Here is a 230,686-nt window from a genome sequence, read left to right as displayed (position 1 = left end):
CTCGCGCTCAAGGGTGAACACGATCATCACTTGGAGCGCTTGCTGCTTGAGGGCCATGGCGACGGCCCGCAAGGCTATCGGCATTATCTGAGCGTGCTGCGCGATCAGCGTCCGCCGCTGGGCAGACCGCTGGAACACCCGGACTGGATCAACTGGGCGCGTGAGGTCTTGCAGGCATTCGATACCTTCCAGTTGCTGTGTGCCGTGCGCAAAGGGCCGTGGGGCGTTGAAGGTTTGAATCAGCGCGTTACCGCCGCATTGCTCAAAGCGCGACTGATCGAAAACGACCAGCAATGGTACGAGGGCCGCCCGGTGCTGATGACCCGCAACGACTACGGCCTGGGCTTGATGAACGGCGATATCGGCATCGCCCTCAAGTTGCCTGAGCGTGAAGGACCTGACGCTGGCAAAGCGGTGTTGCGTGTGGCTTTTCCGCGTAACGACGGGCAGGGCGGGGTGCGCTTCGTATTGCCGAGCCGGCTCAACGATGTCGAAACCGTCTACGCCATGACCGTGCACAAATCCCAGGGCTCCGAGTTCGCCCACACCGCGCTGATCTTGCCGGACGCCTTGAATCCGGTGCTGACCAAAGAGCTGATCTACACCGGCATCACGCGTGCCAAGCATTGGTTCACCTTGATCGAGCCCCGCGCCGGGGTGTTTGAGGAAGCGGTGTTACGCAAGGTCAAACGCCTGAGCGGCCTGATGCTGGAACTGGAGGAAGGCGTCGAGCCTCAGCAGTGAAAACGCGCGGGGCCGGCGACGATTATTGACCAACCGGTCAGTGGTCGGCGCCTCGCTGGCGTTTAGCCGCTGTGCTATCGTTGCGGCATCATTTCGATAGATCCAAGAGAATCCCTGCATGAAGGTGTCTGTCTGGGCGACAGGGCGCGTAGTTGGCTGCCAACACGCGTTGCTTGGCGCTCTGCTCTGGTTGTTGACGGGCTTAGCCGTCGCGCAATCACAAGCGCCGACAGGCATGGCCGAACAACGGGCCAAATCTGTCACGCAGGTGGTTCTTGGCATCCTCAGCTATGCGCGCTGGCCGGTCGAACCTGCGCAGTTGCGTCTGTGCATCGTCGGCCCCACCGAATACACCGATGACCTGGTCAAAGGCACCACGCAGGCGACCGGTCGCCCGGTCATCGTGCGTCGGCTGTTGGCCGATAACCCGGCCATCGTCAGTGAATGCGATGCGGTGTACATCGGCAAACTCACCTCGGATGAACGCAGTCGCCTGTTCGCCTCGCTGATCGGCCACCCGGTGCTGAGCATCAGCGAAGGCGACGATCAGTGCACGGTCGGCAGTCTGTTCTGCTTGCGCGTGGGCGACGATCAAGTGTCCTTCGAGGTCAATCTCGACTCCGTTGCCCGCAGCGGCGTACGCATTCATCCAAGCGTGCTGCAGTTGTCGCGTCGCAAACCGGCGGCACCATGAGACTCTTTCGATCGAATACCCGCCCAACCCTGGGCTCGGTGCTAGGCCGTGGACATTTGACCGTCGCGCTGATGGCGGTGGCGATGGCCAGTGTCTCGCTGACGCTGCTAGGCGTTCTGGCGTTGCGCGTCTATGCCGATCACAACCTGCACCTGATTGCTCGCTCGATCAGCTACACCGTTGAAGCTGCAGTGGTGTTCAACGACAAGACGGCTGCCACGGAAGCGCTGGAGTTGATCGCGTCCACTGAAGAAGTGGCCGATGCGCAGGTGCTCGATGCACAGGGGCGGTTGCTGGCACGTTGGCAGCGACCAGAGAACGGCCTGTTCTCCGAGCTGGAAATGCTCATCACCCGCGCTTTGCTGGAGCGACCGATCAGCCTGCCGATTGTCCATCAGGATCGGGAAATCGGTCGCGTGCTGCTCATCGGACACGGCGGCAGCCTGATGCGCTTTCTGTTGAGCGGTCTGGCCGGGATTCTGCTCTGCACCGCCATCAGCGCGTGCGTGGCGATTTATCTGGCGCGGCGGCAACTGCGCGAAATCATCGGCCCGCTGCGCAGCCTCGCCACCGTGGCCCACGCTGCTCGCAGCGAACGGGCGCTGGACCGGCGCGTGCCGCCGGCGCAAATCGCTGAGCTGGACAACCTCGGCAACGACTTCAATGCCTTGCTCGACGAACTCGAGTCCTGGCAGAGCCACCTGCAGAGCGAAAACGAAACCCTCGCCCACCAGGCCAGTCACGACAGCCTCACCGGTCTGCCGAACCGCGCTTTTTTTGAGGGGCGACTGATCCGCGCTTTGCGCAGTGGCGGCAAACTCAACGAGCGAGTGGCCGTGCTGTTTCTCGACAGTGACCGTTTCAAAGGCATCAACGATAATTTCGGCCACGCCGCCGGCGATGCCGTGTTGGTGGCCATCGCCAATCGCATTCGCGCGCAATTGCGTGAGGAAGATCTGGTGGCGCGCCTGGGCGGTGACGAGTTTGCCGTGCTGCTGACGCCTTTGCACAGGATCGAAGATGCCGAGCGCATTGCCGACAAGATCCTCGCCAGCATGGACATGCCCATCGCGCTGCCGGGCGATACCAGTGTCGTGACGTCGCTCAGTATCGGCATCGCGGTTTTCCCCGATCATGGCGCCACCCCCGGTGCCCTGCTCAATGCCGCCGATGCGGCGATGTATCAGGCCAAGCGCCTGTCGCGCGGCGCCCAATTCACGGCTGGGTCGGAGCACTCGGTCGATCCCGTTCAAACCAGGAGCTGATGCCCGTGTTCACACTTGCAATCCGATTGTTTTCCGCGCTGTTGTTGATGGCCGCACTGGCCCTGACCGGTTGCCAGACTGCCCCACAAAAAGGCCTGACCCCAGCGCAAGTCGCCGTGCTCCAACAACAGGGCTTCGAGCTGACCGACGAGGGCTGGGAGTTTGGCCTGTCCGGCAAAGTGCTGTTTGGCAGCGACGTTGAAAGCCTGAATGCGCAAAGCACCGAAATCGTCGAACGCATTGGCAAGGCCCTGCTGGGTGTCGGCATCGAGCGCGTGCGGGTCGATGGCCACACCGACGCGTCGGGCAAGGAAACGTACAACCAGCAGTTGTCACTGCGCCGCGCCAAAAGTGTCGCCAACGTACTCGGCACCGTCGGCATGAAGCAGGAAAACATTCAGTTGCAAGGCTTGGGCAGCAGCGAGCCAGTGGCCTCCAACGCCACGGCGGCGGGCCGCACGGAAAACCGTCGGGTGGCGATTGTGGTCAGCGCCGATTAATCGGCGAACTGCATCTCACGGCTTTCGCCCATCAACAGCGCCTGATTGCGCTCCGTCACCTCACGGATGTAATCCCACAACAGGGTGATCCGCTTCAACTTCCTCAGATCCTCCCGGCAGTACATCCAGAACTGCCGGGTGATGTTGATTTCCTCCGGCAACACGGGCAGCAAACGCGGATCCTGCGCGGCGAGGAAGCACGGCAGAATCGCCAGTGAACGCCCCTGCTGTGCAGCAACGAATTGCGCGATCACGCTGGTGCTGCGCAAATTTGCGTGGGCACCGGGCAGCACGTTGGCCAGGTAGAGCAGCTCCGAGCTGAACGCCAGATCGTCCACATAACTGATGAATTGATGCTTGCCCAAATCTGCCGGGCGGCGGATCGGTGGGTGTTTGTCCAGATAGTCCTGGGTTGCGTAGAGCTGCAAACGGTAGTCGCAGAGTTTGCAGCAGACGTACGGCCCGTGCTCCGGGCGTTCGAGGGCGATGACGATGTCGGCCTCGCGTTTGGACAGGCTGATGAAGTGCGGCAGCGGCAGGATGTCCACCGAGATCGCCGGGTAGGCGTCGACGAAATGGCTCAGTTGCGGGGTGATGAAAAAACTGCCGAAGCCTTCGGTGCAGCCCATGCGCACGTGGCCGGACAAGGCGACGCCGGAGCCGGAGACCTGCTCGCAAGCCATGTGCAACGTGCTTTCAATCGACTCGGCATAACCGAGCAAACGCTGGCCTTCAGCGGTCAGGACGAAACCGCTGGTGCGCGACTTTTCAAACAACAACGTGCCGAGCGCCGCTTCCAGCGAACTGATCCGTCGCGACACCGTGGTGTAGTCGACAGCCAGCCGTTTGGCCGCCGTGCTGGCCTTGCGGGTGCGGGCGACTTCAAGAAAAAACTTGAGGTCGTCCCAGTTCAGCGAACCTAGAGAGGTGATGTTTTTTTGCATGATGGACGGGCTTATATGTGCGTTCTTATTAGAAGTTTGCACATCTATACTCCAAAAACAGTCCGACAACCAATTCGTGACACACGCCTCATCTCAAGGCGAACCCTTCGCCTTGGCTCCTACGATAAAAACAAGTTTCGGAGACCAGCATGAACGCATCGCTTACGCCCAACGACACCACGCTGCAAAAGGTCAAACTGCTGATCAATGGTGAGTGGGTCGAATCGCAGACCACCGAGTGGCACGACATCGTCAACCCGGCGACCCAGCAAGTGCTGGCCAAAGTCCCGTTCGCCACTGCCGCTGAAGTCGATGCCGCCGTCAGCGCCGCACAGCGTGCCTTCCAGACCTGGAAACTGACCCCGATCGGCGCGCGCATGCGCATCATGCTCAAGCTGCAAGCGCTGATCCGCGAACACTCCAAACGCATCGCCGTCGTCCTGAGCGCCGAGCAGGGTAAAACCATTGCCGACGCCGAGGGCGATATTTTCCGTGGCCTTGAAGTGGTTGAGCACGCCTGCTCGATCGGCACTCTGCAAATGGGCGAGTTCGCCGAGAACGTCGCCGGCGGCGTTGACACTTACACCCTGCGCCAGCCAATCGGTGTGTGCGCCGGCATCACCCCGTTCAACTTCCCGGCGATGATTCCGCTGTGGATGTTCCCGATGGCCATCGCCTGCGGCAACACCTTCGTCTTGAAACCTTCGGAACAGGATCCGCTGTCGACCATGCTGCTGGTGGAACTGGCGGTCGAGGCTGGCGTTCCGGCGGGCGTGTTGAACGTGGTGCATGGCGGTAAAGACGTGGTCGATGGCTTGTGCACGCACAAGGACATCAAAGCGGTGTCGTTCGTCGGCTCCACCGCTGTCGGCACTCACGTTTATGACTTGGCCGGTAAACACGGCAAACGCGTGCAATCGATGATGGGCGCTAAGAACCACGCCGTGGTGCTGGCCGATGCCAATCGCGAACAAGCACTGAATGCCTTGGTCGGCGCCGGTTTCGGTGCGGCCGGACAACGTTGCATGGCCACTTCGGTGGTGGTGCTGGTTGGTGCGGCGAAACAATGGTTGCCGGATCTGAAAGCGCTGGCGCAGAAACTTACCGTCAACGCTGGCAGCGAGCCGGGCACCGACGTTGGCCCGGTCATCTCGAAGAAAGCCAAGGCGCGAATTCTCGAGCTGATCGAAAGCGGCATCAAGGAAGGCGCCAAGCTGGAACTGGACGGTCGTGACATCAAGGTGCCGGGTTACGAGCAAGGTAACTTTGTCGGCCCGACCCTGTTCTCGGGCGTGACCACCGACATGCAGATTTACACCCAGGAAATCTTCGGCCCGGTGCTGGTGGTGCTGGAAGTCGACACCCTCGATCAGGCCATCGCGCTGGTCAACGCCAACCCGTTCGGCAACGGCACCGGCCTGTTCACCCAGAGCGGTGCGGCGGCGCGCAAATTCCAGACGGAAATCGACGTCGGTCAGGTCGGCATCAACATCCCGATTCCGGTGCCAGTGCCGTTTTTCAGCTTCACCGGTTCGCGCGGTTCGAAACTTGGCGACCTCGGCCCGTACGGCAAGCAAGTGGTGCAGTTCTACACGCAGACCAAAACGGTCACGGCGCGCTGGTTCGATGACGACAGCGTCAACGACGGCGTGAACACCACCATCAACCTGCGCTGAGGAATGGCCATGAAAATCGCATTTATCGGGCTGGGCAACATGGGCGCGCCGATGGCGCGCAACCTGATCAAGGCTGGCCATTCGCTGAACCTGGTCGACCTGAACAAAACCGTGCTGGCGGAACTGCAGCAACTGGGTGGCACCATTCGCGCTTCGGCGCGTGAGGCGGCCGAGGATGCCGAGCTGGTGATCACCATGCTGCCGGCGGCCGTGCATGTGCGCAGTGTCTGGCTCGGTGAAGATGGCGTGCTGGCCGGCATCGGCCAAGGCGTGCCGGCGGTGGATTGCAGCACGATTGATCCGCAGACGGCGCGCGATGTCGCCGCCGCTGCCGCCAAGCATGGCGTGACCGTGGCCGATGCGCCGGTGTCCGGTGGCACCGGTGGCGCGACCGCCGGGACGTTGACCTTCATGGTCGGCGCCACCCCGGAACTGTTTGCCACCCTGCAACCGGTGTTGGCGCAGATGGGCCGCAACATCGTGCATTGCGGTGACGTCGGCACCGGGCAGATCGCCAAGATCTGCAACAACCTGCTGCTGGGGATTTCGATGGTCGGTGTCAGTGAAGCGATGGCGCTGGGCGATGCGCTGGGGATTGATACCTCGGTGCTGGCCGGGATCATCAACAGTTCGACCGGGCGTTGCTGGAGTTCGGAAATGTACAACCCGTGGCCCGGCATCGTCGAAACGGCGCCGGCCTCGCGTGGCTATACCGGTGGCTTTGGTGCGGAGCTGATGCTCAAGGATCTGGGCCTGGCGACGGAAGCGGCGCGTCAGGCGCACCAGCCAGTGGTGCTCGGCGCGGTGGCGCAGCAGTTGTATCAGGCGATGAGTCAGCGAGGGGAAGGCGGGAAAGACTTCTCGGCGATTATCAACAGCTACCGGAAACCGCAGTAACTCTTCAAAAACCTGAGGTGAAAGGGCTTTTTGTGGCGAGGGGATTTATCCCCGTTGGGGTGCGTAGCAGCCCCCTACAGTGTGTCAGGTAAACCGAGTGCTCAGGTTTTGCGACTGCTGCGCAGCCGAGCGGGGCGGTGCGACGTTTCGCTGAATCCCCTCGCCACAGGGTTCCTGTTTCCACAGGGATCATTGGGGTGTGGTTAAGAAATTTGCAGTAGGTGTTGCCGGGACATCACGTCGGGTGATCTCCCGGCTTTTTTGTGCCAAAAAAGATCGCAGCCTGCGGCAGCTCCTACAGAAACACATTCCCATGTAGGCGCTGCCGAAGGCTGCGATCTTTTGCTTTATCAGGCAAACACGAAATACTTGCGAACGGTCTCGACCACTTCCCACGTCCCTGTCATCCCCGGCTCAATCACAAAGATGTCGCCAGCGCGCAGGTGGATCGGCGCCATGCCGTCCGGAGTGATCACGCAGTAGCCTTCCTGGAAATGGCAGTACTCCCACTTCACGTATTCGACGCGCCACTTGCCCGGTGTGCAGATCCAGGTGCCCATGATCTTGCTGCCGTCTTCGCTGGTGTAGGCGTTGAGGTTGACGGTGTGCGGGTCGCCTTCGAGTTTTTCCCATTTGCAGGCGTCGAGTACCGGCAGCGGGTGGGTGTCGCGCAGAACGGTGATAGGGGCGGACATGGTGGCTCCAGACAAATGACGAGTTGAATCATCACCCTAACGTCTGGTGAAGCAGCCCAGATGTCTGGGGTCGACCTCGGGATGCTTAGGAGCGCTGAGCGGAAATTTCTCGTAACGCCGGGGATTTGCACCAATGCTGTGCATATATGACGAATTTAATACAGTCTTGCCCCATAAAAGTTCAATAAATTTTTAGACTAAAACGAGATAACCATTCGGACACCTATTGCAAAAGAAAATCGTCTGTACTATAACATTCGTACTAAAGGACATTCCCACCCTGATGGAGTTACACCTGAGTCACGGACAGACTTGAACTCGCTTTTTCTCGGACCGACAACAGACTTGGCCATTGGCCCAAGTGTGAACTTTCACCTGTCGTTAATGAATAACGATAATTGAATGGAACAGTCAGTTAATAAGTGGCGCAGGCGCAATGTCATGCGTGCTTTGAGATAAGCATTTAAATAAATCGTTAATGATTGATCTGCATTGATTGACGGCGTGCGCGGTATTACTGCGCCGAAAAAATCACTTGTGCTCGGCATCATGGAATGAGGCTAGATTGTGGACGACGTAAATGTAATTGAAGTTTCAACCTCCGTTGACAGTTGCAGTGTGCTCGGCCGGCATGTGTGGGTGCGAGCAGGCACTCGTCTGCAAAATGTTCAGGTGGCGGATGACTGTTTTATCGGTTTCCGCTGCGATGTGCAGTTTGCCGCGATCGGTCAATCCAGCATGTTAGCCACGGGTGTGCAATGCAGCGGCACCGCGCAGGCACCGATCCGCATCGCCGAAAATGTCTGGCTCGGCGCCAAGGTCGCCGTCAACGCAGGTGTCAGTATTGGTGCTGGCGCAGTGATCGCCGCCGGTGCTCTGGTGACGGCAGATGTACCGGCCGACGCCATCATGGTTGGGCGCCCGGCGCGCTTTATCGGCTTCCGTTCGGTGGTCGAGGACGGTCGCCCGAGCCCCCGGCAGGTGTTGGCGAAAGTGCGGGAAAGGGCCCGTTCCGGCTTGCCTTCGATGCTTGATCGCTCAACGCAGTCGGTCTCCCGGCTCAAATCGCTGAACCCCGACACCGCGACCTGGGAAATCAGCGACGAGGCTTTGATCGACGCGGAATTACGCGGTGGTGCGTCGGTGGAAATCGCCCGCGATTGCATTCTGATCGGGCGCAGCAGCCGTCAGGGCGGGATGTCGCAACTGGGCGGCATCGAACTCGGCACGGGTGTCCGGCTCGGCGAAGGTGTGGTCATCGAAGCCGCTGGCGGCGTGTCGATTGGCGTGTTCAGCGAAGTGGCGGACAACGTCACGATTGTGGCTTCAACTCACGACCATTCATTCCGCTCGCTGCCTTGGGAAGAAGCCCCGGTGCGGATTGGAAGTCGTTGCGTGATTGGTGAAGGCGCGCTCTTGGTAGGTCCACTGAATGTCGGTGATGGTGCAGTTATAAAGCCCCACTCAGTGGTTATAAGGGATGTATTGGAAAACACTGTGGTTCATGGCGTTGTTCAACTAATGGAGATTCAAGAATGATTTTATTTGCCCCCAATCCAACCGGTTCCGGTCATAACATGCGTGCGCTGTCGATCGCTCAGGCGATTAAAAAGCAGTGTCCGGCCATGCCCCTGACCGTGGCGCTGGCTTCGTTGCAGCCGACGTTTACACCGTTGTTTGAAAAGTCCGGTGTCGAGGTGGTGGATATTGCCGGTCGTTTGGTCGACTACTCGAAAAAGAGCAACTTGTCGAAAGAACTCGACTGGGCCAATTACATTGGCGGTTATATCGCCAATACCTTCTTGTCGGGTGAGCGAATTCTCTCTTATCTGGCGCTGATCGCCGAATACAAACCGACCGTACTGGTCTCGGACTACAACATGGCAGCCTGTTTGGCGGCGATTTTCAGCGGTACGCCGCTGGTGTTCGTCACCGAGCGATATGACTTCACCCTCTGCCAGCTGGAAGACCATGACCTGGCCGACGGCGGCTTCGAGGTCAATGCGCTGGAAATGGCCCGGGCCCGCACCGCACTGCACAGCCAGTTCAACTGGATGATCAACCAGAGCCAATTGGTGCTGACCGACAAGCCGTACGTGGCTTCTCTGGATCAGGGCACGCCGGTCGCCGAAGCGCTGCTCAGCGGCAAGGCGCACTTTGTCGGGCCGATGATTCGCGACATCAATGTGCAGAGCGGCCTGAACGTGCGCGAGCAACTGAACCTTGGCGATTCGCCGTTCATTGTCGCGTCGATCAGCGGCACCACCATGTTTGCGCAAAACAAGGATGCGTTGCTCGCCGCGTATCTGGACAGCTTCAAGGTCCTGCGCGAACGCAATCCGGATCTGAAACTGGTGTTGCTCGGCCGTCAGGATATCGCCGCCCAGGACGGTGTGGTGTGCGTGCCTTACTACCCCGACTGGATGGGCCTGTTGCGCGAAGCCAGCCTGCTGATTTCGGCGCCGGGCTGGATCACCGTCACCGAAATTGCCGCCCTGCACATTCCGACCTTGTTCGTGCTGCCGTCCAAGTCCGAGTACCACGAGCTTGAAGCCCTGCGTCGTCTGGAGCTGCTCGGTTTTCCGACACACCTGGGACACGATCGCGACCGCCTCGTCGAACTGGTGCAAAGCGAGCTGGAGAAAGACACCCAGTCGGCGGCGTACTACGCGCCCCATCAACAGGTCGCTGCACCGGACGGCGAAGGCGCGGCCCGTGCTGCAACGCGCATCATCGAATTGTGCAACGGCGCTGTTGTGCCATTGACCGAAAGCAAAGCGGCTTAACCTCAAGGAAGAGGGATTCACCATGGCGCTGCATCCGCAGTTTCTATTTGATCAAGGTCTCAAGGACATCGAGTTCGGTGGTTTTTTTGCCGTCACCGATGCCAGTGGGCAGGTCGCGATTTCCAGCGACAAGCAGTTGCAGGATCAGATCGACGCAACGCTGTATCAGGCCGAACACGGCGATGACGCACAACTGCGTTTTGCCCATGCCGGGCTGATGCGTCTGCACGATGCTCTGAATGCAGGTTTTCACGAACTTGCCGATCGCTACTGGACGCCGCACGGCTCCGGTCGCTGCAGAACCCTGGCGCTGCAACTGGATGCGCTGGCGGCATTGATCGCCTACCAACGGCGGGTGCCGGAAGACGTCACCAACCGCGCGGCGATTGCCGGTCTGCTGGAGCAGGTCGAAGCGCTTTATGCCCGGTCTACCGTCGCTGGCGTGTACAGCAGCGACTGGTCGACGCCGCTGGAACTGGCGACCTCGATCGACCTCGACATCAGCGCCACGGCACTGCTGGCGCACATCGGTAACGAGCCTTTGGGCCTCGGTTTGCTCGGGCATTTGCAGGTGCACGCCGAAAACCTGATAGCCCGGGTAGCCGGCAGCGACAGCGAGTCGTGCGTTGATATTGCGTTGAGCCGTTGCGCGGTGCGAGCACACGTCAGCCTGGTGCTGGCGCGTCTGGCCAACGTGCGTGACGACAACGCGTTGTCGAACCTGGCGCGCTCGTTTGTACTGCAAACGTTGGCACTGTTCCGCGATCCGGCTTACGGCGGCTACTGGGACCGGGTCGGCATCAACGGCAAGGTCCGCTGCGATTGGCACACGTCGTACAAACGTCATGAGTCGCCATTTCCGATCAAGACAGCGTACGACGTGGCGTTGCTGATGCAGGCGATCCAGGCGTTGCCGGGCGGTGCGAGCGAGAGTGACCGAGCCTCGGTGACGGCTGCGTTGCTGGAGTTTCACGACACCCGCAACGGTGGGCTGTTCATGGGCAAAGGCTATTTCTGGTCGACGCCCGATGACCCGACTGTGCCGTTCATTCGTCAGTTCTGGGCGCCGCCGCGTCAGCCAGGGATTTTCAGCATCGGCAACCTGACGTACTTGCCGTTGCATTTGAAGAGTCTGAAAACCCAACTGGCCGCGGCGCATGCCTTGCAGTCCATCGCGCCGGTAACGATTACGCCGGCACACGACGACGCCGAGCGGGTGAACCGCGAGCTGGAGGTCATCGATGGGCAGGGCGACGTGCAGGACATTCATCCACGCGGCGTACCGTCGATCAATGTTGATCTGCAGCGTTATCTCGCGTGGCTGGCCAAGGCCCGGGCGTCGACTCAGACCCCTTACGGCCTGACTGCCGAAACCACGCCGCTGGGCTTTCGCGCCGACAAGACCTGGCAGGTGTTTTCCGGCCTGCATGTGATTTGCGACCTGCACGCACTGGGCCTGCCAATCGAAAACAAGGCGAGCCTGATCGATTGCATCCAGGCCTCGCAAAATATCGACGGCGGTTTTGCCGAACAGCCGGGGCACTTGAGTGATGTCTTTGCCACGTACTGCGCGGTGTTGTCGTTGCGTGTGCTGGGTGCCTTGCCGGGCGATATCGAGGGTTGTGTGCGCTACCTGCAAGCGTGTCAGAACAGCGATGGCGGGTTCGGCGACGTGGCGGGTTTCGGCTCCGATATCTGGCACACCAACCTTGCGGTGCTGTCGCTGCACGCGCTGGGCGCCAAGGCCGTGGATGAGCAAGCGGTGATGGCGTTCGCCTTGCGTTGCCGTTCGGCCGACGGCGGATTCGGCAACAAGCCGGGTTATCCACCGGATGCGTTTTCGGTGTACCGCGTGGTGTCCACGCTGTTCATTCTCGACCGCCGCCTCGTCGATGTACGGCAGACCGTGGAGTGGCTGCAGAGCCTGCAATTGGCCAATGGCTCGTTCCACTATCGGCCGGGCAAAGCGGTCAGTCTGGTCGGCACGTATATGGCAATTGCGGCGATGTACCTGCTCGATGCGCAGCCGACACATTTACAGGCGTCGAAAGACTGGATCGCCTCTCACCAGAAACAGGACGGTGGTTTCGGCCCGCTCAACTCGACCTCGGCGACCACCGACGAAAGCTTCGTCTGCATCCAGACGCTGCTGATTCTTGAGCAAGGCCTGTCGCAATACTGGGTGGCATTGCTGAACTGACCCGCCCCTGAAGGCGGGCAGCATCGAAGGACTGTGAATCATCATTTTGCCAGGGGAGGCGCTGATGAAAATTTTAGTGACAGGGGGCGCGGGCTTTATCGGCTCGGCAGTGGTGCGGTTTCTGCTCAATGAAACCGAGTGCGAAGTGATCAATGTCGACAAACTGACCTACGCCGGCAATCTGGAGTCGCTGGCTGAAATCGCGGACTCGCCGCGTTACCGTTTCTGCCAGGTGGACATCTGCGACAAGCCGGCGCTGGACGAACTCTTCGCGCGTCTGCAACCGGACGCGGTGATGCATCTGGCGGCCGAATCCCATGTGGATCGTTCGATCGATGGCCCTCAAGCCTTCATCGAAACCAACATCGTCGGCACTTACACCCTGCTCGAAGCCGCGCGCGGCTATTGGAACCGTCTGGACGCTGCGCGTCAGCAGGCGTTCCGTTTCCACCATATTTCCACCGACGAGGTGTACGGCGATCTGGAGCCTGAAGATCCGGCGTTTACCGAAACCACCGCCTATGCGCCCAGCTCACCTTACTCGGCGACCAAGGCCGGTTCGGATCATCTGGTGCGCGCCTGGCATCGCACGTTCGGGCTGCCGGTGGTGATGAGCAATTGCTCGAACAATTACGGGCCGTACCACTTCCCGGAAAAACTCATTCCGCACGTCATTCTCAATGCACTGCAAGGCAAGCCGCTGCCGGTGTACGGCGACGGTGCGCAGATCCGCGACTGGCTGTTTGTCGAAGATCACGCCCGGGCGCTTTACGCGGTGGTCAGCAACGGTGAAGTGGGGCAGACCTACAACATCGGTGGTCACAACGAAAAAACCAACCTTGAAGTGGTGCACACCGTGTGCGATCTGCTTGAGGCGCGGGGTGCGCAGAAACCGGCCGGGGTCGCGCATTTCCGCGACCTGATCACCTTCGTCAAGGATCGCCCGGGCCACGACAAACGGTATGCCGTCGATGCCGGCAAGATCCACGCGCAGTTGGGGTGGACGCCGCAGGAAACCTTCGACAGCGGCATGAAAAAAACCGTTGATTGGTACCTCGATAATCGCGCCTGGTGGATTCGTGTGATCTCCGGCGCCTACGCCCTCGAACGTCTCGGCGACCAGTTGCAAGAAGCCCACGTGGCTTGACATCACCCCCCGTCAATGACGCCGGTTGGCGTCAGTCATCTATTGCTGAAAAGGAAACAGGCATGGCCAAGTACAAGGGAATTCTGTTGGCGGGCGGCGCTGGCTCGCGGTTGCATCCAATCACTTTGGGCGTCTCCAAGCAGTCGCTGCCGGTGTATGACAAACCGATGATCTACTACCCGCTGTCGGTGCTGATGCTGGCGGAAATTCGCGAGATCCTGATCATCTCCACTCCCGAAGATCTGCCGGGCTTTCAGCGCATGCTCGGCGACGGCAGCCAATTGGGCCTGAGCCTGAGTTACGCCGTGCAACCGAGCCCGGACGGCCTCGCCCAGGCGTTCATCATCGGTCGCGAATTTGTCGGCGATGACAACGTCTGCCTGGTGCTCGGCGACAACATTTTCTACGGCGCCGGCTTCGGTGAAACGCTGTTGCAGGCTGCGACCCGCGAAGAGGGCGCGACCGTGTTCGGCTACTACGTGGCGGACCCGGAACGCTTCGGCGTGGTGGAGTTCGACGCCAGCGGCAAGGCCCTGAGCATCTGTGAAAAACCGAGTGAGCCGAAGTCCAACTTCGCCGTTACCGGCCTGTATTTCTACGACAACGAAGTGCTGCGCATTGCCGCCGAGATCCAGCCGTCGCCGCGCGGCGAACTGGAAATTACCGACGTCAACAATGTCTATCTGCAACGTGGGCAATTGAACGTGTCGGTGATGGGCCGCGGCATGGCCTGGCTGGACACGGGGACTCACGACGCGTTGATGGAAGCGGGCAATTTTGTCCAGGCCATCGAGAAACGTCAGGGCCTGAAAATCGCCTGCCTCGAAGAGATTGCCTACAACAAGGGCTGGATCGATGACGCGCAGTTGCTGGTGCTGGCGGGGAGCATGAGCAAGACCGGTTACGGTCAGTATCTGGCACGACTGATCAACGATGACGTGCTGACGGTGCTGGATGCCCAGCGTTCGCTGAAGGGCGCGGCCTGATTGTCCGGGCATTTCAGTGCGCGCGCCAAGCGCTCGGCAGGGTCAACACCCCGCACGAGCGCACTGGCGAGCAAGCTCGCTCTCTGCGGTTTTAGTGGCCGGTTACGCTGTCCGCTTGTGGCGTTTTAGCGTTCGGGTGTGAGTCGGCTGGCGGCATCTGCAGCGATTGCAGATGTGCCAGGCGATTGGCGTGGGTCGGTGCTTCGGCGGCCAGCGGCGAGCGGCGTTTGCGGGTTTCTTCACGCAGCACCGGCAGCACTTCCTTGCCGAACATGTCGAGCTGTTCCAGCACGGTTTTCAACGGAATGCCGCCATGGTCGAACAGGAAAAGTTGGCGCTGATAGTCGCCGAAGTACTCGCGGAAGGTCAGCGTCTTGTCGATGATTTCCTGCGGGCTGCCAACGGCCAGCGGGGTCATCTCCATGAACTCTTCCAGGGATGGACCGTGGCCATACACCGGCGCGTTGTCGAAGTAGGGGCGGAACTCGCGGCGGGCATCCTGGGAATTGCGGCGCATGAAAATATGCCCGCCAAGGCCGACGATGGCTTGCTCCGGCGTGCCATGGCCGTAATGGGCAAAACGCGCCCGATAGAACTCGACCAGGGCCATGAAATGCTCGCGCGGCCAGAGGATGTGGCTGGCGAAAAAGCCGTCACCGTAATACGCCGCTTGTTCAGCGATTTCCGGGGTGCGGATCGAGCCATGCCAGACGAAGGGCGGCAGGTCATCCAACGGACGCGGAATGGAGGTGAAGTTGTTCAACGGGGTACGAAAACGACCGCTCCAGTTGATGTCTTCTTCGCGCCAGAGCCGATGCAGCAGGCGATAGTTTTCCATCGCCAGCGGCAGCCCGTCGGTGATGTTTTTGCCGAACCACGGATAGACCGGTGCGGTGTTGCCGCGCCCGAGCATCAAGTCCATGCGCCCGCCGCAGAGGTTTTGCAGCAGCGAATATTCTTCAGCCAGGCGCACCGGGTCGTTGGTGCTGATGAGGGTAGTGGACGTCGACAGAATGATGCGTCGGGTTTTCGCGGCAATGTAGGCCAGCAGCGTGGTGGGAGAGGAGGTGATGAACGGTGGATTGTGATGCTCGCCGGTAGCGAACACATCCAGCCCGATGTCTTCGGCTTTCTGCGCAATTTGCAGGGTGGCCTGGATGCGTTCCGATTCGCTGGGGGTACGGGCGTTGGTAGGGTCTTGTGTGACGTCGCCAACGGTGTAGATCCCGAATTGCATAAAGCCTCCTTGCCTTGGGTAAAGGGTATGTTTGAAACCCTGCCGCGAAGGTTAAATCGTCGCGGTACTTGAAATGTACGCCTGTACACGTACAATCGCAATTGTGCATCATCGTTCGAACGGATTTCGACCACCTCATCTAGACGGGAGCGCGACATGGAACTGGGATTTATCGGTTTGGGCACGATGGGCGCACCGATGGTGCTGAACCTGCTGAAGGCTGGGCATCAGGTGCGTGTGTGGAACCGCTCGGCGGCGCCGTTGCAGGCGCTGGTCAATGCCGGTGCCGAAGCCGTCGACAGCCCGGCGCTCGCGGCTCGCGCCGAGGTGCTGATTTCGATGCTGGGCGACGATGCGGCGATTCGTGCGGTGTTTCTGGATGCCCACGCCATCGACGGTCTGGCGCCCGGCAGCGTTCACGTCAACATGTCCACGGTGTCTGTCGCCCTCGCCCGGGAAATGGCGGCCCTGCACAAGGTGCGCGGTGTGGCTTATGTGTCGGCGCCGGTGCTGGGGCGTGTGGATGTCGCGGCCGCCGGCAATCTGAATATCCTCGCCTCAGGCGATGCCGAGGCGCTGGCGCGGGTGCAGCCACTGTTCGATGTGCTGGGGCGCAAGACCTGGCCGTTCGGCGAAGACGCAGAACGCGCCTGCGTCGCCAAACTCTCGGCCAATCTGATGATTGCCGCAGCCATTGAATCAACCGCCGAGGCGTCGACCCTGGCCAACGGCTACGGCATCAGTCGCGCGGATTTCATCGAGATGATCACCTCGACCCTGTTCGCCGTGCCGGTGTATCAGGGCTACGGAAAACTGATGGTCGACAAACAATTCGAGCCCGCCGGGTTCAAGCTGTCGCTGGGGCTCAAGGATGTCCGCCTGGCGCTGGAGGCCGGCGAAGCTGCGCACGTGCCGCTGCCGTTTGCCAGTGTGTTGAAGGACAACTTGCTCGATGGCATGGCCCACGGTCAGGCCGACCAGGACTGGGCGTCACTTTCGCAGGTCAGTGACCGACGCGCTGGCTCAAAGTAATCATGCGGTAGGGCAAGCCGTAACTTCAGTGCAAGTTCGGTGGGCACTTTGCGCCTTGAGTATTAGTTTGAGTGTTAGTTGTCTTTTTCTGAAATATGCAAGAAGTCTGATAATAACGCTTGTCAATGTACGACTGTAGACGTACATTTTTGCCGGGGTTTAACAACAATAAAAGTTCTGTCTGTTTTTTCATCTGCTGACCCTCAATAAATAATAGCTAGGAGCCGTTATGAAGAATCTAATGCAATGGAACAGCCTTCCCTCCGAATCCAATGAATGGCTCGAGAAGGTGCGTGCACTGAACCCGCTGATCGTTCAGCACCGAGATTACAGCGAGCAGACGAACGCGACGCACAAGGACGTGATGTCTCAATTTTTCAAGGATGGTTTTGGCCGCACTTCAGTGTCCAGGGCATTCGGCGGATCCCAGGTCGACATTCAGACCACCTCGGCACTGTTGCTGGAATTTGCCCGGCATGACGCTTCGCTGTCCTGGCAGTTGGCCGTGCAGGTGGCCATGGGCCGACTCTCCGATTACTTGCCGGAAAGCACCTCCGAAGCGATCTACAACCACTGCGATGGTTTTGTGATCGGCGCCATTCACTCCGGTGGCGAAGCGCTGCCGATGGGCGACGATTACCTGCTCAGCGGCCGCTGGGCGTTCGCCAGCGGTTCGGCGCATGCCGACTGGCTGGTCTGCACCGCAACCGTCAAAGGCACGGAAAACAACACCACACCCGAAGTGCGGATGTTCTTTGTGCCGGCCAGCCAGTGCCAGATCCTGCCGACCTGGGACACCCTTGGCATGCGCGGCACCGGCAGCCATCACTTCGAATGTTCGCAGGTGCTGGTCAACAAGGCCTTCTCCCTGAACACCGAAAGCCTCAAGCAATCGCCCGAAGCGCGCAGCTCGCGTGCCTACGCTACCGGTTACTACGAGTTCGGTACGCTGGCAGCGATGTCCACCGTGCTGGGCGTTGCCCGCGCGGCGGTCGACCACTTCCGCAACGACCGCGCCGTCAACGCCGATCCAGGCCTTGAAGGGGTGATTTTCGAAAAAACCGGTCGGGCGATCTCTTCGGTGCACACCGCCCAGTTGCTGCTCGAAGACGCGATTCACCAAGTGATCAATCGCGGTGAAACCTTCGGTGAACCGGTCAGTGCGCGCGTCGGCCTGGCGGCGTCAGTGCTCACCGAAAACTCGGTGAACGCAGTCAATCAGATCTTTTCGATGGCCGGTTCGAAGGCGGTTTACAAGTCGCACTTTCTGGAACGTTGCTTCCGCGATATTCATACCGGTTCGAAGCACTTCACGTTGTCGCCTTTGAACTTGCACGGTATCGGTAAATATTATCTGGATAAAACCAATGCGCTGGCAGCGGCTTGACAGATAACTAACAAAACAGGCGCGTTACACGTGAATTGCCACAGGGATATATAGCGCGCCTGTTTTGTGCAACAACCTTTATTTTCTTAATAACTGAACTTTTGTGCTCGCAATAAAGAGTCAAGGGAGTGCCATATGCTTGCCCGAAATATCATTAAATCGCTGGTTTTTCTTCTCCTCGTACTGATCTTTTCCGCTGTGCTCGGCTGGCGCTTCTGGGCGCCACCGCAAGCCGCTGCCGACCAGCGCATCCCGAGTACGCGGGTTGGTCTGGCCGTGGCCAAAAAACAACCGTACACCTACTACCTTGAAGCGATCGGCAAACTGGAAGCGCAGCGTCAGGTGCTGGTCTCGGCCGAAGTCAGCGGCAAAGTGGTCGACATCGATTTCGAGTCCGGCGATCAAGTGGCGGCGGGGCAGGTGTTGCTCAAGCTCAACGACGCGCCGGAGCAGGGTGAACTGGTGCGCCTCAAAGGCGAGTTCGAATCGGCCAAGGCGCAATTTGCCCGGGTTCAGGAACTGGCCAAAAGCGGTGCAGAAAGCCGCCGCGCCTTCGACAGCGCCCGAGCGCAATACGACGCAGCCAAAGGTGACATGGAGCGCATGCAGGCGCAGATCGCCCAGCGTCATATTCGTGCGCCATTTGCTGGCACCCTCGGTATTCGCCAGGCGCACCTCGGCCAATATCTGCAGGCCGGTAGCGCGGTGGCAACGCTGACGGATCCCGGTGTGCTGCGGGTCAATTTCACCCTCGCCGAGCGCGATGGCTCGCGGGTGCAACTGGGCCAGACCGTGCAGGCCAAGGTCGATGCCTGGGTGGATCAGACGTTTGCCGGGAAGATCGTTGCGGTCGACCCACAGATCAACCAATCCCACACCATCAATGTGCAAGCGGTCATCACCGATACCAAAAAACTCCTGCGCCCAGGCATGTATGCGCGGGTCTCGGTGACGTTGCCGCAGACCGCCGAATTGCTCATCCCGGAAACCGCCATCACCTACAACGCCTACGGCGAGAGTGTGTTCTCGGTCTACACCGACGAAGCCGGTGTGCAGAAGGTCAAGCGTGAAAGCATCAAGGTCGGCGAGCGCCGCGACGGTTGGGCCGTGGTCGACAAGGGCCTGGACGACGGTGCGCAGGTGGTGACTTCGGGTCAATTGAAACTGCATGACGGCGTGGCCGTGGAAGGTATCCCGGACACCATTGCTCTCAAACTCAGCGGGCTGGAAAAATGAATTTCACCGACCTCTTTCTTCGCCGGCCGGTGCTGGCCGTGGTGGTCAGCACGTTGATTCTGTTGTTCGGTGTCCGGGCGCTGATGAACCTGCCGATTCGCCAGTATCCGATGCTGGAAACGTCGACCATCACGGTCACCACCCAGTACCCGGGCGCCTCGTCCGAACTGATGCAAGGCTTCGTCACTCAGCCGATCAGTCAGGCGGTGGCCTCGGTCGAAGGGATCGATTATCTGTCGTCGGCTTCGACTCAGGGGCGCAGCCAGGTAACGATCCGCATGGCGCTCAACAGTGACTCCATCGCGGCGCTGACCGAGGTCATGGCCAAGGTCAACCAGATCAAATATCGCTTGCCCAAGGATGCCTACGACCCGGTGGTGGAACGCACCTCGGGCGGTTTCACCAGCGTGGCTTACGTGGCGTTTGCCAGTTCCAACCTGACCATTCCGGAAATGTCGGACTACATTTCCCGCGTCGTCGAACCGATGTTCGCCGGCATCGAAGGGGTGGCGAAGATCAACATCATGGGCGAGCAGAAACTCTCCATGCGCCTGTGGCTCGACCCGCAACGCCTGGCTGGCTACGGCATGACCGGCCAGGACGTTTCGACCGCCATCGAGGGCAACAACTTCCAGGCCGCACCCGGTCAGGTCAAAGGTTTGTATGTGGTCAGTAACCTGCGGGTCAACACGGACCTGAACAGCGTGGAAGACTTCCGCGACATGGTGCTGCGCAACGATAACGGCCACATCATTCGTGTGCGCGATGTCGGCACGGTCGAGCTGAATGCGGCATCCACCGATACCAGCGGCGCGATGAGCGATGTGCCGGCGCTGTTCCTCGGCCTCGACGCGGCGCCGACCGGCAACCCGCTGGTGATCGTCAAGCGTGTGCGCGAATTGCTGCCACAAATCCAGGAAACCCTGCCACCGGGCGTGACCGTACAGATTCCTTTCGAAGTGGCGCACTTCATTCAGTCGTCGATCGATGAGGTGTCTTACACCCTGCTCGAAGCGCTGGTGATCGTGGTGCTGGTGATCTACCTCTGCCTGGGCACGTTCCGCACGGTATTGATTCCGCTGGTGACGATTCCGCTGTCGATGCTCGGCGCGGCGATGCTCATGCAGATGTTCGGTTTCAGTCTCAATTTGCTGACCCTGCTCGCCATGGTCCTGGCCATCGGGCTGGTGGTGGACGACGCCATCGTCGTGGTGGAGAACGTCCACCGGCATATCGAGGAGGGCAAGACACCGTTTGATGCGGCGTTGATCGGTGCGCGGGAAGTGGCCGGGCCGGTGGTGGCGATGACCTTCACGCTGGCGGCGGTGTATGCCCCGATCGGCTTGATGGGCGGCCTGACCGGCACGCTGTTCAAAGAGTTCGCGTTGACCCTGGCCGGCGCCGTGGTGATTTCCGGCATCGTCGCGCTGACCTTGTCGCCGATCATGAGTACGCGTTTGCTGGATGCGAAAACCAGTGAAGGGTTCATGGCGGTCAAGGCCGATCGCTTCTTCCAGAATCTGGCTCGCCGTTACGGCGCGTTGCTCGGCGGTTCGCTGGCGAAGCGCTGGATCAGTCTGACCGTGGCGCTGGTGATCTTCTTCAGCCTGCCGTTCCTCTATCGCTCGGCGCAGACCGAACTGGCACCGCTGGAAGACCAGAACATTCTGCTGACCGCGATCAAGGCGCCGCAGCACGCCAACCTCAATTACCTCGAAGCGTACGCGCACAAACTCTACGAGACCTTCAACGAAATTCCCGAGGGTTACAGTAACTGGGTGGCCAACGGCACTGACGGCCTGTCCAACAGCGTCGGCGGGATCAACCTGGTCGATTGGGAAAAACGTGGCCGCGATGCCAATACCATTCAGCCGGACTTGCAGGCCCGGGTGAACCAGATCGAAGGCACGAGCATTTTCGTCTTCCAGATGCCGCCTCTGCCGGGCTCCACCGGTGGCTTGCCGGTGCAGATGGTGATTCGCAGCGATCAGGAATACCTGGCGCTGTTCAACGTGATGGATCAGCTCAAGCAAGCGGCGCAGGCCAGCGGTCTGTTCGCGGTGGTCGACAGTGATCTGGACTTCAACAATCCCGTGGTGGAGATTCAGGTCGATCGCGCCAAGGCGAACGCCTTGGGCATTCGCATGCAGGACATTGGCGAGACGCTGAACAGTCTGATCGGCGAAAAGTACGTCAACCGGTTCTCCTTCCACGGGCGTTCGTATGACGTGATTCCACAGTCGATCTCTTCGGACCGCCTGACCCCGGAAACCCTCAAGCTCTACTACGTCAAGGATCAGAAGGGCAATCCGGTGCCGTTGTCGACGCTGGCCACCCTCAGCGTCAAGGTCGAACCGAACCGCCTGACCCAGTTCAACCAACAGAACTCTGCGACGTTCCAGGCCATTCCGGCACCGGGCGTGACGTTGGGTGCTGCGGTGGAGTTCCTGCAAAAACAATCGGAAAGTTTCCCCGCCGGTTTCAGTTTCGACTGGCAGTCCGACGCGCGCCAATACGTGCAGGAAGGCAACAGCCTGGCGTTCACCTTCGGTCTGGCCCTGGTGATCATCTACCTGGTGCTGAGCGTGCAATACGAGAGCTTCCGCGATCCGTTCATCATCCTGATCAGCGTGCCGCTGTCGATCTGTGGCGCATTGGTGCCGCTGGCGCTGGGCATGACTTCGATGAACATCTACACGCAGATCGGTTTGATCACGCTGATCGGCTTGATCAGCAAGCACGGGATTCTGATGGTCGCGTTTGCCAACGAACTGCAACGCAAGCAGGGCATGGACCGCGTGCAAGCCATTCAGCACGCCGCGCAAGTACGCCTGCGGCCAATCCTGATGACCACCGCGGCGATGGTGGTCGGTCTGGCGCCGTTGTTGTTCGCCAGTGGTGCCGGCGCCAACAGCCGTTTCGGCCTGGGCCTGGTGATTGTGGTGGGGATGCTCATCGGTACGTTGTTCACCCTGTTCATTCTGCCGTCGGTCTACACCCTGCTGAGTTCGATCAAGCAGCCGGCCCGCGTCACTGAAGCCGCCATGGCCGGTGCGCCGCAACCCACCTTGTGAGGACGTTTTCATGTATCGGATTACACGCTTCATGCTGGCGCCCCTAGCCGTTTCCATCCTGTTGTCGGCAGGCTGTGTGAACTACGCCGGGATCAATCACCAGGGCAAATTGTTGTCGCTTGGCGAGGCGTCTTCCGACAGTCTCAAGGACACCCTGCCGCCGGCCGCATGGCCGCGCAGCGATTGGTGGGCGACGTTGGGCGATCCACGCCTCGGCGCGCTGATCGAGGAGGCCTATGCCAGCAACCCGGACCTGCAGGAAGTCACGGCGCGGGTGGCCAAGGCCAATGCGTTTCTCGACTTGCGCGACGCCGAGCGCTACCCGCAAATGGACGCGGCGGCCGGTGTCACCCGTGGTCGTCTGTCGAAGTTCGAGGACTACAGCGGCGAGGGGCACCAGTACTTCACCGCACGCAATCTGGCGGTCAATTTCAACTACACCTTCGACCTCTGGGGCGGCCAGCGTGCCGCCTGGGAGTCGGCGCTGAACGGCGCGATGGCGGCCGAAGTCGATCTGCAATCGTCGCGCCTGATTCTGACGGTCAACGTGGTCAAGGCCTACAACCAGTTGGCTTACGCCTGGCAGGTTTCGGAGCTCAATCGCCGCGATCTGGAGCGCCTGAGCAAACTGGTCGAGCTGACCGATTCACGCTACGGCTCGGGGCTGGATAACCTGTCGCAACTCAAGCAGGTACAAAGCCTCAAGGCGCGTTCGGAGTCGACGCTGATCGGCGCCAACGAGGACATCGAAATCGCTCGCTTGCAGTTGTCGGCGCTGATCGGCAAAGGCGTTGATCGTGCGCACACCATCGAGCGTCCGGCGAGTCTGCAAGCCAGCGTCGTGGCGTTGCCGGCGCAATTGCCGGCGCAACTGCTCGGGCGTCGCCCGGACATCGTCGCGGCGCGCTGGCGCGTCGAAGCCGAGAACAAAAACATCGAAGCGGTGAAGACCACGTTCTATCCCAACATCAATCTGGTCGCCGCCGCAGGCTCGCACGCGCTGACCGGGGATGCGCTGTTCGCCGGCGTCAGCAAGTTCTGGAACGTTGCGCCGACCGTGACGCTGCCGATCTTCGATGCCGGGCGCCTGCGCTCCGACCTCAAGGCCGGCAATGCGCAACTGGACAGCTCGATCGCGCAGTACAACCGCGTGCTCAGTTCGGCCCTGCACGAAGTGGCGATTTCGGTGACGCAACTGCGCTCTTTCGAGCAGCAGATTGTCGTGCAGCGTGACGCCTGCACGATTGCCCAGTCGTCTTACGATCTGTCGCAGTCGCGCTACAAGGCCGGGGAGGACACGTTCCTCGATGCGCTAAACATCGAGCAACAATTGATTCAGGACGAAATGCGTCTGGCGTTCCTCAACAGCAAGCACATCGACAGCTCGATTTCGTTGATGGCAGCGCTGGGCGGCGGGTTCCAGGAGCAACCGTTGCAGGCGGCGCAGAGCGCCGGGCTGTAGTGACAGACGTGGCGTAGCCAGCGGGACGGCTGTCGCCGGGAGGGGCTTGTTGTGTATAGTCTTACTGTTCTCGTATAGACGAATTCAAGCAAGTTTTCTCCCGCCTATATCATCAAAGGTACCTACCTATGAACGTCCCGAATCACCCCAATCAGGACCAGATCCTTTTAGAGAATGTTCTGTCCGCATTGGGCAGTCCGTTGCGTCTGACTGTCTTGAAAGTCTTGGCCGATGGCCAGGAACATCCTTGCGGCCGGATCCTCAAGGGCGCCTCGAAGTCGACCATGACTCACCACTGGCGGGTCCTGCGTGACAGCGGTCTGATTTGGCAACGGCCGTACGGTCGGGAAAACCTGCTGTCGCTGCGTCGCGAAGACATGGACCTGCGGTTTCCCGGCTTGCTTGATTCGCTGCTCACGGCGGTCAAGTTCGACGAGCAGACCGTCGATGTCATCAGCAAGCACGAAGTGACCGAAGACAGCAGTACGCAATGACCACGACGTTGCGCTGAAGGCCTTGTTCTTCAGCGCCAGCAATACAATGACGATCAACAGGGAGGTTGAGTGCGGTTATGGATACGAGTCATTACTGGTCGTCACGACCACTGGCGCAACTGAGCGGCGCGGAACAGCACTGGCTGTTTCTGCCGGGAGCGCTGACGCCGCGTCTGAAAGCCATGGGCGCCTATTCGATCGAAGTGGTCGAGCAGTTCCACGGCGCGCTCAATCCGGATGAGGCGCAAGCCTTGAACGTCCCCGCGGCCAGCACTGGCTGGGTGCGTGAAGTGGTGATGAAACTCGATGGCGAGGCGTGCGTGACCGCGCGCAGCCTGACCAGCATGCCGGCGTTGCACAGCGACTGGTCGGAGTTGAACAACTACGGCGGACGACCATTGGCGGAGATTCTCTACACGTCAGAGCAGACCCTGCGCGAGCCGTTTCAGTGCGCCGTGTTAGCCCCCGGCGCGCCGCTGACGGCACTCTCCCATCGCTTCGCGCCGCAGGCCAAACGCCTGCTGGCGCGGCGCTCGCGTTTCACCCGCAATGGCTCGCCGCTGTTGGTCAGTGAATGTTTTTTGCCCGCGTTCTGGGTGCGGGTCGAGTACGCCTCGGGCCTGAAATCCGCCTCGTGAATTAAAGCCTTGCGGGAGCCAGCTCCCGCAAGTTCAGAGCCGAATCACCGCTTCGATCTGGCTGATCGCCGGCGTCAATGCCTGCGCCAGTTGCTGGGCTTTGCAGGTGGGGTGCATGGTTCTCGACGAGCGCAGAAACAGTGGGTCATCAAAGCGCTTGCGCAACCGCGCGAGCGACCCGCTGATGGCCGGTTGTTTGACGTTCAGCCGCTCGGCCGTGCGCGATACGCTGCGTTCGCGAAACAACACCAGAAAGATGATGATCAGGTTCAGGTCGATATCCGCGAAGTTGTCTTCATTGAATAGCATGGTCACTTCCCTGTTTAGACCTGGAGGCCGGCGTGCAGACTGCCGCACGCCGGCCTTCAGGGATAATCACTGATCCGGGGCCAGGCGCAACTCGTCGTTCAGACGGTAGTAATTGCGATTGAAATAGACGAGGCCTTCCGTGGCTTCGCTGTGCTGCAGTTCGAGGATTTCACAGTAAAAGATGCTGTGAGTGCCGACCTCGTCGATCTTCGCGACACGGCAGTCAAGGCTGACCAACGCCTCGGCGATAACCGGCGAACCGGTCACCAGGGTCTGGCAGTTGACGCTGGAAAAGCGCTCCTGCATGGTCAACTGTCGGTTGGCGAACGCCCCGGACGTCGACTGATGCCCACCGGTCAAGACGTTCACACACAGCACACCGTTGGTTTTGAAATGCTCGTGATTGGACGACGAGCGATTGACACACACCAGCAGCGTTGGCGGCGAATCCGTCACGCTGCACACCGCCGAAGCGGTAAACCCGAAACGCCCGGCAGGGCCATCGGTTGTGACGATGGTGACGGCACTCCCCAGCATCGCCATTGCATTACGAAACTCCGTTGAATCAACCACAGCGTCACCTCATTCCATGTAGGTCATTGGGAGCCGATCCGTTCTTCCTTGTCCGTTGTCGTTGTGCGAAAACGGTATCGGGCAACACGTTCGCTCTGGCGATATAGTACGTATGTATACGTACCTTGCAAGCTATTCCTTGTGCTTATTTTGCAGAAAAATATGCCAGCCTGATCGGTCGCCAGTGCTCTGTTCTCAAGTGTCAGACAAGGTCTGCAGCAGGGACTTGGCATACGCCGGCAACGTGTCGAATTCGCGGGCGCACAGCAGCAGTTTGCGTCGCGCCCACGGCTCGTTCAGCGCCAGGCTTTTCAACGATTGCGAGGGCGCGCGCTCGATGGCTGCCAGGGGCACGATGGCAATGCCTGCGCCCATCGCAACCATGCGCAGCACGCCATCAAAACCGTCGGCGCGGATGCGAATCTGCATCCGTGCGCCGGCGTGCAGCGCTTGCTCTTCCAGGTACACCGCCAGTGCGCTGTCGGCGCGCAGCCCGACGAAGTCGTGGCGCAAGGTGTCGCTGAAACTGACTTCGCTTGGTCCGGACAAAGGATGATCGCAGGGCAGGATCAGCACCAGTGGATCGTCGCGAAATGCTCGGGTCTGCAAATCGGTGGTGTCAACCGCGTCGGAAACGATGCCGATGTCCGCCGCGCCCTGGCGCAATGCGTGGGTAATGCGCGCGCTGGGCAGCTCCTGCAGATCGATGTCGAGATTGCGATGGTGTTGCAGGAATTCGGCGAGCACTTCCGGCAAGTATTCAGTGATCGCTGTGGTGTTGCACAGCAGGCGCACCTGGCCTTTGACACCTTGCGCGTAATCCGCCAGATCCTGCTGCATGCGTTCGGCCTGTTGCAGGAGCACGCGAGCATGTTGCGCCAGCGCGGTGCCGGCGGGTGTGGGGGTGACACCGCGACGGCCACGCTGGAGAAAATCAACGCCCAGCGAGGCTTCCATCCCACGGATTCTGGCGCTGGCGGCGGCGAGGGAAAGATGGCTGCGAGCGGCGCCGGCGGTGATGTTGCCGGTGTCGAGGATGTGCAGGTAGAGGCGCAGGTCGGTGAGGTCGAAGTGCATGTCGGCAGCCGGTTTTGTGGTGATTATGCCGGCCTCATCGCGAGCAGGCTCACTCCTACAGGTTTTGTGTTGGCCACAGATCTAATGTAGGAGTGAGCCTGCTCGCGATGAGGCCAGAAGCCGCAATAAAAATTACAGCCTCTTGCAAATAGAGAGGCAGCCTCAGTATATGGCAGATTTTCACCCCGTCCCGACTGGCGCACAGTAACGCCATGAACACACTCGCAGACTTCTACCAGAATCTCGGCCTGACCCTGTCCTGGCTGGTCATCGCCACCTTCATTCTCGCCGGCCTGATCAAAGGCATCATCGGCCTCGGCCTGCCCACCGTCGCCATGGGTCTGCTCGGTCTGGCTATGGCACCCTCGCAGGCAGCCGCGCTGTTGATCATCCCGGCGACCCTGACCAACCTCTGGCAACTGGCATTCGGCGGGCATCTGCAAGGCCTGATCAAACGCCTTTGGCCGATGTTGCTGATGATCATCCTCGGCACCGGCATCGGCACCTTATGGATCGGCATGGCCGGCGGACATTGGGTGGTGCGCGGACTCGGTGCGGCGTTGTTGCTGTATGCGCTGAGCGGCTTGTTGCTGCCGACGCTCAGTGTAAAACCCCGCCATGAAGGCTGGCTTGGCCCGGTCTGTGGTTTGATCACTGGCATCATCACCTCCGCCACCGGCGTGTTCGTGATTCCGGCGGTGCCCTATCTGCAGGCGCTGGGTTTGAGCCGTGACGAACTGGTGCAGGCGCTTGGCCTGTCGTTCACTGTCTCGACCCTGGCGCTGGCCGGCGGCTTGCTCTGGCGTGGCGCACTCGGCGGCGGTGAATTGAGCGCTTCGTTGCTGGCGCTGATTCCGGCGGTGCTGGGCATGTTGCTCGGCCAATGGCTGCGGCAACGCATCAGCGCGGTGCTGTTCAAGCGAGTGTTCTTCATCGGTCTGGGCGCGCTCGGCGCCCATTTGTTGATCAGCGGTTAGCCGAGGCTGCGCTGAGCATGTCGATCGGGCGGATATCGAAATCGCGCTCCAGATAGTCCATGCGCTCGGCGAAAAATGCCTTCATGTGCGGCAGGTTCGAGTGCACATCCAGGTGCGCCTGGCTCTCCCAGATCTCGTAAAAGATAAACAGCGACGGATCTTCCTTGTCGCGCAGCATGTGGTATTCGATGCAACCAGGCTCGGCGCGGCTCGGTTCAACATAGGCGCGAAACAGCGCCTCGAAGGCCGCGGATTTTTCCGGGCGGGTCTTGGCGTGCAGGATGAAACCCTGGCGTTCACTCATCTCAAATACCTCCTCAAATGCAGATGGCCGCGCATGCTATGGCAATAATCGGCATTCGATTCGTGCTTTTCAGTCAAATGTATTTTGCGTAATCACGGCTTATTCCGCGCGAGGCGGACGGTTAATCTGCCGCCATTCCAGTTTCTCTTCTCACCCCAGCCCAGTGGCTGCGCCGAGGTTTTGTCATGAAAAAAGTGCTGTTGCTCAATGGCGGTAAAAAATTCGCCCACTCCGACGGTCGCTACAACGCCACCCTGCACGAAGCTGCGCTGAGCGTGCTTGATCGTGGCGGGCTCGACGTCAAAACCACTTTCATCGACGAGGGTTACGACGTCGCGGAAGAAGTGGCCAAATTTCTCTGGGCCGACGTGATCATTTATCAGATGCCGGGCTGGTGGATGGGCGCACCGTGGACGGTGAAAAAGTACCTCGACGAAGTCTTCACCGAAGGCCACGGCAGCCTCTACGCCAGCGATGGCCGCACCCGCTCCGACGCCTCGCAGAAGTACGGCAGCGGCGGTCTGATTCAGGGCAAGCAATACATGCTGTCGCTGACCTGGAACGCACCGCAGCAAGCGTTCGATGACCCGACGGATTTCTTCGAGGCCAAAGGTGTTGATGCGGTGTACTTCCCGTTCCACAAGGCCAACGAATTTTTGGGCATGACCGCATTGCCGACGTTCTTGTGCGTGGACGTGATGAAACGCCCGAACATCGAGGGTGATGTGGCGCGTTACGAGCAGCATCTGACCGAGGTGTTTGGCCTTAAGGCTTGAGGCTACCACCTGTGCCCAGGGGATTAATCTGGGGTTATGGGTTTTATTGTGGTGAAGAGATTTATTGTTGAGGGGATTTATCTGTGTTGATGGGATTCATTGTTGAGGGGATGTACCTGTGTTGATGGGATTTATTGTGGCGAGGGGATTTATCCCCGATGGGTCGCGCAGCGGCCCCGCGCTTGATCCTGAAACAGAGCGGGCCTGCTGCGCAGTCCATCGGGGATAAATCCCCTCGCCACAAGTGGATCTCTGTGAACAGAAAATTCCCCACCCGCTCAAGCCATTCCTTCACCACAATACAGGGGTGATGACCATCCTAAGGGACACCCGTGAAAGCCAGATCCGATGAGTTGCAGATTTTCGTCTGTGTGATCGAGTGCGGTTCCATCTCCGCCGCCGCCGAGCAAGTCGGCCAGACGCCGTCGGCCGTCAGCCGCACGCTGTCGAAGCTGGAAGCCAAACTCGACACCACGCTGATCAACCGCACCACGCGGCGCATGGATCTGACCGAGGAGGGCAAGTACTTCTTCGAGCACGCCAAGCTGATTCTTGATCAGATGGATCAACTCGAAGAACGCCTGTCCTCGCGCCAGCAGACCCCGTCCGGGCGTCTGCGTATCAACGCCGCGTCGCCGTTCATGCTCCACGCGGTGGTCCCCTACATCGACGAATTTCGCCGGCTCTACCCGGACATCCAGCTCGAACTCAACAGCAATGACCTGATCATTGACCTGCTGGAACAAAGCACCGACATCGCCATCCGCATCGGCACCCTCGCCGATTCGACGCTGCACGCGCGTTCGCTCGGTTGCAGTCCGCTGCTGATCGTCGCCAGCCCTGCGTATCTGGAAAAACACGGCGCGCCACAGCAAGTCGCCGATCTGAGCGAGCACACCTTGCTCGGCTTCACTCAGAACGAAGGCCTCAACCAATGGCCGCTGCGTTACGTGCACGGTGACCGCTGGCCGATCACCCCGGCGATCAGCGCCTCCAGCGGCGAGACCGTGCGGCATCTGGCGCTGGAAGGGCAGGGCATCGCTTGCCTGTCGCACTTCATGACCATCGACGACATCCGTGCCGGCCGTTTGAAAGTCCTGCTCGGCGAATTCAACAGCGGTTATCGCCAGCCGATCAACGCGGTGTACTACCGTAACTCGCAATTGGCGTTGCGCATTCAGTGCTTCCTCGACTTTATCCAGAGCAAACTCGCCGCCTACGCCAGCGCCGATTTCAAGGGCTGATTCGTGACCTCTGCGCAAGAGTGAATTGGGCGGGAGCGGGTTTTTCCCCCGGTCTCACGGGCCGATACTCGTCCCATCACTTACTCACGCAGGGAGTTACTCCATGAACGTATTCGTCACCGGCGCTGCCGGTTTTATCGGCGGCTCGATCGCTACCGGTCTGGTTCAGGCCGGGCATAACGTCACCGGGCTGGTGCGCAGCGCCGAACAGGCTGCTGAGCTGAAAGCACTCGGCATTTCCCCGGTCATCGGTACCCTCGATGACAAAGCACTGCTCGCCGAACAGGCCAGCGCCGCTGATGCCGTCATCAACGCCGCCAGCAGCGACCATCGCGGCGCCGTCGAAGCCTTGCTCGATGCTTTGCGCGGTACCAACAAAGTCTTTCTGCACACCAGCGGTTCGAGCATCGTTGGCGATGCGTCGGGCGGCAAGTCCAGTGACGTCATCTACTTTGAAGACAACCTGCCGGAGCCGACCGTCGACAAGGCCGCACGCGTGGCCATCGACAACCTGATCCTCGCCGCGGCAAAGGATGGCGTGAATTCCGCCGTCATCTGCAACACGCTGATCTACGGCCACAGCCTGGGCGTCAAACGTGACAGCGTGCAACTGCCGCGATTGCTCAAGCAGGCGCGCAAAAGCGGCGTGGTACGCCACGTCGGCAGCGGCCAGAACATCTGGTCCAACGTGCACATCGAAGACGTCGTCGCCCTCTACCTGCTGGCACTGACCAAAAACGTTCCGGGTACTTTCTACTTCGTTGAAAGCGGCGAAGCGTCGTTCATCGACATGACCACCGCCATGGCCCAAGCGCTGAACCTGGGCCAACCGCAAGACTGGCCATTGAAAGACGCCGAAGCCGAATGGGGCTACGAAATGGCCAACTACGGCCTCGGCTCCAACAGCCGAGTGCGCGGCAAACAGGCGCGTGAACTGCTGGGCTGGGCGCCGAAACGCACGTCAGTGGTTGAATGGATTCGTAACGAAATGGTGTGATGGGTGTTTGAGCCCCGCCAGGCTTTGCTATCACCCTTCAAAATCTTCAAAACGGCTGCCATCGGGCAGCCGTTTTCGTTTAAGGCTTTGCGCTTGTATTGCGTCAGACCTATGGTGCTCTGAACGTCGCCAGTTCAGCAGGTACAGGTAATGGACGCTTGTCGCGATTATTGGCGGACGTCATGGCCGTGCAGGCGGGCTACGTGCCGCTGGATTACAGCAGTTGGGAACGAAACAAAGAGGCTTATTTTGCAGCGATCAGTCAGGGGCTGAACTGCAACTACGAACCCATGGAGTATTGGGTTCGGCAGGCATTGTGGACTTGAAGTCGACGCTACTTGGCCAGGGACAAATTTAGAAACTTACTGGATCTGACTTTGAGTTTGCGCTCAATTGCCTCGACACTTTGGCCCGTCTCTATGGCTGTCGAGCTGGCGATTGCGCGGATCAGAGTATCGGCTGTCAGTTTTTTTCTGGTGCGACGCGCGGAGGTCATGGCGGGGACTCTACGGAATTTGTAAGGCGAGTATAGCGCTTGGCTGGCTTAGAGAAACACAACGTAAGGCTGGACGCGAACCTGTGGGAGCTGGCTTGCCAGCGATAGCGGTTCACCATTCAGCATCTAAGTTGAATGTGCAGCCGTCATCGCTGGCAGGCCAGCTCCCACAGGTTATCCGCGTTCTATCTGACGCAATGCAATCAAACTGTAGGAGTGAGCCTGCTCGCGATAGCGGTCATTCGGCCAATGATGATATTGACTGTTACGACGCAATCGCGAGCAGGCTCACTCCTACAGGGGGGCTTTGTGGCTGCACAAGTATGTAAATCGCGCCCCGCGATTTTCATTAATCACGACAAGACATATCCATTTACGACACACCTTACCTCTCCACGAAAATTACTTTCATGCGGTTTGAAATCTCGATCTCGAAATGATTTATGAGTTTCACAACCCATTCGAACGTGACCCTTTCGAGGAGTACCGCATGACGCCTTCCTTCGGCTATTGGCTGCTGGTGTATGCCGCCGTTGCCATCATCGCGCTGATCGTGTTGATCGCCCGTTACCGGCTCAATCCGTTCATCGTCATTACCCTGATCTCCATCGGCCTGGCGCTGGTCGCGGGGATGCCGCCGTCGGGTGTGGTAGGGGCGTATGAGGCCGGGGTGGGCAAGACGCTGGGGCATATTGCGCTGGTGGTTGCGCTGGGGACGATGCTTGGCAAGATGATGGCCGAGTCCGGCGGTGCCGAGCAGTTGGCGCGCACGTTGATCGACAAGTTTGGTGAAAAGAATGCGCACTGGGCGATGGTCTGCATCGCGTTTCTGGTCGGGCTGCCGCTGTTCTTCGAGGTCGGTTTTGTCTTGCTGGTGCCGATTGCGTTCACCGTGGCGCGCCGCGTGGGTGTGTCGATTCTGATGGTCGGTTTGCCGATGGTCGCCGGCCTGTCGGTGGTACATGCGCTGGTGCCGCCGCACCCGGCGGCGATGCTGGCGGTGCAGGCTTATCAGGCGTCGGTCGGGCAGACCTTGCTGTACGCGATTGCCATCGGCATTCCAACGGCAATCATTGCTGGCCCGCTGTACGCCAAATTCATCGTGCCGCGCATTCACTTGCCGGCGGATAACCCGCTGGAAAAACAATTCCTCGACCGCGAACCGCGCGACAAGCTGCCGGGGTTCGGCATCACCATGGCGACCATTTTATTGCCGGTGGTGTTGATGCTGATCGGCGGTTGGGCCAACCTGATTTCCACGCCGGGCAGCGGTTTCAACCAGTTCCTACTGTTCATCGGCAACTCGGTGATCGCGCTGTTGCTGGCGACGTTGCTGAGTTTCTGGACGCTGGGTATCGCCCAGGGTTTCAGCCGTGAATCGATTCTCAAATTCACCAACGAATGCCTGGCGCCAACGGCCAGTATCACTCTGTTGGTCGGCGCTGGCGGCGGTTTGAACCGCATTCTGGTCGACGCTGGTGTGACCGATCAGATCGTCGGCCTCGCTCACGAATTCCACCTGTCGCCGCTGATCATGGGCTGGCTGTTCGCAGCGCTGATGCGCATCGCTACAGGCTCGGCGACCGTGGCCATGACCACCGCGTCCGGCGTGGTCGCGCCGGTGGCCATTGGTCTGGGATATCCACACCCTGAGCTGTTGGTGCTGGCGACCGGCGCCGGCTCGGTTATCTTTTCCCACGTCAACGACGGCGGCTTCTGGTTGATCAAGGAATACTTCAACATGACGGTCGCGCAGACGTTCAAGACCTGGACCGTGCTTGAGACGTTGATCTCGGTAGTCGCGTTCGGCCTGACCGTCGGCCTTTCTTACTTGCTGTAACCGGAGCCCGCCGCCCATGGACATCCTCTACCAGATCCGCGCCCGTCAGGATTCCTTCAGCGCCGGCGAAGGCCGTATCGCCCGGCTGATGCTCGACGACGTCGGTTTCGCCGCCAGCGCCAGCCTCGAAGACCTCGCGCAACGCGCCGAAGTCAGCACCGCCACGCTGTCGCGGTTTGCGCGCACCGTCGGCTGTCGTGACCTGCGTGATCTGCGCCTGCAACTGGCTCAGGCCAGCGGTGTTGGCAGCCGTTTTCTCGACCCGGCGGGCACGCCTGAACAGTCAGCGTTCTACGGGCAAATCGTTGGCGACATCGAAACCACCTTGCGTCAGCATCTGGCCGGTTTCGATGAATCACGCTTCGCCGATGCAGTGAGATTGCTCGGCCAGGCGCGGATGATTCACGCCTTCGGCATGGGCGGTTGCTCGACGCTGTGCAGCGATGAATTGCAGGTGCGGCTGGTGCGCCTCGGCTATCCGATTGCGGTGTGTCATGACGCGGTGATGATGCGCGTCACCGCCGCCAGCCTCAACGCCGAGCAAGTGGTCATCGTCTGCTCGCTGACCGGCATCACCCCGGAGCTTTTGGAAACGGTGGAACTGGCGCGCAACTACGGCGCGCGCATTCTCGCCATCACCCGCGCTGACTCGCCGCTGGCCGAACTGGCCGACGTCGTGCTGCCGCTGCAGAGTGCGGAAACCTCGTTCATCTACAAACCGACGGCGGCGCGCTACGGCATGCTGCTCGCCATCGACGTGCTCGCGACCGAGCTGGCGCTGGCCAATCCTGAAGACAATCAAGAACGTCTGCGGCGGATCAAACTCGCCCTCGACGAATACCGTGGCGGCGACGATCACCTGCCGCTGGGAGACTGACATGCTGTACGACACCCTGATTCGCAACGCCTTGATCATCGACGGCAGCAACACGCCCGGCTACCAGGCCGACGTGGCAATCCGCGATGGCCGTATCGAGCGCATCGGCGATTTGTCCGAGGCCACGGCGACCGAAGAAATCGACGCCGCCGGCCGCGTGCTGGCGCCGGGTTTTATCGACGTGCACACCCATGACGACACGGTAGTGATTCGTCAGCCAGAGATGCTGCCAAAACTCAGCCAGGGCGTGACCACAGTGATTGTCGGCAACTGCGGGATCAGCGCTTCGCCGGTGACGCTGCAGGGCAATCCGCCGGACCCGATGAACCTGCTCGGCACCGCGGCGGCGTTTGTTTATCCACGTTTTAGCGATTACCGCGCGGCGGTTGAAGCGGCGAATACCACGCTGAACGTCGCCGCACTGATCGGCCACACGGCGCTGCGCAGCAATCATCTGGATGACCTGTTGCGCACCGCGACCCCGGATGAAATCGCCGCGATGCGCGAGCAATTGCGTGAAAGCCTTGAGGACGGTGCGTTAGGTTTATCCACAGGTCTGGCCTACGCCAGCGCTTACAACGCCTCCACCGATGAAGTCATGCAATTGACTGAAGAACTCACGGCATTCGGCGCGGTGTACACCACGCATTTGCGTAGCGAGTTCGCCCCGGTTCTGGAGGCGATGGACGAGGCGTTTCAGATCGGTCGTCACGCCAAATCGCCGGTGATCATTTCCCACCTCAAATGCGCCGGCGTGGGTAACTGGGGGCGCAGTCCCGAGCTGCTCGCATCATTGGAAGAAGCCGCGAAAACCCATCCGGTCGGCTGCGATTGCTATCCGTATGCGGCGAGTTCTTCGACGCTGGATTTGAAGCAAGTTACCGATGCGCATCGCATCACCATCACCTGGTCGACGCCGCATCCGGAAGTCAGCGGTCGCGACTTGATCGACATCGCCGCCGAATGGAACGTGCCGTTGCTCGACGCCGCGAAACGCCTGCAACCGGCGGGCGCGGTGTACTACGGCATGGACGAGGCGGATGTACGAAGAATCCTCGCGCATCCGTTGTCGATGGTCGGTTCTGACGGACTGCCGGAAGATCCGTTCCCGCATCCACGCCTGTGGGGCGCTTTCCCACGGGTGTTGGGCCATTTCAGTCGCGATGTCGGCCTGTTTCCGCTGCACACCGCCGTACACAAGATGACCGGGTTGTCGGCGGCACGGTTTGGTTTGAAGGAGCGCGGCGAGATTCGTGAAGGGTATTGGGCGGATCTGGTGTTGTTCGACCCCGCGACCGTGCGTGATGTCGCGGATTTCAATGATCCGCAACGGGCGGCGCAGGGGATTGACGGGGTGTGGATCAATGGCGTGTTGAGTTATCGCGACGGGCAGGCGAACGGGCGCAGGGAAGGGCGGTTTCTGGCGCGCGAAGGTGATTTACGCAAAGGATTTCATCAGGCGAAATCCCCCCTGTAGGAGCTGCCGAAGGCTGCGATATTTTGATCCACATCTCATAGTGGCACTGTGCAATTAAAGATTGTCGACACCAAGCCGAAGTGCTGACATCCAGCCCAACTACACTGTCGGGCCAACCAGTCAGGGAGCACCCCATGAGCTTCGGCAAAACCACCCCGATCCTGCGGATCTTCGATGAAGCCAAAGCCGTTGAATTCTACGTCGACTTCCTCGGCTTCAAGATCGACTGGCAGCACCGTTTCGAAGCGAATTTCCCGTTGTATCTGCAGGTGTCTCGCGGTGAGTGCGTGTTGCATTTGTCCGAACATCACGGCGATGCGAGCCCGGGTTCGGCGCTGCGTATTGAGACGGATGAGCTGGAGGTGTTTCAGCAGCAATTGATCGCCAAGGACTACAAGTTCTCGCATCCGCAGATTCAGGCGATGCCGTGGGGGAGTCAGGACATGACCATTGCGGATCCGTTTGGTAATCGGTTGGTGTTTACCAACGCGATTTGTCTCTGAGCTGAAAAGCCCCTCACCCTAGCCCTCTCCCAGAGGGAGAGGGGACAGATCCGGGGATGCTTGAGAGATACACCAACCTGAACCAGCTCGGTCGAATTCATAATCGACTCGGTCATTCAGGTCAATGTATAGCGCCAGACACCTCGGTCGGCCCCCTCTCCCTCGGGAGAGGGCTGGGGTGAGGGTGAAATGGCACACCGCAAAAAGAAGCCCGCCATCCAACCCTTCCTGTTGGGCCGCGGGCTTTTGCGTTACTCGGTCGGCACTAACTGGTCCAGCACGCGATTAACAGCCATTTCCGCCACCATCACCACTTGCGCAATGCCCTGCAAAGTCTTGCGATGGGTGCCTTCAACCTGCGCGGCATGGTTGTTGAGCATGACGGTGGCCGAGCCAAGGGTTTCACTGGCGTCGGTCAGCAGGGATTCGGTGTTCGCCGCGGGGTTGGCCATGTACAGCGTGTTGGGCGAGTAGGGCGTGGCCATGAGGTCGGCGTTCGTCGGACCGAGGTAGTGGTCGAGCGCGCGCTCGGCGGCTTCGTGGAATTTCTTCGAATCGGGGGATTCGTAGGGGGATGCCGGGTCGGTGGCCGGCGGGTTTGGCGTAACTTTGAACATTAACCAGATCCTCAAATTAAGCTGGCCACCGCTTCTCTACTAAAAGAAGTGGAGGCAGCTATGCGCAGGTTAGTAGACCGGGGATCTGGGAAACCGGCGCGCCCGAGGGCGCCCTACGCACAGCCACCATAACGTTCAGGCAAGACCCGATTGCTTGATGAGCTATACGCCCCAAATATTCCGGGCTACTAAACCCGATCACTGGAAATCAGTGACGCAATCAAGTTACGCAGCATGCTCAGGGCGCACAAGCCGGCGGATTCTGGCGTAGGCGTAGGTTATGGCGCAAGGATTTGTGGGCTGTTTCGCGTAACGCCGGGTGTCCTTAAACAGCATTATCGAAAGTGTTTATTGCGTTGTGGTGAGAGGCCTCATCGCGAGCAGGCTCACTCCTACAATTGATCTTCAGTGAACGCAAATTCTGTGTCCGACACAAACCTCTGTAGGAGTGAGCCTGCTCGCGATGAGGCCAGAACATTCACCCCCGATGCATCTGCCGAAACTCCCCCGGCGGCATCCCGCGTCGGCTCTTGAATGTGCGGTGAAACGACCTCGGTTCGGTAAACCCCAGATACTGCGCAATGTCCTGAATCGGCAACGTACTGTTGAGCAAATAATGCTCCGCCAGCTCCTGACGCAAATCATCGAGAATCTGCTGATACGACGTCCCCGCCTGATGCAACTGGCGCTGCAACGTACGCACCGACACCGCCAGATGCTCGGCCACCTGTTCCTTGCGCGGCAAGCCTTCCTTAAGCAACTGCCGCAGAATGTTCTTCACCTGCTGCTCCAGCGACGCATCCTCCAGCGTTGCCATCAACCCCAGCGCATGTTCCTCCAGGGTGCGCAGTAACTGCGCATCGGCCTGACGTAGCGGCAACTGCAAATACGCCAGCGGCACGATCAGCGCCGAATACGCCTGATCAAACACCACCGGGCAATCGAAAAACGCCTCGTACTGCGCAGGCGTCGCCTCGGCCGGGCACGCATGTTCAAGCCAGACAGCGGCCGGCGACATCTGCGTGTCGGCGATCCAGCGTGCATATTGCAGCCATGAGCCGAGCACGTTCTCCACCAGATGCCGGCGAATCCGTGGGCGCTGATAACGGCACGTCCAGATCAGATGCACGTGGCCATCCAGCACTTCGGCACGACTCACGCCCATGTCGCCGACCAGTTTTTCGAACGGCATGATCCGGCTCATCGCATCGCCCAACGTCGCGCAGTTCATGGTGATGTAACCGAGCACGCTCCACGAATTGGGCAGGACGAAATTCGCCGCGTTGAGCCCGAACAACGGATCCCCCGAGTGCTCGCAGAAATAATCCAGCAGCCGCTCATGCGCCTCACCGGGCAAGCGCAGGGTGTTGTCGCTCAACTGCTGCGCCTGCAAACCCGCCGCCGCCAACGCCGGTTCGACGGCCATGCCCAGTTGCTCGGCATGGCGCAGGTATTTGAGCAGCGGCGGAACCGAGGTGAAGCCAAGCGATTGCATGATCCCATTCCTTTGATCAACGGCGGCGAGGGCGGACGAATAGCCTGAAAGGTAATTTGAAACCCCGACTAAAGTAAATGGCTGACGCTTGCGCGACGTTTGACTCAATTGGCTACACGAACTGGCCGGATGCGACCGTGACACTTTACGGCCGCTGGCTAGTATGGGGGCCTGAAATATCACTGATCTGACGGCAAAAAAAGGACACACGCATGCGACGCTGGAACGGCTGGGGAGATGCAACCACGGTGGTCGAACTGCCGGCCCAGGGCGCGGAGTTTCTTCATGAACGACTGGGCGAGGGGCGCGCGCTGCCCGATGCGACCCTTGAAGCTGCATTGGCGCGTGTGCCGGCCTCGCGGTTGTCGGCGCACACGTTGTACAGCGTTGATGCTCATGATCGTTTGTTGCATGCGCGGGGCCAGAGCCTGCCGGACTGGCTGGCGTTGCGCGAAGGTGCGCTGGGCAATTATCCCGATGCGGTGGCGTTTCCCGAGACCGCTGAACATATTCGCCAATTGCTGGCGCTCGCCCACGAACAGGACTTGTGCCTGATCCCGTATGGCGGCGGCACCTCGGTGGCCGGGCACATCAATCCGCCGGATTCAGCGCGGCCAGTGGTGACGGTGTCGCTGGCGCGGATGAATCGCCTGATCGATCTCGACGAACAAAGCCTGCTGGCAACGTTCGGCCCCGGTGCGAGTGGGCCGCAGGTGGAAAGTCAGTTGCGTGCGCGGGGCTACACGTTGGGGCATTTTCCGCAGTCGTGGGAGTTGTCGACATTGGGTGGTTGGGTTGCCAGTCGTTCCAGCGGTCAGCAGTCGTTGCGCTATGGCCGGATCGAGCAACTATTTGCGGGCGGAACGCTGGAAACCTTTGCCGGGCCGATGCACATTCCAACCTTTCCGGCTTCGGCTGCCGGGCCAGATTTGCGCGAAGTGGTGCTGGGTTGCGAGGGCCGTTTCGGGATCATTTCCGAGGTCAAAGTGCGGGTCAGCGCGCTGCCCGCCGATGAACGTTTCTACGGCGTGTTTCTGCCCTCTTGGACCAAGGCCCTGCAAGCCATCCGCCAATTGGCCCAGGCACGCGTACCGCTGTCGATGTTGCGCCTGTCCAACGCCGTGGAAACCGAAACGCAACTGGCGCTGGCCGGTCATCCGCAACAAATCGCCTGGCTGGAAAAGTATCTGAAGCTAAGGGGGGCAGCAGAGGGCAAATGCCTGCTGACCTTCGGCGTCACCGGCAATCGTCGGCAAAACGCGCTGTCGCTGACCCAGGCGCGGCAGCATCTGAAGGCGTTCGGTGGCGTGTTCACCGGCACTTTGCTCGGCAAGAAATGGGCGCAGAACCGCTTCCGTTTCCCTTACCTGCGCGAGAACCTGTGGAACGCCGGTTACGTGGTCGACACCCTGGAAACCGCCACCGACTGGAGCAACGTCGACAACCTGCTCAACCTCATCGAAAACAGCCTGCGCGAGGCCTTGGCCGCCGAAGGCGAACGCGTGCATGTCTTCACCCACTTGTCCCACGTCTACGGTGAAGGTTCGAGCATCTACACCACTTACGTGTTTCGCCCGGCGGCTGACTATCCGGCAACGCTGGCACGCTGGAAAGCGCTCAAACACGCGGCCAGCCAGACCATCGTCGACAACCACGGCACCATCAGCCACCAACACGGTGTCGGCAAGGATCACGCGCCGTATCTGCTGCGCGAGAAGGGCGCACTGGCGATGGATACCTTGCAGGCGCTGAGCAAACACTTCGATCCGGCCGGGCGCCTCAACCCCGGCACGCTGTTGCCGGAGTGACGGCCATGAGTCAGGACTGGAACGCCGCATGGCGCCAGCAGACTCTGCCAACACTGGCGGATGAAACCTGGGATCTGATCGTCATCGGCGGCGGTATCAGCGGCGCCGGCATCCTGCGTGAAGCGGCACGCCGAGGCTGGCGCTGCCTGTTGCTGGAGCAACGTGATTTTGCCTGGGGCACGTCCAGTCGATCGTCGAAAATGGTCCATGGCGGTTTGCGTTACATCGCCAAGGGCCAGTGGCGTCTGACCCGCGATTCGGTGCGCGAGCGTCAGCGCTTGCTCGACGAAGCGCCGGGGCTGGTCGAGCCGATGAGTTTCATGATGCCGCACTATCGCGGCGGCTTTCCCGGGCCTCGGGTGTTGGGTGGCTTGCTGAGCGTTTACGACGCCTTGGCGGGGCGGCGCAGCCATCGTTTTCATGATGCGCAGCAGCTGCGTTATCTGGCGCCGGGCGTGAAGGAAAGTGACTTGCTCGGCGGCACCAGTTTTGTCGATGCGCTGACGGATGACGCGCGACTGGTGATGCGCGTGTTGAGCGAGGCGCGGGCGGATGGCGCTGTCGTGGTCAATGGCGTTCGCGTCGAGCATTTGCTGCGAGAAAACGGGCGAGTGTGCGGCGTTCAGATCGAAGACTGCGAGGCCGGGGCGACCCTGCAATTGCGTTGTGGCGTGCTTGCTGTGGCCACCGGTGCATGGGCTGAGCGCTTGCGGCCGACTGAGGCACCACGGCAATTGCGGCCGTTGCGCGGCAGTCATTTATTGCTGCCGAACTGGCGTTTGCCAGTGGCGCAGGCGTTCACGTTTCTGCATGAACGCGACCGGCGTCCGGTGTTCGTTTTTCCTTGGGAAGGCGCGACGGTGGTCGGCACCACGGATCTCGATCATCGCGGAGATCTCGATCAGAGCGCGAGCATCTCTAACGAAGAACTCGACTATCTGCTGGCGGCCTGCACACAACAATTTCCCGGTGCCGAAGTGACGGCGAATGACGTGCTGTCGACATGGTCGGGCGTACGTCCGGTGGTCGGCAGCGCAGGTGCGCATCAGGACAAACCGTCGAACGAAACCCGCGAACATGTGCTGTGGCAGGAGCCCGGTTGCGTGACCCTGGCCGGCGGCAAACTGACCACGTTCCGCCCGCAAGCCATCGAAGTGCTCAAGGCCTGCGCGGCGATGATCGAACGTGCCTTCGTCGATGATGCCGCGCCGGTGTTTGCCGCCGTTCCTGCGCTGCCGATTCCAGAGTTGAGCAACCATCAATGGCGACGCTTGGCCGGACGGCATGGCCGCAACCTGCCGAAGCTGGCGCAGATGATCAAAGACATCGGCCACGAAACGGTCGGCGCCACGGACACCTTGTGGGCGGAACTGGCCTTCGCCTGCGAAGCGGAAATGGTTCTGCACCTCGACGATCTGCTGTTGCGCCGCACGCGTCTCGGCCTTTTGCTGCCTCACGGTGGCGAAGACTATTTCACCGCCATCCGCCAAATCTGCCAGCCACGACTCGGCTGGAGCGACGCATACTGGCAGCAGGAAATTCAGCGTTATCGGGCGTTGTGGCAACGCCATCACGGTCTGCCGGATGCCACGCCTTGATGCCCCTTGAAGAGAGCTCCATGGATAACCACCCGAACAAGCGTTACCTGCTGGCGATCGACAACGGAACCCAGAGCGTGCGTGCGCTGCTCTTCGATCTGCAAGGCAATTTGCTCGGTAAAGGCAAGGTTGAATTGCAGGCGTATTACTCGACGAAACCGGGTTGGGCCGAGCAGGATCCGGAGTATTACTGGGCGAAACTCGGCGAGGCGTGTCAGCAGGTCTGGGCGCAAACCGGCATTGATCGTTCGCAGATTGCTGGCGTTTCCCTGACCACTCAGCGCGGCACAGTGATCAATGTTGATGCCGAGGGCAAACCGCTGCGCCCGGCGATTTTGTGGCTTGATCAGCGGCAGAGTGAAGTCGAGGGCGGGATCAAAGGGCCGTGGGGCTGGCTGTTCAAACTGGTCGGCGCGCAGGGTACGGTGGATTATTTTCGTGCCCAGGCTGAGGCGAACTGGATTGCGCAGCATCAGCCAGAGGTGTGGGCGGCGACCGACAAGTTTTTGCTGCTGTCGGGGTTTCTCACGCATCGACTGTGCGGGCGTTTTGTCGACTCGGTGGGTTGCTGCGTTGGCTATCTGCCGTTCGATTTCAAACGGCTGAAATGGGCCGCGCCGAGTGACTGGAAATGGCAGGCGCTGGCGGTACGTCCGGAGCAATTGCCGACCCTGCACAAACCCGGTGAAACCCTCGGCTACATCACCGCTGAAGCCGCTCGCCACACTGGTATTCCCGAGGGCTTGCCGCTGATTGCGGCGGGTGCCGACAAGGCGTGTGAAGTGGTCGGTGCCGGTGTGGTCGATGCGGGCACGGTGTGCCTGTCTTACGGCACCACGGCGACCATTACCAGTACCCGTTCGCGCTATCTGGAAATCGTCCCGTTGATTCCGCCGTACCCCTCGGCGGTGCCGGATCAGTTCAACTGCGAGGTGATGATTTATCGCGGTTACTGGATGGTCAGTTGGTTCAAGAACGAGTTCGGCTTGCGCGAGATGCAGCAGGCGCAAGAGCAAGGTATCGAGCCGGAGCAGTTGTTCGATGCGCTGGTCGATGCGGTGCCGCCGGGGTCGATGGGCCTGATGCTGCAACCGTACTGGTCGCCGGGGATTCGTGAGCCGGGCGTGGAGGCGAAGGGCGCGATGATCGGCTTCGGCGATGTGCACACCCGCGCGCATATTTACCGGGCGATTCTCGAAGGGCTGGCGTATGCGTTGCGTCAGGGCATGGAGAACATCGAGCGGCGTTCGAAGGTGTCGATCAAGCGCCTGCGCGTAGCCGGTGGCGGTTCGCAGAGTGATGCGGCGATGCAGCTCACGGCAAATATTTTCGGCCTGCCGGCGGAGCGTCCGCATGTCTACGAAGCGTCTGGCCTGGGCGCGGCGATCTGCTGTGCGGTGGGGTTGGGATTGCACACAGATTTCCCCACGGCCATCGCGGCAATGACCCGTGTAGGCGCGGTCTTCCACCCCCAACCCGAGGCACAAAAAATCTACGAGCAATTGTACAAAGACGTCTACCTACGCATGTACCGCCAACTCAAACCGCTGTACCAAAGCATCCGCAAAATCACCGGCTACCCCGCCTGAAAAACACACCACAAATCCCCCTGTAGGAGCTGCCGAAGGCTGCGATCTTTTGATCTTGTTTTTCAAGATCAACGTCAAAAGATCGCAGCCTTCGGCAGCTCCTACATAAATCGTATCGAGATCTGAAATGGCGTACCGCCAGCTCAAACCGCTGTACCAGAGCATCCGCAAAATCACCGGCTACCCCGCCTGAAAAGCACACCACAAATCCCCCTGTAGGAGCTGCCGAAGGCTGCGATCTGTTGATCTTGTTTTTCAAGATCAACATCAAAAGATCGCAGCCTTCGGCAGCTCCTACAAGAATCGTATCGTCACCTGAAATGGCGTACCGCCAGCTCAAACCGCACTACCAAAGCATCCGCAAAATCACCGGCTACCCCGCCTGAAAAGCACACCACAAATCCCCCTGTAGGAGCTGCCGAAGGCTGCGATCTGTTGATCTTGTTTTTCAAGATCAACGTCAAAAGATCGCAGCCTTCGGCAGCTCCTACATAAATCGTATCGTGATCTGAAATGGCGTACCGCCAGCTCAAACCGCACTACCAGAGCATCCGCAAAATCACCGGCTACCCCGCCTGAAAAACACACCACAATTCCCCCTGTAGGAGCTGCCGAAGGCTGCGATCTTTTGATCTTGTTTTTCAAGATCAACGTCAAAAGATCGCAGCCTTCGGCAGCTCCTACAGGAATCGTATCGTGATCTGAAATGGCGTACCGCCAGCTCAAAACGCTGTACCAGAGCATCCGCAAAATCACCGGCTACCCCGCCTGAAAAACACACCACAATTCCCCCTGTAGGAGCTGCCGAAGGCTGCGATCTGTTGATCTTGTTTTTCAAGATCAACGTCAAAAGATCGCAGCCTTCGGCAGCTCCTACATAAATCGTATCGTGATCTGAAATGGCGTACCGCCAGCTCAAACCGCACTACCAGAGCATCCGCAAAATCACCGGCTATCCCGCCTGAAAGAACGCCACAAATCCCCCTGTAGGAGCTGCCGAAGGCTGCGATCTTTTGATCTTGTTTTTCAAGATCAACGTCAAAAGATCGCAGCCTGCGGCAGCTCCTACAGGGATCGTGTTGAGATTTGAATTGGCGCCATCGGAGAGTTTTTCTGGTGAGATCGGACAGTGTCAGCGGCGAGGTCGGTTGTTAGGCTCATCCCCCACAGCCTCTCCAATAAGAACCACAAGCCATGAAGCTGACCTTCCTCCTGTTGCTGCTTTGTGCAACGGCCCCAAGTGCTTGGGGCTGGTCGAACCATACGGTGGGCAGCTATCTGGCGTTGCAGGATCTGCCGGCCTTGCGCGACGCGCCGCTGGTCGAAGCCGAGCCGCTGGAAGCCTTTCTTGTGCAGCAATACGAGGCCGTGAGTGCGCTGCTGGATGAACAGGAAACCTTCGCCCGCGAACACTTCGTCCAATATCCACCACGCCCCGACGCGCTGAAATTACCCGCCACGCCGAGTGACAATCTGCGCCACGACTTCCTCACGGCATTGCGCATCAATCCCGAGATTTACCTGGCGATGGTCATCCAGCCATTGCCCGGCAAGGACCTGGCCGAGCGCGAGCATTTGCAGGCCAATCAAGTCATGGTCGAGCAAACCCTCTCACCGTGGAATCGCGAGCGCTTCATCGTTGTCGCCGACCGCGAAAAAGTCGCGCCGCTTGCGGTGCTGGCCAGCGCCGCTGATGAGCCGGATTACGGCCACGACATCAACCTGTTCAGCGACAACCCCGGTGCAGTCGGCGCGGTCTATGGCTTCGGCCCGCAGCCGTTCGGCGATGCGCGTTTCCAGTACAGCTCGCAGGCGCCGTTTCACATGGGCTTCTTCCATGAAAGCGCGGTGGTCTATGCCGCTGCCGGTTTCCTTGAACGGAGTTGGCCGGACTGGCGCGCGTATCAATACATGGGCCTGGCGCGACTGGCGTTTGCCAGCGGTCATCCGTACTGGGGCTATCGCTTTCTTGGCTGGGGCCTGCACCACATTCAGGACCTGACCCAGCCCTATCACGCCAAGCCATTGCCGGGCGTCGACCTCGCCAGTCTGCTGCTGCTGGAAGGCAAGGCGCTGGCCGGTTTCGCCGCCGACAAACAGGCCTCCATCGAGCGGGTTGCGACCCGGCATATGGAAGTCGAAAAGTACCAATCGACGTGGCTGCGCCGTTTGCTGCGCGCCGGCCAGCCGCATCCGATGCTCGACGCTTACACCGATGTCGCGCAAGACAAAAGCTATCCGCCGTACTCGGTCGACTACCTGCGCGAAGTGGTCAGCGCTGAGTCGGTCGATGACTCCGCCGCCTTCGACGAAGCGATCGGCCAGTGGCTGGAAACGGCGCCAGCGACCAGCGATTTCAGCGGTGGCAATCAACTGAAAAGTGAAGATTTCGACCATCCGGCACTCAATCAACAGCTGTTCAAACTGCTCGGCCATTTCGGCGCGCACAGCCGGATCTACGTCAGCGCGGGATTGGCGCCCTAGCCCTCGCGGCAGGACAAAAAAAAATAAAAAAACAGGGAAGGAGGAACACATGATCAACACTCGATTGCGCCTGACGGGCGCCGCGCTCCCCGGTGTCGGCCTGGCCGGGCTGCTGCAACTGTGCGCAGTCGATGGCGCACACGCGGTGGAATTCAGCGTGCTCGACAAACAGGTCACCGGCTCGTTCGACACGACTTTGTCCTATGGCCGTTTGTGGCGGGTGCAGGGCCGCGATAAAACCAACGACGACGTCAACACCAACGACGGCAATCGCAACTTCGACACCGGGCTGGTTTCCGAGGTGTACAAGATCACCTCCGAGCTTGAGGCCAACTACCAGAACTACGGCGTGTTCATGCGCGGCACCGCGTTCTACGACACGCAACTGATGGACAAACGCAACAATTACTACGACAACAATAGCCCCTCGCAACCGAGCCAAAGCTACCCGCAGGACGACCACTTCACCGGCCAGACCCGTGACATCGCCGGCAGCCGCATCGAGATGCTCGACGCCTACGTGCATGGCAGTTGGGACGTTGCGCAGATGCCGGTGACCGCGCGTGTCGGCCGGCAGGTGTTCAATTGGGGCGAGGGGATTTTCTATCGCGGCGGGATCAACACCACCAACCCGGTGGACGCGGCCAAGTACCGACTGCCCGGCGCGGAAGTGAAGGAAGTGTTGGTGCCGGTGGAGGCGCTGAGCTTCAACGTCGGCCTCACCGATTCGCTGACGATGGAGAGTTTCTACCAGACCAACTGGAAGGAAACCCGCATCGATCCGGTCGGCACCTTCTACTCGCAAACCGACCTGTTCGCTGACGGCGGCAACACCGGTTACAACAACTTCAGCGGCACGGCGCTCGACACGCCGGTGCCGGGGTTTGGCAATGTCATCGGTCTGTACAGCGCGTTGGGCAACAACCCGTTGCTCAGTCCGGTTTTGCAGACCACTGGCCTGTACGCCAACGGCGTGACGCCGGCTTACGGCAATACGCTGAAGGTGGCGTCGGTCGGCAAGGACTACAACGCGCGCAACGATGGCCAGTTCGGCTTCGCCTTTCGTTACATCGCCGAGCAGCTCAACAGCACCGAGTTCGGTTTGTACATGGTCAATTACCACGCCAAGGAACCGACCATTGCGGCAGATCTGGGCGGCTACAAAGGCATCGACATGAACGCCCTGACCAACCTGTTGGCCGGTGTTGCGGGCGATCAGGCGGGAGCGCTCGCCAACGGTCTGGCCACCGCCGATGTGATGGGCAACATTCAGGCGCATCGTCGCTATGCCGAAGACATTCGCATGTACGGTTTCAGCTTCAACACCACGCTGGGCGAGGCCTCGGTGTTCGGTGAAATCGCTTATCGGCCGAACCTGCCGATCGGCGTCGCGGCGACCAACGATTTGATCGGCGACCTGGCCAACGGTGCGGCTGTGGCGGTGACGGGCCGGTCAATCAACGTCGGCGGGCAGATGGTCAATCTCAACAGCGAGATCAACAACGCCGAGCGCGTCGAAGCGTTCAACACCTCGCTGGGCACCATTTACAACTTCGGCCCGACGGCTTCGTTCGACTCGCTGTTCGGTATCTTCGAACTGGCCTCCGAACACCTGCGCGGCAGCAGCCTGCAATACACCGCTTATGACGGCAGCACGCGTTATTACGCGGGTACCGGTAACTATTCCTATGTGTCGGGCGGTGATCGCGACGATCAGGTCAACCGTGATTCCTACAGCTACACGGCGATGCTCAACGGCACGTGGAACGACGTGTACGCCGGGGTCAACGTCTCGCCTTACATCGTTTACAAGGACGACTTCCAAGGCAACAGCTACCAGGCCGGCAACACCATCGAAGGTCGCAAGGCCTACACGCTGGGGATCAAGGCCAACTACCAGAACAAGCTCGAAGCCGAACTGCAATACACCGAGTTCTACGGTGGCGGGCAAAACAACGGCATCCGCGACCGCGACAACGTCGGGTTCAACCTCAAGTATTTCCTTTGATTGCCCAGAACAAAACTTGCGGCACCCCGTCCCCCTGTGGGAGCGGGCTTGCCCGCGATGACGGCAGCACATTCGACATCAATGGTGGCTGACCCACCGCAATCGCTGGCAAGCCAGCTCCCACAGGTTTTTGTACTTTGGAGAAGATCATGGTTCGCACTTCAAGATTGACCAAGGCTTCGCTAGGGCTTGTTTTAGGTCTGGCCGCTGGCAGCGTTCTCGCCGCCATCACCCCACAACAAGCCGAACAACTGAAAACCACCCTGACCCCCATGGGCGCCGAGCGGGCCGGCAACGCCGCCGGCACCATCCCGGCCTGGACTGGCGGCATCACTCAGGCGCCCGCCGGCTACAAACCCGGCCAGCACCACCCCGATCCATACGCGGCCGACAAACCGCTGTTCACCATCACCAAAGCCAATCTCGACCAGTACAAAGCGCACCTCAGCCCCGGCCAGATCGCCCTGTTCAACAGCTACCCCGACACCTTCCAGATGCCGATCTATCCGTCCCGTCGCTCCGGTTCGGCACCGCAATGGCTGTACGACAACACCCTGAAAAACGCCACCTCGGCCAAGCTGCTCGAAGGCGGCAGCGGCTTCTCCGATGCCTACGGTGGCGTGCCATTCCCGGTGCCAAAGGACGGCGTTGAAGTGCTGTGGAACCACATCACCCGCTATCGCGGCATCTACGTCGTGCGCCGCGCTTCCGAAGCGCCAGTGCAACGTAACGGCAGCTTCGCGCTGGTGACGTCACAGCAGGAAGCGCTGTTCAACTACTACCGCCCGAACGGCCAGTTCGCCGATCTGAAAAACATCCTGTTCTACTACCTCGCCTTCGTGAAAAGCCCGGCGCGACTGGCCGGTAGCGCTGCCCTCGTGCACGAAACCCTCGACCAGCTCAAAGACGCACGCCAGGCCTGGATCTACGACGCCGGCCAACGCCGCGTGCGCCGTGCACCGAACCTTGCGTACGACACGCCGATCGCTTCCTCCGATGGCCTGCGCACTGCCGACGACACCGACCTGTTCAACGGCTCGCCGGATCGCTACGAGTGGAAGCTCAAGGGCAAACAGGAAATCTACATTCCCTACAATAATTACAAAGTCGGCAGCCCCGATGTGAAATACGCGCAACTGCTCACCCCGGGCCACCTAAACCCGCAATACACCCGCTACGAACTGCACCGGGTCTGGGTGGTGGAAGGCAACCTGAAACCGGGCTCGCGGCATATCTACTCGAAACGCGTGCTGTTCCTCGATGAAGACAGCTGGGGCGCGGCACTGGTCGATCAATACGATGGGCGAGGGGAGTTGTGGCGCGTGTCGATGGCCTACCTGAAAAACTTCTACGACCTGCCGACCACGTGGAGTGCGCTGGACGTGTTCCATGATCTGCAGGCGCGTCGTTACTATGTGCAGAACCTTGATAACGAGGAAGCGGAGACTGTCGATTTTGCACAACCGGTGCCGGAGGATGCGTACTTCATGCCGTCGGCATTGCGGCAGCGTGGGACGCGTTAAGCGGGATACCGCTCGGGAAGTCGCCGGGTTTTGATAGTTGAAGATGTGCTAGCCTGCAATCAATGATTTCATTGATTGCAGGAGGCATCATGGCCAGCATTACAATTCGAAACCTCGATGAAAAGCTCAAGGAACAGCTGCGCATCACCGCGGCTCACAATGGGCATTCCATGGAGGAAGAAGCTCGACTCATTTTAGGCAGGGCTCTGACGACGGTTGACCGTGCCGGTGGTCTCGGCAGCCGAATCCGCAACAGATTCAGTGCTGTCGGCGGAATAGACCTCGATTTGCCGGAGCGTTCAGAAAAAGCTACTACGGTGGATTTCTCTGAATGATAGTGCTTGATACCAACGTTCTTTCGGAGTTTATGCGAGTCGAGCCAGAGTCCCGTGTGCTTGCCTGGGTTGATGCGCAACCTGCGATGGAGCTGGCAGTGAGTGCCGTGACGGTGGCAGAAATACTTCACGGTATTGCTCGGCTGCCTTCCGGAAAGCGCAAACAAAAACTTGAGGCCCATGCGATGGCGATGTTCGAAGAAGACTTTGCCGGACGTATTTTGTCTTTCGACGCTCATGCCGCTGTCGAGTACGCAACGCTTGTTGCGGATTGCGAATCAAAAGGCCGCGCGGTTTCGATGGCCGATGCGCAAATTGCTGCGATCTGCCGAACCCATGGCCTCCCCATAGCTACCCGTAACGTGAAGGATTTCGAGTTTAGCGGTGTAGAGATGATTAACCCGTGGGCAGCTTGAGGATCACAATAGCGAAGTAGATGGCCCCTGAAAAAGTTCGCTACCCACATGGCACTGTAGGAGCTGCCGAAGGCTGCGATCTTTTGATCTTTTTTATGATTGCTCCGAATCGAAGATCAAAAGATCGCAGCCTGCGGCAGCTCCTACATGATGCGGAGTTTTTTCCGGGGCATCGGGGTGACAGGCCTGACGCAATCGCGGGCAAGCCCGCTCCCACAGTTCATGATTCGAACACAACATCTGTGAACGACTCCAACCCTGTGGGAGCGGGCTTGCCCGCGATTGGTTTTTTGCTTCAGCGCTGTACGAGGATCAAACGCGGAAGTGGCTGACCATCTGCTGCAACTGACCACCCAAACGTGCCAGTTCAACACTCGACGCCGCCGTCTCATCACTCGCCGCTGCGGTCTGTTCCGACACGTCGCGTACGTTGATGATGCTGCGGCTGATCTCTTCAGCCACTGCACTTTGCTGTTCAGCCGCCGCAGCGATCTGCTGGTTCATCGACTGAATATTCGACACCGTGCGGGTGATGTTTTCCAGCGATGCACCGGCCTTGCGGGTCAGGGCGACGCTGCTGTCGGTCAGTGCGCGGCTGTTGCTCATCACCGCCGAAACCTGCTGGGTGCCGTTCTGCAGACCGGCGACCAGGCCTTCGATTTCTTCGGTGGATTTCTGCGTACGCTGGGCCAGGCCACGCACTTCGTCGGCAACCACGGCAAAACCGCGACCGGCTTCACCGGCACGTGCCGCTTCGATCGCAGCGTTAAGGGCGAGCAGGTTGGTCTGTTCGGCAACAGCCTTGATCACGTCCATGACGCTGCCGATCTTGTCGCTTTCCTGTTGCAGTACGCTCATGGCTTCGGTCGAACGCACCACTTCGCTGGCCAGACGTTCGATCTGCGCGATGGCTTCGTTGACCACTTTGTCGCCTTCACGGGCTTCGCCGTCAGCGGCGGCAGCGGCTTGCGAGGCTTCTTCAGCGTTGCGCGCGACTTCCTGCACGGTGGCAGTCATTTCGTGCATCGCGGTGGCGACCTGATCGGTCTCGATTTTCTGGCTGTTCACCCCGGCGCTGGTTTGCTCGGTGACGGCGGACAACTCTTCGGCGGCGCTGGCGATCTGGGTGACGCCGTCGCGGATGCCGCTGATCAAGTCGCGCAAAGTCACGCCCATGCGCGCGATGCCTTGTTGCAGCACACCGAGTTCGTCGCGGCGGGTGACGGTGACGTTCTGGGTCAGGTCGCCGCTGGCGATGCGCTCGACCACGGCCAGGGTTTCTTGCAGCGGACGGGTGATCTGACGGGTGATGATCACCGCAGCAATCACGCCAACCAACAGCGCCAGCAAGGTGCTGATCAGCTGGAAGGTGCGCGCCTGGGCGCTCTCGATGTCACGACGGTCGAGCTGGATCTGGTACAGCTGCTCGCTCAGGGTCACGATGGTGGCGCCCTGATCAGTCATTTCCTTGCGGGCCTGCACGGCTTCGGAGTTGGCGTTTTTATACGCCATCAACGCGCTGCGGTAGTTGCCCAGCGCTGTCTCTAACTGGCGCAGAGCGTCCTGCTGAGAGTCAGCGAAATGCACATTCAGTTGCTTGAGGCTGGCGATTGCCACGTCGACTTGGCCGACTGCTTTCTGCTCGGTTTCGGCATTGGTGGTCGCGGTGTAGCCGCGTACTTCATAGCGCGCGAGGATGAACGCTTCCTTGGCGGTGGTGATCGCCTGGAACTGGGCGAAACGCTGTTCGCTCATGTCCATTTGCTGCACGCTTTTGCTGATCGATTCGATCAGGTTGTAGGCGGTCTGAGCATTGGTATTCATGGTGTCGCGCGCGCTGTTGCCGGTGCGATACGAATTGCGCATTTTGTTCAGCGAGGTCTGGTATTCAGCGATGGTCGCTGCCTGCTCTTTGAGCAGTTTGACGTTTTCCGGGCTCTTGAAACTGTTGATCAGCTTCTGCTGTTGCGCAGCGAAGCCTTCAAGGGTGGTCTGCACGTTCTGCGCGGCGGTTTCATCGCCATTGGTCAGCATGTATTGCAGGCGCACCACGCGCAGTTTGGTCAGACCGGCGTTGAGCTGGGTGATGTCGCTCATCCAGTTGCTACGGTCGATCAGGCCACCGAGGCTGGTCCAGCCTGTCAGGGCCAGCACGCAGGTCAGGGCCAGCACAAGGCCGAAGCCCAGGCCCAGTTTCATGTTCACGCTGATGTTGCCGAACCAGCTATTCATCAAAAATCCTCCAGAAACGTAAGGTTTCTTAGTCGTCAGTTAGGCTGGAAGATTGTTGTTTTTTTGAGCCAGCAAGGGTGTTAGCAGGTCTTTATCGGCCGCAAATGCGAGAGCTGAAAGGTTTTTGTCGGACAGAATTTGTAACAGACCGGCCCAAGACTTTTTTCACATGGGTTTCACTGGCTGCCGACGCCCGCCTCTGTACCTTCGCCGCATCGAATGACAAGTGATGCAGGCTGGCGAGGCGGCTTTTTGTGGAATTGAGACTGAGTCTGTTCGGCGTCAAACGCTCGGTCGATCTGAGCGCTCTGGCGCGTTTTCGCAACACCTGGGTGGTGTTGGCGGCATCGGCACTGGTGATACCGCTGACGTTGTGGCTGCTCGCCCCGGCGGCGATCCCTGATCTGGCGCATGGCAATGTGGCCGGGGCCCAGGCGTTGGCGACTGGCTGGGAAAAGGGCGAGATGATCGTGCTGGTGCGCCACGTCGAGCGCTGCGATCACTCCAAAGCGGTGTGCCTGAGCGGTAATGACGGCATCACCGATCGCTCGCGCAGTGTCGCGGTCGCGGTCGGTGCGCGGTACGAGCAACTGGGGCTGAACAATGCCGACATCTATAACAGCCCGATGGTGCGCACCGTGCAGACCGCCGGGTACATGTTCAACCGCGCCGCAGTGGGCGAAGACTGGTTGATCAGTTGCAAGGGCCGCATGTTGCAGGAGGCGCTCGCGCACAAAGTACCGGGTCGTAATCTGATTCTGGTGACCCACAGCGAATGCATGGCGCAAATCGAAAAAGACCTGAAAGTGCCGGCGTCCGATCCCGGCTATGGCTCGTCACTGTTTGTTTCTGCTGCCAGCCCGGCGGCTCCGAAAATGCTCGGCTTCATTGAGGCCTCTGACTGGCACACGGTGACTACCGAATGAATACTCGTTTTTACGCTTACAACTTCGGCATCCCGCTGGCCTGCGCGACGTTGGTGTTCCTGACGTTCGACATGACCAACATCGACATCGCTTTCAGCAACCTGCTGTTCGATCCGCTGACCCAAACCTTCCCGCTCGACAAGATTCATTTCTTTGAAAAACTGACTCACAAGTGGGCGCGGATCATTCCGAACTGGACGGCGGAAATCGCCCTGATCGGCGCGATGTTGTCGGTGGTCTGGCCGTTGGTCACTCCGCAAAAGCGCCCGCGACTCGGGGCCTTTCTTGAGCGAAGTAAGGTCGCTCCGCTGCTGCGATTTGCCGCCGATCACCGTAGGGATTTTTTCTTCGTCGTTGTTGCGTTTGCTGTTTGCACCGGCGTGATTCATTTCCTCAAGGCGCACACCAGCGTTTACTGCCCGATCGAAACCACGCTGTACGGTGGGAAAATGGCTCACGTTGAGTGGTACAACAATTTTCAGCTGTTCCATGAAGCAGGCGAGGGGCGCTGCTGGCCGGGCGGACATGCGTCGGGCGGTTTCACCATGCTGGCGTTGTACTTCGTCGCACGGCGCTATCAGTGGCGGTTTTCCAGCGCGATTCTGTGGGGTTCGTTGTTGCTTGGTTTTGTGTATGGCACGACGCGGGTTCTGCAAGGCTGGCACTACATGTCCCACACGTTCTGGGCGGGAATCTTCGTTTGGTTGGCGTGTTTGCTGACGGCGTTGGCGTTTTATGGGCGGGCGCGGCTGGAGCGGCCGGTGTTGGAAAAGCATCAACAGCGAGTGCCCGCCAGCAACTTGGCAACTCCCTTGAGCAACGAATAACCCTGTGGCGAGGGGATTTATCCCCGTTGGACTGCGCAGCAGTCCCCTTCTTTCTTGAATAAAAAGAGGGGGCGCTGCGCACCCCAACGGGGATAAATCCCCTCGCCACAAAGGTTGTATTCAGTCTGCTTCAGTCGCTTACAAAGTAGTAAGCCTGGCGCCCCACCATCATGGTCTTCAACACTTTCAGCGGTGCGGCAGGTTCGGTGTCCGCCGAGATCACCGCCACATTGGTGGCTGCCGCAGCGAGAAAGTCCCGCAACTGCGCCTCTGTATCCAGACCTTTAAGCACGCTCTGCGTATAGAACACACTCGCACCGCCCACTCGTTCATTGGCTTGAAACAATGCAACCTGATGACCGTCCGCTTGCAACGCTTGAATGTGTTCGGTCAGCGGCAGGAACGACAGGTGTTTATCGGCGTTCGGCAACGTCCACTGTGCGGCAGCGAGATAGCTGCCGATCACTACGGTAAGGACAGCAGCGGCCAGTGCCTGGCGATGCCTCGCGATTCGGCTGACAAAACCCTGGGCGGATTCGTACGCTTTCAGCTTGTCGAACAACACCCCCGCAAACTCGGCCGCAATCACCGCTGCCGCCGGGGTCATCGACATCAGGTACACCGTGCGTTTACTCGACGCCAACGTCAGCATCACGAATTGCGCGACGATCCACAGGCTGAAAAACAGCAGATACCGGTTGGCCGTCAACTCTTTGCGGAAATGCCACAGCCCCAGATACACCAGAATATTCCACGGTAAAAACGCTTCCGGCAGTTTCGCCAAGTAGTAGTAGAACGGCTCGTAATGCCCGGCCTCGACGAACGATCCGCTGAACCGTCCGACGCTGTTGGTCAGCAGCACTTCCTTCACCGCTTGCGCGCCGCCATGTTGATAGAGCACTGCGAGCCAGATCATCAGCGGAATCAGCCCGACCAGAGTCAGTAATCCTGGCCACAGCCAGTCAGCGACTTTCAGACGCTTGTCGAGCAGATTGTCGGCCAGCAGATAAGCAAAAATCACCACCCCCGGCATCGCCAGCCCCAGCACTCCTTTACTCAACGTGGCGATGGCAATCCCGCCGACAAACAGCAACGAGTTACCCACGTTCGATGCGCGTTGTGCCTTAAAAAATGCCAGCAACGCCGCTGTTACACCGAGCGCCAGCAGCGCATCCTCGCCAACCCCACGCACGTTGCTCCAATAACTGGCCATGGTCGCCAACAGCATCCCTGCTGTCCACGCAACGATGTTTGGCCGCCCGAAACGCCGCAACATGCCGTACAACAGCATCACGCTGAGCAGTCCGGCCACCGCCGACGCCAGTCGTACCGCCCAGGGTGAAATGCCAAACACGCGCATGGCGCCGGCGTCGAGCCACAGACTCAACGGGGGTTTTTCCAGAAAAGGCTCGCCGAACAGACGCGGCGTTACCCAGTCGTTGTCCAGGTGCATCTCCATCGCGATCCCGGCGACGCGGGCCTCGGTAGAGCCTTGCAACTGGTGATTGCCCAAGGCGAAAAAGAACAGCAGGGCGGCAAGCAGAAACAGCGAAGTGGCGGCACGCGACATGGCTTTCAGGCTACCGGAAGGGGCGAGAACCTTGAGCATACGTCGCCATTGCTGAACAAATCGTGAAGCTCAACCCAGTTGTCGCGACCAGCGCTTTTCCGGCGTTTCGAACAGCGGATTGACCAACGCCGTCAGCACGTGATCCTGCCAGCGTCCGGCAATGTTCAGATACGCCTTGGCGTAGCCCTCACGCTCGAAACCCAGGCGCTCAAGCAAGCGCGCACTGCGGTCGTTGCCGGGAATGTAGTTGGCCATGATCCGGTGCAGATTCTGGTTTTCGAACATGTAGCCGATGCCGGCCTCCAGCGCTTCCTGCATCAAGCCTTGGCCCTGATGGGCTTCGTTGATGTGATAACCCAGATAACACGCCTGAAACGCGCCGCGAATAATCCCGCTGAAATTGCACGCGCCGATCATTTGCTCACCGTCCGGCGTCAGCAGGGCGAAGTGCATGGCCAGTCCGGCCTCGAAAGCACTGGCCTGGATGTCGAGGCGTCGACGAATCTGTTCGGTGGAGAAATATTCCGTGGTGCGGATCGGCGACCAGGGCGCGAGGTGGCGCAGGTTGCGCTTATAGAAATCACTTTCCAGCGCGGCCTGATCCGGGGCAAGAATCGCCAGCGTCAGGCGTTGGCAGGGCAGGGTCAGCAGCGGCATCGGGCGCTCCGGTCAGGGATATCAAAGGACAGAATTGACCGACGCGGCGGAAAATACAAACCGCTCTATAAATTCTGGCCACCCGCTGCACATCCAGATAACGATGATGCCCTGTAGGAGCTGCCGAAGGCTGCGATCTGTTGATCTTGTTTTTACAATCAAAAGATCGCAGCCTTCGGCAGCTCCTACATGAGAGGTTTGGTCGATGTTCAGGGAGTGGGGCATGGAGTTTGCGTTTACTGTCGGTACCGAGTCGCTGACATTGCGATCGCCTGATCCGGCGATGACCAAGGCGTTCCAGCAGGCGCTGAACGTCAGTTATCCACAGCACGCGGAATTCCTCACCTGGGCCCGGCCGCACACCACTGAGGCGCAGGCGCTGGAATCGTTATCGCGTGCCCGTGATGACTTCAGCAGTGAAACCGGTGAGCGCCGGTTGTTCATCATCAGCGCGGACGGGCAATCGATCCTCGGCTGCATCGGCTTGAAACCGCGTCCGCGCCAGCGCTTTGTTGTCGGTTACTGGGCCAACACCGAGTATTCGGGCAAGGGTTACCTGCGCGCCGCCCTCACTCAATTGGTGAAGCGCTTGCCTGATTCAACGTTTTACCTGACCACCTCGTCGGCAAACACGCGTAGCCAGCGACTGGCCCAAGCGGCGGGTTTTGTGCGGGTCAGAGTTCATCCGCAAGCCCGCCACTCACCCCGCCATGGCGTGCAGGACACCTACGTGTATCGCCTCGACGCCAAACGCCAGGCAAAAAAAAGCCCGCAGGAGCGCGGGCGAACCGTAGTTTCTTGAATGAGCGAGTGGACTGTACAGGGTTGGTTGTGAAGGGGCTGTGAAGAAAAATTCATCTGCTCTGCCGCCGCAACTGCCCGGCGACGCGGCCTCGGGAATGAATTCAGCGCTTGGTTTTTGCGTCTGCCGCATCACCTTTGGCAAGGCTTACCGACAGCGCGTAATTGGCCACTTCAGCACGCCGCGCCGCATTGCGCATCAGATAGACCTGCACCGTGTATTCGCCGTCGGCGGGCAATGGGCCGAGGAAGTGATTCCCCATGATCGAACCGTTGAACAACGCCGAATCTGCGCCTTTGGCATTGATGTTGAAGTAGGCGGAGGTTTTCGACGGTTTGAAATCGACCGTCAGAACCTGCCCGGCCCTGGCGTTGAACGTGTACTCCGCCGTTTGATTGCCCTTGATCGACTGTTTAATCACAACACTGCCGACACCAGCCTTGAAAGCGATGGGTTCTACCCGTGGAGCGGGAGTGTCCGCCGCGTGGGCGCACAGCGAAATCATTGCCACCATGACGGCGGCGATCCAGGTTTTCATGTTCAGCCTCATTGCTCTTCGATGTTTGCAGCATAGAGCCGGTAACGAGCGCTCGCCGGGCTGCGATGCGGATTAAATGTTGCTGGATTTGAGCGTGTACTTGAAGGGGTGTTCCCGCAGGCGGATGCTCAAGCCTTTCCAGCGATCCGATGAAGAAGCGGTCTTCACATAATTCCTACGCCAGCAAAGCTACCATCCGACGCATGCACCTCGGGTCTGACAGGGCGATTTCATCATGAACATGAATGTGCTCTACGCATTGGCCGCCGCGGCGTTGTTTGGCGCGAGCACGCCATTGGCCAAGCTCTTGGGCGTGAATGCTCCGCCCATTCTGTTAGCCGGCCTGCTCTATCTCGGCAGCGGTGTGGGCCTGGCGATTGTGCGGTTTGTTCGCGATAAAGGCTGGCGCGCGCCAGCACTCGCCGCTGGCGAATGGCCTTGGTTGATCGGCGCGATCGCCTTTGGCGGTGTGCTGGCGCCCGTGGCGCTGATGTTCGGTCTGACTCGAACGGCGGGGGCGACCGCCTCGCTGATGCTCAATCTTGAGTCAGTGCTGACGGCGTTGCTGGCGTGGATCGTCTTCAAAGAGAATGCAGACCGACGCATTGTGATCGGCATGATCGCCATTGTTTTGGGCGGCGTTGTTCTGTCCTGGCCGCAAGAAGCGGTCACGACTCAGGACTGGATCGGCCCTCTGGCCGTGGCTTTCGCCTGCCTGTGTTGGGCAATCGATAACAACCTGACGCGCAAAGTCTCGGCCTCGAACGCGCTGTTTATCGCCGGCAGCAAAGGCTTGGCGGCCGGCATGGTTAATTGTTCACTAGCCTTGGCCATCGGTTCGCAACTACCCAGCACCGGTCCACTGATCTCAATCCTGCTGGTGGGTTTTCTCGGCTACGGCGTCAGCCTGGTACTGTTCGTACTCGCGCTTCGCGGACTCGGCAGCGCGCGTACTGGCGCGTATTTTTCAACGGCGCCATTTCTGGGGGCAGTCATCTCGATTGTGATACTGGGTGAGTCGGTCTCGGTGATGTTTTCGATCGCTGCGGCGTTGATGGCCCTTGGTGTGTGGATTCACCTGAGGGAGCACCATGCCCACGAACACCAGCATGAACCGCTCGAGCACCAACATCGCCATGTGCATGATGAACATCATCAGCATGACCATGAGTTTGAGTGGGACGGTTTGGAGCCGCATAGCCACGCGCATTCGCACGCGCCGATCCGTCATAGCCATGCGCATTTTCCGGATGTGCATCATCGGCATCGGCATTGATTGATGGGCCTGAAGGGGCGCTGAGGAGAATTTTTCGGTAGCAGGTCGGTGCAGGATGGATGCGGTCGGTGGCTTTTGAGGCGCGTTATCCAAATCCCAGATACGAAAAAGCCCGCACTGGGCGGGCTTTTTCGTTGGGTTGGTGGAGCCGGGGGGATTTGAACCCCCGTCCGCCAGTACTCCGCTGTCGGTACTACATGCGTAGCCGTTTCTATTAAGTTAACCCTCAGCGACCCGAAGGGCAGGGTGCTTTGGGCGAGTTGTGTAAGTTTTAGCCGCTTCGTCCACAACGTACTGCACGGCGATTCTGTTCTATATGACAATCACTTTGGGTTTACAGACATCCCCTCGTGATTGCTGGACCCGAAGGTACCAGAAGCTCAGGGCTAAGGCTGCTTACGCAGCGAGAGCGAATTCCTGGCCGTAGTTTTCGTCATTGGCAACTATAAGTAGTTGCAACAGTGGATTTACGACTTCTGTTACCAAGTCGGCATGCACCTAAAGTTTCGCAACCGGCGTCGAATCCTAAACGGCCCCGAACTCATTGCTCAGTACATCTGTTTGAGCAACAAGCCTGTGCAGTGTACGTCAAACGGCCGGGAAGGCCAACCCGAAGGTTGGCTTCCGGGCGTGTCAGTTACGCGTTGGATTGCGGATCTGCATTTTCGTGATCATGCCGCTGGTGATTTCGACGCATTCCTTGTCATTCCCGGCAGCCTGCGCCTTGGTGGCGTCTTCGTGCGCGGTCTTGACGTTCTCCAGCGAGGTCTCCGGAATCGAAGGCGAGCTGGTGATAAAGTCTTTGATAACTTGAAGATTCCCGGCACACAGGTCTTTATCCGCCGCAAACACCGGCGACGCCAGAAGTGCACCAGCGATGAACAATCCAGCAATTGCAGAATGCTTCATGGGTATCTCCTTGAACGATGGGGGCTCGGTGCTGCCGGACGGTCTGGCGGCGATGCCGAGGTCATGACAGGCCACGTTAGTGTAGTGCCTGTTCAATCGACCGCCACGCTACGCAGGAATTCGGTTTTTTTTACATTTAGTATGAAAACGCCATCTCGCCGAGATCACTTCTTGGTGTCGCCCGAGGCGTTCTGGATTTCCAGAATGGTGCGCTGGGTTTCCGCCAGGCAGTCGTCGATCTTGCCTTGGGACTTGAGATCCTGGGCCTTTTGCACACTGGCCGAGACGCGCGCGTTCAGATCGGGCGAGGTCTGATATTGCGATTTAGCGTTGTTTATCGTCTGCAGATTGGCTTCGCAGAGGCTGGTGGGCTTGTCGGCGGCAAACGAAGTGGAGGCCATCATCGAGGCAGTCACGAACAGACCAAGCAATACAGAACGTTTCATGGGTATCTCCTTACGCTGAGGGATCCAGACTTCGCTGACCCTGAGCGCCGGTCACCGAAAGAAGGAACGGCCCCGAGTGTTCGGGGCCTGTTCTGTGGACTGCGGTCTTGCGCAAGGGTTCTGATTTTCTTCAGTTGGCCTTCGCCTGAGTGACTCGATCAACCAGATAAACCAGGCCGTGATAGTCGATGCCGCCGTGTTGCGTCAGGCCGATTTCGCACGTGCGGCTGGTGGAAATACCTTCGCTGCAATGCTGCACCGCGTCCTTCAAGGTGCGCAGCGAATGGCTGTTCAGCTCCGGCGTGGTGAAGCCCTTGTCGCCGGCAAATCCGCAGCAATGAATACCTTCCGGGATCACCACGGTTTTGCTGCATTTGCGCGCCAGATCGATCAGCGCCTGGCTTTCGCCCAAGTGCTGAGTGCTACAGGTCACGTGCACGGCAATCGGTGCGTCTTGCTGGGTGAAGTCCAGTCGATCGAGAAGGTGCGTACGGATGAAACGCACCGGGTCGTACAGATCCAGACGGGTTTCTCCTACGTCCTGCACCAGCCGCAAGGTGCACGGACTGGTGTCGCAGTAGATCGGATCGAGGCCGCCGCGACTGGCGTGGAGCAACGCGCTGATCAACTCCTGACGCTTGTGTTCGGCTTGCTCGGCGTAGCCTTTTGAGGCGAACGGCTGACCGCAGCAGAGGTTGTCTTGATTGTCCGGGAAGACCACTTGGTAACCGGCCTTTTCCAGCAGACCACGGGTTTTGTCGTAGAGCGACATCTGCTCTTTATCGCCCGCCGCCGGCCCCATGACACGCGAAACACACGCGGCCAGATACACCACGCGCGGGCGTTCGTCCGACACGCTCGGGCTGAAGCGAATGGCTTTCTCCGGCTGAGGCATCGCATTTGTCCACAGCGGCACCTGGCCTTTGGACAAGCGTGTCAGTGTTGCCGAAAGTTTCGCCAGACGCGGCGCGCCGAGCATCATCCGCGCTCCGTTGGCCACGTGCAGGGTGAAGCGTGCACCTTGCAGAGTCTTGGCGAAATTTCCTTCAATCCAGTTAGCAGTTTTCTGATGCGTCGCGTGTCGGCCACGCAGTTTTTTCACCAGCTCACCGGTGTTGATGCCTACAGGGCAACGTTGCGCGCACAGCCCTGTGGCGGCGCAGGTTTCGATGCCTTGGTATTCGTAGGCTTTTTCCAGTTCGGTGGTGTCGACACCGGCACGTTTTTTCGCCTGAATATCGCGCCAGATCACGATGCGCTGGCGCGGGCTCAGGGTCAGGCCTTTCGAGGGGCAGACCGGTTCGCAGAAGCCGCACTCGATGCACTTATCGACAATCTCGTCGGCCGCGGGCAGTGGCTTCAGGTGCTTGAGATGGATCTGTGGATCTTCGCTGAGCACCACGTCCGGGTTGAGAATGCCATTCGGGTCGAGCAGACGCTTGAGCTGCCACATCAGTTGATAGGCGTCGCTGCCCCATTCCAGTTCCACGAACGGCGCCATGTTGCGCCCGGTGCCGTGTTCAGCTTTCAGCGAGCCGCCGAATTCCACCGCCACCAGTTGCGCGACGTCGTCCATGAACGCTTGATAGCGTGCGACTTCTTCCGGGTTGTTGAAGCCTTGGGTGAAGACAAAATGCAGATTGCCTTCCAGTGCATGTCCGAAAAGGATCGCTTCGTCGTAGGAATGTTTTTCGAACAGTTCGATCAAGCGATTTACGCCAATCGCCAATTGCTCGACCGGGAAGGTCACGTCTTCGATTATCACCGTGGTGCCGGTTTTGCGCACGGCGCCAACGGCGGGGAAGGTGTCCTTGCGGATCGCCCATAGCTTGGCGTTCTCGGCAGGGTCTTCGGTGAAGTCGACCTGCTTCTCCACCGGGAAATCACTGAGCGAGGCCATGATCTGTGCCAGTTGTTCCTGCAACAAAGTGGAAGACGCGGCGCGGGATTCGATGAGCAATGCGCAGGCATTGTTCGACAGCTGTTGTACGAAAGCGGGCATTCCCGGTTTGTCCTGCACCGAGCGCAGGCTGCGCCGATCCAGCAGTTCCACAGCGGATACCGGTTGGCTTTTCAGCACGGTGACCGCGTTGCAACAAGTTTCCACATCGGGGAAGACGATCAGCGCCGAGGCTTTGTTCGGGTGATCAATCACCGTGTCGTAAGTTACCGCGCTGATGAAGCCGAGCGTGCCTTCGGAGCCGACCAGCAGGTGGCTCAAGATATCCACAGGCTCATCGAAATCCACCAAGGCGTTGAGTGACAGGCCGGTGGTATTTTTCAGACGGTATTTGTGGCGGATTCGTGCAGCCAGTTCGGCGTTGGCGCGGGTCTCTCGGCCTAAAGTCGCCAAGCGTTCGAGCAGTTCGCCGTGGCTGGCGTGAAATGCCGCAACACTCGTCGCGTCTTCAGTATCCAGCCGCGTGCCATCGGCCAGCACCAGACGAATCCCGGCCAGCGTGTGATAAGTGTTTTGCGCAGTGCCGCAACACATGCCGCTGGCGTTGTTGGCAACGATGCCGCCGATTTTGCAGGCGTTGATCGACGCCGGATCCGGGCCGATCTTGCGCCCGAACGGCGCCAGCCACGCGTTGGCTTGCGCACCGATCACGCCCGGTTGCAGGCGGATTTGCGTACCTTGGCCACGAATCTCGCGAGCGTTCCAGTTATCCCCAAGCACAATCAAAACCGAGTCGCTGATTGCCTGACCTGACAGGCTGGTGCCCGCCGCACGGAACGTAACCGGGACGTGGTCACGTTGAGCCAGTTTTAGCAGTGCGACCACTTCGTCTTCAGATTCAACGCGAATCACCAACTGCGGAATCAGCCGATAAAAACTTGCATCAGTGCCGAAGGCTAGCGTCGATAACGGATCATCAAAACGGCGCTCGGCCGGAATCAGTTGCTGCGCATCACGCAGGAAATTCACTGGCAGCGTCATTGGTCCTCCAGGATCAGCACCACGAGGTCTTTCGGGCCGTGAGCGCCGTAGGCCAGGACTTGTTCAATGTCGGCGGTTTTCGACGGGCCGGACACCAGCAATGCGTTGGTCGGCATGCCTTGGGCCCATTCGAATTCCTGTTGCACCTGATAAAAGTTGTCGCGGATTTCGCTGGCCTTGAGCAGGGCGAAATGCACCGGCGGCACCAGACTCATCAGCCGTGGCTCTTCGCGGGTTGGCCACATGATCAGGCTGCCGGTGGCGGCGATGGCGCCGAGGGTGCCGGTGAGGCTGGCCGGGGTGTCGTTGAACAGCTCGGCTTTCCACTCTTCCATCGGCCGGTCGTAGGATTTCAGCGTCGGCAGATCAGGATTGTTCGCCCAGTGCTGTGCGATTTTCTGCCCGTGGCCAGTAGTCGGCGCGATCAACAGGCTCGGCAACTGACGATCGCGCAGCAATTGCGCGAGAAGCGCCGGCCATTCTTCGCCGGAGGTCAGGTGGATTTCGGTGTGTACCGCTTCCATCAATTTGCGCAGTTGCGGGATGCGTTGTTCGGCGCTGTAGGTGTAGGGCTGCGTCACCAGATCGACATCGAAGTCGTCGGCAATCGGCGTGGCGCCCGTCAGACTTTTGCGCAGTTTGCCGAGGATATTTTCTTTGGCGCTCATCAGCGGTCTCCCTGTTTGGCCAGATGCTCGCGGGCCATGTCGTGCAGTGAGCGTGCGGCGGGTTTCGGCGCGCTGTGGTTTTGCGTCCACGGGCCGACGTTGCTTGGGGTCAGTGCGCGCAGGCGCGTGGCGAAGAAACCGAACAATCGATACAAGGTCGGCGAGCTGTTGAGCCTGGCCCATGCGTTCCAGATAAAGCGTTCCTTGCGCGAATACTTGCTGCCCTGACCGCGCATCACTTGGTGCGGGCTGCCGGGGGCTTTGACGTTTTCTTCGCGCAGGCGCCGCAGGATCGCCGGGATGGGAATTTTTACCGGGCAGACTTCGCCGCAGGCACCGCATAGAGAAGATGCACTCGGGTGATCCGGAACCTTGGCCAGACCAACCATGTGCGGCGTGATGATTTTGCCAATCGGTCCCGGATACACCTCGCCATAAGTGTGACCACCGACGCGGGTGTATACCGGGCAATGGTTCATGCAGGCGCCGCAGCGGATGCAGTTCAAGGTCTGGCGCAATTCACTGTCGGCAAAGGCCTGGCTGCGACCGTTGTCGAGCAGTACCAGGTGCACTTCCTGCGGTCCGTCGAGTTCGTGTTCCTTGCGCGGGCCGGAGATCATGTTGACGTAGGTCGTGATTGGTTGGCCGAGCGCCGAGCGGGTCAGCAGGGACAATAACGGCACCACGTCGCGCAGGTTTTCCACGACTTTTTCGATGCCGGTGACGGCGATGTGCACCGGCGGCACGGTGGTGGTCATGCGGCCGTTACCTTCGTTTTCCACCAGCAGCAGGGTGCCGGTTTCGGCCACGGCGAAGTTGACACCGGAGACGCCGATGTCCGCTTCGAAGAATTTCTGCCGCAAGACTTTGCGACCGATTTGAATGAGTTGGTCAACGTCCTTGGTGTATTCCACGCCAAGTTTGTCGTGGAACAAGGACGCGACCTGACCGGCATTCTTGTGGATCGCCGGCATAATGATGTGTGAAGGCTTCTCGTGGTCGAGCTGGACGATGTATTCCCCCATGTCGGACTCCAGGCATTCAATGCCTTGAGCCTCAAGGAAATGGTTCATCTCCATCTCTTCGCTGACCATCGATTTGCCCTTGATCACTTGCCGCGCCTCGTGAGCGCGGATGATCGATAAGACGATGCCATTGGCCTCGTCCACCGTTTCCGCCCAGTGCACTGTCACACCGTTGCGGGTCAGGTTTGTTTCCAGTTGCTCGAGCAGGTCGGGCAACTTGGAGAGCGCGCGGGCTCTGATCGAGTTGCCCAGAGCACGCAAGTGTTCTCTTTCGTGGGCATCGCCGAAAGCCGCTGCCCGTTTGGTCATCAATGAATCCATCGCAGTACGGAAGTTGTTCCGCAACTGCTGATCACCCAAGGCGTTGTGCGCCCGGGTGCGGAAATCTTCTTCTACGGCGACCGTAGGAATAATCGCGGAAGTGCTCATTGCGCACCTCCGGTTCGTTGCCACAGAAAGCTGGCGAGATGTTGCCCGCGTAGCGTTTCTTTTTGTTTCTCCAATGCGCCGTTGATGTTCATCAAACAGCCACAATCGGCGCTCAACACCTTATGTGCGCCGGAATCCTTCAGCGAACGGGTCTTGTCAGCCACCATCGCGCCGGAAATGTCTGGCATACGGACGCTGAATGTTCCGCCGAAGCCACAGCATTCGCTTTCGTGGTCGTGGTTGACCCGTTCCACGTTGCTCAACTGCGCCAACAACTCGCGGCCGTGCAGGTGGGTGTTCATTTCGCGGCGTGCCGAACACGAAGTGTGCAGGGCGACTTTGACCGGTTCGCCGCTGTCCTTGAGCTGCACCTTGCAGACAAACAACAGGAACTCGGCCAGTTCGTAGGTGCGGGCCGCGAGGGCCTGAACCTGTTTCAACGTGTCCGGCTCGTCCTTGAACAAGTCGGCGTAATGTTCGCGCAGCATGCCGGCGCAGGAACCTGACGGCACCACCACCGGATAATCGCCGGCAAACAGCGCCAGTTGCGAGCGCGCTACCGTCCGTGCCTGCTCGGTGTAACCCGAGGTGTAGGCCGGTTGGCCGCAGCAGCTCTGCCCTTGCGGGTACTCGACCCGGATCCCTTCGCGCTCCAGCAAGTGGATCGCGTCCATCCCGGCTTCGGGATAGAACAGGTCGACCACACAAGTGCCGAACAGGTACACCCGCGACGGTTTTTCGCTGGGGTATTGCCGAGGTTCGGGCAGTGGCGGTGCCACGCGGGTCGCGTTCGGCACAGCGTTGTAAAAAAGCTCGCTCATCAGGCGTGTCTCCGGGTGGGCCCGGTTATCCGTCTGTTGCGGCTGCTGAATATAGAGAACGTTGCTTTCAGCAGCCTTACAGACCGGGTTGTGAATTGCTGACGCCGGCATCACCAACCGGCGTCGGTTTTTTCTCTATTTCTTATCGGTTTAATGCACCAGCATGCCGGTGAACCAGTAGGCCTGAGCCAGAGTGATCAGACCGACAATCGTTGCAAAGAATAGGCTGTGCTTGAGGGTGAAGCGGAACAGATCCGACTCTTTGCCGACCAGGCCGGTCGCGGCGCAGGCCACGGCGATCGATTGTGGCGAGATCATCTTGCCGGTCACGCCGCCGCTGGTATTCGCTGCGACCAGCAGGGTGTCGTTGACGCCGATCTGGTGTGCCGTGGTCGCTTGCAGCGAACTGAACAGCGCGTTGGACGAAGTATCCGAGCCGGTGAGGAACACGCCCAGCCAGCCGAGAAACGGCGAGAAGAACGGAAACGCCGCGCCCGTACCGGCCAGCACCAGTGCCAAGGTCGACGACATGCCGGAATAGTTGGTGACGAAGGCAAATGCCAACACCATGCCGATCGACAGAATTGGCCAGCGCAGTTCGTAGAAGGTTTCTTTCAAAGTGGTAAGACCAATTTTGAAATTGATCCTCAGCACCAGCATCGAGATCAGTGCGGAGAAGAAAATCGCCGTGCCGGTCGCGGAAATCGGATCGAGTTTGAACACCGCCGGGATGGCGGTCGGAGCAGCAACGATCGGTGCAGTTTTAATCACCAGTTGATCAAGGTGTGGAATCGCGAAGTTGAACACCCAGCTGTACATCGAGCCGCCGGCGGCGAACATCGCTTTGAAAGGTTTCAGCGTCCAGATGGTTACCAGCACGGTGAGGATCAGGAACGGCGACCAGGCCTTGAAAATTTCCCCGAGGCTGTAAGGCGAAGCCACGGTGGTGCGTTTCTGGCCGAAACCGCCGACGCTGGCGGTAATCGCAGCGCTCGACGTGGCACCGGCGATTTGCGCGCCGGCGGTGCGTTTTGGCTGCCAGATTTTCAGGAACAGTGTCAGCGAGACCAGGCTGGCCAGCGCCGAGGTGATGTCCGGCAATTCCGGGCCGATGAAGTTGGACGTGAAGTACTGAGTGACGGCGAAACTCAAGCCGGCAACCAGTGCGGCCGGCCAGGTTTCACGCACGCCGCGCAGACCATCCATCATGAAAATCAACCAGAACGGCACGAACAACGACAGCAGCGGTAGTTGGCGGCCGGTCATGGCGCCGATCTTGAAGGCGTCGATGCCGGTGACTTGGCCTGCGACGATGATCGGAATCCCCAGTGCGCCGAACGCCACCGGTGCGGTGTTGGCGATCAGGCACAGGCCGGCGGCATACAGCGGGTTGAAGCCCAGGCCGACAAGAAGTGCGGCGGTAATTGCCACTGGCGCGCCGAAACCGGCAGCACCTTCCAGGAACGCGCCGAAGCAAAAACCGATCAGCAGCACTTGCAGGCGCTGGTCGTCAGTAATCGATAACACCGAACTGCGAATGACCTCGAACTGACCACTTTTGACCGTCAGTTTGTAGAGGAATACGGCGGCGACAATGATCCAGGCAATCGGCCACAGACCGTAGGCGAACCCATAACCGGCGGCGGCGAAGGCCATGTCGACCGGCATCTGGAACGCGAAGATCGCCACGGCAATCGACAGAGCGAGGGTGATGCTGCCGGCCACATGGCCTTTGAGGCGGAACACCGCCAGGGCGAGAAAAAAGAACACGATGGGAATGACGGCCGCGAGTGCGGACACGCCGAGACTGCCGAGCGGGCTATAGAGCTGTTGCCAGGTTTGCATATGGGGTGGCCCCTAATTGTTGTTGGTCAGGCACTGTCAGCGTTCTTGGATAATTGGTAATACCAATTTACAATCGCTGTTGGCTAGGGTAAAAGCCTTGATGTCGGTGTGTCAATTTGTCGCCCTAAAACTTTTGTCGAATCAGCGGTGCAGATCGCATCTGATCCGGTTTCGGCAAATGGCGTCCGGTAGGTGTCGGCGAGGCGCCAATAGGCCAGAATAGAGAGCCCGGCGAGCGGTCGGGATCGTGGAGAAATGAGTTATGGGGTTTGATCAGATACGTCAGCGCCGTTTGTCTGACGATATTGTCGAGCGACTCGAGGGGATGATCCTTGAGGGCACGCTGAAGTCCGGTGAGCGGCTTCCGGCGGAGCGCACGCTGGCTGAACAATTCGGCGTATCACGGCCGTCGTTGCGTGAGGCGATTCAGAAGCTGGCAGCGAAAGGTCTGCTGGTCAGCCGTCAGGGCGGTGGCAACTATGTTGTCGAAAGCCTGGGCTCGACGTTCAGTGATCCGCTGCTGCAGCTGCTCGAAAGCAACCCCGAGGCGCAGCGCGATCTACTGGAGTTTCGGCATACTCTGGAGGCATCGTGCGCCTATTACGCCGCATTGCGCGCGACGGATGTCGATCGTGAGCGGTTGACCGCAGCCTTTGAAGAACTGCAGGACTGCTATTCGCGTCACGACGAGGTCGGTCGGGCGGAGGAGGGCGCGGCGGATGCGAAATTCCACCTGGCAATTGCCGAAGCGAGTCATAACGCGGTGTTGCTGCACACCATTCGTGGACTGTTTGATCTGCTCAAGCGCAACGTGGTGACCAACATTGGCGGCATGTACAAGCAGCGCGCGGAAACCCGCGACATGCTGATCACCCAGCACCGGGAATTGTATCTGGCGATTATTGAAGGACGTGCGGAGCAGGCGCGCGAAGTCTCCAGCCGACACATTTTGTATGTGCAGGAAGTGCTGGAAGAGGTGCGGCAGGAGGTTCAGCGCATGGCTCGGGCGGAGCGGCGCAAGGGGATGTGATTTTTTCAAAGCAAAAGATCGCAGCCTGCGGCAGCTCCCACACAGGAATTTGCGTTTTCCTGTAGGAGCTGCCGCAGGCTGCGATCTTTGCTTTCAGGGGGGAGGACTAGTCTTCCTTACCCTTGTTGCGCACAGCGCGCTGCAGTTCACGACCGGCGTCGCGCTCGCGCTCGGTGTCACGCTTGTCGTATTCCTTCTTGCCCTTGCCCAGAGCGATCTCGCACTTGACCATGTGCTTGCTCCAGTACCAGGACAGGCAGACGCAGGCGTAACCCTTTTGCTGCACCATCGCAGCAAGCTTTTCCAGCTCGCGGCGGTTGAGCAGCAATTTGCGCGTGCGCACCGGGTCGGCGATGACGTGGGTGCTTGCGGTCATCAGAGGCGTGATGTGGCTGCCGAGCAGCCACGCTTCGCCATCCTTGAGCAGGACATAGCTGTCGACCAGCTGTAGCTTGCTTGCCCGCAGACTTTTTACTTCCCAGCCGGCCAGGACCAGACCAGCCTCGAACTTATGTTCGATGAAGTAATCGTGTCGCGCCTTTTTATTCTGCGCGATGGTCCCTGTTGGGTGTTTCTTCTGTTTAGCCATAGGGGCGGCATTATATGGAGATAAACGGCTGTCGGCTACGGTGATGCTGCGTGCTTGAGCAGGTTGAGTGAATCCCGGACAATGCGGCCTCTTTTTCTAACGCTTGGGCGTGATAAACGATGTCGACAGACAAGGTTTCTGTCCACGGCAGTTGGGCTAGCCGCTGGGTATTCATACTCGCCGCGACCGGTTCGGCCGTGGGACTGGGTAGTATCTGGAAGTTCCCGTACATGGTCGGGGTCTACGGCGGCGGTGCATTTGTACTGATGTTTCTGGCGTGCATCGCGCTGATCGGCATCCCCGTCATGCTCGCTGAAACCCTGATCGGCCGGCGCGCCCGGCAAAGTCCGGCGAACGCCTTGAAGGTGCTGGCGCTGGAAGCCGGGCACTCGGGCAAGTGGTCGTGGGGCGCATTTGCCGGGATGATCACGGCATTGTTGATTCTGTCTTTCTATAGTGTGGTCGGTGGCTGGTCGCTGGACTACATCGTCGATATGGGGCGAGGCGACTTCCAGGGCGCGACGGCCGAGCAGGTCGGCGCTTATTTCGGCAATGTCATCTCCAATCCATGGCGCCTGACACTTTGGCACACGATTTTTATGCTGCTGTCAGCGTATGTGATCGCCAAAGGCGTGGTTGCCGGGCTTGAGCGCAGCTTGCGCATCATGATGCCGCTGTTGTTCGTGATGGTGCTGGTACTGCTGGGCTACAGCATGACCACCGGGCATTTCATGGAAGGCGTGCATTTCATGTTCGACTTCCACCCGGAAAAAGTCCTCGACGGCTTGCTGCCGGCGATGGGGCACGCGTTCTTTTCGCTGAGCGTCGGCGTCGGCTCGATCATGATCTATGGCGCTTACATGCCGAAAAACGCTTCGCTGTCCGGCACGGTGGTCGGCGTGGCGCTGCTCGATACCTTTGTTTCGCTGGTCGCCGGTCTGGCGTTGTTCCCGATCGTGTTTGCCGGAGGCCTGAATCCTAGCGAAGGACCTGGCCTGATGTTCGTCAGCCTGCCATTTGCGTTTGGTAATGTGGCATTCGGTCAGTTGATGGGCGTGGTGTTCTTTGTGCTGGTGGCGATTGCTGCCTGGAGTTCGGCGATTTCCCTGCTGGAGCCGATGGTTGCCTATCTGGTTGAGCGCACGAAAGTCAGTCGCGCCTGGGTGACGTTCTGGTTGGCGTTCATCTGCTGGTTCGTCGGTCTGGGTACAGTTTTCTCCTTCAATATCTGGAAGGAAGCCAAATTTTTCGTGAACGAAGGCGGAGCGTTCCACCTCTACCAATGGGGTGCGCAGAGCGGCCTGGACTTCTTCGGCGTGATCGATTTCTTCACCTCGCGGATCATGTTGCCGCTCGGTGGCCTGTGTTTTGTATTGTTCGCCGGATGGGTGATGGGGCGTGAGGCGGTGCGTGACGAATTGTCGATCCGCAACCCGGCACTGTTTGCCCTGTCTTTGTTCTTGATGCGCTACGTGGCGCCTATCGGCATTGTTGTAGTGTTTGCCGCTCAGCTCTGGAAGTAACGCTTACATGACGACACATATTCAACGATCAGCACTGCTGCCGTACCCGGCGCAATTCCTCTATGACCTGGTCAACGACGTGGCGCGTTACCCGGAGTTTCTGCCGTGGTGCTCGGCCGCCGAGGTGCTGGAAAGCTCGCCCGAGCACATGCGCGCCAGCGTGGGGGTGGCGAAGGGCGGGCTCAGCCAGCATTTCGTCACGCGCAATACGTTGGTGCCAGGGCAGTCGATCGAGATGAACCTTGAAGAGGGGCCTTTCAATCAACTGCACGGCGTCTGGGTGTTCAAGGCGTTGAACGAAAAAGCCTGCAAGATCAGTCTGGACTTGTCGTTCGATTACGCCGGGCCGCTGGTGCGTGCCACATTGGGGCCGCTGTTCAATCAGGCCGCCAATACGCTGGTGGATGCGTTCTGCCAGCGTGCCAAGCAGATGCATGGTTAAGCCGGTGATCGAGATAGAAGTGGTGTATGCCGCGGTTGATCGTCAGGTTTTGCGCTCGGTCAGCGTGGCAGAGGGCGCGACAGTTCGGGCGGCAGTCGTTGCATCGGGGATTGGCGTAGAGTTTCCCGAGCTGGATCTGGCGCAATGCCCGTTGGGTATTTTCGGCAAAGTGGTTGCCGATGCTGATTCGCGGCTGGTTCAAGCAGGGGATCGCATCGAGATTTACCGCCCGTTACTCGCCGATCCGAAAGAGGTTCGGCGCCTGCGCGCGGCCAAAGCGGCCGAGGCTAAAGCCCGGAATCTTTAGGAGCGCCAAACGCCAGACAATAAAAAACCCGGAATTTCCGGGTTTTTTATTGCCTCGCCAATTACTGCGGCGAGGTGTCCAGCGGCTCTGGTGTTGGAACCGGAACGGTTTCCACACCATCGACATCCTTCTGGATCTGATCCAGCAAGGAACCTGGCTTGACCGGTTTTTCCGGTGCTGGCTTCTCGGCGTTTTCAGCAGGAGCGGTCACAGAAGTGCCACTGTCCTTGCCGAGAATGGCTTCGTCACGGCTGACGCCCGGCATAAAGTCACCGGACAGGCTGACAAGCTGGTCGTTTGAGTTGAAAATAACGCTGACGCGTTCCTGTTGGCGTTCACCGCCACCCGGTTGCAGGCTGTACAGATAATCCCAGCGATCGGCATGGAACGTGTCGGCAAGCAGAGGGTTACCCATGATAAACCGTACTTGCGGCCGGGTCATTCCCGGGCGTAACTGGTCTATCATGTCCTGCGTGACGACATTGCCCTGCTGGATGTCGATTTTGTAAACCCCGGGGAATGAACAACCGGCGAGTGCGAGCAGTCCCACAAAGGTGAAACTGGTTAGCAAGAGCTTGGTGTTTTGCATCGGTGGGCGACTTCCACTATCTTGGCTGGGACAACGTAAACGCCGATCATACCCGCATTAAGAGAAGCTGCGAAGCAGCATCGCGAGAAAGCTGACCATGGTTGAAAATAGCGAACTACGCAAAGCCGGCCTCAAAGTGACCCTGCCACGGGTCAAGATCCTGCAAATGCTCGACTCTACCGAGCAGCGTCACATGAGTGCCGAAGACGTCTACAAGGCGTTGATGGAAGCTGGCGAGGACGTCGGTCTGGCCACGGTTTACCGTGTTCTGACCCAGTTCGAAGCAGCTGGCCTCGTGGTCCGTCACAACTTCGACGGCGGCCACGCGGTATTCGAACTGGCTGACGGTGGCCACCACGACCATATGGTCAACGTGGAAACCGGTGAAGTGATCGAGTTCTTCGACGAAGAAATCGAAAAACTTCAGAAGTCGATCGTCGAGAAGCATGGCTTTGAGATGGTTGATCACAACCTGGTGCTGTACGTGCGCAAGAAAAAGTAAGCATGTCGCGCGAATTTCAGGTTCGCGAAACGAGCGAAGGCGACCCAAGGGTCGCCTTCGTGCTTTCTATTGTTTCAAAATCTTAAACTTTCGCGGTGACAACCATCTTTTTCGCGTGAGCCAGGGATTCCTTGGTCAGATCGATGCCGCCGAGCATGCGCGCCACTTCTTCTATACGGTCGTTCTTGCTGAGCTTGGATACGGCCGTGTGGGTTGCCTGTTCGCCGCGGACTTTGTGCACGAACAGATGCTGATGCCCCTGCGCCGCCACTTGCGGCAAGTGCGTCACCGTCAGAACCTGGCCGCGATCACCCAGGCGACGTAGCAGTTGACCGACAATTTCAGCGGTCGGGCCACCAATCCCCACGTCCACTTCGTCGAAGACCAGTGTAGGCACGCGCGATGTCTGCGCCGTTATCACCTGAATCGCCAGACTGATCCGTGACAGCTCGCCTCCCGATGCCACTTTCGCCAGTGCTTTAAGCGGTTGACCTGGGTTGGCGCTGACCAGCAATTCAACCTGTTCCAGTCCATTCGGCAGCAGTTCGTCACTGCTGTTGGCGCGCAGTTCAATGGTAAATCGCCCGCCGGGCATGCCCAGGCGCTGAATCTCCTGCTCTACTGCACTGGCAAGACTGCCCGCCGCCTGATGGCGCAAATCGCTCAGCTCGCGGGCCTTCTCCTGATAATGACGAGCGTAGGACGCCAGTTCCTCACCCAAGCGCTCGATGGATTCATCGTTGGCGTTAAGGGTTTCGATTTCATCCAGCAGCTTCTGCTGCATTTCCGCGACTTCGGTTGGCTGGATTCGGTGTTTTCGCGCCAGGGTATAAATAGCGTCGAGACGTTCTTCGAGATATTGCAGGCGTGCCGGATCAGCGTCGAAGTTGTCGAGGAAGCGGTTGAGTTCGCCGACCGCTTCTTCGACCTGGATTTGTGCGCTGGTCAGCAGGCTGCTGGCCTCACCCAGCGCGCCGACCGAATTATTCACGCTCGACAGGCGATTGAGGCTGGCGGTCAGTGCGTTCAGCACATTGCCGGAGTCACTTTCACTGCACTGCTCGACCACTTGCCGGCAAATGCCCAGCAAGGTCTCAGCGTTGGTCAGATTCTTGTGTTCCTGCTCCAGTTGCTCAAGCTCGTTATCGCCGAGGCCGAGGTTTTCCAGTTCTTCGAGCTGATAGCTGAGCAATTGATGGCGGGCGCGCTGTTCGTCGCCGGAATTGGAGAGTCGCTCCAGCTCCTGACGGGTCTGGCGCCAGCGTTGGGCTGCAAGCTGCACTTGCCGGGCCAGATCGGTCGCGCCAGCGTATTCGTCGAGCAGGCGGCGATGGGTATCGGTTTTCAACAGCGACTGGTGTTCGTGTTGGCTGTGGATATCGATCAGCAACTCGCCCAACGCTTTGAGATCGCCAAGCGGGCAGGGCGTGCCGTTGATGTAGCCGCGCGAACGGCCTTCGCTGGTGATGACCCGGCGCAGGATGCATGGGCCTTCGATGTCCAGATCGCGCTCGGCCAGCCAGGCGCTGGCTTCAGGGATGTCGACCAGATCGAAAGTTGCAAGGATGTCGGCCTTGTCGGCGCCCGGGCGAACCACGCCGCTGTCGGCGCGATCGCCCAGGGTCAGGCCGAGGGCGTCGAGCATGATCGACTTGCCGGCACCGGTTTCCCCTGTGATCACGCTCATCCCGCGATCAAGTTCGAGATCGAGATGTTCGACGATGGCGTAGTTATGTACGGACAGGTGCACCAGCATAAAGGCCGCTCCCAGGCTTTAGGTCTGGTTATTTATACAGTGTTTTGTTTCGGCCTGACAATGCCCTCGCTTAGCTCGATTTGCTTGAACCGCAAAACTTCTTAGTGCATCAGGGAATGAAAATGCGGCACTTTTTTGTAGGGTTAATGCTTGAAGGCCCTTGAAGCCTGATTTTGCGGCCCCATATATCGGGACAGAAGCGCGAGTCAGGCTCGCGGACGAAATTGAAAGGAGAATTCTATGGCTGACGAACAGACAGTAGATACGCAAAACCCAGATGCCCCTCAGGCGCCGGAAGGTTCGAGTGATGACCTGGCGACCCGTGTGCAAGTGCTCGAAGAGCAGTTGGCCGCAGCGCAAGATCAATCTCTGCGCGTAGCTGCCGATCTGCAGAACGTCCGCCGCCGTGCCGAACTGGACGTCGAGAAGGCGCACAAATTCGCCCTGGAGAAATTCGCCACCGACCTGCTGCCGATCTGCGACAGCCTGGAGCGTGGTCTCGAGCTGTCGAACCCGGACGACGAAAATATTCGTCCGATGCGCGAAGGCATCGAGCTGACGCTGAAAATGTTCCACGACACCCTCAAGCGTTATCAGCTTGAAGCGATCGATCCGCATGGCGAACCGTTCAACGCTGTTTACCATCAGGCGATGGCTGCACAAGAAAGCGCCGACGTAGAACCGAACAGCGTTCTGAAGGTGTTTCAGAAAGGCTACCAGCTCAACGGTCGCCTGTTGCGCCCGGCCATGGTTGTGGTCAGCAAGGCGCCTGCGCCAATTTCGCCTTCGATTGACGAGAAGGCTTGAAATTAGCCGCAAGGCCCCCATTTAGAAGTCAAGCGTTTAAGTGCTACCGCAGTCAGCCACCACTGCTGCGGCATCCAAATCCAAAGTTTCGGGAGAGTTAACATGGGCAAAATTATCGGTATCGACCTGGGGACCACCAACTCCTGCGTCTCCGTGCTGGAAAACGGCAAAGCAAAAGTTATTGAAAACGCTGAAGGCGCGCGTACCACGCCGTCGATCATCGCTTACGCCAACGATGGCGAAATTCTGGTAGGTCAGTCGGCCAAGCGTCAGGCTGTGACCAACCCGCACAACACTCTGTACGCAGTAAAGCGTCTGATCGGTCGTCGTTTCGACGAAGAAGTTGTGCAGAAAGACATCCAGATGGTCCCTTACAAGATCGTCAAGGCTGACAACAACGACGCTTGGGTTGAAGTGAACGGCCAGAAAATGGCGCCGCCACAAATCTCGGCTGAAATTCTGAAGAAAATGAAGAAGACCGCCGAAGACTACCTCGGCGAGCCAGTGACCGAAGCGGTGATCACCGTTCCGGCCTACTTCAACGACAGCCAGCGTCAGGCGACCAAAGACGCCGGCCGCATCGCCGGTCTGGACGTAAAACGTATCATCAACGAACCAACCGCAGCCGCTCTGGCTTACGGAATGGACAAGGCCAAGGGCGATCACACCGTGATCGTTTATGATCTGGGTGGCGGTACGTTCGACGTTTCCGTGATCGAGATCGCTGAAGTTGATGGCGAGCACCAGTTCGAAGTGTTGGCCACCAACGGTGACACGTTCCTCGGCGGTGAAGACTTTGACATTCGTCTGATCGACTACCTCGTTGACGAATTCAAGAAAGAAAGCGGCATGAACCTCAAAGGTGACCCGCTGGCCATGCAGCGCCTGAAAGAAGCCGCTGAGAAAGCCAAGATCGAGCTGTCTTCCGCTCAGTCGACCGACGTCAACCTGCCGTACATCACTGCAGACGCGACCGGTCCTAAGCACTTGAACGTGAAGATCTCGCGCGCCAAGCTCGAAGCGCTGGTTGAAGACCTGGTTCAACGCACCATCGAACCTTGCCGCATCGCCATGAAAGACGCCGGTCTGGACGTTGGCGCGATCAACGACGTGATTCTGGTCGGTGGTCAGACCCGTATGCCGCTGGTACAGAAGCTGGTTACTGATTTCTTCGGTAAAGAAGCTCGTAAAGACGTTAACCCGGACGAAGCGGTTGCCATGGGTGCCGCGATTCAGGGTGCTGTTCTGGCCGGTGACGTGAAAGACGTTCTGCTGCTCGACGTCAGCCCGCTGACCCTGGGTATCGAAACCATGGGTGGCGTGATGACCGCGCTGATCGAGAAAAACACCACGATTCCTACCAAGAAATCGCAAGTGTTCTCGACTGCCGACGACAACCAGGGCGCTGTGACCATTCACGTGCTGCAGGGCGAGCGTAAGCAAGCCACTCAGAACAAGTCCCTGGGCAAGTTCGACCTGGCCGACATTCCACCAGCTCCACGTGGCGTGCCGCAGATCGAAGTGACCTTCGACATCGACGCTAACGGCATCCTGCACGTTGGCGCGAAAGACAAGGCTACCGGCAAGACTCAGTCGATCGTGATCAAGGCCAACTCCGGTCTGTCCGACGAAGAAATCGAGCGCATGGTGCGTGACGCCGAAGCCAACGCTGAGGAAGACCGCAAGTTCGAAGAGCTGGCCGCTGCCCGTAACCAGGGCGACGCACTGGTTCACTCGACTCGCAAAATGATCTCCGACGCGGGCGACAAGGTCACCGCTGAAGAGAAGACTGCGATCGAAGCTGCTGTGGTTGCACTGGAAGCCGCTGTCAAAGGCGACGACAAGGCTGCTATCGAAGCGAAGGTTGAAGAGCTGTCGAAAGTCTCCGCTCCGGTTGCTCAGAAGATGTATGCCGAACAGGCGCAGCCAGCTGATGGCGCAGCCCCGCAAGGCGAATCGGCTGAGAAGGCTGACGACGTTGTCGATGCAGAGTTCGAAGAAGTCAAAGACCACAAGTAAGTTGTTGGTCGGCCGGTTGACTGCCTTCAGGCAGTGACTGGTAGGATGTCGCCGCGCGGGAGCTAGCTCCCGCGTTGGCGTATCTGGAATACGCGAATTTTTACAGCATGCGACAACGTTCGGATGCTGGCGGTATAGCTGAAGATGCTCCTGCTTTTCACGCCGAAAGTACCGCAAGAAACAAAGACCAGGATCGTTGAATTGACGTGAGTTGGGTCCGGGCCTGTATTGGGGCTCAACGAGTTTGGCGATCCTCAGGAGGGGTTTGCCGGACGTCCTCAAGAGTGCAGAAGACTTATGGCAAAGCGTGACTATTACGAAGTGTTGGGTGTTGAGCGTGGCTCAAGCGATGCAGACCTGAAGAAGGCCTACCGCCGTCTCGCGATGAAGCACCACCCGGACCGTAATCCCGATGACAAAGCGTCGGAAGAACTGTTCAAAGAGGCCAACGAGGCCTATGAAGTGCTGTCCGATTCCAGCAAGCGTGCGGCTTACGACCAGTACGGTCATGCCGGCGTTGACCCAAGTATGGGTGGCGGCGGTGCCGGTTTCGGCGGTCAGAACTTCTCTGACATCTTTGGCGATGTCTTCAGTGATTTCTTCGGTGGCGGTCGCGGCGGTGGCCGTGGCGGCGCTCAGCGTGGCAGCGATCTGCGCTACACCCTGGAGCTGAATCTGGAAGAAGCGGTGCGCGGCACGTCGGTGAATATCCGCGTTCCGACACTGGTCAATTGCCAGCCGTGCGACGGCTCGGGTGCCAAGAAAGGCTCCTCGCCATCGACGTGCCCGACCTGTGGCGGCATCGGTCAGGTGCGCATGCAGCAAGGCTTCTTCTCGGTGCAGCAGACCTGCCCGCGCTGCCATGGCCAGGGCAAGATCATTTCCGATCCGTGTGATTCCTGCCACGGTGACGGTCGCGTTGAAGAGTACAAAACCCTGTCGGTCAAAGTGCCGGCCGGCGTCGACACCGGCGACCGCATTCGTCTGTCCGGCGAAGGCGAAGCGGGTACGCAGGGCGGCCCGACGGGCGACCTGTACGTGGTCATCAACGTGCGCGAGCACGACATCTTCCAGCGTGACGGCAAGCATCTGTTCTGCGAAGTGCCGATCAGCTTCGTCGACGCAGCGCTGGGTGGCGAGCTGGAAATCCCGACCCTTGACGGTCGCGTCAAACTGAAAATCCCTGAAGGCACTCAGACCGGCAAGCAATTCCGTGTCCGTGGCAAAGGCGTTGCGCCAGTGCGTGGCGGCGGTGCGGGCGACTTGATGTGCCGCGTCGCGGTGGAAACACCGGTCAATCTGAACCGTCGCCAGCGCGAACTGCTGGAAGAGTTCCGCGGCTCGCTGGCGGACGACAACAGCCATTCGCCGAAAACCACCGGTTGGTTTGACGGTGTGAAGCGCTTCTTCGGCGATCTGTAAGGAGTCTGCATGCGACGTATAGCTGTGATGGGCGCCGCCGGGCGCATGGGCAAGATTCTGGTCGAGGCCGTGCAGCAGCGCGCACCGCTGACCGGGTTGACCGCTGCGGTGGTTCGTCCCGGCAGCACGCTGATCGGCGTCGATGCCGGTGAGTTGGCGTCGCTGGGTCGTATCGGCGTGCCGCTGTCCGGTCATATCGAGGCTGTGGCTGAAGAGTTCGACGTATTGATCGACTTCACGCTGCCGGAGGTGATGCTGAAAAATCTGGCGTTCTGCCGCAAGGCAGGCAAGGCCATGGTCATCGGCACCACTGGGCTGGATGCGGCGCAAAAGCAGTTGCTGGTCGAGGCGGGCAAGGATATTCCGATCGTCTTCGCGGCCAACTTCAGCGTCGGTGTCAATCTGTCGCTGAAGCTGCTCGACATGGCGGCGCGCGTGTTGGGTGATGATGCCGACATCGAAATCATCGAGGCTCATCACCGTCACAAGATCGATGCGCCGTCGGGTACGGCGTTGCGTATGGGTGAAGTGATTGCCAGTGCGCTGGATCGTGATCTGCAGAACGTTGCGGTTTACGGTCGCGAGGGTCATACCGGCGCTCGTGAGCGCGAAACCATCGGTTTTGCCACCGTGCGCGGCGGTGATGTGGTGGGTGATCACACCGTGCTGTTCGCCTGCGAAGGTGAGCGTCTGGAGATCACACACAAGGCGTCGAGCCGCATGACGTTCGCCAAGGGGGCGGTGCGTGCTGCGCTGTGGCTGGATGGTCGCGAGCCGGGTCTGTACGACATGCAAGACGTACTCGACCTGCGTTGATTGATCGTTTGAATCCGGCGCAAACGCCCTGTTTGCGCTGGTTTTTCTCCGCCTGGCGACGTCCTGTCGCATTCTCCGGCCTTTTAGGCTCTTTAGCGGTGGACCAAAAAAGCCTTTTTCTGTAAGCTACAGCTTTAGTGTGTCCACTAAAAGCGCGCAGAATAATTCAGTGAAGAAGCGGGGTGACGTGTCCATACGTCACTCCGCTTTTTTACAACCTGCGATCGCCCTTTCATGCGTTATTTACGGGAGGTCTTCTTGACTAAGCCAGCCATACTTGCCCTTGCTGATGGCAGCATTTTTCGCGGCGAAGCCATTGGTGCCGACGGTCAAACCGTTGGTGAGGTGGTGTTCAACACCGCAATGACCGGCTATCAGGAAATCCTTACCGATCCTTCCTACGCCCAACAGATCGTTACCCTGACTTACCCGCACATCGGCAACACCGGCACCACGCCGGAAGATGCCGAGTCCGACCGCGTATGGTCCGCTGGCCTGGTCATCCGTGACCTGCCGCTGGTAGCGAGCAACTGGCGTAACACGATGTCCCTGTCCGACTACCTGAAAGCCAACAACGTTGTGGCCATCGCCGGTATCGACACCCGTCGCCTGACCCGCATCCTGCGTGAAAAAGGCGCTCAGAACGGCTGCATCATGGCCGGCGACAACATCTCCGAAGAGGCTGCAATCGCTGCTGCGCAAGGCTTCCCGGGCCTGAAGGGCATGGATCTGGCGAAAGTCGTCAGCACCAAGAAGCAATACGAATGGCGCTCGACTGTCTGGGATCTGAAGACCGACAGCCACGCGACCATCGACGCTTCCGAGCTGCCTTACCACGTGGTTGCCTACGACTACGGCGTCAAGGTCAACATCCTGCGCATGCTGGTCGAGCGCGGCTGCCGTGTCACCGTGGTGCCGGCTCAGACGCCAGCCGCCGACGTACTGGCACTGAAGCCGGGCGGCGTGTTCCTGTCCAACGGCCCTGGTGATCCGGAGCCATGCGACTACGCGATCAAGGCGATCAAGGAAGTCCTGGAAACCGAGATTCCGGTGTTCGGCATCTGCCTCGGTCATCAACTGCTGGCTCTGGCCTCAGGCGCCAAGACCCTGAAAATGGGCCATGGCCACCACGGTGCCAACCACCCGGTGCAGGATCTGGACACTGGCGTTGTGATGATCACCAGCCAGAACCACGGTTTCGCGGTGGACGAAGAAACCCTGCCAGCCAACGTTCGTGCGATTCACAAATCGCTGTTCGACGGCACCCTGCAAGGCATCGAGCGCACCGACAAGAGTGCGTTCAGCTTCCAGGGTCACCCTGAAGCGAGCCCGGGCCCGAACGATGTCGCGCCACTGTTCGACCGCTTCATCAACGAGATGGCCAAGCGACGCTAAGCGTTCGCCTTGAGACTGTAGAGAGAAGCCCCTCGAGGGCGGCCCCGACAGCGGTGGCCCCCTCGGGACTTCAGAAATCGATCAAGACGGCTTGCCGACTGACCTGCGGATTTGAGTGACAAACCCATGCCAAAACGTACAGACATTAAAAGCATCCTGATTCTCGGCGCTGGCCCGATCGTTATCGGCCAGGCCTGCGAATTCGACTACTCCGGCGCCCAGGCCTGTAAAGCCCTGCGCGAAGAGGGCTACCGCGTCATCCTGGTGAACTCCAACCCGGCCACCATCATGACCGACCCGGACATGGCTGACGCCACGTACATCGAGCCGATCAAGTGGCAGACCGTTGCCAAGATCATCGAAAAAGAGCGTCCGGATGCGGTGCTGCCAACCATGGGCGGCCAGACCGCTCTGAACTGCGCCCTGGACCTGGAGCGCGAAGGCATTCTGGAGAAGTTCGGCGTAGAAATGATCGGCGCCAACGCCGACACCATCGACAAGGCTGAAGACCGTTCGCGTTTCGACAAGGCGATGAAATCCATCGGCCTGGCGTGCCCGCGTTCCGGTATCGCCCACAGCATGGAAGAAGCCAACGCGGTTCTCGAAACCCTCGGCTTCCCGTGCATCATCCGTCCGTCCTTCACCATGGGCGGCACCGGTGGTGGTATTGCGTACAACCGTGAAGAGTTCGAAGAAATCTGCGCTCGCGGTCTCGACCTGTCGCCGACCAAAGAACTGCTGATCGACGAATCGCTGATCGGCTGGAAAGAATATGAAATGGAAGTTGTCCGCGACAAAAAGGACAACTGCATCATCGTCTGCTCGATCGAAAACTTCGACCCGATGGGCGTGCACACCGGTGACTCGATCACCGTGGCTCCAGCACAAACCCTGACCGACAAGGAATACCAGATCCTGCGTAACGCCTCCCTGGCGGTACTGCGCGAGATCGGCGTCGAGACCGGCGGTTCCAACGTGCAATTCGGTATCTGCCCGGACACTGGCCGTATGGTCGTGATCGAAATGAACCCGCGCGTATCGCGTTCCTCGGCGTTGGCTTCGAAAGCTACCGGTTTCCCGATCGCCAAAGTCGCGGCCAAACTGGCTGTGGGCTACACCCTCGACGAACTGTCGAACGACATCACCGGCGGCAAAACCCCGGCGTCCTTCGAGCCGTCGATCGACTACGTCGTCACCAAGCTGCCACGCTTCGCCTTCGAGAAATTCGCCAAGGCTGACGCACGTCTGACCACTCAGATGAAGTCGGTCGGTGAAGTCATGGCCATCGGCCGTACTTTCCAGGAATCCCTGCAGAAAGCCCTGCGCGGTCTGGAAGTCGGTGTTTGCGGTCTGGACGAGAAGCTCGACCTGAGCAACCCGGAAAGCATGAGCGTGCTCAAGCGTGAACTGACCGTGCCGGGCGCCGAGCGCATCTGGTACGTGGCAGACGCTTTCCGCGCTGGCATGACCGTCGAAGAAATCTTCGCGATGAACATGATCGACCCTTGGTTCCTGGTACAGATCGAAGATCTGATCAAGGACGAAGAGAAGGTCAAGACCCTTGGTCTGTCCGCGATCGACCGTGACGTGATGTACAAGCTCAAGCGCAAAGGCTTCTCCGATCAGCGTCTGGCCAAGCTGCTGGGTGTGACCGAGAAGAACCTGCGGACTCACCGTCACAAGCTGGAAGTGTTCCCGGTCTACAAGCGCGTTGACACCTGCGCCGCCGAGTTCGCCACCGACACCGCTTACCTCTATTCGACTTACGAAGAAGAGTGCGAAGCCGCGCCCTCGGGTCGCGACAAGATCATGATTCTGGGCGGTGGCCCGAACCGTATCGGCCAAGGTATCGAGTTCGACTACTGCTGCGTTCACGCTGCCCTCGCACTGCGCGAAGACGGCTACGAAACCATCATGGTCAACTGCAACCCGGAAACTGTTTCCACTGACTACGACACCTCCGATCGTCTGTACTTCGAATCGGTAACCCTCGAAGACGTGCTGGAAATCTGCCGCGTCGAGAAGCCAAAAGGCGTGATCGTCCAGTACGGCGGCCAGACGCCGCTGAAACTGGCGCGCGCTCTTGAAGCCGCTGGCGTGCCGATCATCGGTACCAGCCCTGACGCTATCGACCGCGCTGAAGACCGCGAGCGCTTCCAGCAAATGGTTGAGCGTCTGAATCTGCGTCAGCCGCCTAACGCCACCGTGCGCAGCGAAGACGAAGCAATTCGTGCCGCCAGCAAGATCGGTTACCCGCTGGTCGTACGCCCATCCTATGTACTGGGTGGTCGCGCGATGGAAATCGTTTACGAAGAAGAAGAGCTCAAGCGCTACCTGCGTGATGCGGTGAAAGTGTCCAACGACAGCCCGGTGCTGCTCGATCACTTCCTCAACTGCGCCATCGAGATGGACGTGGATGCAGTCTGCGACGGCAAAGATGTAGTGATCGGCGCGATCATGCAGCATATCGAACAGGCTGGCGTTCACTCCGGTGACTCCGCGTGCTCGCTGCCGCCTTACTCGCTGCCTGTGCATATCCAGGACGAGATGCGCGAACAGGTCAAGAAAATGGCATTGGAGCTGGGTGTTGTCGGTCTGATGAACGTACAGTTGGCGCTGCAAGGCGAAGACATCTACGTCATTGAAGTCAACCCGCGCGCTTCGCGTACCGTACCGTTCGTATCGAAGTGCATCGGTGTTTCCCTGGCCATGATCGCTGCCCGCGTGATGGCTGGTAAAACCCTGAAAGAAATCGGCTTCACCAAAGAAATCATCCCGAACTTCTACAGCGTGAAAGAGGCGGTCTTCCCGTTCGCCAAATTCCCTGGCGTTGACCCGATCCTCGGCCCAGAGATGAAGTCGACCGGTGAAGTGATGGGTGTGGGTGACACCTTCGGTGAAGCATTCGCCAAAGCCCAGATGGGCGCCAGCGAAGTGCTGCCGACCGGCGGTACTGCGTTCATCAGCGTACGTGACGACGACAAGCCACTGGTTGCAGGCGTGGCCCGTGATCTGATCAACTTGGGTTTCGAAGTGGTTGCCACTGCCGGGACTGCCAAGCTGATCGAAGCCGCAGGCCTGAAAGTGCGCCGTGTGAACAAGGTGACCGAGGGTCGTCCGCACGTGGTCGACATGATCAAGAATGACGAAGTCACCCTGATCATCAACACCACCGAAGGTCGTCAGTCGATCGCTGATTCGTACTCCATTCGTCGTAATGCCTTGCAGCACAAGATTTACTGCACTACCACCATTGCTGCTGGCGAAGCTATCTGCGAAGCGCTGAAGTTCGGTCCGGAAAAGACCGTGCGCCGCTTGCAGGATCTACACGCAGGATTGAAGGCATGATCAAATACCCAATGACCGTCCAGGGCGCTAAAGCCCTGGAAGAAGAACACACTCACCTGACCAAGGTCGTTCGTCCGAAGCTCAGCCAGGACATCGGTACGGCCCGCGAGTTGGGTGACTTGAAAGAAAACGCCGAATACCATGCCGCGCGCGAACAGCAGGGCATGGTCGAGGCGCGGATTCGTGACATCGAAGGCCGGATTCAGAATCAGGTCATCATTGACGTCACGACCATTCCTCATACTGGCAAGGTGATTTTCGGCACTACCGTCGAAATCGCCAATGTCGAGACTGATGAAAGCGTCACTTACCACATCGTGGGTGAGGATGAGGCTGACTTCAAACTCGGCAAGATTTCCGTCGGCTCGCCTTTGGCCCGTGCCTTGATCGGCAAGGAAGAGGGCGATGTAGTCGCCGTGAAAACGCCAAGTGGCGTGATCGAGTACGAGATTGTCGAAGTCCGTCACATCTGAAAGAAGGCGCCCGCTGCATGCGGGCGCCATGCTTTGGCAGCTGACCCAGATGTTGTGGGTCGGCGGTCTATGGTTGGTTCATCTCGGTTTGCAGCCGGTGCTGGTTCAGATTGAACTGGCGCCGCTGTTGATCGATGAAATCTCAAGCATGTTTGAAGTGCTGGTGGTGGGATTCGCTGCCGCTTGTGTGGTTTTTCAGGCTTTGGTGCTGATACAGGCCGAGGGCCTTGCCAGTCTATGGCGAGATTTTCGCGGGCAGGTGCTGCTGATGGCGTTGTATGCGTGTGCGATGTTTGTCGCAGTGCGTGTCGGCTGGCCGGATGCGCAGCGCTGGCAGGTGTTCAGTTATCTGGTGCTGGGCTTTTCCGGGCTGGTGCTGGTGATGCAGCCGGTGCCGGGATGGAGTGGCAGGGTGCGCGAAGCACACCCTTGACCCTTTTCATCACTTGAAGCGATGAACGTTCGACAGCTGCTTGTTGACGCTGAAGTTCTTGCGGTAAACCAGTGCCATCTTACCGATGACCTGTACCAGATCCGCTTTGCCAACCTTGCACAGTTCTGCAATGTGCGCCAGGCGCGATTCGCGATCGAGGATGTTGAGCTTGATTTTGATCAGCTCGTGATCCGCCAAAGCGCGTTCAAGTTCGGCTAGCACACCTTCAGTCAAACCGTTGTCAGCCACCGTCAAAACCGGTTTCAGGTGGTGACCAATGGATTTGTACTGTTTCTTCTGCTCTGGAGTGAGCGGCATAATCTGACCCTTTCGTCTGGATTCTGTAAAATGGCGGCCATTTTACCCGAGGGTTCGTGGATCCGCCCAATTAATCACGACCCTAATCACTGAGGTGCCCAATGGCGCGTTCCAAGACAAGCCTTGGTTGGCTGAAAAGACATGTCAACGATCCCTATGTGAAGCAAGCGCAGAAGGATGGCTACCGCTCGCGTGCGAGTTACAAGCTTCTGGAAGTCCAGGAGAAATACAAGCTGATCCGTCCGGGCATGAGCGTTGTCGACCTAGGCGCGGCGCCCGGCGGCTGGTCGCAGGTCACCAGTCGTCTGATCGGCGGTCAGGGGCGCTTGATCGCTTCGGATATTCTGGAGATGGACAGCATCCCTGACGTGACCTTCATCCAGGGCGACTTCACTGAAGACGCGGTGCTCGCTCAGATCCTGGAGGCTGTGGGTAATTCGCAGGTGGACCTTGTGATTTCCGATATGGCCCCCAATATGAGTGGTACGCCTGAAGTGGATATGCCGAAAGCCATGTTCCTTTGCGAGCTGGCACTTGATTTGGCGGAGCGTATCCTCAAGCCGGGTGGTAATTTTGTGATCAAGATTTTTCAGGGTGAAGGGTTTGATGTTTACCTGAAGGACGCTCGCAAGAAGTTCGACAAGATCCAGATGATCAAGCCGGACTCCTCTCGTGGCTCCTCCCGCGAGCAATACATGCTGGCTTGGGGCTACCGCGGTCGTAGTGAATAAAACGAGTTTTTTTGGCAGGGTGATAGGTTTTTAGTATTTCGCCCGGCCAGCATTAACGAATATTGTGTAGAAAGTGTTTCACAAAGGGTTACAGACGGCGCCTGCCAGAGCTGTAGGTAATGTAGTAAGTTAGGCCGGTGAATATCATGCGAAGCGCGCGCCAGTAGCGGAGCTTGCTTCAGAGGGTAGTTAATTGAACGATATGGCAAAGAATCTGATCCTGTGGTTGATCATCGCGGCTGTCCTGGTGACGGTGATGAACAACTTCTCCAGCCCTAACGAGCCGCAGACCCTCAACTATTCCGACTTCATCCAGCAGGTCAAGGATGGCAAGGTCGAGCGCGTAGCCGTTGATGGCTATGTGATTACCGGTAAGCGTAACGACGGCGACAGCTTCAAGACCATTCGTCCGGCAATCCAGGACAATGGCCTGATCGGCGATCTGGTCGACAACCACGTTGTGGTCGAAGGCAAGCAGCCTGAGCAGCAAAGCATCTGGACCCAGCTTCTGGTGGCCAGCTTCCCGATCCTGGTGATCATCGCAGTGTTCATGTTCTTCATGCGCCAGATGCAGGGTGGAGCCGGCGGCAAGGGCGGGCCGATGAGCTTTGGCAAGAGCAAGGCGCGCCTGCTCTCCGAAGATCAGGTAAAAACCACATTGGCTGACGTTGCCGGTTGTGACGAAGCCAAGGAAGAGGTTGGCGAGCTGGTTGAATTCCTCCGTGATCCGGGCAAGTTCCAGCGTCTGGGTGGTCGTATTCCACGCGGCGTACTGATGGTCGGTCCTCCGGGTACCGGTAAAACCTTGCTCGCCAAGGCAATTGCCGGCGAAGCAAAAGTGCCGTTCTTCACCATTTCCGGTTCTGACTTCGTCGAGATGTTCGTCGGTGTCGGTGCCAGCCGTGTACGTGACATGTTCGAGCAGGCGAAGAAGCACGCGCCATGCATCATCTTCATCGACGAAATCGACGCCGTCGGTCGCCACCGTGGTGCCGGCATGGGTGGCGGTCACGACGAGCGTGAGCAGACCCTCAACCAGTTGCTGGTTGAGATGGACGGCTTCGAGATGAATGACGGCATCATTGTTATCGCTGCAACCAACCGTCCTGACGTGCTCGACCCTGCGCTGTTGCGTCCGGGCCGTTTTGACCGTCAGGTTGTGGTGGGGCTGCCGGATATCCGTGGTCGCGAGCAGATTCTCAAGGTTCACATGCGCAAAGTGCCAATGGGTGACGACGTTGCTCCGGCCGTGATCGCGCGTGGTACTCCGGGTTTCTCCGGTGCTGACCTGGCTAACCTGGTCAACGAAGCGTCGCTGTTCGCTGCACGCAGCGGCAAGCGCATCGTTGAGATGAAAGAATTCGAACTGGCGAAAGACAAGATCATGATGGGCGCCGAGCGCAAATCGATGGTCATGTCCGAGAAGGAAAAGCAGAACACTGCTTATCACGAAGCTGGCCACGCCATCGTGGGTCGCGTCGTGCCTGAGCATGATCCGGTTTACAAAGTGTCGATCATCCCGCGCGGTCGTGCTTTGGGTGTGACCATGTTCCTGCCGGAAGAGGATCGCTACAGCCTTTCCAAGCGCGCACTGATCAGTCAGATCTGCTCGTTGTACGGCGGTCGTATCGCTGAAGAAATGACCCTGGGTTTCGACGGTGTGACCACCGGTGCTTCCAACGACATCATGCGTGCCAGTCAGATTGCACGGAACATGGTGACCAAGTGGGGCCTGTCGGAAAAACTCGGTCCATTGATGTACGCCGAAGAAGAGGGTGAAGTATTCCTCGGTCGTGGCGGTGGTGGTCAGGCTGCCAGCTTCTCGGGTGAGACAGCCAAGCTGATCGACTCCGAAGTACGCAGCATCATTGACCAGTGCTATGGCACCGCCAAGCAGATCCTTACGGATAACCGCGACAAGCTCGATGCAATGGCTGACGCCCTGATGAAGTACGAGACGATCGATGCCGAGCAGATCGACGACATCATGGCCGGTCGTACGCCTCGCGAACCGCGCGATTGGTCGGGTGGCACCGGTACGCCACCGCCACCAGTGGTTCAGGGCGAGCGTCCGCAAACACCGATTGGCGGTCCGGCTGCTGACGTTTAAGGTTTGAAATGACTTCTGTTCAGTCCCTGACCCGGTTGCCTTGTGGCAACCGGGTTCTTGATTTGGCCCAGACGCATGTCATGGGCATTCTCAATGTCACTCCCGATTCCTTCTCTGATGGCGGCAAATACAGCCAGCTCGATGCGGCGTTGCACCACGCCGAAGCCATGGTTGTTGCGGGTGCCACGCTGATTGATGTGGGTGGCGAGTCGACCCGGCCTGGCGCGCGGGCGGTATCGCCGCTCGAAGAGCTGGAGCGCGTTGCGCCCATCGTCGAGCTGATCAATCGCGAGCTCGACGTCATTATCTCGGTTGATACTTCGACGCCTGCCGTGATGCGCGAAACCGCGCGGCTGGGCGCTGGTTTGATCAATGATGTGCGGTCGTTGCAGCGTGATGGTGCGCTGGATGCGGCGGCGGCTACAGGTTTGCCGGTTTGCCTGATGCATATGCTGGGTGAGCCCGGCGACATGCAGGACAACCCGCAGTATGAGGATGTCACCCGGGAAGTGGGCGAGTTTCTCGTTGAACGTATGTCGGCGTGTGCGCTGGCGGGCATTCCTGCTGAGCGCATCATTCTCGACCCCGGTTTCGGCTTCGCCAAAACCCTGCAGCACAATCTAAGCTTGTTCAAGCATATGGAAGCCCTGCATGCGTTCGGTCGACCTTTGCTGGTCGGCGTTTCGCGAAAAAGTATGATCGGCCATGCCCTAAATCGCCCGGTAGGCGAGCGCCTTTTCGGTGGCCTGGCCCTGGCAGCGCTGGCATCTGTCAAAGGCGCGCGTATATTGCGCGTCCATGATGTTGCGGAGACGGTAGACGTGGTGCGAATGATCGCGGCCGTGGAATCAGCCGAATAAGAATGATGGAGCACTTATGAGCAAAAAATACTTTGGTACCGACGGCATTCGTGGTCGCGTCGGTGTATACCCGATTACTCCTGACTTCATGCTCAAGCTCGGTTGGGCCGCAGGCATGGCGTTTCGCAAGATGGGCGCCTGCAAGGTGCTTGTCGGCAAGGACACGCGAATTTCCGGCTACATGTTCGAGTCTGCACTTGAGGCGGGGCTGACCTCGGCGGGTGCCGATGTGATGTTGCTGGGGCCGATGCCGACGCCGGCCATTGCCTATCTGTCGCGAACTTTCCAGGCGGAAGCAGGGATCGTTATCAGTGCTTCACACAATCCGCACGACGATAACGGCATCAAATTCTTCTCCGGCAAAGGTACCAAGTTGCCGGATGAGCTGGAACTGATGATCGAAGAGTTGCTGGATGCGCCGATGACGGTGGTTGAGTCGAGCAAAATCGGCAAAGTGTCGCGCATCAACGATGCCTCGGGTCGCTACATCGAGTTCTGCAAGAGCAGCGTGCCAACCGGCACCAGCTTTTCCGGGCTCAAGATCGTTATCGATTGCGCGCATGGTGCAACCTACAAGGTGGCGCCAAGCGTCTTCCGGGAGTTGGGCGCAGAAGTTGTCGTCTTGTCTGCCCAGCCCAATGGGCTGAACATCAACGATAACTGCGGCTCGACCCACATGGGCCAGTTGCAGGCGGCTGTACTCGCAGAGCACGCTGATCTGGGGATCGCCTTTGACGGCGATGGCGATCGGGTTCTCATGGTCGATCACACTGGCGCCATTGTTGATGGAGACGAGTTGTTGTTCATCATCGCTCGCGATCTGCATGAGCGCGGTAAGCTGCAGGGCGGCGTGGTTGGCACCCTGATGAGTAACCTCGGCCTGGAGTTGGCGCTGGCGGATCTTTCGATTCCGTTCATTCGTGCCAACGTCGGCGACCGTTATGTGATCGCGGAGTTGCTTGAGCGTAATTGGCTGGTCGGCGGTGAGAATTCGGGGCATATCGTTTGCTTCAACCACACCACGACCGGTGATGCGATCATCGCCGCGTTGCAGGTGTTGATGGCGCTGAAGACTCGCAATGAAGGCTTGGCGCAATCGCGTCAGGCGCTGCGCAAGTGCCCTCAGGTGCTGATCAACGTACGTTTTGCTGGTGGCAATAGCCCGCTGGAGCATCCGGCTGTCAAGGAAGCCAGTGCGCGAGTCACTCAGGCAATGGCGGGTCGCGGTCGTGTTCTTTTGCGCAAGTCCGGCACAGAGCCTCTGGTGCGTGTAATGGTCGAGGGCGAGGACGAAGCACAGGTTCGCGGCTATGCCGAAGAACTGGCAAAACTGGTAACTGAAGTTTCTGCCTGATACGGCTTGCAAGGCATGATTGTGTTGGGTAACATCTGCGCCCACTTTGACCGACGAGGTACAGCATGCGTCGCCCTATGGTAGCTGGTAACTGGAAGATGCACGGTACCCGCGCCAGCGTCGCTGAGCTGATCAACGGCCTTCGTCATCTGGCCTTGCCAAGCGGTGTTGATGTCGCGGTATTCCCGCCTTGCTTGTATATCAACCAAGTGGTTGATGGCTTGAAAGGTAAATCGATTTCGGTCGGTGCGCAGAATTCTGCGGTGGAATCCATGCAAGGTGCATTGACCGGTGAGATTGCACCGAGTCAGTTGGTGGATGCAGGTTGTTCCCTTGTGCTTGTCGGGCACTCCGAACGCCGCCAGATCATGGGTGAGCGAGACGGGATGCTGAATCGCAAGTTCGCAGCTGCACAGGCATGTGGCTTGATTCCGGTGTTGTGTGTAGGGGAAACCCTTGAACAGCGCGAAGCTGGAAAAACTCTTGAGGTTGTCGGGCGTCAGCTGGGCAGCATCATCGAGGAGCTGGGTGTAGGTGCTTTTGCCAAGGCAGTCATCGCTTACGAGCCGGTCTGGGCTATTGGTACCGGACTGACTGCAACGCCGCAGCAAGCTCAGGATGTGCATAAAGCCATTCGCGAGCAGCTGGCGGCAGAGAATTCTGAAGTCGCACGAGGTGTGCGGCTTCTATACGGCGGCAGCGTGAAGGCGGCCAATGCGGTCGAACTGTTCGGCATGCCGGATATCGATGGGGGGCTCATTGGTGGAGCTTCCCTGAATGCAGATGAGTTCGGTGCGATCTGTCGCGCCGCGGGAAACTGAAAAAATGCTGGAAACAGTCGTAGTCGTTTTTCATCTGCTGGGTGCATTGGGCGTAGTTGCTCTGGTTTTGCTGCAGCAGGGTAAGGGTGCGGACGCTGGCGCGTCTTTCGGAGCAGGTGCTTCAAATACTGTGTTCGGAAGCCAAGGTTCCTCTACCTTTCTTAGTAAGTTTACTGCTATACTTGCCGCCGGTTTCTTCATAACCAGCTTGGGGTTAGGTTACTTTGCTAAAGAGAAGGCTCACCAGCTAACTCAGGCAGGTCTCCCAAACCCAGCAGTGTTGGAAGTACCTAAGCAACAACAGCCGGCTTCTGATGATGTCCCGGTGCTTCAAGAGCAAAAGTCGGCTACTCCAGCGACTGACGTACCTCCAGCTCAAGAGCAGAAGTAAGAAGGGTTTCAAACGTAGTTTTGCCGAGGTGGTGGAATTGGTAGACACGCAACCTTGAGGTGGTTGTGCCCATAGGGTGTAGGGGTTCGAGTCCCCTTCTCGGTACCAATTAGTCAGGAGAGCCCGCTGTTGCGGGCTTTCTTGCAGGTGGAAGGTTACATTGACCCTATAAGGGATCGGTCGTATACTTCCGCCCCAGCTTTGTCGCGGGGTGGAGCAGTCTGGTAGCTCGTCGGGCTCATAACCCGAAGGTCGTCGGTTCAAATCCGGCCCCCGCAACCAGTTTAAGGAGCCCCTTTTAAGGGGCTTTTTGTTAGCTGGACACTTTCAACGCCGCTGTTCGACGGCGTTTCAAGGATGGGCGTTTCGCCCATTTTTTTATTTTGCAAAGCATGCACATATCATGCACTAGGGGGTTCAGGTGTCGAGCAAGCTAGAAGAGTTGCAGGCCTTGCTGGCCCCGGTGGTCGTGGCCCTGGGCTATGAATGCTGGGGTATCGAGTTTTCGGCTCAGGGTCGTCACTCGATGTTGCGCGTTTATATCGATAAAGAGGGTGGCGTGCTGGTGGACGATTGCGCCATTGTCAGCCGTCAGATCAGTGGTGTCCTGGATGTTGAAGATCCAATCACCGTTGAATACACCCTTGAAGTTTCCTCGCCTGGCATGGAGCGCCCACTGTTCACTATTGAGCAGTTCGCCCAGTTTGTCGGTGAACAAGTGAAGATCAAGCTGCGCTCGCCTTTCGAAGGTCGACGCAACTTTCAGGGCCTTCTGCGCGGTGTAGAAGAACAGGATGTCGTGGTGCAGGTAGACGACCATGAGTTCCTGTTGCCGATCGATATGATCGACAAGGCCAACATTATTCCCAGTTTTGACTGAGACGCGGATCCCGCGGATCCAATGGCTTGCGAAAGGCGAGGCGTACGATGAGCAAAGAAGTACTGCTGGTTGTTGAGTCGGTATCCAATGAAAAGGGCGTACCGGCAAGCGTAATTTTTGAAGCGCTGGAGCTGGCTTTGGCCACTGCTACCAAAAAGCGTTTTGAAGACGAAGTTGACCTGCGTGTGGAAATTAACCGCCACACCGGGGCATACGAAACTTTCCGTCGCTGGACGGTCGTTGAAGAGAATGATCTCGACGATCCGGCCATCGAAACCTGGCCGAGCAAGGTTGCCGAAACGCATCCGGGTGCCAACGTTGGCGACGTCGTTGAAGAAAAGATCGAATCCATCGAGTTCGGCCGCATTGCTGCACAGACTGCGAAGCAAGTCATTGTGCAAAAAGTACGTGAAGCCGAGCGCGCACAAGTGGTCGACGCTTATCGCGAGCGCCTTGGAGAAATCATCTCCGGCACCGTGAAAAAGGTCACCCGCGACAACGTGATTGTCGATCTGGGTAACAACGCTGAAGCGTTGCTGGCCCGTGAAGACATCATTTCTCGCGAAACTTTCCGTGTTGGCGTGCGTTTGCGTGCGCTGCTCAAGGAAATCCGCACCGAGAACCGCGGCCCGCAGCTGATCCTGTCGCGTACCGCGCCGGAAATGCTGATCGAGCTGTTCCGCATCGAAGTGCCGGAAATTGCTGAAGGCCTGATCGAAGTCATGGCTGCGTCCCGCGATCCGGGTTCGCGTGCCAAGATCGCCGTCCGCTCCAAGGACAAACGCATTGACCCACAAGGTGCTTGCATCGGTATGCGCGGTTCGCGCGTCCAGGCAGTGTCGGGTGAGTTGGGCGGTGAGCGTGTTGATATCGTTCTTTGGGACGACAACCCGGCTCAGTTCGTAATCAACGCCATGTCCCCGGCCGAGGTTGCGGCAATTATCGTTGACGAAGATGCCCATGCAATGGACATCGCCGTTGGCGCAGACAATCTGGCTCAGGCCATCGGTCGCGGTGGTCAGAACGTGCGTCTGGCTAGCCAGTTGACTGGCTGGACCCTGAACGTGATGACCGAATCGGACATCCAGGCTAAGCAGCAAGCAGAAACCGGCGACATCCTGCGCAACTTCATCGACGAGCTGGAAGTCGACGAAGACCTGGCACAGGTGCTGGTAGATGAAGGCTTCACCAGCCTGGAAGAGATTGCCTACGTACCGTTGGAAGAAATGCTCAACATCGACGGCTTTGACGAAGATACCGTCAACGAGCTTCGCGCTCGTGCCAAGGATCGTTTGTTGACCAAAGCCATCGCTACTGAGGAAAAGCTGGCAGACGCCCATCCGGCCGAAGACCTGCTCTCGCTTGAGGGTATGGACAAGGATTTGGCGATGGAACTGGCGGTGCGCGGCGTAATTACCCGCGAAGACCTGGCCGAGCAGTCTATTGACGACCTGCTCGACATCGACGGCATTGACGATGATCGTGCCGGCAAGTTGATCATGGCCGCCCGAGCCCACTGGTTCGAGTAATTAGGCGCGGCCTGAGGAGAGAAGTGCATGACGCAAGTCACGGTGAAACAACTGGCCGATGAGGTCAAAACACCGGTAGAGCGCCTGTTGCAGCAGATGCGTGAGGCAGGTCTGCCGCACACCGCCGCCGAAGAAAATGTGACTGACAGTGAGAAGCAGTCCCTGCTGACTCACTTGAAAAGCAGCCACAAGGCGAAAGTGGAAGAACCACGCAAGATCACGCTGCAGCGTAAAACCACCAGCACCCTGCGTGTTGCTGGCAGCAAGAGCATCAGCGTTGAAGTCCGCAAAAAGAAAGTTTTCGTACAGCGCAGCCCGGAAGAAATCGAAGCCGAGCGCAAGCGTGAACTGGATGAGCGTCGCGCAGTAGAAAATGCTGCCCGTCAGAAGGCTGAAGAAGAAGCCAAGCAACGCGCCGAAGTAGAAGCGCGTAACCAGCCTGCTGCTGCGCAGAACGCTAACAGCGCTGCCGTTGCGGCGCCGGTTGCCGCTGCCGAACCTGTACGCGAAAGCGCACCGGTCGCTGCCGCTGCTCCAGCGCCGTCTGCCGAAGTTCGCAACAAGCAGAACGAACAGCGCCGTCCGGACAAGCCACGTGCCGACGATAACAATCGTCGCAGCGGCGGTGGTGATGGCGAGCGCAAAAACGCTCCGCATCGCGCCTCGGTCAAAGAAAAAGCGCCGGCGCCACGTGTGGCACCACGCACTACCGACGAAGAAAGTGATGGCTTCCGTCGTGGTGGTCGCGGCAAGGCCAAGCTGAAGAAGCGCAACGCCCACGGTTTCCAGAGCCCAACCGGCCCTGTCGTGCGTGATGTGCAGATCGGCGAGACCATCACTGTTGGCGATCTCGCCAATCAGATGTCGGTCAAGGCTGCTGAAATCATCAAGTTCATGTTCAAACTGGGTACCCCAGCGACCATCAACCAGGTGCTTGATCAGGAAACTGCTCAACTGGTAGCCGAAGAACTGGGCCACAAAGTGACCCTGGTCAGCGACACCGCCCTGGAAGATTCCCTGGCCGAGTCCCTGAAGTTTGAAGGTGAGTCGTTCTCCCGTGCACCGGTCGTGACCGTAATGGGCCACGTTGACCACGGTAAAACTTCCCTGCTCGACTACATCCGTCGTGCCAAGGTAGCTGCTGGCGAAGCCGGTGGTATCACCCAGCACATCGGTGCGTACCACGTTGAAACCGAACGCGGCATGGTCACCTTCCTCGACACCCCGGGTCACGCCGCGTTTACCGCAATGCGTGCTCGTGGTGCCAAGGCGACTGACATCGTGATTCTGGTAGTTGCAGCGGACGACGGCGTGATGCCGCAGACCATTGAAGCTGTTCAGCATGCGGTAGCGGCTGGCGTGCCATTGGTTGTTGCAGTGAACAAAATCGACAAGCCGGGCGCCGATCTCGATCGCATCCGTAGCGAACTGTCGGTTCACGGCGTGACGTCTGAAGAGTGGGGCGGTGATACGCCGTTCGTACCGGTTTCGGCGAAAGTCGGTACTGGCGTCGACGAGCTGCTCGAAGCCGTTCTGCTGCAAGCTGAAGTTCTCGAACTGAAGGCAACTCCATCGGCTCCTGGTCGTGGTGTTGTGGTTGAATCGCGTCTCGACAAAGGTCGTGGCCCGGTTGCAACCGTTCTGGTTCAAGACGGTACCCTGCGCCAAGGCGACATGGTCCTGGTCGGTTCGAACTATGGTCGTGTTCGCGCCATGCTCGACGAGAACGGCAAGCCAATCAAAGAAGCCGGTCCATCCATCCCTGTCGAGATCCTCGGCCTGGACGGTACCCCGGACGCTGGCGACGAGATGAGCGTAGTTGCTGACGAGAAGAAAGCCCGTGAAGTGGCTCTGTTCCGTCAAGGCAAGTTCCGCGAAGTCAAACTGGCTCGCGCTCACGCCGGCAAGCTGGAAAATATCTTCGAAAACATGGGTCAGGCCGAGAAGAAGACGCTCAACATCGTCCTCAAATCCGACGTCCGTGGTTCGCTGGAAGCGTTGAACGGTGCCTTGAATGGCCTGGGCAACGACGAAGTACAAGTGCGCGTAGTCGGCGGCGGTGTCGGTGGTATCACCGAGTCCGACGCTAACCTGGCACTGGCTTCCAACGCTGTACTGTTCGGCTTCAACGTGCGTGCCGATGCTGGCGCACGCAAGATCGTCGAGCAGGAAGGTCTGGATATGCGTTACTACAACGTGATCTACGACATCATCGAAGACGTCAAGAAAGCCCTGACCGGCATGCTCGGCAGCGATGTTCGCGAGAACATCCTGGGTGTGGCCGAAGTGCGTGACGTGTTCCGTTCGCCGAAGTTTGGCGCGATCGCAGGTTGCATGGTGATCGAAGGTGTTGTGCACCGTAACCGTCCAATCCGTGTACTGCGTGAAGACATCGTTATCTTCGAAGGCGAGCTGGAATCCCTGCGCCGCTTCAAGGATGACGCTTCCGAAGTACGTGCCGGCATGGAATGCGGTATCGGCGTTAAGAGCTACAACGACGTCAAAGTCGGCGACAAGATCGAAGTCTTCGAGAAGGTTCAGGTTGCTCGCAGCCTCTAACTCGCGCACTTCAGGAGCCGTGATGGTCGGCCGCACTCAAGGGTGTGGCGCATCACCCGGACTCTAAACGCAACGCCCGGTCTGGCTTTTGTCAGGCCGGGCGTTTGCCGCTTTCAGACCTGGCGGGTTTCACCGCCTGGCAGTAACAGGTAACAAAATCATGGCAAAAGAATACAGCCGTACCCAACGTATCGGCGATCAGATGCAGCGCGAGCTGGCCCAACTGATCCGTCGTGAAGTCAAAGATCCACGTGTGGGTCTGGTCACCATTACCGCTGTGGAAGTCAGCCGTGACGTCGGTCACGCAAAGATTTTCATCACCGTGATGGGGCAGGACAACGCTGAAGACATCGCGCAAAGCATCAAGGTGCTCAATTCCGCCGCAGGTTTCCTGCGTATGCAACTGGCCCGCGAAATGAAGCTGCGCAGCGTGCCGCAACTGCACTTCCACTACGACGAATCCGTCGTTCGTGGTGCGCATTTGTCGGCGCTGATCGAGCGTGCGGTGGCTGAAGACAATCAGCATCCGGTCGCTGCTGAACCTGAAGACACCAAGGAGTAATTCGGTGGCTCAGGTCAAACGTATCCGTCGTAACGTCAGCGGCATCATCCTGCTCGACAAGCCGCTGGGGTTCACCTCCAACGCCGCGTTGCAGAAGGTTCGCTGGTTGCTCAACGCCGAGAAGGCCGGTCACACCGGCAGCCTCGATCCGCTGGCCACTGGCGTCTTGCCGCTGTGCTTTGGCGAGGCGACCAAGTTCTCGCAATACCTGCTCGATTCCGACAAGGCTTATGAAACCCTCGCGCAACTGGGCAAGACCACCACCACGGCGGATGCCGAAGGTGAGGTTTTGCAGGAGCGCCCGGTGACCGTTGGTCGCGCCGATGTCGAAGCGGCATTGCCGAAATTTCGTGGGCAAATCAGTCAGATACCGCCGATGTACTCGGCACTCAAGCGTGATGGCCAGCCGCTGTACAAGTTGGCTCGTGCAGGCGAAGTAGTGGAGCGTGAACCGCGTTCTGTTACTATTGCGCGCTTGGAATTACTGGCCTTCGAAGGTGATACTGCGCGCCTTGCGGTGGATTGCAGCAAAGGCACCTATATTCGCACCCTGGTGGAGGATATCGGTGAGCAACTCGGTTGTGGTGCGTACGTCGCTGAATTGCGCCGTACCCAGGCCGGGCCTTTCACCCTGGCGCAGACCGTGACCCTCGAAGAGCTTGAAGCGGTACATGCCGAAGGCGGCAACGAAGCGGTGGATCGCTTCCTGATGCCATCGGACAGCGGCCTGCAGGATTGGCCGTTGCTGCACTTCTCCGAAGCGAGCGCGTTCTACTGGCTCAACGGCCAGCCGGTACGTGCCCCGGATGCTCCGAAGTTCGGCATGGTGCGGGTACAGGATCACAATGGTCGCTTCATCGGTATCGGTGAAGTGAGCGAAGACGGGCGCATCGCGCCACGTCGTTTGATTCGGTCAGAATGACCGGAACCGGCCTGTGTCACAGCAGGTCGGCGAGTGTGGCTGTTAACAGGCACGGTCACGACTCATTTATAGATACAGGGATTTGTCCCTGGCCTGTTGAAGCTGTTTCCCTGAAACAGTTTCCTGATAAAAGGATTGCCTCATGGCTCTCGACGTTCAAGAAAAAGCTCAAATCGTTGCTGACTACCAGCAAGCTGTTGGTGACACTGGTTCGCCAGAGGTGCAAGTTGCACTGCTGACCCACAACATCAACAAGCTGCAAGGTCACTTCAAGGCCAACGGTAAAGATCACCACTCCCGTCGTGGTCTGATCCGCATGGTAAACCAGCGTCGCAAGCTGCTGGACTACCTGAAAGGCAAGGATCTGGGTCGTTATCAGACTCTGATCGGTCGCCTGGGTCTGCGTCGCTAATCAGCGATTGCGCTATGAGGTTGGTTGTCTGTCGGACGTCTGCGGTTTACCGCCGGCGGCTTGCAGGCTCCCAGCCTCAAGTTTTATCTGGATACTCGTTTTACCCTGGACAGGCGTTGGGCCGATTCCCGACATTGCCCAAGAATTCGCAAGAAACCAGTTCCCCCAAGAGCCACAAAGAAGGTAGGACACCGTGAACCCGGTAATCAAAAAATTCCAGTTCGGTCAATCGACCGTTACCCTCGAGACTGGCCGTATCGCCCGTCAGGCCTCCGGCGCAGTATTGGTCACCGTTGACGACGACGTCAGCGTATTGGTGACTGTAGTCGGTGCAAAACAAGCTGATCCAGGCAAGGGCTTTTTCCCTCTGTCGGTTCACTACCAGGAAAAGACTTACGCTGCCGGTAAGATCCCTGGCGGTTTCTTCAAGCGTGAAGGCCGTCCTTCCGAGAAAGAAACCCTGACTTCCCGACTGATCGACCGTCCGATCCGTCCGCTGTTCCCAGAAGGCTTCATGAACGAAGTGCAGGTTGTCTGCACCGTCGTTTCCACCAGCAAGAAGACCGATCCGGACATCGCTGCGATGATCGGTACCTCGGCTGCCCTGGCGATCTCGGGCATCCCGTTTGACGGCCCGATCGGCGCTGCTCGCGTTGCTTTCCACGAAAGCACCGGCTACCTGCTGAACCCGACTTACGAGCAACAAGCTGCTTCGAGCCTGGACATGGTCGTTGCCGGTACTTCCGACGCCGTCCTGATGGTTGAATCGGAAGCCAAAGAGCTGACCGAAGACCAGATGCTGGGCGCGGTACTGTTTGCTCACGACGAGTTCCAGGTGGTGATCAACGCCGTCAAAGAACTGGCCGCTGAAGCTGCCAAGCCAACCTGGAACTGGGCTCCTGCTCCAGAAGCCACCGAACTGCTGGGCGCTATCCGTGCCGAGTTCGGCGACGCTATCTCCCAGGCTTACACCATCACCATCAAGGCCGACCGTTACGCTCGCCTGGGTGAGCTGAAGGATCAGGTGGTTGCCAAGCTGTCCGGTGAAGAAGGCCAGCCTTCGTCCAGCGAAGTCAAAGCTGCTTTCGGCGAAATCGAATACCGCACCGTTCGCGAAAACATCGTAAACGGCAAGCCACGTATCGACGGTCGCGACACCAAAACCGTACGTCCGCTGAACATCGAAGTCGGCGTTCTGCCGAAGACTCACGGTTCGGCGCTGTTCACCCGTGGTGAAACCCAGGCTCTGGTAGTCGCGACTCTGGGCACTGCCCGTGACGCACAGCTGCTGGACACCCTGGAAGGCGAGAAAAAAGACCCGTTCATGCTGCACTACAACTTCCCTCCGTTCTCGGTGGGCGAGTGTGGTCGCATGGGTGGCGCTGGTCGTCGTGAAATCGGTCACGGCCGTCTGGCCCGTCGTTCGGTTTCGGCCATGCTGCCAGCCGCTGACGTGTTCCCGTACACCATCCGTGTGGTTTCGGAAATCACCGAATCCAACGGTTCGAGCTCGATGGCTTCCGTTTGCGGCGCTTCCCTGGCCCTGATGGACGCTGGCGTGCCGATGAAGGCGCCGGTTGCCGGTATCGCCATGGGTCTGGTTAAAGAAGGCGAGAAATTCGCCGTCCTGACCGACATCCTCGGTGACGAAGACCACCTGGGCGACATGGACTTCAAAGTAGCCGGTACCGCCAAAGGTGTTACCGCGCTGCAGATGGACATCAAGATCAAAGGCATCACCGAAGAAATCATGGAGATCGCTCTGGGCCAAGCCCTGGAAGCGCGCCTGAACATCCTCGGTCAGATGAACCAGATCATCGGCCAGTCGCGTACCGAACTGTCGGCCAACGCTCCGACCATGATCGCGATGAAAATCGACACCGACAAAATCCGTGACGTTATCGGTAAAGGTGGCGCGACCATCCGTGCGATCTGCGAAGAAACCAAGGCTTCGATCGACATCGAAGACGACGGTTCGATCAAGATCTTCGGCGAAACCAAGGAAGCTGCTGAAGCTGCACGTCAGCGCGTTCTGGGTATCACCGCTGAAGCCGAGATCGGCAAGATCTACGTGGGCAAGGTTGAGCGCATCGTCGACTTCGGCGCATTCGTCAACATCCTGCCGGGCAAGGACGGTCTGGTGCACATCTCGATGCTGAGCGACGCTCGCGTAGAGAAAGTGACCGACATCCTGAAAGAAGGCCAGGAAGTGGAAGTGCTGGTACTGGACGTGGACAACCGCGGCCGTATCAAGCTGTCCATCAAAGACGTGGCAGCTGCAAAGGCTTCGGGCGTTTAATTACCCCCAGGCGTTAGCGCAATGAAAATGCCCCGCCGTGAAAACGGCGGGGCATTTTTTTGTCTGGCATAAAGCAATTGTGGCGAGGGGATTTATCCCCGTTCGGCTGCGCAGCAGTCGTAAAACCAGACACTGCGGACTGCCTGAAACACCGAGGTGTTGGATTCACGGCCGCTGCGCTGCCGAACGGGGATAAATCCCCTCGCCACAAATGGGAGTTTCAAGAGATAACCATCAGGCAACCCACAAATTTGCCGCAGCACACGACCGGTGCTAGGTTTAGCCCACCGCCCGTGTAGCTCAGCCGGTAGAGCAGCGCACTCGTAACGCGAAGGTCGCAGGTTCGATTCCTGTCTCGGGCACCAACCTCTTTATTTCACCTTGCGGCTCAGGTCCTCGACGGTACGTTTGAGCTGATCCATGGCCCGATCCTGATCATTGATCTTCTGTTTCAGATTGGAAATCTCGCTGCTGCTCGAGCTTGAGCTCGAACCGCTGTTGCGCTTGAGGTCTTCGACCTGACGACCGAGCGTGTCCAGCTCACGATCCTGTTCCTTGATCTTGTTCTTCAGGTCATCGATGTCCCTGCTGCTGGAGTTTGAGCTCGAACCGCCGCTGCGCTTGAGGTCTTCGATCTGGCGCGATTGCTCGCTGATCGTGTCACGCATTTTTTTCAGTTCATCGATGCTGATATCGCTTCTGATCACCACGTCTTTGCCGTAATCGTTGTGAATCAGCGAAACCTTGTCGCCGTAGGACGGGCTACTGGAGCTCAGCTCAACCGCCATCGCGCTGGCGGGAAGCGCCAGAACGGCAAGCAGCGTGGTAGCGGACACAACAGAAGAGATTTTTGAAAAGCTGCGCATCACTGGTTTTCCTTGTGAACAGCGAAGATGAGTGCCGAACTGGCACATCGCTATGACTGGAAAAGTGCATTTATGTTCCGCAGGTCAACTTTTTGTGCGAGAGATGTAAAGAGCCGTGTAATTCGTCATGCAAACGTCCTATATTCGGTGCCTGCATGAGCATCGCTTAGCAGTTTTCAGATGATCCCGAATGGTTCCGAAGGCCGGACAAATCCGCGTCAGAGAGATCCTTGATGATCCAGATCCATCCTCCATTCTTACGATCAACGAGAACGCCATGACCGAACTAACTCAAGAGCAACGTCACGAACAAGCGCTGGAAAAGTACATTCTGGACGTACCGGACCTGAAGGACGAGATCAAGGACCTGAGTCCTGATGATCAAAAAGATCAGATCCAGTGGGCCTTCGAAGACGAAGCCGAAGCTCAGGGCCTGCAGCCGTGGGAGCTGACGCTCAAGTACACGAGCACGCCGGAGGAGTTCGAGGCGCAGCGCCTCGTGCTGCACAAAGAGGCGGCCGAAGTACTGGGTGTCGAGTGGGATGAGTACTGCGAGATGAACAATCTTGTCGTCTAAGAGCAGCCAGGAGCTACAAGTTTCAAGCTACAAGTCAAAGCAAAAGCGCTTTGGCTTGTAGCTTGTAGCTCGCATCTTGTCGCTGCTGTTTAAAGGCTGAGACGCATCGACAGGTCGACCGCTTTGACATCCTTGGTCATTGCGCCGATCGAGATGTAGTCCACCCCGGTTTCGGCGATCGGCAGCAGCGTGCTTTCGTTGATGCCACCGCTCGCTTCCAGTTTCGCCTTGCCGCCGTTCAGGCGCACGGCTTCGCGCATGTCATCCAGGCTCAGTTCGTCGAGCATGATGATGTCGGCGCCGGCCGCCAGCGCTTCCTTCAGTTCTTCCAGGCTTTCCACTTCGATTTCCACCGGTTTGCCCGGCGCGATCTTGTGCGCGGCGGCAATGGCTTGCGGGATGCCGCCGCTGGCTGCGATGTGGTTTTCCTTGATCAGGAAGGCGTCGTACAGACCGATGCGGTGGTTGTGGCAGCCGCCGCAGGTTACTGCGTATTTCTGCGCCAGGCGCAGGCCCGGCAGGGTTTTACGGGTATCGAGCAGCTTGACGTCAGTAGCGCCGACGAAGTCTGCGAGGTACTGCGCGCGCGTGGCCACACCTGATAGCAGTTGCAGGAAGTTCAGCGCACTGCGCTCACCGGTCAGCAGCGAGCGCGCCGGGCCTTCCAGATGAAACAGCGGCTGATTGGGTTTGACCCGCTCGCCATCGACCACTTGCCAATGCACCGCGACGCGCGGATCGAGCTGACGGAACACCGCATCGACCCATGCAGTGCCGCAGATGACGGCTTCGTCACGAGTGATGATGGTGGCTTTGGCCAGGCGTTCGGCCGGGATCAGTTGCGCGGTGATGTCGCCGCTGCCGACGTCTTCGAGTAACGCACGGCGCACGTTGGCTTCGATTTCGGCGGTCAAATCGGCGAGACGTAGATTCGGCATAACGGGCTCCACAAACAAAGTGGTTCGATTATAGGGGCATGGCATCGGCCAACCCAAGGCGAGAACTCGCGTGCTTGACTGCATCCGGTCGAATTTCTTTGAGCAAACACCCGGCGAGCGTGGTCTGTGCAAGGTACCGGTACCTAGGGGAAACCCTGACGGCTATAGATTCGGGGACATCTTTTGCAAGATAATCCGCCTTGCATTTGACGTCATAGCTTTGACGTAAAGGCTGCATCTGCCGAATGACGCCGAGAGGCGCGAGGCTGATTGCAATCAGGCTCGTTCCACCGTTACTGCGCTGACAGACAGGACGCGAGCGCGAGCAGGCTCACTCCTACACAGGGAATCGTGTTGCCGCAGCGCACTCGATGTTTCTGCCAAGAAGAATCACCGTTTCAGGAGGCTTGGATGCACAACGACGGGAAAGTAGTGCCTTTGCACAAGGCCGCTACCGATCAGGCGAATCACTCGCCGCTCGCCCGCCTGCCTGTGATTCTGCTTCAGGTTCGCGACAAGGCCGCGCAGCAGCTGCGCCATGGATTGCAGGAGCTGTTTGATAACGCCGATGACACGCTGTTTGAAATGGCTGATCGGGCGCGGAATGATGTCGAGCAGAACATCTTTTTCGAGGCCATGCGCGACCTGCGCCTCAAGCGCAAAAATATCGAGCGGGGCTTTCTCGAGCTGTTTTTCGAGGCCTTCGTCAGCCTCACCCAATACGCCCCCACGCACAACGCGCTGCCGCGCACGCTGATGTTCGAAGAGTCGGCGCCGCGCACCGATGACATGGAGCGCAGCGTGGCGGTCGAGACCATGGTCGGTCGTGTGCTCAAGCGGGACGGCTTCGCGCTCGATCAATTGACCACGCGGCTCAACGCCTTGCTCGGCAATACCCTCGACGATCAGCACAACCCGCTCGGCCCGGCGATGCTCTGCGAGTACTTCTTGCAGGCCGGGCGCAATCTGGGCGTGGAGATCAAGGTCAAGCTGATCCTGCTCAAGTTGTTCGAGCGCTATGTGCTCGCCGACACCGAACAGCTTTACGCGCAGGCCAACCAGCTCCTGCTTGCCACCGGTGTGCTTCCGGCGTTGAAGCCAGCACCGACGCGGCGCGCCATTGATCGCGCGGCTGCCAGCGTCTACAGCGAAGAAAGTCACGAGCCGACGCCCGCTGACGAAAGCGTGCAGGAGGTCTTCGCCGCACTGCAGGAGTTGCTGTTGCATGTGCGCGGCAGCGTTGCTCCGACGCTGGAGCCAAGTGGCGCCACCCAACCGATCACCACGCGCGATTTGCTGCGTCTGCTTTCGCATTTGCAGCAATACGTGCCCGCACTCGCCGCGCAGGACGACTTCGATCTGCGCAATCAGCTGGAACAACTGCTGACGCGGGTCAGCGTCAGAAGCGGCAAGTCGCGGATTGTCGGCGGGGCAGATGAAGATGTGATCAACCTGATCGCCATGGTCTTCGATTGCATTCTCGACGATCGCAACGTGCCGGATTCGCTGAAGGCGCTGATCGCCCGTTTGCAGATTCCGATGCTCAAGGTCGCGGTGCTCGACAAAAGCTTTTTCAGCCGCGGTAGTCATCCGGCGCGGCGCCTGCTCAACGAAATTGCCGACGCGGCCATGGGCTGGAGCGATTGCGACAGTGAGGCGCGCGACAGTTTGTACGTGCGCATCGAACAAGTGGTGCAACGCCTGCTGACCGATTTTGTCGATGACCCGGCGATTTTTTCCGAGTTGCTCGCCGACTTCCTCGCATTCACCAGCGATGAACGCCGCCGCAGTGAATTGCTTGAGCAGCGTTTGCGCGATGCCGAAGAGGGACGCGCGAAAACCGAGTTGGCCCGGCGCCGGGTCGAGCAGGCGTTGAATCAGGCCTTGCTGGGTAAAGTCCTGCCGCCAGCGGTGGTGACCTTCGTCCAGAATGCCTGGAGCAAAGTGCTGCTGCTGACCTGCCTCAAACATGGCGATCAGTCCGCCGAGTGGCAGGCCGATGTGCAGACCATGGAACAACTGATCTGGAGTGTGCAGCGCCATGACCACGCCGAGTCGAGCCTGCGCCTGCTGGCGTTGGTGCCGGGGTTGCTCAAGTCACTGCGCGATGGCCTGAGCAGTTCGGCGTTCGATCCGTTCGCAACCAGCGAATTTTTCAGCGAACTCGAAGCCCTGCATGTGCGGGTGCTGGAGCGTTCTGCCGAGACGGATCAGGCCGCGATGATGGTCGAGGTGTCGCAGCAGATCGTTTTGCAGGCCGCCGACGAGGGCTCGCTGGAGCTGACCTCGGTCCGTTTGCCCCATGACGACGCGGGTCTGCGCCAGGTCGATCAGTTGCGCCTTGGCAGTTGGGTGGCGTTTCAGGAAGACGATGAACACAGCTTGCGCTGCAAACTGGCTGCCATCATCGAGGCCACGGGCAAATACGTCTTTGTCGATCGCACCGGGATGAAAGTGCGCGAGCGCAGTCGCACCGGGCTCGCCCTGGAATTTCGTCGCGGCGCAGTGCGCGCGCTGGACGATACCTTGCTGTTCGACCGGGCGCTGGAGTCAGTGCTGGGCAATCTGCGGCGACTCAATCGCGCCAAGTGATCGCGCGCCGGGGGCCGATCACGGCATACTGGGCGCCAACACAGTCGGCGTTGAAGGAATCGGTATGCAGTTGGATCCCGCTAGCGGGTGGTGTCACGGGGTGCAGGTCTGCCCATCGCCCAACTTCAATGAGCGCCCTGCGGGCGAAGTCTCCCTGTTGGTCATCCACAACATCAGCCTGCCACCGGCGCAGTTCGCCACCGGCAAGGTGCAGGAATTTTTCCAGAATCGTCTGGATGTCACTGAACATCCGTACTTTGCCGGGATCGCCGACTTGCGCGTCTCCGCGCACTTTCTGATCGAACGTGACGGCAAGGTCACCCAGTTTGTCTCCTGTCTTGAGCGGGCGTGGCATGCGGGCGTGTCGATTTTCGACGGCCGCGAAACCTGTAACGATTTTTCCGTGGGCATCGAGCTCGAAGGTACCGATGATCTACCGTTCACCGACGCGCAGTATCAGGCGTTGACGACGCTGACCCAGCAGTTGCAAGCAGCATTTCCGGCCATCACCGGCGCCCGCATTTGTGGGCACAGCGACATAGCACCCGGGCGTAAGACCGATCCTGGCCCGGCATTCGACTGGGCGCGTTACCGCGCAGCCCTGGCACAAGAGGAAGGACAATGAGTTTTCTGGTGTTACTGCTGGCGGTCTGGATCGAGAAGTTTTCGGCCCTGCGCCATCGGCTTCAACGCGATGGCGGATGGATCCGCGAACTGAACAAACTCGAAAGCAGTCAGCGGTTGGCGAAACAACCCTGGCTGGTGCTGACGATTCTGGTGCTGTTGCCGGTGGCATTGTTGGCGCTGTTGCTGGTGGTGCTGGAGCCGGTGGCTTATGGCCTGTTGGCGTTGCCGGTGCATTTGCTGGTGGTGATTTACAGTCTGGGGCGCGGCGATCTGCTCGGCGGCCTCGGCCCGTTTCGTGATGCCTGGCGCCGTGAGGATCTGCAGGCAGCGGCCCACGTGGCCAAGCGCGATCTGAATATTTGCGCCGACAGCGGCGAGCAATTGCTTGATCGGGTGCAGGGGCATTTGTTGTGGGAGGCCTATCAAAGCTTCTTCGCAGTGATTTTCTGGTATTTCCTGCTCGGTCCGGTGGCCGCATTGGCCTATCGCTTGCTGGCGCTGGCCGAGGAGCACGGCAAGAACCCGGCGCTGGTTGAACGTGCCGCGCAACTGCGCCACGCCTTCGACTGGGTGCCGGTACGTCTGCTGGCGGCGAGTTTTGCCTTGGTCGGCAACTTCGTCGCGGTTGGCCGGGTCATGCTGCATGAGCTGCTGAACTGGCACATCAGCGCCGCACAACTGATCAACAAGGTCGGTTTGGTCGCGGGCGAGATCCCGCCGCCGGTGGTTGGGCCGGAAGGCATCACCACCCTCGACAGCCTGTGGGAACTGCTGCTGCGTGCGGCGGTGCTGTGGTATGCCGGGTTTGCCCTGTGGACTGTTCTGATCCACTAGCCAGTTGGGGCGAACTCCTATGTGGACAGTCCTGATTCACTAACCAACTAAAGCGAACTCCTTTGTGGCGAGGGGATTTATCCCCGATGGGCTGCGCAGCAGCCCCAAAACCATCCTCCACGATTTATCAGATACAACGCCTGTTCAGCTATTGGGGCCGCTTCGCGCCCCATCGGGGATAAATCCCCTCGCCACAATGGTTTTGTATTGTCCTCGCACCGTTAACCTTAAGTTACAAAACCTCCCGCCGATTTGCGCTATACAGTGATGGCGCCCGATAGTGGCTATCTGCCGTCGCCCCGCGCCTGCCAATAAAAACAAGAAAAACCAAGGGAGACTTCCAGTGAAGAGCTTGCTCTATCCCGCCGTCTCGCTGATGAACCGTCTGAGCTTCGGCATGAAGTTCAGCTTGATCAGCGTGCTGTTCCTGGTGCCGATGCTGGTGACCAATTTCTATCTGGTGCGCGATTCCTACCGTGAATTCCAGGGCACTCGGGTCGAGTTGCAAAGTCTCGATCTGCTCGGCAGCAGCCTGACCCTGCGCCGGGATCTGGAGACCCTGAACAATCTGGTGCAGATCAACGTCACCCTCGGCCAATCCGGCAAGGCCGGCACTGTCGAAGCCAAGATCAGTACCCTTGAGCAAACCGTGCTGGCGCGTCTGCAAGGGCTGACGGCGATGACCGACGATCCCGAGCAGATCAAGGTGTTCGACGGCAAGCGCGATGAAATGATCGCCGCGTTCAAGGCCCAGCAAGCGGAAAACTCGCTACAAAGCAAAAGTGCGTTGATTGGCAAGCTGCTCAGCAGTGCGCAGATCTTCAGCCAGATCATCACCAGCCAGGCCGGCCTGAGCCGTGACAATCAGGGTGACATCCGCCAGCTCAGCGAGCTGGTGACCCTGATCACGCCAGGCATTACCCAAGCCCTCGGCGAAGGTCGGGCGATAGGCTCGTATTCGCTGGCACAGGGTTTTCTCAACAGTGCCTCCAGCACGCGTTTCGATGAGTTGCTGGGGAAGATTGAAAAACTCCAGGCCGAGTACGGCTTGAAGCTGCAGGATGCCCTCGGCTCCAGCAAAGCTGCGCGTGACACCCTCAGCGCTCAGGCCGACGACAGCGGGGCCTCGCTGAAGCAGGCCAGCGAACTGTTCGAAGAACAGGTGGTGATGGCTGACACCCTCGATGCGCCGTGGCAGGGGTTTTACGATCAGGTCACCGCGCTGATGGACAAGACCTATGCGCTTAACGAAGCCTCGCTGAAATTTCTCGACACTCAACTGCAACAACGTCTGGCGCATAACCGCACGCACATGGTCTTGCAGGCCGTGGCGTTGTCGGTGGTGTTTGTGCTGATTTTCTATCTCTATGGCGGTTTCTACGCCTCGACCCGCACCACGCTCAAGCGCCTCGGCGCGATGATGGACAAGGTCGCGGCGGGGGACATGACGGTCAACTTTGTTGCTCACAGCCGCGATGAACTTGGCGAGTTGGGCGAAGTGTTCAATGGCACCGTGAAGAAGATTCACGACTTGATCGAACGTGTCGGCCACACCGTCGGTGAAGTCGAGCGGCAAGCCGGACAGGTCGAAAACGTCTCGGCGCAGAGCAATCAGGCGGTCGCCGGGCAACGCACGCAGATTGAACAAGTGGCGACGGCGATGAACCAGATGTCGGCGACCTCACTGGAAGTCGCGCGCAGTGCCGCCGCAGCCGTGAGCAGCGCCCACAGCGTCAATGATGAAACCATCAGTGGCCGTGGTCTGGTCGAGTCTCAGCAGGGCAGCATTGCCGCGCTGGCCAGCGAAATTGACCAGTCGGTGCGGGTGATCAACCAATTGGCCAGTGACAGCCAGTCGATCAGCCGGGTACTTGAAGTGATCAAAAGCATCGCCGAACAGACCAATCTGCTGGCGCTCAACGCTGCGATCGAAGCGGCTCGCGCCGGGGAGCAGGGCCGTGGTTTTGCCGTGGTCGCGGACGAAGTGCGCACGCTGGCCAAACGCACCCAGCAGTCCACCGAAGAGATTGAGCAGATGATTGCCAAACTGCATGGTGGGGTCGGCGCGGCGGTGAAGGCCATGGGGGTCAGCCATCAAATGGCTAGCGGCACGGTCGGGCAGTCGGAAAAAGTCCAGCAGGCGCTGGAAAACATCCTTGGCGCTGTGGGCATGATCGTCGATCAGAACCAGCAGATTGCGGCAGCAGTGGAACAGCAAACGGCTGTGGCCCATGACATCGACCAGAACATCGTCGAGATCAACCGCGCCGGCGAGCGCACCGCCCACGGCGCGCACCAGACCGAAGATGCCAGCCGCGCGCTCTCTGCCCAGGTCGTCGAGCTAAAACAACTGATCAGCGCCTTCCGCGTCTGAGTCGTATCTTAAAACCCTGTGCGAACCTTTGTGGCGAGGGGATTTATCCCCGATGGGGCGCGAAGCGCCCCCAAAACCTGAAACAGAGTTTTATCTGATAAAACGTGAACTATGGTTTTGGGGCCGCTTCGCAGCCCATCGGGGATAAATCCCCTCACCACAAAAGCCCGATTCCACAGGGAGAAGTGTTACCAGCCAAACACTTCGCAGCTGTTGGCGGTGCTGGCGGCGGCGAGTTGTTGCGGGGTGATTTTCATCAATTCAGCCAACGCTGTGCAAATCGCCGGCAAGTGCGCCGGTGTATTGCGGACACCTGGGAACATCGCCGGCGCCATGTCCGGTGAATCGGTTTCCAGCACGATCGATTCCAGCGGCAAGTCCGCCAATACCCGATGCATACGCAACGCCTGCGGCCAGGTCGGTGCGCCGCCCAGACCCAGTTTGAAACCCAGTTTGATGTATTCCCGCGCCTCTTCACGGCTGCCGGCAAAGGCGTGGATGATCCCCGCGCGTTCAAGCTTGAAGCGCTTGAGCGTGGCGATCACCGCGGCGTGGCTGCGGCGCACATGGATCAGCGCCGGCAATGCAAAGTCCGCTGCCAGTTGCAGCTGTGCTTCGAACAGCGACTGTTGGCGCTCGCGATCCAGCGTTTCGATGAAGTAATCCAGACCGATTTCGCCCACCGCGCACAGCTGTCGATGACCGCGCAGCCGGGTCAGCCAATCACCCAGTGCCGTCAAATCTTCCGGACGATGCTGATCGAGATACACCGGGTGCAAGCCGAACGCCGCGTGCAAATCGACATCGCTGCGCACCAGATCCCACACCCGTTGCCAATTACCCTCGTATACACCCAATACCACGATCCGCCGCACCCCGAGGGCGCGGCTTTCGGCCAGCAATGCCGGGCGATCGGCGTCGAAGTCGGGGAAGTCGAGGTGGGTGTGGCTGTCGATCAGCTCCACGGTTCAGTCTCGGTGAATACGCTGCTTGAAGGTCCGCGCAATGGCCTGCACGCCGGGCTTGTATTGCGACTGCTCGACGGCCGCCAGCGCAAGTTCCAGCGCCTTGTCGGCAATCAACTGGTGCTGCTGGGCCATGGCGTTGACCGGCAGCGGCAGGAAATCGAGCAACTGCGTATCACCGAATGTGCCGAGGCGCAGCGGCCGCGATTTCAGCGGGAAGTCATGCAGCGCATCGAACACGCCCTGCAACAGCACGTAGGAAGTTGTCACCAGCGCGTCGGGCAAATGCCCCAGACGTTGCAGGAGTTCTTCCATCAACTGCTTGCCACATTCGCGGCTGAAGGCTTCGGCGTGCTCCACGAGCACTTCGCCTTTGAAATCGGCCAAGGCTTGTTTGAAACCGGCGGCACGTTCCTGGCTGATGCTCAGTTCCGGACGCGCGCCGAGCAGCACGATTTGCTTGAGCTGCGGTTCGAGCAGGCTTTGCGTCAGGTGCTGACTCGCCTCGCGGTCGTCACTGATCACCGAGCAGAAATGCTCGGGCTCCATGACCCGGTCGATGGCAATGATCGGCGTGCCCTTGGCCTGCAACTGGCGGTAACTGTCATCGCCGGCGGGCAGGCAACTGGCGACGATCAGCGCATCGCAACGGCGCGCGCGGAACAGTTGCAGCAGTTGCCGCTCGCTGTCCGGCGCATCGTCGGAACTGGCGATCAACAACTGATAGCCGCGTGCCCGCGCACCTTGCTCCAGCAGCTTGGCGATCCGCGCGTAACTGGGGTTTTCCAGATCCGGCAGGATAAAACCCAGCGTGCGCGTATGCCGACTGCGCAGCCCGGCCGCTTGAGGATTGGGCGTAAAGCCATGCAGATCGACCACCGCGCGCACACGTTCGACGGTGGCGGTACTGATGCGCTGCTGTTCGGCCTTGCCGTTGATGACGTAGCTGGCGGTGGTCACGGACACTCCGGCCAACCGCGCGATATCACTGAGTTTCAACCCGGGATTTCCTTGTTTTTTCGAGCTTGCCGCAACATTTTCGCCAATCCTACCCGATTAGGGCAGACGACTATTGTCGCAACGCATCCGACAAGTTGGACTTCAAGGATGGGACATTATCGAGTAACGTGCCGATCAATCTAGATTAAACGTTTCAGCAAGCGTATTTTCTACGTTTTAGACGCCTTTGGCCGGTTCTGCCGTGAAACCGCCAAAACTGCCGCTGAAAAGCGAAGCAATCCAGCGCCTAAGCTGCAACCATTCAAAACAATACCTGGCGTCATCCGATGCCAAAAAGGAGATCGCATGCTCGAGCTCACTATAGAGCAGATATCCATGGGCCAATCGGCCGTGGATAAACCCGCCGCCCTGCAATTGCTGGCCAATCACCTGGTGGCCGATGGTCTGGTCGCTGACGGCTACCTCGCCGGCTTGCAGGCCCGGGAAGCCCAGGGCTCGACCTTTCTCGGTCAAGGTATTGCCATCCCTCACGGCACCCCGGAAACCCGCGATCAGGTGTTCGCCACCGGCGTGCGCCTGATGCAGTTCCCCGAGGGCGTGGACTGGGGCGATGGCCAGATCGTCTATCTGGCGATCGGCATCGCCGCCAAATCCGACGAGCACCTGCGCCTGCTGCAACTGCTGACCCGCGCCCTCGGCGAGACCGATCTGGGCCAGGCCCTGCGTCGCGCCAGTTCTCCGGAAGCGCTGCTGAAACTGCTGCAAGGCGCGCCGCAGGAACTGGCGCTGGATGCACAGATGATCGGCCTCGGCGTGTCGGCTGACGATTTCGAAGAACTGGTCTGGCGTGGTGCGCGTCTGCTGCGTCAGGCTGATTGTGTGAGCAACGGTTTCTCGGCGGTGCTGCAACAAGTTGAAGCGCTGCCGCTGGGCGACGGCTTGTGGTGGCTGCACAGCGAACAAACCGTGAAACGTCCGGGCTTGGCGTTTGTCACGCCGGACAAACCGATGCGCTACCTCGGCCAGCCGCTCAGTGGTCTGTTCTGCCTGGCCAGCCTCGGCGAAGCGCACCAAGCGCTGCTCGAACGTCTGTGTGCGTTGCTGATTGAAGGTCGCGGTCATGAATTGGGCCGCGCCACCAGCAGCCGCAAAGTCCTTGAAGTGCTCGGCGGTGAACTGCCTGCCGACTGGCCGAGCGCACGCATTGCGCTGGCCAACGCCCACGGTTTGCATGCGCGCCCGGCGAAAATCCTCGCGCAGCTGGCGAAGAGTTTTGATGGTGAGATTCGCGTGCGCATCGTCGACGGTCAGGACAGTGCTGTGTCGGTGAAGAGTTTGAGCAAACTGCTCAGCCTCGGCGCCCGTCGCGGTCAGGTGCTGGAGCTGATCGCCGAGCCGAGCATCGCTGCCGACGCCTTGCCGGCGTTGCTCGCTGCTATCGAAGAAGGCCTTGGCGAAGAAGTCGAGCCGCTGCCCGCCATCAGCGAGCAGCGCGAAGTCTTTGCCGACATCGCCGAAGTGCTGGTCGCCCCGGCCTCTGGCACTCAGTTGCAAGCCATCCCCGCCGCGCCCGGAATCGCCATCGGCCCGGCGCATATTCAAGTACAACAAACCATCGATTACCCAATGCGGGGCGAGTCCGCCGCCATCGAACGCGAGCGCCTCAAGCAAGCGCTCAGCGACGTGCGCAGCGACATTCAGGGCCTGATCGAGCGCAGCAAAGCCAAAGCCATCCGCGAGATCTTCATCACCCATCAGGAGATGCTCGACGACCCGGAACTCACCGACGAAGTCGACACCCGCCTCAAGCAAGGCGAGAGCGCCGAAGCGGCGTGGATGGCAGTGATCGAAGCGGCGGCGAAACAACAGGAATCGCTGCAGGACGCGTTGCTCGCCGAGCGTGCGGCGGACTTGCGTGACATTGGTCGCCGCGTGCTGGCGCAACTGTGTGGCGTGCAGACCGCGAGCGAACCCGAGCAACCGTACATTCTGGTGATGGATGAGGTCGGTCCGTCCGACGTCGCGCGGCTGGACCCGGCGCGCGTGGCGGGGATTCTCACCGCACGCGGCGGCGCCACCGCGCACAGTGCCATCGTCGCGCGAGCCCTCGGGATTCCGGCGCTGGTCGGCGCTGGCGTAGCGGTGTTGTTGCTGGCGCCGGGCACGCCGTTGCTGCTCGACGGCCAGCGCGGTCGCCTGCACGTTGATGCGGATGCCGCGACGTTGCAACGCGCCACCGAAGAACGCGACACCCGCGAGCAACGCTTGAAGATTGCTGCCGAACAACGCCATCAACCGGCGCACACCACTGACGGCCACGCCGTCGAAGTGTTCGCCAACATCGGCGAAAGCGCCGGTGTGATCAGCGCGGTGGAGCAGGGCGCCGAAGGCATTGGTCTGCTGCGCACCGAACTGATTTTCATGGCCCATCCGCAAGCGCCGGACGAGGCCACGCAAGAAGCCGAATATCGTCGTGTGCTCGATGGTCTCGCCGGGCGGCCGTTGGTGGTGCGTACGCTGGACGTCGGCGGCGACAAACCGCTGCCGTATTGGCCGATCGCCAAAGAAGAAAATCCGTTCCTCGGCGTGCGCGGCATTCGCCTGACCTTGCAGCGTCCGCAGATCATGGAAGCGCAACTGCGCGCCCTGCTGCGGTCGGCGGATAACCGTCCGTTGCGGATCATGTTCCCGATGGTCGGCAGCGTTGAAGAATGGCGTCAGGCCCGCGACATGACCGAACGTCTGCGCCTGGAAATCCCGGTCGCCGATCTGCAACTGGGGATCATGATCGAAGTGCCGTCCGCCGCATTGCTGGCGCCGGTGCTGGCCAAGGAAGTCGACTTCTTCAGCGTCGGCACCAACGATCTCACGCAATACACCCTGGCCATCGACCGTGGTCACCCGACGCTGTCGGCGCAGGCGGACGGCTTGCACCCGGCGGTACTGCAACTGATCGACATCACCGTGCGTGCGGCCCATGCCCATGGCAAATGGGTCGGCGTCTGCGGTGAGCTGGCGGCAGATCCGCTGGCGGTGCCGGTGCTGGTTGGCCTTGGTGTCGATGAGCTCAGCGTGTCCGGGCGCAGCATTGCTGAAGTGAAGGCGCGCATCCGTGAACTCAGCCTGACGCAGGCGCAAACCCTTGCTCAACACGCCCTGGCCGTGGGCAGCGCCAACGAAGTGCGCGCATTAGTGGAGGCCCTGTAATGGCCAAGATTCTTACCCTGACCCTCAACCCGGCGCTCGACCTTACCGTCGAACTGCCACGGCTGGACGCCGGTCAGGTCAACCGCAGCGACGAGATGCACACCCACGCTGCGGGCAAAGGCGTGAACGTCGCGCAGGTGCTCGCCGACCTCGGTCATCAACTGACGGTCAGTGGCTTTCTCGGCGAAGACAATCTGCAAGCGTTCGAAACCCTGTTCGCCAAGCGCGGTTTTGTCGACGCATTTATCCGCGTGCCGGGCGAGACGCGCAGCAACATCAAAGTGGCTGAACAGGATGGACGGATCACCGACATCAACGGCCCGGGGCCGGTGGTTGATGCCGCCGCGCAGCAGGCGTTGCTCGATCGACTGGTGCAGATCGCACCAGGTCATGACGCGGTGGTGGTCGCCGGCAGTTTGCCGCGTGGCGTGACCGCGCAGTGGTTGCGTGAGTTGATCGAGCATCTCAATCAGCTCGGCTTGAAAGTCGCCCTCGACTCCAGCGGCGAAGCGTTGCGCGAAGCGTTGAAAGCCAGTCCATGGCTGATCAAACCCAATACCGAAGAACTCGCCGATGCGCTCGGTTGCGAGGTGGTTTCTCACGCCGCCGAAGCGCAAGCAGCGGCGCAATTGCATGCGCAAGGCATCGAGCACGTGGTGATCTCCCACGGTGCTGACGGCGTGAACTGGTTCAGCGTCGGTTCGGCACTGCACGCCACGCCGCCGAAAGTCAGCGTCGCCAGCACGGTCGGTGCCGGTGATTCATTGCTGGCCGGCATGCTCCACGGTTTGCTCAGCGCCGATACGCCTGAACAAACCCTGCGCACAGCCACTGCGATTGCGGCGATGGCGGTGACGCAGATCGGTTTCGGCATCCACGACCGTGCGCAACTGGCGCAGCTCGAACAGGGCGTGCGCGTGCGCCCCCTGACAGAACAATAAGAGGGTTTGTCATGAAATTAGCCATTGTTACGGCTTGCCCGAACGGCATGGTCACCAGTGTGCTGTGCGCGCGATTGCTCGATGCGGCGGCGCAGCGTCAGGGCTGGAGCACCAGCGTGGAAGTGGTCGATGCGGCGCACCCGGAACGCGAATTGTCGGCAGCGACCATTGCAGCGGCTGAGTGGGTTTTGCTGGTCGCCACAGGCGCGATCGACATGACGCGTTTTGTCGGCAAACGGGTCTTCCAGATTGCCCCGGCGCAGGCATTGCAGGACGTCGAAGCGGTGCTGCGTCGTGGTGCAGAAGAGGCTGAGGTCTACGTCGCCAGCTCGGCTGAGCCGGTTGCGGATGCGCCACGTGCACCGCGCATCGTCGCCATCACCGCGTGCCCGACTGGTGTTGCTCACACCTTCATGGCCGCCGAAGCCTTGCAGCAAACTGCCAAGCGTCTGGGCTATGACTTGCAAGTCGAAACCCAAGGCTCGGTGGGCGCGAAAACCCCGTTGAGCGCAGCGGCGATTGCTGAAGCTGAAGTGGTGTTGCTGGCGGCTGATATTGAAGTCGCCACCGAGCGTTTCGCCGGCAAGAAAATCTATCGTTGCGGCACTGGCATCGCGTTGAAGCAGTCCGAAGCCACGCTGAAAAAAGCCTTGGCCGAAGCTGTTGTGGAAAGCGCGGCGGCTGACGGCAAAGCACCGGCCAGGCAGGAGAAAACCGGCGTCTACAAACACCTGCTGACTGGCGTTTCGTTCATGCTGCCGATGGTGGTGGCCGGCGGTTTGATGATCGCGCTGTCGTTCGTCTTCGGCATCACCGCGTTCAAGGAAGAAGGCACGCTGGCGGCGGCGCTGATGCAGATCGGTGGCGAGACCGCGTTCAAACTGATGGTGCCGTTACTGGCGGGTTACATCGCTTATTCGATTGCCGACCGTCCGGGCCTGGCGCCGGGGATGATTGGTGGCTTGCTGGCAAGCACCTTGGGCGCTGGTTTTATCGGTGGCATCGTCGCCGGTTTTATTGCCGGTTATGCGGCCAAGGCGATTAGCCGTTATGTCGCTCTGCCGCAAAGTCTTGAGGCGCTGAAACCGATTCTGATCATCCCGCTGTTTGCCAGTCTGTTCACCGGTCTGGTGATGATTTACGTGGTTGGCAAACCCGTCGCCGGGATGCTGTTGGCGCTGACCAGTTTTCTCGACAGCATGGGCACCACCAACGCGATCCTGCTCGGTGTGGTACTCGGCGGCATGATGTGCGTCGACCTCGGCGGGCCGATCAACAAAGCCGCGTATGCGTTCTCGGTGGGGCTATTGGCGTCGCAGAGTTATGCACCTATGGCGGCGACGATGGCGGCCGGCATGGTGCCGCCGATTGGTCTGGGTATCGCCACGTTTATTGCGCGGCGCAAGTTTGCCCAGACTGAACGCGAGGCGGGTAAAGCAGCGCTGGTGCTGGGGTTGTGCTTTATCTCCGAAGGGGCGATTCCGTTTGCCGCGAAAGACCCGTTGCGGGTGATCCCGGCGAGCATTGCCGGCGGTGCGCTGACCGGCGCGTTGTCGATGTATTTCGGCTGCAAACTGATGGCGCCGCACGGTGGCTTGTTTGTGTTGGCGATTCCGAATGCGATCAATCATGCGCTGTTGTATCTGCTGGCGATTGTCGCGGGGAGCCTGTTGACCGCGGTGGTCTATGCCACAGTCAAACGCCCCGAAGCCGTCGAGCTGGCCCTGGAACCCGCCAAGGCTTAACCGACACCACAAAACCTTTGTAGGAGTGAGCCTGCTCGCGATAGCGGTCTGTCAGTGACATGAATGTTGGCAGATATACCGATATCGCGAGCAGGCTCACTCCTACAATGGGTTCTGCGGTGTGTCTGGTGTCATGTGTGTTTCATGATGTCGTGCTTAAGTTTTCCTTTTCTCAGGGAGAACAGCATGAGCGATTTCAATCCTGGTCGTCGGCGTGTCGTGCAAGGGATTGGCGCCGGGCTGCTGCTGCCGGGGCTGGCGCCGGCGGTGATTGCTTCGGTCAAGGATCGGCCGCAACTGACCGATGGCGTGCAGTCCGGCGACCTGCAAGGCGATCGCGCGATGATCTGGAGTCGCAGCGATCGCCCGGCGAGGATGGTGGTCGAGTGGGACACCCGCAGCCAGTTTCGCAACCCGCGTCGGTTGGTCTCGGCGCTTGCCGATGCCCGCAGCGACTTTACCGCCCGCGTTGAGCTCACCGGACTGCCCGCCGATCAGGCGATTTTCTATCGCGTGTATTTCAAGGACGCCCGCACCGGCGTCGCCAGCGAACCGTGGCTGGGCCACCTGCGCAGCGCACCGACGGCGCGGCGCAATATTCGTTTCGTCTGGAGCGGCGACACCGTCGGCCAAGGCTTTGGGATCAACCCGGACATCGGCGGCATGCGCATCTACGAAGCCATGCGTCTGCGCCTGCCGGACTTCTTTATCCACAGCGGCGACACCATCTACGCCGACGGCCCGGTGCCCGCGCAGCTAACCACCGAAGGCGGGCGCATCTGGCGCAATCTCACCACCGAAGCCAAGAGCAAAGTCGCGCAAACCCTCGACGATTATCGCGGCAACTATCGCTACAACCTGATGGACGAAAACATCCGCCGCTTCAACGCCGAAGTGCCGCAGATCTGGCAGTGGGACGACCATGAAGTGGTCAACAACTGGTCGCCGGGCAAGCAGCTCGACGAGCGTTATCAGGAGAAAGATATCCACACCCTGGTCGGTCGCGCGCGAAAAGCCTGGCTGGAATATTCACCGATGCGCCTGCAGGCCGCCGACGGTGGCGGACGGATTTATCGCAAGCTCAGTTACGGGCCGATGCTCGATGTGTTCGTGCTCGACATGCGCAGTTATCGCGGCGCCAATGACGACAACCTTGGCGCCGCTAAACCGTTCCTTGGGCGTGAGCAACTGGACTGGCTCAAGCGCGGCTTGAAGAAATCCAAAGCCCAGTGGAAGGTGATTGCCGCCGACATGCCGATCGGTTTGGGTGTGCCGGATGGCGAGGTCAGCCCGGGTGTGGCGCGCTGGGAAGCGGTAGCTAACGGTGACCCGGGACCGGCGCAGGGGCGCGAGGTGGAAATCGCCGAATTGCTCGGCTACCTGCGTGCGCAGCAGGTACGCAATTTCGTCTTCCTCACCGCCGACGTGCATTACTGCGCGGCGCATCACTATCACCCGGATCGTGCGGCGTTTCAGGATTTCGAGCCGTTCTGGGAGTTTGTTGCGGGGCCGTTGAATGCCGGGAGCTTTGGGCCTAATCCGCTGGATAAAACCTTTGGCCCTGAGGTGGTATTCGAGAAAGCGCCACCGGTGCAGAACGCATCACCGTTTGCCGGGTTTCAGTTTTTTGGCGAGGTGAATATCGAAGGGCAGAGCGGGGAGATGAGCGTGGTGTTGCGGGATTTGAATGGCGTAGCCGTTTTCGAACAGAAGTTGCAACCAATCTGACCGTAGGAGCTGCCGCAGGCTGCGATCTTTTGATTTTGCTTTGTGAAGATCAAGATCAAAAGATCGCAGCCTGCGGCAGCTCCTACAGGGGGGGATCAATAGACGTCGCGGCGGTAGCGGCCCTGTTCGATCAGGCGTTCGACTTCGGCGCTGCCGAGAACGTCGTTGAGTACCTGGTCCACGCCCGAGGCCATGCCTTGCAGGCTGCCGCAGATGTAGATCACGGCGCCGTCAGCCAACCATTCCTTCAATTCGTCAGCCGACTCACGCAAGCGATCCTGCACATAAACCTTCTCGACCTGATCGCGCGAAAACGCCAGATCCAGACGTTGCAGATCACCATTGATCAACCACTCTTCCAGCTCCGCGCGGCAGAGGAAATCGTGCTCACGATTGCGCTCACCAAACAGCAACCACTGGCGCTGCTGGCCGTCGGCAATCCGTGCCTTGAGCAAACTGCGCAGCCCGGCCAGACCTGTGCCGTTGCCCAAAAGAATCATCGGCACTGGCTCGTTCGGCAGGTGGAAACCACTGTTGCGGCGCACGCGCAGGCTGATGGCGCCACCGACCGGCGCATGCTCGGTCAACCAGCCGGAACCGATGCCGAGGCTGCCATCGGCATGCTGTTCCTGACGTACGATCAGCTCCAGCACACCGTCGGCGGCAATCGAGGCAATCGAGTATTCACGCATGGCCAGCGGCACCATCGCGTCGACCAGCGACTGTGCGTGTAGGCCGACCAGATGCGCGCGGTGCTCAGGCAATTGACGCGAAGCCAGTGCGACTTCCAGCGGCTCGTCGAGGCCGTTGATTTTCACCGTGGTCTCGCCACGAATACCCAGGCCGTCGAGGAAATGTTCGATGGCCCACGGGCAGTTGCGGGGCAGCACTTCCACCAGGTCACCGGCCATCCAGCTGCTGGTGTTCGGGGCGCTCAGGCCCAACAGATAAACCGGCGAACCGCTGCTGTCCGGGTTCATCAGTTCGCGGCGTGTCAGCGTCCAGTTGTCGTAGCTCGGCGCCTGCCAGGTATCGACCGGCGCTTGTCCGGTGAGCAGACCAAGTTGTGTCTGCCAGTGACGCAGCGCGTAGGGATCGCCACTGTCGACTTCCACCGGCGCAAACAATGTCTTGCCGCCGTGTTCACTCAGCCATTGATGCAGGCGTTTGGCGAAGCCGCAGAAGTGCTGATACTGACGATCGCCAAGCCCGAGCACGGCGTAGTTCAGGCTGTCGAGTGTCGAGGCCTTGCCCAGCACTTTGCGCTCGAAGCCACGGGCGCTATCTGGCGCTTCGCCGTCGCCGAAGGTGCTGACGACGAACAGCGCATTGTTCGACTCACGCAGATCCTGCTCGCTGACATTCGCCAGCGGCTGCACCTTCACCGGCAAACCGGCGGCCTGCAATTGCCCGGCGGTTTGCCAGGCCAATTGCTCGGCAAAACCGCTTTGACTGGCAAAACCGATCAGCCACGCCGACGCATCGCCGGCCGGTTGCTCGAGACCTTTGCGCGCGTCCTTGATCTGCTTTTTCTTGCGCCGACGATCGAGGTACAGCAGCCAGCCGGTGATGAAAAACAGCGGCATGCACACCGCCGCGAGGGTGACGATGATCCGCCCGATCAGGCCGAAATAGCTGCCGACGTGCAGCGCATAAATGCTGGTCAGCAGTTGCGCCTTGAAGCTCTTGTCGGCGTAACGGTCGACACGTTTGACGATGCCGGTGGCGGGGTCGAGAGTGATCTGGTTCAGCGCGCGTTCATGCGGCGAGCTTTCCAGCAGATAGAACACGGTCGCCGGTTGGCCAGCCACGGCCGGCATGCGGATGTTGTACGCCGACAGGCCTGGGCCGGCGGCGCTGTAGATGCTGCTCCACATCGCCGCGTAATCGGCAATTGGCGCCGGGCCTTGCGGTGCCGGGCCACGACCACCGCGCACGCGCTCGTTTTGCGGCGCGTCGGAAAGCAGTTTGGTCAGGCCCTTGTTGTACCACTCGTAAGACCAGGACAGCCCGGTCAACGCCAGCAGCAGATAGACCAACAGGCACCAGGTGCCGGCCACCGAGTGCAAATCCCAGTTGAAGGCGCGGCCGTTTTTCTTCCAGTCGAGGGTCAGCCACACGCGCCAGCTGTTCCACTGGCGCGGCCAGCGCAGGTACAGACCGGAGAGGCAGAAAAACAGCAGGATCAGCGTGCAGGCGCCGGTGATGTTGCGCCCGGTATCGCCCATCGCGAGGAAGCGGTGCAGTTGCAGCATCAGGCCAAAGAAGTCCTGGCCGACGGCTTCGCCCATGAACTCGCCGGTGTAGGGATCGAAGTAGCGCATCTCGCCGCGACGCTCACCCTTGGGCGGGGTGAAGAACACTTTCGCTGCGCTGCCGCTGTCGGTTTCGACCCAGAGCATCGATACGGTCTTGCCGGAGGTGGCTTCGATGCGCTCGACCAGTTCGACCGGCGGGAGGACGCCGGCGACTTGTTTTTCCACCTGCAGGACGGAGGGATTGATCGCCCGCAGGATTTCATCCTGAAACGAATAGGCCGCGCCGGTGATGCCCATCAGGGCCAGCACCAGGCCTGCGGTGATGCCAAAAAACCAGTGCAACTGGAACAGGGTTTTCTTCAACACGTCACTCGCCGTCCATTCGGAAATTGTCTTCACGGCGCGCATTATGCCGTGGGTTATCGAGAAGCGTTCTTTATTACGCAGAAAAGCCCCGTTCAACTGAATGAACGGGGCCGACTGTTTTTGCAGGAGCTGCCGAAGGCTGCGATCTTTTGATTTTGCTTTTAAAGATCAGGATCAACAGATCGCAGCGTGCCGCAGCTCCTACAGGGTCAGAAGTGGAAGTTGGTGCTCAACAGTGCCGTACGGCCCGCCGCCTGGTTGGCGAAGTGGGTCGAGAAGGCTTTGTCGTAGTAGTTTTCGTTGGTCAGGTTCTGCACGTTGAGTTGCAGGTCGACGTTCTTGGTCAGCTTGTACGCGGCCATCGCGTCATAACGCACATACGAATCGACCATGGTGGTGTTGGCCACGCTGCCGAACACGTCATCCACGTAGAACGCACCACCACCGATGGTCAGCTTCGGCGTGACTTGGTAAGTGGTCCACAGGCTGGCGCTGTTCTTCGGTGTGTTAGGCAGTTCGTTGCCGTCGTTGGCGCGGCCCAGTGGACCACCGTCGACTTGCTCGCTGTCCATGTAGGCGTAGCCGGCGAACACTTGCCATTTGTCAGTGATCTTGCCGCTGGCCGACAGTTCGACACCTTGCACACGGGTCTTGCCGGCGTTTTCGTACGACGAGGTGTCGACTTGCACGCGAGCGTTTTCTTTCTCGGTGCGGAAGATGTCAGCGGTCAGCGACAGGCGATCATTGAGCAGGTCCCACTTGGTGCCGATTTCGTAGTTCTTGGTGGTTTCCGGCTCCATGTCACTGCTCAGCAGGTTGCCGGCACGATCAGTGCTGCCGCCCAACGGGTTGCCTTCCTGACCTTCGCCCAGGGTGTTGCCCGGTGGCGTGGCGGAGGTGGCGTAAGACGCATAAATGCTGCCGTTTTCCGCTGGCTTATAAACCACGCCGAACTGACCGGTGACGAACTCGCTGGTGTCAGCACCCTTCGAAGTGGTGGTGCCGGCGTTGGTGTAAGTCTTGTAGCCGGTTTCGAAATGGTCGTAACGCAGGCCCATGTTCACCAGCCATTGCTCGGACAGCTCCAGGGTGTCGAACGCATACAGTGCGTAAGTATCGGACTGGGTGTCGGTGCCGGCGTAGTTGCGCGAGATCGCACCGTTCCACGGATCGTTCGGGTTCGGATTCGACAGCGACGTGCAGTTGTAGTTACTCGACGCGCCGATCATCGACGGCGTGCAGTTGCTGCTCGATGGCACGTTGGTGGTGCGCGGCGTGGTGTCGACGTTGACGTTGTACGAGGACTTCTGGCTTTCCTCACGGGTGTATTCAACACCGGTGGAGAAGCTGTTCTTGAAGCCGGCGACGTAGAAGTTGCCGAACAGGTCAGTCTGGTTGGTGGTGGTCTCGGTGTTGCTCACGCGCGTATTCGCACGGCGCCAGACCGTGCCGTTGTTGACGTTGCCCTTGCTGTCGTCCGGCTGGGTGAGGATGTAATCCTGCATGCTGGTGCCGTGACGCAGGGTGTTCTTGATCGTCAGCGAGTCGCTCAGGTCGTGCTCGATGGCGAAGGTCGCGGTGTCGGTGCGGCCCTTGCGGAAGTCGCGATCCAGACCGTAGAAGTTGCTGTGATCACCGCCAGCGTAAGGTTTGTCCGGGTTGGACTTGGTGCGTGCCGCGGAGCCGCCGGTTGGAATGGTGTAAGGGATGCCCGAATCCGGGGTGTCGTTGCTTTCCAGGTGGTAGTAATCGAGGTTGACGCGGGTGTCGGTGCCCAGGCCAAAGGCCAAGGACGGGGCGATACCCCAACGGTCGTAATCGACCTTGTCGCGACCGGCGACATTGCTCTCGTGGCTCATCAGGTTCAGACGGCCAGCCGCGGTGTCGCTGAACTGGTAGTTGCCGTCGAGGGTGTAACGCTGGGTCTGGTCGGAGCCCCAGGTGAAACCACCGTCGAACGAGTTGCCCAGGTGGGCTTTCTTGCTCACCAGGTTGATGCTGCCGCCCGCTGCGCCACGACCACCGATAGCGGAGTTCGGGCCCTTGCTGACTTCAATGTTTTCCACGGCGAAGATTTCGCGGCTCTGCGATCCGGTGTCGCGCACGCCGTCGAGGTAGGTGTCGCCCTGCGCGTCGAAACCACGAATGAACGGACGGTCGCCCTGTGGGTTGCCGCCTTCACCGGCGCCGAAAGTGATGCCCGGCACGGTGCGCAGCGCGTCCTGCATGTTCAGGGCGCCGGTGTCTTTGAGCACTTGTTGCGGAATTACGGTAACCGAACGCGGCGTGTCGACCAGCGGCGCGGTGTACTTGGGCGAGGAGGCTTTTTCGACCTGGTAGGACGTCGCGTCCTGCGCTTCGCCGGTGATGGCGGTGGCGTCCAGGGCGATGGCATTGCCGGAGGCTTTGCTGTCGGTCTTTTCGGCAGCGATCACCATGTGGCCAGCGGAGCCGGCGGTAATCGCTACACCGATTGCAGAGGCGAGCAGACGTGGTGAACTGACCGGTAATTGTGCGTGTTGACGTGCCATTTTTATTCCCCTCCCCAAGGATTTGAGGCGGCGGAATATAGGGTAAACACGTATTCGTATCAATTGCGAAACATTGTTATTCGCACTGAATTTACATTCTTTACAATTTAACCTTACGGTTTCTGCCAGTTCATTCGTCTCCCGGGTTTTACACGGCCAATAAGAATCAATACCATTGCCGCCTCTTTGCCATCAGGTGACATCGCCATGCTGCTGCACATCCCCGCACTGTTCGCGAAAGAAGAAGTGCAGCGCATTCGCGAAGCTCTGGAGCAGGCCGATTGGGCCGATGGCAAGATCACCGCGGGCTTTCAGTCGGCCAAAGCCAAGCACAATCTTCAGTTGCCTGAAGGTCATCCGCTGGCCAAGGAAATCGGCGCGGCGATGCTTGAACGGCTGTGGAAAAATCCGCTGTTCATGTCTGCCGCACTGCCGCACAAAGTCTTCCCGCCGTTGGTCAACTGCTACACGGCCGGCGGCAGTTTCGACTTCCATATCGACAACGCTGTGCGCCAGCCCAAGGGCAGCATCGAGCGGGTGCGTACCGATCTGTCGGCGACGCTGTTCTTCAGCGAACCTGAGGATTACGACGGCGGCGAACTTGAAATCCAGGACACCTACGGCACCCAACAAGTGAAATTGCCCGCCGGCGACATGGTCTTGTACCCCGGCACCAGCCTGCACAAAGTCAATGCGGTCACTCGCGGCGCGCGTTATGCGTCGTTCTTCTGGACGCAAAGCCTGGTGCGCGAAGACAGCCAGCGCGCTTTGCTGTTCGAGATGGACGGAGCAATCCAGCAACTCACCCAGGACATGCCCGATCACCCTTCGCTGATTCGCTTAACCGGTACTTATCACAACCTGCTGCGTCGCTGGGTTGAGGTATGAGTTTTCTATTGCGTCGCGAGGAAGTCCTCGACGGCGAGCAACTCAGCGCCATGCTCACTGAAAGTCCGGCCCGTGCGGCCCAAGCCATTTTGCTGGCAGCGGGCGAGGGCGAGGTTGAAGCGCAGGCATTGCTCGGGCAAATCCTGCTGGACGGCCAGGGTATCGCGCAGGACCCGCCGCTGGCGCTGCGCTGGTTCGGCATCGCCGCCGGACGCGGGCACCTGATGGCGCGCAACATGCTCGGTCGTTGTCATGAGCATGGCTGGGGGTGTGTCGCCGATGCCGGGGTTGCCGCGCAGCATTATCGAGTCGCGGCGCAGGCAGGGCTGGATTGGGCGATGTACAACCTGGCCAATCTCTTGGCGACCGGGCGCGGCGTGGCGGTCGATCAGCCGCAAGCATTGGCGCTTTATCGCCAGGCCGCCGAGTCCGGACACGCCAAGTCGATGAACCTGCTCGGGCGTTATCTTGAAGAGGGACGCCATTGTCGCGCGGACCCTGCCGCAGCCTTCGACTGGTATCGCCGCTCGGCGCAGGCCGGCGACTTCCGTGGCCAGTTCAGTTATGCCAGCGTGCTGGCCGAGCGCTCACAGATTGAAGAGGCGTCAGGCTGGTACCGCAAGGCGATGTTCGGGGGGCATGCTGCGTTTCTCGGCGTGGCTGCCCAGACTTTGGAGAGCGCAGCACACCCGGCCATTCAGGCATTGGCTCAAGAGTATAAAGAGCGCGCAGGGCACATCAGCGTCTAGTTGAATTCAAGGCGCTGTTCGCAAGTATCGAGTCGTATGTCCAGTTGTTAGTATTCTTTATAAATATATTGAAGGCATGAAACGCTTTTTTTAAGTGCGGCTTTTATGTTTAAGTCTGTCTGGCAAGTTTAAGTTCTTACGGGTTCTGACTTGTTTTTGATTTACTTAACTTAAAACTGATTAAAGGAATGATCATGTCTTCTTCCAGCTTATGGGGCGATGCCCTGAATAATGCCTCGCCTGAACAAGTTATGCAGATGGCGGCAGCGGCGCCAAAGTTACTAAGTGACGCATCGACGTCGGATGGCGATGATGTAGTACGCGACAGAGGGTTGCTCCTCACTAAAAAGCAGATCATTGATTTGCGTAAATATGAAGCAGCCGGCCTGGCGCTGCCGCATACCCTGAAGGATGTCGAAGATTATCTGCGCTATGGCGCGGGGCAGAACGGCGGCCCAGGGTTGAATCCGACAGATTTCCTCTCGACCTTTGTAAACACCCGCAACCACGCAAGACGCTGGTCGCCGCTGCGTGAACGCATCATGATGACCGGGCAGGGGCTGAAGAGCTTTGCCAGCAGCATGCTCAATTATGGCAAGGCGATTCAGGAAGTCTTGAGCGACGATGATTCGGTCGCGTTCCTCAAGAAAAACAAGATTAAAACACTTGCCCAGCTTAAAGCACTCGAAATTGAATTGGGTGACAAGTTTCCAGATATTGAAATTGATCCGGATACCGTCGCGACGTTGGGCTATTACCTGCAGCGAATATTCGAGCGGATCAATAAAAACCTCAGCGATGTGCAAGGCATCAAGAATGACCTGGACCTATTTGGTTATGATCTGCGCGAGCATGTCCTGCCCAGTATAAAACTCAGGGTCGGTTTGATCGACAGCAGTTCGTTGGCAGCAGATATCAAGGTATTGAAGAACGACATCGATAATCGTGCCAAAGAAATCGATATTAAAAACACTGAATACAAGGCCGCTGTTCAGGAGGCATTGAAATCTGCCGCCGGGATGAACATCGTGGGCCTGGCCATGGCTATCTACATGGGGGTGGAGGCGGAAAATATTCGTGCTGCACGCAAAGCGTTGTATGCCGAACAGGAACGGGATATCCAGGTGTTGGCGAGCAAGAACCAGACACTCGGTTCTCTTGCCCGCGTCAAACATGACCTGCAAAGTCTGATGATCGTGGCCATCGATGCCGACATCGCCACGCAGAACCTGATGCATGTCTGGAAAAGCCTCTACCTGCACATTTCCAACTCGGTCGCTGCGATGGGCCGTGTCAACGATGCCTTGAGCCTGCGGGTCTTCGGTACCGAGTTCGAAGAAGTCGTGCTGCCATGGAAAGCCATCGAGACCGACTCGGACAAGCTTATTCAGGTCTTCAAAGAGGCTGATGAAGAATACGAGCGCAACTATTCGTTCAGCACGCGAACCTCGCGTGTGATCAGTCTCAGCGCGACAGTGAGCTATCAGCCTGTGGACATGGCCACCCTGGCCGCCACTGTCGAACAGATGCGTGAAGCTCGCACTCAGGCAGAAGTCTTGAAGACTAAACTGGGTTACCTGCCCGATCTGTTCGACCGCTTCAAGCGCACTGTGAGTGGCATGGGGCAATGCCAAAACCAATTGCAGGATTCGGCCCAGACCGGAGTGAATGATCTGCAAAACAGCCTGCGACGTCTCGCCCGCAACGAGAAGGATCGGTTGAAAGAAACCGATCCTGAGGTCATTGAAGAAATCGACGATGAGCGCAAGGATATTTTGCGTTCGATTTCCTCTGCCATGACCAGGCAGGCAACTCTGGTGCGTAACGCCTTGCGCAATATTGATGCACGGTTTGATATGCGCCTGACGCAGGCTTACATCGCCGATTTCCAGCGCGACGCGCTCGTGGCCGATGCAGAAATTGCGCAGCTGGACAGCAAACTTGCAGAGCTTGCGGCTGATCGAAAGGTCATCATTGACGGGGTCAATCTGCTGGAAAAAAGCGGTATCGAGAATCTGGGCAAGGACGTTGAGCTGACCATCGCCAAGATCACCGAACTGGGCCTCGCTCCGCCGGAAATCAAACTGGTGATGGCGGCCATCGACCAACTGAAGCGAACACTTATTGGCATTAGTGAGTCTGTGCGCTTCCTGGACATGGTGCGTGAGAGCGACAAGCTGAAGCTGAAAATCGATGGCGTGCAGGCCGAGATTGAACGCGAGCGCGCGGGTATCCGTGATTCGCAAGGCAAGGTCACTTACCTGAAGGCCATTCACGCCATGGAAGACTGTCGCGCCGAATATGCCGCCACCTACCGTCCTGCCGTGAATGCTTTTGAGCAGTTGCGCGATGCAATCGATGCCGACGTGTCGGACGACTGTGATGCACTCAGTGCCGCGTTGAAACAGCATGCGCCACTGTTTATCGCTTTCCTTAATCCGCTGTCCGTTCCGCAGCGCTGAGTCTGCCGGTAGGCGTGCTCTGCATTTGTATGTGATATCAGAGTCCGGCGCAGGATTGCCGATGGGCACGGTTCCATCGGCAATGAAAGTACGATCAGACTAAGGAGAGGCTGATGCTTGAATATTTACTGGCAGAAAAAAACTTCGCTGCATTGAAGCAGTACGTGAAGTTTCTGCAGGATCTACCCCCTGCCTTGCAGGAAATGACGGAGTTTACTGAAATCTTCGAACGGCAAAAGCACATCATGGTGCCGCCGCCGAATGTTCAAAGCCTGAGGCAGGCTGCACAAACCAGTGAAATGTGTTGGCGGGCGATACAGGTGGCCACACCGGCGCTCGGCAGCCATTCTGCGCAGGTGTTGCGTGAGATTTTTGCCTTCATCGAAGAGTTTCAGGTCGTCGTTTCAAAGGCCGACAATCGCCGAAAGACGATCGTCACGATCGATCCGCGGCAATTTTCACTGGTGAGGTCGCCTGCCTGGGGCAATGCACCTGCCGAAAGCATCATCGATGTGCTGCGCGAAATGGATCGCCGGCTTGAGCAATATCGGGGCATGGTGCTCAATTTCAAAACCCGGGTGATCGGACTGGCCGAGTCGATCCACGGCATCTTCGTGCGTTTCATCGAGTGCCTGACGATGCCGATATGCACGTGCGATAAACCGATCCCCAAGATCGAGGCCTATTACAGTCTGGGTAAAATCGGTCTGCCCGGCACGACTTATGAGCCAGGCCGGTTGTATTCGCAGGAGGAGCGAATCGCGCAGTCCAAAGAACATGTCGAGTTTCTGTTCAACCTGCGCCGGCGCGCTGCCAGTGCGGCGAACAACCTCAGCGATTTCTGCTATCGGATGTCGTGCATGCTGGATGAAGCGCAACAGATGCTTCGAAACCATTATCCGGCGATGACGATGGCGCGGGCGAAATCTGCGCTGCCGATGCTCAAGGGGCCGTTGAACGATGTGCAAAGCATGTCGGACCAACTGGGCAAATTGCCCCGGCTGTAACGCATAAAAAAGCCCATGACAGGTCATGGGCTTTTTGCGTTACGGGTAAGACGCTTACACGTAATACGACTTCAGCGGCGGAAAGCCGTTGAACTCGACCGCGCTGTAACTGGTGGTGTACGCACCGGTCGACAGCCAGTACAGACGATCACCGATCGCCAGGTTCAGCGGCAAACCGTACTTGTAGTTTTCGTACATGATGTCGGCGCTGTCGCAAGTCGGGCCGGCGATGACCACTTCTTCCATCTCGCCTTTCTTCTCGGTCCAGATCGGGAACTTGATCGCTTCGTCCATGGTTTCGATCAGGCCGGAGAACTTGCCCACATCGGTGTACACCCAGCGCTCGACGGCAGTACGCGATTTGCGCGCAACCAACACCACTTCGCTGACCAGAATACCGGCGTTGGCGATCAACGAACGGCCTGGCTCGAGAATGATTTCCGGCAGATCATCACCGAAGTCTTCCTTGAGGAAGCGGATGATTTCTTCGGCGTAGGTTTCCAGGCTGTTGGTGCGGGTGATGTAGTTGGCCGGGAAGCCACCGCCCATGTTGATCAGCTTGAGATGGATGCCGTCTTCTTCTTTCAGACGCTCGAAGATCACTTTGACCTTGGCGATCGCCGCGTCCCAGACGCTGATGTCGCGCTGCTGCGAACCGACGTGGAAGGAGATGCCGTAAGGCACCAGGCCGAGATCGCGGGCGAGGATCAGCAGGTCCATGGCCATGTCGGTCTGGCAGCCGAATTTGCGCGACAGCGGCCAGTCTGCCGTGGTCGAGCCTTCGGTGAGGATGCGCACATAAACTTTCGAACCCGGCGCAGCCTTGGCGATGTTGCGCAGGTCGGCTTCGGAGTCGGTGGAGAACAGACGTACGCCCTTCTCGTAGAAGTAGCGGATGTCCTTGGATTTCTTGATGGTGTTGCCGTAGCTGATACGGTCGGCGCTGACGCCGCGATCCATCACTTTGTCCAGCTCATAGATCGAGGCGATGTCGAAGCTCGAGCCTTTCTCTTTGAGCAGGTCGATGATCTCGACGGCCGGGTTGGCCTTGACCGCGTAGTAGACCTTGGCGAATTCGAAACCGGCGCGCAGGTCATCGTAGGCCTGGCTGATCATCGCGGTGTCGATCACCACGAACGGGGTTTCCTGTTTGTCGGCGAACGCCTTCATTTTGTCAAAAGTGGCGCGCGCGAAATAATCTTCGACCTGGATCGACATGCTAGGGAGCTCCTATGGCAAACGTGTAAAAACAATGGGTGCAAATGAACGTCCTCCGTATCCCCACTTTGGTTCGCCTACTTCCCAAGGCATGTCGCCGAAAGCAAAAAGGCCATGGGTGCGTTGCTGCCCTTGGCCTTGCTGTCTCGTCGTCAGTACTTGAGCCGGATGGATCGTTTCCAGCATGGACGTTCGGCGCGAACTTTAGGGCGTGAGGGGCCTGAGATCAACAAAAAATGTCGCATTTCTGCACGCTTCCGTCGTGCGGTCTTCCCTGACTCCTGATGTAACCGACCGAGATGACAGAAGGATGTTCCCCTCGCAGAATTCTTTCCTTCCGCCAGCATCCTCAAGCTCGCGTAATAACGGCCCTTGAAGTTTATTTCGAAAAAGTATCAATGACGCTGTTAAGACTGTCATTTCTGACAGGTGTTTATTGTTCTTTATATCCCTAAGGTAGGCACCGGTAACTCTCTTTTAACCAAGTGCAAGCAAGCGTGCCGGAACTTTAAAGTTATCCGCACCCACGTGCCCGTGCGCTGCTGATTTATCGAACTATCACGTCGGGGATCAAAGGATGAAAAGAATAAGTGCGTTATTGATTGCGCTGACCCTGTCCGGTTGCGCAACACATGAAGTACCGCAGGAACAGCCGACACTCGTCACTGCTTCAGCGCCGATCAACGTGAGAGCCAATGGCACCGGCCCGGAGATCGCGGCTTACTTGACCAAGGCCTACAACGACACGGCGACCCTGTGTAAAAATCGTCCGTCAGCCCCAGCGTTTCTGTGCTCTGGCGTACTCTTGCGTGCTACGAACCATTCTGCCAGTTACCGATTCTGGGATCCGAACCCCCAGTCGACCGGCGTTTCGTTTTCCTTCCTCCGTACCGATGCAAATTTCAACAAGTTGGTGTTTGGTTATAAAAACGGCTTTATTTTCTATCCATTGTTTTTCTCTCCGGTGGGTAAGGTCTACCCAACGGTCTTATGTTTCTTTCCGGTCGATGCGGGTGCCGACTTGCGCGATGATCAAGGCTGTGGAGTACAAGTGGCTTATCCTGTCGTTGGCAAACCATGCCAGTCCCAAGGTATTAACACCGCTGCCCAATATATTGATCACTACAACAAGTCGACGGTGAAGTATGGAAGCCTGTGCGGATTTAATGTGCGCGATAGCTTAAATGAAGGGGCAACCACTGCATTTAACGAGGCGCTCAAGGCGCAGGGCATGGGCGGCACCTTTGCTTTCAATACGCAAAACGAATTCCGCATGGGTAAATGGGCTCAGGGCCTGGGTAAAACCTTGCCGATCGAAGCGGTTTTTTACATCAGTGATTCTGGCAAGGCCTCGGCCCAGGCCGATCAGAAGGATTTCAAGACCCACACCGATATCTGGATTCCGGTGATCAAAATCACCCTGCCCCAAACGCCCACCGAAAAAGCCAAGTTCGAGTTTTTCGCGGCCGACCAGGCCATTACCTCCTGAACGAACAACCGGGCCATTCTCCGTGGAGACTGGCCCGGTTCGCCGTATCAGGCCAGCGCCGTCTCTGCTGGCGAGACAATGCTGGTTTTACCCCCTCGGGATTTACCCGAGCTCAGATACTCGGCAATCGACTCCTGCGTCACCTCACCGAGGAACACGCGCTCGGCGTCCATCACTGGCAACCACGAACGATTGAACTCGTACATGCGTGACAACAGAATGCGCAAATGCTCGTCGTAGGCGGCCGTGGCGTTGAACTCGCGCAAGTACTGCGCGCACGTGCCGGTCTGACGGTGCAGGTCGCGACGGCGCACATAACCCAGCGCCTTGTTCTCGGCACAGGTGATCACCACATAGCGACGGTCATGCTCGTCCATCAATTCCAGCGCATCGGCCACCGGGGTTTCCGGGCTCACCGACGGCGCGTTGTCCGCCGCATCTTCCGCTTTCACCAACAGCAGACGCTTGAGCGTGCTGTCCTGACCCACAAAGTTGCTGACAAAATCGTCCGCCGGATGCGCCAATAGCGTGTCCGGATGATCGATCTGCAGCAGTTTACCGGCGCGGAAAATCGCGATCTTGTCGCCGAGCTTGATGGCTTCGTCGATGTCATGGCTGACCATGATCACGGTCTTGTTCAGCGCGCGCTGCATCTCGAAGAATTCGTTCTGGATCATCTCGCGGTTGATCGGGTCGACCGCACCGAACGGTTCGTCCATCAACAGCAGCGGCGCGTCAGCGGCCAGTGCACGGATTACGCCGATGCGCTGTTGCTGACCACCGGACAATTCGCGCGGGTAGCGATGCAGATACTGCTTGGGCTCCAGCTTGATCATGCTCATCAATTCGCGGGCGCGGTCGTGGCATTTCTGTTTGTCCCAGCCGAGCAGTTTCGGCACGACGACGATGTTCTCTTCGATGGTCATGTTCGGGAACAGACCGATCTGCTGGATCACGTAACCGATGTTGCGACGCAGAGTCACTTCGTCGAGATCAGTGGTGTCCTCACCGTTGATGAGGATCTTGCCCGAGGTCGGTTTGATCAGGCGGTTGATCATCTTCAGCGTGGTGCTTTTGCCGCAACCCGATGGCCCGAGGAACACACAGATTTCGCCTTCATTGACGGTCAGGCTTACCGAGTCCACGGCTTTGACATCTTTGCCGTTGCTTTGGAAAGTTTTGCTGAGGTTTTGAAGTTCGATCATTTGAGCAGTCCTTTTGGAGTCAACGAGCGTTGCAGCCATTGGAGAAACAGGTCAGCGAAAATGGCCAGAAGACTGACCAGCAGCGCGCCGACGATCAGCATCGACATGTCACTGCGGCTGATGGAAGCAAGGATCAACACACCGAGGCCACCGGCGCCGATGGTCGCGGCGATGGTCATCACGCCGATGTTCATCACCACGGCGGTGCGCACGCCAGCGAGGATCACCGGCACGGCGATCGGCAATTCAACCATGCGCAGGCGCTGGCCGAAGGTCATGCCGATGCCGCGTGCGGCTTCACGAATACCGGGTTCTACGCCGGTGAGGGCGAGGTAGGTGTTGCGCATGATCGGCAGCAATGAATAGAGAAACACGGCGGTGATCGCCGGCATCGGGCCGAGGCCCTGGCCAAATTTGGAGTAGAACGGCAGCAGCAGACCGAAGAGGGCAATCGACGGCACGGTCAACAGCACCGTGGCGCTGGCCTGCAAGGGGCCGGCGAGGGTCGGAAACCGCGTCATCAGAATGCCCAGCGGCACGCCAACGACAATTGCCAGGGTCACGGCGATGCCGACGAGGGTGATGTGCTGCCAGGTCAGGTGCATCACCTGCTGCCAGTCGAGGTGGGAAAAGGCGTTCAAAAATTCCATGACTTTTCCTCCTTAGTTAAGTGGATGCTGGCGCAGGAAATCGGCGGCCACTTTCGATGGGCTTTCGTGATCGACGTCGACCCGCGCGTTGAGCTGGCGCATGGTTTCGTCATCGAACAGTTCGGCCAGCGGCTTGAGTTGCTCGGCCAGTTGCGGGTGCGCGTCGAGGTAGGCCTGACGCACCACCGGCGCCGCGGTGTAGTCGGGGAAGTAATGCTTGTCGTCTTCCAGCAGCTTGAGGCCGAAGGCGTTGAGGCGACCGTCGGTGGTGTAAACCAGGCCGGCGAACACCTGACCGTTGCGCAGCGCGGTGTAGACCAGACCCGCATCCATCTGGCGGATGTTCTTGCGGCTCAGGTTCATGCCGTAAAGGTCGACCATGCCGATCAGGCCGTCGGAGCGGTTGGCAAACTCGGTATCCAGCGCTACCAAGTGATTAGTCTTGGCCTCGGCGCGCAGCACTTCGTTCAACTGGCTGATGTTGTTGATCTGCGGATATTCTTCAGCGACCTTTTTCGGCAGCGCGAGGGCGTAGGTGTTACTGAATTTCGACGGCGTCAGCCAGATCAGGCCTTTTTTTGCGTCGAGTTCTTTCACCCGGGCGTAGGACTGGGCGCTGTCGAGTTTTTCGGTGACATGGTTGTAGGCCACCAGCGACACGCCGGTGTATTCCCAGAGCATGTCCAGTTGTCCGCTTTCGTGGGCGCTGCGGGCGAGGTTGCTGCCCAGACCACCGGTGATCTGCGCGTCATAACCTTTACTGCGCAGGTATTGCGCGGTGATTTCGGCGAGCAGGGTCTGCTCGGTGAAGACCCGGGCGCCGAGGCGGATCACCGGTTTTTCAGCGGCTTGCGCGATGCCCGCGAACAGCAGGACGCAACCTAAGATCAAACAAAGTCGTTTCATATTCATTCCTTCGCAAAAGCCTTAAGACGGGCGCAAACCGCGTTCCAGCCAGAGGCGGCTGGCGAGGGTGACGACGCCATCGAGCAGCAAGGCCAGCAGCGCGGTGCACGCGGCGCCGAGCAGCAGTTGCGGCTGATTGTTCAGGGCGATGCCGGGGAAGATCAGGCTGCCGAGGCTGTTTGCGCCGATCAGGAACGCCAGTGGCGCGGTGCCGACGTTGATTGCCAACGCCACGCGCACACCACCGACAATGATCGGCACCGCGTTGGGCAATTCGACTTTCCACAGCACTTGGCGCGGCGTCATGCCGATGCCGACGGCCGCTTCTTTGAGCGAGCCCTGGACGTTTTTCAGGCCTTCGTAGGTGTTGCGCACAATCGGCAACAAGGAAGCGAGGAATAAAGCGAAGATCGCCGGGCCACTGCCGATGCCGAGGACGCCCAGGGCAATCGCGAGCACGGCCAACGGAGGCACGGTGTTACCGATATTGAAGATCTGCATGAAGCGTTCAGCACGGCCGACCATGGTCGGGCGACTGAGGAAGATGCCGGCAGGGATGCCCACGACAAGGGCAGCCAGCATTGAAGCGAGGACGAGAATCAGATGAGCTTGCAGGTAAAACAACAAATCGTCGCGGTAGTGTTCGATCGTGTTGATGCCGATCCAGTGGACCAGCAGGGCCAGGAGCGCGATCACCACCGCACCTCCCATCAGCCCTTTGCCATAGCGGATAGCCACAGGCGGACTCCTTTTTTTGTAGTCGGCGAACGCTCTCCCGTGTGGCATGCCAAGCCTTGGCTGCCGGGAGTGAACGTTCGCGAGAAGCAGCTCCCTCAGCACCGGCAAAAAGCGGTCTGAAAGCGAGCCATGAGCGCAGCCTCGTCAGGCTAACTTGCTGATTTTTCAGCCCCTGACGAAAATTCGTAACAGGGGATGGACGTCTCCGTGCTTTAAAAGGTTCCCACATAAGATGCCATCTGGCCACCGGTAGGAGCTGCCGAAGGCTGCGATCTTTTGACTTTGTTCTAGAGCAACAGATCAAAAGATCACAGCCTGCGGCAGCTCCTGCGGGGTTTTGCGGGTCCGAGGGACGGTGGTTCGGCGGTTACTTTTTAAGCTATACTCGCCGCCCTTTTTTGAATCACCGCCAGGCGATTTCCCATGACCAACCAGGCCGCCGAAGTCGCGAAACGCCGCACTTTCGCCATTATTTCCCACCCCGATGCCGGTAAAACCACGATCACCGAAAAGCTCCTGTTGATGGGCAAGGCGATTGCAGTGGCCGGTACGGTGAAATCCCGTAAATCCGATCGCCATGCGACATCCGACTGGATGGAGATGGAGAAGCAGCGGGGTATTTCCATTACCACGTCGGTCATGCAGTTCCCGTATCGCGAACACATGATCAACCTGCTCGACACCCCGGGCCACGAAGACTTCTCCGAAGATACCTACCGCACCCTGACCGCGGTGGACTCGGCATTGATGGTCCTCGACGGCGGTAAAGGTGTCGAGCCACGGACCATCGCGCTGATGGATGTCTGCCGTCTGCGTGACACGCCGATCGTCAGCTTCATCAACAAACTCGACCGTGACATCCGCGACCCGATCGAACTGCTCGACGAAATCGAAGCCGTTCTGAAGATCAAGGCGGCGCCGATCACCTGGCCGATCGGTTGCTACCGCGACTTCAAAGGCGTGTACCACCTGGCCGACGACTACATCATTGTTTACACCGCCGGTCATGGTCACGAGCGCACCGAAACCAAGATCATCGAAAAGCTCGATTCGGACGAGGCGCGCGCGCACCTGGGCGACGAGTACGAGCGTTTCATCGAGCAGTTGGAACTGGTTCAAGGCGCCTGCCACGAATTCAACCAGCAGGAATTCCTCGACGGTCAGCTGACCCCGGTGTTCTTCGGTACGGCTTTGGGCAACTTCGGTGTTGATCACGTACTCGACGCCGTTGTCGATTGGGCGCCGCGCCCGCTGGCCCGTGTGGCCAACGAGCGTACCGTCGAGCCGGTCGAAGAGAAGTTCTCGGGCTTCATCTTCAAGATCCAGGCGAACATGGACCCGAAACACCGTGACCGCATCGCCTTCATGCGTATCTGCTCCGGCAAGTACGAAAAAGGCATGAAGATGCGCCACGTGCGCACCGGCAAGGACGTGCGCATCGGCGACGCCCTGACGTTCTTCTCCTCCGAGCGTGAGCAGCTGGAAGAAGCGTTCGCCGGCGACATCATCGGTCTGCACAACCACGGCACCATCCAGATCGGCGACACCTTCAGCGAAGGCGAAACCCTTGGTTTCACCGGCATTCCGCACTTCGCCCCGGAACTGTTCCGTCGCGTACGCCTGCGTGATCCGCTGAAATCCAAGCAACTGCGTCAGGGCCTGCAACAACTGGCCGAAGAAGGCGCAACGCAAGTGTTCTTCCCGGAGCGCAGCAACGACATCATTCTGGGCGCCGTCGGTGTGCTGCAGTTCGACGTGGTCGCCAGCCGTTTGAAGGAGGAATACAAGGTTGAGTGCTCGTATGAGCCGATCACTGTGTACTCCGCTCGTTGGATTGAGTGCAGCGACAAGAAGAAGCTTGAGGAATTCTCCAACAAGGCGGTGGAAAACCTTGCAGTCGACGGCGGTGGTCACCTGACCTACCTCGCCCCGACGCGGGTTAACCTGGCGTTGATGGAAGAGCGCTGGCCGGATGTGAAATTCCGTGCGACGCGTGAGCATCACTAAGTAGAAGTCACTGCATTTCGCGACGTTGAACGTTGAGTAGTGCTGGTGCGAAAGAAGCCCCACAGGCATTTGCCTGTGGGGCTTTTTTGCTTTCTGGCTTAGTTGTCCACTGTCAGGTCTGACAGTAGACGCTGGTTTTGCGAGGACGTTAGATGAGTGAACGGCGCCGTCGCCGATCATGCAGAAGGGATTGCTGATGACCCGTCAAACCGCATCGAATACGCAGGGGGAGCTTTGGGCAAAAAATGAGCAAGGCAGTCAAATATTCGAAGCCCAGGACCTACAGTTTTTGCAACCGGACTCTACCGCGATTTGGGTGGGGGGCGAGGTCAATGGAAGCTTTGACCAGCGCCTGCACTTTTACATTCCCAAGAAGTATTGGTTGGCAGGGGTTCACCCAATCAATCTCGATAAAGACACCGAAGCTTATTACAACGATCAGTTCGGCAAGACCTGGACGACGCAGCCTGGCGGCGAGCTCACGATCCTGCAGATTGATCTGGCCATGGAAACAGTGATCATTAAATTTGAGTTCGTCACAAAAAAAACGTCGATGATGGGGATTGCCTAACGTTAGCCGGTTCAGGCTGGCTTAAAGGCTTCACGACCGACCCCTCACCTGCCAGCGCTACTTATCTTCAAACATTAAGAAACGCGAAAAATCCGGCTTAGTTGTCATCGCTATTAACGCTATTCAAAACCGGTCTTTCATCGCCCGGCATTTTCTCCATTCCCTTAGCGTCCTATCTGGTGAACCCGGCTGATCGGAACTAGATTTCACACAGCACCAGTCAGGCACGTATGTCTCACCTGCAAAAGGATGGAGTCGGTTATGAAGAGCAGATTGCTACGCGTTTTATTGCTGTTGAAAGTGATGGTGATGCTGTCCCTCGGCACCGCGACGGCCTGGGCCGAGTGCGAGGATCACGATTCTCAGGCGTTCAACGGGCAGGTCGGGCACAGCTCGATGATGCTCGCCAAGTCGGAGTCCGAACCGGGTGACCAGGATCAGGGCGGCAGCGCCGATGATGACGACTCGACCACCGACGAGCCGGACACTGATGATCCGGACGAAGGCGACAGCCAGACGTAGATCAAAGATCAAATAAACCCCTGGTTGCGATATCCCTGTAGGAGCTGCGGCACGCTGCGATCTTTTGATCTGGATTTTATCAATAAGAATCTAAAGATCGCAGCGTGCCGCAGCTCCTACAGTTTTAACAACGACTGCCGCGAGCGAGAGCCCGCAAAGTCTGAGCCGACAGCCAAAAGAAAACCCCTTGCGCCTCGACTGATGCGCAGTCGATGCAGAAGGGGTTTGCTCACACTTCAACCCTGGATAAACACGACCCCTGTAGGAGCTGCGGCACGCTGCGATCTTTTGATCTTGAATCTGAAAATCAAAAGATCGCAGCCTCGTTTCACTCGACAGCTCCTACAGGTTTTGTGTCGGTCTCCAGTTTTGCTTACGCCGCGCCGTCGAGGAATTGCTCGGCGTAGTGGCAAGCCACCTGCCGGCTGTCGAGCTGGCGCAACAACGGCTCTTCAGTGCTGCAACGCTCGGTCGCGTACGGGCAGCGCTTGTGGAAAGCACAGCCGGGCGGCGGATTGAGCGGGTTGGGGAGTTCGCCGACAATCTTGATTTTCGGCTTGTTCGGGTCCGGGTGAATGGTCGGGGTCGCCGACAACAGCGCCTGGGTGTACGGGTGCAGCGGACGCTCGTAGATGTCGTTTTTCGGACCCAGTTCCACCGGGCGACCGAGGTACATCACCATCACGTCATCGGCCACGTGCTGCACCACCGCGAGGTTGTGCGAAATGAACACGTAAGCGGTGTTGAACTCCTGCTGCAGATCCATGAACAGGTTGAGCACCTGCGCCTGAATCGACACGTCCAGTGCCGAGGTCGGTTCATCTGCCACCAGCACTTTCGGTTGCAGCATCATTGCGCGCGCCAGGGCGATACGCTGGCGCTGACCGCCGGAGAACATGTGCGGATAACGCTGATAGTGCTCAGGACGTAAGCCAACCTGCTTCATCATCGCCTGGACTTTCTCGCGACGTTCGGCAGCGCTCAGGTTGGTGTTGATCAGCAGCGGCTCGCCGAGCTGGTCACCGACTTTCTGCCGTGGGTTCAACGACGCGTACGGGCTTTGAAAGACCATTTGCACGTCTTTGCGCAGTTGCTTGCGCTGGGCCTTGTCGGCGCCGGCGACTTCCTGGCCGGCGATTTTCAACGAGCCGGACGACGGGTCTTCGATCAGCGTCAACGCGCGGGCGAGGGTGGATTTACCGCAGCCCGATTCACCAACAACGGCGAGGGTCTTGCCGGCTTCCAGTTCGAACGACACGCCGTTCAGTGCGCGCACGGTCGCGTGGCCCTTGAACAGGCCACGGGAGACTTCATAGTGACGGGTCAGGTCGCGGGCGGTAAGTACGACGGCCATTACGCCACCTCCTGGTTCAGCGGGAAGAAGCAGCGGGCGAGGCTGTGGGCTTTCGGATCAAGGCCTGGACGCTGCGCACGGCAGCTGTCCTGCACGTACGGGCAGCGCGGCGACAGCAGGCAACCCTGCGGACGGTCGTAACGGCCCGGAACGATGCCCGGCAGGGTCGACAGACGTGCGGCGCCGAGGCTGTGCTCGGGAATCGCCTTGAGCAGCGCTTCGCTGTACGGGTGCGCCGGGATGTCGAACAGTTGCGGTACCTGACCGACTTCAACGGCTTGCCCTGCGTACATCACGCAGACGCGCTGGGCGGTTTCAGCCACGACCGCGAGGTCGTGCGTGATCAGCACCAGGCCCATGTTCTGTTCTTTCTGCAACGCCAGCAGCAGATCCATGATCTGCGCCTGAATCGTTACGTCCAGAGCAGTGGTCGGTTCGTCGGCGATCAGCAGTTTCGGTTCGCCGGCAATCGCCATGGCGATCGCAACGCGCTGGCTCATACCGCCGGACAGTTGATGCGGGTAGGCGTCCATACGGCTGGCAGCGCCCGGGATTTCGACTTTTTCCAGCAGTTCGATCGCACGTTTACGCGCCTGCTTGCCGGACATTTTCAGGTGCAGGCGCAGCACTTCTTCGATCTGGAAACCGACGGTGTAGCTCGGGTTCAGCGCGGTCATCGGGTCCTGAAAAACCATCGACAGGTCTTTGCCGACGATCTGCCGACGCTGACGATTGCTCAGCTTGAGCATGTCTTTGCCGTCAAAGCTGAGCGAGTCGGCGGTGACGATGCCGGGATGCTCGATCAGGCCCATCAGCGCCATCATGGTCACGGATTTACCCGAACCCGACTCGCCGACGATGGCCAGTACTTCGCCTTTGTCGACTTTCAGGTCGAGGCCGTCGACCACCGGGGTCGCGGTCTTGTCGCCGAAGCGAACGTTGAGATTCTTGATTTCTAGCAGTGACATGGGAATCTCCTCAGGCGGCGTTCTTGAGTTTCGGGTCCAGCGCATCGCGCAGACCGTCGCCCATCAAGTTGATTGCCAGCACGCTGAGCAAAATGGTCAAACCAGGCAGGCTCACCACCCACCAGGCGCGTTCGATGTAGTCGCGGGCCGAAGCGAGCATGGTGCCCCACTCAGGGGTTGGCGGTTGTACGCCAAGGCCGAGGAAGCCCAGTGCGGCGGCATCGAGAATCGCCGAGGAGAAACTCAAGGTCGCTTGAACGATCAGCGGCGCCATGCAGTTCGGCAGCACGGTGATGAACATCAGGCGTGGCAGACCGGCACCGGCCAGGCGCGCGGCGGTCACGTAGTCGCGGTTCAGTTCGCCCATCACCGCGGCACGGGTCAGACGCACGTAGGACGGCAGCGAAACCACAGCAATGGCGATCACGGTGTTGATCAGGCCAGGGCCGAGGATGGCGACAATCGCCACAGCCAGCAGCAGCGATGGCAGGGCCAGCATGATGTCCATCAGACGCATGATGGTCGGGCCGATCATCTTCGGAAAGAAACCGGCGAACAGACCCAGCAGAATCCCCGGAATCAGCGACATCACCACCGAAGACAAGCCGATCAGCAGCGACAGGCGCGAGCCCTGGATCAGACGCGACAGCAGGTCGCGACCGAGTTCATCGGTACCGAGCAGGAACTGCATCTGCCCGCCTTCGAGCCACGCCGGTGGCGTCAGCAGGAAGTCGCGGTATTGCTCGCTCGGGTTATGCGGTGCCACCCAAGGGGCGAACAGCGCGCAGAAAATCACCAGCAACATGAACAGCAGGCCGGCAACCGCGCCTTTGTTCTTCGAGAAGGCTTGCCAGAATTCTTTGTACGGCGACGGGTACAGCAGGCTTTGATCCGCGTTGGTGGCGGAAGTCGCTACTGAGGAAGTTGGAGTGCTCATTGGATTGGACCTCAGCGCTGATGACGGATGCGTGGGTTGGCAAAGCCGTAGAGGATGTCCACTACGAAGTTGACCAGAATCACCAGGCAGGCGATTAACAGGATGCCGTTTTGCACAACCGGATAGTCCCGGGCGCCGATGGCTTCGATCAGCCATTTACCGATGCCGGGCCAGGAGAAAATGGTTTCGGTCAGGACGGCACCCGCCAGCAGGGTGCCGACTTGCAGGCCGACCACGGTGAGTACCGGAATCAGCGCGTTACGCAGACCGTGGACGAACACCACGCGCGACGGCGACAGGCCTTTGGCCTTGGCAGTGCGGATGTAGTCTTCGCGCAGCACTTCGAGCATCGACGAACGGGTCATCCGCGCGATCACTGCCAGCGGGATGGTGCCGAGCACGATGGCTGGCAGGATCAGGTGATGCAGCGCATCGAAGAACGCACCGACGTCATCGGCCAGCAGCGTGTCGATCAGCATGAAACCGGTGCGCGGCTCGATGTCGTAGAGCAGGTCGATGCGCCCGGAGACCGGCGTCCAGCCCAGGCTCACCGAGAAGAACATGATGAGGATCAGGCCCCACCAGAAGATCGGCATCGAATACCCCGCCAGGGAGATGCCCATCACCCCGTGGTCGAACAGGGATCCTCGCTTGAGTGCCGCAATCACCCCGGCCAGAAGCCCGAGAATGCCGGCAAACAGCAGGGCGGCCATGGACAGTTCCAGGGTCGCCGGGAAAAGGGAGGTGAACTCGGTCCATACGCTCTCACGCGTACGCAGGGATTCGCCGAGATCGCCGTGGGCCAGTTTGCCGATGTAGTCCAGATACTGGGCATACAGCGGCTTGTTCAGACCTAGGCGTTCCATTGCCTGAGCGTGCATTTCGGGGTCGACCCGACGTTCGCCCATCATCACTTCCACGGGGTCGCCAGGGATCATGCGAATCAACGCGAAGGTCAGCAAGGTGATGCCGAAAAACGTGGGGATCAACAACCCCAGTCGGCGGGCAATAAAACTAAACATCTTGTGTGGTACCTCATCAGCCGGTTAGGCGTGCCCGGCTTCCCTGGGGTCAGGGAGGCCGGGAGTTTCTTATCTACTTCACCTGGGTGGTGGCGAAGTTATTAGTGGTGAGAGGGCTGATGTGATAGCCCTCTACATTCTTGCGCATTGCGGTAAACATCCTGGTGTGGGCCATGCTGATCCATGGCTGGTCCTGATTAAACAGCACTTGTGCCTGTTCGTAGAGCGCGGCGCGTTCGGCCGGATCTACTTTAGCCCGTGCTTCATCCAGCAGTGTCTGGAATTTCTCGTTGCACCAGCGTGCATAGTTCTCGCCGTTCTTGGCCGCTTCACAACTGAGCATAGGCGTCAGGAAGTTATCCGGGTCACCGTTGTCGCCCGCCCATCCGGCCGACACCATGTCGTGTTCGCCGGCCTTGGCGCGTTTAAGCATCTCGCCCCATTCCATCACGCGGATGTCGACCTTGATCCCGACTTTCGCCAGGTCAGCCTGCATCATCTGCGCGCCGAGCATCGGATTCGGGTTGGTCGGGCCGCCGCCGTTGCGGGTAAACAGGGTAAACACGGTGCCGTCAGGAACCCCGGCTTCCTTGAGCAGGGCACGGGCCTTGTCGAGGTCGCGTGGCGGGTTTTTCAGGTCGTGGTTGTAACCCAGCAGCGTGTCCGGGTACGGGTTGACCGCAACGGTTGCATTGCCCGGGCCAAACAGAGCGTTGACGTAAGCCGCTTTGTCGAAAGCGATATCGATCGCCTTACGCACGCGCACGTCGCTCATGTATTTGTGCTGAGTGTTCATGGCGATGTACGAAACGGTCATGGCGTTCAGTTCATCGACCTTGAGCTTGTCGTCTTTCTTGATGCTCGGGATGTCATCCGGTTTCGGGTACAGCGCGATCTGGCACTCGTTGGCCTTGAGCTTCTGCAGGCGCACGTTGTTGTCGGTGGCGATCGCCAGGATCAGCGCATCGGCCGGTGGCTTGCCACGGAAGTACTCAGGGTTGGCCTTGAAGCGCACCTGTGCATCCTTGGCGTAACGCTGGAAGATGAACGGGCCGGTGCCGATCGGCTTGTTATTCAGGTCGCCAGCCTTGTTGGCCTTGAGCAACTGGTCGGCGTATTCAGCGGAATAGATGGCCGTGAACGGCATGGCGACGTCGGCGAGGAACGGTGCTTCGCGACGCGTCAGGGTGAACTTGACGGTGCTGTCGTCGACTTTCTCGACGCTTTTGAGCAGTTCCTTGAAGCCCATGCTTTCAAAGTATGGGAAGCCCACGCTCGACAGTTTGTGCCACGGGTGATTCGGGTCCAGCTGACGCTGGAAGCTCCAGACCACGTCGTCGGCGTTCATGTCGCGCGTCGGCTTGAAGTATTCGGTGGTGTGAAACTTGACGCCTTGGCGCAGGTGGAACGTGTAGGTCAGGCCGTCTTCACTGATGTCCCAGGTGTCTGCCAGCGCCGGTACGATCTCCGTGGTGCCGGGCTTGAAGTCGACCAGACGATTGAAGATGGTTTCGGCCACCGCATCGGCAGTGACTGCAGTTGTGTACTGGACCATATCGAAGCCTTCCGGGCTGGCTTCGGTGCAGACCACCAAGGGTTTGGCCGAGACGCCCAGGGCGGCACTCAGCAAGGCGGCAGCGATGGCCGCACGTAGGGGAAGCATTTTCATCGATAACCCTCTGCAATCGGTTGAAGACAAAAAACCGCACGGCCGACTCTTCATGAGTCAGCCGACGGTTGGCGTTTTTACAGGATGTTGAACGGGATAGTGGTCACGAGACGGAACTCGTTGATGCTGCCGTCAGCCTGGTTTTCGCTGGCGCGGTGGGTGGTGTAGGTCGCGCGGATAGTGGTGGCCTTGAGCGGGCCGCTCTGCACGGCGTACGAAGAGCCGATGCCGTATTCGTAATGGTGTTCGCCGTCCATGCTGCGCACGTCATAAGCGGTACCGACGTAGTGAGTACCGTCGATGCCCCAGCCGCGAGCGCTGTAGGCGTTGAACTTCAGGCCCGGAATGCCGTACTCGGCCATGTTGATGCCGTAGGCGATCTGGAAGGATTTCTCGTTCGGTCCGTTGAAGTCCGACAGCAGGGAGTTGGCCAGGTAGATGCCGTTGGTTTCGTGCAGGTAGTCGAAGTACTCGTTACCGTTCACTTCCTGGTACGAGAAGGTCAGGGTGTGTGCCTGGTGAGTCAGACCGAACGACAGCGAGTAGGTGTCGTTGTCGATCTCACCCATCAACTTTTTGCCTTCGTCGACGGTCTTGTAGTAGTTCAGGCCGGTGGTCAGGCTCAGTACCGAGCTGTCACCCAGTTCGTGGGTGGCGCCGAAGTAGTACTGGTTCCAGAAATCTTCAGCCTGGGTCGCGTAGAGGCTGGTTTTCAGGCTCTTGAGCGGCTGATAGTTCACGCCTGCAGTGTTGACGTGGTCGGTTTCGACACCGGTGTTGCTGTATTCGGTGCGGAATTTCGACAGGCTCTGTTCGGTACGTGGCGACACGCGGTCGAAGGTTGCGAGGTCGAACGACAGGTTGTCGAATTCTTCACTGTGGATCGCCACACCCTCGAAGCTCGAAGGCAGCGGACGGTTGCCGATAACGTCGACGATCGGGCTGCTGAAGTTCATGCGGCCGGCGGTCAGGGTGGTGTTGGAGATACGCGCCTTGACGTTGGCCAGACCCAGTTTGCTCCATTGATCGACGGCGTCGCCGTTGGAGTGGGCGAGGGTGCGGTTGGAGCCGCCCTTGATGTCTTCGCGGCTGCGATCCAGTGCGATGGCGTTGTAAGCCGCGACTTCGGTGCTGATCCCCACGGTGCCTTGGGTGAAGCCCGAGGTGTAGTTGAGGATGGTGCCCTGAACCCAGTTGATCCGGCGCGAGCCGGTCAGGGTTTCGCCGTGGCGTTCATAGCTGAAAGTGCCGCCGCGCTGTTTGTCTTCGTTGGCGTACCAGTTACGGGTCGAACCCGACAGGCTCTGGCCATCGATGAAACCCTTGGCTTCGGATTGGGCGCTGGTGCTGGCCAGTTGCGTCGGAATGAAGTCCTGGCTGACGCTTTCAGCATGGGCCCCGGCGGTGATGCTGCTGATGGCCAGGGCCAGTATCGCGGTGCTGCTCAGTTTCATGGGTGAAGCTCCTTTACTTTCTTTTTATGCCGGCTTTTTTGGGTTGGCCGGTTATTGGTTTAGAACTCATTCACACATCGCAAACGTTTGCAGAAGGCCGGATGGGCGAATTTCGGCAAAGCGCTTGCGTGAGGGGGTAGACAGCCCCCTCAGCGTTGCGGCTAATCGGTTGGTTTAATCGATACTGACACCCGAGAAAACGTTGCGACCGAACGGGCTGACTTTGAACCCTTCGATTTTCGTGCTCAGCGGCTGGTTGACCGTCGAGTGGGCGACAGGCGTGATCGGCACTTGCTGTTTAAGCAATTGCTGGGCCTGTTTATAGAGCACGGTGCGCTGGTCACGGTCGGTAACGACCTTGGCCTCTTTGATCAGCTTGTCGTAAGCCGGATCGCACCACATGGAATAGTTGTTGCCGCCAATGGCATCGCAGCTGTACAGCGTGCCCAGCCAGTTGTCCGGATCACCATTGTCACCGGTCCAGCCGATCAGGCTGATGTCGTGCTCGCCATTCTTGGTGCGCTTGATGTACTCGCCCCATTCATAGCTGACGATCTTCACTTTCAGACCGATCTTGGCCCAGTCCGCCTGAAGCATTTCGGCCATCAACTTGGCGTTCGGGTTGTACGGGCGCTGCACCGGCATCGCCCACAGGGTGATTTCCGTGCCTTCCTTGACGCCGGCAGCCTTGAGCAGCTCTTTGGCCTTTTCCGGGTTGTAGGCGGCGTCTTTGATGGTGTCGTCGTAGGACCACTGAGTCGGTGGCATGGCGTTGACGGCCAACTGACCGGCGCCTTGATAAACCGCGTTGAGAATCCCCTGTTTATTCACCGCCATGTCCAGCGCCTGGCGCACTTCGAGTTGGTCGAAAGGTTTGTGCCGGACGTTGTAGGCGATGTAGCCGAGGTTGAAACCCGGCTTGGAGATCAGTTGCAGTTTTGGATCGTTCTTCAACGCTTCTACATCGGCCGGGCGCGGATGCAGAGTGATCTGGCACTCGCCGGCCTTGAGCTTCTGCACGCGCACCGAAGCGTCGGTGTTGATGGCGAAGATCAGGTTGTCGAGTTTGACCCGGCTCGGGTCCCAGTACTGCTTGTTGCCGGTGAAGCGGATGTTCGAGTCTTTCTGATAACTCTTGAACACGAACGGCCCGGTGCCGATCGGCTTCTGGTTGATGTCGCTCGGTTTGCCATCGGCCAGCAGTTTGTCGGCGTATTCGGCGGACAGAACGGCGGCGAAGCTCATGGCGAGGTTCTGGATGAACGCGGCGTCGACGCTGTTGAGCGTGAACTCCACGGTCAGCGGCCCGGTCTTCTCGACCTTGGCGATGTTCTTGTTCAGGCTCATCCCGTTGAAATACGGGAACTCGGTGGGATAGGCCTTACGGAATGGCTGCTGTGGATCAAGCATGCGATTAAACGTGAACAACACGTCGTCCGCGTTGAAGTCGCGGGTCGGCTTGAAGTACGGCGTTGTATGAAATTTCACACCTTCACGCAGGTGAAAGGTGTACTTGAGACCGTCCTCGGAAATGTCCCACTTGGTTGCCAGACCCGGGACGACATTGGTCGCGCCTTTTTCGAACTCGACCAGACGGTTGTAGATCGGTTCGGCGGCGTCGTTGTCGGTCGCGGTGGTGTATTGCGCGGTATCAAAACCCGCCGGGCTGCCTTCGGAACAGAACACCAGGCTTTTGCTGGCGGCGAAACTGGCGGACGAGACGGCCAACAGACCGGCGCCCAGCAATGCGGAAAAAACCAAGGTATGGCGCATGACGCTCCCTCTTTTTTTAGTGTTGTGCAATGCGCCGCGTCTCGTCCTGAAACGTTGTGGTCGCATTGAGCTCAATCCAATACGTACAGCAAACCGTTGGCCCACGCAGGCACTGGTCAGAACCCGACGGTAGGGGCCGCGGGACTGGCAGTAAATGCGTAAAAGCCTGAAAACCTCGTAGGAAAAGTCGACGCGCCTAGACCGTTGCAGTCACCCGCAGTGGAATTGGCTGTAAGAAAATTCCTAACTTCCCGGCAGGTAAAACAGCGGCGACGTCATGAACGTCGCCGCTGTGATGCCTTATTTGCTGACGCTGACGCCGTAGAAGGAGTTCAAGCCGAATGGGCTGATCTTGAAATCCTGCACGTTGGCGCGCATGGGTTGGTACACCGTCGAGTGAGCGATAGGTGTCATCGGGACTGCATCTTTGAGGACGTGTTGCGCCTCTTTGTACAGTTCGGTGCGCTTGCCTTGGTCGGTTGTGCGCTTGGCTTCTTTGACGAGGCCGTCGAACTTCTTGTCGCACCACTTGGAGAAGTTGTTGCCGCTGAGCGAGTCGCAGCCGAACAGCACGTTCAGCCAGTTGTCCGGATCACCATTGTCACCGCTCCAGCCAATGAGCATGGCCTGGTTCTCGCCACCTTTGGAGCGCTTGATGTACTCGCCCCACTCATAGCTGGTGATCTTCACTTTCAAGCCGATCTTGGCCCAGTCGGACTGGAGCATTTCGGCCATCAGTTTGGCGTTCGGGTTGTATGGACGCTGAACCGGCATCGCCCACAGAACGATTTCGGTACCTTCCTTGACGCCGGCTTCCTTGAGCAGCTGCTTGGCTTTCTCAGGGTCGTACTTGGCATCTTTGATGGTGGTGTCGTAAGACCACTGGGTTGGCGGCATGGCGTTGACCGCCAGTTGGCCCGCGCCCTGGTAAACCGAATCGATGATCTGTGGCTTGTTCACGGCCATGTCCAGCGCCTGACGTACACGCAGGTCAGCCAGCGGGTTTGGCTCGTTGCTGTCCTTGACCTTGTCCATCACGTTATAGGCGATGTAGCCGAGGTTGAAGCCCGCCTGATCAGGCATCTTCAGGGACTTGTCTTCTTTCAGCGCTTTCAGGTCGGCCGGACGCGGGAACAGGGTGACCTGGCACTCGTTCTTTTTCAGCTTCTGGATACGTACCGACGGGTCGGTGGTGATAGCGAAGATCAGGTTGTCGATCTTCACGTCATCCGGCTTCCAGTAATCCTTGTTGCCGGTGTAACGGATGTTGGAGTCTTTCTGGTAGCTCTTGAACACGAACGGACCAGTGCCGATCGGCTTCTGGTTGATGTCGGCGGCTTTGCCTTCCTTGAGCAACTGAGCCGCGTACTCGGCGGACTGCACGGAAGCGAAGCTCATGGCCATGTTCTGGATGAACGCCGCGTCGACTTCTTTCAGGGTGAACTTGACGGTGTGGTCGTCGACTTTATCGATCTTGGTGATGTTGGTGTCCATCCCCATGTCGGTGAAGTACGGGAATTCGGTCGGGTACGCCTTACGGAACGGGTCATCCTTGTTAATCATGCGATTGAAGGTGAACAGCACGTCGTCGGCGTTGAACTCACGAGTCGGCTTGAAATACGGGGTGGTGTGAAACTTGACGCCTTCGCGCAGGTGGAAGGTGTACGTCAGCCCATCATCGGAAATGTCCCACTTGGTCGCCAGACCAGGAATCACGGCGGTGCCGCCGCGCTCAAACTGGGTCAGACGGTTGAACATGGTTTCAGCTGAGGCGTCGAAGTCGGTTCCGGTGGTGTACTGGCCCGGGTCGAAACCGGCCGGGCTGCCTTCGGAGCAGAACACCAGGTTAGTCGCAGCGGATGCGAAAGGTGCGGAGGCTAACAAGCCTGCGCCGACTAGAAACGGAATGACCGCGTGTTTAAGCATGTTGGCCTCATGATTTGTTGTCATTTTTTAGTTGTGAGGTACGACCTCGTGAGTCGTGCCTGCGGATACTTATGCAGGGGCCATACCCATTGCAAGATCCAGAGTGTGAGCGAGCGTTAAACGGTGGCACGTACGTACCTTAATGTCGCATCTGTATAACTTTTGACGCATTTGACCGTTTGCGCGTGGTTTTTACGGTGCAAACGAAGCCCCAAAACGGTGCGCCGGTCACGTTGTGCGCGCCGCGTTGGGGCTTGGTGTTACTTATTTATACCCACACCGTAGAAGGGGGTTAGACCGAACGGGCTGATCCGGAAGTCAGTAACTTCCTTGCGCAGTGGCTGGAACACCGTGGAGTTGGCGATCGGGGTGATCGGCACCTGCTGTTTAAGAATCAACTGGGCCTGTTGATACAGTTTTACCCGCTGCGTCTTGTCGGTGGAGACTTTGGCCTGCTGCACCAGCTTGTCGTAGGCCGGGTCGCACCATTTGGCGTAGTTGCTGCCTTTCACCGCCGCGCAGCTGTAGAGCACGCCGAGCCAGTTGTCCGGGTCACCGTTGTCACCGGTCCAACCATAGATCATCGCGTCGTGTTCGCCATTTTTTGCACGCTTGATGTACTCGCCCCATTCATAGCTGACGATGTTGGCCTTGATGCCGATTTTCTCCCAGTCCTGCTGGATCATCTGCGCTGACATCCGCGCATTCGGGTTCGAGGCGCGCTGCACCGTCATTGCCCAGAGGTTGATGGTTGTACCCGGTGCAACCCCTGCTTCTTTAAGTAGCACCCGCGCTTTGACCGGATCGTAAGGGGCGTCCTTGATATTCGGGTCATACGACCATTGCGCCGGCGGCAAGGCGTTTTGCGCCAGCTGGCCGGCACTCTGGTAGACGGCTTTGATGATCGCCGGTTTGTCGATGGCCATGTCCAGCGCCTGCCGCACTTTAAGCTGGTCGAGGGGTGCGTGGGTGGTGTTGTAGGCGAGGAAGCCGAGGTTGAATCCGGCCTGTTTGAGCACGCGCAGGTTCGGGTCTTTTTCCATCACTTCGATGTCGGCCGGGCGTGGGTAGCCGCTGACCTGGCATTCGCCGGCCTTGAGCTTTTGAAGGCGCACGGCGGCGTCCGGGGTGATCGAGAAGATCAGGTTATCGATTTTGACGTCTTCGGGTTTCCAGTAGGCCTTGTTGGCGGTGTAGCGGATTTGTGAATCCTTCTGGTAGCGCTTGAACACGAACGGGCCGGTGCCGACCGGTTTCTGGTTGAGGTCGGCGGCTTTGCCTTCCTTCAGCAGTTGGGCGGCGTATTCGGCCGATTGCACCGAGGCGAAGCTCATGGCGAGGTTTTGCACGAACGCGGCGTCGACGTTGTTGAGGTTGAAGCGCACGGTCTGGTCATCGAGTTTTTCGACCGATTTGATTGTGGTGTTCAGGCCCATGTCGGTGAAGTACGGGGATTCGGCCGGGTAGGCCTTGCGGAAGGCGTTGTCCGGGTCGAGCAGGCGCTGGAAGGTGAAGAGGACGTCGTCGGCGTTGAAGTCGCGGGTGGGTTTGAAGTAGTCGGTGGTGTGGAATTTTACGTTTTGGCGCAGGTGGAAGGTGTATTGCAGGCCGTCCGGGGAGACGTCCCATTTTGTTGCCAGGCCGGGTTCGATGTCGGTGCCGCCGCGCTGGAATTGGGTGAGGCGGTTGAAGACGGTTTCGGCGGAGGCGTCGAAGTCGGTGCCGCTGGTGTATTGGCTGGGGTCGAAGCCGGCCGGGCTGGCTTCGGAGCAGTAGACCAGGGTGGTGGCGGCGTTTGCCAGTGGGGCGGTTGTGGCCAGGGCCAGGGAGATCAGGAGCGGTTTTAGGGTGGATCTTGGCATGGAATCCCCGGGGAAATTGGAGGTGGTGGTTTTTTTAGGGTAGCGGGGATTTGGGGGGCTTCGGAAATATCGTTTTTCCTGTTGGAGTGTCTATCTCGGTATATGTGGCTGGTTTTGTTGGGGTATATCCGTTGCTGCGGTAACGGCCGCTTAGGGTTCCGCCCTTACGGCGGGTCACTTTTTCCAGACGCCGAAAAAGTAACCAAAAAGGCTTGCTCCTACGTGCGGCCCGCTCGCTAAAGCTCGGGGTTCCTTCGCTCCGGGATCGATCCGGGGGGCAGCGCCTACGGTTTGCTTCGCTGCACCTCCTCTCGCTGTGTTTGGCTTCGCCAAACGGTCGCTGCGCTCCCACCCCCGGATCAATCCCTCCGCTCAGCCTTCCGACGTCGCCCGTGGATCAAGAGCTGCAGCCGAGCTAACGCTCATCCTGCGAGTGGTGCGGCTGCGCCGCGAGTTTCATGTAGGAGCTGCCGCAGGCTGCGATCTTTTGATCTTGCTTCTGGTGTTGAATGATCAACGTCAAAAGATCGCAGCCTTCGGCAGCTCCTACAGGGGTGGGGTGTTTAAAAGTGTTGTGAAATTGGGGAACCTTCCCACAAGGTTTTCAGGTTGTCCGTCGGACGTGGGCTCTCTAGGCTCTGGGTGTCGCTGAATGTTCAGTGATCGGGTGTGAGAACCCGCCGAGCTTGAAACTAGCACCAGTAAGACCATAATTGCGGCCGGCTTATTAGCTGTCGCAATGCCTTATGGCGGCTGTGTGCGGGCAGACTTCGGTCTGGCCGGTTTTCTGCTCACCGGTTTCTCACTCCGCACATAGCTGCCACCCTTTGCCACGTGAGAAATGGCTGAGGGCGGCTCGAATGACGAGCAGATTTTTATGAAAGATCAAATTGTCCCCGATCCACCCCTCGAATCCACAACCCCGCTCGAAGACGCCATCCGCGCCGACGATCAGATCAAAAACCGCGAAGCGATAAAACGCGCCCTCGACTTCTACCTCAGCCCCGAACCCAGTAAACCGCGTCTACCCAGCACGATGTTCCTCGTCCATCCGAACATCGACACGGAAAGTCTGCTCGCGCATGCCTGCGAGTCACTCGCTTAGGCGAATGTCATGGCAGGCGATTTCGCTGATCAGCTCAGCCGTCCGCAACGCAGCACGGCGCTGGCGATTCAGCAGATTGTGATGCTGGCGGAGCTTGCCGTGAACCGGGCGCTGGATCGGGTTGATCCGCAGGCTTGATACCGCGTTATCGTTCATCGCGAGCAGGCTCACTCCTACAATTGGAATGCATTCCTCTGTAGGAGTGAGCCTGCTCGCGATGAGGGCAAATCATTCCCCCCAAAATTCGGACACAAAAAAACCGGCGACCCTTCACGGATCGCCCGTCTTTCATTCAGCCCACGTCAAATCACTGCATCAACACTTCAATCGAACCATCAGCCGTCATGCTCACCTGGCTGGTGCCTGCTTCAACTTCCGGCGTCACTGGCGCCGAATCCATCGCCGCCGCTTTCATCATCATCGGTGCGCGCAGGTACGGTTGTGGGTAACCGTTGCTGTTGAGGTTCAGGTTGACGATTTTGTAGCCCTTGCCGCCCAGGGCGTCGGTGGCCAATTGGGCGCGGGCCTTGAAGGCGCTGACGGCTTCTTTCAGCAGTTGGTCTTCACTGGTTTTGCGGGTCGCGTCGGCGATGGCGAAGTCCATGCCACCCATTTTCAGGTCACCCAACAGTTCGCCGGTGAGTTTGGACAGGGCGGCGAAGTCGGAGCTTTCCAGGCGCAATTCGGCGCGCTCGCGCCAGCCGGTGATCTTCTGGCCTTTGGTGTCGTAGATCGGATAGCTGTTGCGGCTGCCCTGGCGCAGGGTGATGTCTTTGACTTGCTTGGCCTGGGCCAGGGCCTTGTTCATGGTGGTGCTGACGTCGGCGGCGAGTTTGGCCGGGTCGGTGTTTTGCTCTTCGGTGTAGAGCGTGACGATCATCTGGTCGCGGGCGACTTCCGTGCTGACTTCGGCGCGCAGGGAGATCTGGTTGTAGTGCAGCTCATCGGCGGCCAGGGCCGGGAGGCTGGCGACGCTGCCGACGGTCAGGGCGAGAAGGGCGGCGCTGCGGCGAAATGTGTGCATGAAAGCTCCTTGATGAGGGCGCAGGTGATGGTTCGGGGGCCTGCGTGAAACCATCAGACTCTAGCTTTTATGCTCCGGTTCGCCCAGTTACAACTTCTATACAGATACCGCGGACCCCAAGTTCAGAGAGCTTTTGTGGCGAGGGGATTTATCCCCGTTCGGCTGCGCAGCAGTCGCAAATCCGGCTGACGCGGTATGTCTGGTTAAATGAGGTCGCATGATTTGGGGCGGCTCCGCCACCCAGCGGGGATAAATCCCCTCGCCACAATTGATCTCCGGTAGCCCCGGAATTTTTTTCAACTCAGATGAAATCTCCATCGTCGCCATGTGGTCGTTTGCCGCACTTTCGCCTCTGAAGGGCGCGGCTTGGTTATACTCCGTGCGATCCGCCTGGAGCGCTCATCAGGAGAGCTCATGCTCGCCCCCGTACAACTGACTTCCGCCACTCGCCAGAACCTCTGGCGGCTGACTTTCATCCGCACGCTGGTGCTCGCCGCGCAGGCAGGTTCCGTAGGCCTGGCCTACTGGCTGCAGCTGTTGCCGTTGCCGTGGGTGCAACTGGCGATGACCCTCGGCTGTTCGATTCTGCTCTGCGTGTTCACCGCCGTGCGCTTGCGCACCTCGTGGCCGGTGACCGAGCTTGAATATGCGCTGCAACTGGCCTGCGACCTGGTGATCCACAGTGCGCTGCTGTATTTCTCCGGCGGCTCGACCAACCCGTTCGTTTCCTATTATCTGGTGCCGCTGACCATCGCCGCCGTGACGCTGCCGTGGCGTTATTCGGTGATCCTGTCGGGCATCGCGCTGGCGCTGTACACGGTGATGCTGACGCGTTTCTATCCGTTGGAAACCTTGCCGGTGGCCCGCGAGAACCTGCAGATCTACGGCATGTGGCTGAGCTTTGCACTGGCCGCTGCGGTGATCACGTTCTTCGCCGCGCGCATGGCCGAAGAGCTGCGCCGTCAGGAAGAACTGCGCGCGATCCGTCGTGAAGAAGGTCTGCGCGATCAGCAATTGCTGGCCGTCGCCACCCAGGCTGCTGGCGCTGCGCATGAACTCGGTACACCGCTGGCGACCATGAGCGTGTTGCTCAAGGAGATGCAGCAGGATCATCCCGACCCGCTGTTGCAGGACGATCTGAAGGTGCTGCAGGACCAGGTCAAACTGTGCAAGGAAACCTTGCAGCAATTGGTCCGCGCCGCCGAAGCCAATCGACGTCTGGCCGTCGAGATGCAGGACGTCACCGACTGGCTCGATGAAGCACTCAACCGCTGGCACCTGATGCGCCCGGAAGCCAGTTATCGCTTCCATCGCCTCGGCCAAGGCACTGTGCCGCGCATGGCGCCGCCGCCGGATCTGACTCAGGCGCTGTTGAATCTGCTCAACAACGCCGCCGATGCCTGCCCGGAAAATCTCAAAGTGACCCTGGACTGGGACGCGGAAACCGTGACCATCAGTATTCGTGACCACGGTGCCGGTGTGCCGCTGGCCATCGCCGAGCAGATCGGCAAACCATTTTTTACCACCAAGGGCAAAGGTTTCGGCCTGGGCCTGTTTTTGAGCAAGGCCAGCGTGACACGCGCCGGCGGCTCAGTGAAACTCTATAGTCATGAGGAAGGCGGCACGCTCACCGAGCTGCGCCTGCCCCACGGCGCCCGAGGAGACCAACATGAGTGACGAAATCCAAGTCGAAGGCGAAGAACTGCCGCATTTGCTGCTGGTCGACGACGACGCAACGTTCACCCGAGTGATGGCGCGCGCCATGGCTCGTCGTGGCTTTCGCGTCAGCACCGCAGGTTCGGCCGAAGAAGGCCTGACCATCGCCCAGGCCGATCTGCCTGATTACGCTGCGCTCGACCTGAAAATGGACGGCGACTCCGGTCTGGTGCTGCTGCCCAAGCTGCTGGAGCTGGACCCGGAAATGCGCGTGGTGATCCTCACCGGTTATTCGAGCATTGCCACCGCCGTCGAGGCGATCAAGCGCGGTGCCTGCAACTACCTGTGCAAACCGGCCGACGCCGACGACGTACTGGCCGCGCTGCTCTCCGAGCACGCTGACCTGGACAGTCTGGTGCCGGAAAACCCGATGTCGGTCGATCGCCTGCAGTGGGAACACATCCAGCGCGTGCTCACCGAACACGAAGGCAACATCTCCGCCACTGCCCGCGCCCTGGGCATGCACCGCCGTACCCTGCAGCGCAAACTGCAGAAGCGCCCGGTTCGTCGCTGAACCTGCGCTGAACGACTATCGCCAGCCCTCGCGATAAAACGCACCGATCTACTATGATCGGTGCGTGTCTGTTCTTTTCTATATCGAGCCTTATCCATGAATCAGAACGCTGAATATTCCGCGGTCAACGATGCTGTGCGCGGGCAGTTTTTTCGTAAGGTGTGGGCGATCATCACGCCGTACTGGCGCAGTGAAGAGAAGGGCAAGGCCTGGACGCTGCTGATTGCGGTGATCGCACTCTCGCTGCTGAGCGTGGGCATCTCGGTGTGGTTCAACACCTGGTACAAGGATTTCTACAACGCGCTGCAGAAGAAGGATGAAGCGGCGTTCTGGCGCTTGATTCTGTATTTTTGCGGCATTGCGGCCGTGGCGATTGTTGGTGCCGTGTACAGGCTGTATCTGACCCAGATGCTGACGATTCGCTGGCGGGCGTGGCTCACTGAAAAGCATTTTTCCCGTTGGCTTGCCGACAAGAATTACTACCAGCTGGAGCAGGGCGGTTACACCGATAACCCGGACCAGCGGATTTCCGAAGACCTCAACAAATTCACCGCCACCACCTTGAGCCTGGGTATTGGCTTGCTGAGCAATGTCGTCAGCCTGGTGTCTTTTTCGATCATCCTCTGGGGCGTATCGGGCAGCATCGAAGTGTTCGGGGTCACGATTCCCGGCTACATGTTCTGGTGTGTGCTGATTTATGCAGGGGTGGGTAGTTGGCTGACGCATTTGATCGGTCGGCGCCTGATCGGTCTGAACAACAGACAACAACGTTTCGAAGCTGACCTGCGTTTCTCCATGGTGCGAATTCGTGAGAATGCCGAGAGCATCGCGTTGTACAACGGCGAGCCGAACGAGAACCGCCGCCTGAGCAACCGTTTCGGTCTGGTTTGGCACAACTTCTGGGACATTATGAAAGTGTCCAAGCGACTGACCTTTTTTACCGCCGGCTACAGCCAGGCAGCCGTGATCTTCCCGTTTATCGTTGCGGCACCACGTTACTTCACCGGCAAGATCGAACTCGGTGAACTGATGCAGATCAGCTCCGCATTCGGCAACGTTCAGGAGAGTTTCAGCTGGTTCATCAGCGCCTATCAAGAGCTGGCCTCGTGGCGCGCCACCTGTGATCGTCTGCTGAGTTTTCGTCAGGCGATGACCGACAACGAGCAGCGGGTGCCGGCCATCGATGTGCAGAATCAGGGCAGTGAATTGAAGGTGCACAACCTTGGCCTCGACCTGGCCGACGGCCGTCATCTGTTGACCAGCGCCGACATGACCGTCGAGCCGGGTGAGCGTGTAATGCTCAGTGGCCGTTCCGGCAGCGGCAAGTCGACCCTGCTGCGGGCGATGGGACATCTATGGCCCGCGGGGCACGGCAATATTCGTTTGCCGGCGGCGCGTTATCTGTTTCTGCCGCAAAAACCGTATCTGCCGATCGGCACGTTGCGCGAGGCGTTGAGTTATCCACAACCCGGCGACACCTATTCACCGGAGCGTTATGCCCAGGTGCTGGAAACCTGCCGTCTGCCGCATCTGGTCAAGCGTCTGGATGAAGCCAATCACTGGCAGCGCATGCTCTCGCCGGGTGAGCAACAGCGCTTGGCTTTCGCCCGCGCCATGCTTTATGCGCCGCAATGGCTGTACATGGACGAAGCCACGTCGGCGATGGATGAGGAAGACGAGGCGACGCTGTATCAGGCGCTGATCGATCAGTTGCCGGGCCTGAGCATTGTCAGCGTCGGTCATCGCAGCAGTTTGAAACGATTTCATCCAAGGCATGTGCGCATCGACAGCGGGCACTTGGTAGAGCAAACCGTGACCGCCTGACGCCATGGATCCCTTGTAGGAGCTGCCGAAGGCTGCGATCTTTTGATTCTAAAAGGTCAAGATCAAAAGATCGCAGCCTTCGGCAGCACCTACAGGAACGTCGTGTTGAAAGTGATCGTACAACTTGCTTGAGCTATGATGCACCCCAAGCCGAATTTTCGAGACAAGATGCAGACCATGGAAAACCTGATCGACACCCCGCGCCTCCCACGCAAGCGCCGCAGCCTGGCCCAGGAACTGGTGACGGTGCTGAGCGAGCAGATCCGCGATGGTCTGCTCAAGCGTGGCGACAAGCTGCCGACCGAGTCGGCAATCATGGAAGCCCATGGCGTCAGCCGCACCGTGGTGCGCGAGGCGATTTCCCGTTTGCAGGCTGCAGGCCAAGTGGAAACCCGCCATGGCATCGGCACGTTTGTGCTCGACACGCCGAGCCCGAGCGGCTTTCGCATCGACCCGGCCACGGTTGTTACGTTGCGGGATGTGTTGGCGATTCTCGAACTGCGCATCAGCCTCGAAGTGGAGTCCGCCGGCCTCGCCGCGCAACGCCGCAGCCCTGAGCAACTGGCAACCATGCGCGCCGCGCTTGATGCATTGAACGACAGCGTCGCCCACGCCAGTGATGCCGTCGCGTCCGACTTCGCCTTCCACCTGGAAATCGCGCTGTCGACCGGCAATCGCTATTTCACCGACATCATGACCCACCTGGGCACCAGCATCATTCCGCGCACGCGGCTGAATTCCGCACGACTGGCGCATGACGACCAGCAGCACTACATGAATCGCCTGAGCCGTGAGCACGAAGAAATCTACGAAGCGATTGCCCGTCAGGACAGCGATGCCGCCCGCGCGGCCATGCGACTGCACCTGACCAACAGCCGCGAGCGGTTGCGCCAGGCCCATGAAGAAGCGCAGGCGCAGGGGTGAAGAGCGTGGCCGCATTTAATGGCCACTTTTTTCATCATTTACTTCTCAAGGTGCAATTTAAGGACGAGCGAAGCTCGGTCTGGGGTGCCGGATTGGCTAACGGTATAGCTCACGTCTGCGGTGGCGCCTTGTACCAGACCTTTGGAAAAAATACCTTCCGGGATCAGGAATGAAATTGGTAACCCGACCTCTGGGCCGGTAAGTACGTGCTGAGCGTGAAAGTTGTTGCCAGTGCTCGTATTCACACGGAGCGTGATCACATCACCGGTTGTCGCCCCACTGTAAACAGGCACTACCCCAGTGGCGTCGTTTACTAGCTTGCCTACGCTGAGCTTGTCTCCGACAGCCTCTTCGATTTTAGGTGCAATCAGTACGTTTACTTTTGTATTCATCATGAAAATCCTTTTAGCCTTCTGTTCAACCCATTGAATAGCGCATTTTGGCGATGCGCTGTCGGAGCCGGTTTGTTCTCTCCTGGCGCCATTAAGTCAGGAGGATCTGGGGGCAGGCACCTGTAAGAAATACCAGACTCGACGAACGGCGGCTTAAGGCAGTTGCTCCCACATTTGGAATGCATTTCAGGTGTGGGAGCGGGTTTGTTCGCGAAGGGGCCAGTCGGCCCAACGATGAATTTTATCTTTAGACAACGTACCTCTCGGGTTTCGATCAACCTCCTGGTAAGCCCGTCCCTTCCCGTAAGCCACCCCGAAAACACAATCCTGTCCGACAAAAAATCGCCCTCAACGATGAAATGCAGTTGACGGTTATTTTTTAAGTTGTACGATGACCTACAACTTCGGCGAAGGCTGAACGGTTCAATCACAATAAAACGTCGCTACCAGGGTGTTCGAATAATGAATCCACAAGAACTGAAGTCCATCCTCTCTACCGGTCTGTTGTCTTTCCCGGTGACCGATTTCAACGCGCAGGGTGATTTCAACCGCGCGGGCTACATCAAGCGTCTGGAATGGCTGGCCCCATACGGCGCCTCGGCGCTGTTCGCCGCAGGCGGCACCGGTGAGTTTTTCTCCCTGGCGGCCAGCGAATATTCGGAAATCATCAAGACTGCCGTCGACACCTGCGCCACCAGCGTGCCGATCCTCGCCGGTGTTGGCGGTTCGACCCGTCAGGCCATCGAGTACGCTCAGGAAGCCGAGCGTCTGGGCGCCAAAGGTCTGTTGCTGCTGCCGCACTACCTGACCGAAGCCAGCCAGGACGGTGTTGCCGACCACGTTGAAGCCGTGTGCAAATCGGTCAACATCGGCGTGGTTGTCTACAACCGCAACGTCTGCCGCCTGACCGCGCCGCTGCTGGAACGTCTGGCCGAGCGCTGCCCGAACCTGATCGGCTACAAGGACGGTCTCGGCGATATCGAGTTGATGGTGTCGATCCGTCGCCGCCTCGGTGATCGCTTCACCTACCTGGGTGGCCTGCCGACCGCCGAAGTCTACGCCGCGGCCTACAAGGCGCTGGGCGTTCCGGTCTACTCCTCGGCGGTGTTCAACTTCATCCCGAAAACCGCGATGGACTTCTACCACGCGATCGCCCGTGAAGATCACGCCACCGTCGGCAAGATCATCGACGACTTCTTCCTGCCGTACCTCGACATCCGCAACCGCAAGGCCGGTTATGCCGTGAGCATCGTCAAGGCAGGTGCAAAAATCGCCGGTTATGACGCAGGCCCGGTGCGGGCGCCGCTGACCGATCTGACGCGCGAAGAGTACGAAATGCTCGCCGCCCTGATCGACAAGCAGGGTGCGCAGTAACACCCGATGAAACCGAGGCCGCTGAGCAATCAGCGGCTTTTTGCGTGAAGGCTTTGAGATGTGAGGGCTGCTCCTGTGACAACTGCAAAACGCTATGACAACTACATCAACGGTGAATGGGTTGCCGGTGCCGACTACTCGGCCAACATCAACCCGTCCGAACTCAGCGACACCATCGGTGACTACGCCAAGGCCGACCTGACGCAGGTACACGCCGCCATCGACGCCGCCCGCGCTGCATTCCCGGCGTACTCGACTTCGGGCATTCAGGCTCGCCACGATTCGCTGGATAAAGTCGGCACGGAAATCCTCGCCCGTCGTGAAGAACTCGGCACCTTGCTGGCGCGCGAAGAGGGCAAGACCCTGCCCGAAGCCATCGGCGAAGTGACCCGCGCCGGTAACATCTTCAAGTTCTTCGCTGGTGAATGCCTGCGCCTGTCCGGCGACTACGTGCCGTCGGTGCGTCCGGGCGTCAACGTTGAAGTGACCCGCGAAGCGCTGGGCGTGGTCGGTCTGATCACTCCGTGGAACTTCCCGATCGCCATCCCGGCGTGGAAAATCGCCCCGGCGCTGGCCTACGGCAACTGCGTGGTGTTGAAACCGGCCGATCTGGTACCGGGTTGCGCTTGGGCACTGGCGGAAATCATCTCCCGCGCAGGCTTCCCGGCTGGCGTGTTCAACCTGGTGATGGGCAGCGGCCGCGTGGTTGGCGATGCGTTGGTGCAGAGCCCGAAAGTCGATGGCATCAGCTTCACCGGTTCGGTGGGCGTGGGTCGTCAGATCGCCGTTAACTGCGTGTCTCGCCAAGCCAAAGTCCAGCTGGAAATGGGTGGCAAGAACCCGCAAATCATTCTCGACGACGCCGACCTCAAACAAGCGGTCGAGCTGTCGGTGCAGAGCGCGTTCTACTCCACAGGCCAGCGTTGCACCGCTTCCAGCCGCTTGATCGTCACTGCCGGGATTCACGACAAGTTCGTCGAGGCGATGGCCGAGCGCATGAAGTCGATCAAGGTCGGCCACGCGCTGAAATCCGGTACCGACATCGGTCCAGTGGTTTCGCAAGCGCAGCTCGAACAGGACATGAAGTACATCGACATTGGCCAGTCCGAAGGTGCGCGTCTGGTCAGCGGTGGCGGTCTGGTGACCTGTGACACCGAAGGCTACTTCCTCGCGCCAACGCTGTTTGCCGACAGCGAAGCGTCGATGCGCATCAGCCGTGAAGAGATTTTCGGGCCGGTGGCCAACATTGTTCGCGTGGCCGATTACGACGCGGCGCTGGCGATGGCCAACGACACCGAGTTCGGTTTGTCGGCGGGTATCGCGACGACTTCGCTGAAGTACGCCAACCACTTCAAGCGTCACTCCCAGGCCGGGATGGTCATGGTCAACCTGCCGACGGCCGGCGTCGATTATCACGTTCCGTTCGGTGGCCGTAAGGGTTCATCCTATGGCTCACGTGAGCAAGGCCGCTATGCGCAAGAGTTCTACACGGTCGTGAAGACCAGCTACATCGGCTCCTGAATGCAGCACGCGGTGTCGACCCTGACACCGCGATCCCTGTAGGAGCTGCCGCAGGCTGCGATCTTTTGATCCTGTTTTCAAGGTCAAGATCAAAAGATCGCAGCCTTCGGCAACTCCTGCAGGGAACCTGAAATACGAATATCCCGTGATTCAGGAACACCCGGAAAACCGGGGACCAAAGAAGATTCACCCGCGCATAAAAATAATCAGTGGGAGTACCTCTACATGCAATCGTCCAAGCCGACTCACGTCCGCTATTTGATCTTGCTCATGCTGTTTCTGGTGACCACGATCAACTACGCCGACCGCGCCACGATCGCCATTGCCGGCTCCAGCCTGCAAAAAGATCTGGGCATCGACGCCGTTACCCTCGGCTATATCTTCTCTGCATTCGGTTGGGCCTACGTGGCCGGGCAAATTCCCGGTGGCTGGCTGCTCGATCGCTTCGGCTCGAAAAAAGTCTATGCCCTGAGCATTTTCACCTGGTCGCTGTTCACCGTGCTGCAAGGCTTTGTCGGTGAATTCGGCATGTCCACCGCCATCGTTGCGTTGTTCATGCTGCGCTTTTTGGTCGGCCTGGCTGAAGCGCCGTCGTTCCCTGGCAACGCGCGCATCGTTGCTGCATGGTTCCCGACCGCTGAACGCGGCACCGCTTCGGCGATCTTCAACTCGGCGCAATACTTTGCCACAGTGCTGTTCGCACCGCTGATGGGCTGGATCGTTTACTCCTTCGGCTGGGAACATGTGTTCATTGTCATGGGCGTGTTCGGTATCGTCTTCTCGGGCATCTGGCTTAAGGTTATCCACAGCCCGCGTCAACACCCGCTGGCCAACGAAGCCGAAGTGCAGTTCATCGCCGACAACGGCGGCATGGTCGACATGGACGTCAAGCAAGGCAAAAAAGCCGACGGCCCGAAATGGGACTACATCCGTCAGTTGCTGACCAACCGCATGATGCTCGGCGTGTATCTGGGCCAGTACTGCATCAACGGCATCACTTATTTCTTCCTGACCTGGTTCCCGGTCTACCTGGTGCAAGAGCGTGGCATGACCATTCTCAAGGCCGGTTTCATCGCTTCGTTGCCGGCGATCTGCGGGTTTATCGGTGGTGTGCTTGGCGGGGTGATTTCCGATTACCTGCTGCGCAAGGGCCACTCGCTGACCTTCGCCCGCAAAGCGCCGATCATCGCCGGCCTGCTGGTTTCCAGCAGCATCGTGGCCTGCAACTATGTTGATGTGGAATGGATGGTCGTCGGCTTCATGGCCCTGGCCTTCTTCGGCAAAGGCGTTGGCGCACTCGGTTGGGCGGTGGTCTCCGACACCTCGCCAAAACAGATCGCCGGTCTGAGCGGTGGCCTGTTCAACACCTTCGGCAACATCGCTTCGATCACCACGCCGATCGTGATTGGCTACATCATCAGTTCCACCGGTTCGTTCAAATGGGCGCTGGTATTCGTCGGTGCCAACGCACTGGTGGCGGTGTTCAGCTACTTGGTCATCGTTGGCCCGATCAAGCGTGTGGTACTCAAAGAGCCGCCAACCAACGGCGGTATTGAAGCCACCGGCAAATTGTCTCAAGCGCATTCCTGAGGAGCGGCGTCATGCAGTTGATTGAACATTCCGACTCGCCACGCCACATCCGCCTGCACGAGCGGGACAACGTAGTGGTAGTGGTCAACGATCAGGGCGCACCGGCCGGCACTGAATTTGCCGATGGTCTGGTGACCGTGGAATTCGTGCCGCAGAGCCACAAGGTTACGCTCGAAGATATTCCTGAGGGCGGCCAGGTGATTCGCTACGGTCAGGTGATCGGCTACGCGTTGCAGCCGATCCGCCGGGGCAGTTGGGTCAAGGAAGATCAACTGCGCATGCCGACCGCGCCGCCGCTGGACAGCTTGCCGCTGTCTACCGACGTGCCGGCGGCGCAGGCACCGCTGGAAGGTTTTACCTTCGAGGGTTATCGCAACGCTGACGGTACCGTCGGCACGCGCAATATTCTCGGCATCACCACCACGGTGCAGTGCGTCACCGGCGTGCTCGATCACGCGGTAAAACGCATCAAGGAAGAGTTGCTGCCGAAGTACCCGCACGTCGATGACGTGGTGGCGCTGACTCACAGTTACGGTTGCGGCGTGGCGATCACCGCCACCGACGCTTACATCCCGATTCGCACCGTGCGCAATCTGGCGCGCAACCCGAACCTCGGCGGCGAAGCGTTGGTGATCAGCCTGGGCTGCGAGAAATTGCAGGCCGGGCAGGTGATGCACGAGGACGATGCCTCGGTCGATCTCAGCGATCCGTGGCTGTATCGCTTGCAGGATTCCAGTCACGGTTTCACCGAGATGATCGAGCAGATCATGGAACTGGCTGAAGTGCGCCTGAAGAAACTCGACCAGCGCCGCCGCGAAACCGTGCCGGCCTCCGAGTTGATCCTCGGCATGCAGTGCGGCGGCAGCGACGCGTTTTCCGGGATCACCGCCAACCCGGCGTTGGGTTATGCCTCGGACTTGTTGTTGCGCGCGGGGGCGACGGTGATGTTTTCCGAAGTCACTGAAGTGCGCGATGCGATTTATCTGCTCACTTCTCGTGCTGAAACCAAGACTGTGGCCGAGGAACTGGTGCGCGAGATGGACTGGTACGACCGTTACCTGGCCAAGGGTGAAGCGGATCGCAGTGCGAATACCACGCCGGGGAACAAGAAGGGCGGGCTGTCGAACATTGTCGAAAAGTCGTTGGGGTCGATCGTCAAATCCGGCAGCAGCGCGATCAACGGCGTGCTCGGTCCGGGCGAGCGGTTCAAGCAGAAGGGTTTGATTTTCTGTGCGACGCCGGCGAGTGATTTTGTCTGTGGCACGTTGCAGTTGGCGGCGGGAATGAACCTGCATGTGTTCACCACCGGGCGTGGCACGCCGTATGGGTTGGCGATGGCGCCAGTGGTGAAGGTCTCGACGCGTACGGAATTGGCGCAGCGCTGGCCGGACCTGATCGATATCGACGCCGGGCGGATTGCTACCGGGCGTGCGACCATCGAGGAATTGGGCTGGGAGTTGTTTCACTACTATCTGGATGTGGCGAGCGGCAAGCAGCAGACGTGGGCGGAGAAGCACAAGCTGCATAACGACATTACGTTGTTCAACCCGGCGCCGATTACCTGAGACCGCGTCGCCTTGGAAAGATCGCAGCCTGCGGCAGCTCCTACAGGGAAACGCATTCCGATGTAGGAGCTGCCGCAGGCTGCGATCTTTTGATCTTCAGAAGGCGTCAGTGGCTTATCATTAGCCCCCTAACGACGCTCACCCAAGGCTCCCCGGCATGCTGGCAATTTTCCTCGAAACCCTGAACATCACCGCGCCGGTGTTTGCCATGCTGTTTCTCGGTGTGCTGCTCAAGCGCATCAACTGGATCAACGACAACTTCATCCACACCGCCTCCTCGCTGGTGTTCAACGTGACCATGCCGGCGCTGCTGTTCCTCGGCATTCTGCACGCTGATCTGCACGCCGCGTTGCAGCCGTCCCTGCTGATCTACTTTTCCCTGGCCACGCTGGTGAGCTTTGCTCTGGCCTGGGGCTGGGCGATCTTCAAATGCCCGCGTGAAGATCGCGGTATCTACACCCAGGGTGCGTTTCGCGGTAACAACGGCGTGATCGGTCTGGCACTGGCGGCGAGCATGTACGGCGATTACGGGATTTCCCTCGGGGCGATTCTCGCGGCGCTGGTGATCCTGTTCTACAACACGCTGTCGACGATTGTGCTGGCGGTGTACAGCCCGGTGATCAAGTCCGATCCGTGGAGCATCTGCAAAAGTGTGTTCAGCAATCCGCTGATCATCAGCGTGATTGCGGCGGCGCCGTTTGCCTATTTCAAAATCAGTTTGCCGGGGTGGCTGGAGACCTCAGGGCAGTATCTGGCGCAAACCACCTTGCCGCTGGCGCTGATTTGCATCGGCGGCACGCTATCGCTGGCGGCGCTGCGCAAGAGCGGCAACATGGCGCTGAGTTCGAGCCTGGTGAAGATGGTTGGTTTGCCAGTGCTGGCGACGCTGGGGGCGTGGTTGTGGGGCTTTCGTGGGGCGGAGTTGGGGATTCTGTTTCTGTATTTCGGTAGCCCGACGGCGGCGGCAAGTTTTGTCATGGCCCGGGCGGCGCAGGGCAATCATGAGCTGGCGGCGGCGATTATCGTGATGACCACGTTGATGGCGGCGATTACCACCAATGTCGGGATCTTTGTTTTGCAGTGGGGTGGGTGGATCTAAAGGGCAAGGTCAAAAGATCGCAGCCTGCGGCAGCTCCTGCATGGCATACGTCCCCTGTAGGAGCTGCCGAAGGCTGCGACCTTTCAGCTCTTCTCGTAGCTGTCGATCACTTCCTGCGCCGCGCGAAACGCATCAATCGCCGCCGGCACGCCGGCATACACTGCGCAATGCAGCAGCGCCTCGCGAATCTCGTCCACCGTGCAGCCGTTGTTCAGCGCGCCACGCACATGGCCCTTCAGCTCTTGCGGGCATTTCAACGCCGTCAGCGCGGCGAGGGTGATCAGGCTGCGCGTCTTCAGTGGCAAACCTTCACGGTTCCACACACCGCCCCACGCGTGTTCATTGACGAAATCCTGCAACGGCTGGGTGAACTCAGTGGCGTTGCCCAGCGCGCGATCAACAAACGCATCGCCCATTACCTGGCGGCGCACATCTACCCCGGACTTCTTCGATTCGGTCATGGCTTATCACTCTTGTGGTGTTGGCGGCGCCAGGCGCGGATGGACGTGAACAACAGATACGCCAACAGCGGCGGCAGAACATAAAACAGCATCAAGCGCTCCAGCTTGCCGGCCAGTGGCATGCCGGTGGTGAATGACACCACGTGCAGCCCGTAAACCAGATACAAACCGAGCAGCAACAAGCCTTCGGCACGGGTCACGCGGTAGCCCGAATAGAACACCGGCAGGCACAGTGCGGCGACACCGAGCATTACCGGCAGGTCGAAATCCAATGCGTTGGGCGACACTGACAAGGGCAGTGGCGCGATCAAAGCCGTGAGGCCGAGTACGCCGAGCAGGTTGAACAGGTTGGCGCCGATCACATTGCCCACGGCGATGTCGCGTTGCCCGCGCAATGCCGCGATCAGCGAGGTCGCCAGTTCCGGCAGCGACGTGCCGACGGCGACCACGGTCAGGCCGATTACCCGTTCGGAGAAGCCCAGGTCCGTCGCCACGACAACCGCAGCGCCGAGCAGCAAATGCCCGGCGAAAACCAGCATGGCGAGGCCGACGATGATCATGAAAACGCTGGCAAGCCATGAGGTTTGTGCCGCGTCGGGTTGCGCGGAATGCGGTCGCGTCGAGTGGCGTGACTGACGCAACAGCAAGCCCAGATACAGCGCCAGAGCGGCCAGCAGCAGAATGCCGTCGAAGCGGCCGATCTCTTCGTTCCACGCCAATACAAACACCAGCAGACTGGCGCCGATCATCAGCGGAATGTCGAGGCGCACCAATTGCCGCGAGACACGCAACGGAATGATCAGGGCCGACAGGCCAAGGGTCACAAGGATGTTGAAGATGCTGCTGCCGACCACACTGCCGACGGCGATGTCGGGGTTATGCGCCAGCGCCGCTTGCACGCTGACCGCCATCTGCGGCGCGCTGCTGCCGAGGGCAACAATTGTCAGACCGATGATCAGTGGTCGCACATGCAGACGTTCGGCCAGACGCACCGCTGCGCGCACCATCAATTCGGCACCGAAGATCAGCAGGCACAACCCGGCGAGCAGTTCGATCACGCTGATCAGCGGCAAATCGGTCAGTCCGAAAATGGTCAGTGCTCCATCAGTCGTCGAGGGCCTGCACGCGAACCCGCGCGGTACCGCTGCTGAGCATACCGAGTTGTTTGGCGGCTTCGCGTGAAACATCAATCAAGCGTCCGCGCGTATGCGGGCCGCGGTCGTTGATGCGTACCACAACGGATTCATCGTTTTTCAGGTTGGTGATCTTTACCCGCGAACCGAAGGGTAGCTGGCGGTGGGCGGCGGTCAGGGAATTCTGGTTGAACGCCTCGCCACTGGCGGTGCGTTTACCGTGGTGCTTGGCACCGTAATAGGAGGCGACGCCGGTCTGGTCGTAACCGTGCGGGTCGATGATGTCGCTGCTGGCGCAACCGGCCAGCAAAGAGAGCAGGGCGCAGGCGCCGAGCAGACGTTTCATTCAAAGGCTCCACAAAACAAATGTGGAAACAACCCTGTATGGAGATGAGCTCTTGTGGCGAGGGGATTTATCCCCGATGGGGCGCGCAGCGCCCCCAGATTCCGAATACACAAGAATTGGGACTGCTGCGCAGCCCATCGGGGATAAATCCCCTCACCACAAAACCCCTCCAGCCAAAGAGGATTATTCCCACAGGGGGTGGAGCCAGGCTTAAGATCTGGCTCCATTTGCATCAGCCTTCGAGCTTGCTTTTCAGCAGTTCGTTCACTTGCTGCGGGTTGGCTTTGCCTTTCGACGCTTTCATCGCCTGACCCACGAAGAAGCCGAACATCTTGCCGCGTTTGGCTTCATCCGCCGCACGGTACTGTTCAACTTGCTCGGCGTTGGCCGCGAGCATTTCGTCGAGCACGGCCGAGATTGCGCCGCTGTCGGTCACCTGCTTCAGGCCACGTTTTTCGATGATCTCGTCCGCACTGCCTTCACCGTTGGCCATCGCTTCAAACACAACCTTGGCGATTTTGCCGGAGATGGTGTTGTCCTTGATGCGCAGCAGCATGCCGCCCAACAGTTCCGCCGACACCGGCGACTCGTCGATGTCCAGGCCTTGCTTGTTGAGCAGGCTGCCCAACTCGACCATCACCCAGTTCGCCGCCAGTTTGGCGTCGCCGCCGATGCTCGCGACTTTCTCGAAGTAATCGGCTTGTTCGCGGCTGGTGGCCAGCACGCTGGCGTCGTAGACCGACAGACCGAATTGCTCCTGGAAGCGCTCGCGTTTCTGCGGAGGCAGTTCCGGCAGGGTGGCGCGCACCTCGCCGAGGAACGACTCTTCGATGACCACCGGCAACAGGTCCGGATCGGGGAAGTAACGGTAGTCGTTGGCTTCCTCTTTCGAACGCATCGGACGGGTCTCGTCCTTGTTCGGATCGTACAGACGGGTCTGCTGGATCACTTTGCCGCCGTCTTCGATCAGCTCGATCTGACGCTGGATCTCGGAGTTGATCGCCTTCTCGATGAAGCGGAACGAGTTGACGTTCTTGATCTCGCAGCGCGTGCCGAATTCAACCTGGCCTTTCGGACGGATCGACACGTTGCAGTCGCAACGCAGCGAGCCTTCGGCCATGTTGCCGTCGCAGATGCCCAGATAACGTACCAGCGCGTGGATCGCCTTGACGTAAGCCACGGCTTCCTTGGCGCTGCGCATGTCCGGCTCGGAAACGATTTCCAGCAGCGGCGTGCCGGCACGGTTCAGGTCGATGCCGGTCGCACCGTTGAATTCTTCGTGCAGGCTCTTGCCGGCGTCTTCTTCCAGGTGCGCGCGGGTGATGCCGACACGTTTGACGGTGCCGTCTTCCAGCGCGATGTCCAGGTGGCCCTTGCCAACGATCGGCAATTCCATCTGGCTGATCTGGTAGCCCTTCGGCAAGTCCGGATAGAAGTAGTTTTTACGGGCGAACACGTTGTGCTGACCGATCTCGGCGTCAATCGCCAGACCGAACATCACTGCCATGCGCACCGCTTCCTGGTTCAGCACCGGAAGAACGCCGGGCATGCCCAGATCGATCAGGCTGGCCTGGGTGTTCGGCTCGGAACCGAATGTGGTGGAACTACCGGAAAAGATTTTCGACCGGGTGGTGAGCTGAGTGTGAATCTCCAGCCCGATCACGACTTCCCATTGCATGTGTGTCTCCTCAGAAGCCGGTTGGGGTGCGGGTGTGCCAGTCAGTGTTGAGCTGATACTGGTGGGCAACGTTCAACAGGCGACCTTCCTGGAAATACGGCGCGAGCAGCTGCACGCCAACCGGCAGACCGTCGACAAAACCGGCCGGCATCGACAGGCCCGGCAGGCCCGCGAGGTTGGCGGTGATGGTGTAGACGTCTTCCAGATAAGCAGCGACCGGGTCGCTGTTCTTGGCGCCGAGTTTCCAGGCCGGGTTCGGCGTAGTTGGGCCGAGGATGACGTCGACTTCATTAAAGGCCGCCATGAAATCGTTCTTCACCAGACGACGGATCTTCTGCGCTTTCAGGTAGTAGGCGTCGTAGTAACCGGCGGACAGCGCGTACGCGCCGACCATGATCCGGCGCTGCACTTCCGGGCCGAAACCTTCGCCGCGGGAGCGCTTGTACAGGTCGATCAGGTCTTTCGGTTGCTCGCAGCGATGGCCGAAACGCACGCCGTCGAAACGCGACAGGTTGGAAGAGGCTTCTGCCGGGGCGATCACGTAGTACGCCGGAATCGCGTGCTGCATGTTCGGCAGGCTGATTTCCTTGATCACGGCACCGAGCTTCTGCAGCTCTTTAATGCTGTTCTGGATCAGCTCGGCGATGCGCGGGTCGAGACCGGCGCTGAAGTATTCCTTCGGCACGCCGATGCGCAGGCCTTGCAGCGAATCGCCCAGGCTTGCGGAGTAATCCGGCACTGGCTCGTCGATGCTGGTCGAGTCGTTCTGATCGAAGCCAGCCATACCTTGCAACAAAATTGCGCAGTCTTCGGCCGTGCGCGCCAACGGGCCGCCCTGATCGAGGCTGGAGGCGTAAGCGATCATGCCCCAGCGCGAAACACGACCGTAGGTCGGTTTCAGACCGGTGAGGTTGGTGAAGGCCGCCGGCTGACGAATCGAGCCGCCAGTGTCGGTGGCCGTCGCCGCAGGCAACAGACGCGCGGCAACTGCCGCCGCCGAACCACCGGACGAACCGCCCGGTACGTGTTCCAGGTTCCACGGGTTTTTCACCGCGCCGTACCAGCTCGACTCGTTGGCCGAACCCATGGCGAATTCGTCCATGTTGGTCTTGCCCAGGGTCACGGCGCCGGCAGCGGCCAGTTTCGCGACCACGGTGGCATCGTACGGGGCTTTGAAGTTGTCGAGCATCTTCGAGCCGCAGCTGGTGCGAATGCCTTGGGTGCAGAACAGGTCTTTGTGAGCGATCGGCGCGCCGAGCAGGGCGCCGCTCTCACCGTTGGCGCGGCGTGCATCGGCGGCTTTCGCCTGCTCGAGGGCCAGCTCTTCGGTGAGGCTGATGAAACTGTTGAGCTGCGGATCGAGCTGGGTGATACGCGCCAGCAGGACTTTGGTCAGCTCTTCGGAGGAAAACTTTTTATCGGCGAGACCGCGGGCGATCTCGGCCAGAGTCATTTGATGCATTGCAGGCTCTTTCCCTTTAGTCGATGACTTTCGGAACCAGATACAGGCCGTTTTCGACCGCTGGTGCGATGGACTGGTAGGCCTCGCGGTGATTGCTCTCGGTCACGATGTCGGCGCGCAGGCGCTGACTGGCTTCCAGCGGGTGGGCCAGAGGCTCGATTCCGTCGGTATTAACAGCCTGCATTTCGTCGACCAGACCGAGAATGCTGTTGAGAGCGGAAGTAATGTGTGGAAGATCGGCATCATTGAGGCCAAGGCAGGCCAGATGAGCGATTTTTTCCACGTCGGAGCGTTCTAGCGCCATCGGGATTCTCCTGTGGAAAACAGAACGGACGGCGTCCGTGTGTTAGATTGTCGGAACACTACCGCACTTCTACGGTCATAAGGCCGCGATTGTGGGGCTTGGTGCACAGAAAAGCGGCCAATTTAACATATTGGCGCCTTGCCCAAAATCCCTGTCGTTGTTAGAGTTTGCCGCACTTTTTTACCCACGCGTTGCCTAGGGTCCCTTTCCCATGTTCAAGAAACTGCGTGGCATGTTTTCCAGCGATCTTTCCATTGACCTGGGCACTGCCAACACCCTTATTTACGTGCGCGAGCGCGGTATCGTCCTGAATGAGCCATCGGTTGTGGCCATTCGGACACACGGTAATCAGAAAAGTGTCGTTGCTGTCGGCACCGAGGCCAAGCGCATGCTCGGCCGTACGCCGGGCAACATTGCTGCCATTCGTCCGATGAAGGACGGCGTGATCGCCGACTTCAGCGTCTGCGAAAAGATGCTGCAATACTTTATTAACAAGGTTCACGAAAACAGCTTTCTGCAGCCTAGCCCTCGTGTGCTGATCTGCGTTCCATGCAAATCCACTCAGGTTGAGCGTCGAGCCATCCGTGAATCGGCCCTCGGTGCCGGTGCGCGTGAAGTCTTCCTGATCGAAGAGCCAATGGCGGCTGCGATCGGTGCCGGCCTGCCGGTAGAAGAAGCACGCGGCTCGATGGTCGTGGATATCGGTGGTGGTACCACTGAAATCGCGCTGATCTCGCTGAACGGTGTGGTTTACGCCGAATCCGTGCGTGTTGGCGGCGACCGCTTCGACGAAGCGATCATCACCTACGTGCGTCGTAACTACGGCAGCCTGATCGGTGAATCCACCGCCGAGCGCATCAAGCAGGAAATCGGCACGGCCTACCCGGGCGGCGAAGTTCGCGAAGTCGACGTTCGCGGTCGCAACCTGGCCGAAGGCGTTCCACGCGCATTCACCCTGAACTCCAACGAAGTGCTGGAAGCTCTGCAAGAGTCCCTGGCAACCATCGTTCAGGCTGTGAAAAGCGCCTTGGAGCAATCGCCGCCGGAGCTGGCTTCCGACATCGCCGAGCGTGGCCTGGTGCTGACCGGTGGTGGCGCGCTGCTGCGTGACCTCGACAAGTTGCTGGCCCAGGAAACCGGTCTGCCGGTGATCGTTGCCGAAGATCCGCTGACCTGTGTGGCTCGCGGCGGTGGCCGTGCATTGGAAATGATGGATAAACACACCATGGACCTGCTCTCGAGCGAATAAGTCGCCGATTGCAATACGTGGGTGAGCGCGCGGGCAGCACTTTGCAGTGCTGCCTGTTGGCGTTTATCTTCTGTCAGTCTTCATCCAGGCCGGTTTGATGCCGTATGAATAAACAGAACATTTGCCTGGGAGGAGCGGCTTATTAAACCGCTTTTCGCCAAAGGCCCTTCGTTGGGCGTGCGCCTGTTGGTGCTGGCCGTGCTGTCGGTCGCGCTGATGGTGGTCGATGCCCGCTTTGATCTGCTCAAGCCTGCGCGCAAACAAGCGTCGCTGGTGCTGATGGATGCCTACTGGATCACTGACCTGCCCGGACGTTTGTGGGAAGGGATTGCCAGCCAGTTCGGCAGCCGCACCGAGCTTGTCGCCGAAAACGAAAAACTCAAGACCGAAAACCTGCTGCTGCAGGGTCGCATGCAAAAGCTTGCCGCCCTCACCGAGCAGAACGTTCGGCTGCGCGAGTTGCTCAATTCTTCCGCACTGGTCAACGAAAAGGTCGAAGTGGCCGAGTTGATCGGCATGGACCCCAACCCCTTCACCCATCGCATCATCATCAATAAAGGTGAGCGTGATGGCGTGGTGCTCGGTCAACCGGTGCTCGATGCACGCGGTCTGATGGGCCAGGTGGTCGAGTTGATGCCTTACACCTCGCGTGTATTGCTGTTGACCGACACCACTCACAGCATTCCTGTGCAGGTGAACCGTAACGGTCTGCGCGCGATTGCCAGCGGCACCGGTAACCCGGAACGCCTGGAACTGCGTCACGTCGCCGACACGGCGGATATCAAGGAAGGCGATCTGTTGGTCAGTTCCGGTCTCGGCCAGCGCTTCCCGGCCGGTTACCCGGTGGCGACCGTGAAGGAAGTGATCCACGATTCCGGTCAGCCTTTCGCCATCGTTCGCGCCGTGCCAACTGCCGCACTCAACCGCAGCCGCTACCTGCTGCTGGTGTTCAGCGACACCCGCACCGCCGAAGAGCGCGCCAACGATGCCGCGCAGGCGCAGGAAAATCTCGATGCCTTCGGCGGCGGCCCGATCATTCCGGCCACCGTGCCGAAAACCGTGAGCCCGCCTGCGGCTGCAACGCCTGCTGCAACGCCAGCCGCAGCTGCCCCGGCCACGGCCGCAAGCACGGCGCCTGCCAAACCGGCAAGCAAACCGCCCGCCGCAGCAAAACCTCCGGCAACGACCCCGGCGGCCAGTAAACCACCGGCGTCGCAGCCCGCTGCACGGCCGGCGGCGAAACCTCCGGTCACTGCGCCTGCCACTACCGGGAGACAAGAATAATGGTCGGAGCGACTGCCTCGCGTAACGGCTGGATGGTCTGGCTGACATTCGCCATTGGCCTGCTGCTCAGCGTTTCGCCGTTACCGCAGTTCATGGAAATCCTGCGCCCGCTGTGGCTGGCCTTGCTTCTGACGTTCTGGGCGCTGTACATGCCGCACACAGTCGGCATGGTTACGGCATTTTGTCTGGGCCTGGCCGAAGACGTGCTGTACGGCACACTGCTCGGCCAGAACGCTTTGATCCTGACGCTGATCACCTTCCTTGTGCTGTCGTTGCAGCAACGTCTGCGGATGTTCCCGATGTGGCAACAGTGCCTGGTGATCCTGGTGATCTTCGGCCTCGCGCAACTGGTGCAATTGTGGCTCAGCGCCCTGACCGGCAACCGCCAGCCGACCCTGGCGCTGGTGCTTCCGGCACTGGTCAGTGCCTTGCTCTGGCCGTGGGTCAGCTTCGCTTTGCGTGGATTGCGCCGCCGCTACAAAATCAATTGAGCCGGTGAAGCAGGGCACTGAACAGGGAGATGTTTTGATGAAGCCGCTTTACCTCGCCTCCGGATCACCGCGACGCCGTGAATTGCTCACGCAGATCGGCGTCGCGTTCTCCGCCATCAGTGCGGACATCGACGAAACCCCCCTTCCCGAAGAATCGCCGTCGGCCTATGTCGAACGCCTCGCGCGTGGCAAGGCCTGCGCCGGCCACGGCACGCTCGTGTCCGCTCAACCGTACTGCGTGCTGGGTGCCGACACGGCAGTGGTGCTCGACGGCAAAATACTTGGCAAACCGGTGGACGAAGCCGACGCATGCGCCATGCTGATGATGTTGTCCGGCAAGGAGCACGAAGTGCTGACCGCCATCGCCGTGCTCGAAGGTGAGCGCTGCGAGTCGCGTGTGGTGGTCAGTCGCGTGCGATTTCGACCGATCAGCCGTGAAGAAGCGGCGGCCTACTGGGCCAGCGGCGAACCCCGGGACAAGGCCGGCGGTTATGGCATTCAAGGCCTCGGTGGCGTGTTTGTCGCGGGGCTCAACGGCAGCTATTCGGCAGTGGTCGGGCTACCTGTTTGCGAAACCGCAGAACTGTTGGGCCATTTCGGCATACCCTGTTGGCAAAACCTGAACGCGCAATGAGCGTCGTACGAAACCAGATGCGGCCATTATCGTGAACATGCCTGAACGAGATCCTGCCATGAGTGAAGAGATTCTGATCAACATCACGCCGATGGAGTCGCGCGTGGCGGTGGTCGAAAACGGTGTGCTGCAAGAAGTGCACGTCGAGCGCACACAAAAACGCGGGATCGTCGGCAACATCTATAAAGGCAAGATCGTCCGGGTTCTGCCGGGGATGCAGGCAGCGTTCGTTGATATCGGCCTGGATCGGGCGGCGTTCATTCATGCCTCGGAAATCTCCCTGCGTGAAGGCCCCGCGGTCGAAAGCATCAGTGCGCTGGTACACGAAGGCCAGAGTCTGGTGGTGCAAGTCACCAAAGACCCGATCGGTTCCAAAGGCGCGCGGTTGACCACACAGTTGTCGATTCCGTCGCGCTATCTGGTGTACATGCCGCGCACCGCCCACGTCGGCATTTCCCTGAAGATCGAAGACGAAGCCGAGCGCGAACGCCTCAAGCAGGTGGTCAGCGATTGCGTGGCCAAAGAAGGCATCAAGGAAGCCGGTGGTTTCATTCTGCGCACCGCTGCCGAAGGTGCAGGCGCTGATGAAATCCTCATGGACATCCGCTACCTGCGGCGCCTGTGGGATCAGATCAACGAACAGATCAAAACCATCGGTGCGCCGAGCGTGATCTACGAAGACCTCGGCCTGGCACTGCGCACGCTGCGCGACCTGGTCAGCCCGAAGATCGAGAAAATCCGTATCGACTCGCGGGAAACCTTCCAGAAAACCACGCAGTTCGTCGCCGAACTGATGCCGGAAATCGCCGATCGTCTGGAACATTACCCGGGCGAGCGACCGATCTTCGATCTTTACGGTGTCGAAGACGAAATTCAGAAAGCCCTCGAACGCAAGGTCCCGCTTAAATCCGGCGGCTACCTGGTGATCGATCCGGCCGAAGCGATGACCACCATCGACGTCAACACCGGGGCGTTCGTCGGTCATCGCAATCTTGAAGAAACCATCTTCAAGACCAATCTCGAAGCAGCCACGGCGATTGCCCGCCAGATGCGTCTGCGCAATCTCGGCGGCATCATCATCATCGACTTCATCGACATGGAAGACGAAGAGCACCAGCGCCAGGTGCTGCGCACTCTGGAAAAACAGCTGGAGCGCGACCACGCCAAGACCAACATCATCGGCATTACCGAGTTGGGCCTGGTGCAGATGACCCGCAAGCGCACCCGCGAAAGTCTTGAACAAGTGCTGTGCGAACCGTGCAGCAGTTGTCAGGGCCGCGGCAAACTGAAAACCCCGGAAACCATCTGTTACGAGATTTTCCGCGAGATCCTTCGCGAAGCCCGCGCCTATCAGGCCGAGGGTTATCGCGTGCTGGCGAACCAGAAAGTGGTGGATCGTCTGCTCGATGAAGAATCCGGTAACGTGGCCGAGCTTGAAGGGTTTATCGGCCGCACCATACGCTTCCAGGTGGAAACCATGTATTCCCAGGAACAATATGACGTGGTGTTGCTCTGAACCCCTGCATCACCATTTTTTCACCGCGGCTGGCCTCAGCTTTTCGCAGTTTTTTTGCCATGGGAGCCAACTGACATGGAACGTCTGACACGCATTTTGGCCGCACTCACCCGTTGGGGGCTGGGCCTGTGCGCGTTGGTTCTGGTGTTGATGGCGCTTTACGTCAGTCTCGGCCGCGAACTGACCCCGCTGGTCGCCGAATACCGCACCGATATCGAAGACAAGGCCAGTGCCGCCCTCGGCATGCCCTTGCAGATTGGCGAACTGGAAGGTAGCTGGAGCGGTTTCGCGCCGATCCTGCTGGCGCATGACGTAATGGTCGGCAGCGGCGCCAATGCCTTGCGTCTGGATCAGGTGCGCGCCGTGCCGGATCTTTGGGCCAGCCTGTTGGCGCGCGAGGTGCGCATTGCCCATCTGGAACTCAATGGCCTGAAAATCAGCCTCAAGGAAGCCGAGGACGGCAGTTGGGCGCTGGAAGGTCTGCCGGTGCAGAACGATCAGCCGCTGGATGCGCAGCAGTTGTTCAACCGTTCGCAAATGATTCAGCAGCTCTCGGTGCTCGACAGTCAGGTGACCTTGCAGCCGCTGGATCACGCGCCGATGACCCTCACTTATGTCGGCCTCAATCTGAAAACCGGTGCCAGTCGCCAGCGCCTCGATGCCCGTTTGACCTTGCCGGACGGTCAACCTGTCGCGATCAACCTGCGCACGCGCCTTCGTCCGGAGCAGTGGCAGGACAGCACGGTTGAGGGCTATGCCAGCCTGCCGCAAAGCGATTGGGCGAAATGGTTGCCCGAGCGCCTGACCCAGCAATGGAATTTTTCCGAGATCAAGGCCGGTGGTGAAGTCTGGGTCGATTGGGCCAAGGGCACCCTGCAAAGTGCCGTGGTGCGCCTGAACGCGCCACAACTGAGCGGTGCGTATGGCGAGCGCAAGCCGATCCAGATCAATAATCTGGCGCTCAATGCGTATTACCAGAACAGTGACGATGGCGCGAAGATCACGCTCGATTCGCTGGCGATGAATTTTGGCGAAACCCGTTGGGAGTCGCGTGTACAGCTACAACAGACCCGCGCCACCGATAAGGTTGAAGAGCTCTGGCACCTGCAGGCGGACCGCCTCGACCTGACGCCCATCACGCCGCTGCTCAATGCATTGGGGCCGTTGCCGCAAGGCTTCGCCACGGCGGTCGACCATTTGAATGTCACCGGTGGGCTGCGCAATGTGCTGCTGGATTTCCGTCCCGCTGCCACTGACGGCAACAAGTTCGGCTTTGCCGCCAATCTTGACCAGATCGGTTTCGACGCTTATCACGGCGCTCCGGCGGCGCGAAATGTCAGCGGTAGCCTGAGTGGCAACCTCGACGGCGGCGAGTTGCGCATGGACAGCAAGGATTTCGTCCTGCACCTCGATCCGATTTTCGCCAAGCCATGGCAATACCTGCAAGCCAATGCACGCTTGACCTGGAAGCTCGATAAAGACGGTTTCACCCTGATTGCGCCGTACCTGAAGGTGCTGGGCGAAGAGGGCAAGATCGCTGGCGACTTCCTGATTCGCCTGCATTTCGATCACAGCCAGGAAGACTACATGGACCTGCGGGTCGGGCTGGTCGATGGCGACGGTCGCTACACCGCCAAGTACCTGCCTGAGGTCCTGAGCCCGGCGCTCGATGAGTGGCTGCGTACCGCGATTCTCAAAGGCGCAGTCGATCAGGGCTTCTTCCAGTATCAAGGTTCGTTGAGCAAAAACGCCGGCGAGGCCGACCGCAGCATCAGCCTGTTCTTTAAGGTGCATGACGCCGAACTGGCGTTCCAGCCGGGCTGGCCGCACGTGAGCAAGGTCAGCGGCGATGTCTTCATCGAGGACAGCGGAGTGCGCATCTGGGCCAGCAAGGGCCAGTTGCTCGACACTCAGGTCAGCGATGTCTTCGTCAATATTCCCCATGTGCCGTCCGGGCAGAACACGCATTTGCTCCTCGATGGCGCGTTTGCCGGAGGTTTGGGCGATGGTTTGAAGATCTTGCAGGACGCGCCAATCGGTACGGGTGAAACGTTTGCTGGCTGGGAGGGCTCAGGTGATCTGCAAGGCAAACTGAAGCTCGATGTTCCCCTGGCCAAAGGCGATCAGCCGAAAATTCTCGTCGACTTCAAAACCGCCAATGCCCGCCTGAAACTGGCCGAGCCGAAGCTGGAACTGACTCAGCTCAAGGGGGATTTCCGCTTTGACAGCGCCAAAGGCCTCAGCGGTCAGAACATCGCCGCGCGGGCGTTCGACAAACCGGTGACGGCGCAGATTTTTGCCGACGGCAGCCCCGGCAAGCTGAAAACCCGGGTCGCCGCGTCGGGGCAAGTCGAGGTGAAGAAACTCACCGACTGGCTGGGCGTGACGCAACCGTTGCCGGTGACCGGGACGATTCCTTATCAGTTGCAACTGAACCTTGACGGTGCGGACAGCCAATTGTTGGTCAGCTCCAGCATGAAAGGCGTGGCGGTGGATCTGCCTGCACCGTTTGGCATGGCCGCCGATGTCGGCCGCGACACTGTGTTCCGCATGACCCTGCAGGGGCAGGAACGTCGATATTGGGTCAATTACGATCAACTGGCCAATTTCACCTTCGCCGCGCCGCCCACCAGTTTTGCCGACGGTCGCGGTGAGTTGTTCCTCGGTTCCGGTGAGGCCGTACTTCCGGGAGCCAAGGGGCTGCGTATTCGTGGCGTGCTCTCGGAACTGGACGTCGCGCCGTGGCAGGATCTGGTCAGCAAGTACGCCGGACAGGATCCCGGCGGCAGTGCCAAACAGTTGCTCAGCAGCGCCGATTTCAAGGTTGGCAAGTTGACGGCGTTCGGCACTACGCTGGATCAGGCTTCCGTGCAATTGAACCGCAAGCCCGGCACCTGGGCGCTGGCCCTCGACAGCCAGCAGGCCAAAGGCGCGGCCAGTGTGCCGGATGCCAAAGGTGTGCCGATTGTGGTGAGCCTGCAGTACGTGAAATTGCCGGCGCCGGACCCGACGGTGCAGGCCGATGAAAACGCACCTGATCCATTGGTGTCGGTTGATCCGACGAAAATCCCGGCGCTGGATCTCACCATCAATCAACTGTTCCAGGGCCAGGATCTGGTCGGTGGCTGGTCGCTCAAGGTGCGACCGACGCCTAAAGGCATCGCCTTGAACAGCCTCGACATGGGCCTCAAAGGCATCCTCTTGCAAGGCAACGGCGGCTGGGAAGGCGCGCCGGGTTCGACCAACAGCTGGTTCAAGGGCCGGATCGGCGGCAAGAACCTCGCCGATGTGCTCAAGGGCTGGGGCTTCGCGCCGAGCGTGACCAGCGAAGAATTCCACATGGACGTCGATGGCCGCTGGCCAGGCTCGCCGGCCTGGCTGGCGACAAAGCGCTTCTCCGGCACGCTGGATGCCTCGTTGAACAAGGGCCAGTTTGTTGAAGTGGAGGGCGGAGCCCAGGCGCTGCGGGTGTTCGGTTTGCTCAACTTCAACTCAATTGGCCGCCGCCTGCGCCTGGACTTCTCCGATTTGTTTGGCAAAGGCCTGAGCTATGACCGGGTCAAAGGGCTGCTGGTGGCAACCAACGGTGTTTACGATACGAAAGAACCGATTCGCCTGACCGGGCCGTCGAGCAATCTGGAGCTTAACGGCAAGCTGGATCTGGTGGCCGAGCAAGTCGACGCCAAGTTGTTGGTGACGCTGCCGGTGACCAATAATCTGCCGATCGCTGCGCTGCTCGTGGGCGCGCCGGCGGTCGGCGGTGCGCTGTTCCTGATCGACAAGCTGATCGGTGACCGCGTGGCTCGTTTCGCCAGTGTCAAATACACCGTCAAAGGCCCGTGGAAAGAGCCGAAAATCACCTTCGACAAGCCTTTTTAACTAGCAGACACTACCCCCCTGTAGGAGCTGCCGCAGGCTGCGATCTTTTGATTTTTTTAAAAACCAGATCAAAAGATCGCAGCCTGCGGCAGCTCCTACAGGGTTGTGTGTAGATTCCGAGGAGTGGCCATGTCTTTAGCGGTGATTCAAATGGTCAGCCAGAGCGACGTACTGGCCAATCTGGTTCAGGCCCGGCGCCTGCTCGAACAGGCTGCGGCCGGCGGTGCGAAGCTGGCAGTGCTGCCGGAAAACTTCGCTGCCATGGGCCGTCGCGACGTTGCCGACATCGGCCGTGCCGAAGCATTGGGCGAAGGACCGATCCTGCCATGGTTGAAACAGACCGCCCGCGACCTCAAGTTATGGATAGTGGCTGGCACGTTGCCGTTGCCGCCGGTAGGTCAGCCTAGGGGCAAGGCCAATGCCTGTTCGTTGCTGGTCGATGAACACGGCGAGTTTGTTGCGCGCTACGACAAGTTGCATCTGTTTGATGTCGATGTAGCGGACAATCGTGGCCGTTACCGCGAATCCGATGACTATGCTTATGGCAGTGGTGTGGTGGTGGCGGACACGCCGGTGGGTAAATTGGGCCTGACCGTTTGTTACGACTTGCGCTTCCCGGAGCTTTACAGCGAATTGCGCGCCGCCGGTGCTGAATTGATTACCGCACCGTCGGCGTTTACTGCGGTGACCGGGGCGGCGCATTGGGACGTGCTGATTCGCGCACGGGCCATCGAAACCCAGTGTTATGTGTTGGCGGCAGCGCAGGGCGGTACCCATCCGGGGCCGCGCGAAACCTTCGGCCATGCGGCGATTGTCGACCCGTGGGGCCGCGTGCTGACGCAGCAGGATCAAGGCGAAGCGGTGTTGTTGGCCGAGCGCGATAGCAGTGAACAAGCGTCCATCAGGGCGCGAATGCCGGTGACGCGTCATCGGCGGTTTTTCTCGCAGGGCGCACAGCGGCCTGCTTCAGAACATGAATTTAAGGCGTAAACCTATGAGCGAGTTGTTGTCCTCAGTCAGTGATCACCTGTTGGCACCGGGCGGCGTGACCATCGAGAGTCTGCAAGGCGTACTCGGCGATCTGGCCGGTCCGGGCATCGATGCCGCCGACCTGTATTTCCAGGGACAGATCTCCGAGTCCTGGGCACTGGAAGACGGCATCGTCAAGGAAGGCAGCTTCAACCTCGACCAGGGCGTTGGCGTGCGCGCGCAATCCGGTGAGAAAACCGGTTTCGCCTACAGCAACGCGATCACCCTCGAAGCCCTCGGCGCGGCGGCCCGTGCTGCACGTTCGATCTCCCGTGCCGGGCAGAACGGCACGGTGCAGGCGTTCACCAGCCAAGACGTCGCCCAGTTGTACGCGCCGGATAACCCGCTGGAAGTGCTGAGCCGGGCCGAGAAAGTCGAATTGCTCAAGAGCATCGACGTCGCGACCCGCGCGCTCGATCCGCGTATCCAGCAGGTCAGTGTAAGCATGGCCGGGGTCTGGGAGCGGATTCTGGTGGCGTCTACCGATGGCGGTCTGGCTGCCGATGTGCGGCCGCTGGTGCGCTTCAACGTCAGCGTCATCGTTGAGCAGAATGGTCGTCGCGAGCGCGGCGGGCATGGCGGCGGCGGGCGTACCGATTACCGTTATTTCCTCGCCGAAGACCGCGCCATGGGCTATGCCCGTGAAGCGTTGCGTCAGGCGCTGGTGAACCTCGAAGCGATCCCGGCACCGGCCGGTACTTTTCCGGTGGTGCTGGGTTCGGGCTGGTCTGGCGTGCTGTTGCACGAAGCGGTCGGCCACGGTCTGGAAGGCGATTTCAACCGCAAGGGCAGTTCCGCCTACAGCGGGCGCATGGGCGAAATGGTTGCATCGAAACTTTGCACCATCGTCGATGACGGCACCTTGAGCGGTCGTCGCGGTTCGCTGAGTGTCGACGACGAAGGCACGCCGACCGAGTGCACCACGCTGATCGAAAATGGCGTACTCAAGGGCTACATGCAGGACAAGCTCAACGCGCGCCTGATGGGCGTGGCCCGTACCGGTAACGGTCGTCGTGAATCCTACGCGCATCTGCCGATGCCACGCATGACCAACACCTACATGCTCGGTGGCGAGAGCGATCCGGCGGAAATCATCGCGTCGGTGAAGAAGGGCATCTACTGCGCCAACCTCGGCGGCGGTCAGGTCGACATCACCAGCGGCAAGTTTGTGTTCTCCACCAGCGAGGCGTATCTGATCGAAGACGGCAAGATCACCGCGCCGGTCAAAGGCGCAACGTTGATCGGCAACGGCCCTGAGGCGATGAGCCGGGTGTCGATGGTCGGTAACGATCTGGCGCTGGACAGCGGCGTGGGTACGTGCGGCAAGGATGGGCAGTCGGTGCCGGTAGGCGTGGGTCAGCCGACGCTGAAAATCGATGCGATCACCGTGGGTGGCACGGGCGCATAAAGAAACGTGTGTAGGAGCTGCCGCAGGCTCGGGCCGCGATCGGACGATCTTTTGATCTTTAAAAAGCAAAGATCGCAGCCTGCGGCAGCTCCTACAAGGGATGAGATTAACGCAGGCCGCGTTGAGTCTCGTCCAGTTCACGGATGTACTTGAAGATCTTGCGGCTGGAAGCAGGAGGTTTGTTTTGCGCAACCTCGTGCTGAGCCTGACGGATCAAGGAACGCAATTGCTGGCGATCGGCGTCCGGGTACTCGACGACGAATTTTTCCAGCACGGCGTCGTCGCCCGCGATCAGGCGATCGCGCCAGCGTTCCAGGTTATGGAAACGCTCGTTGTATTGGCGAGTGGAGGCATCGAGTTGATCGAGCAAGGTCAGAATCGCGTCAGTGTCCTGATCGCGCATCAGTTTGCCGATGAACTGCAAATGCCGTTTACGCGCGATATTCGCGGTGTGCTTGGGCGCATCGGCCAAGGCACGGCGCATCGCGTCGGTCAGTGGCAGTTTTGCCACCAAGTCAGGCTTGAGTGTTGTAAGGCGCTCGCCAAGGTCAACCAGAGCATGCAGCTCGCGTTTGACCTGAGATTTGCTTTTTTCTCCCGTATCGAGGGAGTCGTCGTAAGAATCAACCATGGTGGCAGTCCGCAAAGAAACGCCGCCATGATAACCAGTCGGGGGCCGCTTGTCCGGCCCGGTCGCTCGATGGCCCCAGCCGAAAGCAGAATTTGAGTGGAGATGAGCATGAGTGCAGTTGAAAGCGTCGGCCCGCAGGCTTTGCCGGCACTGCAGGAACAGGTCGAGCAGATCATTGCCGAAGCCAAGCGTCAGGGCGCCAGTGCCTGCGAAGTGGCGGTGTCGCTGGAACAGGGCTTGTCCACTTCGGTGCGTCAGCGCGAGGTCGAAACAGTCGAGTTCAACCGCGATCAGGGGTTTGGCATCACGCTGTACGTCGGCCAGCGCAAAGGCTCGGCCAGCACGTCCGCCACCGGGCCGGAGGCGATTCGCGAAACCGTCGCGGCCGCATTGGCGATTGCCAAGCACACCTCTGAAGACGAAGCCTCGGGCCTGGCAGATGCCGCGCTGATGGCTCGCGAGCAGCAGGATTTCGACCTGTTCCACGAATGGGACATCACCCCGGAACAAGCCATCGAGAAGGCGCTGATCTGCGAAGCGGCGGCGTTCGATGCCGATGCGCGGATCAAGAACGCCGATGGCACCACGCTGAGCACGCATCAAGGCTGCCGCGTTTACGGCAACAGCCACGGTTTTATCGGTGGCTACGCCTCGACCCGGCACAGCCTCAGCTGCGTGATGATTGCCGAAGCCGATGGCCAGATGCAGCGCGATTATTGGTATGACGTCAGCCGTCAGGGCACCTTGCTGGCCGACCCGGTGAGCATCGGTCAGCGTGCGGCGCAGCGGGCGGCGAGCCGTCTGGGCGCGCGTCCGGTACCGACCTGTGAAGTGCCGGTGCTGTTTTCAGCGGAACTGGCCGGTGGCTTGTTCGGCAGTTTCCTCTCGGCGGTGTCTGGCGGCAGCTTGTATCGCAAATCGTCGTTCCTCGAAGGCACGCTGGGGCAGAAGCTGTTCCCGGAATGGTTGACCATCGATGAGCGTCCGCACCTGATGCGCGCGATGGGCAGCGCTTCGTACGACGGTGATGGTCTGGCGACGTACGCCAAACCGTTCGTCGAAAAGGGCGAGTTGGTCTCGTACATCCTCGGCACGTATTCCGGGCGCAAACTCGGCATGTCGAGCACCGCCAACGCCGGCGGCGTGCATAACCTGTTCGTCACCCATGGCGACGAAGACCAGGCGGCGCTGTTGAAGCGCATGGGCCGTGGCTTGTTGGTCACCGAATTGATGGGCCATGGCCTGAACATGGTCACCGGCGACTATTCGCGCGGTGCGGCAGGTTTCTGGGTCGAGAATGGTGAAATCCAGTTCGCGGTGCAGGAAGTCACCATCGCCGGCAACATGCGCGACATGTTCAAGCAGATCGTCGCGGTGGGTAATGACCTGGAGCTGCGCAGCAATATTCGCACGGGTTCGGTGTTGATCGAACGGATGACGGTAGCCGGCAGCTAAGCCCCAACCGTCACAAAAAAGGCGCGCCATCCACCCGGATGGCGCGCCTTTTTCATACCTGCCCTGTAGGAGTTGCCGAAGGCTGCGATCTTTTGATTTTGCTTTGAAAGACAAGATCAAAAGATCGCAGCCTGCGGCAGCTCCTACACAAGCACTCTTGTTTTGGTTCTCATTATCATCTAATAATAAATCTCATTATCGGATGAGCCCCGGATCATGAGTTCTGCCTTGCACGAGCAGCCGTACCTCGAAAGCTGGCGCTGGATGAGTCGCCAGATCCGTTGCGCGATGGATCCAGATGAACCGCGCCTGATCGAACATTACCTGGCCGAAGGCCGGTACCTGTCTTGTTGCACTGCGACCTCACCGTGGACGGTCGCCGAAACCTCCTTCCGTTTGCTGCTCGACACCGCCACCGACATCGCCTTGCCGTGGCACTGGCGCAGCCTCTGTCTCGATCAAGCCTGGCGCCCATTGCGTGAAATGGAGCGCCTGTCCCTGTGCAAATGCCGGCTCAAACGCTGGCAGCGCTACACCTGGCAGCTCGCCACTTGCGAATTGCTTCCCTCGATTCCTCTTATTGAACTGGTGCAAGGATTTTCAGATGACCAAGACACGTATTGAGCGCGACAGCATGGGCGAACTGCAGGTGCCGGTGGACGCTCTCTACGGCGCGCAGACCCAGCGCGCAGTGGATAACTTCCCGATCAGCGGCAAGCCGATGCCCAAACAATTCATCCGCGCGTTGATCCTCGCCAAAGCCGCCGCGGCTCGCGCCAATGTTGAACTCAACCAGATCAGCGCCGCGCAAGGCAAAGCCATCAGCGACGCCGCCCAAGGTTTGCTTGAAGGCGATTTCATGCAGCATTTTCCGGTGGATATTTTCCAGACCGGCTCCGGCACCAGCTCGAACATGAACGCCAATGAAGTGATTGCCACCCTGGCCAGCCGCCTGCTCGACGAGCCGGTGAACGCCAATGATCACGTCAACTGCGGCCAGAGCAGCAACGACATCATCCCGACCACCATCCACGTCAGCGCCGCGTTGGCCCTGCACGAACAACTGCTGCCAGCGCTGCTGCACCTGGTGCAGGTGATCGAGCGCAAAGCCGAGCAAGTGCATCACCACGTCAAAACCGGCCGTACGCATTTGATGGACGCGATGCCGGTGCGCATGAGCCAGGTACTCAACGGCTGGGCGCAGCAGCTCAAGGCCAATATCGCTCATCTGCAGGATCTGCTGCCAAGCCTGCAATCGCTGGCGCAGGGCGGTACGGCGGTCGGCACCGGGATCAACGCGCACCCTGAGTTCGCCGCGCGTTTCAGCCGTCAGCTCAGCCAATTGACCGACGTGCAATTCACGCCGGGCAAGGATCTGTTCGCGCTGATCGGCTCGCAGGACACCGCCGTCGCCGTCTCCGGCCAACTCAAAGCCATCGCTGTGTCGCTGATGAAAATCGCCAACGACCTGCGCTGGATGAACTCCGGCCCGCTCGCCGGTCTCGGTGAAATCGAACTGGAGGCGCTGCAACCAGGCTCGTCGATCATGCCGGGCAAGGTCAATCCGGTGATTCCGGAAGCCACCGCGATGGTCGCCGCGCAAGTGATCGGCAACGATTCGGTGATCACCATTGCCGGCCAGTCGGGCAACTTTGAGCTGAACGTGATGCTGCCGATCATCGCGCAGAACCTGTTGAGCAGCATCGAACTGCTGGCCAATTCCAGCCGCCTGCTGGGTGGCAAAGCCATCGCCAGCTTCAAGGTCAACGAATCGCGCTTGAAAGAGGCGTTGTCGCGCAACCCGATTCTGGTCACCGCACTCAACCCGATCATCGGTTACCAGAAGGCTGCCGAAATCGCCAAGCAGGCCTACAAGGAAGGTCGCGCGGTGATCGATGTCGCTCTGGAACACACCGACCTGTCGCGCAGCCAACTGGAAGAGTTGCTCAATCCCGAGAAACTCACCGCCGGCGGCGTGTAAGCACCGCAACCGCTTTGGAGGCTCACCATGGAGCACTGGAAACGCACGATCGAACGGGCCAATCGCTGCTTCATGCTGGGCGAACTGATCGATGCCCGTGAGGCTTACCTGCAAGCCCTGGCCTTGGCGCAAGTGTTGTACGAGCGCTGGGCAGATGCCGACGAAGCGGTGGCGGCCTGCGTCATCTCCCACCACAACCTCGCGGATTTGCACCTGCGCCTGAATCAGCCGGAGGAGAGCGCCGAATACCTCTGCGCCATCCACCAACGGCTGTTGCAGACCATGCAGGACGAGCGCCTGCGCCCGGCGCTGCGTGAAGCGGCGCTGCGCCAGAGCAGCAAGACTTACGTCGAGCTGCTGAATTTCATCAGCGAGCACGGCGAATACCCGCGCACTCAGCGCCTGCTGCACCCGGATACCGGCAATGCGCGCCGCGCGCCTGCCCCACATCACCATGGAGTCCATTGAAATGGCTTTTACCTTGCCTGCCTTGCCTTACGCCTACGACGCATTGGAACCGCACATCGATGCGCAGACCATGGAGATTCACTACACCAAGCATCACCAGACCTACATCAACAACCTCAACGCTGCGGTAGAAGGCACTGAGTACGCTGAATGGCCGGTGGAAAAACTGGTCGCCAGCGTCAAGGAGTTGCCGGAGAAACTCCGTGCCGCGGTGATCAATCAGGGCGGCGGTCACGCCAACCACTCGCTGTTCTGGGAAGTAATGGTGCCAAGCGGCGGCGGCAAACCGGATGGCGCGCTGGCCAAGGCAATCGATGAGCAGTTGGGCGGCCTCGACAGCTTCAAGGAAGCCTTCACCAAAGCCGCGCTGACCCGTTTCGGCAGCGGCTGGGCCTGGCTCAGCGTGACCCCGGAGAAGAAATTGATCGTGGAAAGCAGCGGCAACCAGGACAGCCCGCTGATGAACGGCAACACGCCGATTCTCGGTCTCGACGTCTGGGAGCATGCCTACTACCTGCGTTACCAGAACCGTCGCCCGGAATACATCAACGCGTTCTACAACGTGATCAATTGGCCTGAAGTTGCTGCGCGCTATCAGGCCGCACTGGTTTAAGTCTTCTATAAAAACAATCCAAGGCTGACTATGGGCACTGAAACACTGGCGATCGGAAGTGGGCGTATGTTTCGTTACGCAGTGGGATCGCTATTGCTGTTGGCGGGCATGACCTTGCTGGTTGCCCACGGACTGGCATGGCTGAATCTCGAACCGCGGCTGTTGCGGGCGTTGCAGGGTGGCGCGATCTGCGCGCTCGGCACGGCGCTTGGTGCGGTGCCGGTGCTGGTGATTCGGCGCATGCCGCAGGCACTCAGCGATACGTTGCTGGGGTTTGGTGCCGGGGTGATGCTGGCGGCGACGGCGTTTTCGCTGATCGTGCCGGGCATTGCCGCTGCCGAAAGTCTTGGTTTGACGCCGTGGGGCGCCAGTGGCCTGATCTGCTTCGGCATCATGCTCGGCGCATTCGGGCTGTATCTGGTTGATCTCAAGGTTTCCGGCGCGTCTCCGGAAATGCTCGTCGGCACCGTCGAGCACCCGGTGATTCCGCCACGGATCTGGCTGTTTGTGTTTGCGATCATTGCCCATAACATTCCTGAAGGCATGGCCGTCGGCGTGTCTGCCGGTGGCGGCATGCCGGATGCGGACAGCCTGGCCATGGGCATCGCTTTGCAGGATGTGCCGGAAGGTCTGGTGATTGCGCTGGTATTGGCCGGGGCAGGGATGTCGCGGGTGAAGGCGTTTATGATTGGCGCGGCGTCAGGCCTGGTCGAGCCGGTGTTTGCGCTGTTGTGCGCGTGGCTGGTCAGTCTGGCCCAGGTGTTGTTGCCATTAGGTTTGGCGCTGGCGGCGGGGGCGATGTTGCTGGTGGTGACCCACGAAGTGATCCCCGAGTCGCGACGCAATGGTCATGACAAATTGGCCAGCCTTGGTTTGTTGAGCGGGTTTTGTCTGATGATGGTGATGGATACTGCATTAGGTTGAAGATCAAAAGATCGCAGCCTTCGGCAGCTCCTACATTGGAATGCGTTCACTGTAGGAGCTGCCGAAGGCTGCGATCTTTTGATGTTGGCTGTCAGCCGCCTTCATCGAAGTAGTTGTTGATCAACGCGACCAACGCATCCAGTGCTTCCTGTTCCTGATGCCCTTCAGTACTCAGATAGATCTTGGTGCCCTTGCCAGCCGCCAGCATCATCATCGCCATGATGCTTTTGCCATCAACCGTGGTCTCAGGCGTGCGACCCACTCTGATCGTGCAATCCGGATACTGCCCGGCCACTCCAACAAACTTGGCCGATGCGCGGGCATGCAGGCCCAGTTTGTTGATGATTTCGATTTCCAGAGCAGGCATCGCGGTGTGAATCCTTTAAGTGAGGTCGCGGTGGCGAACCTGGACGTTCTTCAGGGTTTTCTGCAGGGCCTGACCCAGGCGTTCAGTCAGGTAGACGGAGCGGTGATGCCCGCCGGTGCAGCCAATGGCAATGGTCACATAGGCACGATTGCTCGCGGCAAAACGTGGTAGCCACTTGTGCAGGTAGGTGAAGATGTCCTGAAACATTTCTTCAACGTCGGGCTGTGCTGCCAGATACTCGGCCACCGGTGCATCGAGGCCGGACTGTTCGCGCAGTTCCGGTTTCCAGTAGGGGTTGGGCAGGCAGCGCACATCAAAGACCAGATCTGCATCCACCGGCATGCCGCGCTTGAAACCGAATGACTCGACCAGAAACGCCGTGCCCGGCTCCGGCTGATTCAGCAGACGCAGCTTGATGGTGTCGCGCAACTGGTACAGGTTCAGATTGGTGGTGTTGATCTTCAGGTCGGCGAGATCGGCGATCGGGCCGAGCAGGGCAGTTTCATCGTGAATCGCTTCGGCCAGCGAGCGGTTGGCATTGCTCAGCGGGTGGCGGCGGCGAGTTTCGGAGAAACGCTTGAGCAGGGTTTCTTCATCGGCATCAAGATAAAGCACATCACATTGAATGTGCTTGCTGCGGGCATCTTCGAGCAGTTCGGGAAAGCGGCTCAGGTGACTCGGCAGGTTGCGCGCGTCAATCGACACGGCGACCAGCGGTTGCGCAAGCTCCGTGTGGATCAGTGCGCGCTCGGCCAGCTCTGGCAGCAAACCTGCCGGCAGGTTGTCGATGCAGTAGTAACCGTTGTCCTCAAGGACATCAAGGGCGGTGCTTTTACCCGAGCCGGAACGGCCGCTGACGATGATCAAGCGCATGATTACTGCCCGTTTTGCTCGTCCAGAACGACCTGGTACAAGGCTTCGTTGCTCGCGGCGCTGCGCAATTTGTCACGCACGTCCTTGCGGTCGAGCATGCTGGCGATCTGACGCAGCAACTCCAGGTGCGCATCGGTAGCGGCTTCCGGGACCAGCAAGACAAACAGCAGGTCAACCGGCGCGCCGTCAATGGCGTCGAAATCGATGGGGGCTTGAAGGTGCATCAACGCACTGATGGGCGTTTCGCAGCCTTTGAGGCGGCAGTGAGGAATGGCGATGCCGTTGCCAAAACCGGTAGAACCGAGTTTTTCACGGGCAATCAGGGCCTCGAAGACATCTTGCATCTCCAGATCCGGCACTTCGCGGGCGATCAGGTTGGCAATTTGTTCGAGGGCTTTCTTTTTACTGCCGCCCGGCACGTTCACGAGGGAACGGCCGGGGGTCAGGATACTTTCAAGTCGGATCATGGGGTGGGGGGTTATCGACCGGTCGCGCCCTGGAGCAGGCTCTGGGTCTTTTCCTTATGCTTTTTGAGTTGTTTATCCAGCTTGTCGGTCAAGGCGTCGATCGCCGCGTACATATCGGTATGTTCCGCGTTAGCGACCACTTCGCTGCCGGGTATATGCAAGGTGGCTTCGATTTTCTGCTTCAGCTTTTCGACGCACATCGTGACCTGCACGTTGGTGATCTTGTCGAAATGGCGCTCCAGTCGTTGGAGTTTTTCCTCGATATAGGAACGCAGAGGTTGGGTCACTTCCAGTTGGTGTCCACTGATGTTGACTTGCATACAGCTTCTCCTTCGTTGCCAGTGCATAAAGCGGCAGGCTGGATAGCCTGCCACTGGAACGCTGTAACGTGGCTTACATCAACCGCTTGCGTTCGCTCGAAGGCGCGATCCCTAAGGATTCGCGGTACTTGGCGACGGTGCGGCGAGCCACCTGAATGCCTTGTGCCTCCAGTAAACCAGCGATCTTGCTGTCACTCAACGGCTTTTTCTGATTTTCCGCGGCAACCAGTTTTTTGATGATCGCGCGGATCGCCGTGGACGAGCATTCGCCGCCTTCGGAGGTGCTGACGTGGCTTGAGAAAAAGTATTTCAGCTCATAAATACCGCGCGGGGTATGCATGAATTTCTGTGTGGTCACCCGGGAAATCGTTGATTCATGCATGCCCACCGCTTCGGCGATGTCGTGCAAGACCAACGGTTTCATGGCTTCGTCGCCGTACTCCAGAAAACCGCGCTGATGCTCGACGATCTGGGTGGCAACTTTCATCAGGGTTTCATTGCGGCTCTGCAGGCTCTTGATGAACCAGCGCGCTTCCTGCAACTGATTGCGCATGAAGGTGTTGTCGGCGCTGGTGTCGGCGCGACGGACGAATCCGGCGTATTGCGCATTGACGCGCAGGCGTGGCACCGATTCCTGATTCAGCTCGACCAGCCAGCGCTCGTTGTCCTTGCGCACGATCACGTCAGGCACAACGTACTCGGCCTCAGTGGATTCGATCTGCGAACCCGGACGCGGATTGAGGCTCTGCACCAGCTCGATGACCTGGCGCAGCTCGTCTTCCTTGAGCTTCATGCGGCGCATCAACTGGCTGTAATCGCGACTGCCAAGCAGGTCGATGTAGTCCGTGACCAGACGCTTGGCTTCTGCCAGCCATGGTGTCTTGGCCGGCAACTGGCGCAATTGCAGCAACAGGCATTCGCCAAGGTTGCGCGCACCGATACCGGCCGGTTCGAATTGCTGGATGCGGTGCAGGACGGCTTCAATCTCGTCCAGCTCGATGTCCAGTTCCGGGTCGAACGCTTCGAGGATTTCTTCGAGGGTTTCGTCCAGATAGCCCTGATTGTTGATGCAATCGATCAGGGTCACGGCGATCAGGCGATCGGTGTCGGACATCGGGGCGAGGTTCAGTTGCCACAGCAGGTGGCTTTGCAGGCTTTCGCCGGCGGAGGTGCGGGTGGTGAAATCCCACTCGTCATCGTCGCTGCTGGGCAGGCTGCTGGCGCTGGTCTGGTAGACGTCTTCCCAGGCGGTGTCGACCGGCAGTTCGTTGGGAATGCGTTCGCTCCAATCGCCTTCTTCGAGGTTGTCGACGGTCGGCGCGGTTTCCTGGTAGGACGGTTCCTGGATCTCGGCGGGCTTCTGTTCAGCGTTGTCGGCCAAGGGGTCGGAATTGTCGAAGTCTTCGCCTTCTTCCTGGCGTTCGAGCATCGGATTGGATTCCAGTGCCTCCTGGATTTCCTGTTGCAGATCCAGGGTCGACAATTGGAGCAGGCGGATGGCCTGTTGCAGCTGCGGTGTCATCGTCAGCTGCTGGCCCATTCTCAAGACTAGCGATGGTTTCATGGCAGGGGCTTAACACCTTATTCGCCGGCGCTATGCGCCATCCACTACAGGGCGCCGAAGCGCCAAACTTAAGCAAATTATATGCCTGAAACTGAAGTGTTTGCCTAGAGCGCTGTAACAATTAAAGCGTATAAAAAGCTGCTTCATCGATACAGCGCCCTCGCGAATCACCAGGATGCTGTCGCGCTTACAGGCGGAACTCGTGACCCAGATACACTTCCTTGACCAGATCGTTGGCCAGGATGGTTTCTGCGTCACCTTCGGCGATCAGTTGACCGTCGTTGACGATGTACGCGGTTTCGCAGATATCCAGGGTCTCACGCACGTTGTGGTCGGTGATCAATACGCCGATGCCCTTGGCCTTGAGGTGGTGGATGATCTGCTTGATGTCGCCGACCGAGATCGGGTCGACACCGGCAAACGGTTCGTCGAGCAGGATGAATTTCGGCGCGGTGGCCAGTGCGCGGGCAATTTCCACGCGGCGGCGTTCACCACCCGACAGGCTCATGCCGAGATTGTCGCGGATGTGGCTGATGTGGAATTCCTGCAGCAGGCTTTCCAGCTCCTTGCGACGACCAGCCTTGTCGAGTTCCTGACGGGTTTCGAGGATGGCCATGATGTTGTCGGCGACCGACAGTTTGCGGAAGATCGACGCTTCTTGCGGCAGATAGCCGATACCGGCCTTGGCACGACCGTGCATCGGCTGGTGGCTGACGTCCAGATCATCGATCAGTACGCGGCCCTGATCGGCCTGCACCAGGCCGACGATCATGTAGAAGCACGTGGTCTTGCCGGCGCCGTTGGGGCCGAGCAGGCCGACGATCTGGCCGCTGTCGATCGACAGGCTGACGTCACGCACGACCTGGCGGCTTTTATAGGCCTTGGCCAGGTGCTGAGCTTTCAGAGTTGCCATTACTGGGTTTTCTCTTCGGTTTTCTTCTTCGGCTGGATCACCATGTCGATGCGCGGACGCGCCTCGGTGACCTTGCTGCCGGTAGCGCGACCGGCGCTGGCAAGTTTTTTCACCGTGTCATAGACGATCTTCTCGCCCTGAGTGGTGTTGTTGTCTTTATCGACAACCTTGGCCTTGTCGATCAGCACAACGCGGTTTTGCGCGGCGTGGTACTGGATTGTCACGCCCCAGCCCTGTACAGGCTTGGTATCGCCAGCGGTCTGCAGCTGTTCGAAGTAGGCGAGGTTGCCGACCGAGGTCACCACGTCGATATCACCGGTCGGGGTGCGGGTGATGGTCACGGTATTGCCGGTGACCTTCATCGAGCCCTGGGTGATGATCACGTCACCTTTATAGGTGGCAACGCCGTTCTTGTCGTCCAGCTGGGCATCGTCGGCCTGAATGCGGATTGGCTGCTCTTGATCGTTCGGCAGAGCCCAGGCGCTCACGCTTCCCAGTGCTGCGCCCAGACTGAGCAAAATAGGGAGGGTTTTAACGAGCCTCATACTGTCCTCTTACGTTCGATAGCAGGTGTATCCTGCTGTCCTTCAGGTACGCTTTCATTCCAACGCCAGTCGATACACCGCCAGCGCCGTCGATTCTAACGGGTTGCTCGGTCTGCGCATATTGCTCCTGCGGGAACACCGTCATGCGAGTGGAGGTGACCAGCAGATCGCGCTTCTTTTCATCGGTGCGCTTGATGCGCACCGAGTCGATCAATTCAACCTGGGTGCCACCCGAGTTCACTTCGCCGCGCTCACTGGTCACGTGCCACGGGAAATCCGTGCCGCGGTACATGTTCAGATCGGGTTTGGTGACCAGCGTGATGTCGGTCGCCTTGACGTGCTCGGCTTTCTCGGACGTCATTTCATATTGCACTTTGCCGTCCGGCAGGTATTGCAGGGTGTGTGTGTTGGTTGCATACCAGTCGATCGGGCTTTCGGTCGACGTGACCGGCGGCTTGTCGAGGAAGCGTTCCGGGCTGATGTTCCAGTAGCCGACCGCGGCGAAAAGCGCCGCGATGCAACCGAACAGCAGGAAGTTGCGAAATTTTTTGCTAAACATGGTTTGACTCACAAGTACGCGGCATTGGCGGCATCAAGGCTGCCCTGCGCACGCAGGATCAATTCGCAGAATTCGCGGGCGGCGCCTTCGCCGCCACGGGCGCGGGTTACGCCATGGGCGTGTTCGCGGACGAAATCGGCAGCGTTGGCGACCGCCATCCCCAGGCCCACGCGGCGGATCACCGGCAGGTCAGGCAGGTCGTCACCGAGGTAGGCGACCTGTTCATAGCTTAGGCCCAGTTGTTCAAGTAGACCGTCGAGAACGACCAATTTGTCTTCGCGCCCCTGAAAAAGATGCGGGATACCCAGGTTTTTCGCCCGACGCTCAACCACCGGTGTCTTGCGGCCGCTGATAATGGCAGTTTGTACGCCCGCATTCATCAGCATCTTGATGCCTTGGCCATCAAGGGTGTTGAAGGTCTTGAATTCGCTGCCGTCTTCGAGGAAATACAGGCGCCCGTCGGTGAGGACCCCGTCGACGTCGAACACCGCCAGTTTGATCGCTTTGCCGCGTTGCAGCAGATCGTTGCTCATTTACATGACTCCTGCGCGCAGCAGATCGGAAAGGTTGAAGGCGCCAATCGGGCGATCGTCCTCGTCGACAACTACCAGTGCGTTGATTCGGTGGTCTTCCATGATTTTCAGGGCCTCGGCGGCAAGCATCTCGGGCCGGGCGGTCTTGCCGTGGGCCGTCATTACCTGGTCGATGGTGGCGCTGCGGATATCGATGCTGCGATCAAGGGTGCGGCGCAAATCGCCGTCGGTGAAGATCCCGGCCAGTTTGCCGTCGGCTTCAAGGATCGCCGTCATGCCCAGGCCCTTGCGGGTCATTTCCATCAACGCGTCCTTCAAAAGGGTGCCGCGCTGCACCTGCGGCAGCTCTTGCCCGGCGTGCATGACGTTTTCAACTTTCAGCAACAGGCGGCGGCCAAGGGCCCCGCCCGGATGGGAAAACGCGAAATCTTCAGCGGTGAAACCACGCGCTTCGAGCAATGCCACGGCCAGGGCATCGCCCATGACCAGGGCTGCGGTGGTCGACGAGGTCGGTGCCAGATTCAACGGGCAAGCCTCATGCTCGACGTGCACGTTGAGATTGACTTCGGCTGCCTTGGCCAGCGGCGATTGCGGGTTGCCGGTGACGCTGATCAGCTGGATGCCCAGGCGCTTGATCAGCGGCAGCAGGGTGACGATTTCGTTGGTCGAGCCAGAGTTGGAGAGGGCCAGGATCACGTCGTCGCGGGTGATCATGCCCATGTCGCCATGACTGGCTTCGGCCGGGTGGACGAAAAAAGCCGGGGTGCCGGTGCTGGCCAGGGTCGCGGCAATCTTGTTGCCGACATGCCCGGATTTGCCCATGCCGACCACGACCACACGGCCTTTGCTGGCCAGAATCATCTCGCAAGCACGGACGAAATCGGCGTCGATATGGGGCAACAAGCCTTGTACGGCTTCCACTTCGAGTTGGATGGTGCGTTGTGCCGATTGAATCAGGTCGCTGGATTGGCTCATGTCAGAAATCGTATAGCCCGATGAAAAGGCGGCGATTATAGCGGTTATGTTGCAAAGCCTCACGCAAGATCGTCGCGCTTTGTCATTCCTCGTTACCAAATGCTTCGAAAACCTGCCGCGAGCCTGTCAAATCACTGAACATGCGCCGGCACAAGCCTTGGGCGCTTGGCGGTTGCAGTGATATAGTTCGCCGCCAGTTCGGCCTGCCCGGGATGTATGTGCTTTCCCAAGAAAGCCTGGCGTCCGAGTGAGAGGCTGCATCGCAAGGAGTTTAGATGAGTGCCGATAACGCCTACGCGGTCGAGCTGAAGGGAGTCTCCTTCAAGCGCGGTGCGCGCAGCATTTTCAATAACGTCGATATTCGCATCCCGCGCGGCAAGGTCACCGGCATCATGGGGCCTTCCGGGTGTGGCAAGACCACGCTGCTGCGGTTGATGGGCGCGCAGTTGCGTCCCACCAGCGGCGAAGTCTGGGTCAACGGTCAGAACCTGCCGAAGCTGTCGCGCAGCGATCTGTTCGATGCGCGCAAGCACATGGGTGTGCTGTTTCAGAGCGGCGCGCTGTTCACCGATCTCGATGTCTTCGAGAACGTCGCTTTCCCCCTGCGCGTTCATACCCAATTGCCGGAAGAAATGATTCGCGACATCGTCCTGCTCAAATTGCAGGCAGTCGGTCTGCGTGGCGCCATTGAATTGATGCCTGACGAACTGTCCGGCGGCATGAAACGTCGTGTTGCGCTGGCCCGGGCGATTGCGCTCGATCCGCAGATTCTCATGTACGACGAACCGTTCGTCGGCCAGGACCCGATCGCCATGGGCGTGCTGGTGCGCCTGATCCGTCTGCTCAATGATGCACTGGGGATCACCAGTATCGTGGTCTCCCACGATCTGGCCGAAACCGCGAGCATTGCCGACTACATCTATGTCGTCGGTGATGGTCAGGTGTTGGGGCAGGGCACACCGGATGAGCTGATGAACTCGGACGAGCCGCGTATCCGTCAGTTCATGACCGGCAATCCCGATGGCCCGGTGCCGTACCATTTTCCAGCGACGGATTACCGCGCAGATCTTCTGGGGAAGCGCTGATGCGCAGAATTTCATTAATAGAACGCGTTCGCCGGTTTGGCGAAGCGGCGATCGATGCCGTTGCGGTGTTCGGTCGGGCGACGCTGTTCCTGTTTCATGCCTTGCTGGGGCGTGGCGGCATCAGCGGTGGCTTCGGCTTGCTGGTCAAGCAACTGCATTCGGTCGGCGTGATGTCGCTGGTGATCATTGTCGTCTCCGGCATTTTCATCGGCATGGTCCTGGCGTTGCAGGGTTTCAGCATTCTGTCGAGCTACGGTTCCGAGCAGGCGGTAGGGCAGATGGTGGCCCTGACCTTGCTGCGTGAACTGGGGCCGGTGGTGACGGCGTTGCTGTTCGCCGGGCGTGCCGGTTCGGCGCTGACCGCCGAAATCGGCAACATGAAGTCGACTGAACAGCTTTCCAGCCTGGAAATGATCGGTGTCGACCCGCTCAAGTACATCATTGCCCCGCGTCTGTGGGCCGGTTTCATTTCCCTGCCGGTGCTGGCGATGATTTTCAGCGTGGTAGGCATCTGGGGCGGTTCGTGGGTAGCTGTCGACTGGCTGGGCGTGTATGAAGGCTCCTACTGGGCGAACATGCAGAACAGCGTGAACTTCACCAGTGATGTGCTTAACGGTGTCATCAAAAGCATCGTTTTCGCCTTCGTCGTCACCTGGATCGCCGTATTCCAAGGCTATGACTGTGAGCCCACTTCCGAGGGGATCAGTCGTGCCACCACCAAGACCGTGGTGTTTGCCTCGCTGGCAGTGCTCGGCCTGGACTTTATTCTGACCGCTTTGATGTTTGGAGATTTCTGATGCAAAACCGCACCCTGGAAATCGGTGTCGGCCTGTTCCTGCTGGCAGGGATCCTGGCTTTGTTGCTGCTTGCGTTGCGGGTCAGTGGCCTGTCTCCGACGTCGACCACCGACACCTATAAACTTTATGCCTACTTCGACAATATCGCCGGTTTGACGGTCAGAGCCAAAGTGACCATGGCCGGTGTGACCATCGGCAAGGTCACGGCGATCGATCTGGATCGCGACAGCTTCACCGGTCGGGTCACCCTGCAAGTGGATAAAAAGGTCGACAACCTGCCGACCGACTCCACAGCGTCTATCCTGACCGCTGGTCTGCTGGGCGAGAAGTACATCGGTATCAGCGTCGGTGGGGAAGACAAACCGCTGAAGGATGGCGGAACCATCCACGACACGCAGTCGTCTCTGGTACTGGAAGACCTGATCGGTAAATTCCTGCTCAATACCGTTAGCAAAGACGCCAAATGAGGAGCTTTTGAATGATCTCTATCTTGCGACGCAGCCTGTTGGTGCTGTTGGCGGCCTTGCCGTTGATGGGTAACGCCGTGGCGGCTGCGACTTCGGCACACGATCTGGTTCAGGACACAACCAACCGGTTGCTGGCCGATCTGGCGGCCAACAAAGAGAAATACAAGCAGGATCCGACTGATTTCTACGCGGCGCTCAACAGCATCGTCGGGCCGGTAGTCGACGCCGAAGGCATTTCCAAGAGCATCATGACGGTCAAGTATTCGCGCAAGGCCACGCCGGCGCAGATGCAGACCTTCCAGGAAAACTTCAAGAAAGGCCTGTTCCAGTTCTACGGCAACGCCTTGCTCGAGTACAACAACCAGGGCATTACCGTTGATCCGGCGAAGGACGAGTCGGGTGATCGCACCAGCGTCAACATGACCGTCAAGGGCAGCAACGGCGCGATCTATCCTGTGCAGTACACGCTGGAGAAGATCAATGGCGAGTGGAAACTGCGCAACGTGATCATCAACGGCATCAACATCGGCAAGCTGTTCCGTGATCAGTTCGCCGACGCGATGCAGCGTAATGGCAACGACCTGGACAAGACCATCAATGGTTGGGCCGGTGAAGTGGCCAAGGCCAAGGAATCCACCGAAAAGAACCCAGCACAATGAGTGAGGCCGCAGTTCGTATGAGTGATGTCGACGAGCTTCTGCTCAGCGGAGTGCTGGATTACCGCACCGGCCCTGACTTGCGCAAGGAAGGCCAGGCACTGATCAAGTCCAGTAAAGCGGCATCGCTGGTGATCGATTGCTCGGCGGTGAAGAAGTCCAGTAGCGTCGGCTTGTCGTTGCTGCTGTGCTTCATGCGCGATGCCAAGGCGGCCGGCAAGGTCGTCAGCATCCGCGCAATGCCCGAAGACATGCGCGAAATTGCTCAGGTCAGTGAATTGACCGAACTGTTGGCGCACCCCTGAACCCACATCTATAAAGAAGCCCCCCGTCAGAGTCCTGCCATGCGGGGTTCGCAGGCGCGGGGCTTTTTTGTATGATGTCCGACCCGTGCGCACAGGGCGCCGATTGAGGTTGAGCATGCAGGCCGTAGAAGTGAAGAGCTTCCTTGAAGGAAAGCTGCCCGGAACGTTGGTAGAAGTTGAGGGCGAAGGCTGCAATTTCCAGCTGAACGTGATTAGCGATGAACTGGCGGCGTTGAGCCCGGTGAAGCGTCAGCAGCAGGTCTATGCCCATTTGAACCCATGGATCACCGATGGCAGCATCCATGCGGTCACTATGAAATTTTTCAGCAGCGCGGCCTGGGCCGAGCGCACCTGAGCCTAAGGGCGTCGAGATTCTTATGGATAAATTGATTATTACCGGTGGCGCTCGCCTTGATGGCGAGATCCGCATTTCCGGGGCAAAGAACTCTGCCCTGCCGATCCTGGCTGCCACCCTGCTGTGCGATGGCCCGGTGACCGTTGGTAACCTGCCGCACCTGCACGACATCACCACCATGATCGAGCTGTTCGGTCGCATGGGCATTGAGCCGGTGATCGACGAGAAACTCAGCGTCGAAATCGACCCGCGCACCATCAAGACCTTGATCGCCCCGTACGAACTGGTGAAAACCATGCGTGCGTCGATCCTGGTACTGGGCCCGATGGTTGCCCGTTTCGGTGAAGCCGAAGTTGCACTGCCTGGCGGTTGCGCCATCGGTTCGCGTCCGGTCGACCTGCACATCCGTGGTCTCGAAGCCATGGGCGCGGTGATCGACGTCGAAGGCGGCTACATCAAGGCCAAGGCGCCTGAAGGTGGCCTGCGCGGTGCAAGCTTCTTCTTCGACACCGTCAGTGTGACCGGTACCGAGAACATCATGATGGCCGCTGCTCTGGCCAAGGGCCGCAGCGTGTTGCAGAACGCCGCCCGCGAACCTGAAGTGGTTGACCTGGCGAACTTCCTCAACGCCATGGGCGCCAAGGTTTCCGGCGCCGGCACCGACACCATCACCATTGATGGCGTCGAGCGTCTGGGTTCGTGCTTCTACAAAGTCATGCCTGACCGTATTGAAACCGGCACCTACCTGGTGGCTGCTGCCGTCACCGGTGGCCGCGTCAAGGTCAAGGACACTGATCCGACCATTCTCGAAGCCGTTCTGGAAAAACTCCGTGAAGCCGGCGCAGAAATCACCTGCGGTGAGGACTGGATCGAGCTGAACATGCACGGCAAGCGTCCGAAAGCAGTCAACGTGCGCACCGCGCCGTACCCGGCTTTCCCGACTGACATGCAGGCGCAGTTCATCTCGCTCAACGCCATTGCCGAAGGCACTGGTGCGGTAATCGAGACGATCTTCGAAAACCGTTTCATGCACGTGTACGAGCTGCACCGCATGGGCGCCAAGATCCAGGTCGAAGGCAACACTGCCATCGTCACCGGTACTGAAGTGCTGAAAGGCGCGCCAGTCATGGCCACCGACCTGCGAGCTTCGGCCAGCCTGGTGATCTCGGCACTGGTTGCCGAAGGCGACACGCTGATCGACCGCATCTACCACATCGACCGTGGTTACGAGTGCATCGAAGAAAAGCTGCAGATGCTGGGCGCCAAGATCCGTCGCGTTCCGGGCTGATTGCTGCATTGGGACACAGGGACGTGTCCACTGATTTTAAGAGTCGAGCCGGTTTCCGGCTCGATGTGTGTCCGGCGCCGATTGCGACCGGACATGAGTACCTTGATAAGGACTGACGTTTCCCATGTTGACCATCGCACTGTCCAAGGGCCGCATCCTTGACGACACCCTGCCGCTTCTTGCTGAAGCGGGCATCGTGCCGACCGAGAATCCGGACAAGAGCCGCAAGCTGATCATTCCCACGACTCAGGACGACGTTCGTCTGTTGATCGTGCGCGCCACTGACGTGCCGACCTATGTCGAGCATGGCGCGGCCGACCTCGGCGTCGCGGGTAAAGACGTGCTGATGGAATACACCGGCCAGGGCCTGTACGAGCCACTGGACTTGCAAATCGCCCAGTGCAAGCTGATGACCGCCGGCAAGATCGGTGCGGCCGAGCCCAAGGGCCGTCTGCGCGTGGCGACCAAGTTCGTCAACGTTGCCAAGCGTTACTACGCCGAGCAGGGCCGTCAGGTCGACATCATCAAGCTCTATGGCTCGATGGAACTGGCGCCGCTGATCGGTCTGGCGGACAAGATCATCGACGTGGTCGACACCGGCAACACTTTGCGCGCCAACGGCCTGGAACCTCAGGAACTGATCGCCACGATCAGCTCGCGCCTGGTGGTCAACAAGGCTTCGATGAAAATGCAACACGCCCGAATCCAGGCGTTGATCGATACCCTGCGCAACGCAGTGGAATCGCGACACCGCGGCTGATTCACCTGCGCGACGTTAAGTCGCGCCCGTCTATCCGCCTCATAGCCAGAATCTCAGGTGCCCAAGCGGAAACGACTGCTAAGTTAGGGCGCCTGAGTTTTTGCCATTCCTATGAGGCTCTCGCTATGACCGCAACGACTGCAATTCGCCGACTCAACGCTGCTGACCCGGATTTCGCGCATCATCTGGATCATCTGCTGAGCTGGGAAAGTGTGTCTGACGACTCGGTCAATCAGCGGGTGCTGGACATCATCAAGGCTGTGCGCGAACGCGGTGACGCGGCGCTGGTCGAGTTCACCCAGAAGTTCGACGGCCTCGAAGTCGCTTCGATGGCCGACCTGATTCTGCCGCGCGAGCGTCTGGAACTGGCGCTGACGCGCATCACCGTGCCACAGCGCGAAGCGCTGGAAAAAGCCGCCGCCCGCGTGCGCAGCTACCACGAAAAACAGAAGCAGGATTCCTGGAGCTACACCGAGGCTGACGGCACCGTGCTGGGCCAGAAGGTCACGCCACTGGATCGCGCCGGTCTCTATGTGCCGGGCGGCAAGGCGTCGTATCCGTCGTCGGTATTGATGAACGCGATTCCGGCCAAAGTCGCCGGCGTGACCGAAGTGGTCATGGTCGTGCCGACCCCTCGTGGTGAAATCAACGAGTTGGTGTTGGCCGCCGCGTGCATCGCCGGCGTCGACCGCGTGTTCACCATCGGTGGCGCGCAAGCCGTTGCTGCCTTGGCTTATGGCACCGAAAGCGTGCCGAAAGTCGACAAAGTGGTTGGCCCGGGCAACATTTATGTCGCCACGGCCAAGCGCCACGTGTTCGGTCAGGTTGGCATCGACATGATCGCCGGCCCTTCGGAAATCCTCGTGGTGTGCGACGGCCAGACCGATCCGGACTGGATCGCCATGGATCTGTTCTCGCAAGCCGAGCACGACGAAGACGCGCAGGCGATTCTGGTCAGCCCGGACGCCGAGTTCCTCGACAAGGTCGCCGCCAGCATCGACAAACTGCTGCCGACCATGGATCGCGCGACCATCATCGAAACCTCGATCAATGGCCGTGGTGCGCTGATTCACGTGAAGGACATGGCCCAAGCCATCGAAGTCGCCAACCGCATCGCCCCGGAACACCTGGAATTGTCGGTTGCTGATCCGCAAGCCTGGCTGCCGCAGATCCGCCACGCCGGCGCGATCTTTATGGGCCGTCACACTTCCGAAGCGCTGGGCGACTACTGCGCGGGCCCGAACCACGTATTGCCGACCTCCGGCACCGCGCGGTTTTCGTCGCCGCTGGGCGTGTATGACTTCCAGAAACGTTCGTCGATCATCTTCTGCTCCGAGGCCGGTGCTTCCGAACTGGGGAAAACCGCCTCCGTGCTGGCCCGTGGTGAATCGCTGAGCGCGCACGCGCGCAGCGCCGAATACCGCATCAAAGACGCAACTTTCTTCAAGGGCAGGGGGAATAAAGCATGAGTAAATTCTGGAGCCCGTTCGTCAAGGATCTGGTGCCATACGTGCCGGGCGAACAACCGAAGCTGACCAAACTGGTCAAGCTCAACACCAACGAAAACCCGTACGGGCCATCGCCAAAAGCCTTGGCGGCGATGCAGGTCGAACTCAACGACAACCTGCGCCTGTACCCGGACCCGAACAGCGATCTGCTGAAAACTGCCGTCGCCAACTACTACGGCGTACAGAGCAATCAAGTGTTTCTCGGTAACGGTTCGGACGAAGTGCTCGCGCACATTTTCCACGGTTTGCTGCAGCATGATCAGCCGTTGTTGTTCCCGGACATCAGCTACAGCTTCTATCCGGTTTACTGCGGGTTGTACGGCATCCAATACGATGCGGTGCCGCTGGACGCGCAGTTCCAGATCGACCCGGCTGACTACGCCAGGCCAAATGGTGGAATCATCTTCCCTAACCCGAACGCACCGACCGGGTGCCTGCTGGCGCTGGACGCGGTTGAACAAATCCTCAAGGCCAGCCCGGATTCAGTCGTGGTGGTGGATGAGGCGTACATCGACTTCGGCGGCGAGACAGCGATCAGTCTGGTGAATCGTTATCCGAACCTGCTGGTGACGCAGACCCTGTCCAAATCGCGCTCGCTGGCCGGTTTGCGCGTGGGTCTGGCGGTCGGGCATCCGGACTTGATTGAGGCGCTGGAGCGGATCAAGAACAGCTTCAACTCTTATCCGCTGGATCGTCTGGCGATTGTCGGTGCTGCTGCCGCGTTCGAAGATCGCGAGTATTTCGACAAGACCTGCCGTCTGGTGATCGAGAGCCGCGAGTGGGTGATCGCGCAGTTGCAGGCCAAGGGTTTTGAAGTGCTGCCGTCGGCGGCGAACTTCATCTTCGCCCGGCATCCGCAGCATGATGCGGCGGGGCTGGCGGCGAAATTGCGCGAGCAGGGCGTGATTGTGCGGCACTTCAAGCAGGAGCGGATTGCACAGTTCCTGCGGATCTCGATTGGCACGCCGGAGCAGAATCAGGCGCTGATCGACGGCCTGGGCGAGCTTTAAACCACCGCTGCACCCTGTAGGAGTGAGCCTGCTCGCGATGCGTTTCGGCATTCAACATGTGAGTTGAATGACACACCGCAATCGCGAGCAGGCTCACTCCTACAGGGGATTTGTGGTGATTACTCGTGATGCGGTTCGCCAAGAAAGGTCAGTGAGCTGAACAAGCCGCGACTGTTCACATCAGCACTGTCCTTGACCGGCACCTCAACCTGCGCCGCAATCACGTTCAACCCTTCATTTCGCACCAGCACCTGCGCGCGGCCATCCTTGTCGGTCTCGGTGCTCAGGGTGTTCGGCGCATTGCGATAGTCGCCAATCAACTTCACCCCGGCCGCCGGTTTGCCATCGAGCAACACCCGCACCGGCAACGATTTTCCCGGTCCCACGGTCAGCGGATCAACCTCCGGCACAATCAGCAATTTGATCTGATCAAGCTTCGGCAACTTCGCCCCCGGCTGGTAAATCGCCAGGCTGTATTTGAATGTCTCGGTTGCCTCAATAGCGCCCGGTACTTTGCTGCGGCCTTCATTGACCCACTTCTTGTCAGCCATCTGCGACCACATGCCGTTATTCAGCGCCACGGCCATCACCGCAGGCGACTTCAGCGGTTTCAAACGTGCGTGATCGGCCAGACGTTCAACGCTGACCGGAATCATCTTGCCGCCCGCATCGTAGGCCCAGGCGCCGCTGATTTTCTGCGCCTTGAACGCATTGTCTTCAGCGCCGTGGCCGTAGATCACTTCGATATTGCCGCGCCGTTGTTCGGTCCACAGGCCATGAGCCGAGACTTGGCCGGCGAACAGGGCGGCGATGAGCACGAGGGTTTTGCCGTATTGCATGGTGACGTCCTTTTACAGATTGAGTGTCAGGCTGACGGTGAAATTGCGCGGCTCGCCGGGGTTGACCCAGTAATTGCTGTAGGAGCGCTCGTAATACTTTTCGTCGAAGAGGTTGTTCAGGTTCAGGCCGACGGTGACGGTGTCGCTGGCCTTGTAGTGGGCCAGCAGGTCGACGGTGTGATAGGCCGGCAATTGAAAATCGCTGCCGGATTCACCGGAGCGGTCGCCGACATAAGTGAACGCCGCGCCGACGTCCGAGCCGCGCAAACGGCCATCCTGAAACTCATACACCCCGAGCAGACTGCCGCTGCGTTTGGCCACGCCGAGGATGCGGCTGCCGGTGGGAATCACCGCGTCACCCTGAGTGACTTCGGCGTCGATATAAGCGAAGGCACCGATCACCCGCACCGCATCGGTGACTTGCCCGGTGACTTGCCAATCGAAGCCGCGACTGCGCGCCTTGCCCATCGCGCGGCTGGTGTCGGTGCCAGGGTCGAGGGCGAGGACGTTTTCCTTGTCGATGTGGAAGAAGGCGAGGGTGCTGCTCAGGCGCTCGTCGAACAGCTCGTTCTTGATGCCGACTTCGTAGCCGACGCCTTCTTCCGGGTCAAAGGATTTGCCGGACGCGTCGAGGCCATTGTTCGGTTTGAACGAGGTCGAGGCGTTGGCGAACAGACCGGTTTGCGGCGTCAGTTGATAGAGCAGGCCGGCGCGTTGGGTGAGGGCGTCATGCCGTTGGTTGCTCGTGGCGTTGCGGCTGTAATCGTCGATGTGTTGATCGAAATGTTCGAAACGCGCACCGATCATCCCGCGCAGTTTGTCGGTGAAGATGATTTGATCTTGCAGGTTCAGCGCATGGCTTTCGACGTGTTCGAACGTATCCGTGCCCGAGCGTGCACCATTGGGTTTCGGCTGGCCGTAGATCGGGTTGTAGATGTCGATGGCGTAGGGGCCGCCAGCAATCGTGGTGACGCGCTCGTTCTTGCGGAAGTTCTCGTACTCGGTGCCGATCAGCAGTTCGTGCTGCCAAGGGCCAAGGTCGAACAGGCCACGCAGCTCAAGCTGGGTGATGCTGTCGTGCCAGTTGGTGTCGCGCTCGCGATAGCGGCGGTTGACGGTGTGGCCGTCGGCGTTCAGCGGACGCGCTTCCGAGGCGAAACCCCAGAGTTTGCCGTCCTTGTAATGACTGGCCAAGCGCAACTTCCAGCTGTCGTTGAGGTGATGCTCGAGGGTCGCTTGCAGCAGGTTGTTGTGGTTATCGATGTTGCCGTCGTTGGGTTCGCCGAGGAAAGTCGAGCGCGACACGCCGCTCCATGTGTTGTTCGGCGCAACGATGCCGCGATCAAACGTGGAGCTGTGGCGGACGATTTCACTTTCCACCAACAACGACGTGTCCGGGTTCAGTTGCCAACTGATCGAAGGTGCGACGAACACGCGCTTGCTGTCGACGTGATCGCGAAAACTGTTGTTGTCTTCGACCGCGAGATTGATCCGCGAGAGCACATCGCCCTGATCATCCAGCGGCGTGTTGACGTCCAGCGCGGTGCGATAACGATCCCAACTGCCGGCGCTGGTTTGCAGGGTGGTAAACGCTTCGGGCTGCGGTTTCTTGGTGACGATGTTCACCGTGCCGCCCGGATCGCCTCGGCCATACAGGCTGGCGGCCGGGCCTTTGAGCACTTCAATGCGTTCGATGTTGGCCGCATCCGGCGTGCTCGGATAACCGCGATTGGCGCTGAAACCGTCCTTGTAGAACTCCGAGGTGGTGAAGCCGCGCACGCTGTATTCGTACAGTGTCAGGCCGCCGAAGTTGTTCTGCTTCGACACGCCGCCAGCAAAATCCAATGCGCGCTCGACGCTGCTGCTGCCCAGATCCTTAAGCACGCTGGCGGGCACCACGCTGATCGCCTGCGGAATATCGCGGATCGCGGTGTCGGTTTTGGTCGCGCTGGACGAACGAGTAGCGCGGTAACCCTTTACCGGGCCGGTCGGCGATTCGTAATCGGAGACGACACTGATAGCGTCGAGTTCGAGGGGTTGCGGTTCTTCGGCAAAGGCTGGATCAACCAGCAAACCGAGGCTCAGGCCGAGTAGGGAGGCCTTTGTCCGAGACGACATGTTATGTTGTTCCAATTGGCTTAATTGAAACAATATAACATGCCTTTTGAGAAAGTCTCTTATTCACGCCGCTGGCGTGGCAGCGGAGTGAAGCTTCAGCCGGCTTTCAGGTCGAACGTTCCCTCGAACTTCGTACCTTCCTTCGTCTCGAAACTGTAGGAGCCTTTCGCCGAGTTGAGATGATTCGAGAAAGTCACGTTCAATTCTCCTTCATCCGCAACATGCGTCCCACCATCCTTGTCGCTGTAACTCCACGTCATATAAGAATCGAAAAAGTCCTTCTTGTAATATGCCTTGTGGCTTCCGTCCTTGGAGTGCGCCGGGTAACCAAACCCGATCGTGTGATAGGTTCCATCATCGCCCCCTACCATTACACCTCCCTGGTCATTGCCGAAATCGTGCAGATCAACAGCAGTGAACCTGTGCTCCTCCCCACCATCGCGCTTAACCGTAATAAAACCTGAACCCATACGCTCCAAGCCTTTCGTTGCTTCTCGAATGTCCATTTTCAGCCCCATGTTTTGATTATTTGGTTTTGACGGCATCAGCGTAAAACTCAAGGGACTGTTGTCGATACTGTCGGATATGACAGGTTTTTAGTTTTATTGGCTATTAAGGCTATCGCTGCAGGTTTCAGCGATTGATGTTCTTACGGGCAAAAAAAAACGCGATGTATGAATACATCGCGTTCTTCCAGCAGCGGCAGTTGCCGTCACGGGCGGTGGGGCAGCTTGCTTTTAATTCTCTTCTTTTTCCTGCACCGGCGCCGGTGGCGGACGCAGGCCGATTTCAGCCGAGAGCTTCAGCTCCTTGCCGTTACGCATCACCTGAATCGTCACTTTGTCAGTCGGTTTGATCCGCGCGACCTGGTTCATCGAGCGACGACCATCACCCGCCGGTTCGCCATCAATACTCAAAATCACGTCACCCAATTGCAGGCCGGCCTTCTGTGCCGGGCCATCGCGGAAGATCCCCGCGACGACAATCCCCGGGCGCCCGGACAGGCCAAACGACTCGGCCAGTTCCTGGGTCAGTGGCTGCACTTCAATGCCCAGCCAGCCACGGATCACCTGACCGTGCTCGATGATCGACTTCATCACTTCCATCGCCAGTTTCACCGGGATGGCAAAACCGATGCCCTGCGAACCGCCGGACTTGGAGAAAATCGCCGTGTTGATGCCGGTCAGATTGCCGTTGGCATCGACCAGCGCACCACCGGAGTTGCCCGGGTTGATCGCCGCGTCGGTCTGGATGAAGTCTTCGTAGTTGTTCAGGCCCAACTGGTTACGCCCGGTGGCGCTGATGATGCCCATGGTCACCGTCTGGCCGACGCCGAACGGGTTGCCGATGGCCAGCGCGACGTCGCCGATGCGGATGTTGTCGGAGCGACCGACGGTGATGGCTGGCAGGCTTTTCAGGTCGATCTTGAGGACGGCCAGATCGGTTTCCGGGTCGCTGCCGATCACCCGGGCGAGGGTTTCGCGACCGTCCTTCAAGGCGACGACAATTTGGTCGGCGCCGCTGGTCACGTGGTTGTTGGTCAGAATGTAGCCTTCCGGGCTCATGATCACGCCGGAGCCGAGGCTCGATTCCATGCGTTTCTGCTTCGGCGAGTTGTCCCCGAAGAAACGGCGGAACTGCGGATCTTCAAACAGCGGATGCGCCGGTTTATTAATGACTTTGGTGGTGTACAGGTTGACTACCGAGGGCGCCGCGATGGTCACCGCGTCCGCATAGGACACCGGGCCCTGCTGCACGCTGGTGGTTTGCGGCGCCTGTTGCAGGTTGACGTCGAGGCTCGGCAGCCCGACCCATTGCGGGTAACGCTGAATAATCAACAGAGCGATAAGCACACCGGCCAACAGCGGCCAGCCCATAAAACGCAGCGCCTTGAACATTAAGCACGTCCTGGAAAAGTTGCAGGCGGGGTCAGACCGCCCATAATGTCGCGCATTATACGAGGCCGCGCGTGCCTCGGAACGGGATATTTAGGAGTCTTTCATGGCCGTTGCCCTCAGCACCCTCGTCGAAGAAGCCGACCGTTACCTTGGCAGTGCGAAAATTGCCGATTATTGCCCCAACGGTTTGCAGGTCGAAGGTCGGCCGCAGGTGATGCGCATTGTCAGCGGCGTGACCGCCAGCCAGGCCTTACTGGACGCTGCCGTTGAAGCCGGGGCCGATCTGGTGCTGGTGCATCATGGTTACTTCTGGAAGGGCGAAAACCCGTGCATCACCGGCATGAAACAGCGTCGGCTGAAGACCTTGCTCAAGCACGACATCAGTCTGCTCGCCTACCACTTGCCGCTTGATCTGCACCCGGAGGTGGGCAATAACGTGCAGCTCGCTCGCCAACTGGATATCACTGTGGAAGGGCCACTGGACCCGGATAATCTGAAAATCGTCGGCCTGGTCGGCTCCCTGAAGGAGCCGATGACCGCACGCGATTTCGCCCGCAAGGTGCAGGACGTCATGGGCCGTGAGCCGCTGGTGATTGAGGGCAGCCCGATGATTCGCCGGGTCGGCTGGTGCACTGGCGGTGGCCAGGGTTATATCGATCATGGCGTCGCGGCGGGCGTCGATTTATTCCTCAGTGGCGAGGCGTCCGAGCAGACTTTCCACAGTGCTCGCGAAAACGACATCAGCTTCATCGCCGCCGGCCACCACGCCACCGAACGCTACGGCGTGCAGGCGCTGGGCGACTACCTGGCAAAACGCTTCGCCCTCGAACACATCTTCATCGACATCCCCAACCCGATCTGACTGACACGACCCCTGTAGGAGCTGCCGAAGGCTGCGATCTTTTGCTCTTGTTTTTAAAGGGCCAGATCAAAAGATCGCAGCCTTCGGCAGCTCCTACAGGGGCGGGTTGGCCGAACTGGTGGGCATATTCATATGCCCTTTCGTTCTAGCCGGCGTCCTGATTAGAAGAAGGTCGCTGTGCTAGGATTCCCCGCTCGAACACGGCCCGCTGGCCGTTCATAAGAAAGTTTTCGTGAGTAGCCATGGTCGACAAACTGACGCATCTGAAACAGCTGGAGGCGGAAAGCATCCACATCATCCGCGAGGTGGCCGCCGAGTTCGATAACCCGGTGATGCTGTACTCCATCGGTAAAGACTCCGCCGTGATGCTGCATCTGGCACGCAAGGCGTTCTTCCCGGGCAAGCTGCCGTTTCCGGTGATGCACGTCGACACCCGCTGGAAATTCCAGGAGATGTACAAGTTCCGCGACAAGATGGTCGAAGAACTGGGCCTGGACCTGATCACCCACATCAACCCCGATGGCGTGGCGCAGAACATCAACCCGTTCACCCACGGCAGCGCCAAGCACACCGACATCATGAAAACCGAGGGCTTGAAACAGGCACTCGACAAGCATGGTTTCGACGCAGCGTTCGGCGGCGCCCGTCGCGATGAAGAGAAATCCCGCGCCAAAGAGCGCGTGTACTCGTTCCGCGACAGCAAGCACCGCTGGGACCCGAAAAACCAGCGTCCAGAACTGTGGAACGTCTACAACGGCAAGGTCAACAAGGGCGAATCCATCCGTGTATTCCCTCTGTCGAACTGGACCGAACTGGACATCTGGCAGTACATCTACCTCGAAGGCATCCCGATTGTGCCGCTGTACTTCGCCGCCGAACGCGAAGTGATCGAGAAGAACGGCACGCTGATCATGATCGACGACGAGCGCATCCTCGAACACCTGTCCGATGAAGACAAAGCGCGCATCGTCAAAAAGAAAGTGCGTTTCCGCACCCTGGGCTGCTACCCGTTGACGGGCGCCGTGGAGTCCGAAGCCGAAACGCTGACGGACATCATCCAGGAAATGCTCCTGACGCGAACTTCCGAGCGCCAGGGCCGTGTCATCGACCACGATGGCGCCGGCTCGATGGAAGACAAAAAACGTCAGGGTTATTTCTAAGGGGTTGTCATGTCGCACGTATCTGATTTGATCAGCGAGGACATCCTCGCCTACCTGGGCCAGCACGAACGTAAAGAGCTGCTGCGCTTTTTGACTTGCGGTAACGTCGATGACGGCAAGAGCACCCTGATCGGGCGCTTGCTGCACGACTCGAAAATGATCTACGAAGATCATCTGGAAGCGATCACCCGCGATTCGAAGAAAGTCGGCACCACCGGTGACGACATCGACCTGGCATTGCTGGTCGATGGCCTGCAGGCCGAGCGTGAGCAGGGCATCACCATTGATGTCGCTTACCGTTATTTCTCCACGGCCAAACGCAAATTCATCATCGCCGATACGCCTGGCCATGAGCAGTACACCCGCAACATGGCCACCGGTGCCTCCACCTGTGACCTGGCGATCATCCTTGTCGACGCGCGTTACGGCGTGCAGACCCAGACCCGTCGCCACAGCTTCATCGCCTCGTTGCTGGGGATCAAACACATCGTCGTCGCCATCAACAAGATGGACTTGAAAGACTTCGATGAAGGCGTGTTCGAGTCGATCAAGGCTGACTACCTGAAGTTCGCCGAAGGCTTGAAGATGAAGCCGACCAGCATGCACTTCGTGCCGATGTCTGCCCTCAAAGGCGACAACGTGGTCAACAAGTCCGAGCGCTCGCCTTGGTACAAAGGCCAGTCGCTGATGGAAATCCTCGAGACCGTGGAAGTCGCGGGCGATCGCAACTTCACCGATCTGCGTTTCCCGGTGCAATACGTCAACCGTCCGAACCTGAACTTCCGCGGTTTCGCCGGCACGCTGGCCAGTGGCATCGTGCACAAGGGTGACGAAGTCGTGGTGCTGCCGTCGGGCAAGAGCAGCCGCGTAAAATCCATCGTCACTTTCGAAGGTGAGCTGGAACATGCAGGTCCAGGTCAGGCGGTGACGCTGACCATGGAAGACGAAATCGACATCTCCCGTGGTGACCTGTTGGTGCACGCCGACAACGTGCCGCCAGTCACCGACAGCTTCGAAGCGATGCTGGTGTGGATGGCTGAAGAGCCGATGCTGCCGGGCAAGAAATACGACATCAAGCGCGCCACCAGTTACGTGCCGGGCTCGATTGCCAGCATCGTTAACAAGGTTGATGTGAACACCCTGGAAGAAGGCCCGGCGAGCGCGTTGCAGCTCAACGAAATCGGCAAGGTGAAGATCGCGCTCGACGCGCCGATCGCCCTCGACGGTTACGAGAGCAACCGCACCACCGGCGCGTTCATCATCATCGACCGCTTGACCAACGGCACCGTCGGCGCCGGCATGATCGTCGCGCAGCCAGTGACGCATGGCACTGCCACGCACCACGGCAAACTGGCGCATGTTGCGACAGAGGAACGTGCTCAGCGCTTCGGCCAGCAACCGGCCACCGTGCTGTTCAGCGGTCTGTCGGGCGCGGGCAAAAGCACGCTGGCCTATGCGGTCGAGCGCAAGCTGTTCGACATGGGCCGTGCGGTGTTTGTGCTGGATGGTCAGAACCTGCGTCACGACCTCAACAAAGGTCTGCCACAGGATCGTATCGGCCGTACCGAGAACTGGCGTCGTGCTGCACACGTGGCGCGCCAGTTCAACGAAGCCGGTCTGGTGACGTTGGCTGCGTTTGTCGCGCCAAGCGCTGAAGGGCGTGAACAGGCCAAGGACCTGATCGGCAAGGATCGTCTGCTGACCGTCTACGTACAGGCCTCGCCGGCCGTCTGCGCCGAGCGTGATCCGCAAGGCCTGTATGCCGCCGCTGGCGACAACATCCCGGGCGAATCCTTCCCGTACGACGTGCCGCTGAATGCCGATCTGGTGATCGACACGCAGACGCTGAGTGTGGAAGAAAGCGTCAAGCAAGTGCTGGATCTGCTGCGTCAGCGTGGCGCGATTTAAGCGTTAGCGACAAATAAAAAGCCCGCCGATGAGCAATCATCGGCGGGCTTTTTTATTCGGGCCAACTCGGTCAATTGTAGGAGTGAGCCTGCTCGCGATAGCGGTGTGTCATTCAACATTGTTGGTGGCTGATCCACCGCTATCGCGAGCAGGCTCACTCCTACAGGGGATTAGAGCTTGTCTGGGTATTCGCGGTGCATCTGTTCCAGCAGCGCATCCTTGTCCAGCCACAGCTGATTGATCCAGCCCTGGAACTGCAGGCGATACTCGCCGTCCTGATCGTAGTTCTTGCCGATGAACTGCTGCGGAATCTTCAGCTCTTCAAAGTGCACCACCACGTCGCGCACATTGCCGCAGAGCAAATCCCAGAAGCCCGGGCGCCCGGCCGGGTAGTGAATCGTCACGTTGACGATCGACTCCAACTGCTCGCCCATCGCATCGAGCACAAAGGCAATCCCGCCAGCCTTGGGCTTGAGCAGATACTTGAACGGCGATTGCTGCTGTGCATGCTTGCCGTCGGTAAAGCGCGTGCCTTCGACGAAGTTGAAAATCCCCACCGGGTTATGGCGAAACTTCGCGCAGGTCTTGCGCGTGGTTTCGAGGTCTTTGCCTTTCTTCTCCGGGTGCTTGGCCAGGTAGGCCTTGGAGTAGCGCTTCATGAACGGAAAGCCCAGCGCCCACCACGCCAGACCAATCACCGGGACCCAGATCAGCTCCTGCTTGAGGAAGAACTTCAGCGGCTGAATCCGGCGGTTGAGCACGTATTGCAGCACCAGAATATCGACCCAGCTCTGATGGTTACTGGTGATCAGATACGAGTGCTGGTAGTCGAGACCTTGCAGGCCGCTGATGTGCCAGCGCGTGCGGCGTACCAGGTTCATCCAGCCCTTGTTATTGCTGATCCACGCTTCGTGTGTGTGGCTCATCAGCCAACCGGCGATGCGTTGGGTGAAGGCGAACGGCAAGGCCTTGACCAGCGCCACGCAGAACAGAAACGAGCAGAGCAGAATCGTGTTGAGTGCCAACAGCAGCGAGGCGATCACGCCGCGCACGGGTGCAGGTAGAAAATCCAGCATTTACACATCCATAGGTCGGTTGGCGGCTTGAATCGCGGTAAGGGCGATGGTGTAGACGATGTCATCGACTTGCGCGCCGCGCGGCAAATCGTTCACCGGTTTGCGCAGGCCTTGCAGCATCGGCCCGAGGCTGACGCAATCGGCGCTGCGTTGCACGGCTTTGTGCGTGGTATTGCCGGTGTTCAGATCCGGGAACACGAACACCGTGGCGCGACCGGCGACCTGGCTGTTCGGTGCCAGTTGCCGGGCGACTTCGGCGTTGGCCGCGGCGTCGTATTGCAACGGGCCGTCGATCAGTAGCGAGTGCTGTTGTTCGTGGGCGAGCAGGGTGGCCTCGCGGACTTTCTCGACTTCTTCGCCCGTGGCCGATTCGCCGCTGGAATAACTGATCATCGCCACGCGCGGCGTAATACCGAACGCCGCCGCCGAGTCGGCGCTTTGCAGGGCAATCTCGGCCAGTTCGGTGGCACTTGGATGCGGGTTCATCACACAGTCGCCATACACCAGCACTTCTTCCGGGAACAGCATGAAGAACACCGACGACACCAGCGTGCAGCCCGGTGCGGTCTTGATCAACTGCAGGGCCGGGCGGATGGTGTTGGCGGTGGTGTTGATCACGCCGGAAACCAATCCGTCGACTTCATCCAGCGCCAGCATCATGGTGCCGATCACCACGGTGTCTTCCAGTTGCTGCTCGGCCATCGGTGCATTGAGGCTTTTGGTTTTGCGCAGGGCGACCATCGGTTCGACGTAGCGCTCGCGGATCAGGTCCGGATCGAGAATCTCCAGCCCTGGCGGCAATGTAATGCCTTGGGCGCGGGCGACGGCTTCGACGTCTTCCGGTTTCGCCAGCAACACACAACGGGCGATCCCGCGCTCCTGACAGATCGCCGCCGCTTGCACGGTGAACGGCTCGCTGCCTTCGGGCAGGACGATGCGCTTGTTCGCCGCCTGCGCGCGCTGAATCAATTGATAACGGAACACCGCTGGCGACAGGCGCATTTCCCGTGGCGTGCCGCAGCGCTGGTGCAGCCATTTGGCGTCGAGATGGCTGGCAACGAAGTCGGTGATGATCTCCGCACGCTCGCGGTCATCGATCGGGATTTCCTTGTTCAAACCGTTGAGCAGGTTGGCGGTGTCATACGAGCCAGTGCTCACCGACAACACAGGCAGACCGGCCTGCAACGCGCCCCGGCATAGATCCATGATGCGCGGATCGGGCAGGGTGTCGCTGGTCAGCAACAGGCCGGCCAGCGGCACGCCGTTGATCGCCGCGAGGCTGACAGCGAGGATGATGTCGTCGCGATCACCCGGGGTCACCACCAGCACACCGGGCTTGAGCAGCTCGACGGTGTTGCGCATGGTCCGCGCGCAAATGATGATTTTGGTCATCCGCCGGGTTTCGTAATCACCGGCGTTGAGCACTTGCGCGCCCATCAGGTCGGCGACGTCGCGGGTGCGTGGTGCGTTGAGTTCCGGCTGATAGGGAATGCAACCGAGCAGGCGGAAATCACCGCTGCGCAGCAACGGCGAATGTTCCTTCAGACGCGCGGCGAAGGCGTCCATGCTTTCTTCGGTCTTGACCTTGTTGAGGATCACCCCAAGGACTTTCGGGTCTTTCGGCCCGCCGAACAATTGCGCCTGCAATTCGACACGACCGGAGAGTTCGGCGAGCACTTCGTTTTCCGGCGCCGAGACCAGAATCACCTCGGCATCGAGGCTTTTGGCCAAGTGCAGGTTGACCCGCGCGGCGTAGCTGGCGCTGCGGGTCGGCACCATGCCTTCGACCACCAGCACGTCCTTGCCGATGGCGGCTTGCTGATACAGGGTGATGATTTCTTCGAGCAGCTCATCGAGCTGGCCGTCGCCGAGCATCCGCTCGACGTGCGCCAGGCCCAATGGTTGCGGCGGTTTCAAACCGTGAGTACGGGCCACCAGTTCGGTGGAGCGCTCGGGGCCGGTGTCGCCCGGGTGCGGCTGCGCAATCGGTTTGAAGAACCCGACTTTCAGGCCCGCTCGCTCAAGCGTGCGCACCAGCCCGAGGCTGATGGAGGTCAGACCCACGCCAAAATCGGTGGGGGCGATAAAAAAAGTTTGCATGCGAATTCTCTAAAGTTGCATGGCAATGGCGGCAATCTATACGTGATCGCCTACCGAAATTCAGTCGCCAAGGTTATCGCTAACCGAGCCCTGTGCGCACCAACCGCAGGCAAAGGGTTGGCCTATTTTTTCAATACGTTGCGCCGGGTCCAGCACCCAGGGGCGTGATTGCCACGGCGGCTGGTGGCGCAGGTGCTGGGTGTGGCCGCAGGAAAGCTCGGCGACCCAATGACCGTCTTCGTCCTGATGCAAGCCTGTGAGCGTCGAAACCCGTTTGTCCGGGTTGTGTTCGCTTTCGCGCGATTGCTTCGCTAAACTTGGCCTTTCTATATTCTTATGCAAAAGGTCTCGCCCCATGCTGATCGCCGCCAATAAGGCTGTCTCCATCGACTATACCCTGACCAACGACGCTGGTGAGGTCATCGACAGCTCCGCCGGCGGCGCTCCGCTGGTCTACCTGCAAGGCGCAGGCAACATCATCCCGGGCCTGGAAAAAGCGCTGGATGGCAAAGCTGTTGGTGACGAGCTGGAAGTCTCCGTTGAACCGGAAGACGCTTACGGCGAATACGCTGCCGAGCTGGTCAGCACCCTGAGCCGCAGCATGTTCGAAGGCGTTGACGAGCTGGAAGTCGGCATGCAGTTCCACGCTTCGGCGCCGGACGGCCAGATGCAAATCGTCACCATCCGTGACCTCGACGGCGACGACGTGACTGTCGACGGCAACCACCCGTTGGCTGGTCAGCGCCTGAACTTCAAAGTGAAGATCGTTGACATCCGTGACGCCAGCCAAGAAGAAATCGCTCATGGCCACGTCCATGGCGAAGGTGGCCATCACCACTGATTTCTGCGCTAAGCTTCGAGTACTGGAGAGGCGCCTGCGGGCGCCTTTTTAGTCCGCGGCTGTCCTTGGTGGTCTCGCCAAGTGGCTGTTTCGAGTAGAACACGGGAATCTTGGAGTTCGTCATGAGTGCTTTTCACGACCTTAAGTTGACAGCCCTGGATGGTCAGGAGCTACCGCTGGCACCGTTCAAGGGCCAAGTCGTGCTGGTGGTCAACGTCGCCTCCAAATGCGGCTTGACCCCCCAGTATGCGGCGCTGGAAAACCTCTATCAGCAGTTCAAGGGCAAAGGTTTCAGCGTGCTCGGCCTGCCATGCAACCAGTTTGCCGGCCAGGAACCTGGCACTGAACAGGAAATCCAGGATTTCTGCAGCCTCAACTATGGCGTGACGTTCCCGTTGTCGAGCAAGCTCGAAGTCAACGGTCATGATCGTCATCAGTTGTACCGCTTGCTGGCGGGCGAGGGCGCGGAGTTTCCCGGTGACATCACCTGGAATTTCGAGAAGTTTTTGCTCGGCAAGGACGGCCGCGTGTTGGCGCGGTTCTCGCCGCGCACGGCGCCGGATGATCCGACCATTGTGCATGCGATTGAAAAAGCGCTGAGCTGAAACAGCAAGATCAAAAGATCGCAGCCTTCGGCAGTTCCTACAGGGAAACGTTATCCCATGTAGGAGCTGCCGAAGGCTGCGATCTTTTGCGTTGCGTCTTTTAATCCTTAATCACCGAAATCAATAATGCTGTTCAAAGGCCTCGGCTCTCCATATTATCGCCGTCATAAAGTTATCTCTGTGGAGCCTCCCGATGCCTGTCCAAGCCTTGTTCAAACCGTTCCACCTCGGTGCCCTCGAACTGCCGACCCGCGTGGTCATGGCGCCGATGACCCGTTCTTTCTCCCCGGGTGGCGTGCCGAATTCGAAAGTCATTGAGTACTACCGCCGTCGTGCGGCCGCAGGCGTTGGCCTGATCATCACCGAAGGCACCACCGTCGGTCACATCGCCTCCAATGGCTACCCAAACGTGCCGCAATTCTTTGGCGACGCGCCTTTGGCCGGCTGGAAAAAAGTCGTCGACGCCGTTCACGCTGAAGGCGGCAAGATCGTTCCGCAACTGTGGCACGTCGGCAGTGTGCGCCGCATCGGCACCGAGCCGGACGCCAGCGTGCCGGGTTACGGCCCGTCGGAAAAACTCAAGGACGGTCAGGTCGTGGTGCACGGCATGACTAAACAAGACATCCAGGACGTGATCGCAGCCTTCGCCCAAGCGGCCAAGGATGCACAAAGCATCGGCATGGACGGCGTCGAGATTCACGGCGCCCACGGTTACCTGGTCGACCAGTTCTTCTGGGAAGGTAGCAACCAGCGCACCGACGAGTACGGCGGCAACTTGGCCAACCGCTCGCGTTTCGCCATCGAACTGATTCAGGCGGTGCGTGCGGCGGTCGGCGAAGGTTTCCCGATCATCTTCCGCTTCTCGCAGTGGAAGCAGCAGGATTACACCGCACGTCTGGTGCAAACGCCGGAAGCGCTGGGCGAATTCCTCAAGCCTTTGTCTGACGCAGGTGTGGATATTTTCCACTGCTCGACGCGCCGCTTCTGGGAGCCGGAGTTCGAAGGTTCCGAGCTGAACCTGGCGGGCTGGACGCGCAAGCTGACTGGCAAACCAACCATCACCGTCGGCAGTGTTGGTCTGGACGGCGAGTTCCTGCAGTTCATGGTCAACACCGACAAGGTCGCGCAACCGGCCAGCCTGGAAAACCTGCTGGAGCGTCTGAACAAAGAGGAATTCGATCTGGTGGCGGTGGGGCGTGCGCTGCTGGTTGATCCGGACTGGGCGCTGAAAGTCCGCGAAGGGCGCGAGCAGGACATCCTGCCGTTCAGCCGTGAGGCGTTGATGACCCTGGTTTAAGCGGCGTTCTCAATGATCCCTTCGCGAGCAGGCTCACTCCTACAATTGGAATGCGTTCCCCTGTAGGAGTGAGCCTGCTCGCGATGACGGTCTCCGAGTCGCCTGAACTCAAGGCAATGTCTGCGCATTCGGCACCACTTGCTCCCCCACACAAGCCCCACGCAAATGGCTCTCAAACTGCTCAATAATCGCCGGCCACCCCTGGCGACTCGCATGCTGCCGCGCATTCAGCCGCACACAACGCAACCGCTCATCTTCCTCCAGCAACCACACCGCCGCATCGCAAAACGCCTGCTCATCCCCCGGCATCGCCAGCACGCCGCTGTAGCCGTGGCGAATGTGTTGCGCCGCCGCCGCTTGATCGTAAGCCACCACCCCCAACCCTGAAGCCAATGCCTCCAGCACGACATTGCCGAAGGTTTCAGTCAGGCTCGGAAACACAAACACATCCCCCGACGCATAGTGCGCGGCCAATGCCTCGCCACGGTGTGCGCCGCAGAAGATCGCCTCGGGCAGGTCCTTTTCCAGCGCCACGCGTTGCGGCCCGTCACCGATGATGATCAGTTTCAGATGACGCTGTGGATAAGTGCTGCGCAGTGTTTCGAAGCTGCGCTTGAGCAGGCCGAGGTTTTTCTCGGGAGCGAGGCGTCCTACGTGAATAACCGCGATATCGCGCTCGTTGAGGCCCCATTGCTCACGTAAAGCGTTCAACCGTTTGCTTGGATGAAACAACTGGCTGTCGACCCCTCGCGACAACAACGCCAACCGCTCGAAATGCCGCCGCTCCAGTTCCAGCCGCTGGCTGACGCTCGGCACCAATGTCAGCGCTGAACGATTGTGAAACCAGCGCAGATAATGCGTGAGCATCCGGGTCAGCAAACCGAGACCGTACTGGCTGGTGTATTGCTGGAAGTTGGTATGAAACCCGCTGACCACCGATATCCCCAAACGCCGCGCGGCCCGCAACGCCGACAGGCCGAGTGGCCCTTCCGTGGCGATGTACAACACGTCCGGGCGCTGGCGCTTCCAGCGCCGCAGCAGTTTGTGCATCGACGACTGCCCCCACTGCAACCCCGGATAACCCGGCAGCGGCCAACCTCGGCACAGCAGCAGCGCCTCATCGTCACTGCGCTGCGGATCGCCGGCCTGACGCGGGCGCACCAGTTCAACCTGATGCCCACGCGCGCGCAAGCCATCGCACAAGCGGCCAAGGGTGTTGGCCACGCCGTTGATTTCCGGTGGGAAGGTTTCGCTGATGAGGGTGATGTGTAGAGCTGTCGTCATGACCTCAGTGTCGGCTGAGGCCATGTCGTGCTTGTGACGTTCGGATGATGGATTTGTGACGCGCGCTCTGTTGCCGGTTCAGCGCTGAGTCACCAGATTCTCGGCACCACGCTCACGCACCCAGAACAGCGTCGCGCCTGCGACAGCCGCCGGCATCATCAGGATGTTGACCACCGGAATCAGCAGCGCCAGATAGACGATGCCGCCAAAACTCATGCTCTGCCAGCGCTTCTGGCGCAGCCAGGCGAGCATTTCGTTCCAGCCCAGTTTGTGGTTGTCCGCCGGGTAGTCGATGTACTGGATCGCCATCATCCACACGCCGAACAGCAGCCACAACGGCGCGGCGATGATGTTGACCATCGGGATGAACGAAAGAATGAACAGGCCGATGGCCCGTGGCAGGAAGTAGCCGAGCTTGCGCATTTCCCGGGCGAGGGTGCGCGGGACCATCTCGATCAACTCGCCCCAACTGAACGCCGGGAAGTCATCGGTGCCGCGCACCACCACTTCGACTTTTTCCGCGAGAAAGCCGTTGAACGGCGCGGCGATCACGTTGGCGAGCATGGTGAAGGTGAAAAACACCATCAGCGCCACCAGCACCACAAACAAGGGCCAGAGGATGTAGCTGAGGAAGCTCAGCCATTCCGGCAGCGATGGCATCAGCGTATCGACCCAGAGGCTGAACTGGTGGCCGGCCAGATAAATCAAGCCGACGAACAGCACCAGGTTGATCGCCAGCGGCAACAACACGAACAGGCGCAGGCCAGGGCTGAGAACCAGTTTGAGGCCTTCGCGCAGGTATTGCGGGCCGGACAGAACAGGGGCGGGCATAAGGTGCTCCGAGCAAGGGAAAACGCGCCGACCTTACCGACTTTGCAAAGGCTGCGAAAGCACGGCAGAGCGATCGACATTCACTGTAACAAGATCAGAGGGACGCTATTCGTCAGTGAATCGTTCAGCGTCCGCCCTCAGAGTTCAAAGCGTATCCGCGATTCACGGCGTTGTGCCGGCGGTAGCGCTTCTCCGCGTTTCACGGCGGCCAATAGCTGGTCGACGCCGATATGCACGGCATCGGCCTGCACGTTGCACGGTTTGAAATCGGCGACATTGTCGAGGCCTTGGCGGTGCGCCTGAATGATTTTCACGTCCTGGCGAATCACGATGTGGGTGTACAGATGAATGAACGGCCGCAACAGGCCCAGCACCCAGCGGGGTAGGCGGAAGCGGTAGGCGATGTAGGTGTAGACGCGCGACTGGCGTGAGTCGATGGGCGTGATCTGACTGATGATGAAGAATGCCGAACGCTCGCCCCACCGATAGTCGCAGCGGGTGACGTTGGGCGCAAAAAAACGATCGGTGTGCACCAGCGGCTCGCCGTCGGGGTTGCTCAGCCAGTTCATCAAACCGATCTTGTCGCCGTCATCGTGATACGTCACTTCGATGCTCTGCGCTTTACACGCGAGCGTGGCTTCCATCGCCCGCCCGCTGCTGGAACGGAAGATGCCCTCGTGGACAAAAACAGTGTGTGGCACGTCCATGAAGTTCTGCACGAGGCTGCCGACGTCGGCCTCGAAGGTGTTGATCATGAAATAGGACTGCCAGGGTTTTTCGCCGTAGACCGGGAGCTTGAATACGGTTTTGCTTTGCGGGTCGCCTGTGCCGGTGTAGACCCAGACCAGCCCGTCCTGTTCCTGCACCGCAAAGTGACGCTGGCGGTAGCGATACGCGGGGGACGTCGAAGTGCACGACTTCTTGCCGACGCTGGGGATGTGCACCACTTGGCCCTCAGCGTCGTAGCGCCAGCCGTGGTAGGGGCACACCAGGCAATCGTCGGCAATCTTGCCCGCCGACAGGCGTGTGCCGCGATGCACGCACTGGTCGAGCAACGCCGCTACCCGGCCGTCACGCTGACGAAAAAGCACCAGGTTCAGACCCAGAATCTTCGCCCGGTAAGGTTTGTTTTTGCGCAGTTCTTTTTGTGCGCAGGCTACATACCATTGTTCGAGGGTCGCGTCGTCGGGTGTTTCGAGGAGGTTGTTCAAAGGTACCGACATGAGCTTTCCGTCAGAGCGAGAAGGGCTTGAGCTGTCTCCAGCCGATTAATAAGTGCGCGCGGCTTGAAGTCGCCCGCACGGATGCCGCTCAACTCCGCCGCCTGTTGCAGCAGCTGCGCGAGTTGATCAGCGCCGCCGTCGAGCAGGCGCACCTGCACCGGTCCCAGTTGCCCGAGCTGGCGTGCCTGGCCGTAATGAAAGGCGTCGGCCAGTGCCGCCTCGATCGTCAGTGCCAGGGCATTGGCATCAAGGTCTCGGGGCATCGCCACCAGCGCCGTGTAATGCGGTGGTGAAGCATACGCGCTGGGGATCAGGCAGGCGCCGCCCTGGGTGGCCGGGCAATGCTCGAACAGGTTCTGCACGACGTGTTCATCGAGTTTTTCTCCGACCAGATCACTGGTGCCCGTGGCACGGCCGACAAACTCGACCCGTGGCGTGGCCCCCGACATGCCGACGACGCGGACCCGATCGCCCAGTGCGTAGCGGTACAAACCGCCGCCGGTGCTCAGCAGCACCTGCGCCGTTTCCCCCAGGCGTAATGAATGCGCATGGCGCAGGCTGCCGTCTTCGCAGAGGAATTCCAGATAATGGCTGCCGATCGCCAACGGGCAACCCGGTCCGTCGCCGAAGGGAACACTGACGACGCCTTCGGTGGCAAACAGACTTTTGGGTAGCCACTGCGTTTGCGGAAAACGCGCGGCCAGTTGCGTGAAGTAGTGGCGACTCGGCCCTTCCATCCAGCAACTGACGGCGGCCAGGCGTGGCCATAATCCGCTGCAGTCACCCTGGGCGCGCGCGCGGCGTAGCGCCGAGCGGCGCGGCGCGGGGAGGGCGGCCTCAAGCCAGGCAAACGTCTGCAGCTGTTCGGGTGTCTCGGCGTCGAACAGTGGCTGTAACAGGCTGGTCAGAAAGGTTGGGCTCCACACGCTGATAAAACTCAAATCAGCATCGGCCAGCAAGGCCAGCAGGGTCTGGCGGCGCCATTGCGACTGCGCACCGTTAAACTCTGGAATCAGCAACGTCCCGGCCAGACCGGCCAGATGACTGCCGCTCAAATACTCCAGATCACTGGCCGACCCGAGGCAAATGCCATTGGGCCCGGCCACGGGCATTTGCAGGGGCGGCGACATCGACCAATAACTCGAGCCATGACTGATGCCCGGCACCTGGCGATGCATGTCGGCGAGCCACACGGTCAGCGCGCTGTGCATTTCTGCGAGGAAGGCGCGCGTGTAGGGAATCGCTTTTTGCAGCGCGCTGTTACCGCTCGTACGCTCGAAGAACAGCGGTGTGTCGGTGGTCAGAATCGCTGCGGATTGCTGTTGCGCGCGCTCGATCCACGGCTGCAGTTGCGCGTAGGTGTGAACCGGTACGTTATCGCGAAACTGCGTCGAGTCCTGCAGTCGGGCAAAGTCGTGGGCGCGGCCGAATGCGCAATCGCGATTGGCTTCGAGCAGGCGCTGCAATAAGCGCTCTTGCGTTGCTTGCGGTTGCTCGAGCTGCGCGTGCCATTGATCGAGCGTGGGCTTGGCGTGCTCGAGGAAGGTCTGCCACAGCGCGCGTTTCACATCCATGTTGGCGCTCATCAGAAGTAGGTCTTGTCCAGTTGCGACAAATCATCGGGTAACCGCTGCGGCGGCAGGAAAACCTGCAGCCAGCCATACCACAGCGGCCGGGTTTCCTTCAGGTTGGAGGCGGCATGCATTTGCTGCCAGTGCATGGCCGAGTGCCGATGATGGGTCAGGTTGTAGTTGAAGTTCAAAAACGCCCAGCGCACCAGCCGCGGGGCCCGCAGGTTATAGGCGCCCTCGACGACGTCCAGTGGTGTGCGCATGTGGTACACCCACTGCAGCGACGACCAGGAAAAGGCGAAAGCAAGGTAGGCGATGAGCACCACCTGCCACGTCCATCCCAGCAAGAATCCGATCGATAACCACGCGGCGACACTGGCGATGACTTCCACGCGGATACGCTTGAAGTCGGCGCTGGAAAAGTCCTTGAAGGCGGCGGCGTAGGTGTTGACCTCTGCGGTTTGCGACCATTTGTCCGTGATGCGCGCCGGCAGCACCGGCAATAACAGGCTGCCGACAAACGCCGCCAGCCAGATACCGCCAAGCACCGCAAAGTAGTACTCGATGCGCTTGCGCCACAGCGACTCATCCGCGACCGCGAAGTCGGCCAGTTCTGCGCGTGTACGATTGCGCACATGATGACCCAGGTGATTGATATGGATCAGCGTCGCCGAAGCGCCAAACAGGGTAGAAGCCCACCACATGACGAAGTAGTTGAGGGGCTTGCGACTGTGCGCCAGGCCATGAAAGGACTCGTGCATCATCGAGAAGACACCTTGCATGACCAGGCAGAACGGGATGAGCACCAGCCATTTGAGCCCGCCCGCCTCAGTGTGGGAAAGCCAGGTCAGGGTCGCGCCCCACAACAGCGTTTGCAGCGCCAGCACGCACAGATTGGCCACGTCGAAACGACGCGTTTGCGAAATGTCACTGGAACTGCGCATATGGGCTCCTTGATAGGTCGAGTCGAAAAAGTATACCGCCCTGATCGCTTCGCTAATGATCAATTGCTGGCGCGTCAGGGCAACGAGGAACTGCAGAACACTGTATGTCGTATCTAAAACACCTTCTGAACAGACGCTCGGCGACGAAACCCGCTGGCGCAGACATCCCTCGACGCGACATGCGTTTCGCGCTCGATGAGCAGGTTCCGCGCTATTGGTATCGTGGCTGGCCGCACGTCACGCGCTTTTTCGATGGCCTGTCGATCATGTTTCCACTCGGCGAAAAACTCTTCATCGACAGTGTCGTGCACTTTCGCCAAGCCCTCGAAAAACATCCAGCGCTGGCCCAGGCGGTTGACGCGTTCGTGTTTCAGGAAGCGTCGCATATTCGCGAACATCGCGCGTACAACCGGCTGCTCGCGGCCCAAGGCGCACCGATTGATGCGCTGGAACAATTGCTGATGCGTCGTCAGGAGGTGGGCAATAAATTTTCCCCGGCGATGCGCCTGGCCATGACGGCCAGCCTGGAACATTTCACCGCGATCCTCTCCGATCAACTGCTGCGTCATCCGGCGATCCTTGAAGGCGCCGATACGAAGATGGCCATGCTGTGGCGCTGGCATGCGATCGAAGAAACCGAACACAAGGCCGTTGCCTACGATGTGCTGGGCGTGGTGGTGAGCAATCCGCTGCGGCGATACCTGATGCGCTGCGGGGTCATGCTGATCATGACGGGCTACTTTGCCATCGATGTCCTGTATTTCATTTACCGACTGGCAGGCAATGATGGGCAGCGCCGCAACGGGCGCGAATGGCTGCGGTTGCTCGGCTGGTTATTCGTCCGTCCCGGCCCGCTGACCCGGGTGTTTCCGAAATGGCTGGCCTGGTTCATTCCGGGGTTTCACCCCAACCACCTCGACACCCGTGAAGCGTTGGCAACGGCGCGGCAAACCCTCGACGAATACGCTGGGCGCACACCATGAAAGGGCCTTCGGCGATGACCCCCGCCTGGACACCTGAGGGATTTGCCGAGTGGTCACGGCATTTTCCGGCGACCGAATTCGTCGCGCCCGACGCATTGCTGGACTGCACGGAGCAATTTATCGCGTCCTGGCACAAGCCCATGCTCAGCCTTTCCCAGGACACGTTGGTGGTACTGGTGGCCGGGCTGTTTTCCGAATGGCTGCCCGGCTGTTTTCAGGATTGTGCGCGGACGTTGCGGCGCCTGGGCTATCCGGTTTTGCGCATGCCCGTGCGTTCCTCTCGCGGCGTCATGGCGCAGGGCCGACATATCAGTCAGGTGTTGACGGCTCAACTCAGGCAGGGGCAACGCTTTGTCGTGTTGGCGCACAGCAAGGGTGGGCTCGACGCGCTCGCGGCATTGGCACAGAACAACCTGTTGCGCCAGGCGTGTGACGGTGTGGTGCTGGTGCAACCACCGACAGGTCCGTCGACGGTCATCGATGACCTGTTGGCTTGCAGCGCAGGGCAGTCGAACCTCGACTATCCGTTCGATCGCGTTCGCCGAGTGCTGGCGAAAACCCGTTGGGTGGCCGCTGGCGCACGGGATATCAGCAGTCTGCGCGACCCGCACATCAGCGACCTGCTCGAACACCTGCCCGCCGACGTGCAATGCCTGCACGTGATCAGTTGGAGCACCGTCCCCAGTTCACGCTTCGATACCCATCATGCCCGCCTCAATGCGCGACGCCCGGGTTGCGCCCATGACGGCCAGTTTTACCTCGAACATCAACGCATCGCGGGCATGCCGCAGATCTGCCTGCCCCGGCTCGATCACGGTCAACCGGTGCTGGGCGGCGGTGGCTTTGACGCCACGCGTTTCTGGTTGACGCTGTTGGATGTCGTCCACGGTTGCGCTCAGACCAAATAGATTTCGAAGCCCGGGATGCGCTCGGCATCCTGCGGCGTCAACGCCGTGGCATTGCCCACGCAAGGCGCGGTGTACAAGTCCATGGCAATGGACACGGCGCGATAGCGCTTCATGGCCAGCCAGAATGGGTCATGGTCATACAGGCACAGTTGCATCAATGCGTACTGACCGCGAACGCGCATCCACGCCGCGTCCAGCAGTGCCGCGAAGATCTGCGGGTCGCGTTGGCGGACGTGCAGGTGGGTCAGATAAACGTCGCGCAACGCCTCGCCGGGCGCGGCAATGGCGGGGCGCCCCAACAGCGGCGCACAGGTGTTGAACGCCAGGCGCAGGGCCTGGTGGGGCAGCGGCAAGGTCTCAAGCACCACGCGCTTGATCCGCCCGGCATCCCAAGGCGCGACGCAGCCCAGCAGATTGTCTCGGGCGTCGAGTGCCAGCAGAAATGACGAGAGACCGAAGTCCGGCCAGGTCTCCAGGCGCCTGGCAAACTGCGCCTCGCTGAAGACGTTGCCGAAGGGCTGAGCTGCCGACTCGCGGTCGAGAAACGCCCGGAGTGCGTCGGCGTGACACGGCTGCGCTTGCACGATGCGCACGTGGTCCGGCGTTCGCGGGGTGCTTGTCCAGCCACGCTGGGCATACACGGCGACGTTGCTGTAACCCCGCCAGCGCGCCAGCCCGAGTGGATTGGCGCGCCGTCCGCCGAGCAATGATTGTGTGGCGAGACGGTTGTCGCGGATGACACAGCAATAGGCATGCTGCACCCCCGTTTCAGCGGCCAGTGCGGCGAGACGGACTTTGACCTCGGCCATCCACGACAGCGACAGGCGTCGATCAGGCACCAGTCGCAAATCCCCCAGATAGGCCACGGGCTGAATGTCACCCTGAAGATAACCCTCGCGTACCACCAGGCTGGCGATGCCCTTCAGATCACCGGTCTCGTTCTCGGCCAGCCAGGTGCGATGGTCGCTGGCATGACAACGGTGCAGCGCAAAGTAGTCCGGCCCGCGATCGAAACGCATTGGCAAACCACCCTGCATGGCCCGCAGCGCCTGAAAATCCAGCAGTCGCTGGTTGTCCGCCGCGCAGGCCTGGCGGATCAGCATGGTTGTGCAGCGGCGAACAGACGCTGCGCCATGGGCCGCAGGTTATCGGGGTGCAATTCACACAGGCAGACCAGTTCATCGCCTGCCGCGTAATGAGGATTTTTCTGCAGAAAATACGCGACGTTATCCAGACGCAAGTGCGGCGCCGGGACGTGTGCCAACTCGGTCGTCAGCCGACCTTGCGGCACTTTGAAAGACAGCACGCCTGTTGCCGGGTCATAGGCCTCGCCGAAACGATCCACTGCCAGATAATCGGCCAGTGCCTGAACCGCAGAGTCCGTCACGGCGCCAGCGCGGGGCGCGTAGTTCAGTGCCATGGCGGCCAGATAGCGATAGGTGCGGTGGCCCTTGCAGATCAGAAACCAGTACAGGGGAATGTCAGGTTGCTCCAGCCAGATCTCGCCGGCCAGGCGCATCCACGCGAAGGCCAGTTGCTGGCTGCCCCAGTGTTCGCGGTCAATGATGGTGTCGCCGGAAAAAATCACCCTGATCGGGCGCCCGCACCACGTGCGCTCATAGCGTTTGAGGGTGGTGAAACCGACGATGCTCTGATCCGCGCAACGCAACACGATGCAGTGTGTCTTGTCCTGCAAATCCTGTTCGAACTGCGGGCGAGAGGTGTCGCAGTAGGACGCCGAATAAATCTCGAACATCCGGTTGATTTCATGTGGATGCAGATCGGAGCATTCAACGGACGTTGCGCTCAAACGCATGGAGACCCTCGGCATCGCAAGCAAGATGTTTGGAGTTTGGCGAGTTGAAAGGGTCAATGCAACGTAGACTTCCTTTCGTCGCCGTCATTTACTGACGCTGAAAATCTGGCATAACCGAGCAGAAGCCGCCGCTCCTGGCGGTATGGAAACGTTGCACGTGTTCTGACCCATCAGGCGCCTTATTCATGTCATCCACGTTGGCCAGTCATCAATTTGATACCTCGATCGTGACGCGACCCTTCCTTTGGCTAGCGGTCTACACCGTGGTGACGGGCGCGTTGTATTTTCTCGTCACGCACTACCCGATGGGCGCGGTGCGAGTGATTGAACCGACAGGTTTTGACGCGCACATTGCCCGACTGCCTTTCACCTTGCCGTTGTACCTGAGCTATGGGCTGATCATGCCGGCGCTGGTGCTGCTGGGGCGGCGCCGCGAATGGTTGCTGCCAGCCTTTTTTGCCGCGGCAGTGGCGTCCGGCACCTGCCTGCTGAGCCATTTGTTCTGGCCCACCATGATCGAGCGCCCGGAGAGCTCGTCGCAGTGGCTGACGTGGTTCTACCAACTCGACTCACCGTTGGCTGCCTCGCCCAGTGGGCACGTGGCCTTGCCGATTGCGATCAGCGTTGTCCTTGTTTACCTGCGCGTCCGTGCGGCATGGCTCTTCAGTCTGTGGAGTGTGATGCTGGGGGTTACCGTGTTGACCACGGGGCAGCACGTGCTGCTCGACGTGGTGTATGGCGCCGCGATCGGCGGCGTGGTGGGCTTGATGACCGTCATGCTCACGCGCCTGAAAGTGGATCTGCGCAGCATGGCCGCGATCCTGCTGGAATGGCTGTGCATCATCGTGACGTTGCGCATCGCCCTGTACGTGGGGGACTGGCGTTTGTATGGCGTGGCCTTCGTGGTGATTGCCGCGCGCCAACATGCGCTGTTCATCCTGTACCACGACGCGACGCACTATCACCTGACCCGTCATCGCCGGCTCAACGACTTTCTGATCAACCTGGCGATCGGTGTGCCGGGCCTCGTCCCGGTGGAATTCTATCGGCCTCTGCACCTCGAACAT

At 59.4% G+C, this 230,686-nt stretch carries 200 protein-coding genes, 3 tRNA genes, 1 other RNA gene and 5 pseudogenes (2 of these 209 cut by a window edge); 129 read left to right on the top strand and 80 right to left on the bottom strand.

Annotated elements, in window-relative coordinates:
• The 4 genes from recD to ACZZ0B_RS22575 all read left to right on the top strand — a co-directional run.
• Window positions 1-744: the final stretch of an exodeoxyribonuclease V subunit alpha gene (gene recD / locus ACZZ0B_RS22590; RefSeq protein ID WP_440093043.1), read on the top strand. 1,365 nt of this gene lie to the left of the window's left edge; 744 of the gene's 2,109 nt are visible here — the last part of the coding sequence; the start codon falls outside the window, past its left edge; its stop codon occupies window positions 742-744.
• Between the two features lie 118 nt (window positions 745-862).
• Entirely contained in the window at window positions 863-1,438 is a 576-nt protein-coding gene (locus ACZZ0B_RS22585) for a regulatory sequestration protein YfiR (protein WP_008083321.1), read from the top strand.
• Window positions 1,435-2,703 carry a diguanylate cyclase domain-containing protein gene (locus ACZZ0B_RS22580; RefSeq protein ID WP_463546272.1) on the top strand — a complete coding sequence of 423 codons (1,269 nt, stop codon included), beginning with the start codon at window positions 1,435-1,437 and terminating at the stop codon, window positions 2,701-2,703. The genes ACZZ0B_RS22585 and ACZZ0B_RS22580 overlap by 4 nt, the downstream gene beginning before the upstream one ends.
• On the top strand, window positions 2,703-3,203 hold the full coding sequence (locus ACZZ0B_RS22575; protein WP_463546271.1) for an OmpA family protein: 501 nt from the start codon (window positions 2,703-2,705) through the stop codon (window positions 3,201-3,203). The genes ACZZ0B_RS22580 and ACZZ0B_RS22575 overlap by 1 nt, the downstream gene beginning before the upstream one ends.
• Here ACZZ0B_RS22575 and ACZZ0B_RS22570 read toward each other — a convergent pair.
• Window positions 3,200-4,147, bottom strand: a complete 948-nt coding sequence (locus tag ACZZ0B_RS22570) for a LysR family transcriptional regulator (RefSeq protein WP_440093048.1) — start codon at window positions 4,145-4,147, stop codon at window positions 3,200-3,202. The genes ACZZ0B_RS22575 and ACZZ0B_RS22570 overlap by 4 nt on opposite strands.
• A 149-nt stretch (window positions 4,148-4,296) precedes the next feature.
• On the opposite strand from ACZZ0B_RS22570, the gene ACZZ0B_RS22565 reads away from it, so the two are divergent.
• Window positions 4,297-5,823: a CoA-acylating methylmalonate-semialdehyde dehydrogenase gene (locus ACZZ0B_RS22565; RefSeq protein WP_008083340.1), complete on the top strand. Its 1,527-nt coding sequence runs from the start codon at window positions 4,297-4,299 to the stop codon at window positions 5,821-5,823.
• 9 nt (window positions 5,824-5,832) lie between these two features.
• A complete protein-coding gene (gene mmsB / locus ACZZ0B_RS22560; protein WP_463546270.1) occupies window positions 5,833-6,720 on the top strand; it encodes a 3-hydroxyisobutyrate dehydrogenase in 888 nt (295 codons plus the stop codon).
• A 350-nt stretch (window positions 6,721-7,070) separates the two neighbouring features.
• On the opposite strand, the gene ACZZ0B_RS22555 is transcribed toward mmsB, so the two are convergent.
• Window positions 7,071-7,415 carry a cupin domain-containing protein gene (locus tag ACZZ0B_RS22555; RefSeq protein WP_158830155.1) on the bottom strand — a complete coding sequence of 115 codons (345 nt, stop codon included), beginning with the start codon at window positions 7,413-7,415 and terminating at the stop codon, window positions 7,071-7,073.
• A 738-nt stretch (window positions 7,416-8,153) separates the two neighbouring features.
• Here ACZZ0B_RS22555 and ACZZ0B_RS22550 point away from each other — a divergent pair.
• The 5 genes from ACZZ0B_RS22550 to rfbA all read left to right on the top strand — a co-directional run bounded on the left by ACZZ0B_RS22550 (window position 8,154) and on the right by rfbA (window position 14,534).
• Complete coding sequence (locus ACZZ0B_RS22550) at window positions 8,154-8,954, top strand: acyltransferase (RefSeq protein WP_463546269.1); 801 nt, start codon at window positions 8,154-8,156, stop codon at window positions 8,952-8,954.
• Window positions 8,951-10,201, top strand: coding sequence for a glycosyltransferase family 28 protein (locus ACZZ0B_RS22545; protein ID WP_008083347.1), 1,251 nt, complete (start codon window positions 8,951-8,953; stop codon window positions 10,199-10,201). The genes ACZZ0B_RS22550 and ACZZ0B_RS22545 overlap by 4 nt, the downstream gene beginning before the upstream one ends.
• 22 nt (window positions 10,202-10,223) lie before the next feature.
• Entirely contained in the window at window positions 10,224-12,401 is a 2,178-nt protein-coding gene (locus ACZZ0B_RS22540; protein WP_463546268.1) for a prenyltransferase/squalene oxidase repeat-containing protein, read from the top strand.
• Between the two features lie 64 nt (window positions 12,402-12,465).
• Complete coding sequence (gene rfbB / locus ACZZ0B_RS22535; protein WP_158830159.1) at window positions 12,466-13,548, top strand: dTDP-glucose 4,6-dehydratase; 1,083 nt, start codon at window positions 12,466-12,468, stop codon at window positions 13,546-13,548.
• 62 nt (window positions 13,549-13,610) lie between these two features.
• Window positions 13,611-14,534, top strand: coding sequence for a glucose-1-phosphate thymidylyltransferase RfbA (rfbA, locus tag ACZZ0B_RS22530; protein WP_008083352.1), 924 nt, complete (start codon window positions 13,611-13,613; stop codon window positions 14,532-14,534).
• Window positions 14,535-14,625: 91 nt separating this feature from the next.
• On the opposite strand, the gene ACZZ0B_RS22525 is transcribed toward rfbA, so the two are convergent.
• Complete coding sequence (locus ACZZ0B_RS22525) at window positions 14,626-15,771, bottom strand: LLM class flavin-dependent oxidoreductase (RefSeq protein ID WP_440093060.1); 1,146 nt, start codon at window positions 15,769-15,771, stop codon at window positions 14,626-14,628.
• A gap of 156 nt (window positions 15,772-15,927) precedes the next feature.
• Between ACZZ0B_RS22525 and ACZZ0B_RS22520 the strand changes: the two genes are divergently transcribed.
• The 7 genes from ACZZ0B_RS22520 (at window position 15,928) to ACZZ0B_RS22490 (ending at window position 25,094) form a co-directional block, all read left to right on the top strand.
• Window positions 15,928-16,803 carry an NAD(P)-dependent oxidoreductase gene (locus ACZZ0B_RS22520; protein WP_008083354.1) on the top strand — a complete coding sequence of 292 codons (876 nt, stop codon included), beginning with the start codon at window positions 15,928-15,930 and terminating at the stop codon, window positions 16,801-16,803.
• Window positions 16,804-17,032: 229 nt separating this feature from the next.
• Entirely contained in the window at window positions 17,033-18,190 is a 1,158-nt protein-coding gene (locus tag ACZZ0B_RS22515; RefSeq protein ID WP_463546267.1) for an acyl-CoA dehydrogenase family protein, read from the top strand.
• A 135-nt stretch (window positions 18,191-18,325) separates the two neighbouring features.
• Window positions 18,326-19,426, top strand: coding sequence for an efflux RND transporter periplasmic adaptor subunit (locus ACZZ0B_RS22510; protein WP_463546266.1), 1,101 nt, complete (start codon window positions 18,326-18,328; stop codon window positions 19,424-19,426).
• Entirely contained in the window at window positions 19,423-22,500 is a 3,078-nt protein-coding gene (locus ACZZ0B_RS22505; RefSeq protein WP_008083358.1) for a MexW/MexI family multidrug efflux RND transporter permease subunit, read from the top strand. The genes ACZZ0B_RS22510 and ACZZ0B_RS22505 overlap by 4 nt, the downstream gene beginning before the upstream one ends.
• A 10-nt stretch (window positions 22,501-22,510) precedes the next feature.
• Entirely contained in the window at window positions 22,511-23,962 is a 1,452-nt protein-coding gene (locus tag ACZZ0B_RS22500) for an efflux transporter outer membrane subunit (RefSeq protein ID WP_440093065.1), read from the top strand.
• A 128-nt stretch (window positions 23,963-24,090) separates the two neighbouring features.
• Window positions 24,091-24,456, top strand: a complete 366-nt coding sequence (locus ACZZ0B_RS22495; RefSeq protein ID WP_008083365.1) for an ArsR/SmtB family transcription factor — start codon at window positions 24,091-24,093, stop codon at window positions 24,454-24,456.
• Between the two features lie 77 nt (window positions 24,457-24,533).
• Window positions 24,534-25,094 (top strand): chorismate--pyruvate lyase family protein, encoded by a 561-nt coding sequence (locus tag ACZZ0B_RS22490; RefSeq protein WP_463546265.1) that lies wholly within the window; start codon window positions 24,534-24,536, stop codon window positions 25,092-25,094.
• Between the two features lie 33 nt (window positions 25,095-25,127).
• Here ACZZ0B_RS22490 and ACZZ0B_RS22485 read toward each other — a convergent pair whose 3' ends face one another.
• From ACZZ0B_RS22485 to ACZZ0B_RS22475, 3 genes are all read right to left on the bottom strand, one after another.
• Window positions 25,128-25,403 (bottom strand): LysR family transcriptional regulator, encoded by a 276-nt coding sequence (locus ACZZ0B_RS22485; protein WP_008083384.1) that lies wholly within the window; start codon window positions 25,401-25,403, stop codon window positions 25,128-25,130.
• Between the two features lie 66 nt (window positions 25,404-25,469).
• Window positions 25,470-25,976, bottom strand: coding sequence for a flavin reductase (locus ACZZ0B_RS22480; RefSeq protein ID WP_045123182.1), 507 nt, complete (start codon window positions 25,974-25,976; stop codon window positions 25,470-25,472).
• A 195-nt stretch (window positions 25,977-26,171) separates the two neighbouring features.
• On the bottom strand, window positions 26,172-27,053 hold the full coding sequence (locus ACZZ0B_RS22475; RefSeq protein WP_463546264.1) for a LysR family transcriptional regulator: 882 nt from the start codon (window positions 27,051-27,053) through the stop codon (window positions 26,172-26,174).
• Window positions 27,054-27,265: 212 nt separating this feature from the next.
• On the opposite strand from ACZZ0B_RS22475, the gene ACZZ0B_RS22470 reads away from it, so the two are divergent.
• Window positions 27,266-28,030 (top strand): sulfite exporter TauE/SafE family protein, encoded by a 765-nt coding sequence (locus tag ACZZ0B_RS22470; RefSeq protein ID WP_463546263.1) that lies wholly within the window; start codon window positions 27,266-27,268, stop codon window positions 28,028-28,030.
• Here ACZZ0B_RS22470 and ACZZ0B_RS22465 read toward each other — a convergent pair.
• Entirely contained in the window at window positions 28,020-28,334 is a 315-nt protein-coding gene (locus tag ACZZ0B_RS22465; RefSeq protein ID WP_463546262.1) for a putative quinol monooxygenase, read from the bottom strand. The two genes, ACZZ0B_RS22470 and ACZZ0B_RS22465, sit on opposite strands and share 11 nt — an antisense overlap.
• Window positions 28,335-28,519: 185 nt before the next feature.
• On the opposite strand from ACZZ0B_RS22465, the gene mdaB reads away from it, so the two are divergent.
• From mdaB to ACZZ0B_RS22425, 8 genes are all read left to right on the top strand, one after another.
• Complete coding sequence (gene mdaB / locus ACZZ0B_RS22460) at window positions 28,520-29,110, top strand: NADPH:quinone oxidoreductase MdaB (protein ID WP_008083391.1); 591 nt, start codon at window positions 28,520-28,522, stop codon at window positions 29,108-29,110.
• Window positions 29,111-29,442: 332 nt separating this feature from the next.
• Complete coding sequence (locus ACZZ0B_RS22455; RefSeq protein WP_053116979.1) at window positions 29,443-30,354, top strand: LysR family transcriptional regulator; 912 nt, start codon at window positions 29,443-29,445, stop codon at window positions 30,352-30,354.
• Between the two features lie 103 nt (window positions 30,355-30,457).
• Complete coding sequence (locus tag ACZZ0B_RS22450; protein ID WP_463546261.1) at window positions 30,458-31,351, top strand: NAD-dependent epimerase/dehydratase family protein; 894 nt, start codon at window positions 30,458-30,460, stop codon at window positions 31,349-31,351.
• A gap of 158 nt (window positions 31,352-31,509) precedes the next feature.
• Window positions 31,510-31,677 (top strand): hypothetical protein, encoded by a 168-nt coding sequence (locus ACZZ0B_RS22445; RefSeq protein WP_400774731.1) that lies wholly within the window; start codon window positions 31,510-31,512, stop codon window positions 31,675-31,677.
• Between the two features lie 660 nt (window positions 31,678-32,337).
• Window positions 32,338-33,687, top strand: coding sequence for a GntP family permease (locus ACZZ0B_RS22440; RefSeq protein WP_463546260.1), 1,350 nt, complete (start codon window positions 32,338-32,340; stop codon window positions 33,685-33,687).
• 16 nt (window positions 33,688-33,703) lie between these two features.
• Complete coding sequence (locus ACZZ0B_RS22435; protein WP_463546259.1) at window positions 33,704-34,564, top strand: MurR/RpiR family transcriptional regulator; 861 nt, start codon at window positions 33,704-33,706, stop codon at window positions 34,562-34,564.
• A 1-nt stretch (window position 34,565) separates the two neighbouring features.
• The gene (locus ACZZ0B_RS22430) at window positions 34,566-36,041 is read left to right on the top strand and encodes an N-acyl-D-amino-acid deacylase family protein (RefSeq protein WP_463546258.1); all 1,476 of its coding nucleotides are present in this window, start codon (window positions 34,566-34,568) and stop codon (window positions 36,039-36,041) included.
• Between the two features lie 134 nt (window positions 36,042-36,175).
• Window positions 36,176-36,544, top strand: coding sequence for a glyoxalase superfamily protein (locus ACZZ0B_RS22425; protein ID WP_150646848.1), 369 nt, complete (start codon window positions 36,176-36,178; stop codon window positions 36,542-36,544).
• A 251-nt stretch (window positions 36,545-36,795) separates the two neighbouring features.
• Here the strand turns inward: ACZZ0B_RS22425 and ACZZ0B_RS22420 are convergent, their stop codons facing one another.
• A complete protein-coding gene (locus ACZZ0B_RS22420) occupies window positions 36,796-37,161 on the bottom strand; it encodes a DUF6124 family protein (protein ID WP_158830174.1) in 366 nt (121 codons plus the stop codon).
• A gap of 478 nt (window positions 37,162-37,639) precedes the next feature.
• Window positions 37,640-38,656: an AraC family transcriptional regulator GliR gene (gene gliR, locus ACZZ0B_RS22415; RefSeq protein ID WP_463546257.1), complete on the bottom strand. Its 1,017-nt coding sequence runs from the start codon at window positions 38,654-38,656 to the stop codon at window positions 37,640-37,642.
• A gap of 212 nt (window positions 38,657-38,868) precedes the next feature.
• On the opposite strand from gliR, the gene ACZZ0B_RS22410 reads away from it, so the two are divergent.
• From ACZZ0B_RS22410 to ACZZ0B_RS22375, 8 genes are all read left to right on the top strand, one after another.
• Window positions 38,869-40,464, top strand: coding sequence for an FAD-binding oxidoreductase (locus ACZZ0B_RS22410; protein WP_463546256.1), 1,596 nt, complete (start codon window positions 38,869-38,871; stop codon window positions 40,462-40,464).
• A gap of 5 nt (window positions 40,465-40,469) precedes the next feature.
• A complete protein-coding gene (locus tag ACZZ0B_RS22405; protein WP_463546255.1) occupies window positions 40,470-42,062 on the top strand; it encodes a glycerol-3-phosphate dehydrogenase/oxidase in 1,593 nt (530 codons plus the stop codon).
• Between the two features lie 20 nt (window positions 42,063-42,082).
• Window positions 42,083-43,651 (top strand): FGGY-family carbohydrate kinase, encoded by a 1,569-nt coding sequence (locus ACZZ0B_RS22400; RefSeq protein ID WP_463546254.1) that lies wholly within the window; start codon window positions 42,083-42,085, stop codon window positions 43,649-43,651.
• Between the two features lie 1,194 nt (window positions 43,652-44,845).
• On the top strand, window positions 44,846-46,135 hold the full coding sequence (locus tag ACZZ0B_RS22395) for a phospholipase (RefSeq protein ID WP_463546253.1): 1,290 nt from the start codon (window positions 44,846-44,848) through the stop codon (window positions 46,133-46,135).
• Between the two features lie 49 nt (window positions 46,136-46,184).
• A complete protein-coding gene (locus ACZZ0B_RS22390; RefSeq protein WP_463546252.1) occupies window positions 46,185-48,143 on the top strand; it encodes a DUF1302 domain-containing protein in 1,959 nt (652 codons plus the stop codon).
• Window positions 48,144-48,292: 149 nt separating this feature from the next.
• Entirely contained in the window at window positions 48,293-49,666 is a 1,374-nt protein-coding gene (locus ACZZ0B_RS22385) for a DUF1329 domain-containing protein (RefSeq protein WP_463546251.1), read from the top strand.
• A gap of 89 nt (window positions 49,667-49,755) precedes the next feature.
• Window positions 49,756-50,001: a FitA-like ribbon-helix-helix domain-containing protein gene (locus ACZZ0B_RS22380; RefSeq protein ID WP_463546250.1), complete on the top strand. Its 246-nt coding sequence runs from the start codon at window positions 49,756-49,758 to the stop codon at window positions 49,999-50,001.
• Window positions 49,998-50,417, top strand: a complete 420-nt coding sequence (locus tag ACZZ0B_RS22375; RefSeq protein ID WP_463546249.1) for a PIN domain-containing protein — start codon at window positions 49,998-50,000, stop codon at window positions 50,415-50,417. Before ACZZ0B_RS22380 ends, ACZZ0B_RS22375 begins: the two co-directional genes overlap by 4 nt.
• A 312-nt stretch (window positions 50,418-50,729) precedes the next feature.
• Here ACZZ0B_RS22375 and ACZZ0B_RS22370 read toward each other — a convergent pair.
• The 3 pseudogenes from ACZZ0B_RS22370 to ACZZ0B_RS22360 all read right to left on the bottom strand — a co-directional run.
• Window positions 50,730-51,326 (bottom strand): annotated as a pseudogene (locus ACZZ0B_RS22370) (methyl-accepting chemotaxis protein); the annotation flags it as partial.
• Window positions 51,327-51,587: 261 nt separating this feature from the next.
• Window positions 51,588-51,734 (bottom strand): annotated as a pseudogene (locus tag ACZZ0B_RS22365) (HAMP domain-containing protein); the annotation flags it as partial.
• A gap of 117 nt (window positions 51,735-51,851) precedes the next feature.
• Window positions 51,852-52,616 (bottom strand): annotated as a pseudogene (locus tag ACZZ0B_RS22360) (methyl-accepting chemotaxis protein); the annotation flags it as partial.
• A gap of 287 nt (window positions 52,617-52,903) precedes the next feature.
• Between ACZZ0B_RS22360 and pmrG the strand changes: the two are divergent.
• Complete coding sequence (gene pmrG / locus ACZZ0B_RS22355; RefSeq protein ID WP_463546248.1) at window positions 52,904-53,575, top strand: lipopolysaccharide core heptose(II)-phosphate phosphatase PmrG; 672 nt, start codon at window positions 52,904-52,906, stop codon at window positions 53,573-53,575.
• Window positions 53,572-54,402: a phosphatase PAP2 family protein gene (locus ACZZ0B_RS22350; RefSeq protein ID WP_463546247.1), complete on the top strand. Its 831-nt coding sequence runs from the start codon at window positions 53,572-53,574 to the stop codon at window positions 54,400-54,402. Before pmrG ends, ACZZ0B_RS22350 begins: the two co-directional genes overlap by 4 nt.
• Window positions 54,403-54,532: 130 nt before the next feature.
• Here the strand turns inward: ACZZ0B_RS22350 and ACZZ0B_RS22345 are convergent, their stop codons facing one another.
• Entirely contained in the window at window positions 54,533-56,011 is a 1,479-nt protein-coding gene (locus tag ACZZ0B_RS22345; protein WP_463546246.1) for an ArnT family glycosyltransferase, read from the bottom strand.
• Between the two features lie 30 nt (window positions 56,012-56,041).
• Window positions 56,042-56,629, bottom strand: coding sequence for a ribosomal protein S5-alanine N-acetyltransferase (gene rimJ, locus ACZZ0B_RS22340; RefSeq protein ID WP_463546245.1), 588 nt, complete (start codon window positions 56,627-56,629; stop codon window positions 56,042-56,044).
• A 223-nt stretch (window positions 56,630-56,852) separates the two neighbouring features.
• Here rimJ and ACZZ0B_RS22335 point away from each other — a divergent pair, with 223 nt between their 5' ends.
• Entirely contained in the window at window positions 56,853-57,431 is a 579-nt protein-coding gene (locus ACZZ0B_RS22335) for a GNAT family N-acetyltransferase (RefSeq protein WP_463546244.1), read from the top strand.
• 103 nt (window positions 57,432-57,534) lie between these two features.
• Here ACZZ0B_RS22335 and ACZZ0B_RS22330 read toward each other — a convergent pair whose 3' ends face one another.
• Window positions 57,535-57,969, bottom strand: a complete 435-nt coding sequence (locus ACZZ0B_RS22330) for a hypothetical protein (RefSeq protein WP_440093108.1) — start codon at window positions 57,967-57,969, stop codon at window positions 57,535-57,537.
• 235 nt (window positions 57,970-58,204) lie between these two features.
• On the opposite strand from ACZZ0B_RS22330, the gene ACZZ0B_RS22325 reads away from it, so the two are divergent.
• Window positions 58,205-59,245, top strand: a complete 1,041-nt coding sequence (locus tag ACZZ0B_RS22325) for a DMT family transporter (RefSeq protein ID WP_463546243.1) — start codon at window positions 58,205-58,207, stop codon at window positions 59,243-59,245.
• Between the two features lie 140 nt (window positions 59,246-59,385).
• Here the strand turns inward: ACZZ0B_RS22325 and ssrA are convergent.
• The 8 genes from ssrA to ACZZ0B_RS22285 all read right to left on the bottom strand — a co-directional run bounded on the left by ssrA (window position 59,386) and on the right by ACZZ0B_RS22285 (window position 68,329).
• Window positions 59,386-59,782, bottom strand: a transfer-messenger RNA (tmRNA) gene (ssrA, locus tag ACZZ0B_RS22320).
• A gap of 96 nt (window positions 59,783-59,878) precedes the next feature.
• Complete coding sequence (locus ACZZ0B_RS22315; protein WP_008088282.1) at window positions 59,879-60,154, bottom strand: hypothetical protein; 276 nt, start codon at window positions 60,152-60,154, stop codon at window positions 59,879-59,881.
• A gap of 164 nt (window positions 60,155-60,318) precedes the next feature.
• On the bottom strand, window positions 60,319-60,600 hold the full coding sequence (locus tag ACZZ0B_RS22310; protein ID WP_008088284.1) for a hypothetical protein: 282 nt from the start codon (window positions 60,598-60,600) through the stop codon (window positions 60,319-60,321).
• 130 nt (window positions 60,601-60,730) lie between these two features.
• A complete protein-coding gene (locus tag ACZZ0B_RS22305) occupies window positions 60,731-63,541 on the bottom strand; it encodes an FAD-binding and (Fe-S)-binding domain-containing protein (RefSeq protein ID WP_463546242.1) in 2,811 nt (936 codons plus the stop codon).
• On the bottom strand, window positions 63,538-64,209 hold the full coding sequence (locus ACZZ0B_RS22300; protein ID WP_463546241.1) for a LutC/YkgG family protein: 672 nt from the start codon (window positions 64,207-64,209) through the stop codon (window positions 63,538-63,540). Before ACZZ0B_RS22300 ends, ACZZ0B_RS22305 begins: the two co-directional genes overlap by 4 nt.
• Window positions 64,209-65,663, bottom strand: coding sequence for a LutB/LldF family L-lactate oxidation iron-sulfur protein (locus ACZZ0B_RS22295; protein ID WP_463546240.1), 1,455 nt, complete (start codon window positions 65,661-65,663; stop codon window positions 64,209-64,211). Before ACZZ0B_RS22295 ends, ACZZ0B_RS22300 begins: the two co-directional genes overlap by 1 nt.
• On the bottom strand, window positions 65,660-66,484 hold the full coding sequence (locus ACZZ0B_RS22290) for a (Fe-S)-binding protein (RefSeq protein WP_008088292.1): 825 nt from the start codon (window positions 66,482-66,484) through the stop codon (window positions 65,660-65,662). The genes ACZZ0B_RS22295 and ACZZ0B_RS22290 overlap by 4 nt, the downstream gene beginning before the upstream one ends.
• Before the next feature lie 150 nt (window positions 66,485-66,634).
• Window positions 66,635-68,329, bottom strand: coding sequence for a lactate permease LctP family transporter (locus tag ACZZ0B_RS22285; RefSeq protein ID WP_463546239.1), 1,695 nt, complete (start codon window positions 68,327-68,329; stop codon window positions 66,635-66,637).
• Between the two features lie 262 nt (window positions 68,330-68,591).
• On the opposite strand from ACZZ0B_RS22285, the gene ACZZ0B_RS22280 reads away from it, so the two are divergent.
• Window positions 68,592-69,359, top strand: coding sequence for an FCD domain-containing protein (locus tag ACZZ0B_RS22280; RefSeq protein ID WP_008088295.1), 768 nt, complete (start codon window positions 68,592-68,594; stop codon window positions 69,357-69,359).
• Window positions 69,360-69,465: 106 nt separating this feature from the next.
• Here ACZZ0B_RS22280 and smpB read toward each other — a convergent pair whose 3' ends face one another.
• On the bottom strand, window positions 69,466-69,948 hold the full coding sequence (gene smpB, locus ACZZ0B_RS22275; RefSeq protein ID WP_008088297.1) for an SsrA-binding protein SmpB: 483 nt from the start codon (window positions 69,946-69,948) through the stop codon (window positions 69,466-69,468).
• A gap of 119 nt (window positions 69,949-70,067) precedes the next feature.
• Here smpB and ACZZ0B_RS22270 point away from each other — a divergent pair, with 119 nt between their 5' ends.
• The 3 genes from ACZZ0B_RS22270 to ACZZ0B_RS22260 are packed head-to-tail and all read left to right on the top strand — an operon-like array spanning window position 70,068 to window position 72,220.
• Window positions 70,068-71,471: a sodium-dependent transporter gene (locus ACZZ0B_RS22270; RefSeq protein WP_158830198.1), complete on the top strand. Its 1,404-nt coding sequence runs from the start codon at window positions 70,068-70,070 to the stop codon at window positions 71,469-71,471.
• Between the two features lie 7 nt (window positions 71,472-71,478).
• A complete protein-coding gene (locus tag ACZZ0B_RS22265) occupies window positions 71,479-71,913 on the top strand; it encodes a type II toxin-antitoxin system RatA family toxin (protein ID WP_007915213.1) in 435 nt (144 codons plus the stop codon).
• Window positions 71,906-72,220: an RnfH family protein gene (locus tag ACZZ0B_RS22260; RefSeq protein ID WP_158830199.1), complete on the top strand. Its 315-nt coding sequence runs from the start codon at window positions 71,906-71,908 to the stop codon at window positions 72,218-72,220. Before ACZZ0B_RS22265 ends, ACZZ0B_RS22260 begins: the two co-directional genes overlap by 8 nt.
• A 61-nt stretch (window positions 72,221-72,281) precedes the next feature.
• On the opposite strand, the gene ACZZ0B_RS22255 is transcribed toward ACZZ0B_RS22260, so the two are convergent.
• Window positions 72,282-72,809: an outer membrane protein assembly factor BamE gene (locus tag ACZZ0B_RS22255; RefSeq protein ID WP_008088307.1), complete on the bottom strand. Its 528-nt coding sequence runs from the start codon at window positions 72,807-72,809 to the stop codon at window positions 72,282-72,284.
• A gap of 97 nt (window positions 72,810-72,906) precedes the next feature.
• On the opposite strand from ACZZ0B_RS22255, the gene fur reads away from it, so the two are divergent.
• Window positions 72,907-73,311: a ferric iron uptake transcriptional regulator gene (gene fur, locus ACZZ0B_RS22250; protein WP_008088309.1), complete on the top strand. Its 405-nt coding sequence runs from the start codon at window positions 72,907-72,909 to the stop codon at window positions 73,309-73,311.
• An 82-nt stretch (window positions 73,312-73,393) separates the two neighbouring features.
• On the opposite strand, the gene recN is transcribed toward fur, so the two are convergent.
• Window positions 73,394-75,067, bottom strand: a complete 1,674-nt coding sequence (gene recN, locus ACZZ0B_RS22245) for a DNA repair protein RecN (protein ID WP_008088311.1) — start codon at window positions 75,065-75,067, stop codon at window positions 73,394-73,396.
• Between the two features lie 240 nt (window positions 75,068-75,307).
• On the opposite strand from recN, the gene grpE reads away from it, so the two are divergent.
• The 8 genes from grpE to ACZZ0B_RS22205 all read left to right on the top strand — a co-directional run bounded on the left by grpE (window position 75,308) and on the right by ACZZ0B_RS22205 (window position 85,780).
• Window positions 75,308-75,874: a nucleotide exchange factor GrpE gene (gene grpE / locus ACZZ0B_RS22240; RefSeq protein WP_158830201.1), complete on the top strand. Its 567-nt coding sequence runs from the start codon at window positions 75,308-75,310 to the stop codon at window positions 75,872-75,874.
• Between the two features lie 102 nt (window positions 75,875-75,976).
• A complete protein-coding gene (gene dnaK / locus ACZZ0B_RS22235; protein ID WP_008088314.1) occupies window positions 75,977-77,893 on the top strand; it encodes a molecular chaperone DnaK in 1,917 nt (638 codons plus the stop codon).
• A gap of 297 nt (window positions 77,894-78,190) precedes the next feature.
• Entirely contained in the window at window positions 78,191-79,315 is a 1,125-nt protein-coding gene (gene dnaJ / locus ACZZ0B_RS22230) for a molecular chaperone DnaJ (protein WP_008088315.1), read from the top strand.
• Between the two features lie 9 nt (window positions 79,316-79,324).
• Complete coding sequence (dapB, locus tag ACZZ0B_RS22225) at window positions 79,325-80,131, top strand: 4-hydroxy-tetrahydrodipicolinate reductase (RefSeq protein WP_463546238.1); 807 nt, start codon at window positions 79,325-79,327, stop codon at window positions 80,129-80,131.
• 258 nt (window positions 80,132-80,389) lie between these two features.
• Window positions 80,390-81,526: a glutamine-hydrolyzing carbamoyl-phosphate synthase small subunit gene (carA, locus tag ACZZ0B_RS22220; RefSeq protein WP_463546237.1), complete on the top strand. Its 1,137-nt coding sequence runs from the start codon at window positions 80,390-80,392 to the stop codon at window positions 81,524-81,526.
• 126 nt (window positions 81,527-81,652) lie between these two features.
• Window positions 81,653-84,874 carry a carbamoyl-phosphate synthase large subunit gene (gene carB, locus ACZZ0B_RS22215; RefSeq protein WP_008088320.1) on the top strand — a complete coding sequence of 1,074 codons (3,222 nt, stop codon included), beginning with the start codon at window positions 81,653-81,655 and terminating at the stop codon, window positions 84,872-84,874.
• Window positions 84,871-85,347, top strand: a complete 477-nt coding sequence (gene greA / locus ACZZ0B_RS22210; RefSeq protein WP_008088322.1) for a transcription elongation factor GreA — start codon at window positions 84,871-84,873, stop codon at window positions 85,345-85,347. Before carB ends, greA begins: the two co-directional genes overlap by 4 nt.
• 28 nt (window positions 85,348-85,375) lie before the next feature.
• Window positions 85,376-85,780, top strand: a complete 405-nt coding sequence (locus ACZZ0B_RS22205) for a hypothetical protein (protein WP_008088324.1) — start codon at window positions 85,376-85,378, stop codon at window positions 85,778-85,780.
• Window positions 85,781-85,789: 9 nt separating this feature from the next.
• On the opposite strand, the gene ACZZ0B_RS22200 is transcribed toward ACZZ0B_RS22205, so the two are convergent.
• On the bottom strand, window positions 85,790-86,098 hold the full coding sequence (locus tag ACZZ0B_RS22200) for a YhbY family RNA-binding protein (RefSeq protein ID WP_003221534.1): 309 nt from the start codon (window positions 86,096-86,098) through the stop codon (window positions 85,790-85,792).
• 101 nt (window positions 86,099-86,199) lie between these two features.
• Here ACZZ0B_RS22200 and rlmE point away from each other — a divergent pair, with 101 nt between their 5' ends.
• From rlmE to ACZZ0B_RS22120, 16 genes are all read left to right on the top strand, one after another.
• Window positions 86,200-86,829, top strand: a complete 630-nt coding sequence (gene rlmE, locus ACZZ0B_RS22195; RefSeq protein WP_008088328.1) for a 23S rRNA (uridine(2552)-2'-O)-methyltransferase RlmE — start codon at window positions 86,200-86,202, stop codon at window positions 86,827-86,829.
• A gap of 202 nt (window positions 86,830-87,031) precedes the next feature.
• A complete protein-coding gene (gene ftsH / locus ACZZ0B_RS22190) occupies window positions 87,032-88,939 on the top strand; it encodes an ATP-dependent zinc metalloprotease FtsH (protein ID WP_463546236.1) in 1,908 nt (635 codons plus the stop codon).
• Between the two features lie 8 nt (window positions 88,940-88,947).
• Window positions 88,948-89,799 carry a dihydropteroate synthase gene (gene folP / locus ACZZ0B_RS22185; protein WP_463546235.1) on the top strand — a complete coding sequence of 284 codons (852 nt, stop codon included), beginning with the start codon at window positions 88,948-88,950 and terminating at the stop codon, window positions 89,797-89,799.
• Between the two features lie 16 nt (window positions 89,800-89,815).
• Complete coding sequence (glmM, locus tag ACZZ0B_RS22180) at window positions 89,816-91,153, top strand: phosphoglucosamine mutase (protein ID WP_008088334.1); 1,338 nt, start codon at window positions 89,816-89,818, stop codon at window positions 91,151-91,153.
• A 65-nt stretch (window positions 91,154-91,218) separates the two neighbouring features.
• Window positions 91,219-91,974: a triose-phosphate isomerase gene (gene tpiA / locus ACZZ0B_RS22175; RefSeq protein WP_053117032.1), complete on the top strand. Its 756-nt coding sequence runs from the start codon at window positions 91,219-91,221 to the stop codon at window positions 91,972-91,974.
• A 4-nt stretch (window positions 91,975-91,978) separates the two neighbouring features.
• On the top strand, window positions 91,979-92,365 hold the full coding sequence (gene secG, locus ACZZ0B_RS22170) for a preprotein translocase subunit SecG (RefSeq protein ID WP_016986497.1): 387 nt from the start codon (window positions 91,979-91,981) through the stop codon (window positions 92,363-92,365).
• A gap of 22 nt (window positions 92,366-92,387) precedes the next feature.
• Window positions 92,388-92,473: transfer RNA gene (locus tag ACZZ0B_RS22165), tRNA-Leu, on the top strand.
• A gap of 97 nt (window positions 92,474-92,570) precedes the next feature.
• A tRNA-Met gene (locus tag ACZZ0B_RS22160) sits at window positions 92,571-92,647 on the top strand.
• A 139-nt stretch (window positions 92,648-92,786) separates the two neighbouring features.
• Complete coding sequence (gene rimP / locus ACZZ0B_RS22155) at window positions 92,787-93,245, top strand: ribosome maturation factor RimP (protein WP_008088338.1); 459 nt, start codon at window positions 92,787-92,789, stop codon at window positions 93,243-93,245.
• A 47-nt stretch (window positions 93,246-93,292) separates the two neighbouring features.
• Window positions 93,293-94,774, top strand: a complete 1,482-nt coding sequence (gene nusA / locus ACZZ0B_RS22150) for a transcription termination factor NusA (RefSeq protein WP_008088341.1) — start codon at window positions 93,293-93,295, stop codon at window positions 94,772-94,774.
• Between the two features lie 27 nt (window positions 94,775-94,801).
• Window positions 94,802-97,333: a translation initiation factor IF-2 gene (infB, locus tag ACZZ0B_RS22145; RefSeq protein WP_008088343.1), complete on the top strand. Its 2,532-nt coding sequence runs from the start codon at window positions 94,802-94,804 to the stop codon at window positions 97,331-97,333.
• A 160-nt stretch (window positions 97,334-97,493) separates the two neighbouring features.
• Window positions 97,494-97,895 carry a 30S ribosome-binding factor RbfA gene (gene rbfA, locus ACZZ0B_RS22140; protein ID WP_008088344.1) on the top strand — a complete coding sequence of 134 codons (402 nt, stop codon included), beginning with the start codon at window positions 97,494-97,496 and terminating at the stop codon, window positions 97,893-97,895.
• A 4-nt stretch (window positions 97,896-97,899) separates the two neighbouring features.
• The gene (gene truB / locus ACZZ0B_RS22135) at window positions 97,900-98,817 is read left to right on the top strand and encodes a tRNA pseudouridine(55) synthase TruB (protein ID WP_008088346.1); all 918 of its coding nucleotides are present in this window, start codon (window positions 97,900-97,902) and stop codon (window positions 98,815-98,817) included.
• 142 nt (window positions 98,818-98,959) lie between these two features.
• Complete coding sequence (gene rpsO, locus ACZZ0B_RS22130) at window positions 98,960-99,229, top strand: 30S ribosomal protein S15 (RefSeq protein ID WP_003177875.1); 270 nt, start codon at window positions 98,960-98,962, stop codon at window positions 99,227-99,229.
• A gap of 193 nt (window positions 99,230-99,422) precedes the next feature.
• Complete coding sequence (gene pnp / locus ACZZ0B_RS22125; protein ID WP_008088348.1) at window positions 99,423-101,528, top strand: polyribonucleotide nucleotidyltransferase; 2,106 nt, start codon at window positions 99,423-99,425, stop codon at window positions 101,526-101,528.
• A 289-nt stretch (window positions 101,529-101,817) separates the two neighbouring features.
• Window positions 101,818-101,893: transfer RNA gene (locus ACZZ0B_RS22120), tRNA-Thr, on the top strand.
• A 6-nt stretch (window positions 101,894-101,899) separates the two neighbouring features.
• Here the strand turns inward: ACZZ0B_RS22120 and ACZZ0B_RS22115 are convergent.
• On the bottom strand, window positions 101,900-102,394 hold the full coding sequence (locus ACZZ0B_RS22115) for a hypothetical protein (RefSeq protein ID WP_440093133.1): 495 nt from the start codon (window positions 102,392-102,394) through the stop codon (window positions 101,900-101,902).
• Window positions 102,395-102,671: 277 nt separating this feature from the next.
• Here ACZZ0B_RS22115 and ACZZ0B_RS22110 point away from each other — a divergent pair, with 277 nt between their 5' ends.
• A complete protein-coding gene (locus ACZZ0B_RS22110; RefSeq protein WP_008088353.1) occupies window positions 102,672-102,971 on the top strand; it encodes a DUF6388 family protein in 300 nt (99 codons plus the stop codon).
• 89 nt (window positions 102,972-103,060) lie between these two features.
• Here ACZZ0B_RS22110 and nadC read toward each other — a convergent pair whose 3' ends face one another.
• Window positions 103,061-103,909 (bottom strand): carboxylating nicotinate-nucleotide diphosphorylase, encoded by an 849-nt coding sequence (nadC, locus tag ACZZ0B_RS22105; RefSeq protein ID WP_008088355.1) that lies wholly within the window; start codon window positions 103,907-103,909, stop codon window positions 103,061-103,063.
• A 411-nt stretch (window positions 103,910-104,320) separates the two neighbouring features.
• On the opposite strand from nadC, the gene ACZZ0B_RS22100 reads away from it, so the two are divergent.
• From ACZZ0B_RS22100 to ACZZ0B_RS22080, 5 genes and pseudogenes are all read left to right on the top strand, one after another.
• Complete coding sequence (locus ACZZ0B_RS22100) at window positions 104,321-106,501, top strand: DUF1631 domain-containing protein (RefSeq protein WP_463546234.1); 2,181 nt, start codon at window positions 104,321-104,323, stop codon at window positions 106,499-106,501.
• A 64-nt stretch (window positions 106,502-106,565) separates the two neighbouring features.
• Window positions 106,566-107,126, top strand: coding sequence for a 1,6-anhydro-N-acetylmuramyl-L-alanine amidase AmpD (gene ampD / locus ACZZ0B_RS22095; protein WP_008088360.1), 561 nt, complete (start codon window positions 106,566-106,568; stop codon window positions 107,124-107,126).
• Window positions 107,123-107,962 (top strand): regulatory signaling modulator protein AmpE, encoded by an 840-nt coding sequence (gene ampE / locus ACZZ0B_RS22090; protein ID WP_463546233.1) that lies wholly within the window; start codon window positions 107,123-107,125, stop codon window positions 107,960-107,962. Before ampD ends, ampE begins: the two co-directional genes overlap by 4 nt.
• Before the next feature lie 376 nt (window positions 107,963-108,338).
• A pseudogene (locus ACZZ0B_RS22085) lies at window positions 108,339-109,478 on the top strand (HAMP domain-containing protein); the annotation flags it as partial.
• Window positions 109,479-109,622: 144 nt separating this feature from the next.
• Window positions 109,623-110,336 carry a methyl-accepting chemotaxis protein gene (locus ACZZ0B_RS22080; RefSeq protein ID WP_463546957.1) on the top strand — a complete coding sequence of 238 codons (714 nt, stop codon included), beginning with the start codon at window positions 109,623-109,625 and terminating at the stop codon, window positions 110,334-110,336.
• A 188-nt stretch (window positions 110,337-110,524) separates the two neighbouring features.
• Here the strand turns inward: ACZZ0B_RS22080 and ACZZ0B_RS22075 are convergent, their stop codons facing one another.
• The gene (locus ACZZ0B_RS22075) at window positions 110,525-111,301 is read right to left on the bottom strand and encodes a TatD family hydrolase (protein WP_463546232.1); all 777 of its coding nucleotides are present in this window, start codon (window positions 111,299-111,301) and stop codon (window positions 110,525-110,527) included.
• 3 nt (window positions 111,302-111,304) lie between these two features.
• Window positions 111,305-112,300 (bottom strand): catabolite repressor/activator, encoded by a 996-nt coding sequence (gene cra, locus ACZZ0B_RS22070; RefSeq protein ID WP_463546231.1) that lies wholly within the window; start codon window positions 112,298-112,300, stop codon window positions 111,305-111,307.
• A 306-nt stretch (window positions 112,301-112,606) separates the two neighbouring features.
• Between cra and ptsP the strand changes: the two genes are divergently transcribed.
• The 4 genes from ptsP (at window position 112,607) to ACZZ0B_RS22050 (ending at window position 119,882) form a co-directional block, all read left to right on the top strand.
• Window positions 112,607-115,468, top strand: a complete 2,862-nt coding sequence (gene ptsP, locus ACZZ0B_RS22065) for a phosphoenolpyruvate--protein phosphotransferase (RefSeq protein ID WP_463546230.1) — start codon at window positions 112,607-112,609, stop codon at window positions 115,466-115,468.
• A complete protein-coding gene (pfkB, locus tag ACZZ0B_RS22060; protein ID WP_463546229.1) occupies window positions 115,468-116,409 on the top strand; it encodes a 1-phosphofructokinase in 942 nt (313 codons plus the stop codon). The genes ptsP and pfkB overlap by 1 nt, the downstream gene beginning before the upstream one ends.
• Window positions 116,410-116,420: 11 nt before the next feature.
• On the top strand, window positions 116,421-118,154 hold the full coding sequence (locus ACZZ0B_RS22055; protein ID WP_463546228.1) for a PTS fructose-like transporter subunit IIB: 1,734 nt from the start codon (window positions 116,421-116,423) through the stop codon (window positions 118,152-118,154).
• 186 nt (window positions 118,155-118,340) lie between these two features.
• Window positions 118,341-119,882: an alkaline phosphatase D family protein gene (locus ACZZ0B_RS22050; protein ID WP_463546227.1), complete on the top strand. Its 1,542-nt coding sequence runs from the start codon at window positions 118,341-118,343 to the stop codon at window positions 119,880-119,882.
• Between the two features lie 95 nt (window positions 119,883-119,977).
• Here the strand turns inward: ACZZ0B_RS22050 and ACZZ0B_RS22045 are convergent, their stop codons facing one another.
• Both ACZZ0B_RS22045 and ACZZ0B_RS22040 read right to left on the bottom strand, forming a co-directional pair.
• Entirely contained in the window at window positions 119,978-122,506 is a 2,529-nt protein-coding gene (locus ACZZ0B_RS22045) for a PepSY domain-containing protein (RefSeq protein WP_463546956.1), read from the bottom strand.
• Window positions 122,507-122,715: 209 nt separating this feature from the next.
• Window positions 122,716-125,037: a TonB-dependent receptor gene (locus ACZZ0B_RS22040; RefSeq protein WP_008088766.1), complete on the bottom strand. Its 2,322-nt coding sequence runs from the start codon at window positions 125,035-125,037 to the stop codon at window positions 122,716-122,718.
• Between the two features lie 207 nt (window positions 125,038-125,244).
• Here ACZZ0B_RS22040 and ACZZ0B_RS22035 point away from each other — a divergent pair, with 207 nt between their 5' ends.
• The 4 genes from ACZZ0B_RS22035 (at window position 125,245) to ACZZ0B_RS22020 (ending at window position 130,143) form a co-directional block, all read left to right on the top strand.
• Window positions 125,245-125,925, top strand: a complete 681-nt coding sequence (locus tag ACZZ0B_RS22035; RefSeq protein ID WP_008088764.1) for a Fe2+-dependent dioxygenase — start codon at window positions 125,245-125,247, stop codon at window positions 125,923-125,925.
• Complete coding sequence (locus tag ACZZ0B_RS22030; RefSeq protein WP_440093156.1) at window positions 125,922-126,674, top strand: tetratricopeptide repeat protein; 753 nt, start codon at window positions 125,922-125,924, stop codon at window positions 126,672-126,674. Before ACZZ0B_RS22035 ends, ACZZ0B_RS22030 begins: the two co-directional genes overlap by 4 nt.
• Window positions 126,675-126,868: 194 nt before the next feature.
• On the top strand, window positions 126,869-129,136 hold the full coding sequence (locus ACZZ0B_RS22025; RefSeq protein WP_463546226.1) for an alpha-xenorhabdolysin family binary toxin subunit A: 2,268 nt from the start codon (window positions 126,869-126,871) through the stop codon (window positions 129,134-129,136).
• A gap of 113 nt (window positions 129,137-129,249) precedes the next feature.
• Window positions 129,250-130,143 (top strand): hypothetical protein, encoded by an 894-nt coding sequence (locus ACZZ0B_RS22020; RefSeq protein WP_463546225.1) that lies wholly within the window; start codon window positions 129,250-129,252, stop codon window positions 130,141-130,143.
• A 54-nt stretch (window positions 130,144-130,197) separates the two neighbouring features.
• On the opposite strand, the gene ACZZ0B_RS22015 is transcribed toward ACZZ0B_RS22020, so the two are convergent.
• Entirely contained in the window at window positions 130,198-131,361 is a 1,164-nt protein-coding gene (locus ACZZ0B_RS22015) for a type III PLP-dependent enzyme (RefSeq protein WP_008088754.1), read from the bottom strand.
• A gap of 577 nt (window positions 131,362-131,938) precedes the next feature.
• On the opposite strand from ACZZ0B_RS22015, the gene ACZZ0B_RS22010 reads away from it, so the two are divergent.
• Window positions 131,939-132,850 (top strand): hypothetical protein, encoded by a 912-nt coding sequence (locus ACZZ0B_RS22010; RefSeq protein WP_008088752.1) that lies wholly within the window; start codon window positions 131,939-131,941, stop codon window positions 132,848-132,850.
• A gap of 47 nt (window positions 132,851-132,897) precedes the next feature.
• On the opposite strand, the gene ACZZ0B_RS22005 is transcribed toward ACZZ0B_RS22010, so the two are convergent.
• From ACZZ0B_RS22005 to ACZZ0B_RS21990, 4 genes are read right to left on the bottom strand one after another with little or no spacing between them, the layout of a single operon-like run.
• Entirely contained in the window at window positions 132,898-134,055 is a 1,158-nt protein-coding gene (locus ACZZ0B_RS22005) for an osmoprotectant ABC transporter ATP-binding protein OsmV (RefSeq protein WP_463546224.1), read from the bottom strand.
• On the bottom strand, window positions 134,052-134,705 hold the full coding sequence (locus ACZZ0B_RS22000; protein WP_007915307.1) for an ABC transporter permease: 654 nt from the start codon (window positions 134,703-134,705) through the stop codon (window positions 134,052-134,054). Before ACZZ0B_RS22000 ends, ACZZ0B_RS22005 begins: the two co-directional genes overlap by 4 nt.
• Window positions 134,706-134,717: 12 nt before the next feature.
• Entirely contained in the window at window positions 134,718-135,611 is an 894-nt protein-coding gene (locus tag ACZZ0B_RS21995; RefSeq protein WP_008088748.1) for a glycine betaine ABC transporter substrate-binding protein, read from the bottom strand.
• Between the two features lie 21 nt (window positions 135,612-135,632).
• A complete protein-coding gene (locus ACZZ0B_RS21990; RefSeq protein WP_169844036.1) occupies window positions 135,633-136,322 on the bottom strand; it encodes an ABC transporter permease in 690 nt (229 codons plus the stop codon).
• Between the two features lie 450 nt (window positions 136,323-136,772).
• Between ACZZ0B_RS21990 and ACZZ0B_RS21985 the strand changes: the two genes are divergently transcribed.
• The 3 genes from ACZZ0B_RS21985 (at window position 136,773) to ACZZ0B_RS21975 (ending at window position 139,449) form a co-directional block, all read left to right on the top strand.
• Window positions 136,773-138,356, top strand: coding sequence for a peptide chain release factor 3 (locus ACZZ0B_RS21985; RefSeq protein WP_007915312.1), 1,584 nt, complete (start codon window positions 136,773-136,775; stop codon window positions 138,354-138,356).
• Window positions 138,357-138,552: 196 nt separating this feature from the next.
• Window positions 138,553-138,927 (top strand): hypothetical protein, encoded by a 375-nt coding sequence (locus ACZZ0B_RS21980; protein ID WP_463546223.1) that lies wholly within the window; start codon window positions 138,553-138,555, stop codon window positions 138,925-138,927.
• A 261-nt stretch (window positions 138,928-139,188) separates the two neighbouring features.
• The gene (locus ACZZ0B_RS21975; RefSeq protein WP_008088743.1) at window positions 139,189-139,449 is read left to right on the top strand and encodes a hypothetical protein; all 261 of its coding nucleotides are present in this window, start codon (window positions 139,189-139,191) and stop codon (window positions 139,447-139,449) included.
• 373 nt (window positions 139,450-139,822) lie between these two features.
• On the opposite strand, the gene ACZZ0B_RS21970 is transcribed toward ACZZ0B_RS21975, so the two are convergent.
• The 9 genes from ACZZ0B_RS21970 to ACZZ0B_RS21930 all read right to left on the bottom strand — a co-directional run bounded on the left by ACZZ0B_RS21970 (window position 139,823) and on the right by ACZZ0B_RS21930 (window position 152,414).
• Window positions 139,823-140,803, bottom strand: a complete 981-nt coding sequence (locus ACZZ0B_RS21970) for a peptide ABC transporter ATP-binding protein (RefSeq protein WP_463546222.1) — start codon at window positions 140,801-140,803, stop codon at window positions 139,823-139,825.
• Entirely contained in the window at window positions 140,803-141,771 is a 969-nt protein-coding gene (locus tag ACZZ0B_RS21965; protein WP_008085268.1) for an ABC transporter ATP-binding protein, read from the bottom strand. Before ACZZ0B_RS21965 ends, ACZZ0B_RS21970 begins: the two co-directional genes overlap by 1 nt.
• Window positions 141,772-141,781: 10 nt before the next feature.
• Entirely contained in the window at window positions 141,782-142,708 is a 927-nt protein-coding gene (locus tag ACZZ0B_RS21960) for an ABC transporter permease subunit (protein ID WP_008085271.1), read from the bottom strand.
• Between the two features lie 11 nt (window positions 142,709-142,719).
• Window positions 142,720-143,730 carry an ABC transporter permease subunit gene (locus ACZZ0B_RS21955; protein WP_008085273.1) on the bottom strand — a complete coding sequence of 337 codons (1,011 nt, stop codon included), beginning with the start codon at window positions 143,728-143,730 and terminating at the stop codon, window positions 142,720-142,722.
• Window positions 143,731-143,803: 73 nt separating this feature from the next.
• Window positions 143,804-145,399, bottom strand: a complete 1,596-nt coding sequence (locus ACZZ0B_RS21950) for an ABC transporter substrate-binding protein (RefSeq protein ID WP_008085274.1) — start codon at window positions 145,397-145,399, stop codon at window positions 143,804-143,806.
• A gap of 77 nt (window positions 145,400-145,476) precedes the next feature.
• Window positions 145,477-146,853 (bottom strand): OprD family porin, encoded by a 1,377-nt coding sequence (locus tag ACZZ0B_RS21945; RefSeq protein ID WP_463546221.1) that lies wholly within the window; start codon window positions 146,851-146,853, stop codon window positions 145,477-145,479.
• Between the two features lie 174 nt (window positions 146,854-147,027).
• Window positions 147,028-148,626, bottom strand: coding sequence for an ABC transporter substrate-binding protein (locus ACZZ0B_RS21940; protein ID WP_008085279.1), 1,599 nt, complete (start codon window positions 148,624-148,626; stop codon window positions 147,028-147,030).
• 300 nt (window positions 148,627-148,926) lie between these two features.
• A complete protein-coding gene (locus ACZZ0B_RS21935; protein WP_008085281.1) occupies window positions 148,927-150,552 on the bottom strand; it encodes an ABC transporter substrate-binding protein in 1,626 nt (541 codons plus the stop codon).
• A gap of 260 nt (window positions 150,553-150,812) precedes the next feature.
• Window positions 150,813-152,414, bottom strand: a complete 1,602-nt coding sequence (locus tag ACZZ0B_RS21930) for an ABC transporter substrate-binding protein (protein WP_463546220.1) — start codon at window positions 152,412-152,414, stop codon at window positions 150,813-150,815.
• Between the two features lie 877 nt (window positions 152,415-153,291).
• Between ACZZ0B_RS21930 and ACZZ0B_RS21925 the strand changes: the two are divergent.
• Window positions 153,292-153,657, top strand: a pseudogene (locus tag ACZZ0B_RS21925) (DUF6124 family protein).
• Window positions 153,658-153,826: 169 nt separating this feature from the next.
• On the opposite strand, the gene ACZZ0B_RS21920 reads toward ACZZ0B_RS21925, so the two are convergent.
• On the bottom strand, window positions 153,827-154,543 hold the full coding sequence (locus tag ACZZ0B_RS21920; protein ID WP_440093171.1) for an SIMPL domain-containing protein: 717 nt from the start codon (window positions 154,541-154,543) through the stop codon (window positions 153,827-153,829).
• Window positions 154,544-154,957: 414 nt separating this feature from the next.
• Between ACZZ0B_RS21920 and ACZZ0B_RS21915 the strand changes: the two genes are divergently transcribed.
• From ACZZ0B_RS21915 to ACZZ0B_RS21900, 4 genes are all read left to right on the top strand, one after another.
• Window positions 154,958-156,220: an ATP-binding protein gene (locus tag ACZZ0B_RS21915; protein ID WP_008086607.1), complete on the top strand. Its 1,263-nt coding sequence runs from the start codon at window positions 154,958-154,960 to the stop codon at window positions 156,218-156,220.
• Window positions 156,213-156,773, top strand: coding sequence for a response regulator transcription factor (locus ACZZ0B_RS21910; RefSeq protein WP_003221630.1), 561 nt, complete (start codon window positions 156,213-156,215; stop codon window positions 156,771-156,773). The genes ACZZ0B_RS21915 and ACZZ0B_RS21910 overlap by 8 nt, the downstream gene beginning before the upstream one ends.
• Before the next feature lie 96 nt (window positions 156,774-156,869).
• A complete protein-coding gene (locus tag ACZZ0B_RS21905; RefSeq protein ID WP_463546219.1) occupies window positions 156,870-158,597 on the top strand; it encodes an ABC transporter ATP-binding protein/permease in 1,728 nt (575 codons plus the stop codon).
• A gap of 177 nt (window positions 158,598-158,774) precedes the next feature.
• On the top strand, window positions 158,775-159,521 hold the full coding sequence (locus tag ACZZ0B_RS21900) for a FadR/GntR family transcriptional regulator (RefSeq protein ID WP_440093176.1): 747 nt from the start codon (window positions 158,775-158,777) through the stop codon (window positions 159,519-159,521).
• Window positions 159,522-159,559: 38 nt separating this feature from the next.
• On the opposite strand, the gene ACZZ0B_RS21895 is transcribed toward ACZZ0B_RS21900, so the two are convergent.
• Complete coding sequence (locus tag ACZZ0B_RS21895; RefSeq protein WP_463546218.1) at window positions 159,560-159,913, bottom strand: hypothetical protein; 354 nt, start codon at window positions 159,911-159,913, stop codon at window positions 159,560-159,562.
• A gap of 462 nt (window positions 159,914-160,375) precedes the next feature.
• Here ACZZ0B_RS21895 and kdgD point away from each other — a divergent pair, with 462 nt between their 5' ends.
• The 5 genes from kdgD (at window position 160,376) to ACZZ0B_RS21870 (ending at window position 167,062) form a co-directional block, all read left to right on the top strand.
• Window positions 160,376-161,287: a 5-dehydro-4-deoxyglucarate dehydratase gene (gene kdgD / locus ACZZ0B_RS21890; protein WP_008086619.1), complete on the top strand. Its 912-nt coding sequence runs from the start codon at window positions 160,376-160,378 to the stop codon at window positions 161,285-161,287.
• 75 nt (window positions 161,288-161,362) lie between these two features.
• The gene (locus tag ACZZ0B_RS21885; protein WP_123375760.1) at window positions 161,363-162,808 is read left to right on the top strand and encodes an aldehyde dehydrogenase family protein; all 1,446 of its coding nucleotides are present in this window, start codon (window positions 161,363-161,365) and stop codon (window positions 162,806-162,808) included.
• Window positions 162,809-162,946: 138 nt separating this feature from the next.
• Complete coding sequence (locus tag ACZZ0B_RS21880; protein ID WP_338009892.1) at window positions 162,947-164,398, top strand: MFS transporter; 1,452 nt, start codon at window positions 162,947-162,949, stop codon at window positions 164,396-164,398.
• A gap of 11 nt (window positions 164,399-164,409) precedes the next feature.
• On the top strand, window positions 164,410-165,963 hold the full coding sequence (gene garD / locus ACZZ0B_RS21875; RefSeq protein ID WP_463546217.1) for a galactarate dehydratase: 1,554 nt from the start codon (window positions 164,410-164,412) through the stop codon (window positions 165,961-165,963).
• Between the two features lie 157 nt (window positions 165,964-166,120).
• Window positions 166,121-167,062, top strand: coding sequence for an AEC family transporter (locus ACZZ0B_RS21870; protein ID WP_008085419.1), 942 nt, complete (start codon window positions 166,121-166,123; stop codon window positions 167,060-167,062).
• A gap of 83 nt (window positions 167,063-167,145) precedes the next feature.
• Here ACZZ0B_RS21870 and ACZZ0B_RS21865 read toward each other — a convergent pair whose 3' ends face one another.
• The 6 genes from ACZZ0B_RS21865 to gatC form a co-directional block, all read right to left on the bottom strand.
• Entirely contained in the window at window positions 167,146-167,523 is a 378-nt protein-coding gene (locus ACZZ0B_RS21865) for a carboxymuconolactone decarboxylase family protein (protein WP_008085417.1), read from the bottom strand.
• Window positions 167,520-168,581: a calcium/sodium antiporter gene (locus ACZZ0B_RS21860; RefSeq protein ID WP_463546955.1), complete on the bottom strand. Its 1,062-nt coding sequence runs from the start codon at window positions 168,579-168,581 to the stop codon at window positions 167,520-167,522. The genes ACZZ0B_RS21865 and ACZZ0B_RS21860 overlap by 4 nt, the downstream gene beginning before the upstream one ends.
• Window positions 168,582-168,627: 46 nt before the next feature.
• On the bottom strand, window positions 168,628-169,002 hold the full coding sequence (locus tag ACZZ0B_RS21855) for a septal ring lytic transglycosylase RlpA family protein (protein ID WP_463546216.1): 375 nt from the start codon (window positions 169,000-169,002) through the stop codon (window positions 168,628-168,630).
• 232 nt (window positions 169,003-169,234) lie between these two features.
• Window positions 169,235-170,680: an Asp-tRNA(Asn)/Glu-tRNA(Gln) amidotransferase subunit GatB gene (gene gatB / locus ACZZ0B_RS21850; RefSeq protein ID WP_008085412.1), complete on the bottom strand. Its 1,446-nt coding sequence runs from the start codon at window positions 170,678-170,680 to the stop codon at window positions 169,235-169,237.
• A gap of 10 nt (window positions 170,681-170,690) precedes the next feature.
• On the bottom strand, window positions 170,691-172,142 hold the full coding sequence (gene gatA, locus ACZZ0B_RS21845; RefSeq protein ID WP_053117083.1) for an Asp-tRNA(Asn)/Glu-tRNA(Gln) amidotransferase subunit GatA: 1,452 nt from the start codon (window positions 172,140-172,142) through the stop codon (window positions 170,691-170,693).
• Window positions 172,143-172,158: 16 nt separating this feature from the next.
• Entirely contained in the window at window positions 172,159-172,446 is a 288-nt protein-coding gene (gene gatC / locus ACZZ0B_RS21840) for an Asp-tRNA(Asn)/Glu-tRNA(Gln) amidotransferase subunit GatC (protein WP_008085410.1), read from the bottom strand.
• A gap of 211 nt (window positions 172,447-172,657) precedes the next feature.
• Between gatC and mreB the strand changes: the two genes are divergently transcribed.
• The 8 genes from mreB (at window position 172,658) to tldD (ending at window position 183,936) form a co-directional block, all read left to right on the top strand.
• Window positions 172,658-173,695, top strand: a complete 1,038-nt coding sequence (gene mreB, locus ACZZ0B_RS21835; RefSeq protein ID WP_002555108.1) for a rod shape-determining protein MreB — start codon at window positions 172,658-172,660, stop codon at window positions 173,693-173,695.
• A gap of 141 nt (window positions 173,696-173,836) precedes the next feature.
• Window positions 173,837-174,979 (top strand): rod shape-determining protein MreC, encoded by a 1,143-nt coding sequence (gene mreC / locus ACZZ0B_RS21830; protein ID WP_463546954.1) that lies wholly within the window; start codon window positions 173,837-173,839, stop codon window positions 174,977-174,979.
• Window positions 174,979-175,470 carry a rod shape-determining protein MreD gene (mreD, locus tag ACZZ0B_RS21825; RefSeq protein ID WP_008085408.1) on the top strand — a complete coding sequence of 164 codons (492 nt, stop codon included), beginning with the start codon at window positions 174,979-174,981 and terminating at the stop codon, window positions 175,468-175,470. Before mreC ends, mreD begins: the two co-directional genes overlap by 1 nt.
• 37 nt (window positions 175,471-175,507) lie before the next feature.
• Window positions 175,508-176,104: a Maf family protein gene (locus ACZZ0B_RS21820; protein WP_463546215.1), complete on the top strand. Its 597-nt coding sequence runs from the start codon at window positions 175,508-175,510 to the stop codon at window positions 176,102-176,104.
• Between the two features lie 58 nt (window positions 176,105-176,162).
• The gene (gene rng, locus ACZZ0B_RS21815) at window positions 176,163-177,620 is read left to right on the top strand and encodes a ribonuclease G (protein ID WP_008085406.1); all 1,458 of its coding nucleotides are present in this window, start codon (window positions 176,163-176,165) and stop codon (window positions 177,618-177,620) included.
• A 75-nt stretch (window positions 177,621-177,695) separates the two neighbouring features.
• Window positions 177,696-181,499 carry a YhdP family protein gene (locus tag ACZZ0B_RS21810; RefSeq protein ID WP_463546214.1) on the top strand — a complete coding sequence of 1,268 codons (3,804 nt, stop codon included), beginning with the start codon at window positions 177,696-177,698 and terminating at the stop codon, window positions 181,497-181,499.
• A 129-nt stretch (window positions 181,500-181,628) separates the two neighbouring features.
• A complete protein-coding gene (locus tag ACZZ0B_RS21805; protein WP_463546213.1) occupies window positions 181,629-182,489 on the top strand; it encodes a carbon-nitrogen hydrolase family protein in 861 nt (286 codons plus the stop codon).
• 4 nt (window positions 182,490-182,493) lie between these two features.
• Entirely contained in the window at window positions 182,494-183,936 is a 1,443-nt protein-coding gene (tldD, locus tag ACZZ0B_RS21800) for a metalloprotease TldD (protein WP_008085093.1), read from the top strand.
• 106 nt (window positions 183,937-184,042) lie between these two features.
• Here the strand turns inward: tldD and yjgA are convergent, their stop codons facing one another.
• The gene (yjgA, locus tag ACZZ0B_RS21795) at window positions 184,043-184,567 is read right to left on the bottom strand and encodes a ribosome biogenesis factor YjgA (protein WP_008085091.1); all 525 of its coding nucleotides are present in this window, start codon (window positions 184,565-184,567) and stop codon (window positions 184,043-184,045) included.
• A gap of 108 nt (window positions 184,568-184,675) precedes the next feature.
• On the opposite strand from yjgA, the gene pmbA reads away from it, so the two are divergent.
• From pmbA to ACZZ0B_RS21765, 6 genes are all read left to right on the top strand, one after another.
• Window positions 184,676-186,022: a metalloprotease PmbA gene (gene pmbA / locus ACZZ0B_RS21790; protein ID WP_463546212.1), complete on the top strand. Its 1,347-nt coding sequence runs from the start codon at window positions 184,676-184,678 to the stop codon at window positions 186,020-186,022.
• Window positions 186,023-186,238: 216 nt separating this feature from the next.
• The gene (locus ACZZ0B_RS21785) at window positions 186,239-186,646 is read left to right on the top strand and encodes a FagA protein (RefSeq protein WP_159812153.1); all 408 of its coding nucleotides are present in this window, start codon (window positions 186,239-186,241) and stop codon (window positions 186,644-186,646) included.
• A complete protein-coding gene (locus ACZZ0B_RS21780; protein WP_463546211.1) occupies window positions 186,627-188,003 on the top strand; it encodes a class II fumarate hydratase in 1,377 nt (458 codons plus the stop codon). Before ACZZ0B_RS21785 ends, ACZZ0B_RS21780 begins: the two co-directional genes overlap by 20 nt.
• Before the next feature lie 27 nt (window positions 188,004-188,030).
• On the top strand, window positions 188,031-188,471 hold the full coding sequence (locus tag ACZZ0B_RS21775) for a hypothetical protein (RefSeq protein WP_008085084.1): 441 nt from the start codon (window positions 188,031-188,033) through the stop codon (window positions 188,469-188,471).
• A gap of 1 nt (window position 188,472) precedes the next feature.
• Complete coding sequence (locus ACZZ0B_RS21770; RefSeq protein WP_045123232.1) at window positions 188,473-189,084, top strand: superoxide dismutase; 612 nt, start codon at window positions 188,473-188,475, stop codon at window positions 189,082-189,084.
• Window positions 189,085-189,114: 30 nt separating this feature from the next.
• The gene (locus tag ACZZ0B_RS21765) at window positions 189,115-190,008 is read left to right on the top strand and encodes a ZIP family metal transporter (protein ID WP_440093194.1); all 894 of its coding nucleotides are present in this window, start codon (window positions 189,115-189,117) and stop codon (window positions 190,006-190,008) included.
• A gap of 91 nt (window positions 190,009-190,099) precedes the next feature.
• Here ACZZ0B_RS21765 and ACZZ0B_RS21760 read toward each other — a convergent pair whose 3' ends face one another.
• The 10 genes from ACZZ0B_RS21760 to ACZZ0B_RS21715 all read right to left on the bottom strand — a co-directional run bounded on the left by ACZZ0B_RS21760 (window position 190,100) and on the right by ACZZ0B_RS21715 (window position 197,124).
• Window positions 190,100-190,375, bottom strand: a complete 276-nt coding sequence (locus ACZZ0B_RS21760) for an HPr family phosphocarrier protein (RefSeq protein ID WP_008085079.1) — start codon at window positions 190,373-190,375, stop codon at window positions 190,100-190,102.
• A 15-nt stretch (window positions 190,376-190,390) separates the two neighbouring features.
• Window positions 190,391-191,248: an RNase adapter RapZ gene (rapZ, locus tag ACZZ0B_RS21755; RefSeq protein WP_440093196.1), complete on the bottom strand. Its 858-nt coding sequence runs from the start codon at window positions 191,246-191,248 to the stop codon at window positions 190,391-190,393.
• A gap of 2 nt (window positions 191,249-191,250) precedes the next feature.
• Window positions 191,251-191,715, bottom strand: a complete 465-nt coding sequence (gene ptsN / locus ACZZ0B_RS21750) for a PTS IIA-like nitrogen regulatory protein PtsN (protein ID WP_008085075.1) — start codon at window positions 191,713-191,715, stop codon at window positions 191,251-191,253.
• Window positions 191,716-191,726: 11 nt separating this feature from the next.
• The gene (hpf, locus tag ACZZ0B_RS21745) at window positions 191,727-192,035 is read right to left on the bottom strand and encodes a ribosome hibernation-promoting factor, HPF/YfiA family (protein ID WP_008085073.1); all 309 of its coding nucleotides are present in this window, start codon (window positions 192,033-192,035) and stop codon (window positions 191,727-191,729) included.
• A gap of 73 nt (window positions 192,036-192,108) precedes the next feature.
• Complete coding sequence (locus ACZZ0B_RS21740; RefSeq protein WP_008085071.1) at window positions 192,109-193,599, bottom strand: RNA polymerase factor sigma-54; 1,491 nt, start codon at window positions 193,597-193,599, stop codon at window positions 192,109-192,111.
• Between the two features lie 187 nt (window positions 193,600-193,786).
• Window positions 193,787-194,512: an LPS export ABC transporter ATP-binding protein gene (gene lptB, locus ACZZ0B_RS21735; RefSeq protein ID WP_008085069.1), complete on the bottom strand. Its 726-nt coding sequence runs from the start codon at window positions 194,510-194,512 to the stop codon at window positions 193,787-193,789.
• Complete coding sequence (lptA, locus tag ACZZ0B_RS21730; RefSeq protein ID WP_008085067.1) at window positions 194,512-195,057, bottom strand: lipopolysaccharide transport periplasmic protein LptA; 546 nt, start codon at window positions 195,055-195,057, stop codon at window positions 194,512-194,514. Before lptA ends, lptB begins: the two co-directional genes overlap by 1 nt.
• Complete coding sequence (gene lptC, locus ACZZ0B_RS21725) at window positions 195,044-195,616, bottom strand: LPS export ABC transporter periplasmic protein LptC (protein ID WP_440093200.1); 573 nt, start codon at window positions 195,614-195,616, stop codon at window positions 195,044-195,046. The genes lptA and lptC overlap by 14 nt, the downstream gene beginning before the upstream one ends.
• An 8-nt stretch (window positions 195,617-195,624) precedes the next feature.
• Window positions 195,625-196,149: a KdsC family phosphatase gene (locus tag ACZZ0B_RS21720; protein ID WP_122595145.1), complete on the bottom strand. Its 525-nt coding sequence runs from the start codon at window positions 196,147-196,149 to the stop codon at window positions 195,625-195,627.
• On the bottom strand, window positions 196,150-197,124 hold the full coding sequence (locus tag ACZZ0B_RS21715) for a KpsF/GutQ family sugar-phosphate isomerase (RefSeq protein ID WP_008085060.1): 975 nt from the start codon (window positions 197,122-197,124) through the stop codon (window positions 196,150-196,152). It lies immediately after the preceding gene.
• 275 nt (window positions 197,125-197,399) lie between these two features.
• Between ACZZ0B_RS21715 and ACZZ0B_RS21710 the strand changes: the two genes are divergently transcribed.
• From ACZZ0B_RS21710 to hisC, 10 genes are all read left to right on the top strand, one after another.
• On the top strand, window positions 197,400-198,209 hold the full coding sequence (locus ACZZ0B_RS21710) for an ATP-binding cassette domain-containing protein (protein ID WP_008085058.1): 810 nt from the start codon (window positions 197,400-197,402) through the stop codon (window positions 198,207-198,209).
• Window positions 198,209-199,006, top strand: coding sequence for a lipid asymmetry maintenance ABC transporter permease subunit MlaE (mlaE, locus tag ACZZ0B_RS21705; RefSeq protein WP_003221704.1), 798 nt, complete (start codon window positions 198,209-198,211; stop codon window positions 199,004-199,006). The genes ACZZ0B_RS21710 and mlaE overlap by 1 nt, the downstream gene beginning before the upstream one ends.
• Window positions 199,006-199,473: an outer membrane lipid asymmetry maintenance protein MlaD gene (gene mlaD / locus ACZZ0B_RS21700; protein WP_007912400.1), complete on the top strand. Its 468-nt coding sequence runs from the start codon at window positions 199,006-199,008 to the stop codon at window positions 199,471-199,473. The genes mlaE and mlaD overlap by 1 nt, the downstream gene beginning before the upstream one ends.
• A gap of 11 nt (window positions 199,474-199,484) precedes the next feature.
• Window positions 199,485-200,132, top strand: coding sequence for an MlaC/ttg2D family ABC transporter substrate-binding protein (locus tag ACZZ0B_RS21695; protein WP_008085055.1), 648 nt, complete (start codon window positions 199,485-199,487; stop codon window positions 200,130-200,132).
• On the top strand, window positions 200,129-200,434 hold the full coding sequence (locus ACZZ0B_RS21690) for an STAS domain-containing protein (protein WP_440093203.1): 306 nt from the start codon (window positions 200,129-200,131) through the stop codon (window positions 200,432-200,434). The genes ACZZ0B_RS21695 and ACZZ0B_RS21690 overlap by 4 nt, the downstream gene beginning before the upstream one ends.
• A gap of 115 nt (window positions 200,435-200,549) precedes the next feature.
• Window positions 200,550-200,789: a BolA family protein gene (locus ACZZ0B_RS21685; protein WP_008085051.1), complete on the top strand. Its 240-nt coding sequence runs from the start codon at window positions 200,550-200,552 to the stop codon at window positions 200,787-200,789.
• A gap of 22 nt (window positions 200,790-200,811) precedes the next feature.
• Window positions 200,812-202,077 (top strand): UDP-N-acetylglucosamine 1-carboxyvinyltransferase, encoded by a 1,266-nt coding sequence (gene murA, locus ACZZ0B_RS21680; protein WP_008085049.1) that lies wholly within the window; start codon window positions 200,812-200,814, stop codon window positions 202,075-202,077.
• 124 nt (window positions 202,078-202,201) lie between these two features.
• The gene (gene hisG / locus ACZZ0B_RS21675) at window positions 202,202-202,837 is read left to right on the top strand and encodes an ATP phosphoribosyltransferase (RefSeq protein WP_007967226.1); all 636 of its coding nucleotides are present in this window, start codon (window positions 202,202-202,204) and stop codon (window positions 202,835-202,837) included.
• 125 nt (window positions 202,838-202,962) lie between these two features.
• Entirely contained in the window at window positions 202,963-204,306 is a 1,344-nt protein-coding gene (hisD, locus tag ACZZ0B_RS21670) for a histidinol dehydrogenase (protein ID WP_463546210.1), read from the top strand.
• Complete coding sequence (hisC, locus tag ACZZ0B_RS21665) at window positions 204,303-205,355, top strand: histidinol-phosphate transaminase (RefSeq protein ID WP_008085044.1); 1,053 nt, start codon at window positions 204,303-204,305, stop codon at window positions 205,353-205,355. Before hisD ends, hisC begins: the two co-directional genes overlap by 4 nt.
• 119 nt (window positions 205,356-205,474) lie before the next feature.
• On the opposite strand, the gene ACZZ0B_RS21660 is transcribed toward hisC, so the two are convergent.
• From ACZZ0B_RS21660 to algW, 4 genes are all read right to left on the bottom strand, one after another.
• Window positions 205,475-206,194, bottom strand: coding sequence for a DUF4198 domain-containing protein (locus tag ACZZ0B_RS21660; protein ID WP_463546209.1), 720 nt, complete (start codon window positions 206,192-206,194; stop codon window positions 205,475-205,477).
• A 12-nt stretch (window positions 206,195-206,206) separates the two neighbouring features.
• Window positions 206,207-208,312 carry a TonB-dependent siderophore receptor gene (locus ACZZ0B_RS21655; RefSeq protein WP_463546208.1) on the bottom strand — a complete coding sequence of 702 codons (2,106 nt, stop codon included), beginning with the start codon at window positions 208,310-208,312 and terminating at the stop codon, window positions 206,207-206,209.
• A 95-nt stretch (window positions 208,313-208,407) separates the two neighbouring features.
• Window positions 208,408-208,872, bottom strand: coding sequence for a hypothetical protein (locus tag ACZZ0B_RS21650; RefSeq protein WP_463546207.1), 465 nt, complete (start codon window positions 208,870-208,872; stop codon window positions 208,408-208,410).
• 177 nt (window positions 208,873-209,049) lie between these two features.
• Window positions 209,050-210,210: a Do family serine endopeptidase AlgW gene (gene algW / locus ACZZ0B_RS21645; protein ID WP_008085036.1), complete on the bottom strand. Its 1,161-nt coding sequence runs from the start codon at window positions 210,208-210,210 to the stop codon at window positions 209,050-209,052.
• Between the two features lie 103 nt (window positions 210,211-210,313).
• Here algW and ACZZ0B_RS21640 point away from each other — a divergent pair, with 103 nt between their 5' ends.
• The 3 genes from ACZZ0B_RS21640 to cysN all read left to right on the top strand — a co-directional run bounded on the left by ACZZ0B_RS21640 (window position 210,314) and on the right by cysN (window position 214,140).
• Window positions 210,314-211,072, top strand: a complete 759-nt coding sequence (locus ACZZ0B_RS21640) for a Nif3-like dinuclear metal center hexameric protein (protein ID WP_440093214.1) — start codon at window positions 210,314-210,316, stop codon at window positions 211,070-211,072.
• A 242-nt stretch (window positions 211,073-211,314) separates the two neighbouring features.
• Window positions 211,315-212,232 carry a sulfate adenylyltransferase subunit CysD gene (cysD, locus tag ACZZ0B_RS21635; RefSeq protein ID WP_008085033.1) on the top strand — a complete coding sequence of 306 codons (918 nt, stop codon included), beginning with the start codon at window positions 211,315-211,317 and terminating at the stop codon, window positions 212,230-212,232.
• Window positions 212,233-212,241: 9 nt separating this feature from the next.
• On the top strand, window positions 212,242-214,140 hold the full coding sequence (gene cysN / locus ACZZ0B_RS21630; RefSeq protein WP_463546206.1) for a sulfate adenylyltransferase subunit CysN: 1,899 nt from the start codon (window positions 212,242-212,244) through the stop codon (window positions 214,138-214,140).
• A gap of 170 nt (window positions 214,141-214,310) precedes the next feature.
• Here cysN and ACZZ0B_RS21625 read toward each other — a convergent pair whose 3' ends face one another.
• The 3 genes from ACZZ0B_RS21625 to ACZZ0B_RS21615 are packed head-to-tail and all read right to left on the bottom strand — an operon-like array spanning window position 214,311 to window position 217,703.
• Window positions 214,311-215,216 carry an acyltransferase gene (locus ACZZ0B_RS21625; protein WP_463546205.1) on the bottom strand — a complete coding sequence of 302 codons (906 nt, stop codon included), beginning with the start codon at window positions 215,214-215,216 and terminating at the stop codon, window positions 214,311-214,313.
• A complete protein-coding gene (gene pta, locus ACZZ0B_RS21620; protein WP_440093217.1) occupies window positions 215,217-217,316 on the bottom strand; it encodes a phosphate acetyltransferase in 2,100 nt (699 codons plus the stop codon). It lies immediately after the preceding gene.
• 60 nt (window positions 217,317-217,376) lie between these two features.
• The gene (locus ACZZ0B_RS21615; RefSeq protein ID WP_463546204.1) at window positions 217,377-217,703 is read right to left on the bottom strand and encodes a DUF3565 domain-containing protein; all 327 of its coding nucleotides are present in this window, start codon (window positions 217,701-217,703) and stop codon (window positions 217,377-217,379) included.
• Between ACZZ0B_RS21615 and ACZZ0B_RS21610 the strand changes: the two genes are divergently transcribed.
• The 3 genes from ACZZ0B_RS21610 to ACZZ0B_RS21600 all read left to right on the top strand — a co-directional run bounded on the left by ACZZ0B_RS21610 (window position 217,672) and on the right by ACZZ0B_RS21600 (window position 220,059).
• Window positions 217,672-218,157 (top strand): FKBP-type peptidyl-prolyl cis-trans isomerase, encoded by a 486-nt coding sequence (locus ACZZ0B_RS21610; protein WP_008085027.1) that lies wholly within the window; start codon window positions 217,672-217,674, stop codon window positions 218,155-218,157. The genes ACZZ0B_RS21615 and ACZZ0B_RS21610 overlap by 32 nt on opposite strands.
• A gap of 122 nt (window positions 218,158-218,279) precedes the next feature.
• Window positions 218,280-218,762, top strand: coding sequence for a glutathione peroxidase (locus ACZZ0B_RS21605; protein ID WP_008085026.1), 483 nt, complete (start codon window positions 218,280-218,282; stop codon window positions 218,760-218,762).
• Between the two features lie 193 nt (window positions 218,763-218,955).
• A complete protein-coding gene (locus ACZZ0B_RS21600) occupies window positions 218,956-220,059 on the top strand; it encodes an NADH:flavin oxidoreductase (protein ID WP_008085025.1) in 1,104 nt (367 codons plus the stop codon).
• 108 nt (window positions 220,060-220,167) lie between these two features.
• On the opposite strand, the gene ACZZ0B_RS21595 is transcribed toward ACZZ0B_RS21600, so the two are convergent.
• The 5 genes from ACZZ0B_RS21595 to ACZZ0B_RS21575 all read right to left on the bottom strand — a co-directional run bounded on the left by ACZZ0B_RS21595 (window position 220,168) and on the right by ACZZ0B_RS21575 (window position 225,912).
• On the bottom strand, window positions 220,168-221,367 hold the full coding sequence (locus ACZZ0B_RS21595; protein WP_463546203.1) for a glycosyltransferase family 4 protein: 1,200 nt from the start codon (window positions 221,365-221,367) through the stop codon (window positions 220,168-220,170).
• Between the two features lie 54 nt (window positions 221,368-221,421).
• The gene (gene cysZ / locus ACZZ0B_RS21590) at window positions 221,422-222,174 is read right to left on the bottom strand and encodes a sulfate transporter CysZ (protein WP_008085023.1); all 753 of its coding nucleotides are present in this window, start codon (window positions 222,172-222,174) and stop codon (window positions 221,422-221,424) included.
• A gap of 137 nt (window positions 222,175-222,311) precedes the next feature.
• Window positions 222,312-223,397, bottom strand: a complete 1,086-nt coding sequence (locus ACZZ0B_RS21585; RefSeq protein ID WP_463546202.1) for a Rieske 2Fe-2S domain-containing protein — start codon at window positions 223,395-223,397, stop codon at window positions 222,312-222,314.
• On the bottom strand, window positions 223,382-224,983 hold the full coding sequence (locus ACZZ0B_RS21580) for a GH3 family acyl-acid amido synthetase (protein ID WP_463546201.1): 1,602 nt from the start codon (window positions 224,981-224,983) through the stop codon (window positions 223,382-223,384). Before ACZZ0B_RS21580 ends, ACZZ0B_RS21585 begins: the two co-directional genes overlap by 16 nt.
• On the bottom strand, window positions 224,983-225,912 hold the full coding sequence (locus ACZZ0B_RS21575; protein WP_463546200.1) for a fatty acid desaturase family protein: 930 nt from the start codon (window positions 225,910-225,912) through the stop codon (window positions 224,983-224,985). The genes ACZZ0B_RS21580 and ACZZ0B_RS21575 overlap by 1 nt, the downstream gene beginning before the upstream one ends.
• A gap of 104 nt (window positions 225,913-226,016) precedes the next feature.
• Here ACZZ0B_RS21575 and ACZZ0B_RS21570 point away from each other — a divergent pair, with 104 nt between their 5' ends.
• The gene (locus ACZZ0B_RS21570) at window positions 226,017-226,895 is read left to right on the top strand and encodes a metal-dependent hydrolase (protein ID WP_463546199.1); all 879 of its coding nucleotides are present in this window, start codon (window positions 226,017-226,019) and stop codon (window positions 226,893-226,895) included.
• A 14-nt stretch (window positions 226,896-226,909) separates the two neighbouring features.
• Window positions 226,910-227,803, top strand: a complete 894-nt coding sequence (locus ACZZ0B_RS21565) for a hypothetical protein (protein ID WP_463546953.1) — start codon at window positions 226,910-226,912, stop codon at window positions 227,801-227,803.
• Here the strand turns inward: ACZZ0B_RS21565 and ACZZ0B_RS21560 are convergent.
• A complete protein-coding gene (locus tag ACZZ0B_RS21560; protein ID WP_463546198.1) occupies window positions 227,791-228,906 on the bottom strand; it encodes a hypothetical protein in 1,116 nt (371 codons plus the stop codon). The genes ACZZ0B_RS21565 and ACZZ0B_RS21560 overlap by 13 nt on opposite strands.
• Entirely contained in the window at window positions 228,900-229,559 is a 660-nt protein-coding gene (locus ACZZ0B_RS21555; RefSeq protein ID WP_463546197.1) for a hypothetical protein, read from the bottom strand. The genes ACZZ0B_RS21560 and ACZZ0B_RS21555 overlap by 7 nt, the downstream gene beginning before the upstream one ends.
• 245 nt (window positions 229,560-229,804) lie before the next feature.
• Between ACZZ0B_RS21555 and ACZZ0B_RS21550 the strand changes: the two genes are divergently transcribed.
• Window positions 229,805-230,686, top strand: the 5' portion of a protein-coding gene (locus tag ACZZ0B_RS21550; protein WP_463546196.1) for a fatty acid desaturase. It continues 579 nt past the right edge of the window; 882 of the gene's 1,461 nt are visible here — the first part of the coding sequence; it begins with the start codon at window positions 229,805-229,807; the stop codon falls past the right edge of the window.

It is taken from the genome of Pseudomonas sp. AC247, assembly GCF_979258015.1.
The sequence above is the reverse complement of the archived record's forward strand: the minus strand, read 5'-3'. Positions and strand labels throughout refer to the sequence as shown.

Coding starts and splice junctions, on each gene's coding strand:
- ACZZ0B_RS21870 (WP_008085419.1), top strand. CDS start 166,121: ATGCTGGCAATTTTCCTCGAAACCCTGAACATCACCGCGCCGGTGTTT.
- ACZZ0B_RS22325 (WP_463546243.1), top strand. CDS start 58,205: ATGAACATGAATGTGCTCTACGCATTGGCCGCCGCGGCGTTGTTTGGC.
- grpE (WP_158830201.1), top strand. CDS start 75,308: ATGGCTGACGAACAGACAGTAGATACGCAAAACCCAGATGCCCCTCAG.
- ACZZ0B_RS21715 (WP_008085060.1), bottom strand. CDS start 197,124: ATGAGCCAATCCAGCGACCTGATTCAATCGGCACAACGCACCATCCAA.
- ACZZ0B_RS22100 (WP_463546234.1), top strand. CDS start 104,321: ATGCACAACGACGGGAAAGTAGTGCCTTTGCACAAGGCCGCTACCGAT.
- ACZZ0B_RS21990 (WP_169844036.1), bottom strand. CDS start 136,322: ATGGGAGGTGCGGTGGTGATCGCGCTCCTGGCCCTGCTGGTCCACTGG.
- ACZZ0B_RS22005 (WP_463546224.1), bottom strand. CDS start 134,055: ATGATCGAACTTCAAAACCTCAGCAAAACTTTCCAAAGCAACGGCAAA.
- kdgD (WP_008086619.1), top strand. CDS start 160,376: ATGAATCCACAAGAACTGAAGTCCATCCTCTCTACCGGTCTGTTGTCT.
- ACZZ0B_RS22435 (WP_463546259.1), top strand. CDS start 33,704: ATGGACATCCTCTACCAGATCCGCGCCCGTCAGGATTCCTTCAGCGCC.
- ACZZ0B_RS21740 (WP_008085071.1), bottom strand. CDS start 193,599: ATGAAACCATCGCTAGTCTTGAGAATGGGCCAGCAGCTGACGATGACA.
- ACZZ0B_RS22270 (WP_158830198.1), top strand. CDS start 70,068: ATGTCGACAGACAAGGTTTCTGTCCACGGCAGTTGGGCTAGCCGCTGG.
- ACZZ0B_RS22305 (WP_463546242.1), bottom strand. CDS start 63,541: ATGACGCTGCCAGTGAATTTCCTGCGTGATGCGCAGCAACTGATTCCG.
- ACZZ0B_RS21615 (WP_463546204.1), bottom strand. CDS start 217,703: ATGGAGACAGCCTTATTGGCGGCGATCAGCATGGGGCGAGACCTTTTG.
- ACZZ0B_RS22585 (WP_008083321.1), top strand. CDS start 863: ATGAAGGTGTCTGTCTGGGCGACAGGGCGCGTAGTTGGCTGCCAACAC.
- ACZZ0B_RS21900 (WP_440093176.1), top strand. CDS start 158,775: ATGGAAAACCTGATCGACACCCCGCGCCTCCCACGCAAGCGCCGCAGC.
- smpB (WP_008088297.1), bottom strand. CDS start 69,948: ATGGCTAAACAGAAGAAACACCCAACAGGGACCATCGCGCAGAATAAA.
- glmM (WP_008088334.1), top strand. CDS start 89,816: ATGAGCAAAAAATACTTTGGTACCGACGGCATTCGTGGTCGCGTCGGT.
- ACZZ0B_RS22205 (WP_008088324.1), top strand. CDS start 85,376: ATGCTTTGGCAGCTGACCCAGATGTTGTGGGTCGGCGGTCTATGGTTG.
- ACZZ0B_RS21785 (WP_159812153.1), top strand. CDS start 186,239: ATGAGTTCTGCCTTGCACGAGCAGCCGTACCTCGAAAGCTGGCGCTGG.
- ACZZ0B_RS21935 (WP_008085281.1), bottom strand. CDS start 150,552: ATGCTTAAACACGCGGTCATTCCGTTTCTAGTCGGCGCAGGCTTGTTA.
- ACZZ0B_RS21570 (WP_463546199.1), top strand. CDS start 226,017: ATGTCGTATCTAAAACACCTTCTGAACAGACGCTCGGCGACGAAACCC.
- ACZZ0B_RS21775 (WP_008085084.1), top strand. CDS start 188,031: ATGGAGCACTGGAAACGCACGATCGAACGGGCCAATCGCTGCTTCATG.
- ACZZ0B_RS21905 (WP_463546219.1), top strand. CDS start 156,870: ATGAATCAGAACGCTGAATATTCCGCGGTCAACGATGCTGTGCGCGGG.
- ACZZ0B_RS21760 (WP_008085079.1), bottom strand. CDS start 190,375: ATGCCTGCTCTGGAAATCGAAATCATCAACAAACTGGGCCTGCATGCC.
- ACZZ0B_RS21780 (WP_463546211.1), top strand. CDS start 186,627: ATGACCAAGACACGTATTGAGCGCGACAGCATGGGCGAACTGCAGGTG.
- rimJ (WP_463546245.1), bottom strand. CDS start 56,629: ATGCCGCTGCTGACCCTGCCCTGCCAACGCCTGACGCTGGCGATTCTT.
- ACZZ0B_RS21960 (WP_008085271.1), bottom strand. CDS start 142,708: ATGAGCACTCCAACTTCCTCAGTAGCGACTTCCGCCACCAACGCGGAT.
- folP (WP_463546235.1), top strand. CDS start 88,948: ATGACTTCTGTTCAGTCCCTGACCCGGTTGCCTTGTGGCAACCGGGTT.
- ACZZ0B_RS22490 (WP_463546265.1), top strand. CDS start 24,534: ATGGATACGAGTCATTACTGGTCGTCACGACCACTGGCGCAACTGAGC.
- ACZZ0B_RS22020 (WP_463546225.1), top strand. CDS start 129,250: ATGCTTGAATATTTACTGGCAGAAAAAAACTTCGCTGCATTGAAGCAG.
- ACZZ0B_RS21865 (WP_008085417.1), bottom strand. CDS start 167,523: ATGACCGAATCGAAGAAGTCCGGGGTAGATGTGCGCCGCCAGGTAATG.
- mdaB (WP_008083391.1), top strand. CDS start 28,520: ATGAAAAAAGTGCTGTTGCTCAATGGCGGTAAAAAATTCGCCCACTCC.
- mreD (WP_008085408.1), top strand. CDS start 174,979: ATGGTCGGAGCGACTGCCTCGCGTAACGGCTGGATGGTCTGGCTGACA.
- rfbB (WP_158830159.1), top strand. CDS start 12,466: ATGAAAATTTTAGTGACAGGGGGCGCGGGCTTTATCGGCTCGGCAGTG.
- ACZZ0B_RS21655 (WP_463546208.1), bottom strand. CDS start 208,312: ATGTCGTCTCGGACAAAGGCCTCCCTACTCGGCCTGAGCCTCGGTTTG.
- ACZZ0B_RS22025 (WP_463546226.1), top strand. CDS start 126,869: ATGTCTTCTTCCAGCTTATGGGGCGATGCCCTGAATAATGCCTCGCCT.
- ACZZ0B_RS22380 (WP_463546250.1), top strand. CDS start 49,756: ATGGCCAGCATTACAATTCGAAACCTCGATGAAAAGCTCAAGGAACAG.
- ACZZ0B_RS22110 (WP_008088353.1), top strand. CDS start 102,672: ATGACCGAACTAACTCAAGAGCAACGTCACGAACAAGCGCTGGAAAAG.
- rapZ (WP_440093196.1), bottom strand. CDS start 191,248: ATGCGCTTGATCATCGTCAGCGGCCGTTCCGGCTCGGGTAAAAGCACC.
- dnaJ (WP_008088315.1), top strand. CDS start 78,191: ATGGCAAAGCGTGACTATTACGAAGTGTTGGGTGTTGAGCGTGGCTCA.
- pmbA (WP_463546212.1), top strand. CDS start 184,676: ATGAGTGCAGTTGAAAGCGTCGGCCCGCAGGCTTTGCCGGCACTGCAG.
- ACZZ0B_RS21820 (WP_463546215.1), top strand. CDS start 175,508: ATGAAGCCGCTTTACCTCGCCTCCGGATCACCGCGACGCCGTGAATTG.
- hisG (WP_007967226.1), top strand. CDS start 202,202: ATGTTGACCATCGCACTGTCCAAGGGCCGCATCCTTGACGACACCCTG.
- rfbA (WP_008083352.1), top strand. CDS start 13,611: ATGGCCAAGTACAAGGGAATTCTGTTGGCGGGCGGCGCTGGCTCGCGG.
- rbfA (WP_008088344.1), top strand. CDS start 97,494: ATGGCAAAAGAATACAGCCGTACCCAACGTATCGGCGATCAGATGCAG.
- ACZZ0B_RS22500 (WP_440093065.1), top strand. CDS start 22,511: ATGTATCGGATTACACGCTTCATGCTGGCGCCCCTAGCCGTTTCCATC.
- ACZZ0B_RS22450 (WP_463546261.1), top strand. CDS start 30,458: ATGAACGTATTCGTCACCGGCGCTGCCGGTTTTATCGGCGGCTCGATC.
- ACZZ0B_RS22015 (WP_008088754.1), bottom strand. CDS start 131,361: ATGTCGATCCAGGTCGAAGATTATTTCGCGCGCGCCACTTTTGACAAA.
- ACZZ0B_RS22545 (WP_008083347.1), top strand. CDS start 8,951: ATGATTTTATTTGCCCCCAATCCAACCGGTTCCGGTCATAACATGCGT.
- yjgA (WP_008085091.1), bottom strand. CDS start 184,567: ATGGTTGATTCTTACGACGACTCCCTCGATACGGGAGAAAAAAGCAAA.
- ACZZ0B_RS21855 (WP_463546216.1), bottom strand. CDS start 169,002: ATGAAACGTCTGCTCGGCGCCTGCGCCCTGCTCTCTTTGCTGGCCGGT.
- ACZZ0B_RS21605 (WP_008085026.1), top strand. CDS start 218,280: ATGAGTGCTTTTCACGACCTTAAGTTGACAGCCCTGGATGGTCAGGAG.
- ACZZ0B_RS22375 (WP_463546249.1), top strand. CDS start 49,998: ATGATAGTGCTTGATACCAACGTTCTTTCGGAGTTTATGCGAGTCGAG.
- garD (WP_463546217.1), top strand. CDS start 164,410: ATGCAGTTGATTGAACATTCCGACTCGCCACGCCACATCCGCCTGCAC.
- ACZZ0B_RS22035 (WP_008088764.1), top strand. CDS start 125,245: ATGCTGCTGCACATCCCCGCACTGTTCGCGAAAGAAGAAGTGCAGCGC.
- ACZZ0B_RS22335 (WP_463546244.1), top strand. CDS start 56,853: ATGGAGTTTGCGTTTACTGTCGGTACCGAGTCGCTGACATTGCGATCG.
- ACZZ0B_RS22000 (WP_007915307.1), bottom strand. CDS start 134,705: ATGGAATTTTTGAACGCCTTTTCCCACCTCGACTGGCAGCAGGTGATG.
- ACZZ0B_RS22555 (WP_158830155.1), bottom strand. CDS start 7,415: ATGTCCGCCCCTATCACCGTTCTGCGCGACACCCACCCGCTGCCGGTA.
- ACZZ0B_RS21640 (WP_440093214.1), top strand. CDS start 210,314: ATGGCCGTTGCCCTCAGCACCCTCGTCGAAGAAGCCGACCGTTACCTT.
- cysZ (WP_008085023.1), bottom strand. CDS start 222,174: ATGCCCGCCCCTGTTCTGTCCGGCCCGCAATACCTGCGCGAAGGCCTC.
- gliR (WP_463546257.1), bottom strand. CDS start 38,656: ATGCAATCGCTTGGCTTCACCTCGGTTCCGCCGCTGCTCAAATACCTG.
- ACZZ0B_RS22290 (WP_008088292.1), bottom strand. CDS start 66,484: ATGAGCGAGCTTTTTTACAACGCTGTGCCGAACGCGACCCGCGTGGCA.
- ACZZ0B_RS22300 (WP_463546241.1), bottom strand. CDS start 64,209: ATGAGCGCCAAAGAAAATATCCTCGGCAAACTGCGCAAAAGTCTGACG.
- ACZZ0B_RS22565 (WP_008083340.1), top strand. CDS start 4,297: ATGAACGCATCGCTTACGCCCAACGACACCACGCTGCAAAAGGTCAAA.
- ACZZ0B_RS21970 (WP_463546222.1), bottom strand. CDS start 140,803: ATGGCCGTCGTACTTACCGCCCGCGACCTGACCCGTCACTATGAAGTC.
- ACZZ0B_RS21625 (WP_463546205.1), bottom strand. CDS start 215,216: ATGCTGGATTTTCTACCTGCACCCGTGCGCGGCGTGATCGCCTCGCTG.
- ACZZ0B_RS21710 (WP_008085058.1), top strand. CDS start 197,400: ATGAGTGCCGATAACGCCTACGCGGTCGAGCTGAAGGGAGTCTCCTTC.
- ACZZ0B_RS22260 (WP_158830199.1), top strand. CDS start 71,906: ATGGTTAAGCCGGTGATCGAGATAGAAGTGGTGTATGCCGCGGTTGAT.
- ACZZ0B_RS21690 (WP_440093203.1), top strand. CDS start 200,129: ATGAGTGAGGCCGCAGTTCGTATGAGTGATGTCGACGAGCTTCTGCTC.
- ACZZ0B_RS22400 (WP_463546254.1), top strand. CDS start 42,083: ATGGATAACCACCCGAACAAGCGTTACCTGCTGGCGATCGACAACGGA.
- ACZZ0B_RS22040 (WP_008088766.1), bottom strand. CDS start 125,037: ATGGCACGTCAACACGCACAATTACCGGTCAGTTCACCACGTCTGCTC.
- ACZZ0B_RS21575 (WP_463546200.1), bottom strand. CDS start 225,912: ATGCGCAGTTCCAGTGACATTTCGCAAACGCGTCGTTTCGACGTGGCC.
- ptsP (WP_463546230.1), top strand. CDS start 112,607: ATGCTCGAGCTCACTATAGAGCAGATATCCATGGGCCAATCGGCCGTG.
- ACZZ0B_RS22285 (WP_463546239.1), bottom strand. CDS start 68,329: ATGCAAACCTGGCAACAGCTCTATAGCCCGCTCGGCAGTCTCGGCGTG.
- ptsN (WP_008085075.1), bottom strand. CDS start 191,715: ATGATCCGACTTGAAAGTATCCTGACCCCCGGCCGTTCCCTCGTGAAC.
- rpsO (WP_003177875.1), top strand. CDS start 98,960: ATGGCTCTCGACGTTCAAGAAAAAGCTCAAATCGTTGCTGACTACCAG.
- ACZZ0B_RS22255 (WP_008088307.1), bottom strand. CDS start 72,809: ATGCAAAACACCAAGCTCTTGCTAACCAGTTTCACCTTTGTGGGACTG.
- tpiA (WP_053117032.1), top strand. CDS start 91,219: ATGCGTCGCCCTATGGTAGCTGGTAACTGGAAGATGCACGGTACCCGC.
- ACZZ0B_RS21995 (WP_008088748.1), bottom strand. CDS start 135,611: ATGAAACGACTTTGTTTGATCTTAGGTTGCGTCCTGCTGTTCGCGGGC.
- ACZZ0B_RS21560 (WP_463546198.1), bottom strand. CDS start 228,906: ATGCTGATCCGCCAGGCCTGCGCGGCGGACAACCAGCGACTGCTGGAT.
- ACZZ0B_RS21980 (WP_463546223.1), top strand. CDS start 138,553: ATGACCCGTCAAACCGCATCGAATACGCAGGGGGAGCTTTGGGCAAAA.
- ACZZ0B_RS21600 (WP_008085025.1), top strand. CDS start 218,956: ATGCCTGTCCAAGCCTTGTTCAAACCGTTCCACCTCGGTGCCCTCGAA.
- ACZZ0B_RS21915 (WP_008086607.1), top strand. CDS start 154,958: ATGCTCGCCCCCGTACAACTGACTTCCGCCACTCGCCAGAACCTCTGG.
- ACZZ0B_RS22420 (WP_158830174.1), bottom strand. CDS start 37,161: ATGTTCAAAGTTACGCCAAACCCGCCGGCCACCGACCCGGCATCCCCC.
- lptB (WP_008085069.1), bottom strand. CDS start 194,512: ATGGCAACTCTGAAAGCTCAGCACCTGGCCAAGGCCTATAAAAGCCGC.
- ACZZ0B_RS21810 (WP_463546214.1), top strand. CDS start 177,696: ATGGAACGTCTGACACGCATTTTGGCCGCACTCACCCGTTGGGGGCTG.
- ACZZ0B_RS22395 (WP_463546253.1), top strand. CDS start 44,846: ATGAAGCTGACCTTCCTCCTGTTGCTGCTTTGTGCAACGGCCCCAAGT.
- ampE (WP_463546233.1), top strand. CDS start 107,123: ATGAGTTTTCTGGTGTTACTGCTGGCGGTCTGGATCGAGAAGTTTTCG.
- hpf (WP_008085073.1), bottom strand. CDS start 192,035: ATGCAAGTCAACATCAGTGGACACCAACTGGAAGTGACCCAACCTCTG.
- ACZZ0B_RS22525 (WP_440093060.1), bottom strand. CDS start 15,771: ATGCAATTCGGGATCTACACCGTTGGCGACGTCACACAAGACCCTACC.
- ACZZ0B_RS22055 (WP_463546228.1), top strand. CDS start 116,421: ATGAAATTAGCCATTGTTACGGCTTGCCCGAACGGCATGGTCACCAGT.
- ACZZ0B_RS22425 (WP_150646848.1), top strand. CDS start 36,176: ATGAGCTTCGGCAAAACCACCCCGATCCTGCGGATCTTCGATGAAGCC.
- ACZZ0B_RS22550 (WP_463546269.1), top strand. CDS start 8,154: ATGTTAGCCACGGGTGTGCAATGCAGCGGCACCGCGCAGGCACCGATC.
- ACZZ0B_RS22390 (WP_463546252.1), top strand. CDS start 46,185: ATGATCAACACTCGATTGCGCCTGACGGGCGCCGCGCTCCCCGGTGTC.
- ACZZ0B_RS22295 (WP_463546240.1), bottom strand. CDS start 65,663: ATGAGCACTTCCGCGATTATTCCTACGGTCGCCGTAGAAGAAGATTTC.
- dnaK (WP_008088314.1), top strand. CDS start 75,977: ATGGGCAAAATTATCGGTATCGACCTGGGGACCACCAACTCCTGCGTC.
- ACZZ0B_RS21895 (WP_463546218.1), bottom strand. CDS start 159,913: ATGAATACAAAAGTAAACGTACTGATTGCACCTAAAATCGAAGAGGCT.
- ACZZ0B_RS21965 (WP_008085268.1), bottom strand. CDS start 141,771: ATGTCACTGCTAGAAATCAAGAATCTCAACGTTCGCTTCGGCGACAAG.
- fur (WP_008088309.1), top strand. CDS start 72,907: ATGGTTGAAAATAGCGAACTACGCAAAGCCGGCCTCAAAGTGACCCTG.
- ACZZ0B_RS22575 (WP_463546271.1), top strand. CDS start 2,703: ATGCCCGTGTTCACACTTGCAATCCGATTGTTTTCCGCGCTGTTGTTG.
- ACZZ0B_RS22505 (WP_008083358.1), top strand. CDS start 19,423: ATGAATTTCACCGACCTCTTTCTTCGCCGGCCGGTGCTGGCCGTGGTG.
- ACZZ0B_RS22465 (WP_463546262.1), bottom strand. CDS start 28,334: ATGAGTGAACGCCAGGGTTTCATCCTGCACGCCAAGACCCGCCCGGAA.
- ACZZ0B_RS22330 (WP_440093108.1), bottom strand. CDS start 57,969: ATGAAAACCTGGATCGCCGCCGTCATGGTGGCAATGATTTCGCTGTGC.
- mlaE (WP_003221704.1), top strand. CDS start 198,209: ATGCGCAGAATTTCATTAATAGAACGCGTTCGCCGGTTTGGCGAAGCG.
- ACZZ0B_RS22315 (WP_008088282.1), bottom strand. CDS start 60,154: ATGAAGCATTCTGCAATTGCTGGATTGTTCATCGCTGGTGCACTTCTG.
- ACZZ0B_RS22405 (WP_463546255.1), top strand. CDS start 40,470: ATGAGTCAGGACTGGAACGCCGCATGGCGCCAGCAGACTCTGCCAACA.
- ACZZ0B_RS21555 (WP_463546197.1), bottom strand. CDS start 229,559: ATGTTCGAGATTTATTCGGCGTCCTACTGCGACACCTCTCGCCCGCAG.
- ACZZ0B_RS22515 (WP_463546267.1), top strand. CDS start 17,033: ATGAAGAATCTAATGCAATGGAACAGCCTTCCCTCCGAATCCAATGAA.
- gatC (WP_008085410.1), bottom strand. CDS start 172,446: ATGGCGCTAGAACGCTCCGACGTGGAAAAAATCGCTCATCTGGCCTGC.
- ACZZ0B_RS22430 (WP_463546258.1), top strand. CDS start 34,566: ATGCTGTACGACACCCTGATTCGCAACGCCTTGATCATCGACGGCAGC.
- ACZZ0B_RS22030 (WP_440093156.1), top strand. CDS start 125,922: ATGAGTTTTCTATTGCGTCGCGAGGAAGTCCTCGACGGCGAGCAACTC.
- ACZZ0B_RS21930 (WP_463546220.1), bottom strand. CDS start 152,414: ATGCCAAGATCCACCCTAAAACCGCTCCTGATCTCCCTGGCCCTGGCC.
- mmsB (WP_463546270.1), top strand. CDS start 5,833: ATGAAAATCGCATTTATCGGGCTGGGCAACATGGGCGCGCCGATGGCG.
- ACZZ0B_RS21770 (WP_045123232.1), top strand. CDS start 188,473: ATGGCTTTTACCTTGCCTGCCTTGCCTTACGCCTACGACGCATTGGAA.
- pfkB (WP_463546229.1), top strand. CDS start 115,468: ATGGCCAAGATTCTTACCCTGACCCTCAACCCGGCGCTCGACCTTACC.
- ACZZ0B_RS22510 (WP_463546266.1), top strand. CDS start 18,326: ATGCTTGCCCGAAATATCATTAAATCGCTGGTTTTTCTTCTCCTCGTA.
- ACZZ0B_RS21920 (WP_440093171.1), bottom strand. CDS start 154,543: ATGCACACATTTCGCCGCAGCGCCGCCCTTCTCGCCCTGACCGTCGGC.
- ACZZ0B_RS22440 (WP_463546260.1), top strand. CDS start 32,338: ATGACGCCTTCCTTCGGCTATTGGCTGCTGGTGTATGCCGCCGTTGCC.
- ACZZ0B_RS22310 (WP_008088284.1), bottom strand. CDS start 60,600: ATGAAACGTTCTGTATTGCTTGGTCTGTTCGTGACTGCCTCGATGATG.
- ACZZ0B_RS21955 (WP_008085273.1), bottom strand. CDS start 143,730: ATGTTTAGTTTTATTGCCCGCCGACTGGGGTTGTTGATCCCCACGTTT.
- ACZZ0B_RS21975 (WP_008088743.1), top strand. CDS start 139,189: ATGAAGAGCAGATTGCTACGCGTTTTATTGCTGTTGAAAGTGATGGTG.
- ACZZ0B_RS22475 (WP_463546264.1), bottom strand. CDS start 27,053: ATGCACTTCGACCTCACCGACCTGCGCCTCTACCTGCACATCCTCGAC.
- ACZZ0B_RS21565 (WP_463546953.1), top strand. CDS start 226,910: ATGACCCCCGCCTGGACACCTGAGGGATTTGCCGAGTGGTCACGGCAT.
- ACZZ0B_RS21940 (WP_008085279.1), bottom strand. CDS start 148,626: ATGCGCCATACCTTGGTTTTTTCCGCATTGCTGGGCGCCGGTCTGTTG.
- ACZZ0B_RS22200 (WP_003221534.1), bottom strand. CDS start 86,098: ATGCCGCTCACTCCAGAGCAGAAGAAACAGTACAAATCCATTGGTCAC.
- ftsH (WP_463546236.1), top strand. CDS start 87,032: ATGGCAAAGAATCTGATCCTGTGGTTGATCATCGCGGCTGTCCTGGTG.
- ACZZ0B_RS22115 (WP_440093133.1), bottom strand. CDS start 102,394: ATGCGCAGCTTTTCAAAAATCTCTTCTGTTGTGTCCGCTACCACGCTG.
- ACZZ0B_RS21720 (WP_122595145.1), bottom strand. CDS start 196,149: ATGAGCAACGATCTGCTGCAACGCGGCAAAGCGATCAAACTGGCGGTG.
- ACZZ0B_RS22010 (WP_008088752.1), top strand. CDS start 131,939: ATGAAAAGAATAAGTGCGTTATTGATTGCGCTGACCCTGTCCGGTTGC.
- ACZZ0B_RS22080 (WP_463546957.1), top strand. CDS start 109,623: ATGAACCAGATGTCGGCGACCTCACTGGAAGTCGCGCGCAGTGCCGCC.
- ACZZ0B_RS22280 (WP_008088295.1), top strand. CDS start 68,592: ATGGGGTTTGATCAGATACGTCAGCGCCGTTTGTCTGACGATATTGTC.
- ACZZ0B_RS21685 (WP_008085051.1), top strand. CDS start 200,550: ATGCAGGCCGTAGAAGTGAAGAGCTTCCTTGAAGGAAAGCTGCCCGGA.
- lptA (WP_008085067.1), bottom strand. CDS start 195,057: ATGAGGCTCGTTAAAACCCTCCCTATTTTGCTCAGTCTGGGCGCAGCA.
- hisD (WP_463546210.1), top strand. CDS start 202,963: ATGACCGCAACGACTGCAATTCGCCGACTCAACGCTGCTGACCCGGAT.
- ACZZ0B_RS22470 (WP_463546263.1), top strand. CDS start 27,266: ATGAACACACTCGCAGACTTCTACCAGAATCTCGGCCTGACCCTGTCC.
- infB (WP_008088343.1), top strand. CDS start 94,802: ATGACGCAAGTCACGGTGAAACAACTGGCCGATGAGGTCAAAACACCG.
- dapB (WP_463546238.1), top strand. CDS start 79,325: ATGCGACGTATAGCTGTGATGGGCGCCGCCGGGCGCATGGGCAAGATT.
- gatA (WP_053117083.1), bottom strand. CDS start 172,142: ATGCATCAAATGACTCTGGCCGAGATCGCCCGCGGTCTCGCCGATAAA.
- mreB (WP_002555108.1), top strand. CDS start 172,658: ATGTTCAAGAAACTGCGTGGCATGTTTTCCAGCGATCTTTCCATTGAC.
- secG (WP_016986497.1), top strand. CDS start 91,979: ATGCTGGAAACAGTCGTAGTCGTTTTTCATCTGCTGGGTGCATTGGGC.
- hisC (WP_008085044.1), top strand. CDS start 204,303: ATGAGTAAATTCTGGAGCCCGTTCGTCAAGGATCTGGTGCCATACGTG.
- ACZZ0B_RS21595 (WP_463546203.1), bottom strand. CDS start 221,367: ATGGCCTCAGCCGACACTGAGGTCATGACGACAGCTCTACACATCACC.
- ACZZ0B_RS22385 (WP_463546251.1), top strand. CDS start 48,293: ATGGTTCGCACTTCAAGATTGACCAAGGCTTCGCTAGGGCTTGTTTTA.
- ACZZ0B_RS21765 (WP_440093194.1), top strand. CDS start 189,115: ATGGGCACTGAAACACTGGCGATCGGAAGTGGGCGTATGTTTCGTTAC.
- ACZZ0B_RS22350 (WP_463546247.1), top strand. CDS start 53,572: ATGAATACTCGTTTTTACGCTTACAACTTCGGCATCCCGCTGGCCTGC.
- rng (WP_008085406.1), top strand. CDS start 176,163: ATGAGTGAAGAGATTCTGATCAACATCACGCCGATGGAGTCGCGCGTG.
- ACZZ0B_RS21910 (WP_003221630.1), top strand. CDS start 156,213: ATGAGTGACGAAATCCAAGTCGAAGGCGAAGAACTGCCGCATTTGCTG.
- ACZZ0B_RS21950 (WP_008085274.1), bottom strand. CDS start 145,399: ATGAAAATGCTTCCCCTACGTGCGGCCATCGCTGCCGCCTTGCTGAGT.
- lptC (WP_440093200.1), bottom strand. CDS start 195,616: ATGTTTAGCAAAAAATTTCGCAACTTCCTGCTGTTCGGTTGCATCGCG.
- mlaD (WP_007912400.1), top strand. CDS start 199,006: ATGCAAAACCGCACCCTGGAAATCGGTGTCGGCCTGTTCCTGCTGGCA.
- nusA (WP_008088341.1), top strand. CDS start 93,293: ATGAGCAAAGAAGTACTGCTGGTTGTTGAGTCGGTATCCAATGAAAAG.
- ACZZ0B_RS21610 (WP_008085027.1), top strand. CDS start 217,672: ATGCTGATCGCCGCCAATAAGGCTGTCTCCATCGACTATACCCTGACC.
- pta (WP_440093217.1), bottom strand. CDS start 217,316: ATGCAAACTTTTTTTATCGCCCCCACCGATTTTGGCGTGGGTCTGACC.
- ACZZ0B_RS21580 (WP_463546201.1), bottom strand. CDS start 224,983: ATGAGCGCCAACATGGATGTGAAACGCGCGCTGTGGCAGACCTTCCTC.
- ACZZ0B_RS22485 (WP_008083384.1), bottom strand. CDS start 25,403: ATGCTATTCAATGAAGACAACTTCGCGGATATCGACCTGAACCTGATC.
- recN (WP_008088311.1), bottom strand. CDS start 75,067: ATGCTGGTGCACCTGTCCGTACATAACTACGCCATCGTCGAACATCTC.
- nadC (WP_008088355.1), bottom strand. CDS start 103,909: ATGCCGAATCTACGTCTCGCCGATTTGACCGCCGAAATCGAAGCCAAC.
- algW (WP_008085036.1), bottom strand. CDS start 210,210: ATGTTCAAGGCGCTGCGTTTTATGGGCTGGCCGCTGTTGGCCGGTGTG.
- ampD (WP_008088360.1), top strand. CDS start 106,566: ATGCAGTTGGATCCCGCTAGCGGGTGGTGTCACGGGGTGCAGGTCTGC.
- ACZZ0B_RS22495 (WP_008083365.1), top strand. CDS start 24,091: ATGAACGTCCCGAATCACCCCAATCAGGACCAGATCCTTTTAGAGAAT.
- murA (WP_008085049.1), top strand. CDS start 200,812: ATGGATAAATTGATTATTACCGGTGGCGCTCGCCTTGATGGCGAGATC.
- carB (WP_008088320.1), top strand. CDS start 81,653: ATGCCAAAACGTACAGACATTAAAAGCATCCTGATTCTCGGCGCTGGC.
- ACZZ0B_RS22520 (WP_008083354.1), top strand. CDS start 15,928: ATGGAACTGGGATTTATCGGTTTGGGCACGATGGGCGCACCGATGGTG.
- rlmE (WP_008088328.1), top strand. CDS start 86,200: ATGGCGCGTTCCAAGACAAGCCTTGGTTGGCTGAAAAGACATGTCAAC.
- ACZZ0B_RS21985 (WP_007915312.1), top strand. CDS start 136,773: ATGACCAACCAGGCCGCCGAAGTCGCGAAACGCCGCACTTTCGCCATT.
- ACZZ0B_RS22410 (WP_463546256.1), top strand. CDS start 38,869: ATGCGACGCTGGAACGGCTGGGGAGATGCAACCACGGTGGTCGAACTG.
- ACZZ0B_RS22265 (WP_007915213.1), top strand. CDS start 71,479: ATGACGACACATATTCAACGATCAGCACTGCTGCCGTACCCGGCGCAA.
- ACZZ0B_RS21585 (WP_463546202.1), bottom strand. CDS start 223,397: ATGTCGGTACCTTTGAACAACCTCCTCGAAACACCCGACGACGCGACC.
- ACZZ0B_RS21695 (WP_008085055.1), top strand. CDS start 199,485: ATGATCTCTATCTTGCGACGCAGCCTGTTGGTGCTGTTGGCGGCCTTG.
- ACZZ0B_RS21945 (WP_463546221.1), bottom strand. CDS start 146,853: ATGAAACTGAGCAGCACCGCGATACTGGCCCTGGCCATCAGCAGCATC.
- tldD (WP_008085093.1), top strand. CDS start 182,494: ATGAGCGAGTTGTTGTCCTCAGTCAGTGATCACCTGTTGGCACCGGGC.
- cysN (WP_463546206.1), top strand. CDS start 212,242: ATGTCGCACGTATCTGATTTGATCAGCGAGGACATCCTCGCCTACCTG.
- ACZZ0B_RS21660 (WP_463546209.1), bottom strand. CDS start 206,194: ATGCAATACGGCAAAACCCTCGTGCTCATCGCCGCCCTGTTCGCCGGC.
- ACZZ0B_RS22570 (WP_440093048.1), bottom strand. CDS start 4,147: ATGCAAAAAAACATCACCTCTCTAGGTTCGCTGAACTGGGACGACCTC.
- ACZZ0B_RS22580 (WP_463546272.1), top strand. CDS start 1,435: ATGAGACTCTTTCGATCGAATACCCGCCCAACCCTGGGCTCGGTGCTA.
- gatB (WP_008085412.1), bottom strand. CDS start 170,680: ATGCAATGGGAAGTCGTGATCGGGCTGGAGATTCACACTCAGCTCACC.
- ACZZ0B_RS22345 (WP_463546246.1), bottom strand. CDS start 56,011: ATGCTCAAGGTTCTCGCCCCTTCCGGTAGCCTGAAAGCCATGTCGCGT.
- cysD (WP_008085033.1), top strand. CDS start 211,315: ATGGTCGACAAACTGACGCATCTGAAACAGCTGGAGGCGGAAAGCATC.
- ACZZ0B_RS21805 (WP_463546213.1), top strand. CDS start 181,629: ATGTCTTTAGCGGTGATTCAAATGGTCAGCCAGAGCGACGTACTGGCC.
- greA (WP_008088322.1), top strand. CDS start 84,871: ATGATCAAATACCCAATGACCGTCCAGGGCGCTAAAGCCCTGGAAGAA.
- ACZZ0B_RS22540 (WP_463546268.1), top strand. CDS start 10,224: ATGGCGCTGCATCCGCAGTTTCTATTTGATCAAGGTCTCAAGGACATC.
- ACZZ0B_RS22050 (WP_463546227.1), top strand. CDS start 118,341: ATGAGCGATTTCAATCCTGGTCGTCGGCGTGTCGTGCAAGGGATTGGC.